The organism is Achromobacter ruhlandii, from assembly GCF_002082135.1.
Classification (GTDB): domain Bacteria; phylum Pseudomonadota; class Gammaproteobacteria; order Burkholderiales; family Burkholderiaceae_B; genus Achromobacter; species Achromobacter ruhlandii.
Genome location: NZ_CP017433.1, coordinates 5,595,307 through 5,817,630, shown reverse-complemented (window position 1 = coordinate 5,817,630; position 222,324 = coordinate 5,595,307). Strand labels below are relative to the sequence as shown.

At 68.1% G+C, this 222,324-nt stretch carries 201 protein-coding genes, 5 tRNA genes, 1 pseudogene and 1 riboswitch (2 of these 208 cut by a window edge); of the genes and pseudogenes, 88 read left to right on the top strand and 119 right to left on the bottom strand.

Annotated features, from left to right (window positions below; all coding sequences use genetic code 11):
* Positions 1-1,490, top strand: partial view of an AsmA family protein gene (locus AruCF_RS26410; RefSeq protein ID WP_049071457.1) — the 3' portion only. 583 nt of this gene lie to the left of the window's left edge; 1,490 of the gene's 2,073 nt are visible here — the last part of the coding sequence; its start codon lies beyond the left edge, outside the window; the stop codon is at positions 1,488-1,490.
* Positions 1,491-1,496: 6 nt separating this feature from the next.
* Here AruCF_RS26410 and AruCF_RS30065 read toward each other — a convergent pair whose 3' ends face one another.
* The 3 genes from AruCF_RS30065 to AruCF_RS26400 are packed head-to-tail and all read right to left on the bottom strand — an operon-like array spanning position 1,497 to position 3,744.
* On the bottom strand, positions 1,497-2,495 hold the full coding sequence (locus AruCF_RS30065) for a diguanylate cyclase (protein ID WP_235432736.1): 999 nt from the start codon (positions 2,493-2,495) through the stop codon (positions 1,497-1,499).
* Complete coding sequence (locus tag AruCF_RS30060; RefSeq protein WP_235432737.1) at positions 2,471-3,088, bottom strand: PDC sensor domain-containing protein; 618 nt, start codon at positions 3,086-3,088, stop codon at positions 2,471-2,473. The genes AruCF_RS30065 and AruCF_RS30060 overlap by 25 nt, the downstream gene beginning before the upstream one ends.
* Positions 3,089-3,099: 11 nt before the next feature.
* Positions 3,100-3,744: a TetR/AcrR family transcriptional regulator gene (locus AruCF_RS26400; protein WP_049071459.1), complete on the bottom strand. Its 645-nt coding sequence runs from the start codon at positions 3,742-3,744 to the stop codon at positions 3,100-3,102.
* A 118-nt stretch (positions 3,745-3,862) separates the two neighbouring features.
* On the opposite strand from AruCF_RS26400, the gene AruCF_RS26395 reads away from it, so the two are divergent.
* From AruCF_RS26395 to AruCF_RS26385, 3 genes are all read left to right on the top strand, one after another.
* Positions 3,863-4,609: an SDR family NAD(P)-dependent oxidoreductase gene (locus AruCF_RS26395; RefSeq protein WP_049071460.1), complete on the top strand. Its 747-nt coding sequence runs from the start codon at positions 3,863-3,865 to the stop codon at positions 4,607-4,609.
* Positions 4,610-4,840: 231 nt separating this feature from the next.
* Positions 4,841-4,916 (top strand) — tRNA-Lys (locus AruCF_RS26390).
* 92 nt (positions 4,917-5,008) lie between these two features.
* Positions 5,009-5,953 carry a metallophosphoesterase gene (locus tag AruCF_RS26385; RefSeq protein WP_049071461.1) on the top strand — a complete coding sequence of 315 codons (945 nt, stop codon included), beginning with the start codon at positions 5,009-5,011 and terminating at the stop codon, positions 5,951-5,953.
* Between the two features lie 150 nt (positions 5,954-6,103).
* Here the strand turns inward: AruCF_RS26385 and AruCF_RS26380 are convergent, their stop codons facing one another.
* On the bottom strand, positions 6,104-6,727 hold the full coding sequence (locus AruCF_RS26380) for an FMN-dependent NADH-azoreductase (RefSeq protein WP_049071463.1): 624 nt from the start codon (positions 6,725-6,727) through the stop codon (positions 6,104-6,106).
* Positions 6,728-6,964: 237 nt separating this feature from the next.
* Here AruCF_RS26380 and AruCF_RS26375 point away from each other — a divergent pair, with 237 nt between their 5' ends.
* From AruCF_RS26375 to AruCF_RS26365, 3 genes are all read left to right on the top strand, one after another.
* Positions 6,965-7,621 carry an HAD family hydrolase gene (locus AruCF_RS26375; RefSeq protein WP_054416433.1) on the top strand — a complete coding sequence of 219 codons (657 nt, stop codon included), beginning with the start codon at positions 6,965-6,967 and terminating at the stop codon, positions 7,619-7,621.
* 124 nt (positions 7,622-7,745) lie between these two features.
* A complete protein-coding gene (locus AruCF_RS26370; protein WP_049071465.1) occupies positions 7,746-8,393 on the top strand; it encodes a YiaD family glycine zipper/OmpA-like lipoprotein in 648 nt (215 codons plus the stop codon).
* Positions 8,394-8,474: 81 nt separating this feature from the next.
* Positions 8,475-8,801, top strand: a complete 327-nt coding sequence (locus AruCF_RS26365; RefSeq protein ID WP_049071467.1) for a 4a-hydroxytetrahydrobiopterin dehydratase — start codon at positions 8,475-8,477, stop codon at positions 8,799-8,801.
* A 31-nt stretch (positions 8,802-8,832) separates the two neighbouring features.
* Here AruCF_RS26365 and AruCF_RS26360 read toward each other — a convergent pair whose 3' ends face one another.
* From AruCF_RS26360 to AruCF_RS26335, 6 genes are all read right to left on the bottom strand, one after another.
* A complete protein-coding gene (locus AruCF_RS26360) occupies positions 8,833-9,288 on the bottom strand; it encodes a MarR family winged helix-turn-helix transcriptional regulator (protein ID WP_049071468.1) in 456 nt (151 codons plus the stop codon).
* Positions 9,285-9,506: a hypothetical protein gene (locus tag AruCF_RS26355; RefSeq protein ID WP_049071470.1), complete on the bottom strand. Its 222-nt coding sequence runs from the start codon at positions 9,504-9,506 to the stop codon at positions 9,285-9,287. Before AruCF_RS26355 ends, AruCF_RS26360 begins: the two co-directional genes overlap by 4 nt.
* On the bottom strand, positions 9,503-11,137 hold the full coding sequence (locus tag AruCF_RS26350) for an FAD-dependent monooxygenase (RefSeq protein ID WP_049071471.1): 1,635 nt from the start codon (positions 11,135-11,137) through the stop codon (positions 9,503-9,505). Before AruCF_RS26350 ends, AruCF_RS26355 begins: the two co-directional genes overlap by 4 nt.
* Positions 11,138-11,254: 117 nt before the next feature.
* Positions 11,255-11,953, bottom strand: coding sequence for a DUF6776 family protein (locus AruCF_RS26345; RefSeq protein ID WP_049071473.1), 699 nt, complete (start codon positions 11,951-11,953; stop codon positions 11,255-11,257).
* A 157-nt stretch (positions 11,954-12,110) separates the two neighbouring features.
* Entirely contained in the window at positions 12,111-12,797 is a 687-nt protein-coding gene (gene murU / locus AruCF_RS26340; protein WP_049071475.1) for an N-acetylmuramate alpha-1-phosphate uridylyltransferase MurU, read from the bottom strand.
* Entirely contained in the window at positions 12,797-13,837 is a 1,041-nt protein-coding gene (locus AruCF_RS26335) for an aminoglycoside phosphotransferase family protein (RefSeq protein ID WP_049071477.1), read from the bottom strand. Before AruCF_RS26335 ends, murU begins: the two co-directional genes overlap by 1 nt.
* Before the next feature lie 168 nt (positions 13,838-14,005).
* Here AruCF_RS26335 and AruCF_RS26330 point away from each other — a divergent pair, with 168 nt between their 5' ends.
* Genes AruCF_RS26330 through rsmA form a run of 3 tightly spaced genes read left to right on the top strand, consistent with a single transcriptional unit; the run spans position 14,006 to position 18,774 of the window.
* Positions 14,006-16,399, top strand: coding sequence for an LPS-assembly protein LptD (locus AruCF_RS26330; RefSeq protein WP_049071479.1), 2,394 nt, complete (start codon positions 14,006-14,008; stop codon positions 16,397-16,399).
* Positions 16,396-17,964 carry a peptidylprolyl isomerase gene (locus AruCF_RS26325; RefSeq protein WP_049071480.1) on the top strand — a complete coding sequence of 523 codons (1,569 nt, stop codon included), beginning with the start codon at positions 16,396-16,398 and terminating at the stop codon, positions 17,962-17,964. Before AruCF_RS26330 ends, AruCF_RS26325 begins: the two co-directional genes overlap by 4 nt.
* An 18-nt stretch (positions 17,965-17,982) precedes the next feature.
* Positions 17,983-18,774 (top strand): 16S rRNA (adenine(1518)-N(6)/adenine(1519)-N(6))-dimethyltransferase RsmA, encoded by a 792-nt coding sequence (gene rsmA / locus AruCF_RS26320; protein WP_049071482.1) that lies wholly within the window; start codon positions 17,983-17,985, stop codon positions 18,772-18,774.
* A gap of 115 nt (positions 18,775-18,889) precedes the next feature.
* Here the strand turns inward: rsmA and AruCF_RS26315 are convergent, their stop codons facing one another.
* Positions 18,890-20,032 (bottom strand): glycerate kinase, encoded by a 1,143-nt coding sequence (locus AruCF_RS26315; RefSeq protein ID WP_049077464.1) that lies wholly within the window; start codon positions 20,030-20,032, stop codon positions 18,890-18,892.
* A 106-nt stretch (positions 20,033-20,138) separates the two neighbouring features.
* On the opposite strand from AruCF_RS26315, the gene pyk reads away from it, so the two are divergent.
* A complete protein-coding gene (gene pyk, locus AruCF_RS26310; RefSeq protein WP_049071484.1) occupies positions 20,139-21,581 on the top strand; it encodes a pyruvate kinase in 1,443 nt (480 codons plus the stop codon).
* A gap of 76 nt (positions 21,582-21,657) precedes the next feature.
* Here pyk and AruCF_RS26305 read toward each other — a convergent pair whose 3' ends face one another.
* Positions 21,658-22,887 (bottom strand): nucleoside recognition domain-containing protein, encoded by a 1,230-nt coding sequence (locus AruCF_RS26305; RefSeq protein ID WP_049071485.1) that lies wholly within the window; start codon positions 22,885-22,887, stop codon positions 21,658-21,660.
* 147 nt (positions 22,888-23,034) lie between these two features.
* Here AruCF_RS26305 and AruCF_RS26300 point away from each other — a divergent pair, with 147 nt between their 5' ends.
* Entirely contained in the window at positions 23,035-25,422 is a 2,388-nt protein-coding gene (locus AruCF_RS26300) for an acyl-CoA dehydrogenase (protein ID WP_235432738.1), read from the top strand.
* Here the strand turns inward: AruCF_RS26300 and def are convergent.
* The 8 genes from def to glyQ form a co-directional block, all read right to left on the bottom strand.
* Complete coding sequence (gene def, locus AruCF_RS26295) at positions 25,410-25,943, bottom strand: peptide deformylase (protein ID WP_049071488.1); 534 nt, start codon at positions 25,941-25,943, stop codon at positions 25,410-25,412. The genes AruCF_RS26300 and def overlap by 13 nt on opposite strands.
* 17 nt (positions 25,944-25,960) lie before the next feature.
* Positions 25,961-26,356, bottom strand: a complete 396-nt coding sequence (gene gloA, locus AruCF_RS26290; RefSeq protein ID WP_049071490.1) for a lactoylglutathione lyase — start codon at positions 26,354-26,356, stop codon at positions 25,961-25,963.
* An 11-nt stretch (positions 26,357-26,367) separates the two neighbouring features.
* On the bottom strand, positions 26,368-27,510 hold the full coding sequence (locus tag AruCF_RS26285; protein WP_049071492.1) for a 2-aminoethylphosphonate--pyruvate transaminase: 1,143 nt from the start codon (positions 27,508-27,510) through the stop codon (positions 26,368-26,370).
* 85 nt (positions 27,511-27,595) lie between these two features.
* Positions 27,596-28,579, bottom strand: a complete 984-nt coding sequence (locus AruCF_RS26280) for a M48 family metallopeptidase (RefSeq protein WP_144419077.1) — start codon at positions 28,577-28,579, stop codon at positions 27,596-27,598.
* Entirely contained in the window at positions 28,566-29,294 is a 729-nt protein-coding gene (locus tag AruCF_RS26275) for a lysophospholipid acyltransferase family protein (RefSeq protein WP_049071494.1), read from the bottom strand. The genes AruCF_RS26280 and AruCF_RS26275 overlap by 14 nt, the downstream gene beginning before the upstream one ends.
* Entirely contained in the window at positions 29,294-29,833 is a 540-nt protein-coding gene (gmhB, locus tag AruCF_RS26270; RefSeq protein WP_049071496.1) for a D-glycero-beta-D-manno-heptose 1,7-bisphosphate 7-phosphatase, read from the bottom strand. The genes AruCF_RS26275 and gmhB overlap by 1 nt, the downstream gene beginning before the upstream one ends.
* Positions 29,830-31,968: a glycine--tRNA ligase subunit beta gene (glyS, locus tag AruCF_RS26265; protein WP_049071499.1), complete on the bottom strand. Its 2,139-nt coding sequence runs from the start codon at positions 31,966-31,968 to the stop codon at positions 29,830-29,832. The genes gmhB and glyS overlap by 4 nt, the downstream gene beginning before the upstream one ends.
* Positions 31,969-32,880: a glycine--tRNA ligase subunit alpha gene (glyQ, locus tag AruCF_RS26260; protein WP_006388861.1), complete on the bottom strand. Its 912-nt coding sequence runs from the start codon at positions 32,878-32,880 to the stop codon at positions 31,969-31,971.
* Between the two features lie 259 nt (positions 32,881-33,139).
* Here glyQ and AruCF_RS26255 point away from each other — a divergent pair, with 259 nt between their 5' ends.
* Positions 33,140-33,907 carry a crotonase/enoyl-CoA hydratase family protein gene (locus tag AruCF_RS26255; RefSeq protein WP_049071501.1) on the top strand — a complete coding sequence of 256 codons (768 nt, stop codon included), beginning with the start codon at positions 33,140-33,142 and terminating at the stop codon, positions 33,905-33,907.
* 241 nt (positions 33,908-34,148) lie between these two features.
* On the top strand, positions 34,149-35,672 hold the full coding sequence (locus tag AruCF_RS26250; RefSeq protein WP_049071502.1) for a fumarate hydratase: 1,524 nt from the start codon (positions 34,149-34,151) through the stop codon (positions 35,670-35,672).
* Positions 35,673-35,784: 112 nt separating this feature from the next.
* Here AruCF_RS26250 and AruCF_RS26245 read toward each other — a convergent pair whose 3' ends face one another.
* The 4 genes from AruCF_RS26245 to AruCF_RS26230 form a co-directional block, all read right to left on the bottom strand.
* Entirely contained in the window at positions 35,785-37,239 is a 1,455-nt protein-coding gene (locus tag AruCF_RS26245) for a methyl-accepting chemotaxis protein (RefSeq protein ID WP_049071504.1), read from the bottom strand.
* Positions 37,240-37,352: 113 nt separating this feature from the next.
* Positions 37,353-38,591 (bottom strand): CaiB/BaiF CoA transferase family protein, encoded by a 1,239-nt coding sequence (locus AruCF_RS26240; RefSeq protein WP_049071506.1) that lies wholly within the window; start codon positions 38,589-38,591, stop codon positions 37,353-37,355.
* Positions 38,588-39,448: a MaoC/PaaZ C-terminal domain-containing protein gene (locus AruCF_RS26235; RefSeq protein WP_049071507.1), complete on the bottom strand. Its 861-nt coding sequence runs from the start codon at positions 39,446-39,448 to the stop codon at positions 38,588-38,590. The genes AruCF_RS26240 and AruCF_RS26235 overlap by 4 nt, the downstream gene beginning before the upstream one ends.
* 7 nt (positions 39,449-39,455) lie before the next feature.
* Entirely contained in the window at positions 39,456-40,370 is a 915-nt protein-coding gene (locus AruCF_RS26230) for an SDR family NAD(P)-dependent oxidoreductase (protein ID WP_049071509.1), read from the bottom strand.
* Positions 40,371-40,518: 148 nt separating this feature from the next.
* On the opposite strand from AruCF_RS26230, the gene AruCF_RS26225 reads away from it, so the two are divergent.
* The 3 genes from AruCF_RS26225 (at position 40,519) to AruCF_RS26215 (ending at position 46,391) form a co-directional block, all read left to right on the top strand.
* Entirely contained in the window at positions 40,519-41,418 is a 900-nt protein-coding gene (locus AruCF_RS26225; protein ID WP_049071511.1) for a LysR family transcriptional regulator, read from the top strand.
* Between the two features lie 320 nt (positions 41,419-41,738).
* Positions 41,739-42,722 (top strand): Bug family tripartite tricarboxylate transporter substrate binding protein, encoded by a 984-nt coding sequence (locus AruCF_RS26220; protein WP_049071514.1) that lies wholly within the window; start codon positions 41,739-41,741, stop codon positions 42,720-42,722.
* 273 nt (positions 42,723-42,995) lie between these two features.
* Complete coding sequence (locus AruCF_RS26215) at positions 42,996-46,391, top strand: autotransporter outer membrane beta-barrel domain-containing protein (protein ID WP_235432739.1); 3,396 nt, start codon at positions 42,996-42,998, stop codon at positions 46,389-46,391.
* Between the two features lie 3 nt (positions 46,392-46,394).
* Here AruCF_RS26215 and AruCF_RS26210 read toward each other — a convergent pair whose 3' ends face one another.
* From AruCF_RS26210 to AruCF_RS26190, 5 genes are read right to left on the bottom strand one after another with little or no spacing between them, the layout of a single operon-like run.
* Positions 46,395-47,348, bottom strand: coding sequence for an NAD(P)H-dependent flavin oxidoreductase (locus AruCF_RS26210; protein ID WP_049071518.1), 954 nt, complete (start codon positions 47,346-47,348; stop codon positions 46,395-46,397).
* Between the two features lie 19 nt (positions 47,349-47,367).
* Complete coding sequence (locus AruCF_RS26205; RefSeq protein ID WP_049077472.1) at positions 47,368-48,345, bottom strand: Bug family tripartite tricarboxylate transporter substrate binding protein; 978 nt, start codon at positions 48,343-48,345, stop codon at positions 47,368-47,370.
* A 55-nt stretch (positions 48,346-48,400) separates the two neighbouring features.
* A complete protein-coding gene (locus AruCF_RS26200) occupies positions 48,401-49,921 on the bottom strand; it encodes a class I adenylate-forming enzyme family protein (protein ID WP_049071519.1) in 1,521 nt (506 codons plus the stop codon).
* A gap of 17 nt (positions 49,922-49,938) precedes the next feature.
* Positions 49,939-51,111, bottom strand: coding sequence for a thiolase family protein (locus AruCF_RS26195; RefSeq protein ID WP_049071520.1), 1,173 nt, complete (start codon positions 51,109-51,111; stop codon positions 49,939-49,941).
* On the bottom strand, positions 51,108-51,506 hold the full coding sequence (locus AruCF_RS26190) for a Zn-ribbon domain-containing OB-fold protein (protein WP_049071522.1): 399 nt from the start codon (positions 51,504-51,506) through the stop codon (positions 51,108-51,110). The genes AruCF_RS26195 and AruCF_RS26190 overlap by 4 nt, the downstream gene beginning before the upstream one ends.
* A gap of 203 nt (positions 51,507-51,709) precedes the next feature.
* On the opposite strand from AruCF_RS26190, the gene AruCF_RS26185 reads away from it, so the two are divergent.
* The 3 genes from AruCF_RS26185 (at position 51,710) to paaG (ending at position 54,872) form a co-directional block, all read left to right on the top strand.
* Complete coding sequence (locus tag AruCF_RS26185) at positions 51,710-52,900, top strand: acyl-CoA dehydrogenase family protein (RefSeq protein ID WP_049071524.1); 1,191 nt, start codon at positions 51,710-51,712, stop codon at positions 52,898-52,900.
* 62 nt (positions 52,901-52,962) lie between these two features.
* Positions 52,963-54,075, top strand: coding sequence for an acyl-CoA dehydrogenase family protein (locus tag AruCF_RS26180; protein WP_049071526.1), 1,113 nt, complete (start codon positions 52,963-52,965; stop codon positions 54,073-54,075).
* The gene (gene paaG, locus AruCF_RS26175) at positions 54,072-54,872 is read left to right on the top strand and encodes a 2-(1,2-epoxy-1,2-dihydrophenyl)acetyl-CoA isomerase PaaG (RefSeq protein WP_049071528.1); all 801 of its coding nucleotides are present in this window, start codon (positions 54,072-54,074) and stop codon (positions 54,870-54,872) included. The genes AruCF_RS26180 and paaG overlap by 4 nt, the downstream gene beginning before the upstream one ends.
* A 95-nt stretch (positions 54,873-54,967) precedes the next feature.
* Here paaG and AruCF_RS26170 read toward each other — a convergent pair whose 3' ends face one another.
* Positions 54,968-55,861 carry a LysR family transcriptional regulator gene (locus AruCF_RS26170; protein WP_049071530.1) on the bottom strand — a complete coding sequence of 298 codons (894 nt, stop codon included), beginning with the start codon at positions 55,859-55,861 and terminating at the stop codon, positions 54,968-54,970.
* A 136-nt stretch (positions 55,862-55,997) separates the two neighbouring features.
* On the opposite strand from AruCF_RS26170, the gene AruCF_RS26165 reads away from it, so the two are divergent.
* Genes AruCF_RS26165 through AruCF_RS26150 form a run of 4 tightly spaced genes read left to right on the top strand, consistent with a single transcriptional unit; the run spans position 55,998 to position 59,800 of the window.
* Entirely contained in the window at positions 55,998-56,828 is an 831-nt protein-coding gene (locus AruCF_RS26165) for an HTD2 family dehydratase (protein WP_049071532.1), read from the top strand.
* Positions 56,825-58,018, top strand: coding sequence for a CaiB/BaiF CoA transferase family protein (locus AruCF_RS26160; RefSeq protein WP_049071533.1), 1,194 nt, complete (start codon positions 56,825-56,827; stop codon positions 58,016-58,018). Before AruCF_RS26165 ends, AruCF_RS26160 begins: the two co-directional genes overlap by 4 nt.
* A complete protein-coding gene (locus AruCF_RS26155; protein ID WP_049071535.1) occupies positions 58,015-58,848 on the top strand; it encodes an HpcH/HpaI aldolase/citrate lyase family protein in 834 nt (277 codons plus the stop codon). Before AruCF_RS26160 ends, AruCF_RS26155 begins: the two co-directional genes overlap by 4 nt.
* A 55-nt stretch (positions 58,849-58,903) precedes the next feature.
* Positions 58,904-59,800 (top strand): sugar kinase, encoded by an 897-nt coding sequence (locus tag AruCF_RS26150; RefSeq protein ID WP_049071537.1) that lies wholly within the window; start codon positions 58,904-58,906, stop codon positions 59,798-59,800.
* Between the two features lie 66 nt (positions 59,801-59,866).
* On the opposite strand, the gene AruCF_RS26145 is transcribed toward AruCF_RS26150, so the two are convergent.
* Genes AruCF_RS26145 through hda form a run of 4 tightly spaced genes read right to left on the bottom strand, consistent with a single transcriptional unit; the run spans position 59,867 to position 63,136 of the window.
* Positions 59,867-60,349: a 2-amino-4-hydroxy-6-hydroxymethyldihydropteridine diphosphokinase gene (locus AruCF_RS26145; RefSeq protein WP_049071538.1), complete on the bottom strand. Its 483-nt coding sequence runs from the start codon at positions 60,347-60,349 to the stop codon at positions 59,867-59,869.
* A gap of 4 nt (positions 60,350-60,353) precedes the next feature.
* Entirely contained in the window at positions 60,354-61,739 is a 1,386-nt protein-coding gene (gene pcnB / locus AruCF_RS26140; protein WP_049071540.1) for a polynucleotide adenylyltransferase PcnB, read from the bottom strand.
* A complete protein-coding gene (locus tag AruCF_RS26135) occupies positions 61,740-62,438 on the bottom strand; it encodes an HAD family hydrolase (RefSeq protein ID WP_049071542.1) in 699 nt (232 codons plus the stop codon).
* Complete coding sequence (gene hda / locus AruCF_RS26130) at positions 62,435-63,136, bottom strand: DnaA regulatory inactivator Hda (RefSeq protein ID WP_049071543.1); 702 nt, start codon at positions 63,134-63,136, stop codon at positions 62,435-62,437. The genes AruCF_RS26135 and hda overlap by 4 nt, the downstream gene beginning before the upstream one ends.
* 316 nt (positions 63,137-63,452) lie before the next feature.
* Between hda and purM the strand changes: the two genes are divergently transcribed.
* Complete coding sequence (gene purM / locus AruCF_RS26125) at positions 63,453-64,502, top strand: phosphoribosylformylglycinamidine cyclo-ligase (RefSeq protein WP_049071544.1); 1,050 nt, start codon at positions 63,453-63,455, stop codon at positions 64,500-64,502.
* Positions 64,503-64,563: 61 nt separating this feature from the next.
* Here purM and AruCF_RS26120 read toward each other — a convergent pair whose 3' ends face one another.
* From AruCF_RS26120 to mutL, 3 genes are all read right to left on the bottom strand, one after another.
* Complete coding sequence (locus AruCF_RS26120; RefSeq protein WP_235432740.1) at positions 64,564-65,061, bottom strand: hypothetical protein; 498 nt, start codon at positions 65,059-65,061, stop codon at positions 64,564-64,566.
* A 77-nt stretch (positions 65,062-65,138) separates the two neighbouring features.
* Positions 65,139-66,095 (bottom strand): tRNA (adenosine(37)-N6)-dimethylallyltransferase MiaA, encoded by a 957-nt coding sequence (gene miaA, locus AruCF_RS26115; RefSeq protein WP_049071546.1) that lies wholly within the window; start codon positions 66,093-66,095, stop codon positions 65,139-65,141.
* Positions 66,096-66,098: 3 nt separating this feature from the next.
* A complete protein-coding gene (gene mutL / locus AruCF_RS26110) occupies positions 66,099-68,045 on the bottom strand; it encodes a DNA mismatch repair endonuclease MutL (protein ID WP_049071548.1) in 1,947 nt (648 codons plus the stop codon).
* A 97-nt stretch (positions 68,046-68,142) separates the two neighbouring features.
* On the opposite strand from mutL, the gene AruCF_RS26105 reads away from it, so the two are divergent.
* Complete coding sequence (locus AruCF_RS26105; RefSeq protein WP_080977319.1) at positions 68,143-68,781, top strand: VTT domain-containing protein; 639 nt, start codon at positions 68,143-68,145, stop codon at positions 68,779-68,781.
* A 48-nt stretch (positions 68,782-68,829) separates the two neighbouring features.
* Here the strand turns inward: AruCF_RS26105 and AruCF_RS26100 are convergent, their stop codons facing one another.
* The 3 genes from AruCF_RS26100 to tsaE form a co-directional block, all read right to left on the bottom strand.
* On the bottom strand, positions 68,830-71,268 hold the full coding sequence (locus AruCF_RS26100) for a TonB-dependent receptor domain-containing protein (RefSeq protein WP_235432741.1): 2,439 nt from the start codon (positions 71,266-71,268) through the stop codon (positions 68,830-68,832).
* A 314-nt stretch (positions 71,269-71,582) separates the two neighbouring features.
* The gene (locus AruCF_RS26095; RefSeq protein WP_049071551.1) at positions 71,583-72,962 is read right to left on the bottom strand and encodes an N-acetylmuramoyl-L-alanine amidase; all 1,380 of its coding nucleotides are present in this window, start codon (positions 72,960-72,962) and stop codon (positions 71,583-71,585) included.
* Entirely contained in the window at positions 72,890-73,429 is a 540-nt protein-coding gene (gene tsaE, locus AruCF_RS26090) for a tRNA (adenosine(37)-N6)-threonylcarbamoyltransferase complex ATPase subunit type 1 TsaE (protein ID WP_068980980.1), read from the bottom strand. The genes AruCF_RS26095 and tsaE overlap by 73 nt, the downstream gene beginning before the upstream one ends.
* Positions 73,430-73,599: 170 nt before the next feature.
* Here tsaE and fumC point away from each other — a divergent pair, with 170 nt between their 5' ends.
* The gene (gene fumC, locus AruCF_RS26085) at positions 73,600-74,991 is read left to right on the top strand and encodes a class II fumarate hydratase (protein WP_049071552.1); all 1,392 of its coding nucleotides are present in this window, start codon (positions 73,600-73,602) and stop codon (positions 74,989-74,991) included.
* A 595-nt stretch (positions 74,992-75,586) separates the two neighbouring features.
* On the opposite strand, the gene AruCF_RS26080 is transcribed toward fumC, so the two are convergent.
* Entirely contained in the window at positions 75,587-76,486 is a 900-nt protein-coding gene (locus AruCF_RS26080) for an AEC family transporter (RefSeq protein ID WP_104010461.1), read from the bottom strand.
* A gap of 245 nt (positions 76,487-76,731) precedes the next feature.
* Here AruCF_RS26080 and AruCF_RS26075 point away from each other — a divergent pair, with 245 nt between their 5' ends.
* Positions 76,732-77,715 (top strand): tripartite tricarboxylate transporter substrate binding protein BugE, encoded by a 984-nt coding sequence (locus AruCF_RS26075; protein WP_049071555.1) that lies wholly within the window; start codon positions 76,732-76,734, stop codon positions 77,713-77,715.
* Positions 77,716-77,824: 109 nt separating this feature from the next.
* On the opposite strand, the gene AruCF_RS26070 is transcribed toward AruCF_RS26075, so the two are convergent.
* Entirely contained in the window at positions 77,825-78,715 is an 891-nt protein-coding gene (locus AruCF_RS26070) for a LysR family transcriptional regulator (protein ID WP_049071556.1), read from the bottom strand.
* A 128-nt stretch (positions 78,716-78,843) separates the two neighbouring features.
* Between AruCF_RS26070 and ggt the strand changes: the two genes are divergently transcribed.
* A complete protein-coding gene (gene ggt, locus AruCF_RS26065; RefSeq protein ID WP_049071558.1) occupies positions 78,844-80,601 on the top strand; it encodes a gamma-glutamyltransferase in 1,758 nt (585 codons plus the stop codon).
* Positions 80,602-80,683: 82 nt separating this feature from the next.
* On the opposite strand, the gene AruCF_RS26060 is transcribed toward ggt, so the two are convergent.
* The 4 genes from AruCF_RS26060 to AruCF_RS26045 form a co-directional block, all read right to left on the bottom strand.
* A complete protein-coding gene (locus tag AruCF_RS26060) occupies positions 80,684-82,087 on the bottom strand; it encodes an APC family permease (RefSeq protein WP_049071559.1) in 1,404 nt (467 codons plus the stop codon).
* Between the two features lie 321 nt (positions 82,088-82,408).
* The gene (locus tag AruCF_RS26055) at positions 82,409-83,530 is read right to left on the bottom strand and encodes a CaiB/BaiF CoA transferase family protein (RefSeq protein WP_049071561.1); all 1,122 of its coding nucleotides are present in this window, start codon (positions 83,528-83,530) and stop codon (positions 82,409-82,411) included.
* A 13-nt stretch (positions 83,531-83,543) separates the two neighbouring features.
* On the bottom strand, positions 83,544-84,521 hold the full coding sequence (locus AruCF_RS26050; protein ID WP_049071562.1) for a Bug family tripartite tricarboxylate transporter substrate binding protein: 978 nt from the start codon (positions 84,519-84,521) through the stop codon (positions 83,544-83,546).
* Between the two features lie 55 nt (positions 84,522-84,576).
* Positions 84,577-86,286 (bottom strand): acyl-CoA dehydrogenase family protein, encoded by a 1,710-nt coding sequence (locus tag AruCF_RS26045; protein ID WP_049071565.1) that lies wholly within the window; start codon positions 86,284-86,286, stop codon positions 84,577-84,579.
* A gap of 141 nt (positions 86,287-86,427) precedes the next feature.
* Here AruCF_RS26045 and AruCF_RS26040 point away from each other — a divergent pair, with 141 nt between their 5' ends.
* Complete coding sequence (locus AruCF_RS26040) at positions 86,428-87,360, top strand: LysR family transcriptional regulator (RefSeq protein ID WP_049071566.1); 933 nt, start codon at positions 86,428-86,430, stop codon at positions 87,358-87,360.
* Positions 87,361-87,403: 43 nt separating this feature from the next.
* On the opposite strand, the gene purU is transcribed toward AruCF_RS26040, so the two are convergent.
* The 6 genes from purU to AruCF_RS26010 all read right to left on the bottom strand — a co-directional run bounded on the left by purU (position 87,404) and on the right by AruCF_RS26010 (position 92,527).
* Entirely contained in the window at positions 87,404-88,258 is an 855-nt protein-coding gene (gene purU / locus AruCF_RS26035) for a formyltetrahydrofolate deformylase (RefSeq protein ID WP_049071568.1), read from the bottom strand.
* A 3-nt stretch (positions 88,259-88,261) separates the two neighbouring features.
* Positions 88,262-89,395, bottom strand: coding sequence for an NAD(P)/FAD-dependent oxidoreductase (locus AruCF_RS26030; protein WP_049071569.1), 1,134 nt, complete (start codon positions 89,393-89,395; stop codon positions 88,262-88,264).
* Entirely contained in the window at positions 89,392-89,916 is a 525-nt protein-coding gene (locus AruCF_RS26025; RefSeq protein ID WP_049071571.1) for a flavin reductase family protein, read from the bottom strand. Before AruCF_RS26025 ends, AruCF_RS26030 begins: the two co-directional genes overlap by 4 nt.
* Positions 89,917-89,961: 45 nt before the next feature.
* Positions 89,962-90,591 carry a pyridoxamine 5'-phosphate oxidase gene (pdxH, locus tag AruCF_RS26020; protein ID WP_049071573.1) on the bottom strand — a complete coding sequence of 210 codons (630 nt, stop codon included), beginning with the start codon at positions 90,589-90,591 and terminating at the stop codon, positions 89,962-89,964.
* A gap of 152 nt (positions 90,592-90,743) precedes the next feature.
* Complete coding sequence (locus AruCF_RS26015; protein ID WP_049071574.1) at positions 90,744-91,397, bottom strand: gamma-glutamylcyclotransferase; 654 nt, start codon at positions 91,395-91,397, stop codon at positions 90,744-90,746.
* Between the two features lie 2 nt (positions 91,398-91,399).
* Positions 91,400-92,527 carry an MFS transporter gene (locus AruCF_RS26010; protein WP_049077478.1) on the bottom strand — a complete coding sequence of 376 codons (1,128 nt, stop codon included), beginning with the start codon at positions 92,525-92,527 and terminating at the stop codon, positions 91,400-91,402.
* Between the two features lie 496 nt (positions 92,528-93,023).
* On the opposite strand from AruCF_RS26010, the gene AruCF_RS26005 reads away from it, so the two are divergent.
* From AruCF_RS26005 to AruCF_RS25990, 4 genes are all read left to right on the top strand, one after another.
* A complete protein-coding gene (locus tag AruCF_RS26005) occupies positions 93,024-94,208 on the top strand; it encodes an efflux RND transporter periplasmic adaptor subunit (RefSeq protein WP_049071576.1) in 1,185 nt (394 codons plus the stop codon).
* 1 nt (position 94,209) lies between these two features.
* A complete protein-coding gene (locus tag AruCF_RS26000; protein ID WP_049071578.1) occupies positions 94,210-96,168 on the top strand; it encodes a MacB family efflux pump subunit in 1,959 nt (652 codons plus the stop codon).
* Positions 96,165-97,628, top strand: coding sequence for an efflux transporter outer membrane subunit (locus tag AruCF_RS25995; protein WP_372363292.1), 1,464 nt, complete (start codon positions 96,165-96,167; stop codon positions 97,626-97,628). The genes AruCF_RS26000 and AruCF_RS25995 overlap by 4 nt, the downstream gene beginning before the upstream one ends.
* Positions 97,629-98,007: 379 nt before the next feature.
* Positions 98,008-98,844 carry a tRNA threonylcarbamoyladenosine dehydratase gene (locus AruCF_RS25990; RefSeq protein WP_049071580.1) on the top strand — a complete coding sequence of 279 codons (837 nt, stop codon included), beginning with the start codon at positions 98,008-98,010 and terminating at the stop codon, positions 98,842-98,844.
* A gap of 42 nt (positions 98,845-98,886) precedes the next feature.
* Here AruCF_RS25990 and AruCF_RS25985 read toward each other — a convergent pair whose 3' ends face one another.
* The 4 genes from AruCF_RS25985 to AruCF_RS29345 all read right to left on the bottom strand — a co-directional run bounded on the left by AruCF_RS25985 (position 98,887) and on the right by AruCF_RS29345 (position 101,219).
* Positions 98,887-99,198, bottom strand: a complete 312-nt coding sequence (locus tag AruCF_RS25985; RefSeq protein WP_049071581.1) for a non-heme iron oxygenase ferredoxin subunit — start codon at positions 99,196-99,198, stop codon at positions 98,887-98,889.
* A 15-nt stretch (positions 99,199-99,213) separates the two neighbouring features.
* The gene (locus AruCF_RS25980) at positions 99,214-99,687 is read right to left on the bottom strand and encodes an aromatic-ring-hydroxylating dioxygenase subunit beta (RefSeq protein ID WP_049071582.1); all 474 of its coding nucleotides are present in this window, start codon (positions 99,685-99,687) and stop codon (positions 99,214-99,216) included.
* 2 nt (positions 99,688-99,689) lie between these two features.
* Entirely contained in the window at positions 99,690-100,925 is a 1,236-nt protein-coding gene (locus tag AruCF_RS25975; RefSeq protein WP_049077482.1) for an aromatic ring-hydroxylating dioxygenase subunit alpha, read from the bottom strand.
* A gap of 126 nt (positions 100,926-101,051) precedes the next feature.
* Entirely contained in the window at positions 101,052-101,219 is a 168-nt protein-coding gene (locus AruCF_RS29345; protein WP_156524656.1) for a hypothetical protein, read from the bottom strand.
* Here AruCF_RS29345 and AruCF_RS25970 point away from each other — a divergent pair.
* Positions 101,218-102,120, top strand: a complete 903-nt coding sequence (locus AruCF_RS25970; protein WP_006388935.1) for a LysR family transcriptional regulator — start codon at positions 101,218-101,220, stop codon at positions 102,118-102,120. The two genes, AruCF_RS29345 and AruCF_RS25970, sit on opposite strands and share 2 nt — an antisense overlap.
* 120 nt (positions 102,121-102,240) lie before the next feature.
* On the opposite strand, the gene AruCF_RS25965 is transcribed toward AruCF_RS25970, so the two are convergent.
* The 3 genes from AruCF_RS25965 to uvrA form a co-directional block, all read right to left on the bottom strand.
* Positions 102,241-102,873 (bottom strand): aminotransferase class IV family protein, encoded by a 633-nt coding sequence (locus tag AruCF_RS25965; protein ID WP_049071583.1) that lies wholly within the window; start codon positions 102,871-102,873, stop codon positions 102,241-102,243.
* A 76-nt stretch (positions 102,874-102,949) separates the two neighbouring features.
* Positions 102,950-104,086, bottom strand: a complete 1,137-nt coding sequence (locus AruCF_RS25960; protein WP_049071584.1) for an aminodeoxychorismate synthase component I — start codon at positions 104,084-104,086, stop codon at positions 102,950-102,952.
* Positions 104,087-104,094: 8 nt separating this feature from the next.
* Positions 104,095-109,854 (bottom strand): excinuclease ABC subunit UvrA, encoded by a 5,760-nt coding sequence (gene uvrA / locus AruCF_RS25955; protein ID WP_063569616.1) that lies wholly within the window; start codon positions 109,852-109,854, stop codon positions 104,095-104,097.
* Positions 109,855-110,097: 243 nt separating this feature from the next.
* On the opposite strand from uvrA, the gene AruCF_RS25950 reads away from it, so the two are divergent.
* From AruCF_RS25950 to AruCF_RS25940, 3 genes are read left to right on the top strand one after another with little or no spacing between them, the layout of a single operon-like run.
* Positions 110,098-110,877 (top strand): IclR family transcriptional regulator, encoded by a 780-nt coding sequence (locus AruCF_RS25950; protein WP_049071586.1) that lies wholly within the window; start codon positions 110,098-110,100, stop codon positions 110,875-110,877.
* Between the two features lie 24 nt (positions 110,878-110,901).
* Complete coding sequence (locus AruCF_RS25945; protein WP_049071587.1) at positions 110,902-111,546, top strand: bifunctional 4-hydroxy-2-oxoglutarate aldolase/2-dehydro-3-deoxy-phosphogluconate aldolase; 645 nt, start codon at positions 110,902-110,904, stop codon at positions 111,544-111,546.
* Positions 111,539-112,462 carry a sugar kinase gene (locus tag AruCF_RS25940; protein ID WP_049071588.1) on the top strand — a complete coding sequence of 308 codons (924 nt, stop codon included), beginning with the start codon at positions 111,539-111,541 and terminating at the stop codon, positions 112,460-112,462. Before AruCF_RS25945 ends, AruCF_RS25940 begins: the two co-directional genes overlap by 8 nt.
* A gap of 239 nt (positions 112,463-112,701) precedes the next feature.
* Here AruCF_RS25940 and AruCF_RS30155 read toward each other — a convergent pair whose 3' ends face one another.
* A complete protein-coding gene (locus AruCF_RS30155; RefSeq protein WP_006226408.1) occupies positions 112,702-112,830 on the bottom strand; it encodes a hypothetical protein in 129 nt (42 codons plus the stop codon).
* A 649-nt stretch (positions 112,831-113,479) separates the two neighbouring features.
* Complete coding sequence (locus tag AruCF_RS25935; RefSeq protein ID WP_049071589.1) at positions 113,480-114,445, bottom strand: LysR family transcriptional regulator; 966 nt, start codon at positions 114,443-114,445, stop codon at positions 113,480-113,482.
* A 227-nt stretch (positions 114,446-114,672) separates the two neighbouring features.
* Here AruCF_RS25935 and AruCF_RS25930 point away from each other — a divergent pair, with 227 nt between their 5' ends.
* Complete coding sequence (locus AruCF_RS25930) at positions 114,673-115,608, top strand: glycosyltransferase family 2 protein (protein WP_049071590.1); 936 nt, start codon at positions 114,673-114,675, stop codon at positions 115,606-115,608.
* A 23-nt stretch (positions 115,609-115,631) separates the two neighbouring features.
* On the opposite strand, the gene AruCF_RS25925 is transcribed toward AruCF_RS25930, so the two are convergent.
* The 14 genes from AruCF_RS25925 to AruCF_RS25860 all read right to left on the bottom strand — a co-directional run bounded on the left by AruCF_RS25925 (position 115,632) and on the right by AruCF_RS25860 (position 132,916).
* Entirely contained in the window at positions 115,632-116,375 is a 744-nt protein-coding gene (locus AruCF_RS25925; protein WP_049071591.1) for an ABC transporter ATP-binding protein, read from the bottom strand.
* Positions 116,375-118,168, bottom strand: a complete 1,794-nt coding sequence (locus AruCF_RS25920) for a branched-chain amino acid ABC transporter ATP-binding protein/permease (protein WP_049071592.1) — start codon at positions 118,166-118,168, stop codon at positions 116,375-116,377. The genes AruCF_RS25925 and AruCF_RS25920 overlap by 1 nt, the downstream gene beginning before the upstream one ends.
* Complete coding sequence (locus AruCF_RS25915) at positions 118,165-119,205, bottom strand: branched-chain amino acid ABC transporter permease (RefSeq protein ID WP_049071594.1); 1,041 nt, start codon at positions 119,203-119,205, stop codon at positions 118,165-118,167. The genes AruCF_RS25920 and AruCF_RS25915 overlap by 4 nt, the downstream gene beginning before the upstream one ends.
* A 153-nt stretch (positions 119,206-119,358) precedes the next feature.
* Complete coding sequence (locus AruCF_RS25910; RefSeq protein ID WP_006388950.1) at positions 119,359-120,507, bottom strand: ABC transporter substrate-binding protein; 1,149 nt, start codon at positions 120,505-120,507, stop codon at positions 119,359-119,361.
* 163 nt (positions 120,508-120,670) lie between these two features.
* The gene (locus AruCF_RS25905) at positions 120,671-121,399 is read right to left on the bottom strand and encodes an SDR family NAD(P)-dependent oxidoreductase (RefSeq protein WP_026382659.1); all 729 of its coding nucleotides are present in this window, start codon (positions 121,397-121,399) and stop codon (positions 120,671-120,673) included.
* A 38-nt stretch (positions 121,400-121,437) separates the two neighbouring features.
* Complete coding sequence (locus AruCF_RS25900) at positions 121,438-122,223, bottom strand: cyclase family protein (RefSeq protein ID WP_020925011.1); 786 nt, start codon at positions 122,221-122,223, stop codon at positions 121,438-121,440.
* A gap of 31 nt (positions 122,224-122,254) precedes the next feature.
* Positions 122,255-123,496 (bottom strand): SDR family NAD(P)-dependent oxidoreductase, encoded by a 1,242-nt coding sequence (locus AruCF_RS25895; RefSeq protein ID WP_049071596.1) that lies wholly within the window; start codon positions 123,494-123,496, stop codon positions 122,255-122,257.
* Positions 123,493-124,668, bottom strand: coding sequence for a thiolase family protein (locus AruCF_RS25890; RefSeq protein ID WP_049071598.1), 1,176 nt, complete (start codon positions 124,666-124,668; stop codon positions 123,493-123,495). The genes AruCF_RS25895 and AruCF_RS25890 overlap by 4 nt, the downstream gene beginning before the upstream one ends.
* Positions 124,665-126,296: an AMP-binding protein gene (locus AruCF_RS25885; RefSeq protein WP_049071600.1), complete on the bottom strand. Its 1,632-nt coding sequence runs from the start codon at positions 126,294-126,296 to the stop codon at positions 124,665-124,667. The genes AruCF_RS25890 and AruCF_RS25885 overlap by 4 nt, the downstream gene beginning before the upstream one ends.
* Before the next feature lie 9 nt (positions 126,297-126,305).
* Entirely contained in the window at positions 126,306-126,797 is a 492-nt protein-coding gene (locus AruCF_RS25880) for an aromatic-ring-hydroxylating dioxygenase subunit beta (protein ID WP_049071602.1), read from the bottom strand.
* A complete protein-coding gene (locus AruCF_RS25875) occupies positions 126,794-128,107 on the bottom strand; it encodes an aromatic ring-hydroxylating dioxygenase subunit alpha (RefSeq protein WP_049071604.1) in 1,314 nt (437 codons plus the stop codon). The genes AruCF_RS25880 and AruCF_RS25875 overlap by 4 nt, the downstream gene beginning before the upstream one ends.
* Before the next feature lie 27 nt (positions 128,108-128,134).
* Positions 128,135-129,112 (bottom strand): PDR/VanB family oxidoreductase, encoded by a 978-nt coding sequence (locus AruCF_RS25870; protein ID WP_049071606.1) that lies wholly within the window; start codon positions 129,110-129,112, stop codon positions 128,135-128,137.
* 22 nt (positions 129,113-129,134) lie between these two features.
* Entirely contained in the window at positions 129,135-130,679 is a 1,545-nt protein-coding gene (locus AruCF_RS25865) for an indolepyruvate oxidoreductase subunit beta family protein (RefSeq protein ID WP_049071607.1), read from the bottom strand.
* Positions 130,680-130,690: 11 nt separating this feature from the next.
* The gene (locus tag AruCF_RS25860) at positions 130,691-132,916 is read right to left on the bottom strand and encodes a ferredoxin family protein (protein ID WP_054416545.1); all 2,226 of its coding nucleotides are present in this window, start codon (positions 132,914-132,916) and stop codon (positions 130,691-130,693) included.
* Positions 132,917-133,287: 371 nt separating this feature from the next.
* On the opposite strand from AruCF_RS25860, the gene AruCF_RS25855 reads away from it, so the two are divergent.
* The 6 genes from AruCF_RS25855 to AruCF_RS25830 all read left to right on the top strand — a co-directional run bounded on the left by AruCF_RS25855 (position 133,288) and on the right by AruCF_RS25830 (position 139,685).
* A complete protein-coding gene (locus AruCF_RS25855) occupies positions 133,288-133,782 on the top strand; it encodes a MarR family winged helix-turn-helix transcriptional regulator (protein ID WP_049077486.1) in 495 nt (164 codons plus the stop codon).
* A gap of 239 nt (positions 133,783-134,021) precedes the next feature.
* Positions 134,022-135,593 (top strand): ABC transporter substrate-binding protein, encoded by a 1,572-nt coding sequence (locus AruCF_RS25850; RefSeq protein ID WP_049071609.1) that lies wholly within the window; start codon positions 134,022-134,024, stop codon positions 135,591-135,593.
* 66 nt (positions 135,594-135,659) lie between these two features.
* Positions 135,660-136,649 carry an ABC transporter permease gene (locus tag AruCF_RS25845; RefSeq protein WP_006388963.1) on the top strand — a complete coding sequence of 330 codons (990 nt, stop codon included), beginning with the start codon at positions 135,660-135,662 and terminating at the stop codon, positions 136,647-136,649.
* Complete coding sequence (locus AruCF_RS25840) at positions 136,649-137,563, top strand: ABC transporter permease (RefSeq protein ID WP_049071610.1); 915 nt, start codon at positions 136,649-136,651, stop codon at positions 137,561-137,563. Before AruCF_RS25845 ends, AruCF_RS25840 begins: the two co-directional genes overlap by 1 nt.
* 149 nt (positions 137,564-137,712) lie before the next feature.
* A complete protein-coding gene (locus tag AruCF_RS25835; protein WP_049071612.1) occupies positions 137,713-138,693 on the top strand; it encodes an ABC transporter ATP-binding protein in 981 nt (326 codons plus the stop codon).
* Positions 138,690-139,685 carry an ABC transporter ATP-binding protein gene (locus tag AruCF_RS25830; RefSeq protein ID WP_049071613.1) on the top strand — a complete coding sequence of 332 codons (996 nt, stop codon included), beginning with the start codon at positions 138,690-138,692 and terminating at the stop codon, positions 139,683-139,685. The genes AruCF_RS25835 and AruCF_RS25830 overlap by 4 nt, the downstream gene beginning before the upstream one ends.
* A 501-nt stretch (positions 139,686-140,186) precedes the next feature.
* Here the strand turns inward: AruCF_RS25830 and AruCF_RS25825 are convergent.
* Entirely contained in the window at positions 140,187-140,708 is a 522-nt protein-coding gene (locus AruCF_RS25825; protein ID WP_049071614.1) for a hypothetical protein, read from the bottom strand.
* 110 nt (positions 140,709-140,818) lie between these two features.
* The gene (locus AruCF_RS25820; RefSeq protein ID WP_049071615.1) at positions 140,819-141,607 is read right to left on the bottom strand and encodes an AraC family transcriptional regulator; all 789 of its coding nucleotides are present in this window, start codon (positions 141,605-141,607) and stop codon (positions 140,819-140,821) included.
* Between the two features lie 99 nt (positions 141,608-141,706).
* Here AruCF_RS25820 and AruCF_RS25815 point away from each other — a divergent pair, with 99 nt between their 5' ends.
* Positions 141,707-142,633 carry a DMT family transporter gene (locus AruCF_RS25815; protein ID WP_080977321.1) on the top strand — a complete coding sequence of 309 codons (927 nt, stop codon included), beginning with the start codon at positions 141,707-141,709 and terminating at the stop codon, positions 142,631-142,633.
* A gap of 13 nt (positions 142,634-142,646) precedes the next feature.
* On the opposite strand, the gene AruCF_RS25810 is transcribed toward AruCF_RS25815, so the two are convergent.
* Positions 142,647-143,465, bottom strand: coding sequence for an AAC(3) family N-acetyltransferase (locus AruCF_RS25810; RefSeq protein WP_049071619.1), 819 nt, complete (start codon positions 143,463-143,465; stop codon positions 142,647-142,649).
* Between the two features lie 151 nt (positions 143,466-143,616).
* Here AruCF_RS25810 and ettA point away from each other — a divergent pair, with 151 nt between their 5' ends.
* The 5 genes from ettA (at position 143,617) to AruCF_RS25785 (ending at position 147,004) form a co-directional block, all read left to right on the top strand.
* Entirely contained in the window at positions 143,617-145,290 is a 1,674-nt protein-coding gene (ettA, locus tag AruCF_RS25805) for an energy-dependent translational throttle protein EttA (RefSeq protein ID WP_006388972.1), read from the top strand.
* A gap of 58 nt (positions 145,291-145,348) precedes the next feature.
* Entirely contained in the window at positions 145,349-145,624 is a 276-nt protein-coding gene (locus AruCF_RS25800) for a type II toxin-antitoxin system VapB family antitoxin (RefSeq protein ID WP_194957033.1), read from the top strand.
* Positions 145,611-145,988, top strand: coding sequence for a type II toxin-antitoxin system VapC family toxin (locus AruCF_RS25795; protein WP_049071622.1), 378 nt, complete (start codon positions 145,611-145,613; stop codon positions 145,986-145,988). Before AruCF_RS25800 ends, AruCF_RS25795 begins: the two co-directional genes overlap by 14 nt.
* A gap of 67 nt (positions 145,989-146,055) precedes the next feature.
* Positions 146,056-146,589, top strand: a complete 534-nt coding sequence (locus AruCF_RS25790) for an isochorismatase family protein (RefSeq protein ID WP_049071623.1) — start codon at positions 146,056-146,058, stop codon at positions 146,587-146,589.
* A gap of 190 nt (positions 146,590-146,779) precedes the next feature.
* Positions 146,780-147,004, top strand: a complete 225-nt coding sequence (locus AruCF_RS25785; protein ID WP_049071625.1) for a YMGG-like glycine zipper-containing protein — start codon at positions 146,780-146,782, stop codon at positions 147,002-147,004.
* A 130-nt stretch (positions 147,005-147,134) separates the two neighbouring features.
* On the opposite strand, the gene minE is transcribed toward AruCF_RS25785, so the two are convergent.
* From minE to AruCF_RS25765, 4 genes are all read right to left on the bottom strand, one after another.
* Entirely contained in the window at positions 147,135-147,392 is a 258-nt protein-coding gene (minE, locus tag AruCF_RS25780; RefSeq protein WP_006388977.1) for a cell division topological specificity factor MinE, read from the bottom strand.
* Positions 147,393-147,395: 3 nt separating this feature from the next.
* Positions 147,396-148,211, bottom strand: coding sequence for a septum site-determining protein MinD (minD, locus tag AruCF_RS25775; protein WP_049077490.1), 816 nt, complete (start codon positions 148,209-148,211; stop codon positions 147,396-147,398).
* Between the two features lie 188 nt (positions 148,212-148,399).
* A complete protein-coding gene (gene minC, locus AruCF_RS25770) occupies positions 148,400-149,329 on the bottom strand; it encodes a septum site-determining protein MinC (protein WP_049071626.1) in 930 nt (309 codons plus the stop codon).
* 90 nt (positions 149,330-149,419) lie between these two features.
* Positions 149,420-150,151: an IclR family transcriptional regulator gene (locus AruCF_RS25765; RefSeq protein ID WP_049071628.1), complete on the bottom strand. Its 732-nt coding sequence runs from the start codon at positions 150,149-150,151 to the stop codon at positions 149,420-149,422.
* A gap of 103 nt (positions 150,152-150,254) precedes the next feature.
* Between AruCF_RS25765 and AruCF_RS25760 the strand changes: the two genes are divergently transcribed.
* The 3 genes from AruCF_RS25760 to AruCF_RS25750 are packed head-to-tail and all read left to right on the top strand — an operon-like array spanning position 150,255 to position 153,462.
* Positions 150,255-151,181 (top strand): hydroxymethylglutaryl-CoA lyase, encoded by a 927-nt coding sequence (locus AruCF_RS25760; RefSeq protein WP_144419079.1) that lies wholly within the window; start codon positions 150,255-150,257, stop codon positions 151,179-151,181.
* Positions 151,178-152,419, top strand: coding sequence for a CaiB/BaiF CoA transferase family protein (locus AruCF_RS25755; protein ID WP_049077492.1), 1,242 nt, complete (start codon positions 151,178-151,180; stop codon positions 152,417-152,419). The genes AruCF_RS25760 and AruCF_RS25755 overlap by 4 nt, the downstream gene beginning before the upstream one ends.
* 50 nt (positions 152,420-152,469) lie before the next feature.
* Complete coding sequence (locus AruCF_RS25750; protein WP_080977322.1) at positions 152,470-153,462, top strand: Bug family tripartite tricarboxylate transporter substrate binding protein; 993 nt, start codon at positions 152,470-152,472, stop codon at positions 153,460-153,462.
* Between the two features lie 148 nt (positions 153,463-153,610).
* On the opposite strand, the gene AruCF_RS25745 is transcribed toward AruCF_RS25750, so the two are convergent.
* On the bottom strand, positions 153,611-155,377 hold the full coding sequence (locus tag AruCF_RS25745; RefSeq protein ID WP_049071630.1) for a glutamine--tRNA ligase/YqeY domain fusion protein: 1,767 nt from the start codon (positions 155,375-155,377) through the stop codon (positions 153,611-153,613).
* 136 nt (positions 155,378-155,513) lie between these two features.
* Here AruCF_RS25745 and AruCF_RS25740 point away from each other — a divergent pair, with 136 nt between their 5' ends.
* Complete coding sequence (locus AruCF_RS25740; RefSeq protein ID WP_049071632.1) at positions 155,514-156,857, top strand: cytochrome ubiquinol oxidase subunit I; 1,344 nt, start codon at positions 155,514-155,516, stop codon at positions 156,855-156,857.
* On the top strand, positions 156,854-157,909 hold the full coding sequence (locus AruCF_RS25735; protein ID WP_049071633.1) for a cytochrome d ubiquinol oxidase subunit II: 1,056 nt from the start codon (positions 156,854-156,856) through the stop codon (positions 157,907-157,909). The genes AruCF_RS25740 and AruCF_RS25735 overlap by 4 nt, the downstream gene beginning before the upstream one ends.
* Before the next feature lie 102 nt (positions 157,910-158,011).
* Here AruCF_RS25735 and recQ read toward each other — a convergent pair whose 3' ends face one another.
* Together recQ and AruCF_RS25725 are read right to left on the bottom strand one after the other, a co-directional pair.
* On the bottom strand, positions 158,012-159,841 hold the full coding sequence (recQ, locus tag AruCF_RS25730; RefSeq protein WP_049071635.1) for a DNA helicase RecQ: 1,830 nt from the start codon (positions 159,839-159,841) through the stop codon (positions 158,012-158,014).
* Positions 159,842-159,935: 94 nt separating this feature from the next.
* The gene (locus AruCF_RS25725) at positions 159,936-161,243 is read right to left on the bottom strand and encodes a fimbrial protein (RefSeq protein ID WP_083036954.1); all 1,308 of its coding nucleotides are present in this window, start codon (positions 161,241-161,243) and stop codon (positions 159,936-159,938) included.
* A 222-nt stretch (positions 161,244-161,465) separates the two neighbouring features.
* Between AruCF_RS25725 and AruCF_RS25720 the strand changes: the two genes are divergently transcribed.
* The 5 genes from AruCF_RS25720 (at position 161,466) to AruCF_RS25700 (ending at position 166,983) form a co-directional block, all read left to right on the top strand.
* On the top strand, positions 161,466-162,167 hold the full coding sequence (locus tag AruCF_RS25720) for a response regulator (RefSeq protein WP_006388986.1): 702 nt from the start codon (positions 161,466-161,468) through the stop codon (positions 162,165-162,167).
* Positions 162,167-163,720, top strand: coding sequence for a sensor histidine kinase (locus AruCF_RS25715; protein WP_049071639.1), 1,554 nt, complete (start codon positions 162,167-162,169; stop codon positions 163,718-163,720). Before AruCF_RS25720 ends, AruCF_RS25715 begins: the two co-directional genes overlap by 1 nt.
* Before the next feature lie 96 nt (positions 163,721-163,816).
* Entirely contained in the window at positions 163,817-164,890 is a 1,074-nt protein-coding gene (gene ruvB, locus AruCF_RS25710; RefSeq protein WP_049071640.1) for a Holliday junction branch migration DNA helicase RuvB, read from the top strand.
* Between the two features lie 91 nt (positions 164,891-164,981).
* Positions 164,982-165,947 carry a threo-3-hydroxy-L-aspartate ammonia-lyase gene (locus AruCF_RS25705; RefSeq protein ID WP_049071641.1) on the top strand — a complete coding sequence of 322 codons (966 nt, stop codon included), beginning with the start codon at positions 164,982-164,984 and terminating at the stop codon, positions 165,945-165,947.
* A gap of 115 nt (positions 165,948-166,062) precedes the next feature.
* On the top strand, positions 166,063-166,983 hold the full coding sequence (locus AruCF_RS25700) for a complex I NDUFA9 subunit family protein (RefSeq protein ID WP_049071643.1): 921 nt from the start codon (positions 166,063-166,065) through the stop codon (positions 166,981-166,983).
* Positions 166,984-167,085: 102 nt separating this feature from the next.
* On the opposite strand, the gene ruvA is transcribed toward AruCF_RS25700, so the two are convergent.
* The 6 genes from ruvA to AruCF_RS25670 form a co-directional block, all read right to left on the bottom strand.
* Complete coding sequence (gene ruvA / locus AruCF_RS25695) at positions 167,086-167,658, bottom strand: Holliday junction branch migration protein RuvA (RefSeq protein WP_006393160.1); 573 nt, start codon at positions 167,656-167,658, stop codon at positions 167,086-167,088.
* Positions 167,659-167,748: 90 nt separating this feature from the next.
* Complete coding sequence (gene ruvC, locus AruCF_RS25690; RefSeq protein ID WP_049071645.1) at positions 167,749-168,297, bottom strand: crossover junction endodeoxyribonuclease RuvC; 549 nt, start codon at positions 168,295-168,297, stop codon at positions 167,749-167,751.
* Positions 168,297-169,886 carry a bifunctional phosphoribosylaminoimidazolecarboxamide formyltransferase/IMP cyclohydrolase gene (gene purH / locus AruCF_RS25685; protein WP_049071647.1) on the bottom strand — a complete coding sequence of 530 codons (1,590 nt, stop codon included), beginning with the start codon at positions 169,884-169,886 and terminating at the stop codon, positions 168,297-168,299. Before purH ends, ruvC begins: the two co-directional genes overlap by 1 nt.
* A 101-nt stretch (positions 169,887-169,987) precedes the next feature.
* The gene (locus AruCF_RS25680; RefSeq protein WP_006217670.1) at positions 169,988-170,227 is read right to left on the bottom strand and encodes a helix-turn-helix domain-containing protein; all 240 of its coding nucleotides are present in this window, start codon (positions 170,225-170,227) and stop codon (positions 169,988-169,990) included.
* Positions 170,228-170,263: 36 nt separating this feature from the next.
* Positions 170,264-171,289 (bottom strand): tRNA dihydrouridine synthase DusB, encoded by a 1,026-nt coding sequence (gene dusB / locus AruCF_RS25675; RefSeq protein ID WP_049071648.1) that lies wholly within the window; start codon positions 171,287-171,289, stop codon positions 170,264-170,266.
* A gap of 80 nt (positions 171,290-171,369) precedes the next feature.
* Positions 171,370-172,539, bottom strand: coding sequence for a UbiH/UbiF/VisC/COQ6 family ubiquinone biosynthesis hydroxylase (locus AruCF_RS25670; protein WP_049071650.1), 1,170 nt, complete (start codon positions 172,537-172,539; stop codon positions 171,370-171,372).
* Between the two features lie 79 nt (positions 172,540-172,618).
* On the opposite strand from AruCF_RS25670, the gene AruCF_RS25665 reads away from it, so the two are divergent.
* The gene (locus tag AruCF_RS25665) at positions 172,619-173,083 is read left to right on the top strand and encodes a TM2 domain-containing protein (protein ID WP_049071651.1); all 465 of its coding nucleotides are present in this window, start codon (positions 172,619-172,621) and stop codon (positions 173,081-173,083) included.
* Positions 173,084-173,141: 58 nt separating this feature from the next.
* Here AruCF_RS25665 and AruCF_RS25660 read toward each other — a convergent pair whose 3' ends face one another.
* Positions 173,142-174,485, bottom strand: coding sequence for an aminopeptidase P N-terminal domain-containing protein (locus AruCF_RS25660; protein WP_049071653.1), 1,344 nt, complete (start codon positions 174,483-174,485; stop codon positions 173,142-173,144).
* Positions 174,486-174,618: 133 nt separating this feature from the next.
* Positions 174,619-174,781: riboswitch (yybP-ykoY riboswitch) on the top strand.
* A gap of 79 nt (positions 174,782-174,860) precedes the next feature.
* On the opposite strand from AruCF_RS25660, the gene AruCF_RS25655 reads away from it, so the two are divergent.
* From AruCF_RS25655 to AruCF_RS25635, 5 genes are all read left to right on the top strand, one after another.
* A complete protein-coding gene (locus tag AruCF_RS25655; protein ID WP_049071654.1) occupies positions 174,861-175,865 on the top strand; it encodes a sodium:calcium antiporter in 1,005 nt (334 codons plus the stop codon).
* Between the two features lie 442 nt (positions 175,866-176,307).
* Positions 176,308-176,640, top strand: coding sequence for a hypothetical protein (locus tag AruCF_RS25650; protein WP_049071655.1), 333 nt, complete (start codon positions 176,308-176,310; stop codon positions 176,638-176,640).
* Between the two features lie 420 nt (positions 176,641-177,060).
* Entirely contained in the window at positions 177,061-179,868 is a 2,808-nt protein-coding gene (gene mgtA, locus AruCF_RS25645; protein ID WP_083036952.1) for a magnesium-translocating P-type ATPase, read from the top strand.
* 58 nt (positions 179,869-179,926) lie between these two features.
* A complete protein-coding gene (locus AruCF_RS25640) occupies positions 179,927-181,033 on the top strand; it encodes a porin (RefSeq protein WP_049071657.1) in 1,107 nt (368 codons plus the stop codon).
* A 98-nt stretch (positions 181,034-181,131) separates the two neighbouring features.
* Positions 181,132-182,007, top strand: coding sequence for a cytochrome c oxidase assembly protein (locus AruCF_RS25635; protein WP_100502896.1), 876 nt, complete (start codon positions 181,132-181,134; stop codon positions 182,005-182,007).
* Positions 182,008-182,121: 114 nt separating this feature from the next.
* On the opposite strand, the gene galU is transcribed toward AruCF_RS25635, so the two are convergent.
* The gene (gene galU / locus AruCF_RS25630) at positions 182,122-182,967 is read right to left on the bottom strand and encodes a UTP--glucose-1-phosphate uridylyltransferase GalU (protein ID WP_049071659.1); all 846 of its coding nucleotides are present in this window, start codon (positions 182,965-182,967) and stop codon (positions 182,122-182,124) included.
* Positions 182,968-183,039: 72 nt separating this feature from the next.
* On the opposite strand from galU, the gene AruCF_RS25625 reads away from it, so the two are divergent.
* Positions 183,040-184,548 carry a M48 family metalloprotease gene (locus tag AruCF_RS25625; protein WP_372363307.1) on the top strand — a complete coding sequence of 503 codons (1,509 nt, stop codon included), beginning with the start codon at positions 183,040-183,042 and terminating at the stop codon, positions 184,546-184,548.
* A gap of 36 nt (positions 184,549-184,584) precedes the next feature.
* Here the strand turns inward: AruCF_RS25625 and AruCF_RS25620 are convergent, their stop codons facing one another.
* From AruCF_RS25620 to AruCF_RS25605, 4 genes and pseudogenes are all read right to left on the bottom strand, one after another.
* Positions 184,585-185,685 carry a YheT family hydrolase gene (locus AruCF_RS25620; RefSeq protein WP_006389005.1) on the bottom strand — a complete coding sequence of 367 codons (1,101 nt, stop codon included), beginning with the start codon at positions 185,683-185,685 and terminating at the stop codon, positions 184,585-184,587.
* A 13-nt stretch (positions 185,686-185,698) separates the two neighbouring features.
* Positions 185,699-186,121, bottom strand: a complete 423-nt coding sequence (locus AruCF_RS25615) for a YybH family protein (protein WP_049071663.1) — start codon at positions 186,119-186,121, stop codon at positions 185,699-185,701.
* A 34-nt stretch (positions 186,122-186,155) separates the two neighbouring features.
* Entirely contained in the window at positions 186,156-186,368 is a 213-nt protein-coding gene (locus AruCF_RS25610) for a zinc-finger domain-containing protein (protein WP_049071665.1), read from the bottom strand.
* Positions 186,369-186,447: 79 nt separating this feature from the next.
* Positions 186,448-187,367, bottom strand: a pseudogene (locus tag AruCF_RS25605) (branched-chain amino acid transaminase).
* A gap of 186 nt (positions 187,368-187,553) precedes the next feature.
* Here AruCF_RS25605 and AruCF_RS25600 point away from each other — a divergent pair.
* Complete coding sequence (locus tag AruCF_RS25600) at positions 187,554-188,303, top strand: AzlC family ABC transporter permease (protein ID WP_049071667.1); 750 nt, start codon at positions 187,554-187,556, stop codon at positions 188,301-188,303.
* A complete protein-coding gene (locus AruCF_RS25595; RefSeq protein WP_006393180.1) occupies positions 188,300-188,635 on the top strand; it encodes an AzlD domain-containing protein in 336 nt (111 codons plus the stop codon). Before AruCF_RS25600 ends, AruCF_RS25595 begins: the two co-directional genes overlap by 4 nt.
* A 6-nt stretch (positions 188,636-188,641) precedes the next feature.
* On the opposite strand, the gene AruCF_RS25590 is transcribed toward AruCF_RS25595, so the two are convergent.
* From AruCF_RS25590 to AruCF_RS25580, 3 genes are read right to left on the bottom strand one after another with little or no spacing between them, the layout of a single operon-like run.
* Positions 188,642-189,811 (bottom strand): FAD-dependent monooxygenase, encoded by a 1,170-nt coding sequence (locus AruCF_RS25590; RefSeq protein ID WP_049071669.1) that lies wholly within the window; start codon positions 189,809-189,811, stop codon positions 188,642-188,644.
* A complete protein-coding gene (locus AruCF_RS25585) occupies positions 189,804-191,060 on the bottom strand; it encodes an MFS transporter (protein ID WP_049071670.1) in 1,257 nt (418 codons plus the stop codon). Before AruCF_RS25585 ends, AruCF_RS25590 begins: the two co-directional genes overlap by 8 nt.
* 10 nt (positions 191,061-191,070) lie before the next feature.
* The gene (locus tag AruCF_RS25580; protein ID WP_049071671.1) at positions 191,071-193,146 is read right to left on the bottom strand and encodes a TonB-dependent receptor; all 2,076 of its coding nucleotides are present in this window, start codon (positions 193,144-193,146) and stop codon (positions 191,071-191,073) included.
* Positions 193,147-193,274: 128 nt separating this feature from the next.
* On the opposite strand from AruCF_RS25580, the gene AruCF_RS25575 reads away from it, so the two are divergent.
* Together AruCF_RS25575 and AruCF_RS25570 are read left to right on the top strand one after the other, a co-directional pair.
* The gene (locus AruCF_RS25575; RefSeq protein ID WP_049071672.1) at positions 193,275-194,228 is read left to right on the top strand and encodes a helix-turn-helix transcriptional regulator; all 954 of its coding nucleotides are present in this window, start codon (positions 193,275-193,277) and stop codon (positions 194,226-194,228) included.
* Positions 194,229-194,470: 242 nt separating this feature from the next.
* On the top strand, positions 194,471-195,919 hold the full coding sequence (locus AruCF_RS25570; RefSeq protein ID WP_104010450.1) for a DEAD/DEAH box helicase: 1,449 nt from the start codon (positions 194,471-194,473) through the stop codon (positions 195,917-195,919).
* An 80-nt stretch (positions 195,920-195,999) separates the two neighbouring features.
* Here the strand turns inward: AruCF_RS25570 and AruCF_RS25565 are convergent, their stop codons facing one another.
* A complete protein-coding gene (locus AruCF_RS25565) occupies positions 196,000-196,383 on the bottom strand; it encodes a thioredoxin family protein (protein ID WP_049071673.1) in 384 nt (127 codons plus the stop codon).
* A 63-nt stretch (positions 196,384-196,446) separates the two neighbouring features.
* Between AruCF_RS25565 and AruCF_RS25560 the strand changes: the two genes are divergently transcribed.
* The 3 genes from AruCF_RS25560 to AruCF_RS25550 all read left to right on the top strand — a co-directional run bounded on the left by AruCF_RS25560 (position 196,447) and on the right by AruCF_RS25550 (position 199,135).
* Positions 196,447-197,250, top strand: a complete 804-nt coding sequence (locus AruCF_RS25560) for an EI24 domain-containing protein (protein WP_049071675.1) — start codon at positions 196,447-196,449, stop codon at positions 197,248-197,250.
* A 49-nt stretch (positions 197,251-197,299) separates the two neighbouring features.
* Complete coding sequence (locus AruCF_RS25555) at positions 197,300-198,112, top strand: competence/damage-inducible protein A (RefSeq protein WP_049071676.1); 813 nt, start codon at positions 197,300-197,302, stop codon at positions 198,110-198,112.
* A 159-nt stretch (positions 198,113-198,271) separates the two neighbouring features.
* Positions 198,272-199,135, top strand: a complete 864-nt coding sequence (locus tag AruCF_RS25550; RefSeq protein ID WP_049071678.1) for an IclR family transcriptional regulator — start codon at positions 198,272-198,274, stop codon at positions 199,133-199,135.
* 132 nt (positions 199,136-199,267) lie between these two features.
* Here AruCF_RS25550 and AruCF_RS25545 read toward each other — a convergent pair whose 3' ends face one another.
* Positions 199,268-200,245, bottom strand: coding sequence for a tripartite tricarboxylate transporter substrate binding protein BugD (locus AruCF_RS25545; RefSeq protein WP_049071679.1), 978 nt, complete (start codon positions 200,243-200,245; stop codon positions 199,268-199,270).
* 383 nt (positions 200,246-200,628) lie between these two features.
* Here AruCF_RS25545 and phaP point away from each other — a divergent pair, with 383 nt between their 5' ends.
* A complete protein-coding gene (gene phaP, locus AruCF_RS25540) occupies positions 200,629-201,210 on the top strand; it encodes a TIGR01841 family phasin (RefSeq protein ID WP_049071680.1) in 582 nt (193 codons plus the stop codon).
* Positions 201,211-201,421: 211 nt separating this feature from the next.
* Here the strand turns inward: phaP and AruCF_RS25535 are convergent, their stop codons facing one another.
* The 5 genes from AruCF_RS25535 to AruCF_RS25515 all read right to left on the bottom strand — a co-directional run bounded on the left by AruCF_RS25535 (position 201,422) and on the right by AruCF_RS25515 (position 205,663).
* Entirely contained in the window at positions 201,422-202,462 is a 1,041-nt protein-coding gene (locus tag AruCF_RS25535) for a quinone-dependent dihydroorotate dehydrogenase (protein WP_049071681.1), read from the bottom strand.
* Positions 202,463-202,518: 56 nt separating this feature from the next.
* Positions 202,519-203,268, bottom strand: a complete 750-nt coding sequence (locus AruCF_RS25530; RefSeq protein ID WP_049071683.1) for an arginyltransferase — start codon at positions 203,266-203,268, stop codon at positions 202,519-202,521.
* Positions 203,269-203,383: 115 nt separating this feature from the next.
* A complete protein-coding gene (gene aat, locus AruCF_RS25525) occupies positions 203,384-204,142 on the bottom strand; it encodes a leucyl/phenylalanyl-tRNA--protein transferase (RefSeq protein ID WP_049071685.1) in 759 nt (252 codons plus the stop codon).
* The gene (locus tag AruCF_RS25520) at positions 204,139-204,720 is read right to left on the bottom strand and encodes an NUDIX hydrolase (RefSeq protein ID WP_006393199.1); all 582 of its coding nucleotides are present in this window, start codon (positions 204,718-204,720) and stop codon (positions 204,139-204,141) included. The genes aat and AruCF_RS25520 overlap by 4 nt, the downstream gene beginning before the upstream one ends.
* A 10-nt stretch (positions 204,721-204,730) precedes the next feature.
* Positions 204,731-205,663, bottom strand: a complete 933-nt coding sequence (locus tag AruCF_RS25515; protein WP_049071687.1) for a LysR family transcriptional regulator — start codon at positions 205,661-205,663, stop codon at positions 204,731-204,733.
* A 123-nt stretch (positions 205,664-205,786) separates the two neighbouring features.
* Between AruCF_RS25515 and AruCF_RS25510 the strand changes: the two genes are divergently transcribed.
* Entirely contained in the window at positions 205,787-206,191 is a 405-nt protein-coding gene (locus tag AruCF_RS25510) for a DoxX family protein (protein WP_049077497.1), read from the top strand.
* 97 nt (positions 206,192-206,288) lie between these two features.
* A complete protein-coding gene (locus AruCF_RS25505; protein WP_049071692.1) occupies positions 206,289-206,741 on the top strand; it encodes a nuclear transport factor 2 family protein in 453 nt (150 codons plus the stop codon).
* A gap of 57 nt (positions 206,742-206,798) precedes the next feature.
* Here the strand turns inward: AruCF_RS25505 and AruCF_RS25500 are convergent, their stop codons facing one another.
* The 5 genes from AruCF_RS25500 to AruCF_RS25480 all read right to left on the bottom strand — a co-directional run bounded on the left by AruCF_RS25500 (position 206,799) and on the right by AruCF_RS25480 (position 208,525).
* Complete coding sequence (locus AruCF_RS25500) at positions 206,799-207,389, bottom strand: DUF2946 family protein (RefSeq protein ID WP_049071693.1); 591 nt, start codon at positions 207,387-207,389, stop codon at positions 206,799-206,801.
* A gap of 2 nt (positions 207,390-207,391) precedes the next feature.
* The gene (locus tag AruCF_RS25495) at positions 207,392-207,727 is read right to left on the bottom strand and encodes a hypothetical protein (protein WP_049077498.1); all 336 of its coding nucleotides are present in this window, start codon (positions 207,725-207,727) and stop codon (positions 207,392-207,394) included.
* 93 nt (positions 207,728-207,820) lie between these two features.
* Positions 207,821-207,894 (bottom strand) — tRNA-Cys (locus tag AruCF_RS25490).
* Between the two features lie 54 nt (positions 207,895-207,948).
* Positions 207,949-208,024 (bottom strand) — tRNA-Gly (locus tag AruCF_RS25485).
* A gap of 425 nt (positions 208,025-208,449) precedes the next feature.
* Positions 208,450-208,525: transfer RNA gene (locus AruCF_RS25480), tRNA-Gly, on the bottom strand.
* Between the two features lie 247 nt (positions 208,526-208,772).
* On the opposite strand from AruCF_RS25480, the gene AruCF_RS25475 reads away from it, so the two are divergent.
* Positions 208,773-209,252: a carboxymuconolactone decarboxylase family protein gene (locus tag AruCF_RS25475; RefSeq protein WP_049071700.1), complete on the top strand. Its 480-nt coding sequence runs from the start codon at positions 208,773-208,775 to the stop codon at positions 209,250-209,252.
* A gap of 50 nt (positions 209,253-209,302) precedes the next feature.
* Here AruCF_RS25475 and pdxR read toward each other — a convergent pair whose 3' ends face one another.
* Positions 209,303-210,718 carry a MocR-like pyridoxine biosynthesis transcription factor PdxR gene (gene pdxR / locus AruCF_RS25470; RefSeq protein ID WP_049071702.1) on the bottom strand — a complete coding sequence of 472 codons (1,416 nt, stop codon included), beginning with the start codon at positions 210,716-210,718 and terminating at the stop codon, positions 209,303-209,305.
* A gap of 110 nt (positions 210,719-210,828) precedes the next feature.
* On the opposite strand from pdxR, the gene AruCF_RS25465 reads away from it, so the two are divergent.
* Together AruCF_RS25465 and AruCF_RS25460 are read left to right on the top strand one after the other, a co-directional pair.
* Positions 210,829-211,275 carry a GNAT family N-acetyltransferase gene (locus tag AruCF_RS25465; RefSeq protein ID WP_049071704.1) on the top strand — a complete coding sequence of 149 codons (447 nt, stop codon included), beginning with the start codon at positions 210,829-210,831 and terminating at the stop codon, positions 211,273-211,275.
* Entirely contained in the window at positions 211,272-211,913 is a 642-nt protein-coding gene (locus AruCF_RS25460) for an FMN-dependent NADH-azoreductase (RefSeq protein ID WP_049071706.1), read from the top strand. The genes AruCF_RS25465 and AruCF_RS25460 overlap by 4 nt, the downstream gene beginning before the upstream one ends.
* A 36-nt stretch (positions 211,914-211,949) precedes the next feature.
* On the opposite strand, the gene AruCF_RS25455 is transcribed toward AruCF_RS25460, so the two are convergent.
* Positions 211,950-212,219 carry an immunity protein Imm33 domain-containing protein gene (locus AruCF_RS25455; RefSeq protein ID WP_231891612.1) on the bottom strand — a complete coding sequence of 90 codons (270 nt, stop codon included), beginning with the start codon at positions 212,217-212,219 and terminating at the stop codon, positions 211,950-211,952.
* A 361-nt stretch (positions 212,220-212,580) separates the two neighbouring features.
* Positions 212,581-212,656: transfer RNA gene (locus AruCF_RS25450), tRNA-Gly, on the bottom strand.
* Between the two features lie 285 nt (positions 212,657-212,941).
* Between AruCF_RS25450 and murB the strand changes: the two genes are divergently transcribed.
* Entirely contained in the window at positions 212,942-213,976 is a 1,035-nt protein-coding gene (gene murB, locus AruCF_RS25445; protein WP_049071710.1) for a UDP-N-acetylmuramate dehydrogenase, read from the top strand.
* Positions 213,977-214,035: 59 nt separating this feature from the next.
* On the opposite strand, the gene dapB is transcribed toward murB, so the two are convergent.
* Positions 214,036-214,827, bottom strand: a complete 792-nt coding sequence (gene dapB, locus AruCF_RS25440) for a 4-hydroxy-tetrahydrodipicolinate reductase (protein ID WP_049071712.1) — start codon at positions 214,825-214,827, stop codon at positions 214,036-214,038.
* A gap of 17 nt (positions 214,828-214,844) precedes the next feature.
* Positions 214,845-215,381, bottom strand: a complete 537-nt coding sequence (locus AruCF_RS25435; RefSeq protein WP_049071713.1) for an outer membrane protein assembly factor BamE — start codon at positions 215,379-215,381, stop codon at positions 214,845-214,847.
* Positions 215,382-215,537: 156 nt separating this feature from the next.
* Between AruCF_RS25435 and fur the strand changes: the two genes are divergently transcribed.
* The gene (gene fur / locus AruCF_RS25430; RefSeq protein WP_006223539.1) at positions 215,538-215,957 is read left to right on the top strand and encodes a ferric iron uptake transcriptional regulator; all 420 of its coding nucleotides are present in this window, start codon (positions 215,538-215,540) and stop codon (positions 215,955-215,957) included.
* Positions 215,958-216,196: 239 nt separating this feature from the next.
* On the opposite strand, the gene recN is transcribed toward fur, so the two are convergent.
* Together recN and AruCF_RS25420 are read right to left on the bottom strand one after the other, a co-directional pair.
* Positions 216,197-217,858: a DNA repair protein RecN gene (recN, locus tag AruCF_RS25425; protein WP_049071717.1), complete on the bottom strand. Its 1,662-nt coding sequence runs from the start codon at positions 217,856-217,858 to the stop codon at positions 216,197-216,199.
* Between the two features lie 13 nt (positions 217,859-217,871).
* On the bottom strand, positions 217,872-218,771 hold the full coding sequence (locus AruCF_RS25420; protein WP_049071720.1) for an NAD kinase: 900 nt from the start codon (positions 218,769-218,771) through the stop codon (positions 217,872-217,874).
* Between the two features lie 129 nt (positions 218,772-218,900).
* Between AruCF_RS25420 and hrcA the strand changes: the two genes are divergently transcribed.
* The 5 genes from hrcA to AruCF_RS25395 all read left to right on the top strand — a co-directional run.
* Positions 218,901-219,905, top strand: a complete 1,005-nt coding sequence (gene hrcA / locus AruCF_RS25415) for a heat-inducible transcriptional repressor HrcA (RefSeq protein ID WP_049071722.1) — start codon at positions 218,901-218,903, stop codon at positions 219,903-219,905.
* Positions 219,906-219,950: 45 nt separating this feature from the next.
* Positions 219,951-221,042: a ferrochelatase gene (hemH, locus tag AruCF_RS25410; RefSeq protein WP_049071725.1), complete on the top strand. Its 1,092-nt coding sequence runs from the start codon at positions 219,951-219,953 to the stop codon at positions 221,040-221,042.
* 12 nt (positions 221,043-221,054) lie between these two features.
* Entirely contained in the window at positions 221,055-221,288 is a 234-nt protein-coding gene (locus tag AruCF_RS25405) for a hypothetical protein (RefSeq protein WP_049071726.1), read from the top strand.
* Between the two features lie 218 nt (positions 221,289-221,506).
* Positions 221,507-222,064, top strand: coding sequence for a nucleotide exchange factor GrpE (gene grpE / locus AruCF_RS25400; protein ID WP_049071727.1), 558 nt, complete (start codon positions 221,507-221,509; stop codon positions 222,062-222,064).
* A 14-nt stretch (positions 222,065-222,078) separates the two neighbouring features.
* On the top strand, positions 222,079-222,324 hold the 5' portion of the coding sequence (locus AruCF_RS25395) for a thioredoxin family protein (protein WP_049071728.1). Its footprint extends 159 nt past the window's final position; only the first 246 of its 405 coding nucleotides appear in the window; it begins with the start codon at positions 222,079-222,081; its stop codon lies off the right edge, out of view.

Here is a 222,324-nt window from a genome sequence, read left to right as displayed (position 1 = left end):
CCGGGGCGGCCTTCGTGCCGGAGGACGCCGCCGCCGCGTCGCCGCGTGATTACGTATTCGGCTGGAAGGTCAAAGGCAAGTACAAGGGGTTGCCGACCCAGGGCGAGGGCAAGGTGGGCGGCATGCTGGCGCTGCAGGACCCCAGGCAGCCCTTCCCGGTGCAGGCCGACGTGACGATCGGCGGCACCAAGGCGGCCGTGACCGGCACCCTGACCGACCCGGCCAACCTGGGGGCGCTGGACCTGCGCCTGAAGCTGTCGGGCGGCTCGATGGCGCAGCTGTATCCGCTGACCGGCGTGACGCTGCCCGATACGCCGCCGTATTCCACCGACGGCCACCTGGTGGCCAAGTTGCGCAATGCCGGCGGAGCGGTGTTCGACTATCGGGATTTCAACGGCCGCGTCGGCAGCAGTGATCTGCATGGCGACCTGTCGTTCTCGCTGGCGGCGCCGCGTCCCAAGCTGACGGGCAAGCTGTCGTCCAAGCAACTGCGCATGGCCGACCTGGGGCCGCTCATCGGGGTGCAGTCGGGCAAATCGGCGCCGGCCCAGGACAAGCCCAAGGACGCGCCGGCCAAGCCGCCCGGCGGCAAGGTGTTGCCGGTCCAGGAGTTCCGCACCGACCGTTGGCGCGACATGGACGCCGACGTGGCGCTGGAGGCGGGCCGCATCGTGCACGACGCCAAGCTGCCACTGTCCGACCTGTCGGTGCATCTGGTGCTGCAGGATGGCCAATTGACGCTGGACCCGCTGCGCTTCGGCATGGCGGGCGGCAGCATGGCCGCGACGGTGCGGCTGGACGGCTCGAAGGCGCCGTTGACCGGGCGCGTGGAAATGCATGCGCGGCGGCTGCGCCTCAAGCAATTGTTCCCCGCCGCGGAGTCGATGCAGAAGACGCTGGGTGAATTGAACGGCGATCTGGCGCTGGCGGGCACGGGCAATTCGGTGGCCGCGTTGCTGGGATCGGCCGATGGCGATGTGAAGATGCTGGTCAACGATGGCGTGATCAGCCGCAGCCTGATGGAGATCGCCGGGCTGAACGTGGGCAACTACGTCGTCTCCAAGCTGTTCGGCGACGACGAGGTCAAGATCAACTGCGGCGCCGCCGACCTGGAGATGAAGCGCGGCGTCATGACGCCCCGCGTGTTCGTGTTCGACACCGAGAACGCGCTGATCAACATCACGGGCACCACCGATTTCAAGAACGAGAAGCTCGACCTGGACATCACGCCCGACAGCAAGGGGTTCCGCATCTTCTCGTTGCGTTCGCCGCTCTACGTGCGCGGGACGTTCGGCAAACCCGATGTGGGCGTGCATGTGGGGCCGCTGGCCGCGCGGGGCGCGGGCATGGTGGCGCTGGGCGTCATCCTGACGCCCGCGGCGGGCCTGTTGGCGCTGATCGCGCCCAGCACGACCGACGACAATTCCTGCGGCACGCTTCTCAAGCAGATGCGCACGCCGCCCAAGGCGCCGGCGCCCAAGGGCAAGTAGCCAGCTTCAGCGCGGCAGCGCCATGCGCGCGCCGTCAGGCGCCTGGTTGTCGGCCACGCAGACGGCATTGCGGCCGTGGTTCTTGGCGTAGTACAGCGCCCGGTCGGCGCGCTGGATGACTTCGTCCAGCGTGGCGCCGTGCTCGGGGTAGCAGGCCACGCCGGCCGACAGCGTCACGGGCGCGGGCAGGCCGTCGTCGGCGCCCAGCCGCGCCAGTTTCTGGCGCAAGCGTTCGGCGGAGGCCACCGCCGCCGCCAGCGGCGCGCCCGGCATCAGCATGACGAATTCCTCGCCGCCGCTGCGGGCCACGGTGTCGCCCCGGCGCGAGCCCTCGGTCAACAGCGTCGCCAGTACCCGCAAGGCCTGGTCGCCGGCGGCGTGGCCGTAGCGGTCGTTGATGTTCTTGAAATGGTCGATGTCCACCGCGACGATGGCCAGCGGCGTTTCGGCGGCCTGCAGCAAGGCCATCGCCTCGTTCAGTCCGCGACGGTTCAGCAGGGCGGTGAGCGTGTCGGTGGTGGAGGCGCGGCGCAGGTCGCGGATCTTGTGCTGGATCGACGTCAGCCCCATCAGCAGCGCGCGCTTGAGCTGCGAGGCCTCGAAATACCAGGAACGCACCTTGCGGATGCGTTCGGCCGAATCGGGGTCCTGCATGCGCCTGGCGATGCCGGCCAGTTCGCCGAGCGGGCGGGCGATCCAGCGCGACAGCAGCCAGAGCAGCACGATGGATAACAGCAGCAGCGGCAGCGTGTTGCGCGCGGTCGCCATCAACAAGTCGTTCAGCGGCAGCAGCGTGCTGGCCACCGGCCGTTGCGCGATGATGGTCCAGCCGGTGCTGGGCACCGGCGCGTAGCCGGCGAGCAGGGCGGTGCCGCTGGCGTCGGTGAAGCGCAGCTCGCCGGTCTCGCCGCGCAGCGCGCCCGCCAGCGCGCCCTTGTCGGCGGAGGCGTGCCCCAGCCGGCTGCGGTCGGGGTGGTAGATCAAGGTGCCGTCGCGCGACAGCACGTACAGGAATCGTCGCGGTTGAAGTGCTGGCCCAGCAGCCGGTCGAGCACGTTGTCTTCGTGCAGGTAGAGCGTGCCGGCGACATAGCCGAGATAACGATAGTCGCGCGAGAAAATGGGATGGGTGTAGAGGATCAGCCAGCGGCCGTTGCTGGCCTGGAACGGTTCGCTGATGAAGGGGCGGCGCGTGGTCAGCGCGATCCTGGCGGCGTCGCTGGTCATCTGCTGGCCCATCAGTTGCGGATACGAGGTCGACACCGCCAGCACCTTGCCTTGCGGCGACACGACGAAGCTGGAATTGAAGTGTCCCAGTTGCTCCTCCAGGCGGCGGGCTTCCGACGCCATCAGTTGCGGCTGGGTCTCCATGTCGGCCAGCACGTCGGCGCTGTAGGCCAGGTGGCGCCGCAGGTCGCTCAGGAAATACTCGGTGGTGGCGGCCAGTTTGGCGGCGTAGACGCGATTGCTTTCCAGCGCGTTGTGCAGCAGCAGGTCGCGTTGCACCAGGTAGCTGGCGTGCAGCCCCGCCGCCAGCACCAGGAAGATCGACAGCAGGCTGATCCAGAGGATGAGGCGCCGTAGGTCGATGCGGAGCATGGAAGAATCCGTCAGGCGTGGATCCGGCCAGGTGGCGGGCCGGAAGGGGGGGCGCCGCCTGTGAGCGCGTCCCAGGCACACATCGCCTGGCGCGCCACGGCTTGCAGGGTCTTGCGGCTGGCGCCATCGCGCGCCTGGATCGACATTCCGTGAAGGATCGTGGTGTAGAAGGCGGCCAGCCCTTTCAGGTCGGCGCCGGCCGGCAGTTCGCCCGCGGCGGCCGCGGCGGTCAGGCGGGCCAGGATGCGGCTTTGCATCTCGCGGCGGTTGTCGCCCAGAAATGTGCCGACGTCGTCATGGCTTTCGGCGCCCGAGGGGGCGCCCAGCACGATCAGGCAGCCAGGCGGCGCGCCGGGTGTGGTGAAGCGTTCGGCTGCCGCCAGCAGCATGCCGCACACGCCTTCGCGGGCGGTGGCGCCGGCGGCCAGCGCGCGACGCGAGGCGGCGCCGTCGGTGTCGCGGTACAACTGCACCGCTTCGCGAAATAGCCCTTCTTTTGAGCCGAATGCGCCATAGAGACTGGGCGAGTTGATGCCCATCGCAGCCGTCAGATCGGTCAGCGATGCTCCTTCATATCCCTTCGACCAGAAGACTTCCATGGCCTTGCGCAAGGCCTGGGCTCGGTCGAAGTTCCGGGGGCGCCCACGTTCTGCCATATGTCCGCGATTTTACTCGGGACGGGTATTTTGTGTTGATCGATAAGAAAATCATTGACGACCGGTGCCGCGGCATCGGATGATATTTGTACTGATCACTACAAATTGAGGTTGACCCATGCAGAATCTGAGCGGAAAAGTCGCTTTCGTGACCGGCGGCAGCCGCGGCATCGGCGCGGCGATCGTGCGGCGTCTGGCGGCGGACGGCGCCGACGTTGCCTTCACCTATGTCAGCGCCGCGTCGCGCGACACCGCCGCCGCGCTGGCTCGCGAACTGGAGGCCGGCGGCCGCCGCGCGCGGGCCATCCAGGCCGACTCGGCCGATCCGGCGCAGGTGCGGCGGGCGGTCGAGCAGGCCATCGCCGAACTGGGCCCGGTGGACGTGCTGGTGAACAACGCCGGCATTTTCCTGGCCGGCCCGCTGGGCGAGGTCACGCTGGATGACTACGAACGCACGATGAACATCAATGTGCGCGCGCCGTTCGTCGCCATCCAGGCGGCGCAGGCCGCGATGCCGGATGGCGGCCGCATCATCAACATCGGCAGCTGCCTGGCCGAGCGCTCGGGGCGCGCCGGCGTGACCTTGTATTCGGCCAGCAAGTCGGCGCTGCTGGGCATGACCCGCGGCCTGGCGCGTGATCTGGGCGCGCGCGGCATCACCGCCAACGTGGTGCACCCGGGGCCGATCGATACCGACATGAATCCGGCCGATGGCGAGCGCGCGGGCGATCTGGTCGCGGTGCTGTCGCTGCCGCACTACGGCGAAGTGCGGGATATCGCCGGCATGGTGGCCTTCCTGGCCGGGCCCGATGGCCGCTACGTGACGGGCGCGAGTCTGGCGGTGGACGGGGGTTACGCGGCCTGAGGGCGACGGTGCAAGCGGCTTGCACCGCGCTCGGACGCCCGTCCTGGGGACCGTGCTGTCGAGGGGGCCGGCGACTTTTTTGTGGATGATTGGCCACCGACTTGCACATTTAAAAAAAGCTCTCTATAATCTCGCTTCTTCGCTGATCAAACACAACGAAACGCAGCGGAAGCAAGCCAGAGCGCAATGCGAAAGCGATGTTTCCCAGCCGGATTTGTGGATGAACATGCAGGGCTGTTAGCTCAGTTGGTAGAGCAGCGGACTCTTAATCCGTAGGTCGAGTGTTCGAGCCACTCACAGCCCACCAGAATTCTCAAGTAGTATCAAGCGTAAAGCCCACCGGAAACGGTGGGCTTTTTGCGTTTCGTCCCGTTGGACTGCATGAAGTCTGGAATCCCTATGTACGACATCATCGGTGACATTCACGGCGAAGACCAGAAACTGAAGGGCCTGCTGCGCCATCTCGGGTATGTGCCGGCCGGGAAGGGCTACAAGGCTCCCCAAGGCCGGCAGGCCGTCTTCCTGGGCGACCTGGTGGATCGAGGCAAAGGGCAGCGCCGGGTCCTGGAAATCGTACGGGCCATGATGGATGACGGCCAGGCCCTTTGCATCATGGGCAACCACGAGTTCAACGCCATCGGCTACGTCACCGAGGATCCGCACCGTCCAGGCGAGTGCCTGCGGCCCAATCGTGGCGATTCGGAGAAAAGCCGGAAGAATCGCAAGCAGCACGGTGCCTTTATCAGCCAGATTGGCGAAGGCAGCCCGGAGCATGTTGCCTGGGTTGCCTGGTTCCGCCAATTGCCGCCCTATCTGGACTTGGGCGGCATTCGTGCCGCGCATGCCTGTTGGGACGATGGCGCCGTCAAGACGTTGAACGATGCGGGCTGGCTGCCAGGAAAACCGCTGGATGACGCCCTGCTGGTAGCCACTCACCAAAAGGGCTCGGCGCTGGAGCAGGCGAGAAAGCGGCTCACTTCAGGCGTGGAGCTGGCGTTGCCCGATGGCCGCTACATAGAGGACAAGGAGGGGCACCGCCATTACGAGGTGCGGCTGGCCAATTGGCGCGATTGGGCGAGCGCTTTGCATGAGGTCGCCCTGGTGCCGGCGGGCCAAGAGGCGCAGATCCACGGCTTGGCATTGCCCGGGGACTTCGATCGGACACCCATCACCGGTGCGCCTGTTTTCATCGGCCATCATTGGTTCAAGGGCCCGCCCCGGATCGAGAGTGCGAAGCTGGCCTGCCTGGACTGGTCGGCCGCGGCGGGCGGACCGCTGGTGGCGTACCGATGGGATGGCGAAGCGACCTTGTCCAATGACAAGCTGGCCTGGGAAAGGGGATAGCGTGGCCGCCGCGTCGCAGCGGCCCGTTCCTGCCACTGACACGCCGCCGGATATCTCGAGCGCCACCCTTGGGTGGCGCTTGTCATTGCGCGTCCGTCTCTCGGTTGAGATCGAGAATCGCGAGTCGTGCCTTTGACGCGCCGCCGCGGGCTAGAAATTCCGCGCCATTGCGATCGCCTCGGCCTTGCCCTGTTCGATGGTCGCGGGGGCCAGGGCGTCCCAGGTGTGTTCGACCTGGATGCGCCGAATGTCGGTCACGCCGATGAAGGCCAGCCAGAAATCGAGATAATCGGCCTGGTGGGTGAACCCGGGGGTGTCGCCGCCAGCCGCCTTGTCCTGGCTCTGGCCGCGCACGTGGATGACCAGCGCCCGCGTGATCTGCAATAGCGGGCCGTAGGACTTGCCGTCGAAGCTGAAGAGCAGGTTGCGCTGGCTGACCAGATCGATCAGTTGCTTGAGCTTGTAGGGATAGCCGAAGTTCCACATGGGCACACCGATGACGATGCGGTCGGCTTGCTGGAAGCGTTGCGCCAGCGCAGTGATCCGGTTCCAGGTCGCGGCCTCGACGGAATTCATGGGTTCTCCGGCAACGCGTTTGTATTTCGCGCCGATGGCCTGGCTGTCGAACTCCGGCAGCGCTTCATCCCACACGTTCAAAGTGTCGACTTCCAGCGACGGATGGACGGCACGGCAGGCGTCGAGGAATGCGTCGGCGATGGCGATCGAGGCGGAGCGGGGCCCCCGGGGGGAGGACACGATGTTGAGTACACGCATGATGGGAATCCGGAAATGGGAAGGCGGTCCGGTGCCTGCGGCCGCCAGGGGTTGAACATACGATTGCAATTGCAATTGTGTGGCCAGGCGATTTTATCGTGGCACGATGGAATCGCAACCGGGGTGCGGCGGCCGGGGCGATTAAGGCATGCCTTAATCGTGGTTGCACGCAGGCTGAACCCCGGCGCGGGCCGGCGTCTCTATAGTGGCTGGCACCGAATCCGAAGGAGTACCGCCATGTCTGTCCCGTCCGCCGCTTATCCCCGCGTGGTGCTGTTTGATCTGCTGACCGCGCTGCTGGATTCCTGGACCGTGTGGAACGCCGCGGCGGGATCGGAAGCGCGGGGCCGGGCCTGGCGCGCCGAATACCTGCGCCTGACCTACGGCTGCGGCGCCTATCAGCCCTATGAGCAGCTGGTGCAAGCCGCGGCCGAGGCGGTGGGACTGCCGGCCAGCGCGCCCGCGGCGCTGGAGGCGGGCTGGGACGGCCTGCCGGCGTGGGATGGCGCGCGCGACCTGCTGCAGGCGCTGCGACCGCATTGCCGGCTGGGCGTGGTGACCAACTGTTCACGGCGCCTGGGGCATCGCGCGGCCGCCCTGCTGGGCGTGGACTGGGACGTGGTGGTGACCTCGGAAGAGGCCGGTTACTACAAGCCCGACCCGCGGCCATATCAATTGGCGCTGGCGCGCCTGGAAACACCGGCCTCGCAGGCGGCGTTCGTGGCGGGGTCGGGGTATGACCTGTTCGGCACCAGCCAGGTCGGGTTGCGCACGTATTGGCATAACCGCGTCGGCCTGGCCTTGCCGGCCGGAGCGCCGGCGCCCGAGGCGCAGTCGCCGCGGCTGGAGGCGGCGCTGCCATGGCTGGCCGGGTTTGGCGTCGCCGCGCGCTAAGGCGCGCCGCCAGGAGCGCGGTACAAACTGTTGCGCCTTGCCGGCTGACGCGGCGGACGGGGCAGGGCTTAACATGATCCAGCCGGCATTGTGCCGGCGCACCGACAGGATCGTGGAGGTTGTCATGTACACAAGCACAATGCTCAAGCGTATCGCTGTAGTCGCCGCATCGGGCGCCCTGGTGGTGGGGTGCGCCACCCAGCAGCAGACCAACACCGCCGTGGGAACCGGCGCGGGCGCCGCCGTCGGGGCCGGCATCGGCGCCCTGATCGGCCATGGCACCGGCGCGGCGGTCGGCGCCGGCATCGGCGCGGTGGCCGGGGGCCTCATCGGCTACAACTGGAAGGTGGTGAAGGAGGATGTGCAGCGTTCGGGGGCGACCTCGCTGGGCATCGACGTGGTTGAAATGCCGGACGGCAGCCTGAAGGTCAACATCCCCAGCAACGTGTCTTTCGATACCGACAAGACCGATCTCAAGCCGGCGCTGCTGCCGGTGCTGGACAGCGTGGCGCGGTCCCTCAACCAGCATCCCGAACTGCGCGCCAAGGTGGTGGGCCATACCGACAGCACGGGGTCGCTGGCGCACAACCAGGCCTTGTCGGTGAACCGCGCGCGCAGCGTGACCGACTACCTGTCGCGGCAGGGCGTGGCCGCGACGCGCCTGTCGATCGAGGGGCGCGGGCCCAACGATCCGATCGGCGACAATGCCACCGCCGAAGGCCGCGCGCTGAACCGCCGCGTCGAGATCTATCTGTACGCGGTCAAGCAGTAGCGCCGGGCGCCGCGCCGTCCATGCCGGGGCGGGCGGCCCGCGCGCGGCGCCATTTTCCATCGGCCCATCCTGGAGTTCGCCATGAGCATGTTTCCCCCCGCGCGTATCGGCACCGACACCGCGGTCGCGGCCCTGTCCGGCTGGCAGGCCGTCGCGATGCGCGACGCTATCGAGAAGCGCTTTCGCTTTCCCAATTTCAATGCCGCGTTCGGCTTCATGGCGCGGGTGGCGATGTTCGCCGAAAAGCTGAACCATCACCCGGAATGGACCAATGTCTACAACCGGGTCGACGTGATGCTGACCACGCACGATGCCGGCGGCGTGACCGAGCTGGATGTGCGCATGGCGCAGTTCATGGACGAGGTGGCCGCGCAACTGGGCGCGACGGCGCCGAAGGCGGCGGGCTAGCGTCCGGGCGGAGCGGGCCGGACATGGCGCGTCAGTCTTCCGATGCGCCGGGATGATTGCGCTGGTGCGCGAGCAATCGGTCGAGCATGTCGCCGAGCAGGCGTTGTTCGTCGGCGCTCAGGCAGCCGAAGATCTCCTGATTGCGCCGCGCGATCAGATCGATGATGCGCCGGTATTGCGCCTGGCCGGCGGCGGTCGGCGACAGCACGACGCCACGGCCGTCGGCGGCCGAGTCTTTCTTCTCGATCAATCCGCGTTCGACCAGCGCCTGCGCCGAGCGGCTGGCCTGGCCCTTGTTCAAATTGGCGGCGCGCGCCAGGTCGTTGACCGACAGCGGCGCATAGCGGCCGATGGCGGCCAGGCAGCGCGCCTCGCCCAGCGGGATGCCGCAGTCTTCCAGGTAGGCGCGATTCGTGTCCCGGTCGGTGATCTTGTTGATCGCGTGCAGGCGGTACGTCAGGAATCGTTCGAGGGCGGGCGAGGTCACGTCGGGCGGTCGGCGGTGGGGGCGGGATAGTGTGCCACAGGGTCGGCGCAGGCCGCTTCGGCCTGCGCCAGCAGGGCGGTGGCGGCGGATGCGTCCGGCAGGCGCGCCAGCGCGGCCAGGCCCAGGATCGACAGGAACAGCGGCGCCCGCGCCGGTCCCACGCGTGTCAGCGCCTGCGCCATCGAGGTATAGACCTGATCCAGTTCGTCGTGGTTCATGCGCGCGGCTCCTGCGGGGTGGCGGGGATCATCGGGTAGTAGGGCGCCAGGGCGGCGCGCAGGGTGTCGTCGTCGCAAGCATCCCAGCGGCCGAGCACGTAGCCGTCGGGTCGCAGCAGGTACACCGTGCCGGGTTGCGCGCCGTAGCGGTCGCGCAGGTGGCCATGCGGGTCGCGCCAGGCGCGCGCCGCCGGTCCGCCGACGGGCAATACCCGCAGCGGATCGGGCATCGCGCGGGTGGCGGCGGCGAGCGCCTGCAGGCGCCCCTCGGCGGCGGCGTCGGGCGCGCAGGCCAGCAGCACGAAGCCGCTGCCGAAGCAGCTGCTGAGATAGCGTGGCACCCCCTCGGCGTCGGCCAGCAACAGGTCGGGCGCCGGCTGGCCGGGCGCGGCGGCGGCGGCTTGCGGCGCGGCGCCATCGGCCAGGTTCAGGGGCGAGCCGTCGTAGGCGATGGGCGCCGATTGGCGCGGGTTGATCAGTGGCCGCACCCGCTCGTCCGTCAGCGCCAGCCGCAAGGCCGCTTCGCGCATCAGGCGGAAACCAAAGTCCGGCGGCGCCATGAATTCGGTGCTCTTGGCGCCGTAGGCCAGGTTCTGGCGGGTGGCGTGGACGCGTTCGTCGCTGTAGCTGTCGAGCAGGCGGTCGGAGGCGTGGCCACGCAGTACCCAGGCCAGTTTCCAGGCCAGGTTGCCGGCGTCGTCCAGCCCGGAATTCAGGCCGCGCACGCCAAAGATCGGCACCAGGTGGGCGGCGTCGCCGGCGAACAGCACCCGGCCGTGGCGGTAGCGCTCCAGCGTCAGGCATTTGGCGTTGTAGAGCGAGATCCACAGCGGCTTCCAGGGCGCGGTCTCGCCGATCATGTCCAGGTGGCTCTGGACGCGCGGCAGCACGTTCTCGGGCTTGACCGCCTCGGCCGCGTCCTCGTCGTCGCGGATCTGGTAGTCGACCCGCCAGACGTTGCCGGGCTGGCGATGCATCAGCAGGGTGGAACCGGGATTGGAGGGCGGGTCGAACCAGGCCAGCCGCTCGACCGGGCGGCTGGAGGCCTGCTCAATGTCGACGATGACATAGCGGCCTTCGTATTGCATGCCTTCCAGCTTCAGGCCCAACGCCTCGCGCACGCTGCTGCGGCCGCCGTCGCAGGCCACCACCCAGTCGGCCCGCACGCTGTGGCGCCGGCCGCCGATCTCGGCCTCGACGTCGACGCCGTCGGGTCCCGGCCGCACCGCGACGGCGCGGGCGGACCATTGCAGTGTCGCGTGGTCGGGCTGGCGCAGCATGGCCTGGTGGGCGAATTCCTCGACGAAGTACTGCTGGATGTTGACCATCGGCGCGAAGCGCTGGGTCGGGTCGTGCGGCATTTCGAAGTGCAGCACTTCGCGATCGCGGTAGTAGCTGCGGCCGCCGGTCCAGGGCAGGCCGGTGGCGGTGAGGGCGGCGTCGGCGCCGGCCCAGCCCAGGATTTCCTGCGAGCGGCGCGAGATGCAGATGGCTCGGCTGCCGCTGCAGTAGCCGTCGTCGGCCTCCAGCGTGAGCGAGGCGATGCCGTAGTGCGCCAGCAGCGCGGCCAGGGTCAGCCCGACCGGACCGCCGCCGACGATCAGGACGGGCACGCGGGAAGGCAGTGGCATGGTGTCTCCGATATAGTTGTTGGCGCAACTATATCGCGCAGTTGGTTGTGGGCGCAACTAATTCGCGCGCACGAAAAAAAACCCGCCTGCGGGGCGGGTCCTGGGGCGAGGCCGGGTTCAGTTGCGCACGTAGTAGATGCGCATGGCCTGCTGTTTCTGGTTGCCGTCCATGACGCGCAGCACCACGACCTTGGGGGTGAAGCCGTCGGGCAGCTTGAGCTGGCCCAGCGCGTAGTCGTAGCGGTCGACGTTCAGGGCCGGGCCTTCCGGCGTGACGGTGGCGGCGCGGCCATTGGGGTAGCTGCCGTCGATCGAGAAGGTCAGGGTGCCCTTGAACGGCGCGCCGGTGCGCTCTTCGCGCATTACCAGCACCTGATAGTCGAGCAGGCCGGGCTGGCGCTTGAAGGTGGCCGAGCGGATGCCCAGGTTGCCGCCGCGGGGATCGGGCGGCATGGCGTCCTGGAACAACACCAGTTCCTTGTTCTGGGTTTCCAGCTTGGCGCGGGCTTCGGCCAGATCGGCGGTGAGTTTTTCATGGCCGGACTTGTTGGCGTCGCGCTGCTGCGTGGCCTCTTCGAGCTGGCTTTGCAGGCGCTGGTTTTCCAGCTTGGAGGCGCTCAGTTCACTGTGCAGCTGTTCGGATTGCTCGACGGTCAGGCGTTGCGGGCCGTAATTGGTCTGCAGGAAGAGCACGCCGCCCGCGCCCAGGGCAATGCCCACCAGCAGCAGGACGAGCCAGCGCGGCATGCGGCGCGTGCGTTGGCCCGGTTGGTATACGGAGGGCTTGAATACGGCCCGTTGCGATCTTCCAAACATCCCCATTCCTAGAAAACGTCCTGTGTGTTGCCTGGCCGCGCGCCGCGCGCACTGGCCAAAGCGTCAGAGAATACCCGCTTAAGCGGGTGCGATGGGCGCGCGGACAAGCCTGGTTGCGCACCTTGATATTGTGAAATATGTGGGTATCGGGCGGGCTTCAGGCCCGGCCGGAACCCAGCTCGGCGTCGAGGTCGGCCAGCCGTTGCGGGGTGCCGACATCGATCCAGCGGCCGCTGTGGCGCGCGCCGCGGACCCGATCCCGCGCCATGGCCTGCCGCAACAGCGGCGCCAGCCGCGCGGCGCTGCCGCGCGCCACGTCCGCGAACAGCATGGGATGGTAGACGCCGATGCCGGAGAAGGTCAAACGGGGTTCGCCTTCATCGGCGACGCGGCCGTCGCGGCCCAGGACGAAATCGCCGCCCGGATGTTGCGGCGGATTGTCGACCAGCAGCAGCCAGGCGCCGCCCGCCGGCAGGGCGGCCGCCAGCGCGGGGGCGGCCGCCGGATGCCAGTCGCACCAGATGTCGCCGTTGATCACCAGGAACGGATCGGGTCCCAGCAGCGGCAGCGCCTGGGCGATGCCGCCGGCGGTTTCCAGGGCCGTGTCCTCGGGGGAGTACCGGATCCGCAGGCCGAAGGCCGCGCCGTCGCCCAGCGCGCGTTCGATCTCGTGCCCGAGCCAGGCATGGTTGATGACCACTTCGTGGAAGCCGGCCGCGGCCAGCCGTTCGAGATGCCAGGCGATCAGCGGCTTGCCGCCGACCGGCAGCAGGGGCTTGGGCAGGCGGTCGGTCAGCGGGCGCATGCGTTCGCCGCGGCCCGCGGCAAGGATCATGGCGCGCATCAGAAGGTGTATCCGACGCTGACCTGGCGGTCGTCGAGCTTGTCCAGCAGGCGCAGCAGGGGCGTGAAGACGCCGTAGCGCTGCGCCACCTGGCGCACGTAGGCGTTCACGCGCGGCATGTGGGCCAGGTAGTGGGCCTTGCCGTCGCGGTGATTCAGGCGGGCGAACACCCCCAGGATCCGCAGGTTGCGCTGCAGGCCCATCCATTCGTAGGCGCGGTGGAATTCGGCGAAGTCGGCATCGACCGGCAGGCCGGCCGCGCGCGCCATTTCCCAGTAGCGGATGGCCCAGTCCAGTTGCTGCGGTTCTTCCCAGGTGGTGCGGGCATCCGTCACCAGCGACGCCAGGTCATAGGTGATGGGGCCGGCCAGGGCGTCCTGGAAGTCGATGACCCCCGGATTGGGGCCGTATTGCGGCTGGTCGCAGAGCATCAGGTTGGGCGAGTGGTAGTCGCGGTGCACCAGCACGGTGGGCTGGTTGCCGTTGCTGGCCGAGAGCAGGGCGAAGATTTTTTCCAGGGCCTGCGTGGTCTTGTCATCGAGCGTGGCGCCATGGTGTTTGCGCACGTACCACTCGGGGAACAGCGTCAGTTCGTCGGCCAGTCGCGCGCTGTCGTAGGCGGCCAGGCCGGTGGTCCTGGCCTGTTGCAGGCGCACCAGCGCCGCCAGCGCGTCGCGGTACATCGATTGCAGGCGGGCGTCGTCCACGCCGTCCTGGATGCGCTGGTAATAGGTCTGTTCGCCCAGGTCCGAGAGCAGCAGCAGGCCCTGGCCGAGGTCCTGCTCGATGACGGCGGGCACGTTCAGGCCGGCGTCGCGCAGCAGCTGGCCCACGTGCAGGAAGGGGCGGCAATCTTCGTGCCGGGGCGGGGCGTCCATCACAATCAGGGTACGGCCTGCCGCGTCCAGGCGGAAATAACGGCGGAAACTGGCGTCCGCGGACGCGGGGCGCAGGGTGTCCACCGCCAGGCCCAGGGCGGCGGGCAGGCCTTGCAGCCAGGCGCGGATCTGCTCCAGGCGGGGGTCATGATCGTTTTTCAAGGAAGATCCGTGTCAGAAGGGCAACATTGCGGAAAAATGGGTGGCGCGCACATAAGGCTGGGCGTCTGGCGCGGCTTCTCTATAATACCGGCTCGTTTCCGTTAGCATTGGCCCTTCGCGGGCGCCTCTGCCTGGTTCCCCCATCGTCAAAAAGGGCTGTTTTCACTCGTGCGCAAGGTTCGGTGGTTGATCCTATCTGCTATCAGCGTCGCCGGGGCCGTTCAGGCCCAGGGCAGCCAGGGTTCGGCTCCCTCATCGACGTCGATCACCGCGGCCCCTGAGCTGCGCACGTCTCCCGGCCTGCGGATGCACCGCCTGCCGGACGGCAACATCCCCGCCTATATGGAAGCGGACACCATCGAGGGTGATCCGGATTCCGACCTGACCCTGACCGGCGCGGCCCAGGTGCGCCGCATCGACGGCGTGATCAAGGGCGACCGGATCAACTACCGCAAGGACACCGGCGAAGTCGACGTGCAGGGCAACGCCCGCATGATGCGCGACGGCACGCTGGTCACCGGTCCCAACGCCAAGTTCAACGTCGACAAGTATTCCGGCGAAGTCGAGCAGCCGAGCTTCTGGCTGGGCGCCACTGGCGGTTTTGCCGTGGCCGACAAGGCCGACATCTTCAGCAAGTCGCAGATGCGGCTGCACACGGTCACCTACAGCGGCTGCCCGTGTGAGACGCCGTCCTGGTACATCAAGGCCAACACGGTCGATATCGACTTCGACGAAAACGAAGGCGTGGCCCGCAACGGCGTGCTGTATTTCAAGGACGTGCCGATCCTGGCTTCGCCCTACATGACCTTTCCGGTCAAGAAAGAGCGCAAGTCGGGTTTCCTGGTCCCGACCTACGGCACCACCAGCAAGGGCGGTTTCGATTTCTCGCTGCCGTACTACCTGAATCTGGCGCCGAACTACGACGCGACGATCCAGCCGCGCTACTTCTCGAAGCGCGGGATGCAGTTGGGCGGGGAATTCCAGTACCTGGGCTGGGGCTACAGCGGTAGCGTTATAGGTACCTACCTGCCCAACGATAATGTGTCGGGCAATGATCGTTGGATGTACTGGTGGCGTCACCAGCAACTGCTAGGCAATGGTTTTTATGCCGACTGGGACGTAGCCAAAGTATCGGACAACGATTACTTCCGTGACATTTCCCAACTAGGTCTGAACCAGGCCTCCACAACCTACCTGCCGCAACGCGCGCGAGTCGGTTGGGCGTCAACTTATTGGAGCGCTTACGCGCAGGTCTATAAGTACCAGACCCTGCAGGACCCGGATGCGTTGCTTGCCCCTCCGTATGACAAGGAGCCTGAACTGTACCTGCGTGGCGCACGCTACGATTTGGGAGGCTTCGATGTGGATTGGACGTCGACGGCCGTGCGTTTCAGCAAGCCGTTGCTGCTAGGGGATCGCAACGGGCCGAATGGCGACCGTTTGCAGACATATCCAACCGTGTCCTATCCCATTGTCCGGCCAGGCTGGTTCGTGATTCCCAAGGCCGGTGTGAATTACACGCAGTATCAGACTAGTTGGTACGGCAACGATTGGCTTGGCCTGAATGCAGGCACGGCCAATGCCGGCACGTCTTTCGGTTATCCGCGTTCGCAGTCGCGCACGGTGCCGATCATGTCGCTGGATGCCGGCCTGATCTTCGAACGGGACACCACGCTGTTCGGCAAGTCGTCGATCCAGACGCTCGAACCGCGCCTGTATTACCTGCGCGTGCCGTATCGCGATCAATCCAAGATCCCGGTCTACGACACGTCGTTGTCCGACTTCAGCTTCTCCCAGGCGTTCGAAGAGAATATCTATACGGGTGGCTGGGACCGCATTTCCAACGCCAACCAGCTGACCGCCGCGCTGACCACGCGTTGGCTCGACGCCTCCACCGGCTTCGAGCGCGCCTCGCTGGCCGTGGCGCAGCGCCTGTACTTCGCCGACCAGCAGGTGACGCTGCCGGGCGAGACGCCGCGAGAGAATGTGCGCTCCGACTTCCTGGTGGGCGCCAGCGCCGCGCTGACCGATACCTTCACGACCGATGTGGCGGCGCAGTACAACCCCTATGACAACCGCTGGTCGCGCGCGTTGCTGAGCGGCCGCTGGTCGCCGCAGCGCCTGACCACGGTGGCCCTGGCCTATCGTTACCAGCGCGACCCGCAGGCGGGCGTGGCCTACCAGCCGCAGGGCCAGAACCAGATCAGCCTGGCCGTGCAATGGCCCTTCACCAAGCGCTGGTACGGCGTGGGCCGCGTCGACTACTCGCTGCGCAATGGCCCGTCGAGCACGGTCAGCGGCACCAACGATTCGCCGCGTATCACCCAGGCCATCGCCGGCCTCGAATACAAGGGCGATTGCTGCTGGGTCGGCCGGATGGTGTTCCAGCGCTACGCCGTGTCCGCCACCGACGCCAACACGGCCTTGTTCTTCCAGCTGGAGTTGACCGGACTGGGTTCCCTGGGAACCGATCCGATGAACCTGCTGAACAGAAGTATCCCCGGTTACTCGCGCATTACTCCGCCCGCGCCCACCGGGACCACATTTGAAAGGTATGAATGATGCGTAGGTTGCACTCCTTGCGCCGCTACACCGGCAACGCGCTGTTGCTGGCGGTTTGCGCCGCCTTCTCCGCCGCGCACGCGGCGGAGCCGAATGGCAAGGGCGCCAAGAATGCGCCCGCCGCGCAGAAAAGCGCGCCGGCGCCCGCCGGAGAGCAGTTCGTCGACGGCATCGCGGCCGTGGTCGACAAAGACGTGATCACCTTGCGCGAACTGCGCGACGCCTCGCTGCGCATCGCCGGCGAACTGAAGGCGCGCGGCATCCAGGTACCCGATGACAAGACCTTGCAGCACCAGGTGCTGCAACGCCTGATCATGGAGCGCGTGCAGCGCCACGAGGCCGACCGCCTCGGCATCCGCGTCGACGACGCCCAGGTCGACCAGGCCATCACCACCATTGCCGGGCGCAACAAGATCAGCGTGGCGCAACTGCGCCAGGAGATCGAAAAGTCCGGCGTCAGCTGGGATAGCTACCGCAAGTCGCTGAAGGACGAGATCCGCTCGGACCGCCTGCGCCAGCGCGCGGTGGACTCCAACATCGTCATTTCCGATGCCGAGGTCGACGCGTTCCTCAAGGACCAGCGCCGCAACCCGGCATTCGCCGCCGCGACCCAGCCCCAGGCCCAGCCGCAGCCGCAGCCGGAAGCCGCGCCCGAGCAGGCCGCCGCGCCTGCCGGCCCGATGCTCTATGCCGTGGCCCAGATCCTGGTGCGCGTGCCGGAAGGTTCGTCTTCGGAGCAATTGGCCGCGCTGCGCAAGAAGGCCGAGGACCTGCTGGCGCGCGTCAAGCGTGGCGATGACTTCGCCAGCCTGGCCGCCGCCAATTCCGACGGTCCCGAAGCCCTGCAGGGCGGCGTCATGGGCGTGCGTCCGCTGGACGGCTGGCCCGACCTGTTCGCCAAGGCCATCGCCAATCTGCAGAAAGGCCAGGTCAGCGGCCTGCTGCAAAGCGGCAATGGTTTCCACATCCTCAAGGTGATGGACCGCGGCACCGCCGCGCCGCCGCCCAGCCGCACCGCGCGCGCCCCAGCGCCGACGCAGGCGCCGCAACCGCGGCCGCAACCGCAGGCGCAGGCGCCGCAGGGCCCCGTGGAAGTGATGCAGACGCATGCGCGCCACATCCTGATCAAGACCTCGACCGTCATGAGCGACGAGCAGGCCCGCCAGCGCCTGGAGCAGGTGCGCCAGCGCCTGGTGGCCGGCGATGCCAAGTTCGACGACATGGCGCGCCAGTATTCGCAGGACGCGACCGCGCCGCAAGGCGGCGACCTGGGGTGGCTCAACCCGGGCGAAACCGTGCCGCCTTTCGAGGCCGCGATGAACGCGCTCAAGCCCGGCGAGATCAGCCAGCCCATCCAGACGCCGTTCGGCTGGCACCTGATCCAGGTCGAAGAGCGCCGCCAGCATGACGCCACCGACGACCTGGCCCGCATGCGCGCCCGCCAGACGCTGTTCGAGCGCCGTGCCCAACCCGCTTTCGAAGATTGGCTGGATCAGTTGCGCGCCCAGGCGTACATCGACAACCGGCTGGAAAAGCAGGACCGTATCAACCAGAACAACCGCTGATCGCAGCCCGGGTTTTTCATGTCTCAACACCAGGCGCGCAAGCGCTTTGGCCAGAACTTCCTGACCGACGAGAGCGTGGTCGAGTCGATCGTGCGCGCGGTCAGTCCCGCTCGCACCGACACCGTGGTCGAGATCGGTCCGGGTCTGTCGGCGCTGACGCGGCCGCTGCTCGAGCGGCTCGATCACCTGACCGCGGTCGAGATCGACCGCGACCTGGCGGCGCGGCTGCGCAAGCAGTTCGACGCGGACCGCCTGACCGTGGTCGAGGCCGATGCGCTGACGGTGGATTTCTCGCAGTTCGGCGCGGGGCTGCGGGTGGTCGGCAACCTGCCGTACAACATCTCCAGCCCGCTGCTGTTCCATCTGATGACCTGGGCCGACCACGTCCGCGACCAGCATTTCATGCTGCAGCGTGAAGTGATCGACCGCATGGTCGCGCAACCTGGCAGCGGCGATTTCAGCCGCCTGTCGGTGATGCTGCAATCGCGCTATCGCATGCACAAGCTGTTCGACGTGCCGCCCGAGGCGTTCGATCCGCCGCCCAAGGTGGTGTCGGCCATCGTGCGCATGGTGCCGCTGCCGGCCGAGCGCCTGCGCCCGGTCAGCGAGCGCGCTTTTGAGACCGTGGTGGCCCGCGCCTTCTCGCAGCGCCGCAAGATGCTGCGCCGGGTGCTGGCCGACTGGGCCCCGCAGGTGCCTTGGGAGGCGCTGGACATCGCGCCCACCGCGCGCGCCGAGGATATCTCGGTGGATCGCTACATCCGCCTGTCGGATGCGCTGGTCGAGGCCGGCGTGCTGCAGGGCGGTTGATTGCGCCCTTGCCATGCAAGCAAAAGCCCGCGTCGAGCGGGCCTTTTTTCGTCTTGAGCCGCCTCAGGATGAAAGCGCCCCCTTGTTGAGAGGAGGCAGCAAGCCGGGCGCGCGCCTACAGCATGCGCTTCTGCGCCGCCATCCACAATTGCATGACGTCCCGGGCGCGGTCATGCAGCAGGCGTTCGGCGTCGGCCAGCGCCTGCTGCAGCGTGATGGGGCCGGGCGCCAGGCTGAAGGCGGCGCTGATGCCGCCGGCGTGCAGCGCTTCGTAGCCTTCACCAAGCGAGCCGGCCAGCGCCACCACCGGCACGCCAGCCTGGTGTGCGATGCGGGCCACGCCGGCCGGCGTCTTGCCGCGCAGGGTCTGCGCGTCCATGCGGCCTTCGCCGGTGAAGGCGAGCGTGGCGCCTTCCATGGCCTGCGCCAGGCCGCCGAGTTCGGCAACGATCTCGACGCCGGGCCGGAAGTGCGCATTCAGGAACGTCTTGGCGGCGAAGCCGAGGCCGCCCGCGGCGCCCGCGCCGGCATCGTGGCGGCGGTCGCTGCCCAGCTGGCGCGCGCAGATGTTGGCGAAGTGGCCGAGCATGGCGTCCAGCGTCTGCACCTGTTCGGGCGTGGCGCCTTTCTGCGGACCGAAGACGTGCGAGGCGCCCTGTGGGCCGCACAAGGGATTGTCGACGTCGGAGGCGATGACGATGCTTGTCTTCGCCAGCCGCGGATCGAGGCCGCGCATGTCGATGCTGGCCAGTTGGCCCAGCGCGCCGCCGCCCGGCGGCAGGCTGCGGCCGTCCCGGTCGAGCAGGCGCAGGCCCAGCGCGGTCAGCATGCCGGCGCCGCCGTCGTTGGTGGCGGAGCCGCCCAGGCCCAGGATGATGCGTTCGGCGCCGGCATCCAGCGCCGCCAGGATCAATTCGCCCACGCCGTGGCTGCTGGCGCGCATCGGATCGCGCTTGGACGGCGCGATCAGTTCGAGGCCGGCGGCCGCGGCCATCTCGATGATGGCGGTGCCGTCGTCGAGCAGGCCCCACACGGCGTCGACCTTGTGACCCAGCGCATCGTTGACCGTGCGCTCGCGCGCTTGGCCGCCGGCCGCCGCCAGCACCGCCTCGACCGTGCCCTCGCCGCCGTCCGCCATCGGAATGCAGACCGTCTGCGCGCCGGGACAGGCGGCCTTGACGCCGCGCGCGATGGCCGCGGCCGCGTCGGGGGCGGAGACGCTTTCCTTGAAGGAGTCGGGTGCGATGACGATTTTCACGAGGTCGGCCACGGTGCGTTGAGGGTCGGGATGTCGATCATGATACCCGCGTGTCCGCCGCCGTCGTACCATAGCGCTTTCGTTGTTCATGTGAGAGTGGATCGCCATGCCTGTATTGCGCCGCACCAAAATTGTCGCCACCCTGGGGCCCTCGACGTCGACGCCGGAACGCATCGATGCCATGATCAAGGCCGGCCTGGATGTGGCGCGGCTGAACTTCTCGCACGGCAGCGCCGACGACCACCGCGAGCGCGCCCGCCTGGTGCGCGAGAGCGCCGCGCGGCAGGGCCGCTTCGTCGCCATCATGGGCGACCTGCAGGGCCCCAAGATCCGCATCGCGCGTTTCACCGACAAGCTGGTGCAGTTGCAGGTGGGCCAGCCGTTCACGCTGTCGCGGGTACATCCGAAGGACGCCGGCACGGCCAGCATCGTCGGCATCGACTATCCCGAGCTGGTGACGGACTGCCGCGTCGGCGACGAGCTGCTGCTCGATGATGGCCGCGTGGTGCTGGTGGTCGACCGCGTCGAGGGCGACGAAGTCCACACCACCGTCACGGTGGGCGGCCCGCTGTCCAACAACAAGGGCATCAACCGGCGCGGCGGCGGCCTGTCGGCGCCGAGCCTGACCGACAAGGACCGCGTCGATATCAAGCTGGCGGCCGAAATGCAGCTGGACTACGTGGCGGTGTCGTTCCCGCGCTATGGCAGCGACATCGACGAGGCGCGCGAACTGCTGCGCGCCGCCGGCAGCGAAGCCTGGATCATCGCGAAGATCGAGCGCGCCGAAGCGGTGGCCGACGACGAGGCGCTGGACGCGCTGATCCGCGCCAGCGACGGCGTGATGGTGGCGCGCGGCGACCTCGGCGTGGAAGTGGGCGATGCCGAACTGGTCGGCATCCAGAAGCGCATCATCCAGCATGCCCGCACCCTGAATAAGGTGGTGATCACCGCGACCCAGATGATGGAGTCGATGATCTCCAGCCCGATGCCCACGCGCGCCGAAGTCTCGGACGTGGCCAACGCGGTGCTGGACTACACCGATGCGGTGATGCTGTCGGCCGAAAGCGCCTCGGGTTCGTATCCGGTCGAGACGGTGCAAGCCATGGCGCGCGTCTGCCTGGGCGCGGAAAAGCACCCCACCAGCACGCAGTCGCACCATCGCCTGGGCGAGACCTTCACGCGCTGCGACGAAACCATCGCGCTGGCGGCCATGTACGCGGCCAACCATTTCCCGGGCGTCAAGGCCATCATCGCGCTGACCGAAAGCGGCCACACGCCGCTGATCATGTCGCGCATCCGCTCGGGCGTGCCGATCTACTGCTACAGCCCGCACAGCATCACGCAGAACCGCGTGACCATGTTCCGCGGCGTCTACACCATCCCGTTCGCGCCGTCGGACTACGAGCCGGCGGATCTGAGCAACGCCGCCATCGACGAGCTGAAGAAGCGCAATCTGGTGAAAGCGGGTGACTGGGTGATCCTGACCAAGGGCGACTTCTACCGCGACAGCGGCGGCACCAATGGCATGAAGATCCTGCTGGTGGATTGAGCGGGCTCGCGGCGCGCGGCGCCTGTAGGCAGGCCTGGCGCGCCGTCGAGGCAGCGTGGCTGGCGGCCGGCGCCGTTCAGCCGAAGAACCAGTAGCACACGCCGATGGCCGCCAGCACGCCGGCCAGGTCGGCGACCAGCGCGCAACCCACCGCATGGCGCGCGCGCAGGATGCCGACCGAGCCGAAATACACCGCCAGCACGTAGAAGGTGGTTTCGGTGCTGCCTTGCACCACCGCCGCCAGCAGCGCGGGGAAGCTGTCCACGCCGAAGTGCGTCATGGTTTCGAGCATCATGGCGCGCGCCGCGCTGCCCGAGAACGGCTTGACCAGCGCGGTCGGCAGCGCGTCGACGAAGCGCGTGTCCCAGCCGGCATTGGCGGCCAGCCAGCGGATGCCGTCGAGCAGGAAGTCGAGCGCGCCCGAGGCCCGCAACACGCCGACCGCGCACAGCATCGCCACCAGGTACGGCAGCAGGCTCTTGGCGATGTCGAAGCCTTCCTTGGCGCCTTCGATGAAGGCCTCGTAGACCGGCACCTTCTTGCACGCGCCGACGATGAGAAAGGCCAGCAGGATGCCGAACAGCGCCAGGTTGCCCAGCAGCGACGACAGCGCGGCGATGGCGCTGGCCGACATGCTGGCCAGCAGCGCCATGAAGCCGCCCAGCAGCAGCGCCGCGCCGCCCAGCCACAGCATCACGACCGGATCGAGCAGCCGCAGGCGCTGACACGCCGCCACCGCCAGGAAGCCGGCCAGCGTCGAGGCGCTGGTGGCCAGCAGGATGGGCAGGAACACCAGGGTCGGGTCGGCCGCGCCCTGCTGCGCGCGGAACATGAACAGCGTCACCGGCAGCAGCGTCAGCGACGAGGCGTTGAGCACCAGGAACAGGATCTGGGCGTTGCTGGCGGTGTCGGGCTTGGGATTGAGCGCTTGCAGTTCGCGCATCGCGCGCAAGCCGATGGGCGTGGCGGCATTGTCCAGGCCCAAGCCGTTGGCGGCGAAGTTGAGCGTGATCAAGCCGATCGCGGGGTGGTTGCGCGGCACCTCGGGCATCAGGCGCGCGAACAGCGGCCCCAGCAGCCGCGCCAGCCGTTCCACCAGCCCGGCGCTTTCGGCGATGCGCAGGAATCCCAGCCACAGCGTCAGCGTGCCGAACAGCAACACCATCACCTCGACCGACACCCGCGCCATGTCGAACAGGCTGGCGACCATGGCGCGGAACACGTCCGGATCGCCGATGGCCAGCCAGCGGTACAGCGCGGCCGCGGCGGCAGTCAGGAAGAAGCCCAGCCAGAGTTTGTTCAGCATGCGGTGTGTGCCCGGATAGCGAAGGGAATGCGCACCAGCGCGGGGAGGCCCATTGTCGCAGAGTCGGACCCATGGGGTTTGTCCCCGATGGCCCAATTCTGGTACTTTGCCCTGATATGCCCAGTGGCATCGAACGAGAGAGAGCACATGGATTTCAACGCCTGGCGCCGGCGCCGCATCTCCGAACCCGCATACCGTTGGGCCCGCAACGCGATGCCGCCGCTCTCGGCCACCGAACGCGAGGCCATCGAGGCCGGCGACACCTGGTGGGAAGCCGATCTGTTCACCGGCAATCCCGACTGGCGCAAGCTGCTGGACGTGCCCGCCGCCGCCCTGACGCCGGATGAGCAACGCTTCATCGACGGCCCGGTGGCGCAGCTGTGCGCCATGCTGGACGAATGGGACATCACCTGGCATCGGCGCGACCTGCCGCCCGAGGTCTGGGCCTTCCTGAAGGCGCAGCGCTTCTTCGGCATGATCATCCCCAAGCGCCACGGCGGCCTGGGCTTCTCGCCCTACGCCCACTCCGAGGTGGTGCGGCGCATTTCCGCCTATTCCATCACCGCCGGCGTCACGGTCATGGTGCCCAATTCGCTGGGGCCGGGCGAGCTGCTGATGCAGTTCGGCACCCAGGCCCAGCGCGATTACTGGCTGCCGCGGCTGGCCGACGGCCGCGAGGTGCCGTGCTTCGGCCTCACCAGCCCCGAGGCCGGCTCGGATGCCGCGTCCATGGTGGATACCGGCGTGGTCTGTCGCCAGGTGGTGGACGGTCGCGAGCTGATCGGCGTGCGCCTGAACTGGCACAAGCGCTACATCACGCTGGGGCCGGTGGCCACGGTGCTGGGGCTGGCGTTCAAAATGTCGGACCCCGACGGCATCCTGGGCGGCGCGCGCGACATCGGCATTTCGGTGGCGCTGGTGCCGACCGACGCGCCCGGCGTCGAGATCGGCCGCCGCCACCTACCGGCGATGCAGGTGTTCCAGAACGGACCCAATCGCGGCCGCGACGTGTTCGTGCCGCTGGACGCGCTGATCGGCGGCGTCGAGCGCGCCGGCCACGGCTGGCAGATGCTGATGAGCGCGTTGGCGGCGGGGCGCGGCATTTCCTTGCCGTCGCTGTCGGCGGCGGCGTGCGTGATGAGCGCGCACGCCACCGGCATGTACGCCCGGGTGCGCGAGCAGTTCGGCATTCCCGTTGGCAAGTTCGAGGGCGTGCAAGAAAAGCTGGCCAGCCTGGCGGGCAATGCCTACCTGGTGGAAGCGGCCCGGCGCCTGACCTGCGCCGCGCTGAACCAGGGCGTGAAGCCGGCGGTGGTGTCGGGCATCATGAAGTACCACGCCACCGAGCGCATGCGGGTGTCGGTCAACGACGCCATGGACGTGCATGCCGGCCGCGCGGTGATCGACGGGCCCAGCAACTACCTGGGCGCGCTGTACCGGGCGGTGCCCATCGCCATCACGGTCGAGGGCGCCAACATCCTGACGCGCAACCTGATCATCTTCGGCCAGGGCGCGATCCGCGCCCACCCCTACCTGATGCCGGAGATCCTGGCGCTGGGCAATCCCGACGAAGAACGCGGCATGGAAGTGTTCCACGACGTGTTCTGGCGCCACCTGCGCCATACCGGCATGAACACGCTGCGCGCCATCGGCCGCGCCTGGACCGGCGGCCTGCTGGCGCCGTCGCCGGTGTCCGGCCCCACCGCCGGCCACTACCGTCGGCTGGGCCGCTATGCGGCCGGCTTCGCGCTGCTGGCCGACGCCGCGCTGGCGCGCCTGGGCGGCGGCCTCAAGCGCCGCGAGATGATCTCGGCGCGGCTGGGCGACATCCTGGCCGAACTCTATCTGTTGTCGGCGGTGCTCAAGCGCTGGGAAGACGAGGGGCGCAAGCACGACGACCTGCCGCTGGTGCGCTGGTGCATGGCGCAGGGCTATGCCGAGATCGAAAAACGCATGGACCAGGTGCTGTCGAACCTGCCTGGCCGGCCGTTGGCCTGGGCATTGCGCGCCGCCATCCTGCCGTTGCGGCTGGCCAAGGGGCCGGACGACGCGCTCAGCCGCGAATGCGCGGAGCTGCTGCTCAAGCCGTCGCCGACCCATGCGCGGCTGGCGGCCGACCTGCAACGTTCAGCGGGCGGCGCCCAGGGCGATGAGGATCCGCTGGCGCTGCTGACCCGCGCCTTCGCCCTGGTCGACGCGGTGCAACCGATCCGTGACCGGCTGCGCCAGTCGGGCGTGCGCGATTGGCGCGAGGCGCACCGGCACGGCGCCATCACGGCGACGCAGGCGGCGCAGCTGGAAGAGGCCGAGGCGATCGTCTCGCGGGTGCTGCAGGTGGATGATTTCGCGCCGGAAGAATTGTCGCCGGGTGAGGCGGGCGCGGCTGAGGCCGCTGGGCATGGCACGCGGATGGCATCCGCGTCAGCCGTGGCGCCGCGTCCAGCGGCGGTGTCCGAGGCGCGCGGCGAGACCGATCCGAAGCCGGACGCGGGCGCGGATCCGCGCACCGCGCCGCGGGACGATCAGTCGTCCTGATTCGGGTCCATGCCCGGGAACAGGATTTCGGTGAAGCCGAACTTCGAGAAATCCTGGATCCGGGAAGGATAGAGCCGGCCGATCAGGTGGTCGCACTCGTGCTGCACCACGCGGGCGTGGAAGCCCTCGGCCTCGCGGTCGATGTCGCGGCCGTAGGGATCCTTGCCCTGGTAGCGGATGTGGCGGTAGCGCGGCACCAGGCCGCGCAGCCCCGGCACCGACAGGCAGCCCTCCCAGCCGTCTTCCATGTCGTCGGACAGCGGCGTGATGACCGGATTGCACAGGATCGTCTGTGGCACCGCCGGCGCGTCGGGATAGCGCTCGTTGCGGTCGAAGCCGAAGATGACCAGTTGCAGGTCGACGCCGATCTGCGGCGCGGCCAGGCCCACCCCTTGCGCCGCCGCCATGGTCTCGAACATGTCTTCGATCAGGGCGTGCAGCTCGGGGGTATCGAAGCGCTCGACCGGCGGCGCGACGCGCAGCAGCCGGGGATCGCCCATTTTGAGGATGGTGTGGATCATGGCGATGGCGGGTGGGTTCAATCCACTCGTCCCTTCTTCTGGATGAACTCGATCTTGTAGCCGTCCGGGTCCTCGACAAAGGCGATCACGGTGGTGCCGTGCTTCATCGGGCCGGCCTCGCGGGTGACCTTGCCGCCGCGTTCCTTGACCTTGTCACAGGCTTCGTAGGCGTTGTCGACTTCCAGGGCGATGTGGCCATAGCCGTTGCCCAGGTCGTACTTGTCGGTGTCCCAATTGTGGGTCAGTTCGATCACCGCGCCTTCCGATTCATCCTGGTAGCCGACGAAGGCCAGCGTGAACTTGCCGTCCGGGTAGTCGTTGCGGCGCAGGACGCGCATGCCGAGCACGTTGGTGTAGAAGTCGATGGACTTGTCGAGGTTGCCGACTCGCAGCATGGTGTGGAGCATACGCATGGTGGAATTCCTTAAGCGATGAGGGGTGGCGGGAAGCCGTGGACGTATCCGGCGGACTCCCGGGTTATGCCGAGGTCTTGCAGCGCGCCGCCCATGGCTTCGACCGCAAGCCGCATCTGGTCGGGCCCGAAGGCGCCGATGCAACCTACCCGGAAAGTGGGCAGTTCGGTGTTGGTGAAATTGCTGAGCACGAAGCCACGCTGCTTGAGCGCGTCCACGAACAGCTGCAGGTTCCAGGTCGGCGCGTCGGGCGCGTGCACGTTGACGACGATCGGGCCCTGCAGCGCGGGCGGCAGGTAGGGGCGGAGCCCCAGGCCGGCCACGCCGTCGTAGAGGGTGCGCATGTTGGCGGTGTAGCGCGCCAGCCGGGCTTCGCGGCCTTCCTGATGATACAGCTCCAGCGCCACGGCCAGCGCCGCCAGCGTCGGCGCCGGCGGGGTGAAGCGCGGGCCGGCGTTGGGCGCCAGGGTGTGCTGGTAGATGTCGGCCAGGTCCAGAGACCAGCTGCCGGCGTTGCCGCGCGCGGCCTCCAGGCTGTCGCGGCGGCCCACCACGAAGGCGGCGCCGGGCAGGCCTTCCAGGCATTTGTTGGCCGTCAGCACCACGGCATCCACGGCGGGCAGGGCGCGCATGTCGAGCGGCAATGCGCCGAACGCCGAGACCGCGTCGACGATGACGCGGCGACCCAGCGCGTGGGCGATGCGGGCCAGTTCCGGCACGTCGTGGCAGATGCCGCTGCCGGTCTCGCTGTAGACCAGCGCGATGTGCGTCAGGCTCGGGTCCTGCTCCAGCGCCTGTGCCACGGCCTGCGGGTCGACGCGGTCACGCGCGCCCACGTACAGCGGCACGGCGACGCGGCCGGCCTCGGCGGCCAGCTTCTGCAGGCGGCCGGCGTAGGCGCCGGTGGACGGCACCAGCAGGCGGCCGCCGGGCGGCACCAGGGTGCGGATGGCGGCTTCCACCGCGAAATGGCCACAGCCCGGCAGCGCCAGCGCCACGTGCGTGTCCGCGTCGGCCTCGGCCACGCGCAGCACGTCGGCGCAGACCTGGCGGTACAGCGCGCGGAATTCGTTGTCCCATGGCGCATAGTCCTGCGCCATGGCGGCCTTCACCCGCGCATCGGTCGTGACCGGGCCGGGAATCAGCAGAAGCATGGTGTGTCTCCGTGGGTGCTCATGCGAGGCTTCTTTTAGTGGGAACTGGCCCCTGGGCCGGTTGCGCGGGCGTCTCGCGCCGACCCTAGAATTGCGGCAGCGAGGCGGGGTCGTGGCGCCGCAGCACGTTCTTGGCTTCCTCGAAGTCGGGCAGGATCTGGCCGACTTCGCGCCAGAAGTCCTGGCTGTGGTTCATTTCGCGCAGGTGCGCCAGTTCGTGCGCGATGACGTAGTCGATGATGGCGGGCGCGAAATGGATCAGGCGCCAGTTCAGCATGATGTTGCCGTCGCTGGTGCACGAGCCCCAGCGCGTGGCCGCCGACGACAGGCGCCAGCGGCGGATCTTCAGGCCGCTGATCTGCAGGAAGTGCGCCAACCGGGCGCCGAACCAGGCGCCGGCGCGCTGCTGCAGCCAGGCCTGGGCGGCGTCGCGGATGCGGCCCTGGTCGGCGTCGGCGGGCAGCGCCAGCCACAGCGTGTCGCCGTCGGCCGGGGCCTCGGCATCGCCGGACAGGCGGGTCTGGCGGCTGTCGCCGCCCACGCCCAGCACGATGCGCTTGCCCAGGTAGGGCAGCTCGCCGCCCGCCTGCCAGCGCGTGTGGGCCATGGCCAGCTGCTGCTTGCGGGTGTGCCATTCGCGCAGCTTGGCGACGATCCAGCGGGATTTTTCGCGCACCGCGTCGTCGATCTGCGCCAGTGTGACCCAGTTGGGCGCCGTGACGCGCAGGCCGTCGTCGGTGATGACGAAGCCGATGCTGCGGCGGCGCGAGCGCAGCAGCACGAAGCCGATGGGTTGCGAATCGGTGTCCACCTCGCGCCAGCGCGCGCCCGGCGGCAGCGGATCGGGGCAGGGGGTGGGCACGCGCGCGGCGGCGTTGGGCGACAGCGTCAGTAGCGGTTCGCCGGCCGGCTTGGGCGCGGAGGAGGCAGGAGGAGGGAACAGCGGCGCGGGCGGCGTGGCCACCGGCGCCTTGCGCGGCGCGGGAGACGCGCTCAAGGGCGACGCGTCGGCAGACGCGTCGGAGTCTCGCACGTCGAACAGGAGTTCGAGCTGGTCAGTGCTGGGCATACCTTTCTGGATTGAGACGCCGCATTTCCCCTTCGATCCAGTCCTGCACTTTCTGGTTCAGTTCCTCGGGGGAGATTCCCTTCGATTCTATCGCGGGACCGATGGACAGCGTAACCATGCCCGGATATTTGACGAAGGCGTTGCGGCGCCAGCATTCGCCGGCATTGTGCGCCACCGGGATGACCACCGCGCCGGTGCGCGAGGCCAGCAGCGCGCCGCCCATCTTGAAGCGCGCGGTCTTGCCCGGCGGCACGCGCGTGCCTTCCGGGAACAGCAGCGGCCAGCGGCCTTCGTCCAGCCGGACCTGTCCCTGCTTGACCACCTGCTCGAAGGCGTCGCGGCCCTTGGAACGGTCGATGGCGATCATGCGCAGCAACGCCAGGCCCCAGCCGAAGAACGGCACCATGTGCAGTTCCTTCTTGTAGACGAAGCACACTTCGCGCGGCATGTAGGCCGGGAAGAACAGCGTTTCCCAGGCCGACTGGTGCTTGGACAGCAGCACCGCCGGGCCGTCAGGCAGGTTTTCCCAGCCCTTCACCTGCCAGCGGATGCCGCAGAACACCTTGGCGCCCCAGATCGCCAGGCGCGGCCAGCCCACCGTGAGCTTGTAGCGCAGGTGCAGCGGCAGCGGCGCCCACAGCACGCAGGCGAAGGCATAGGGGATGACCGTGATGGCCAGGAACAGGAAATAAAGGAGCGAGCGCAGCCGGGCCATCAGTTGTCCTGCAGCAAGGCGTCGACCACGGCCGACAGGTCGTCGCAGACCCGGGTGTTGTCGGGCAGGCCGCCCTTGGCCAGCGTCTTCTTGCCGTTGCCGGTCAGCACCAGCCACGGCGCGCAGCCGGTCGCGGTGGAGGCCTGCAGATCGCGCAGCGAGTCGCCCACGGCCGGCACGCCGGCCAGGTCGACGTCATAGCGGTGGCCGATCTGCTCGAACATGCCGGGACGCGGCTTGCGGCAGGTGCAGTCGTCGTCCGGGCCGTGCGGGCACATGAAGACGGCGTCGACGCTGCCGCCGACGGCGGCCAGCTCGCGCCGCATCTTGGTGTGGATGGCGGTCAGCGTGTCCATGTCGAACAGGCCGCGCGCCAGGCCGGACTGGTTGGTGGCGACCACCACCGTCCAGTCCGCCTGCGTCAGGCGGGCGATGGCCTGCAGGCTGCCGGGCAGGGCGATCCATTCGTCGGGACTTTTGACGAAGGCGTCGCTGTCCTGGTTGATGACGCCGTCGCGGTCGAGGATGATGAGCTTCACTGTGCCAGCCTGGAAATGTCAGCGACCTGGTTCATCAGGGTGTGCAACTGGCCCAGCAGCGCCAGCCGGTTGGCGCGCACCGCGGGGTCTTCGGCCATGACCATGATGTCGGCGAAGAAAGCGTCCACCGGCTCGCGCGCCTGCGCCAGCGTGCGCAGGTTGGCGGCGAAGTCGCCGGCGGCCAGTTGCGCCTCGGCCTGCGGACGCAGCGCGGCGATGGCGGCGGCCAGCGCCTTTTCGGCGGGCTCGACCAGCGCGGCGTCATTGACCGCGCCGATTTCACCCTCGGCCTTCTTGAGCAGGTTGCCGATGCGCTTGTTGGCGGCGGCCAGGCTGGCGGCCTCGGGCATCTGCGCGAAGGCGGCGGCGGCGCGCACGCGCTCGCCCACCTGGTGCAGCGGCGGCGCCAGGGCGATGACGGCCTCGACCGCGTTGCGGTCGTGCTCGTTGATCAGCTGGTTGCGGTAGCGTTCGTAGATGAAGGCGCGCACTTCCGCCAGCGTGTCGGCGGGGATCTTGCCGGCCGGGAAGGTGGCGGCGGTGGCGGCCAGCAGGCCGTCCAGGGACAGCGGGCCGTCCTGGTTGAGCTTGAGCCAGCCGCCGGCGGCCAGTTGCTCGAAGGCGCTGATCAGGCCCAGCGCGGCGCGGCGCAGGCCGAAGGGGTCGCGTTCGCCGGTGGGCGCCAGGCCGATCGCCCAGATGCCGACCAGGGTCTCGGCGCGTTCGGCGATGAACAGCGTGGCGGCGGTCAGGTCGTCCTGCGAGACCGGCGTGTCGTAACGGTTGCGGTACTGGGTGCGCAGCGCCTGCACGACGCTGTCCGGCTCGCCGTCGCCGGCGGCGTAGTAGGCGCCCATGATGCCTTGCAGCTCGGGGAACTCGCCCACCATGTTCGAGCCCAGGTCGGCCTTGGCCAGCAGCGCGGCGCGGTCGGCGGCGGCGACGTCGCCGCCCAGCTTGCCGGCCACGTCGCGGGCGATGGCGCGCACGCGCTCGACGCGTTCGAGCTGGGTGCCCAGCTTGTTGTGGTAGACGATCGAGCCCAGTTGCTCGACGCGCGCGGCCAGCGGCGTCTTGCGGTCGGTCTCGAAGAAGAACTGGGCGTCGGCCAGGCGCGGGCGCACCACGCGCTGGTTGCCTTCGACGATGTTCACCGGGTTGTCCGTGCGCATGTTGCTCACGATCAGGAAGCGATGCGTCAGGCGGCCGCTGGCCGGGTCGAACAGCGGGAAGTATTTCTGGTTCAGGCGCATGGTCAGGATCAGGCATTCCTGCGGCACTTGCAGGAACTGTTCCTCGAACTCGCCGACGTAGACGGTGGGGTGTTCGACCAGGGCGGTGACTTCATCGAGCAGGGCGGCCACTTCGGGGTCGTCGCCCAGCGTGGCCGACAGGCGGCCGGCGTGGTCCAGCAGCTGGCGCTGGATCTCGTCGCGGCGGCCTTCGAACGAGGCCACCACGCGGCCCTTTTCGGCCAGGGTGGCGGCGTAGGCGTCGGCATCGGCGATGGCGATGGCGCCGTTGCTCATGTAGCGGTGGCCCAGCGTCTCGCGGCCGGCGGTCAGGCCGAGGGCGGCCACGGGCACGACGTCGGCGCCGAACAACGCGATCAGGCCGTGCGCCGGGCGCACGAACTTGACGGTGGTTTCGCCATCGGCCAACTGGTAGCGCATGACCTTGGGGATCGGCAGGCCGTCGATGGCCGCGTCGATGCCTTCCTGCAGGCCGGCGGCCAGCGCGGCGCCGGGGGCGGTGCCGCGGGCGACCAGGTAATCCTGCTTGCCGTCGGATTCCCGTTCCAGGGTGGCCAGGTCGATGTTTTCCAGGCCCTTGGCGGCCAGCTTCTTCTGCAGCGCCGGAGTGGCCTTGCCGTCTTCGGTCAGGCCGATCTTCACCGGCATCAGCTTTTCGGCGTAGGCCTGGTCGGGCGCCTGGGCCAGCACGGCCGACAGGCGCACCGCCAGGCGGCGCGGCGTGGCGTAGGGCTCGACGGCGCAGCCGTCGGCCAGCAGGCCGTGGCGCGCCAGCGTGGCGCGCACGCCTTCGGCGAAAGCCTGGCCCAGCTTCTGCAGGGCCTTGGGCGGGAGTTCTTCGGTCAGCAGCTCGACCAGCAGGGGGCGGATGTTCGTCGTCATTTATGCAGCCTCCCCGGCGGCCTTGTCGCGGCCCAGCATGGGAAAGCCCAGTCGTTCGCGGGAATCGTAGTAGGCCTGCGCGACGGCGCGCGACAGGTTGCGGATGCGGCCGATATAGGCGGCGCGCTCGGTAACGCTGATCGCGCCGCGCGCGTCCAGCATGTTGAAGGTGTGCGCGGCCTTGAGCGTGGCTTCATAGGCCGGCAGCGCCAGCGGCACGTCCATCAGGCGCTTGGCCTCGGCTTCGTAGTCGTTGAAGTGCGCGAACAGCATCTCGGCCGACGAGTATTCGAAGTTGTAGGTGGACTGCTCCACTTCGTTCTGGTGGAACACGTCGCGGTACAGCACGCGGCGGCCGTTGGCGCCTTCGGTCCAGACCAGGTCGTACACGCTCTGCACGTCCTGCAGGTACATGGCCAGGCGTTCCAGGCCGTAGGTGATCTCGCCCGTGGTCGGGGTGCAATCCAGGCCGCCGACCTGCTGGAAGTAGGTGAACTGGGTTACTTCCATGCCGTTGAGCCACACTTCCCAGCCCAGGCCCCAGGCGCCCAGCGTCGGGTTTTCCCAGTCATCCTCGACAAAACGGATGTCGTGCTGGGTGGGGTCGATGCCCAGCGCCTTGAGCGAGCCGATGTACAGGTCCAGGATTTCCGGGGGCGCGGGTTTCAGCACCACCTGGTACTGATAGTAGTGCTGCAGGCGGTTGGGGTTCTCGCCGTAACGGCCATCCTTGGGGCGGCGCGAGGGCTGCACGTAGGCCGCGCGCCAGGGCTCCGGGCCGATCGCCCGCAGGAAAGTGGCGGTGTGCGAGGTGCCGGCGCCGACTTCCATGTCGTAGGGCTGCAGCAGGGCGCAACCCTGCTTGTCCCAGTATTCCTGGAGCGTAAGGATGATTTGCTGAAAGGTGAGCATAGGATTCTTGGAATTCGATCGCCAGGCGACGTCTGCCGTGGGCGTGGGAAACCGGGCATTTTAACTGGCCCGGGGCGGCCCCGGGGGGCGGACCCCGGGATGGCGGTTACATCCTGGCCGTTACATCTCGGACGGGGCGTGCTCCAGGCGGACACCGGCGGCGCGGCGCCCTGCGGCTGTCCGGCATTGGTCGTATCATTCCAGGTTGACCAGTCTTATATAAAACCAACATTCCCAAAACCCCGGAAGGAGCATCCGCATGTCTGACCTGATCAAGGTGGAAGTCGCCGACGGCATCCAGATCATCACCATCAATCGCCCCGAGGCCAAGAACGCCATCAACCTGGAAACCGCCCAGGCCATGGCCGCCGCGCTGGATCAGCTGGACAGCCGCGACGACGTGCGCATCGGCATCCTGACGGGCGCGGGCGGCACGTTCTCGTCGGGCATGGATCTGAAGGCCTTCGCCAAGTCGGGCCAGCGTCCGTACGTCGAAGGCCGCGGTTTCGCCGGCCTGAACGAAGCGCCTCCGAAAAAGCCGCTGATCGCCGCGGTCGAAGGCTACGCCCTGGCCGGCGGCTGCGAAATGGCGCTGGCGTCCGACCTGATCGTGGCCGCCAGCAACGCCAAGTTCGGCCTGCCCGAAGTCAAGCGCGGCCTGGTGGCCGGCGCCGGCGGCATGCTGCGCCTGCCGCGCCGCCTGCCGTACCACATCGCCATGGAAGTGATCCTGACCGGCGACATGCTGGGCGCCGAGCGCGCCTACGGCTTCGGCCTGGTCAACCGCCTGGCCGAGCCGGGCGGCGCCCTGGCCGGCGCGCTGGAACTGGCCCGCGCCATCGTCGAGAACGGTCCGCTGTCGGTGCAGACCGCCAAGAGCATCGTGGCGCAGTCCGGCGACTGGACCCAGGAAGAGATGTTCAGCCGCCAGCGTCCGCTGATCGCCCACATCTTCTCGTCGGCCGACGCCAAGGAAGGCGCCACGGCTTTCGCCGAGAAGCGCAAGCCCGTCTGGCAAGGCAAATAAATGGGTGCCCCCACGCCGCGCTCGCTGCGCGAGCTAGCTGCCCCCCGCGGGGGCTCTTTTGCCTTGGGGCGGCCCGGCGGGGGAATAACCCCCACGCCGCGCTCGCCATGCGAGCTAGCTGCCCCCCGCGGGGGCTCTTTTGCCTTGGGGCGGCCCGGCGGCAAAAGCAATCCTTTCACCAGCGCGGCTGGCCGGTAGGTCGGCCGCGTTTTCACGTTCCCTTCGTTAATCGCATATCGCCATGTCCGTCCTCATCAAAGAAGAAGACTTCATCCAGTCGATAGCCGATGGCATTCAGTTCATCAGCTATTACCACCCCGTCGACTACATCCGCCACCTGGCCCGCGCCTACGAGCGCGAGGAAAGCCCGGCCGCGCGCGACGCGATGGCGCAGATCCTGACCAACTCGCGCATGTGCGCCGAAGGCAAGCGCCCGCTGTGCCAGGACACCGGCATCGTCAACGTGTTCCTGAAGGTCGGCATGGGCGTGCGCTTCGACACCAAGCGCACCCTGCAGGAACTGTGCGACGAAGGCGTGCGCCGCGGCTACCTGAACCCGGACAATCCCCTGCGCGCCTCGGTGCTGGACGATCCGCTGTTCGCCCGCAAGAACACCCGCGACAACACGCCCTGTATCCTGCACGTCGAGCTTGTCCCGGGTGACAAGGTCGACGTGCAGCTGGCTTCGAAGGGCGGCGGTTCGGAAAACAAGTCCAAGTTCGCCATGCTCAACCCCAGCGACTCGCTGGTGGACTGGGTGCTCAAGACGGTCCCGACCATGGGCGCCGGCTGGTGCCCGCCGGGCATGCTGGGCATCGGCGTCGGCGGCACCGCCGAAAAGGCCATGCTGATGGCCAAGCAGTCGCTGATGGAAGACATCGACATGTACGAACTGCTGGCCCGCGGCCCGCAGAACAAGCTCGAAGAGCTGCGCATCGAGCTGTACGAAAAGGTCAACGCGCTGGGCATCGGCGCCCAGGGCCTGGGCGGCCTGACGACCGTGCTGGACGTCAAGATCAACACCTTCCCGACGCACGCGGCCTCCAAGCCGGTCGCCATGATCCCGAACTGCGCGGCCACCCGCCACGCCCACTTCGAGCTGGACGGCTCGGGCCCGGCGCGCCTGGACCCGCCGTCGCTGTCGGAATGGCCGGAAGTTCACTGGGCGCCGGACTACAACAAGTCCAAGCAGGTCGACCTGAACACGCTGACCAAGGAAGAGGTCGCCAGCTGGAAGCCGGGCCAGACCCTGCTGCTGTCGGGCAAGATGCTGACTGGCCGCGACGCCGCGCACAAGCGCATCCAGGACATGCTGGCCAAGGGCGAGCCGCTGCCGGTGGACTTCACCAACCGCGTCATCTACTACGTCGGCCCGGTCGATCCGGTGCGCGACGAAGTGGTGGGCCCGGCCGGTCCGACCACCGCCACCCGCATGGACAAGTTCACCGACATGATGCTGGAGCAGACTGGACTGATCGCGATGATCGGCAAGTCCGAGCGCGGCCCCGTCGCGATCGAGTCGATCAAGAAGCACGGCTCGGCCTACCTGATGGCCGTGGGCGGCGCGGCCTACCTGGTGTCCAAGGCGATCCGCGGCGCCAAGGTGCTGGGTTTCGCCGACCTGGGCATGGAAGCCATCTACGAGTTCGACGTGAAGGACATGCCGGTGACCGTGGCGGTTGACGCCCAGGGCACCTCGGTCCACACCACCGGGCCGAAGGAATGGCAGGCCCGGATCGGCAAGATCCCCGTCGCCGTCGCGTAAACGGGCGACAGGAACGCGAAAAGGGCGCCGGTGACGGCGCCCTTTTTTATCTCCTGGACGATTCGCGGCCTGCCGTCGGCGCGGGCGCCCGTGGTCGCCCGATCAGGGCCGGTCAGTAGCGCACGTACTCCAGCGTTGATTGCGAGGACGCCGGTGCGCGGGGCGCCGCGGCCCGCGCCGATGCCGCTTCGCGCACCGCCCCGGTTCGGTCCTGGGTCTCATAAGCGCTCTGCAGTTCGTGTGCCGCCTCGGCCGTCATCTGGGTGATGTCCTCGGTCACTTCGCCCAGCTTGGCCGATTGCGCCAGCGAGACCTCCACCACTTCGCCCATGATCTCGGTGACCCGCCGCGACGAGGTCACGATGTTCTCCATGGTGGCGCCGGCGGACTGCACCTGCTCGGCGCCGTTGCCGATCTGCTGGACCGAGGTGGTGATCAGGTCCTTGATCTCCTTGGCCGCGGCGGCGCTGTTCTGGGCCAGGCTGCGCACTTCGGCCGCCACCACCGCGAAGCCCTTGCCGTGCGGGCCGGCGCGCGCCGCCTCGACCGCGGCATTGAGCGCCAGGATATTGGTCTGGAACGCGATGCCGTCCATCACGCCGATGATCTCCGAAATGCGCTTGGAACTGTCGGTGATGGCGCCCATGGTGGCCACTACCCCCGCCACCGTCTTGCCGCCTTCTTCGGCCACCCGACAGGCGTCGAGCGCCAGCGAGTTGGCCTGGCCGGCGCGTTCGGCGTTCTCGGTCAGGCCCTGCACCGCCACGCGCAGCGTCTGCGCGGCGGTGAAACGCTTGGTGATGTCGGTGGCGAACTTCACCACCTTGAAGGGCCGGCCCTCGGCATCGAAGATCGGGTTGTAGCTGGCCTCGATCCAGACGCGGCGGCCGTTCTTGCCGATGCGCAGGTATTGGCCGGTGTCGTATTCACCGCCGCGCAGCTTGCGCCAGAATTCCTGGTAGGCGGGACTGCGGACTTCCTCGGGCAGCACCAGCATGCTGTGGTGCCGGCCGCGCAGTTCGTCTTCGCGGTAGCCCATGGCGTCCAGGAACAGGTCGTTGGCGCGGATGATGGTGCCATCCAGTTCGAACTCGATGATGCCCTGCACCTTGGAGATGGCGGCGAGCTGGCCCTCGGTGTCGGCCTGGCGCCGTTGTTGTTCGGTGACGTCGGTGGCGTACTTGACCACCTTGAAGGGCTGGCCGGAGGCGTCGAGGATCGGGTTGTAGCTGGCCTGCAGCCAGACGTCGCTGCCGTCCTTGTGGATGCGGCGGTAGCGGCCCGCGTCATAGGCGCCGCGCTTGAGTTTGTCCCAGAAGGCCTGGTATTGCGGACAATCGCGCCGGTCCGGGGCGACGAAGATGCGATGGTGCTGCCCCAGCAGTTCGTCGAGCGAGTAGCCCATGGCATCGAGGAAGTTCTGGTTGGCCATGAGCACGTGGCCGTCCAGGTCGAACTCGATGACCGCCTGCGCCTTGTGGATGGCCGCGATCTGGCCGTGAAGATCCGCGTCCCGGGTGTCGCGCTTGCGACGAAAGAGGCGCCCCAAGGGGCTGGTCACTGGCATGGCGGCTCGCTCGGCGCAATAGGGATTGGATCAGGGGGTGGCCGAAATCATAAGGTCAAAACCCTTGCCGAACATGAGCCTTCATTCGTTATTCTGTCTGATAAATGAGATCCTCAGTCATGTTGGCGGAGACGCGTCGATACGAATTCGGCGATGGCCCGCGGCGACTTTCCCAGCACCTCGCGCAGCACTTCCTCGGTGTGCTGGCCCAGCAGCGGCGGCGCGCGCCGATACACCACCGGCGAATCGGAAAAGCGCAATGGGCTGGCGGTCACGGGCGCGACGCCGCCGCCGGGATGCGGCAGGTCGCGGCGCAGCTGCCGTGCCTTCGCCTGCGGGTGGGCAAAGGCCTGGGCGATATCGTTGATCGGGCCGCAGGGCACGCCCACGGCCTCCAGCCTGGCGATCCAGTCATCGCGCCGTCCCTGGCGCATGATGTCGGCCAGCAGCGCCACCAGTATCTCGCGATTGGCCACGCGCAGCCGGTTGGTGGCAAAGCGCGGATCGTCCCCCAGCTCCGGCGCGCCGATGGCCTTGCAATAGGCGCGGTACTGCGATTCGTTGCCGGTGGCCACGATCAGATGGCCGTCGCTCGCGGCGAAGACCTGGTAGGGCACCACGTTCTGGTGCGCGTTGCCGGCGCGTTTCGGCGCCACGCCGGAATTGAAATAGTTGGAATTCTGGTTGGCCAGCAGCGCCACGTGGCTGTCGAGCAGCGCGATGTCCAGGTGCTGGCCCAGCCCGCTGCGGTGGCGTTCCTGCAGCGCCGCCAGGATCGCCACCGTCGCATACATGCCGGTGACGATATCGGTGACTGCCACGCCGGCCTTCTGCGGTCCGCCGCCGGGCAGGTCGTCGCGTTCGCCGGTAATGCTCATCAGCCCGCCCATGCCCTGGATCATGAAGTCGTAGCCTGGACGTTGCGCGAACGGACCGTCCTGGCCGAAGCCGGTGACCGAGCAATAGATCAGGCGCGGATTGATGGCCTTCAGGCTGGCGTAGTCCAGGCCATACTTGGCCAGTCCGCCGACCTTGAAGTTCTCGACCAGGATGTCGCTGACCGCCGCCAGCTCGCGGATCAGCGCCGCGCCTTGCGGCGTGGCCATGTCGGCCTCGACCGAGCGCTTGTTGCGGTTGGCGCTGAGGTAGTAGGCGGATTCGTTGGTGTCGACGCCATTGCCGTCCTTCAGGAAGGGCGGGCCCCAGGCGCGGGTGTCGTCGCCGACGCCGGGGCGTTCGATCTTGATGACGTCGGCGCCCAGGTCGGCCAGGTTCTGCGTGCACCAGGGGCCTGCCAGGATGCGCGACAGGTCCAGCACGCGGATGCCGTCCAATGCGGGCGGGCGCGTCATGGCTGCACCTCGGCGGCGCCGTGGCTCATCACGACGATGTCGCGCTCGACGGCGCGGGCGATGAAGCGGATCTGGCCATCCGGCATGCGCCACATATCGCATTGCAAGGTCTCGCCCGGATAGACCGGCGCCGAGAAGCGCGCATCCAGCCGGGTCAGGCGGGCGGCATCGTAGTCGCACCAGGTCTTGACCAGCGCGTGCGCGGCGATGCCGTAGGAGCACAGGCCATGCAGGATCGGCTTGGGATAACCCGCCTGATGCGCGACCTCGGGGTCGGCATGCAGCGGATTGCGATCGGCATTCAGGCGGTACAGCAGCGCCGCCTGCGGCGGAATGCGCAGTTCGCAGCGGCGCTCCGGCTCGCCCTGCGGCGCGGGGGGCAGCGGCTCGGGGCTGGCGTCGCCCTGGCCGAAGCCGCCGTCGCCACGGCAGAAGGTGCTTTGCCGCAAGGTGGCCAGGTGCTTGCCGGCGCTGTCGTGCAGCGTGCGTTCGGTGACCACGATCGCGCCCTTGTCCGCGCCCTTGTCGATCACGTGGGTGACGCGGCTCCTGCCGATCACGGTGCCGGACGTGGGCAGGGGCGCGTGCACCGCCAGCCGCTGCTCGCCATGCACCAGCCGGACCCAGTCGATGCCGGCGCGCGGGTCGCTCATCCAGAAGCCCGGATAGCCCAGCACCACGCTCATGGTGGGAAAGGCGCGCAGGTCTTTCTCGTACACGTAGCGCAGTTGCCGCTCGTCCTCCGGATCCTGCCCCAGGCCGATGCCCAGGGCGTACAGCATCGTGTCCTTGTCGTCGTAGTGCTGGCGCACGTCGTCGAAGCGCCAGTGCTTCACGGTTGCGTAATCGAGTGGCATGGCGGCCTCAGATGGGATCCCAGTCGATCACGTCGGGCGAGCGCTCCAACGCGTAGAAATGCTTGCGCATGGCGGGCACGGCGATCTCGCCGATCAGCTCGGGCGTCCAGCCTTCGCCATGGTGCACGCTGCGCAGCGGCCGCGGCTGGCTCATCAGCATGATCTCGTTGGCGCGCACCGCGAACACCTGCGCGGTGATGGCGCTGGCCGCGTCGCTGGCCAAGTACACCGCCATGGGCGCGACCTTGCCGGCCTCCATCTTCTTCAGCTTTTCGACGCGCGCCTTCTCCTCGTCGGTCTCGGCGGGAATGGAGCTGGTCATGCGGCTCCAGGCGAACGGCGCGATGCAGTTCGAGCGCACGTTGTAGCGCGCCATGTCGAGCGCGATCGACTTGGACAGCGCGACGATGCCGAGCTTGGCGGCGGCATAGTTGGCCTGGCCGAAATTGCCGATCAGGCCGGACGTGGACGTCATGTGCACGAAGGCGCCGGATTCCTGCTCGCGGAAATAGGGCGCGGCGGCGCGGCTCATGAAGAACGAGCCATTCAGGTGCACGTCGATGACCTGGCGCCACTCATCTTCGCTCATCTTGTGGAATACGCGGTCGCGCAGGTTGCCGGCGTTGTTGACCACCGCATCGATGCGCCCGAAGGCGTCGATGGCGGTCTGGATGACGCGGCTGGCGCTGTCGTACGCGGCCACGCTGTCGGTGTTGGCGACGGCCTGCCCGCCCGCCGCGACGATCTCGCGCGCCACGGCCTGCGCGGGGCCTTCGCCGCCGCCCTCGCCGGTGAGCGAGACGCCGATGTCGTTGACCACGACCTTGGCGCCCGCCTGCGCCATGGCCACCGCGATGCCGCGGCCGATGCCGCCGCCCGCGCCTGTAACGACCACTACCTTGCCGGAAACAATACCGCTCATTGGGGCTTACTCCAGATGCCGCGGCGCGCGCCGCATGGGAAACAGTTCCGCGTCAAACCGTATGGTTTACGGGGTTGCCCCATGGTATGGTCGTCACGGCATTCGAAGAATTCAAAATTAGAAATGCCCCCCTTCTGTGTGGTGGAACATGAGACATGATCTGACTGACCTGCGGCTCTTCGTGAACGTGGGAGAAACGCTCAATCTGACCCGTGCGGCGGAACGCACCTTCCTGTCGCTGCCCGCCGCCAGCGCGCGCGTCAAGCACATGGAAGAGGCCTTCAAGGCGCGGCTGCTGGTGCGCATGGCGACGGGCGTGGCGCTGACGCCGGCCGGCGAGGTGCTGCTCAAGCACGCCAACGCGGTGTTCCGCCAGCTCGAATGCCTGAACGCCGACCTGCAGCCCTACGCCAGCGGCCTGAAAGGGCGGCTGCGGCTGCTGGCCAACACCACCGCCACCAATTCCTTCCTGGCGGACGCGCTGTCGACCTTCCTGGCCGAGAACCCCGACGTGGACGTCGAGCTGGAAGAGAAGATCTCCGGCGACATCGTCATCGCGATCCGCGCGGGCGCCGGCGACCTGGGGCTGGTGGCCGGCAACATCGACGTCGAGGGCCTGGATGTGACGCCGCTGTTCCGCGATGAACTCACCGTGGTCACGGCGCTGGACCATCCGCTGGCGGCGTCGAAGTCAGCCCATTTCGCCGACCTGATCGATGCCTACCCGTTCGTCGGCATCCATCCCGACAGCGCCATCCAGACCTTCCTGGAGGACATCGCCAGCGGCCTGGGCAAGCGCATCTGCCAGCGCGTGCACGTGGGCAGTTTCGAGGCCGTGTGCCGCATGGTCGAGGCCGGCGCCGGCATCGCCGTCGTGCCGCGCGCCTGCGCGGCGCGCTACAGCCGGCCCGATGCCTTGCACGTGTTGAAGCTGGAAGATCCCTGGGCCCTGCGCGACCGCCTGCTGTGCCGCCAGCGCGGCCGCGACCTGCCCAGCTTCGCCGAATGCTTTATCGAACACGTGCAGCGCGCGGCGCGGGGACAGTAGCCGTGGCGGGGGCGGTGTCGTGCCGCGGCGAGCGTGGCGTTGCGCCCGCGCCGACGGCCTGACGGGACGCATGGCCGTCGGCGTGGCGCCACATCGGATGCGCGATAGTGTGCGTTCAGCGAACACGGCGTCGCGGCGAAAGAGGGGCTTTTGAAAATGTGTAGCGGCAAAAGCGGCCGCGCGGCAAATAATAAAAAAGCCCCGGCCGCGCCTGATGCGCAGGCAGTAGAAAAATGGGGCCGGCAGGCGGCAAGGCACCGCGTTGTTCCGGTGTGGTTTGCGGCCGCGCCACCGACAAGAACGAGACTCAGGAGACTGCCTTGCTAGATCCTCAACGCCGCCGCGTCATCGCGGGGCTGGGCGCTGCGTGCGCCACGACGTTGCTGCCCACTTTCGCCCGCGCCGCCGCCTGGCCCGGCCACGCCGTCACCTTCATCGTGCCGTTTCCGGCCGGCGGTCCGGTGGACACCACCGCGCGCTTCACGGCGCAGCCGCTGGGCCACCTGTGGTCGGTGCCGACGGTGGTGGACAACCGCTCGGGCGCCGGCGGCATCGTTGGCGCGCAGTTCGCCGCCAAGGCCGAGCCGGACGGCTACAACTTCTTTTTCGCTTCCATCCATCATGCGGTGCTGCCGAGCCTGCGCGGCGACCTGACCTACGACATCACGCGCGATTTCGTGCCGGTGGGCATGGCGGCGGTGTTTCCCATTGTGCTGGTGGTGAATCCGTCGCTGCCGGTGAATTCGGTGAGCGAACTCATTGCCTATGCCAAGGCGAATCCGGGCAAGCTGTCGTTCAGCTCCTCCGGAACGGGCGGCGGCACGCATCTGGCGGGCGAGCTGTTCAATGCGATGGCGGGCGTGAAGATCCAGCACATTCCTTACCGGGGCAGCGCGCCGGCGATGCAGGATCTGCTGGGCGGGCAGGTGCAGGTGATGTTCGCGGACGGGCCGTCGGCGGTGCCGCATCTGAAGACGGGCAAGGTGCGCGCGTTGGGGGTGGGGAATCCGACGCGGTCGAGCATGTTGCCGGACGTGCCTACGATTGCCGAGTCCGGCGTGCCGGGGTACGAAGCGTATTCGTGGAGCGGGGTGCTGGCGCCGAAAGGGACGCCCGCCGACATCGTGGCGCGGGTCAATGCGGACATGGTGAAGGTGTTGTCGGATCCCGCGACGGCCAAGGCGATGGTGGCGGCGGGGGCGGAACCCAAGCCCGGCAGCCCGGAGGCGTTTGGCGCGTTCGTGCGCGGCGAAGTCCTGAAATGGCGGGAAGTGATCAACAAGGCGGGCATCAAGCTGGAATAGGCGCCGTATCAAGCTGCGCAGGGGTTCCCGTCCTCGCGCGGTCCGGTGGCGCGCCCCCCCGCCGGGAACGCCAGCATGGCGAACCACGAAACTTTGCATTACATTTGCTGCCGATGCGCGCTCAGACGGCGCAACGCTCCAGCGCTCGGCAGTTGAACACGCTTGGTCTTCCCCGGGCGCTGGCTTCCATATGATTGCCGTGCCGCGGGATTCTGGCGGTTGTCCCCTCCGGGTCATCCTGGTACTGGGCAGGGCGGAAGCAAGGGGAAATTCGTGCTCCAAGGCAAATCCGGGCTTGTGGCCCACTGTGACGCGCCGGCGTCTTCGACCGTTCCGACGTCACACCGCTACGATTTCGCGCCTGCGGCGGCCAGCTTGCGGTCGGCCGCAAGCGTCATGCTCGCGGCCGGCAGCGCCGCCCTGGCGCTGGCCCTTTCGACCGCGGCGGCGCCCGCCTTGGCCGCCTGTTCCGCCAGCGACACGACGGGTTGCGGCGCGCCCGGCGGAGCGGGTTATCCCGGTCGCGGCGGCGCTGGCGGCAATGGCAATGGCCAGGGGGGCGGCGCCAGCGAGCTCGGCCCGGGCAACGTGACCGTGCAGGTGCCGGGAAGCTGGGGCGGCTCGGGAACGGGTGGCGCGGGGGCTGCCGGCGACGCAGGCAACGCGACCGCCAACGCACCGGCACAAATGTTCCCGGGGTCTGGATTGGCCATCAACGCGCCGATCGCGGGCGACGCCGGCAATGCCGGCCGCGACGGCACCAATTTCGGCGGCGGTGGCAATGGCGGCAATACAGCGCTTCAGTACCTGGGCAACGATATCACCATCAACAATTCGGCGGCGGCCGTGGGCGGCGCGGGCGGCAATGGCGGCAATGTCTTCAACACGGGCAGCGGCAACGGCGGCGGCGGCGGCGGGGGCGGCAGCGGCTTGACGTCGGCCGGGGCGGTGGCGTCGGTCAACAATCATGGCACGATCACCGGTGGCGCTGGCGGCAACGGCGGCAGCGGCGGCTTTGGCGGCGGGGGAGGCGCCGGCGGCGACGGCCTGCTCGCGGTTGGCGGCAACGCCACCATCACCAATACCGGCAGCATCACTGGAGGCGCGGGCGGCAGCGGGGGGGCGGGCAACTCCGGCGCGGGGGCGGACGGGGCGGGCGGAGCCGGCATCAATCTTGCCGGCTCGCGCAATATTATCCTCAATGTCGGCACCATCGCCGGCGGCGCCGGCAATGGCGGCGGGGTCGGTATCGTGACGCGCGGCCTGGACACGATCGTCAATGCGGGCACCATCACCGGCGCGCCGAGTGGCCCGGGCGGGGCCCGCGCGGCGGCCATCCAGTTCGGCGGCACGGGCAACACGTTGACGCTGCTGACGGGCTCCAACATCGTAGGCGGTCTGTTGTTCGATGCGGGGGCGACCGCCACCATTTCCGCGGGCCACCCCGGGCTGACGCTGGGCAACGATGTGATCCTGACCGATGCCGCGTCCGGCGTCGCGTTCTCTTCGGCGACAAACGGCCTGACGTTTGCGGGCGTCATCTCCGGCGCGGGCTCGGTAAGCGTCCAGGGCAGCAGGGTCCTGACGATGGCGGGCGTCAACACCTACACGGGAACCACCACCATCGTCAGCGGCGCGACGCTCGCGCTCAGTGGCGGCGGCAGCGTGGCGGCATCCAGCGGGGTGACCAGCGACGGAACGCTGGACATTTCGGCGACGACGAGCGGCGCGTCCGTGGCCAGCCTTGCGGGCGGCGGGAGAGTCGCGCTCGGCGGCCGCACCCTGACCCTGACGAACGCGTCGGGCGTGTTTTCCGGCGTCATCGACGGCGCCGGCGGACTGGTGCTCAGCAGTGGCACGCAGACGCTTTCGGGGGTAAACACCTACACCGGCGCGACCACGATCAACGGCGGCACGCTGGTGCTCACCGGCGCGGGACGGCTGTCCGCGGCCTCGGCCATCTCGCTCATGGGCAGCGGCGCGACGCTCGACCTGTCGGCGGCATCGGGCCAGACGCTGGCCGGCTTGTACGGGGTGGCCGGTTCGCGCGTGCTGGCCGGCGCCAGCACGCTGACGCTCGGCGGGGCCACCGACAGCGTCTATGAAGGCGAGTTCACGGGCAGCGGCGCGTTGCTCAAGCAAGGGACCGGCATGCTCGTGCTCAATGGTTCGAATGCCGGATTCACAGGATCGACGACTGTCGCTCAGGGCAGGCTCCAGGTGGGCGATGCCGGCCATGGCGCCGCGGTGCTGGGCGGCGACGTGGCGGTCGGGGCGCAAGGCACGCTGGGCGGGCACGGCACGATTCTCGGCAGTGTGACGAACGGGGGCATGGTGTCGCCCGGCGGGTCCATCGGCACGCTGAGCGTGGGCGGCAATTACACCCAGGCGTCGAATGCGACCTTGGCCATCGAAGTCAGTCCGACCGAGGCATCGTTGCTGAAGGTCGGTGGCAGCGCCACATTGAACGGGACGCTGGCGATCACATACGCGCCGGGCACCTATTCGGCCACGCGCTACAACGTGGTGAGCGCGGCCAATGGCATCAGCGGGCGCTTCTCGTCGGTAACGGGTTCGCTGGCCTCCGGCGCGGACCTGAACGGCCTGCGCTCATCGGTGGCCTACGGCGCCAACGACGTCGCGTTGCTGCTGAGCAATCCGGCCTCGGGCATGCCGGGCGACACGCCGGGCAACACGCCGGGCGACACGCCGGTGATCATCGCGCCGACCCGCACCAGCATCTATACGGCGCTTGGCAGTGCCGCGTTGATGAGCGCGCAGTCGGCCACGGCGGCGGTGCTCGAACGCGCGACGCGGCGCGCCGTCGCGTCCGGGCCAGCCGAGGCGCCGGATGCCGTTTCGGTCTGGGCGAACGCCACGGGACGGCATGGCCGGCTGTCCGGCTCGGGGGGGCTGCCGGGCTTCCAGGAAAACCAGTACGGCTTTCTCGCCGGCGCCGACAAGCGGGTGGATCGCAACACCTTCGGCCTGGCGATGGGCTATTCCCATGCCGAGCTGTCGGAAGAGAGCACGGAAAGCGCCGGCACGCGCGACACGGTGCGCCTGGCCACCTATGCCAGCCGCGACCTGGGGCCGGTCGACGTGACGGGCATGCTCGGCTACGGCCTGCATTTTCTGTCGCAAAAGCGGCCCTTCGAGAATGTCGGCACGGCCAAGGGTGATCATGTCGGGCAGGAATTCACGGCGGCGGCGCAAGTCAGCAAGCCCCTGGCGCTTGGCGGACTGGTCATGACGCCCCAGCTGGGATTGCGCTATGCCTATTTCCACGCCAACAGCTTTGACGAAGGCGGCGCAAGGGGCCAGAACCTGCATGTCGGCTCGGACACCGCCCGCAGCCTGCAGCCCTACGTCGGCATGACCTTCGACACGGCGTTCGATAGCGCGCAGCGGCCGTTGAATCTCCAGTTCCGTGTGGCCTACGCCCACGAACTGCTTGATACCGGCCGCGCGATGACGGTCGTGTCGCAGGACGGCACGCGCTTCGCCGCGCCGGGCGCCGATCTGTCGCGCGGCTTCCTGACGTTCGGCGCAAGCGTCGGCTTGCCGCTGACGCGGCAACTGGACGTGTCTCTTGCCTATGATGCGCTCGTCAACACGTCCCGCGCGTCGTCGCAGGCGGGCAGTGTCAGGATCAGCTATCGCTTCTGACTGTCAGCGCAGCAGCGCTTGCCTGGCTGCCTGGTATTCCGCTTCGAGCAGATTCACCAGCTCGTGTACCGCCAGCACTTCCTGCGCGGCGCCCACGCCCTGGCCGGCGCTCCAGACGTCTTTCCAGGCTTTGGGGCGAGTGTTCTTGTCCAGGTTCGGGGGCGGGGCGTCGTAGTCGGGAAGCTGGGCGGGATCCAGGCCCACGGCGCGGATGCTCTCGCTCAGGTAGTTGGCGGGCACGCCCGAGAAGTAGGGAGTGTAGGTGACGTCGGCGGCCTGGGCGCGCAGGATCATTTCGCGGTAGGCGTCGTTGGCCAGGGATTCGCGGGTGGCGATGAAGCGGGTGCCCATGTAGGCGAAGTCGCAGCCCAGGGCCTGGGCTGCCAGGATGTCCTTGCCGTGGCTGATGCAGCCGGACAGGGCCAGGGGGCCGTCGTGGAAGGCGCGGATCTCGTTGACCAGGGCGATGGGGTTGAGCCGGCCGGCGTGGCCGCCGGCGCCGGCCGCGACCAGGATCAGGCCGTCGACGCCGGCGTCCAGGGCGCGGCGGGCGTGGCGCACCGTGGTGACGTCGTGGTAGACCTGGCCGCCGTAGGCGTGGACGGCGCGCACCACCGCTTCGGGTGGATGCAGCGAGGTGATGACGAGCGGCACGCGGCGCTCGGCGCAGATGGCCAGGTCGCCCTGCCAGCGGGCGTTGCTGGGGTGGACGATGAGGTTGACGCCATAGGGCGCGATGACGGCGTGCGGCGCCGCCCGGCGCGCGCGCGCCAGCTTGTCTTCGATGCGCGTGATCCACGCGTGCAGCTGTTCCTGCGGCCTGGCGTTGAGCGACGGGAAGGTGCCGATGATGCCGGCGCCGCATTGCGCCGCCACCAGGTCCGGGCCGGAGACCAGGAACATGGGGGCGCCGATGATGGGCAGTCGGGTCTGCGTGCGCAATGCGGGCGGCGTCATGGGCGGTGTTCCCTCGGGGTCAGTTGGCCTGAATGTTGGCGCTCTGGATCACATCGGCCCACAGGGCATATTCGCGGTCGATGCGCTGTTGCAGCGCGGCGGCGTCGCCGGTGTTGATGGTGTAGCCGCCCTCGGTCATGGCGCGGCGGAAGGCGGGGTCCTTCGACACCTCGGATAGCGCGCGTTTCAGGCGCGCCTGTACCGCGTCAGGCAGCTTGCGCGGGCCGACCAGCGCGTACCAGCCGACCACCTCGTAGTCCTTCATGCCGGCCTCGATCATGGTGGGCACGTCGGGCAGCTCGGGGTTGCGGGTGCGCGAGGTGACGGCCAGCGCGCGCGCCTTGCCGCTCTTGATGAACGGAATCGCGGTGCTGGTGATGTCGAACATGAAAGTGATCTTGCCGCTGACCACGTCCATCATCGCCGGCGAGTTGCCGCGATACGGCACGTGCAGCATCGGCACGCCGGCCTGCTTCTTCAGCAGTTCGGCCGACAGGTGGTTCGACGCCCCGATGCCGGCCGAGCCGAACGACACGGCATCGGGATGGGCGCGGGCGTAGTCGACCAGCTCGCCCACGCTCTTGGCCGGGGCCTGCGGGCCGATCAGCAGCACGTTGGCGTAGTCGACCACCAGGCCGATCAGCGAGAAGTCCTTGCGCGGATCGAACAGGGTACTGCGCTGGACCAGCGGCGACATGGTCAGCGTGGGGCTGGCGGCAAAGCCCAGCAGGTAGCCGTCGGGCGGCGCCTTGGCGGTGGCGTCGGAGGCGATCATGCCGCTGGCGCCGGCGCGGTTCTCGACCACGACCGCCTGGCCCAGCTTGTCGCCCAGGTATTTGGCGAAGACGCGCGCGGTGGTGTCCACCGGGCCGCCGGGGGCGTAGCCCACCAGCAGGCGGATGGGGCGGTCGGGGTAGGCGCTGTCGGCGGCCGCGCTGGCGCCGGCCGTCATGGCCGCCACGGCGGCGGCCGCGGCGAGCAGGGTCTTGATGTTCACGCTCATGTCTCCTTGTGGAATGAGCCGGTCGCGGAGCGGAACAGCGGGGCCGCGCCTACGCCAGCCTTTCTTTCAGCGGCTGCTTGAGGATCTTGCCGCTGACGGTGGTGGGAATCGTGTCGATGCAGTGGATCCGCGCCGGCCGCTTGTACGGCGCCAGCTGGGCGCGCAGGTGCAGCATCAGCAGGTGGGTGTCCAGGCGCGCGCCGGGCAGCGGCTCGACGAAGGCGATGACTTCCTCGTTGTGGTCCTCCGTGGGGCGGCCCACCACCGCCGACAGGCGCACGCCGGGAAAGGCGTTGATGACCGCCTCCACCTCGATCGGGTAGACGTTGAAGCCGGACCGGATGATCAGGTCCTTGGAGCGGCCGGCGATGTACAGCGCGCCGCGGTCGTCCAGGTAGCCGATGTCGCCGGTGTTGAGCCAGCCGCCGGGCAGCAGGGCCTGTGCGGTCTGCGCCGGGTCGCGGTAGTAGCCCAGCATCACGCCGGGGCCGCGGATCAGGATGTCGCCGCGTTCGCCCGGGCGCGGCGCGTCGGCGTCGGGGCTGCCGATGCGCAATTGCACGCCGTCCACCGCGTAGCCGGCGCTGCAATCGGTCGGCGGGGCGTCGATGTCGGTGATGAACATGGAGCCGGCGTATTCGGTGATGCCATAGCCGTGATGCATGGCGACGCCGAAGTAGCGTTCGGCGTCGCGCTTGAGCGTCGGGTCGAGCGCCGCGCCGCCGGTGTAGACGTAGCGCAGCGCCGGCGCGCGCAATTCGGCGCGCGGCGGCGCGGCCGCCAGCATGCGGTTGAACATGGTCGGCACGCCCTGCAGGATGCTGATGCCGGGGTGGGCCAGCGCCTTGAAGGCGTCCTCGGGATCGAAGCGGCTGCGCAGCACCAGGCTCGCGCCGGCGTGCAGCGTCGCCATCAGCACGGTGGCGATGCCGAAGATGTGCGACAGCGGCAGGGCGGCGTAGCCGATGTCGCGCGGCGTCAGGCGGCGCGACGCGGCCGAGACGCCGGCGAAATGCAGCAGGCCGCGATGCGGCACCATGACGCCCTTGGGCGCGCCCGTGGTGCCGGACGTGTAGATCACGGTGGCGACCTCGGCGGCCTGGGCATCGGTTTCGGGTTGGGTCGGGGAATCCGCGCGCCGTGCCCGCACGCCTGGCCCCCAGGCGGCGGCATCGGCGGGTTGCGCGCCGGCCGCGTCGGCATGGGCGGCGGCGGCGCCGGAAACCCCGCTGGTGTAGAGCGTGATCTCGGGTTGGGCGTGGGCGCCGATGGCGGCGATTTCCCGCGCCGACAAGCGCGCGTTCACGCCAACCGGCCAGGCCCCGATGATGCCGCAGCCGAACAACGCGGCGATCATGGCGGCGCAGTTCTCGCCGACCATCAGCACCCGGTGGCCCGGCTTCACGCCCGCCGCCGTCAGCCAGCGCGCCGCGTCTTCGGCGCGTTGCCACAGTTGCGCATAGGTCAGGATGCCGCCGCCTTCCTCGTACAGGCAGATGGCGTCGGGCTGGCTGCCGGCCTGGCGGGCCAGCAACTGGTGGATGCGGGTGAGCGGTTCGGCGTGCGACATGGTTGCTGCGATCGGGGTCAGAGGGTGGCGGCGGTGCCGAGGATGGCGGTGGCCTGGCTGGACAGCGTGCCGCCGTTGCCGTGCACCAGCGCCAGTTCGGCGCCGGTCACCTGGCGCGCGCCGGCCTCGCCGCGCAGTTGCCGCACGGCCTCGATCATGATGAAGACGCCGTACATGCCGGGATGCACGCAGCACAGGCCGCCGCCGTTGGTGTTGACGGGCAGCCGCCCGCCGGGCGCGATGGCGCCGTCGGCGATGAAGTCCTTGCTTTCGCCCTTGGCGCAGAAGCCAAGGTCTTCCAGGAACAGCAGGGTGTTGATGGTGAAGGCGTCGTACAGTTCGACCACGTCGATGTCCTGGGCCGAGACGCCCGCCATGGCATAGGCGCGGCGGCCCGATTCGCTGGCGGCGGTGACGGTCAGGTCTTCCATCGAAGATATCTGCCGGTTCCAGACGGCGGTGGCGTTGCCCAGCAGGTAGACCGGCGGGCGCGGCAGGTCGCGGGCGCGGTCGGCGCGCACCAGCACATAGGCGCCGGCGCCGTCGGTGACCAGGCAGCAATCGCGCACGCTCAAAGGGTCGGACACCATGCGCGCGGCCAGGATCTGCTCCAGCGTGGCCGGCTCGCGCAGCTGCGCCTCGGGATTGAGCTGGGCCCACTGGTTGGCGGCCAGCGCGACCTGCGCCAGGTGTTCGCGGCGGGTGCCGTACTGGTGCATGTGGCGCGCCGCGGCCAGCGCATACGACGACAGCGGGCTCAACGGGTCGTACGGTGTCTCGTAGGGTTGCGGATCGAACTGCTTGCGCACGCGGCCGATCTCGGCGCGGCTCAGTGTCGAGGTGCGCTGCGTGCTGCCATAGCAGACCAGCACCGCGTTGCATTGGCCCGAGGCCAGCGCGTGCAGCGCCGGCAGCAGGTGCGCCACGAAGCTGGAACCGCCCAGCATGGTGCTGTCGATGAAGCTGGGGCGGATGCCCAGGTGCTCGATGACCGGCATCGCCCACATCGGCGCCGCCACGCTGGCGGTGCAGAGGCCGTCGATGTCGCGCATCGAGAGGCCGGCGTCGGCCACCGCGCGCTGCGCCGCCTGCACCAGGATTTCCATTTCGGTGTAGCCGTGGGCCTGGCCGAGGCCGGCATGGCCGACCCCCGCCACCGCGACGGCGCCGCGCAGATCGTTCAGCGTCATTGCGCCTCCTTGTTGGGAACAAAGACCAGCAGGCCGCGGCCTTCCGTCACGGCCACCTGGGCCCGCACCGCCATGCCGATGCGCACGGCGTCGGGCGCCACGCCCTCGACCCGGCTCATCAGGCGCACGCCTTCGAGCAGGTCGACCAGCGCCACGTTGTAGTCGCCGCCCGCCTCGGGCTTGCGCCGCACGGTGGTGGTGGAATAGACCGTGCCGCGCCCGTCCGGCGTGCGCCAGGACAACTGCTGCGCGCCGCAATGCGGGCAGATCATGCGGGGATAGAACACGGCGCGGTCGCAGGCGTCGCAATGCTGGATCTGGAAGCGTCCCTGATCGAGCGCCTGGCGGTATTGCGCCTCGACGCCTTCGGTGGCGCGTGGGTCGGTTGCGGTCATGGCATACGGTTTCGGATGGATGAGTCGCCAGTGTCGGGGCTGGCGCCGGCAGGTGCCATTCTTCATTGCTGAAGCAGGCCTTTTGCCGGCCCGTAGTGCCCGTTCGCGATGGCCCTACACCGAGGCAAAAGCCCGCCTTCGGCAACCGCAGATTGTCCGGCGCCGGGTCGGCATGGCTAGATAGCCGCCAAAGGAGGTAGGCCATGAATCTGACCTGGACGCCGGAGGAGATCCGGTTCCGCGAAATGGTGCGCGCGTTCGCCGCCGACCGGCTACCGCGTGACATCCGCGACAAGGTGCGCCGGCACCAGCGGCTGGAGCGCGATGACTACGTGCGCTGGCACAACATCCTGGCCGACCAGGGCTGGGGCGCGCCGAACTGGCCCGTCGAGCACGGCGGCACCGGCTGGAACGCGCTGGAACGGCTGATCTTCGAAGTGGAATGCTTCAAGGCCGGCGCGCCGCGCCTGTTGCCGTTCGGCCTGTCCATGATCGGGCCGGTGCTGATGAAGTACGCCAGCGCCGAGCAGCAGGCGCGCTTCCTGCCGCGTATTCCCCGGGTGCAGGACTGGTGGTGCCAGGGTTATTCCGAACCGGGTTCGGGGTCGGACCTGGCCTCGCTCAAGACCCGCGCGGTGCGCGATGGGAATGAATACGTGGTCAACGGCCAGAAGACCTGGACCACGCTGGCGCAGTACGCCGACTGGATGTTCTGCCTGGCGCGCACCGATCCCGACGCGCGCGCCCAGCGCGGCATCTCGATGCTGCTGCTGGACATGCGCGCGCCGGGCGTGAGCGTGCGTCCGATCCGCACGCTCGACGGCGGTCACGATGTCAACGAAGTGTGGCTGGAGAACGTGCGGGTGCCGGTCGCCAACCTGGTGGGCGAGGAGAACCAGGGCTGGACGTACGCCAAGTACCTGCTGGGACACGAACGCACCGGCATCGCCGGCCTGGGCCATTGCCATCGCGAACTCGGCATCCTCAAGGACATGGCGGCCCGCGCCACGTCGCGCGGCCGGCCGCTGCTGGCCGACAGCCGCATGCGCGATCGTATCTCGCGCATCGAGGTCGACATCATGGCGCTGGAAATGCTGCTGCTGCGCGTGGCGGCGAGCAATGGCGGCACGCCCGGCCCGGAGGCCTCGGTGCTGAAGATCCGCGGCTCCGAGATCCAGCAGGACCTGGCCATGCTGCAGATGGAAGTGGCCGGCCCCGACGCCTGGCCGTACGACCCCGAATGGATGCTGGCCGAGGCCGCGTATCACGGCCCCGGGCCGGAGATGGCGGCGGCGTCAGGCGCGGGCTATGCCGACATGCGCAAGACCTCGATCTACGGCGGCACCACCGAAGTGCAGAAGGGCATCATCGCCCGCCTGGTGCTGGGCCTGTAAACCGCCAATCCGGACGCCCGCCTGGATTGCAAGACAGGCGCGCGCCGCAAGGAGCACGACACATGGATTTCCTCTATACCGAAGAACAGCGCATGCTGGCCGACAGCCTGCGCCGCCTGGTGGACCAGGCATGGACCCGGCCTCGGCGCCGCGCCCGCGAGGCCGCCGGCCGGCTCGATCCTGCGGCCTGGAACGCGCTGGCCGAGCTGGGCGTGCTGGGGCTGAACATTCCGCAGGAAGCGGGCGGTTTCGGCGAAGTGCCGGCCAGCCTGCTGCCGGTGCACCTGGAACTGGGGCGCGGGCTGGTGGCCGAGCCGGTAATCCCGAGCGCCGTGATGGGCGCGGCCCTGATCGGCGCCTGCGACGCCGCCGCGCGTGAGCGCTGGTTGCCCGCCATCGCCTCGGGCGAGCAGGTGGTCAGCGTGGCGTACCAGGAACCCGGACGCCGCTACCAGGCCGATCCGAATGACTGCCGCGCAACGCGCGACGGCGACGGCTGGCGTTTGGACGGCGCCAAGCACCTGGTGTGGCATGGCGCCGCGGCCCATGCCTGGTTGGTGAGCGCGCGGGCCGACGACGGCGCCACGCTGCTGCTGGCGGTGCCGGCGGATGTCACTGGGGTACGCGTCACCGACACGCCGACGCTGGACGGCGCGCGTTGCGCCCGCCTGGATTTCGACGCGGCATCGCTTGGCGCGGATGCGCTGCTGGCGCGGGGCGAGGCGGCCGACGCGGCCCTGGCGCAGGCGCTGCAATGGGGGACGGCGGCGCTATGCGCCCATGCGGCGGGCGCGATGGAGCGGTTGCTGGAGATCACCGTCGACTATCTCAAGACGCGCAAGCAGTTCGGCCAGCCGCTGGCCGCGTTCCAGGCCTTGCAGCACCGCCTGGCGGAAATGCTGGTGGCCAAGGAACTGGCGCTATCCATGGCCTACGTGGCGGTGGCCGCGTTGACCGAACCCGACCCGGCGCAGCGCCGCCGCATGCTGGCCTCGGCCAAGCTCGAAACCGCGCGCGCGGGCCGGCTGGTGGCGCAGATGGCGGTGCAATTGCATGGCGGCATGGGCATGACGGACGAACTGGAGGTGGGCGACTACTTCAAGCGCCTGACGGTGGCGGACCTGCTGCTGGGCGACAGCGCCGAGCAACTGGCGGTGCTGGAGGAACTGGCATGAGCCATGACCGCTACACCGAGATCACGTTCACGCTGGAGCAGGGCGTCGGCGTCATCACCCTCAACCGCCCCGAGCGCCTGAACAGCTTTACCGCCGTCATGCACGCCGAACTGGCGCGGGCGCTGGACACGCTGGAGGCGCACGCCGGCTTGCGCGGCGTGATCCTGACTGGCGCCGGCCGCGGCTTCTGCGCCGGCCAGGACCTGGGCGAGCGCAAGCCGGCCGAGGACGGTTCGCGCCGCGACCTGAGCGAGAACCTGGAAAAACTGTACAAGCCGCTCATCCTGCGGCTGCGCGCGCTGCCGGCGCCGGTGGTGTGCGTCATGAACGGCGTGGCGGCCGGCGCCGGCGCCAGCCTGGTGCTGGCCTGCGACGTGGTGTTCGCGGTGGAGTCGGCGCGCTTCATCCAGGCCTTCAGCAAGATCGGCCTGTTGCCGGACGCGGGCGGCACCTGGTTCCTGCCGCGCCTGGTGGGCTCGGCGCGCGCCATGGGCGCCGCCTTGTTCGGCGAGGCCGTCAGCGCGCGCCAGGCCGAGGCCTGGGGGCTGATCTGGCGCGTGGTGCCGGACGCGGACCTGGAGGCCACCCTGGCTGACGCGCGTGCCACGCTGGCCGCCGGACCGACTCGCGCCTATGCCGCGACCAAGACCGCCCTGCATGCGTCCAGCGGCAACACGCTGGCGCAGCAGTTCGACCTGGAATGCGCCTTGCAGCGCGAGCTGGGCTATACCGACGACTACCTGGAGGGCATGCGCGCCTTCGCGCAGAAGCGCGCGCCGGCGTTCACGGGGCGCTAGGGCTTGCGGCGCGAGGCGGCGTGTCGTGTGAACAACCTGCTGGACGAGGCATCGCTGCGCGCGGGACGGTTGGGGCGCCTCCCACCGCCAGCGCGTCAGGCCGCCGCCGGTTGCCGGATCTGCTCGATCAGTTCACGCGCGCAGCCGGGCAGGGCGTCAACGTCGCGCACCAGCAGCTTGCGCTCGCGCACCACCCAGGGCTCATCCAGCTCCACCACCCGCAGCTTCATCTCCGCGCCATAGCGGCGCGCGGCGGAATCCGGGATCACGCCGACGCCGACGCCCGCCTGCACCATCCGGCAGATGGAGTCGAAGCTGTACAGCTGGATGCGTTGCGGCAGGCGCTGGCCGATGCGCTCGAGCTGGTCGCGCAGGAACGCCACCAGGGTCGAGCCCTCATGCATGGTGATGAACGGGTAGCGCACCGCGTCGGCCAGCTTGACCTTGTCCTGGTCCTGCAGCGGATGGCCGTTGGGCACCACCAGCACCAGCCGATCGGTGCTGAAGTGGATGGTCTGCAGTTCGGGCGCGTCGACCGGCCCGGCGACGATGCCCAGGTCGGTGGTGCCGTCCAGCACGCCGCGCACGATGTCGCGCGTCAGCCGTTCCTGCAGGTCGACCGTGACGCCGGGGTGGCCCGCCAGGAACCGCGCCAGGATGTCCGGCATGAATTCGGTGACGGCCGTGGTGTTGGCGAAGATGCGGATGTGGCCGGCATCGCCGTCGGCCTGCTCCTGGAAGTCGTGTTTCAGGTGATCGACCTGGCGCATGATGACCCGCGCGTGCTGCAACAGCCGCTGGCCGGCCGGGGTGATTTCCACGCCGCGGCTGTCGCGGTACAACAGACGGGTGTTGAGCTGGTTCTCCAACGCCTTGATGCGCACGCTGACCGCGGCCAGCGACAGGTGGGCGCGCTTGGCGGCCTGCGTCAGGCTGGGGGATTCGGCGATGTGGATGAACAGGCGGAGGTCGGCGAGATCGAAGTGCATGGCGCCTATATTACGGCGGCGGGCGCCGGGCGCACGATTCAGGCGCCCCAAAGCCGGCCTTGAGGAAAAATGAATTCACAGTGTCCCCGCCATGCGGGATGCTAGCCACCAGATCAATCATCAGAGGAATATCGGCATGACATCGACAGACCCGGCCGGCTGGATCGGCAGCGGCGAGCGCCAGGCGGACGCGCTGGATCCCGGCCATGCGGCGCGCGTCGCCGCCACGCTGGGCGGCCCCGCGCCCGCCGTGGGGGACCCCTTGCCCCCCTTGTGGCAATGGGCGTTTTTCATCAGCACGGTGGCGGCCGATGGCTTGGGGACGGATGGGCACCCGGCCCGCGGCGGCTTCCTGCCGCCGGCGCAGGACCGCAACCGCATGTGGGCCGGCGGCCGCGTCGAATTCCGCCAGCCGCTTAGGGTGGGCGTGCCGGCCGAACGGGTCTCGGTGGTGGCCGACGTCAAGGAAAAGGCCGGCCGCACCGGCGCGCTGCTGTTCGTGACGGTGCGCCACGAGTACCGCCAGGACGGCGAGGTGGCCATCCTGGAAGAGCAGGACATCGTCTACCGCCAGCCCACGCCGCCCAAGCTCGCCGGCACCGAGCCGGCGCCACAGGCGCAGTGGCGCGACACCATCGAACCCTCGTCGGTGCTGCTGTTCCGCTATTCGGCCGTGACCTTCAATGGCCACCGCATCCACTACGACCATCCCTACGTCACCGGCACCGAAGGCTATCCGGGCCTGGTGGTGCACGGCCCGCTGATCGCCACCGAGATGGTCGCCGCCTTCATGCGCGCCCACCCTGGCGCCCGTCCCACGCACCTGTCGTATCGCGGCCTGCGGCCGCTGGTTTCACCCACGCCCTTCCAGGTCGCCGGCCGCCTCGAGGAACCGGGCCTGGCCCGGCTCTGGGCCGAGCAGGACGGCACGCTGGCCCACCAGGCCGAACTGAGGTTCACCGCATGAGCACGCCTGCCCCCCGCCCGCTGGACGGCATTACCGTCGTCAGCCTCGAACACGCCATCGCCGCCCCGTTCTGCACCCGCCAGCTGGCGGACATGGGCGCGCGCGTCATCAAGATCGAACGCCCCGGCGCGGGCGACTTCGCCCGCGGCTACGACGAGCGTGTGCGCGGCCTGTCGTCGCACTTCGTCTGGACTAACCGTTCCAAGGAAAGCCTGACGCTGGACCTCAAGCGCGACGAAGCCGGCGACATCATGGAACGCCTGCTGCAACAGGCCGACGTGCTGGTGCAGAACCTGGCGCCCGGCGCCGCCGCGCGCCTGGGGCTGTCGTTCGAGGCACTGCACGCCAAGTATCCGCGCCTGATCGTCTGCGACATCTCCGGCTATGGCGAAGGCGGCCCCTACCAGGACAAGAAGGCCTACGACCTGCTGATCCAGAGCGAAAGCGGCTTCCTGTCGGTCACCGGCACCGCCGACGACCCGGTCAAGGCCGGTTGCTCCATCGCCGACATCTCGGCCGGCATGTACGCTTATTCCGCCATTCTCAACGCGCTGCTGCTGCGCCAGAAGACCGGCCTGGGCAGCCGCCTGGACGTCTCCATGCTCGAGAGCATGGTCGAGTGGATGGGCTTCCCGATGTACTACGCGTTCGAGGGCGCGGCGCCGCCGGTGCGCGCCGGCGCGGCCCACGCCTCGATCTATCCCTACGGGCCGTTCCCCACCGGCGACGGCAATACCATCATGCTGGGCCTGCAGAACGAACGCGAATGGCGCGTGTTCTGCGCCCAGGTGCTGCGCCAGGCCGAGCTGGCCGAGGACCCGCGTTTCGCCACCAACTCGCTGCGCACCGCCAACCGCGAGGCCCTGCGCGCGCTGATCGTCGCGGCCTTCGCCGATCTCAGCGTGCAGCAGGTCACCGACCGGCTGGAAGACGCGCAGATCGCCAACGCCCGGGTCAACGACATGGCCGGGGTCTGGGCCCACCCGCAATTGCGGGCGCGCGACCGCTGGAGCCAGGTCGACAGCCCGGCCGGCGCGCTGCCGGCGCTGCTGCCGCCGGCCAGTAGCAACGCCTTCGCGCCGCGCATGGCGGCGGTGCCCGCCGTGGGCCAGAACACGGATGCGGTGCTAGCATCACTGGGATACGCGCCCGAACAGGTGGCGCGCTTCCATGCTTCGGAGGTGGTGTGATGCATTCCGTCGTTCGTACCGCGCTGTTCGTGCCGGCCTCCCGTGCCGAACGCATCCCCAAGGCCCTGGCCAGCGGCGCCGATGCCGTCATCGTCGACCTGGAAGACGCGGTCGAGCACCTGGCCAAGGCCTCGGCCCGCGAAGCGCTTTGCGACTTCCTCGGCACCCAGCCGCAGGCGCGGGTGTGGGTGCGGATCAACGACGCCTCCACCTCGTGGCACGACGACGACCTGAAGGCCTGCCGCGGCAAGCCCGCCGTGGCCGGCATCCTGCTGCCCAAGGCCGAAAGCCTGGCGCAGGTGCGCCACGTGGCGCAGGCGGGGCTGCCGGTCATTCCGATCCTGGAAACCGCGCGCGGCATCCTCAACGCCGCCGAGGTCGCCGGCACGCCCGGCGTGGCGCGGCTGGCGTTCGGCAGCCTCGACTACGGCCTGGACCTGGGCCTGGCGCCGGACACCGCCGGCGCCGAAGCCGTGCTGGACCACGCCCGCGTGCAGGTGCTGCTGCAGACCCGCGCCGCCGGGCTGGCGCCGGCGCTGGACGGCGTGTTCCCGGGGGTCGAGGACCACGCCGGGCTGTCCGCCGCCGCCGCGCGCGCCCAGCAGATGGGGTTCGGCGGCATGCTGTGCATCCATCCCGCGCAGGTGCCGGTGATCCACGCCGCCTTCGCGCCCGATCCGGCCGAGCTGGCCTGGGCCCGCCGCGTGGTCGACGCGCACCGCGACAAGGCCGCCGGCACCTTCATGCTGGACGGCAAGATGGTGGACGCGCCCGTCATCACCCGCGCCCGCCGCGTGCTGGCGCAGGCAGGCGAAGCCAGCGCCGCTTGATCCCGTCCGGCGGTGTCCGGCCTACAATCCGGCAAATCTTTCCGCGGACGGTCTCATGAGTGCAGCGCTTTTCATCGGGCATACCTACATCGACGTCACCGTGCTGGCCGACGAATGGCCTACCGGCGACGAGAAAAGCGTGGCGCGCGACTACGCCGTGTCGTTCGGCGGCAATGCCGTCACCGCGGCGTTCGCCTGCGGCAAGCTGGGCACCCGGCCCGACCTGATCTGCTCGCTGGCGCCGGACTGGCTCGGCCACATGTATACCGACATGGCGGCCGCGCACGGCGTCACGCTGCACGGGCGCCAGGTGCGGCGCTCGTCGCTGTCGTTCATCATGCCCAACCATGGCAAGCGCGCCATTGTGCGGGCGCGCGATGCCGACTACCTGAACGATTTCCCGCGCCTGGACGTCGATGGCTATCGCGCGCTGCACCTGGACGGCCACCAGCCCGACGCCGCGCTGCACTACGCGCGCGCCTGCCGCCAGGCCGGCATCCTGACCTCGCTGGACGGCGGCGGCGTGCGCGAGAACACTGACGAACTGCTGCGCCACATCGACGTGGCGGTCTGCGCCGAACGCATGTGCGAACAGCTCGACCTGTCGCCGCACGGCTTGCTGGACCTGCTCAAGCAGCGCGGCTGCCGCATCGGCGCGGTGACGCTGGGCGAGCGCGGCATGCTCTGGTACGACGAAAGCGGCAAGGTCGACACGTTGCCGTCGCTGGACGTGCCTGCGGAACGCATCATCGACACCTCCGGCGCGGGCGACGTGTTCCACGGCGCCTATGTCTGGTCGTACCTCAACCGGCCCGAGCTGGCCTGGAAGGAACACTTCACCTTCGCCCGCGCCGCCTCGGCGCACAAGATCCAGCACCTGGGCAACGAGGCGGGGCTCCCCGGCGTGGACGACGTCGAACGCGCCATGCTGGCGTTCGCGCCCAAGGCGTGACGCGGCCGCAGGGCCGATCTTCAAGGTAATCAGGAAGGCGGCGGCAACCGCGCCGCCCGGCGCGGTTCAGTCCAGGCGTTCGATCGGCTGGTCGGTGATGTCGCCGAGCCAGGCGTCGAGGCCGCGGCCGGCCAGCGTCAGCGTCGGCGCCAGGTCGCGCAGCGGGCGCAGCACGAAGGCGCGCAACTGCATGCGGGGGTGCGGCAGGATCAGGCGCTCATGCGCCATGGCGGCGTCGCCATGCAGCAGCAGGTCCAGGTCAAGGGTGCGCGGCGCGTTGCGGTAGGGCCGCTCACGGCCATGGCGCAATTCCAGCGCCTGCAGCAGATCCAGCAGGTCGAGAGGCGCCAGCGTGGTGTCCAGCGCCGCGACCGCGTTGACGAAATCCGGGCCGGTGGCGTCCACCGGCGCCGTGCGATAGAACGGCGAGGCCGTCACCGCGACGATGCCGTCGGTGGCGGCCAGCTCGGCCAGCACGCTGCGCAGCGTTGCCGCGCTGTCGCCCAGGTTGGCGCCCAGCCCGATGTAGGCGCGCACGGGGGCGGCCATGGCTTTATTCGGCGCCGCCGGCACCGCCCGCGGCGCTGCCCGCGCCACGCGAGGACGAGCGGCGGCGCGGCCGGCGTTTGCGCGCGGCCGGCGCCGGGCCGTCGCTGGCGTCGCGCGGCAGGCGCGAGACTTCCTCGATCATGTCGGCGCGGGTGGCATCGTCGGCGTTGGCCAGGTCCATCCACCACTGCGCCAGCACGCTGTCGAACTCGCCGGCGGCGGCGCGCAGCTGCAGGAAGTCGCAGGCGGCGCGAAAGCGCGGTTGTTCGATCATGCGGAAGATGGTCTTGCCCATGCGGCGCTCGAAGCGCGGCTGCATGAACCAGATCTCGCGCATGTCCGACGAGAAGCGGCGCTGGATCGCGAGCTTCTCGGTCTGCTCGTCGAGCACCGAGTCGGCGGCCTGCGACAGCGCCGGGATGGTGTGTTCGCCCTGGGCGCGCAGCTGCTTCCAGCGCACCTCCACCTGCTGCCACAGCAGCGCGGCGAACAGGAAGCTGGGGCTGATGGTCTTGCCGGCGCGCACGCGGGCGTCGGTGCGTTCCAGCGCCAGTTCCACGAAGTGCTCGCCGCCCGGTTGCTCCAGCACCACGTCCAGCAGCGGCAGCAGGCCGTTGTGCAGGCCGTCGGCGCGCAGCTGGCGCAGGCAGTCCATGGCGTGGCCGCAGGTCAGCAGCTTGAGCATCTCGTCGAACAGGCGCGAGGCCGGCACGTTCTCGATCAGGTCGGCCATGGTGCGGATCGGCTGGCGCGTGGCGGGGTCGATCGTGCCGTTCAGCTTGGCGGCGAAACGCACCGCGCGCAGCATGCGCACCGGATCTTCGCGGTAGCGCTTGGCCGGGTCGCCGATCATGCGGATCTGGCGCTTCTTCAGGTCGGCCACGCCGTTGTGGAAGTCGATCACTTCCTCGTTGTGCGGGTCGTAGTACAGCGCGTTCATGGTGAAGTCGCGGCGCGCCGCGTCTTCCTCGTGCGTGCCGAACACGTTGTCGCGCAGGATGCGGCCGTGCGCGTCGGTTTCCTGGTCTTCCGAGGCGGGGGCGCGGAAGGTGGAGGTCTCGATGATTTCCTGGCCGAACACCACGTGCACCAGCTGGAAGCGGCGGCCGATGATGCGGGCGCGGCGGAACAGCGGGCGGATCTGTTCGGGCGTGGCGTTGGTGGCGACGTCGAAGTCCTTGGGTTCCAGGCCGACGATCAGGTCGCGCACCGCGCCGCCGACGATATAGGCTTCATAGCCATGCTGGCGCAACACCTCGCATACCTTGATGGCGTGGCGCGAGACATTGCGGCGGTCGATGCCGTGCTTGTCGCGTCCGATGCGCAAAGGCCCCCGGGCTGCCGGCGCGAACAGTCGGCCGACGAATTTTTTTATGGTTTCGGTGATCATTTAGGACTTGGCATCTATGACGTGGTCGAACAGATCGATCACTTGCCAGCCGCGTTCCTGGGCGATGGCGCGCAGGGTGGGGCTGGGGTTGGCGGCGATCGGGCGGGTCACCTTTTCGAGCAGCGGGACATCATTGACCGAATCGCTATAGAAAAACGATTCGGGGAAATCCGCAAGCCCCAGGCCCATGGCGGCCAGCCAGTCGTTCACGCGCACCACCTTGCCTTCCTTGAAGCTGGGGGTGCCGAGGATGCGGCCGGTGTAGCGGCCGCGCTGGACTTCGGCGTCGGTGGCCACCAGGTGGGGGATGCCGAAGGCGCGGGCGATGGGGGCGGTGACGAAACTGTTGGTGGCGGTGACCACGGCGCACAGGTCGCCGGCTTCCAGGTGCGATTCGACCAGCGCGCGCGCGGCGGGGGTGATCGACGGGCGGATGACCTCGGCCATGAAGGCCTCGTGCCAGGCGGCCAGGTCGAACGGCGCGTGCGCCGCCAGCAGGCCCAGCATGAACTCGGCGGCCTGTTCGGCGGTGAGTTCGCCGCGGTTGTAGCGGTCCATCAGGTCGTCGTTCTGGCGACGGGCCTCGTCCGGATCGCCGGCGCGGCCGGTGCGCGCCAGGTAGTCGGCCCATTGGTAGTCGCTGTCCAGCGGCAACAGGGTGTGATCCAGGTCGAACAGGGCGAGACGTCGGGAGGTCATGTGCGTTGTGAATCCGGGTCTGCGAGCATGGCGCGCAGCAGGGGCAGGGTGATGGGACGGCCGGTGGCCAGGGAGTATCGGTCCAGCGCGTCCAGCAAGGCCGCCAGCTTGCGGATGTCGCGCTCGTGGTGCGTCAACATCCAGTTGATGATTTCGGGCGCCAGGTGCAGGCCGCGTTGGGCCGCCTGGGCCGCCAGCGCCGCCAGCTTGTCGGCGTCGGAAAGGGGATCGAGGCGGAACACCAGGTCCCAGCCCAGCCGGGTGCGCAGGTCTTCGCGCAGCGGCATCGACAGCGTCGAGCGGTCGCCCGCCACGGCCAGCGCGAAGGCGCGGCCGGTGGCGGCCGATTCGCGCCAGCGGTTGTAAAGGGCGAACAGGCCCGCCTGGCGGTGCTCGTCCATGAGGTGCACGTCGTCCACCGCCACGAACTTGGGCATGGGCGACTTGGAATCGGCCTCGGCCAGCACGCGCAGGATGTTGGCGCTGTTGGCCGCTTCGATGTAGACAGCGTCGGGGCGCGCGGTCAGCGCGCGCAGCAGGTGGCTGCGGCCGCAGCCGGCCGCGCCCCAGATGTACAGCGCGCGGCCGGGAGCAAGCGTGCGCACGGCCGCCAGCGCCTCTCCGTTGGGACCGGCGATGAAGTTGTTCAGCGAGGGCGCTGGCGCGGGAAGAACGTCGAGCAGCAGCTGGCGGTTCATGAGAGGTGATCGATCAGGCGGGTAGAGCCAGGCTCCAGGGTGAGCCCACGGCCGGCGGCGGCGTTGCCCGCCAGAAACTGGCAAAATCGCTATCGGCCAACCCTACACTTTAAACCACCCGGGGCGCCGGTGTCGCGTCCAAGCCCTTTGCCTGGCTTGGGTTTGCGCCAAAATGGCGCCGCGCCGGGCCGGGGCCGTCCCGCCCGCCGCCGGCGGCTTTCGCCGGGCGCTGGCCAGGACCGGGCCGCAACATCGTAAAATGCAGGGCGTTCCACCCCAATTCCCAGCAATTGTTACATATCCCACGGCATTTCTCATGACGAATCAACCCAAAGCTCCCCTGACCTACCGTGACGCCGGTGTCGACATCGACGCGGGCGACGCCCTGGTCGACCGTATCAAACCGCTTGCGGCGCGCACCATGCGCCCCGGGGTGCTGGCCGGTATCGGCGGCTTTGGCGGCCTGTTCGAAGTGCCCAAGCACTACAAGGAGCCGGTGCTGGTCTCCGGCACCGACGGCGTCGGCACCAAGCTGCGCCTGGCGTTCGACTGGAACCGCCACGACACCGTCGGCATCGACCTGGTGGCGATGAGCGTCAACGACATCCTGGTGCAGGGCGCCGAGCCGCTGTTCTTCCTGGATTATTTCGGTTGCGGCAAGCTTTCGGTGGACACGGCGGCGTCGGTGGTGGGCGGCATCGCCAAGGGCTGCGAACTGTCGGGCTGCGCGCTGATCGGAGGCGAAACCGCCGAAATGCCGGGCATGTACCCCGATGGCGAATACGACCTGGCCGGGTTCGCGGTGGGCGCGGTCGAGAAGTCGGCCATCATCGACGGCAAGTCGATCAAGGTCGGCGACGTGGTGCTGGGCCTGGCGTCCAGCGGCGCGCACTCGAACGGCTATTCGCTGCTGCGCAAGATCCTGGAACGCGCCGGCGCCAAGCCGGACGACGACTTCCACGGCCAGCCGCTGGTCGACGTGGTCATGGCCCCGACCCGCATCTACGTCAAGCAGGTGCTGGCCGCGCTGGCCAAGCACGGCAGCGCCATCAAGGGCCTGGCCCACATCACCGGCGGCGGCCTGCTCGACAACGTGCCGCGCATCCTGCAGGACGGCCTGTCGGCCCGCCTGCGGCGCGATAGCTGGGAAATGCCCAAGCTGTTCCAGTGGCTGCAGGAGCAGGGCGGCGTCGAGGACACCGAGATGTACCGCGTCTTCAACTGCGGCATCGGCATGGTGCTGGTGGTGGATCCGGCCCAGGCCGACGCCATCGCCGCGACGCTGCGCGAGCAGGGCGAAACCGTCAGCAAGCTGGGCGAGATCGTCGCCCAGACCGAAGGCATGCCGCAGACCGTGGTGGTCTGAGCCGGCTGGCCTCGCAATGAAGAACCCGCCCTGGTGGCGGGTTTTTTATTTCGCTGTCCGGCTAGAAGAACTTGACCCGGCCCGCGTCCTCGCGGAATGCTTCTCCCGTATCCAGGTCCGTGCGCCAGATGGTGTCGTGAACGGACAGAAAGCCGCGCACCTGCCGGTTGGCGTCCCGCGCGTCGCGCCAGGCCGCCTGGAACCAGGCGAGGTAGGTCTCCGTCATTATTTCGCGCAGTTCATCGCCGAAGTCGTCGTCCTCGTTGTCCATGGCTTCGGTCAACGCGGCGTCGACATCGGGCGGAATCAACGGGTACTGCAATGCCAACCGCAGGCCCCGTCCACAGTAGCCGGAACGCGTGTTCAAGGGAATCGCGACGGGAGTGAACGACTCCCAGTCGTACTCGAAGTGGATGGCGTCCACGTTTTCCCTGGAAACGCCCTGGTCCAGCGTGAACGGGCGTTCGCGGAGCAACCGCTGGATTTCGCCGATCAAGGCCTCGTGCTGCTTGCGCAGCATGGCGGCAAAAGACGTGCTTGCTTCGTTGATGTCCATCATCTCGATATCCAGTGATTGGTCGCCGTCGCGGGCGGCCGGTTGCGGCGAAAGGGCCCGAAGGCGTGCAGCCGCTTGCGTCAGGATGCGTCGGCCAGTGCCGCGGCCACCGCGTCGATGGTCTGCGCCACCGCGTCGGCCGCCAGGCAGTCGACGATCACGCGCTCGGGCTGGGCCCGCAGCCAGGTGATCTGGCGCTTGGCCAGCTGGCGGGTGGCGGCGATGCCCTGTTCGCGGGCTTCCTCCAGGCTGATCTCGCCGTCGAGATGGGCCCACATCTGGCGGTAGCCCACGCAGCGCACCGACGGCAGGCCCGGGTGCAGGTCGGCGCGCGCATGCAGGCCGCGCACTTCTTCCAACAGGCCGTTGGCCAGCATCGCGTCGAAGCGCTGTTCGATGCGCGCGTGCAGCGCGGCGCGCGCCGAGGGTTCCAGGCTGATGGTCAGGTAGCGCTTGTCGTCGTCGCCGGCGGCGGCGCGCTGGCGGCCGAGCAGCGCCGACATGGGCTGGCCCGATAACTGGCAGATCTCCAGCGCGCGCTGGATCCGCTGGCTGTCGTTGGGCGCCAGGCGCGCGGCGGTGACAGGGTCGAGCCGCGCCAGCTCGGCGTGCAGCGCCGGCCAGCCGTCACGGGCGGCGCGCGCTTCCAGTTCTGCGCGCAGCGCGGGGTCGGCCTGCGGCAGGTCGTCCAGGCCGTCGCGCAGCGCCTTGTAGTACATCATGGTGCCGCCGGCCAGAAGCGGAATGCGGCCGCGCGCGCGGATCGCGTCGATCAGGCGCAGCGCGTCGGCGCGGAATTCGGCCGCCGAATACGACTGTGCCGGGTCCCGGATATCCAGCAGGTGCTGGGGCACCTGCGCTTGTTCGGCCGGCGACGGCTTGGCGGTGCCGATGTCCATGCCGCGGTAGATGGTGGCGGAATCGACGTTGATGATTTCCAGCGGCCAGCGTTCGGCCAGCGCCAGGGTGGAGGCGCTCTTGCCGGCCGCGGTGGGGCCGGCCAGGCAGATGACGAGGGGAGGGGCGGACACGGACAAGATCTATTGCCCGCGCAGGAACAGCTTGTCCAGGTCGGACACCGACCACTGCACCCAGGTGGGCCGGCCGTGATTGCACTGGTCGGCGCGCTCGGTGGCTTCCATCTGCCGCAGCAGGCCGTTCATCTCTTCGATCGTGAGCTTGCGGTTGGCGCGCACCGAACCGTGGCAGGCCATGGTCGAGAGCAGTTCGTTGCGCTGTTCGGTCAACAGGCGCGACACGCCCACGCCGGCCAGGTCGCGCAGCACGGCGCGGGCCAGCGTCTCGATGTCGCCGCGCGCCAGGATGGCGGGCACCGAGCGCACCGCGATCGACGTGGGGCCCGAGGGGCGCATCTGGAAGCCGAGGTCTTCCAGCTGTTCCTCGAATTCCTCGACCACCGCCACATCCTTTTCCTGGGCGTGGAACACCACCGGCACCAGCAGGTCCTGGCGCGGCAGGCTGCGCGCGTCCAGCGCCTGCTTGAGTTGTTCGTAGACCACGCGCTCATGGGCCGCATGCATGTCCACCAGCACCATGCCGCGGCGGTTCTGCGCCAGGATGTAGATGCCGTGCAACTGGCCCAGCGCCATGCCGAGCGGGTGTTCCTCGTCGGCCGCCAGCGTCGGCGCGGGCGCGGCCTGCGGCGCCAGCGCCGCCACGTCGCGCAGCGGCTCGACGCGCGCGGCGGTGTCTTCGGTCAGGGGGCGATACAGCGATTGCCAGTCGGCGGCGGGAATCCCGGCCGGCTCGGCGTGCAGGCGGAACGGCACCTGCGTGTGCGGGCGCTGCGGCGCTGGCGAGGGCCGCAGGCCGTAGGCGGGCGCGGCGCCCGGGCTGGCGCCGGTATAGCCGGGGCGAGGCGTGTCGGCCGGCGTGGAGGCGGGCAAGCCGCCGGTTGTCGCGGGCGCTGACGGCGCCACGGTCTCGAATCCATCATCGTCATCGCGCGTCGCCGCGGCCGGCGCCACCGCCGACGATCCGCCGGTCTGCGCCAGCGTCTGGCTGACCGCGTGGTTGACGAAGCGGTGCACGGCGCCGCTGTCGCGAAAGCGCACCTCGTGCTTGGCCGGATGCACGTTGACGTCGACCGCGGCCGGGTCGATGTCCAGGAACAGTACGTAGGCCGGCTGGCGGTCGCCATGCAGCACGTCGGCATAGGCGGCGCGCAGCGCGTGGCTGACGGTGCGGTCGCGCACGTAGCGGCCGTTGACGTACAGATACTGCCGGTCGGCGCGGGCGCGGGCCGCGGTGGGGCGGGTGATCATGCCGGCCAGGCTGACCGTGCCGACGCTGTGCGACAGCAGCAGGCCATGTTCGGCGAATTCCGCGCCCAGCACGTCGCGGATGCGCTGCGGCGGTTCGGCCGGCAGCCACTGGCGCTGCGCGCGGTCGTGGTGGAACAGGCGGAAGGCGATCTGCGGATGGGCCAGCGCGATGCGCTCCATGGCGTCGACGCAGTGGCCGAATTCGGTGGCTTCCGAGCGCAGGAACTTGCGGCGCGCCGGCACCGCGTCGAACAGCTGGCGCACGTCCACGGTGGTGCCAGGCGGGCCCGAGGCAGGGGTGACCTGCATGCTGCCGGCCTGGATCTGCCAGGCATGCTCGCCATCGCGGGTGCGCGAAATAATGGAAACCTGCGCCACCGAGGCGATCGAGGCCAGCGCCTCGCCGCGGAACCCCATGGACGCGACCGATTCCAGCTCGTGCAGGTTGCGGATCTTGCTGGTGGCGTGGCGCGCCAGCGCCAGCGGCAGTTCTTCCGGTGGAATGCCGCCGCCGTCGTCGGTCACCGCAATGCGGCGGATGCCGCCGCCCTCCAGGCGCACCTCGATCGCGCGGGCGCCGGCGTCGATGGCGTTCTCGAGGATTTCCTTGAGCACCGAGGCGGGTCTCTCGATCACTTCGCCCGCGGCGATCTGGCTGATCAGCAGGTCGGGCAGCGCAAGAATGGAGCGGCGTTCTGTCATGGGGTGTTCCGGTGTAGCCATAGGGAGGATTTTAGCCTCTGGACACGGTGGGCTATAGTCGTGGCCTGATTCCCCTTCCGCTTCCAGGGACGTATTGATGCTCGATTTTTTCCAAATGGTGCTCCACATCGACCAGACCCTTGGCGTCTGGGTCCAGCAGTACGGCGTGTGGGTCTATCTGGTGCTGTTCCTGATCGTTTTCGCGGAAACCGGGCTGGTGGTGCTGCCCTTCCTGCCGGGGGACTCCCTGCTGTTCATCGCTGGCGCCTTCGGCGCCACGGGCAGCCTGGATCCGGTATTGCTGGGCGCGCTGCTGATCGTGGCCGCGATTACCGGCAACAGCGTGAACTACGCCATCGGCCGCTACCTCGGGCCGCGCGTGTTCTCGATGAACCTGCGCTTCCTGGATCGTGGGGCGCTGATGCGCACGCATGCGTTCTACGAGAAGCATGGCGGCAAGACCATCGTCATGTCGCGCTTCATTCCGGTGGTGCGCACGTTCGCGCCGTTCGTGGCCGGCGTGGCCGACATGCCGTTGTCGCGCTTCCAGATGTTCAACATCCTGGGCGCGCTGTTGTGGGTGGTGAGCCTGGTGGCGGCGGGCTATTTCTTCGGCAACATCCCGTTGGTGAGGGAACACCTGAACACCATCGTCCTGATCGGCCTGGCCGCGGCCATCGTGCCGGTGGTCGGCGCGGCCCTGTTCAAGCTGCTGCGCGCGCGCCGGGGCGGCTAGCGGCGCCGACGGACGCGCAGCCGCCACCGGAAACGGAAAAGGATGGGATCAGAAGATCGCGGTGACGCTCAACTGGTAGGTCCTGCCAGGCGCGACACCCAGGGCGATATCACGCTGGTCCTGGTCCGAGCCCATCGTCATGCGCTTGTTGCTGGCGTACTCCCAATACTTGCGGTTGGTGAGGTTGTAGACGCCCATCGCCACCGTCAGGTGCTTCTTCACGTTGTAATAAGCCGCCAGATCGAGAATGCTGTATCCCGGAATGCGCATGTAGTTCTTTTCGTATTTGCCGGAATACTCCTCGAACGTCAGGCTGCCATTGTTCGGGAAGTTCTGCCGGACGGGATCGACGGCTTGCTTGCCCTTGACGAAGGTTGCGGTAATGCTTGCGCCGTAGCGGTTTTCAGGGTCATCCCAGGCCAACGATGCAATGGCCTTGACGGGCAGCACGCTGTCCAGTTCCACCCAGCCATCACCCGAATACGATGATTTCGATTTGCCCTGGTTGTACCCCAGGGCGAAAGTGCTGCTCAGCCCATGGGCTGCGCCGAACAGCGCGCCATAATCGATCCGGGTGACCACCTCGGCGCCATAAATATAGGCCTTGTCGCGGTTCTCGGCGATGGTGAGGCTGGAAATCGAGGCCGGCAATCTGGCGAGCAGGCTTTCCACGCCAGGTTTCGGCGCGCCTGTCTGGTAATCCCTCAAGGCGTACTTGCGGTTGTAGATGAAGTTGTCGTAACGGTTGTAGAAGACACTGCCGCGCACCATCAGGCCGCGGGCTGCCTTGCCAGCCACCCCGAGTTCAAACTGATTGCTGGTTTCGGACTTCAGATCGGAATTGCCGACCATGGCCGGCGAGGCGCGTCCAATCCTGGGATGCAGCCAGATTCCCGCTATCTGACTGCTGGTGGGATACGAAACGCCGCGTTTGTATTGCAGGTAGGTGTGGAACTCCGGGTTGAAGGCATACATGACGGTCAGCGAAGGCAATAGCTTGCCGTCCGTAAACGTCTTGCCATGTATTTCGTTGATTTCCGCCAACGTCAAAGCGCCCAGCGCGTTGTCGTCGGATGGCGCCTCGAAGCCCTGCGGATTGATCTTGTGCCACGAATATTTCAGTCCCGGCATCACCGAAAGCGCGCCGATGGTGATGGTGTCGCTCAGCCACACATTCGTGTCATAGGTTCTGTTGTTGCCCTGTGGCTGCAAGGTGGGATAGTCCGCGCCGACTTGTTCAAACGGCCGGGAAAAATCCGTTATCGAGAAATTCACGCCGTAATTCAATGCCTGGGCGCCATAGTCCTTGGTGATTTCGCTTTGCAGGCCATACGTCTTGGTGTTCATGTGGGAGAAGGTCGAAACATTCTCCAAGGGGTTCTCCGTCTCCATTCCGGTGGACCTCGACCTGGATGAAGTGACGATATCCTGCGCTGAAACGGTGTCATCGCCAACGCGCGTTTGCTGATAGAAGATCTTGCTTTCCATCGTATCCATCAACGCGTTGTTTCGCGGCGTGAAAACGTGCGCCAGGCTGATCGAATCGCGTTGCGTGGAATTGCGCTGCCTGCTTGCGCCGACAACGCTTTCGTGGGGGGCGCGGCTGTTCAGCTTTTTATACATGGGCGCGCTTTCGCGGCTGGACTTGCGATAGAAATCCAGGGTGCCTATGATGCGGCCGCTGCCGCCGGTGTCGATGACGCCGTTGATCAGCGCGGCATCGGAATGCCAGCGCATCGGATAAGTATCCAGATAGCCGCTGTTGTTCTGCGTTTGCCTGCCATCACGGCGGCTGTAGGCGAACAATGCCCGGGCGCTGTCATTGCCGAACGCGGTGGTTGCGCCGTTGTGCCAGGCATGATCGGAGGTGTCGAACTCGCCGGTGTATTCCAGGTAGCTGCGTTTACCGTCCGTGAGATAGGCGTCCGGTGATTTGCTGATGAATGACACGGAGCCGCCGACCACGTTCTTGACCGTGTTCTGGCGCGCCGATCCGGAAGTGATGTTCACCTGGCCGTAAAGATAGGGGTCGATGTAGTCGCGGCCAATGCCAAAAGTATCTTCGCCGCTGGAGACCGCGTAACTGCGCCCGGTGGCGTCCGGCAAGGGAATGCCGTTGACATCCAGCGCCACCCGGTTGCCATCCAGGCCGCGAATGTTGTAGCTGCTGTAACCGCCGCGGTCAAAACCCGATTTGCCGTTGCTGGAACCATTATTCACGCCTGATGCGCTGATCAGCGGTTGGTAGCGCATGATTGTGCCAAAGTTGTTTCCGCCAGTCCTTTTCAGCTCATCGGCGGAAATGGATTGCGTGGCGACATCTTCCGGCTTGATAGTTGCGCTAACAGTGATCGGCGAAAAAACCTTCAGCCCGTCACGAGCGTCGTGCCTGGCCTCGCCGGGCGTGGCCTCGTTCGGGATGGTCTGGCCATAAGAGGTTGTGGACAACAGGAGGGCTGCCGCCAGCGATATGTTGGTGCGTTTCATGTTCCAGAATCCCTGCATGATGAATACAGGATTGCGCTGGAACGCAACGCGGAGCGGATAACAGGCAGACGGCCATGGATCTTTCCAAAAGATGGCCGCTAATCTACCGGGGTCGCCTTTCGGCCTCTGTATGGATCCGTCTGAAAATCCAGAGACAAGTCTCGCACTCGCCGGCATATAGGATGGGATAACCCGGCGCTTGCGATAGCCGCATCGCATTCAAATCGAAGCCGGATCGTCCGAATGCATTGACGGCGCGCCGCAAAAGAAAATGGCCATGCGCAGGCATGGCCATTCTCGTATCCGGCGATGTCTCAGCTGACGTCGCCCAACCGCGCCAGCGGCGGGTTGGCGGTGAAGTAGCGCTGGATGCCCGTCAACATGGCCTGCGCCAGTTTTTCCTGGTGCGCGGTAGTCTTGAGCAGCGCCTCTTCCTGCGGGTTGCTGATGAAGGCGGTCTCGACCAGCACCGACGGGATGTCGGGCGCCTTCAGCACCGCGAAGCCGGCCTGCTCGACGCTGTTCTTGTGCAACCGGTTGATCTTCTTGATCTCGTCCAGGAAGGCGTTGCCGACCTTGAGCGAGTCGTTGATCTGCGCGGTGGTGGACAGGTCCAGCAGCACCTTGGCCACCTGGCGGTCGTGGCTGCCGAGGTTGACGCCGCCGATCAGGTCGGCCGCGTTTTCCTTGTCGGCCATCCAGCGCGCCTGGGCGCTGCTGGCGCCGCGCTGCGACAGCGCGAATACCGAGGAACCGTTGGCCGAGGGCTTGATCCAGGCGTCGGCGTGGATCGACACGAACAGGTCGGCGTGCACCCGGCGCGCCTTCTGCACACGCACATGCAGCGGCACGAAGAAGTCATCGTCGCGCGTCAGGTAGGCGCGCATGTAGGGCTGGGCGTCGATCAGCGCCTTCAGGCGCCGCGCGATGCGCAGCACCACGTCTTTTTCACGCAGGCCGCTGCCGCCGATGGCGCCGGGGTCTTCGCCGCCGTGGCCGGGATCCAGCGCGATGGTCAGCATGCGTTGCTTGCCACGGCCGGCGGAGGCGGGCGGCGACTTCGGCACCGGCAGCGGCGCGGCCGGCTGCTGGCCGCGCACGCGCGGCGGCTCAGGCGGGTCGGCGCGGGTGGCCGGGTTGCGCTGGATGTCTTCGAGGATGCGCGCCAGCGGATCGTCGGCGTCGGGGCCGGTCTTGTTGAGGATGGCGACCAGCGGATCCTGCGCGACCTTGGGATACAGGTCCAGCACCAAACGGTACTGGTAGTCGGCCACCGGCTTGAGCGTGAACACCTGCGGCGCCACGGCCTGCTTCAGGTCGAACACCAGCCGCACCACGTTGGGCCGGTTCTGCGCCACGCGCAGGCTCTGGATGTAGGGATCGTCGGGGCGGACCTTGGACACCAGGTCGTTGAGCGCGGCGCTGAGGGTCAGTCCCTCGATATCGACCACCAGGCGGTGGGGATTTTCCAGGGTGAACTGTTCAGCCTTGAGCTCGCTGTCCAGCTCCAGCGTGACGCGGGTGTATTCGTCCGCCGGCCAGGTGCGCACGGCCAGGATGGTGGCGGCCTGCGCCAGCCGCGGCACCACCGGCAGGACGAGCAGGGTGGCAGCGACGCTGATCAGGCGACGTCGGGTGGCGCCTGCCGCGGGGAGGGCGCCGTGTCGGGCGGGGGGACAATCGCGTTCAACCATGTTTGTCCTCGAGCGGTGTGCGCGGTCAGCGTGACATCGCGTCCTTGGCCGGCGTACGACAGGGAAATCTGCAGGTCGGGAGGGGGCAAAAGGCCCTCGGCCCGTTCCGGCCATTCAATCAAAACGACCGCATCCTCACGCAGCAAATCCCGGAATCCGGCGTCCAGCCATTCGCGCGAATCACTAAATCTATAAAAATCAAGGTGATAGAAGTATAAGTTAGAAACTTTATAGGATTCAAGCAGCGCGTAGCTGGGACTCTTGATTCGGCCTGTGATGCCGCATTCCCGCAACAATGCCCTGGAGAAGGCCGTTTTTCCTGCCCCCAGGTCTCCCTGAAGATGGATACATGCGCCTGCCAGGCCGGTTTCGCGGCCGGAGACAAGCGGGGCGAGCTGTCGCGCCAGCGCCTCGGTGGCGGCTTCGTCGGGCAGGTGCAGGGTCAGGCTGCGAAGGGGAGCGGACATGGCGCGGGTCGCGGGGCGAGTGGTAAAAGGTCAGGATGGGAACACGGTTCGAACGCAATTATAGGAATTCGGGTTTCTGCTAATCTTATAAGTGATTGCTATTCTCAAATACGTCCGGCCAGGCGGGTCCCGCCGGCCGAGACGGACGCCGCCACGGAGCAGTAAGCGCCATGAAGACCCGCATCGAAAAAGACACTTTTGGCCCCATCGAAGTCCCCGAGGATCACCTCTGGGGCGCGCAGACGCAGCGTTCGCTGCATTTTTTCGCGATCTCCACCGAAAAGATGCCCGAGCCGCTGGTGATCGCGATGGCGCGCCTGAAGCGCGCGGCCGCCAAGGTCAACGCCGACCTGGGCGAACTCGATCCCAAGATCGCCGACGGCATCATCCGCGCCGCCGATGAAGTCATCGCGGGCAAGTGGCCCAACGAATTCCCGCTGTCCGTGTGGCAGACCGGCTCGGGCACGCAAAGCAACATGAACATGAACGAGGTGCTGGCCAACCGCGCCTCGGAACTGCTGGGTGGCGTGCGCGGCGAAGAACGCAAGGTGCACCCCAACGACCACGTCAACCGCGGCCAGTCGTCCAACGATACCTTCCCCACCGCCATGCACGTGGCCGCCGCCGTCCAGGTCGAGCACCATCTGCTGCCGGCGCTGAAGACCCTGCGCGCCACCTTCGCCGCCAAGAGCGCCGAGTTCTACGACATCGTCAAGATCGGCCGCACCCACCTGCAGGACGCCACCCCGCTGACGCTGGGCCAGGAACTGTCCGGCTACGTCGCCCAGCTCGACCTGGCCGAACAGCAGATCCGCGCCACGCTGCCGGGCCTGCACCAGTTGGCCATCGGCGGCACCGCCGTCGGCACCGGCCTGAACGCGCACCCGCAGTTTTCCGCCAAGGTCTCGGCCGAGCTGGCCCACGCCACCGAAACCGCCTTCGTCTCCGCGCCCAACAAGTTCCAGGCCCTGGCCTCTCACGAAGCCCTGCTGTTCGCCCACGGCGCCCTCAAGTCGCTCGCCGCCGGCCTCATGAAGATCGCCAACGACGTGCGCTGGCTGTCCAGCGGCCCGCGCTCCGGCCTGGGCGAAATCAGCATCCCCGAAAACGAACCGGGCAGCTCCATCATGCCGGGCAAGGTCAACCCGACCCAGTGCGAAGCCATCACCATGCTGGCCGCCCAGGTCCTGGGCAACGACGTCGCCATCAACATCGGCGGCGCCAGCGGCAACTTCGAGCTGAACGTCTACAAGCCCCTGGTGATCCACAACTTCCTGCAGTCCGTGCGCCTCCTGACCGACGGCATGGCCAGCTTCGACAAGCACTGCGCCGCCGGCATCCAACCCAACCGCGAACGCATCGCCGAACTGGTCGACCGCTCGCTGATGCTGGTCACCGCCCTGAACCCCCACATCGGCTACGACAAGGCCGCCCAGATCGCCAAGAAGGCGCACAAGGAGGGCCTGTCGCTGAAGGAATCGGCCCTGGCCCTGGGCTACGTCACCGAAGCCCAATTCGCAGAATGGGTCGTCCCCGGCAGCATGACCAACGCCGGCAAGTAATCCCGCCGCAAAAAAACGCCGCCCCGAGTGAACTGCCCCCCCGAGAGTTGGACATGGATTCAACCTTCGGGGGGCAGTTCAGAGGGGCGGCTTTTATTTTCGCGCCGCGCTTGATGGCGCGGCCGCACCACGCGGCTGACCGAGCCCCTCTTCATCCAGAGGATGTGGTCCCCCCCGTCGTTCCAGTCTCTCATCACGCCGCACTGCGCGCGCCGCCATAGCGCGCCGTCCGCGCAGACGCGCAGCGCACACTCCCCCGACGCACACAACCATGTATGCCAGGTCCGGCCGCCCGCGCGGCCGGACCTGGCGGGCAACGCAAATCCCCTCCCTGTCCCTCGGCCCAGCAGCGCGACATTTCTCAACCCCCGTAGCCCCTCGCGGTGGCGTTGGGCCGTGTGAGCAACCTCGATACGCCCGAGGGAATCCGGAGGAGTCGCCGAAGGCGAAGACGAGGATGACAACGGGGCGGTCCGGAGCGAACGCTCCGGACCGCAATCGTGGGCGCTCACACGGCCCAACGCCGCCGCGAGGGGCGACCTACGAAGAAAGCAACCGCCGCAAAAACCCGCGAGCCGCGCAACCAAGGAAGCCCCTAAGCGCTCCCCGCCAACAACACCCAAGCAGGAATCGTCAACGCAGAAAACAACGTCCCCAGGGAAATGAGCACAGCCACCATCCTCCCATCTCCCCCCATCCGCATCGCCAGCACATAAGCCGCCGAAGCCGTCGGCAACGCCGCAAACAGCAACAGCATCCGCGCCTCCAGCGGCGCCAGCCCCAGCAACCTGGCCACGCCCAGCGCCACCAGCGGCAACGCCACCAGCTTCACCGCCAGCATCCACGCGATCAGTCCGCCATAGCCCTTGCCGCCTTCCCACGCCAGGCTGGCGCCCACGCACAGGATCCCCAGCGCGATCGCCGCCGCGCCCAGACGCGCCAGCACCGTGTCCACCGGCCCCGGCAGATGCAGCCCCGCGAGATTGCACACCAGGCCCGCCAGGGTCGACACCACCAGCGGATTGCGCGCCAGCTCGCGCAGCAGGTTGCCGCCGTTGTGGCGCGCCAGCCCGTACACCGCCGCGATGTTCGCCATCGGCACCGCGAAGCCGATGATCAGCGCCATCACTGTCTGCCCCTGCGTGCCGCCCAGGCTGGCGGATAGGGCCAGTCCGATATACGTGTTGAATCGATAGCCGCACTGCGCCGACGAGGCCAGCCCCAGCGACGTCGGCTTGAGCACCAGCCCCGCCAGCCACGACAGCGCCACGCCCGAGACGATCACCGCCGCCGTGGCCTGCAACAGTATTGCGGCGTTGCCGGCGCTGATCGGCGTGCGCAGGATGGATTGGAACAGCAGGGCGGGGAACAGCACGAAGTACACCAGGCGCTCGGTGCCCGCGAAGAATTCACGTGAGAAATTGAGTTTGTGGCGCAGCGCCCAACCCAGCGCGACCAGCATGAAATCAGGGAAAACCAGCAGTGCGACCGACATGGGGATTGTGTTTTTTCGAGAGCGCCCGCCGGGGATCGGCACGCTATGCGACTGTAAGCATTTGCTGCTATTCTCCGTCATTCTGGCGGGCGCGTGTGCCACAAGCAACTCAATAAACAGCACGGCTTCCGGCCCTGCATACAAGCGATGCCCCGCCAACGCTAACTGCTGTCCCGTCCACAGACGGGGGCGCCACAAGACGGTCCGTTCACACTCGGGCTCGCACATTTGGAGGAAACACACCAATGATGAAAATTCGCTCCCTGGCTGTCGCCATCGCACTGGCCACCGGCACGATCGGCGCTTCGGCTGCGCATGCCGCCGACAAGTACCCCGACAAGCCGATCCGCGTCATCGTTCCGTTCGCGCCCGGCGGCTCCACCGACATCATCGCGCGCCTCGTGACGCAGCGCATGAGCCAGGAACTCGGCCAGCCCATGGTGGTCGAGAACAAGGGCGGCGCCGGTGGCGCCATCGGCGCGGCCGAAGCCGCGCGCGCGGCGCCGGATGGCTACACGCTGTCGATCGCCACCGTCTCCACCATGGCCGTCAATCCGGCGTGCCGTCCCAACGACCTGCCGTACGATCCGATCAAGGACTTCCAGCCGGTCACCAACTTCGCCAACACCGCCAACGTGGTCGCGGTGAATCCGAAGTTCCCGGCCAAGGACTTCAAGGGCTTCGTCGAAGAACTGAAGAAGAACCCGGGCAAGTATTCGTACGGCAGTTCGGGCACTTGCGGCGTGCTGCACCTGATGGGCGAATCGTTCAAGATGGCCACCGGCACCGACATCGTGCACGTGCCCTACAAGGGTTCGGGCCCGGCCGTGGCCGACGCCGTTGGCGGCCAGATCGAAATCATCTTCGACAACCTGCCGTCCTCCATGCCGCAGATCCAGGCGGGCAAGCTGAACGCCATGGCGATCGCCTGGCCGGAAGACATCGCCTCGCTCAAGGGCGTGCCGAACTTCAAGCAGGCCGGCTTCCCGGTGCTGAACCAGCCGGTCTGGTACGGCCTGCTGGCGCCCAAGGGCACGCCGATGGAAGTCGTGAACAAGCTGCGCGATGCCGCCGTGGTGGCCCTGAAGGACCCCAAGGTCATCAAGGCGCTGGACGATCAGGGCTCGGCCCCGTCGGGCAACACGCCGGAAGAGTTCGCCAAGGAAATCAAGGAACAGTACGACTGGGCGAAGGACGTCGTGAAGAAGCAGAACATCAAGCTGGATTGATGGCCTGAGGGCGCGGGCGCTTCGGCCCGCCGCCCGCCAGCAGCCTGAAAAGGAGGCGCCCCGCGGGGCGCCTCTTGCTTTGTTGCGCGTGGGCCCCCCGCCGGCGCGGTCAGCGTTCCAGCGCTGCCTGGCTTGCTTCGCAGGCCGCGCGCAATCGATCGATCAGGTCGCGATGCACCGCCGTCAGCGGATCCTGGCTGCGCGTCAGCACGCTGATTGGCACGCCCAGCGTGGGCGACAGGCGCCGCAGGCGCATGTCGGGTCGCAGCATGGCCTGGGCGGTAATGGCGTCGACGATGGCGTCACCCGCGCCGGCCTGCGCCAGCGCGCAGGCGACGTAGTGGGTCTGCACGCGGATCGCGGCGTGCGGGTCCACGCCCTGCGCGTCCAGCGCCATTTGGAGCAGGGCGCCGGCGGCGTCGCTGGCGTCCAGCAGGATCAGGCTGTCGCCGGCGATGTCGGCCAGCGCCAGCGGGCCGCCGTCGGGGCCGCGACCCAGGTGGACCAGTTCGGTCTGGCCCAGTTCGGTGCGCGTCAGGCCCGGCGTCTCGCCGGTGTCGAAGGTTACCGCCAGGTCCAGCTCGCGTGTCAGCATGCCCCGCACCAGCTCGCTGCTGTGATAGGTGTGGATATCGAAGGTCAGGCCGGGTTGCGCATCGCGGCTGTCGCGCACCACGCCGGGCAGCAGGCCCAGGCCCAGCGCCGGGGCGCAGCCCAGCCGCAGGTGCGCATGGGGCCGGTCGCGCAGGCTGGCGGCCAGCCGGCGCACGCTGTCCAGGTCCTGGTTCAGGCGCGCCACTTCGGGCGTCAGGATGTCGGCCTCGCGCGTGGCCACCAGGCGGCCCTTGACCCGCTCGAACAGCCTGAAGCCCAGCTGCGACTCGGCGCTGGCCAGCAGCTTGCTGGCCGCGGGCTGGGTGATGTGCAGCGCCGCCGCGGCCTGGGTCAGGGAACCGGTGCGGCGGATCGCTTCGAAGATCTCGATGTGGCGCAGGCGCATGGAGCAAAGGAGGGTATCGGCGCAATCCCGCATTCTACGGCGCGGCGGCGCGCGTGCGACAGCGGCGCGGGTCTTGTCTATCATGGACATCCAAGCCGGGCGTCCGGCGTCATCCTGGAGCTTGTCCCATGCGCGTGCGCCGTTCCTCCGCCGCCCTCCTGCTCGCCGTCATGCTGGCCGCGACGCCGTCCGCCTGGGCGCGTTCGCCGGCGGCCACGGAGGACCGGAATCCCGAGGCCGCCACGGGCAGCCAGGCCCGCGAACTGGCGCGCGCCGCGCATTTCATGGTGGTCGCCGCCAACCCCCTGGCGACCGCCGCCGGCAACGAAATGCTCAAGCGCGGCGGCAGCGTGGTGGATGCCGCCATCGCCACGCAGCTGGTGCTGAACCTGGTCGAGCCGCAATCCTCCGGCATCGGCGGCGGCGCCTTCATGGTGGTGTATTCGGCCAAGGACCGCGCCATCGTCACCTACGACAGCCGCGAAACCGCGCCGGCCGCGGCGCGGCCCGATCGCTTCCTGGATGCCGAGGGCAAGCCGCTGCCGTTCGCGCAGGCGGTCAATAACGGCATGGCCGTGGGCGTGCCGGGCCTGCTGCGCGGCCTGGAGATGGCGCACAAGCGCCAGGGCAAGCTGCCGTGGGCCGACCTGTTCCAGCCCGCCATCCGGCTGGCCGAGCAGGGCTTCGCGGTGTCGCCGCGCCTGCACAAGCTGCTGGCGGGCAACAAGGAATTGCCGCGCCAGCCGGCCGCCGCGGCCTATTTCTATGCGCCGGACGGCAGCGCCTGGCCGGTCGGTCACGTGCTGAAGAATCCCGCCTTCGCCGCCACGCTGCGGGCCGTGGCGCAGGGCGGCGCCGACGCCTTCTACCAGGGCGATATCGCCCGCGACATCGTGGCCGCGGTGCATGCGCATCCCAAGCCGGGCGATCTGACGCTGGCCGACCTGGCGGGCTATCAGGCGCGGCAGCGCGAGCCGGTCTGCGGCGCCTATCGCGGCTACGAGCTGTGCGGCATGGGGCCGCCCAGCAGCGGCCCGATCGCGGTGCTGCAGATGCTGGGCGAACTGGAGCAATATCCGATCGGCGATTTCGCGCCCGGCAGCGTCGAGGCGGTGCACTACTTCGCCGAGGCCGGCCGGCTGGCCTTCGCCGACCGCGATTTCTACGTGGCCGACCCGGATTTCGTCCGCGTGCCGGTGCGCGCGATGCTGGACCCCGCGTACCTGCGCGCCCGCGGGGCGCTGATCCGGCCCGACCGCAGCATGAAGGTGGCGCTGCCCGGCGACCCCGAAGGCAAGCTGCTGTCGCGGGGGCGTGACAACGCCCTGGAGCAGCCTTCCACCAGCCACCTGGTGGCGGTGGACGCCGATGGCAATGCGCTGTCGATGACGACCACCATCGAGAACGAATTCGGCAGCAAGATCTTCGTGCGCGGCTTCCTGCTGAACAACGAGATGACGGATTTTTCGTCGTCGTTCAAGGATCCCGAAGGGCGGCTGGTGGCCAACCGCGTCGAACCCGGCAAGCGCCCGCGCAGCGCCATGGCGCCGATGATCGTGCTGCGCGACGGCAAGCCCTACCTGCTGGTGGGATCACCGGGCGGCAGCGCCATCATCAACTACGTCGCCAAGACCATTGTTGCGGTGCTGGACTGGAAGCTCGATATCCAGGCCGCGGCGGCCCTGCCGAACCTGGGCAGCCGCAACAAGGAGACCGAGCTGGAGAAGGGCACCGCGCTGGAAGCGCTGGCGCCGGCCCTCGAACGCATGGGGCATCCGGTGAAGATCACCGAGTTCCCCAGCGGTATCCACGGCATCGTGATCGATGCCGAAGGCTTGCAGGGCGGTGTCGATCCGCGCCGCGAGGGCCTGGCCCAAGGCGGTTGAAGCTTTTCATTGCGGGCCTGCCGCCCGGCTTCCGAAACGCTGGCCGCCCGGCCCCGCGAGCGGCGGGGCCAGGCGCAACGGTTCATTCCAGCGCCGACGGATCCAGCCGCATCTTGTCCTCGCGGCTGCGCGCCAGGTAGGTCACGCCCCACATCGCCACGCCCAGCAACAGCAGCCAGCCCGCCACCTGGTACTGGATCAGGTCGCGCCCGGTCAGCGGCGTGACCAGGAACAGGCAGGCGGCCGCGCCCAGCCACGGCACGATGCGGTTGATGCGGAAATGCTCGTGCTTGACCTGGTCACGGCGCAGCACCAGCACCGCCACGTTGACGAAGGCGAACACGCCCAATAGCAGCAGCGCCGTGGTGCCGCCGAGGGCGCGGATAGCCTCGGAATCGGCCAGCGCCACCAGGATGATCAGGCCGAAGGCCAGCGCGGTGGTGAACAGGATGGCCGTCCACGGGGTCTGGTTGCGGCGATGCACGTGCGCCAGGAAGGCCGGCAGCACGCCCTGGCGCGACATGCCGTACAGCAGGCGGCTGGCCATCATCATGTTGATCAGGGCCGAGTTGGCCACGGCGAACATCGAGATCACCGGCATGATGTATTCCACCGGCAGGCCAGGCGCGGCGCGCTTGACCACCAGCACCAGCGGCGTGCTGCTGCTGGCCAGTTCGCCCACTGGCACCAGCGCCACCGCGCAGATCGACACCAATACGTAGATCACTGCCGTCAGGCCCAATCCGGTCAGCATCACCTTGGGAAAGATGCGGCTGGGGTTGTGCGTTTCCTCGGCCATGTTGACGGAGTCCTCGAAGCCGACCATGGCGAAGAACGCCAGCGCCGTGGCCGAGGTGACGGCCAGGAACACGCTCTTGTCTTCCGGTGTGTCGAAAGCGATGACGCGCGAGAAATCGGCCTGGCCTTCCGACATGGCGTAGAAGCCCAGCAGAATGACCATCAGCAGGCCCGACAGTTCGATCAGCGTCAGGACCACATTGGCGCGCACGCTTTCGGACGCGCCGCGTAGGTTCACCAGCATCACCAGCGCCATGAAGCCCAGCGCGCCCATGGTGATCCACGCCTTGCTGGCCTCGATGCCGAAGGCCGCGAACAGGTTGGCCGCGAAAGCCTGCGACGCCGTCGCGGCCGAGGTCAGGCCCGAGCACATCACGGTGAAGCAGACGATGAAGGTCAGGAAATGCACGCCGAACGCCTTGTGCACGTAAAGCGCGGCGCCCGCGGCTTTCGGGTACTTGGTGACCAGTTCCAGGTACGACAGCGCGGTCAGCAGCGCCACGCCGAAGGCCACCAGGAACGGCAGCCAGGCCGCGCCGCCGACTTCCTTGGCGACCTGTCCGGTCAGGGCGTAGACGCCCGTGCCCAGGATGTCGCCGACGATGAAAAGCAGCAGCAGCTTGGGGCCCATCACCCGCTTGAGCGGGGCGTTCTGTTGCGGCTCGCCGCTGGAGGCGTTCGTGGCCATAGTCTTTCTCCTTGTTCTCGTTCGATGGGGGAGTCGCGCCAGGGCAACGTCGAGGGAGCGGGCATGCTGCGCGGATGTCGCCGCGCGTCGCTCCCCCGGAGCCCGCCAGGAGGGGCGGGCCGGTGTGATGGGGAAAAGTCTAAATCGGCCGTGCACGCGGCAGTGCAACAGTCATGCAACGAATTGTCTGTGCATGCAAGACATGCAAGCGCGTGTAGGGAAAGGCGGCAATCCCGGGGGCGATGGCCGCTTGGGCGGGCATGAAAATGCCCGCGCGAGGCGGGCGGGAAGGCGCTCGGAGCGGGGGCGCTGCCCTGGCCGCTATGGCTGGGACGGCGCTAGGTCGGGCGGCAGGCGGCGCAGCGTGGCGGGCGTGCGCGACAGCTTGATCGGCGAACCGACGCCGCGGTAGTCGCCCTGTTCCAGCACCATGCCGCGATGCTTCGTGTGCGGATGGGCCAGCGCCTGGTCCACGGTCTGCACCGCCGCGGCTGGCACGCCGGCGCGCAGCAGGCGGTCCGCCAGCGCCGCGGCGTCGTGCTGCGCGAGCAGCGCGGACAGGTCGTCGCGCAGGGCCTGGCGGTGCGCCAGCCGGTCGGCGTTGGCGGCATAGCGCGGGTCCGTCGCCAGCGCCGGCGCCTCCAGCACCTGCGCCAGCTGCGCGAACTGACGGTTGTTGCCGACCGCCAGGAAGATCGGGCCGCTGGCCGTGGGCAGGGTTTCGTAGGGCGCGATGTTCGGATGCGCGTTGCCACTGCGGCCCGGCGTCTTGCCGCTGTAGAAGTAATTGGGCGCGTGCGGATGCAGCAGCGACAGCGCGCAGTCGTACAGCGTGATGTCGAGGAACTGCCCCAGGCCGCTGCGCACGCGTTCGTTCAGCGCCAGCAGAATCGCCACTGCCGCGTTCAGGCCCGTCACCATGTCCACCACCGGCAGGCCGACGCGGGTGGCGTCGCCATCGGCCTCGCCGTTCACGCTCATCAGTCCGCACATGGCCTGCGCGCAGGCGTCGTAGCCCGGCAGGCCGCCCAGCGGGCCGTCGGCGCCGAAGCCGCTGACGCGGCAGTGGATCAGTTTCGGGAAGCGTTCTTTCAAGGTGTCGTAGCCCAGCCCCCACTTCTCCAGCGTGCCTGGCTTGAAGTTCTCGACCAGCACGTCGGCGTCGGCCAGCAGGTGGCGCAGCAGTTCCTGTCCGGCCGCCTGCGACAGGTCCAGCGTCATGCCGCGCTTGTTGCGGTTGACGCCGACGAAGTACGACGCGGTATCGCCCTGGAACGGCGGGCCCCAGCCGCGCGTCTCGTCGCCGCCGGGCGGCTCGATCTTGAGCACGTCGGCGCCGTGGTCGGCCAGGATCTGGGTGCAATAAGGACCGCCCAGCACGCGCGACAGGTCGATCACTTTGCAGCCGGCGAGGGCGCCGGCATCGGGAAGCTTGGGAGCCATGGAGCCTCTGCGGTCAGTCGATGGAAACGTTGGCGCTCTTGATGAGCGTGCGCCACTTGGGCACTTCGGCCGTGATGAAGCGGGACAGTCCCTGCGGCGTCTGGTCCTGGGCGCGCACGATGCCCTGGCTGCGCAGGGTCTGTTCGATCGCGGGGTCCGACAGCGCGGCCTGGAATGCCTGGTTCAGCTTGGCCACGGTCTCGGGCGGGGTGGCCTTGGGCGCGACGATGCCGAAGAACACGCTGACGTCATAGCCCGACAGGCCCTGTTCGGACAGCGTCGGCAGGTCGGGAAGCGCGTCCGAGCGTTGCGCGCTGGCCAGGCCGATGGCGCGCAGCTTGCCGGCCTTGATGTATGGCAGCGCGGTCAGGATGTCGGTGAACGACATCGACACCTGGCCGCCCAGCAGGTCGTTGAGCGCCGGCCCCGTGCCCTTGTAGGGAATGTGCATGATGCGGGTGCCGGCCATCTGGTTGAACAGGATGCCGGCCAGGTGCGAGGACGCGCCGTTGCCGGACGAGGCATAGCTGAGCTTGTCCGGGTTCTTTTTGGCGTAGGCGATCAGTTCCTGCGCGTTGTTGGCGGGCACCGACGGGTTCACCACCAGGATGTTGGGCAAGTGGCCGATGCGGATGATGGGCGCGAAGCTGGTCTCGGGGTTGTAGCCCTGGTTCTTGTACAGGCTGACGTTGATGGCCAGCGGTCCCGAGGTGCCGAACAGGATGGTGTAGCCGTCCGGCTTGGCGGCGGCCACGTATTCGGAACCGATGTTGCCGCCGGCGCCGGCGCGGTTCTCGACGATGACGGTCTGGCCCAGCGGCTGCTTGAGCTTTTCGGCCAGGCGGCGCGCCAGCGCGTCGGTCGGGCCGCCGGGCGGGAACGGCACCACCAGCGTCACGGGGCGCGACGGATAGGCGTCGGCCGCCAGCGCGGGAGGGACGGCGGCGATGGCGGCGGCCGCCAGCAGCAGGGGGGTGAACAGGCGTTTCATGGTTGTCTCCAGTGGGGGCGCGCCGGCTGTGCCGCTGGCGTCGGGGGGCGCCAGGCTACAGCGCGTGTTGCAGGATGCCGCGGCAGGCGGCGCTTTCGTCGGCGGGAATGGCGTAGGGATCGCGCGGCGCCAGGCGGTGCTGCAGCACCTGGTCGGCCAGCAGCGCGCGGCTGGCCAGGCCCTCGCCGGCGGCTTCCCAGCGCAGCGCCGCCATCGACACCGCGTGGTACAGCAGCGAGGCGGCCTGGCGCGCCAGTTCGGCGTGGTCGTCCTGCGCGGCGTGTTCGGCCAGCGCATAGGTCCGCTCCAGCGCATCGGCCTGGGTGGCGGCGAGCGCGGGCGGGCAGGGCAGGCCGTCGGCCAGCAACTGGTCGATATGGCGGCGCAGCGCGGGCAGCGAGCCTTCCTTCTTGATGGCGCGCAGCACGTCCAGCGCCACGATGTTGCTGGTGCCTTCCCAGATCGAGCCCAGGTGCGCGTCGCGCACCAGGCGCGGCTCGGTCCATTCCTCGATGTAGCCGCAGCCGCCGCGCACTTCCATGGCGTCGCCAGTGACCTTGCGCGCATCGCGGCAGGCGCGGAACTTGATCAGCGGCGTCAGGATGCGCGCCAGCGCCGGGTCGCCCTGGCCCTGGTCGGCGTCCGCCAGGGCGCGGGCGGTCTGGAACATGACGCTGCGGGCCTGTTCGGCCCATACCGTCATCTTCACCAGCTGGCGCTGCATCAGCGGCATGTCGATCAGGCGTTTGCCGAACGCGCGGCGGTGCTGCGAGACGTAGGTGGCCTCGGTGACGGCGCGACGCATCAGGCCGGCCGCGCGCATGCCGTTGGACAGGCGCGAGTTGTTGATCATGTCGGCCATGTGCTTGAAGCCCTTGCCGCGTTCGCCCACCAGCCACGCCACCGCGCCTTCCAGCCGGATTTCGCCGCTGGCCATGGAACGGGTGCCGAGCTTGTCCTTGAGCCGCAGGATGCGGTAGTGGTTGTGCGTGCCGTCGGCCAGGTCACGCGGCAGCAGGAACAGCGACACGCCCTTCAGGCCGGGCTCGCTTTCGCTGCGCGCCAGCACCATGGCGAAGCCGGCATCGGGATTGGAGCAGAACCACTTGTCGCCGTGGATGCGCCAACTTCCGTCGTCCTGGCGCGTGGCCGTGACCTCGGTGGCGCTGACGTCCGAGCCGGCGCCCTGCTCGGTCATGAACATGGCGCCCTGGCGCAGGGCGTCGAAGTCCTGGCTGGTGACCTGCGGCAGCACCCGCTCGACCAGCGCCGGGTCGCCGAACTTGCGCAGCGTGCGCGCCAGCGAGTCGGTCATGCTGACCGGGCAGCACAGGCCGAACTCGGCCTGCACGAACAGATGGCTGAGCGCGTACTTGGCGGCGGCTGGCATCGGTTCGGGCCAACCCAGCACGCCGCCGCGATGCGACAGCGCCGCCAGGCCGAATTCGCTGTAGGCCAGGCGCTCCAGCTCGATATAGGCCGGATGCTTGTCGATGCGCGACTCGTCGGCGCCGGCGCGGCTGCGCACCGACAGGGTGGGCGGATGCTTGTCGGCGGTGGCCGCCAGCTCGTCCATCAGGCCGCCGGCCAGTCCGCCCAGGCGGTCCAGGTGCGGCAGCAGGTGCGCGTGCAGCGCGGCCGGCAGGTAGCGCCGGGCCAGCGGCGCGGCGTACTGATCGGCGCGGAACAGGTTCAGGCCGCGCGCGTCCGGGACGGGCGTGGCGGCGTGGGCGGGGGCGACGGGGGGCTGGGCGGGGGTATCCATGGCGGCATCCTGCGCAAAAGGGGAGTTTCCGGCATGGTGCGATGATGGATTAATCTATACAAATACCGTTTTGGTGTAGACCTATCCAATAAAAATATGGATCTCGGGCGCCGCCGGCAGGCGCGCCCCGGGAGGAGACCGATGGACCTGGATCCGCGCTTGCTGCGCTATTTCATCGCCGTGGCCGAAGAGCGCCATTTCAGCCGCGCCGCCGCGCGCCTGCACATTTCCCAGCCGCCCTTGAGCTACGCCATCCGCCAGCTCGAGGACAACGTCGGCGCGCGCCTGCTGGCGCGCACCAGCCGCCACGTCGAACTGACCGCGGCCGGCCAGGTGCTGTACCGCGAGGCCCTGACGCTGCTGCGCCAGGCCGAGGACGTGCGCATGCTGGTGCAGCGGGTCGACGCCGGCCTGCGCGGCCGGCTGCGCATCGGCTTCGTGGGCTCGATGCTGTACCGCGGCCTGCCGGCGCTGCTGGCGTCGATGCGGGCCGAACTGCCGGACGTGGAACACGTGCTGACCGAATTGAATTCGCACGACCAGATCGAGGCGGTGCGGCGCGGCGAGCAGGACCTGGGCTTCATCCACGCCAACCCGGTGCCGGCCGGGGTGGCGGCGCGCGACCTGCTGGCCGAACCCTTCGTGGTGTGCCTGCCGCAAAGCCATGCGCTGGCCGGGCGGCGTTCGTTGGCGTTGGCGGACCTGGCCGGCGACGATTTCGTGTTCTTCGCCCGCGCCGCCTCGCCCAGCTATTACGAGACCGTGCTGTCGCTGTGCGTGGGGGCGGGCTTCATGCCCGTGGTCCGGCACGAGGTGCGCCACTGGCTCAGCGTGGCCTCGCTGGTGTCGCAGGGGCTTGGCGTGTCGATCGTGCCGTCGTGCCTGTCGCGCAGCGGCCTGGCGGGCACCCGGTTCATCGCGTTCGAGCACGAGGCGCGCTCGGTCAGCCAGGTGATCTGGCCGGACGAGGATCGTTCGCCGCTGCAGGAAAAGGCGCTGGCGCTGGTCGAGCGCCAGTTTCCCGCAGCCGAGGCGGGTCAAGCAAAACGCCGGCACGGTGGCCGGCGTTCATGAGGCGGGCGGCGCCCCGCCGAGGAATGCGGGCGCCGGTACTGTGCTAGCGGAACACCACGGTCTTGTTGCGGTTCAGCAGGATGCGGTGCTCGACGTGGCTGCGCACGGCGCGCGACAGCACCAGCGACTCGATGTCGCTGCCGACCTGGGTCAGGTCCTGCGCCGTCATGGTGTGGTCGACGCGCTCGATGTCCTGGTCGATGATCGGGCCTTCGTCCAGGTCCGAGGTGACGAAGTGGGCGGTGGCGCCGATGATCTTGACGCCGCGCGCATGCGCCTGGTGGTACGGGCGGGCGCCCTTGAAGCTGGGCAGGAAGCTGTGGTGGATGTTGATGGCGCGGCCATTGAGCGCGCGGCACATGTCGGCCGACAGAATCTGCATGTAGCGCGCCAGCACCACCAGGTCGATCTCGTAGCGGTCCACCAGCGCCAGCACCTGTTGCTCCTGTTCCGCCTTGGTGTCGGGCGTGACCGGCAGGTGGTGGAACGGGATGCCATAGGACGCCGCCAGGCTGGCGTAGTCGTTGTGGTTCGAGACGATGGCCGCCACTTCGGCATGCAGCTGGCCGCTGTGCACGCGGAACAGCAGGTCGTTCAGGCAGTGGCCCTGCTTGCTGACCATGATCAGCAGGCGTTCCTTGCGGCGCGCGTCATGCAGCTGCAAATCCATGTCGTACTCGGCCGCCATCTCGTCCAGCCGGGCGCGCAGCGCGTCCGGGGCCGCGCCGGCCGGCAGGTCGAAGTGCACCCGCAGGAAAAAGCGGCCGGTTTCCTCGTCACCGAACTGCTGCGAATCGAGGATGTTGCAACCCGATTCGAACAACAGGCCGCTGACGCGGAAGACGATGCCGGTGCGGTCGGGGCAGGACAGGGTCAGGATGTAGTCGTTGTGCTGCATGATTCAGTGGGAAGAATGAGAAGAAGCGTCGTCCGCCAGCCGCGCCAGGGTTTCCTCGGCCAGCGCCAGGCTGGAGGTCAGCCCGGGCGATTCTATGCCAAACAGGTTCACCAGGCCGGGCACGCCATGCGCGGCCGGGCCGGCGATAACGAAATCGGCGGCCGGCTCGTGCGGTCCGGAGATCTTGGGGCGGATGCCGGTATAGCCCGGCGCCAGCGCATCGTCCGGCAGGGCCGGCCAGTAGCTGCGCACGGCGGCGTAGAAGACCTCGGCGCGGGCGGGGTCGATGGTGTAGTCCTCGGTGCCGACCCATTCGGTGTCGGGGCCGAACTTGGCCTGGCCGCCCATGTCGAGCGTCAGGTGCACGCCCAGGCCGGCGTGTTGCGGCACGGGGTAGATCAGGCGCGAGAACGGCGCGCGCCCGGACAGCGTGAAATAGCTGCCCTTGCACAGGTAATCGGTGGGAATGCTGGCGGCCGGCACGCCCTCGATGCGGCGCGCCAGCGCCGGCGCCTGCAGGCCGGCCGAATTGATCAGCACGTTGCAGCTCAGGCTCATGGCGTCATCGCCGCCGAACTGCAGATCGAAGCCGCCTTCGGGGCGCACCCGGCCAGACACCAGCGGGGTGTGGAACACGCACTGGGCGCCGGCGTTCTCGGCATCGCCCTGGTAGGCCAGCATCAGCGCGTGGCTGTCGACGATGCCGGTGGACGGCGACACCAGCGCCGCCGTGCAGCGCAGCGCCGGTTCCAGCCGCATGGCGTCTTCGCCGGAAATGAACTGCAGATCGTCCACGCCGTTGGCGCGGGCGCGCTGCGCGATGCTTTCGAGCTGGGCGGCCTGCTCGGCGCTGGTGGCCACGATCAGCTTGCCCAGCCGCTTGTGCGGAATGCCGCGCTCGGCGCAATAGGCGTACAGCAGATGCTTGCCGCGCACGCACAGGCGGGCCTTGAGGCTGCCCGCCGGGTAATAGATGCCGGCGTGGATGACTTCGGAATTGCGCGAACTGGTGCCGGTGCCGATGGCCTCGGTGGCCTCGGCCACCAGCACCTCGCGGCCCGACTGGGCCAGGGCGCGGGCGATGGCCAGGCCGACCACGCCCGCGCCGATGACGACGCAATCGATGTCGGCGCTCATGGCTTCCTGCCTTCCGCGCGGGCGCCGGCGGGCGTCAGGTCGAAACCGCCCGCGTGGAAGACCAGCGGCGGTTCGCCGCTATGGCCGCAACGTTCGACTTCTCCCACCATGATGACGTGATCCCCCTCGACATAGCGGCTGCGGTTGTGGCATTCGAACCAGGCGGCGCAATGGCCGTCCAGCATCGGCGTGCCGCCCGGCGCGTGGTGCACGGTCAGGCCGGCATAACGGTCCGGCGTCTTGCCGGTGGCGAAGCGCCGCGCCAGCGCGATCTGGTCGGCGCTCAATACATTGACCACGTAGCGCTGGCACTGCTCGAAGGCGGCCAGCGACGAGGAGTTGCGCGACAGGCTCCACAGTACCAGCGGCGGGTTCAGGGACACCGAATTGAACGAACTGACCGTCAGGCCAATGGGGGCGCCATCGAGGTCGGCGGTGGTCACGACCGTGACGCCGGTGGCGTAGCGGCCGAGCGCGGTGCGGAAGAAGGCAGCGTCGAAATCAGGGGAGGAGGCTGGCATGCAATTGAGAAATGGGGCGGGCGCCGGGGACGGCGCCCGGCGGCGTCAGGGCGACAGGCGCTCGATCTTCCAGCCCTGGCCGTCGGCGACGTAGCGCAGGCGGTCGTGCAGGCGCGAGGGCCGGCCTTGCCAGAATTCCATCGAGGTGGGCTTGAGGCGGTAGCCGCCCCAGTGCGGCGGGCGCGGCGGCTGGTCGCCGTAGCGGGCGCGGAATTCCTGCTCGCGGGCTTCGAGTTCGGCGCGGGTGATGGGCTGGCTCTGGCGCGAGGCCCAGGCGCCGATGCGCGAACCGGCCGGGCGGCTGTGGTAGTAGGCGTCCGATTCCTCGGCCGGCACTTTTTCCACCACGCCCTCGATGCGCACCTGGCGCTCGAGCGGCTGCCAGAAGAACAGCAGGCAGGCGCGCGGCTCGGCCAGCAGGTCGGCGCCCTTGCGCGACTCGTAGTTGGTGAAGAACGTGAAGCCGTGTTCGTCGAAACCCTTGATCAGGACGATGCGGGCGCTGGGCTGGCCGGCGGCGTCGACGGTGGCCAGGGTCATGGCGTTGGGCTCGGGCACCTTGGCGGCCAGGGCCTCGTCGAACCAGCGGGTGAACTGCTCGAACGGGGACGCGGCGGCCTCGCTTTCCAGCAGCACGTTCTTTTCGTAGCTTTGACGCAGATCGGAGACAGACATGGGACGTTTGATTCAGCGTTGATAACAAGCAGTTTATACCGCCGAAGAAACGCTCCCCTCATTGACCCCGCGCAGGGGCTGGGCAAGTTTTTGCGCCGCGAGGGCCTCCGGCGCCGTTCGGCCGGCCCTGGCGGCCCCGCGCCGGGCTCGCTTCAGGCGCCCTCGGGCAGGGTGTGGCTGTCCTGTTCCAGGCGCCGGGCGATGGCGTCCAGGCGGGCGTCGTGGATGCCGGCGGCGCGCAGGGCCTGGGCGGTCTGCACCACGTAGTCGGTGCAGGGACCGTAGCGGCCGGCGGCCCGCCGCACGATGGCCAGCAGTTCGGCTTCGGGCAGCGCGCGGATGTAGGCCGGGTTGTCGCGGTTCATGATGAAGACCAGGGCGCGGACCGGGCCGGCCTCGGTGCTGCAATTGATCCAGCGGGGCAGGTAGGCGCCGGTGGACATTTCCCGGTCCCACAGGGCGGGGAAATAGGTCGGCACCTGGCGGCCGGCCAGGCGGTAGACCACGCCGCGGCAGGAGCCGCCGCGATCCAGGCCGAACACCAGCCCGGGGCATTCCGGCGTGCCGCGGTTGACCCGCGACCACAGGCACAGCGCGCGGTGGTGGCCGCGCAGGGTGGCCAGGCGGCGCTCTTCGAAATCGAAGTCGGGGCGCCAGATCAGTGATCCGTACCCATATACCCAGACGTCCTCGCCGTCGCGCCAATGGCGCAAGGCATCCTGCAACGATGCCTGCCGTTCTTCAGGGGTCCAGAGGCGGAAAGGCAGGCTGGCGCCGGCCACGGGAGGAGAGGACTGCATGTTCACGACTACGGTTTCCGGTCAGGCTCGAGCGGGGGGTTGCGATTGGCCCAGCCCCCAGCCATCAGGGCCACGGAATAGGCCCAGAACAGCGGGGCGACGCCAATGACCGCACCCAGCGCGCCGAACGTCAGCGGCAGGGATACCTGGGAACCGTTGATCAGCGCCATCCGCAGCCCCACCGCTTCAGCGGCGCGGCCCGGCGGCGAATGCTGGTGCAGTAGTGAAAGCATACTCGGTTGGCAGCATCCCAGCGCAAGCCCCAGGATGAAGGACAGCACGATCAGGACGCCAACGTCGGTGAACAGCGGGTAAAGCATGAAGTCGATGGCGGCGGTGGCCATCGCCACCCGCACCAGCGTCCAGGAACGCACCCGGCGCTGGATCAGGGGCAGAACCAGGCGGATGATGAACGTTGCCGCCGCGAAGGAGGCAAGAATGACGCCGATGGTGGTGGCGGACAGGCCGATGGCGACGCCGAAGATGGGCACCACGAACAGATGCGTGTCCCAAGCCCCGGACAGGATGGTGTTGACCATCAGGATGCGGCGCAGCGCGGGCACCGCCAGCAGCTCGGTCACGCGGCGGCGCTGCGCTTCCTTGGCGCCGGCCAGTTGCGAATCCACCGCCTTCAATTGGTGCCGCAGCGCGTACAGGCCGGCGGCCGACAGCAGCGGGCCCAGCGTCAGCAGGCCGAAGGCCAGCCGGGTGCCGAGATGGTCGATCGCCAGTCCGGCGATCAGCGGACCCGAGAAACCCGAACCGGCCAGCGCCAGCGACATCAGCGAGAAATTGCGCAGGCGCTGGGTTGGCTCGGCATGGCCCAGCAGGTCCTGCGTGGCCACCTGGTGCAGCATGAAGCCGATGCCGATGCAACAGGACGCCACCAGCAGCGCGAACTGGGTCTGCGACAGGAACGGCAGCGCCGTGCCCACCGCCACCAGCGTGGTGCCGATGACCAGCGGCCGGACGATGCCGACCCGGTCCACCCAGCGGCCGGCGCGCACCGAGAACAGCATGGGCAGCACCGCGAACACGGCCACCAGGGTGCCGACCTTGAAGGTCGACAGGCCCATCTGCAGCGCCGTCAGGGACACGGTGATGCGTCCTCCGGTCAGCGCCACGTGGTTCAGCATGGCCAGCACGCACAACAGCGCCGCCCCGGAAAATTCCGGGGCGGCGCTGTTTGAAGAGGGGGAGGGGGGCGGATTGGACACGGATACGGCTTAACTGCATTCATTCTGTCCCTATCGTCGCCCTATGTCGAGGCGTGGATTTTTTGCGCCGCCGCATTCCGTGATCGCCAGTGGCGACAAGATAGGCGCCATCTATGGCCCATCTGGGATAGGGATGCGGCAAGATGGCACCATGTTGGCGGCAAGGTTCCATAGAATGGAAACGCTAATGCGCCGCAACAGATGTATCGTTCGTGCAACGGAACAATTTTGCCCGCCCAGGACCCAATGCCGGGGCCTTTACCGTTTTTCACCCTTTCGCCACAGATTGGCCATGCTTTGACGCGGCCCCCCGTTTAGGATGAGCGGGCAGTATGGGTACGCACAGCCGGCCCGATCCGTATCGAGTTATTCGAGTGGTGGACGATGCCTCCGCCGCCTCCTCCGAACTGGTTCAATGAAAAAGCCTCGTAGCAAAGTCCAGCGTTACGTCCTGATCGCCGTCGTTCTCCTGATCATCGCCTTTGGCGTCCGCGCCGCCTTCTTCTCGTCGCCGCCGCCGCCCACCTTCGCCGTGGCCGAGGTCGTCCGCGGCAATCTCGAAGACAGTGTGCTGGCCAGCGGCACGATGGATGCCATCGAGCGGGTCAGCGTCGGCGCGCAAGCCACCGGCCAGTTGAAGTCGCTCAAGGTGGCGCTGGGCGATCGGGTGACCCGAGGCCAGTTGGTCGCCGAGATCGACGACCTGACCCAGCAGAATGAATTGCGTAATACACAGGCCGCGCTGCAGACGCGCCGCGCCGAGCGCGCCGCCAAGGTCGCCACCCTGAAGCAGGCCGAGCTGGCGTTTCGCCGCCAGCGCCAGATGCTGGCGGCCGACGCCAGTTCGCGCGAAGCGTATGAATCGGCCGAGGCCACGCTGAGCGTGACGCGGGCGGAGATCGCCGCGCTCGACGCCCAGATCGTCCAGGCCGAGATCGAGGTCGACAAGGCCAAGGTCAACCTGGGCTACACCCGCATCGTGTCGCCCATCGACGGCGTGGTGGTGGCGGTGGTGACCAAGGAAGGCCAGACCGTCAACGCGATCCAGAGCGCGCCCACCATCATCAAGGTGGCCCAGGTGGCCACCATGACCATCAAGGCGCAGATCTCGGAGGCCGACGTGACTCGCGTCAAGCCGGGCCTGCCGGTCTATTTCACCATCCTGGGCGAGCCGGACCAGCGTTACCACGCCACGCTGCGCGCGGTGGAGCCGGCGCCGGATTCGATCCAGAAGGACGATGCCACCGCATCGCTGACCTCTTCCAGCTCCACCTCCACCAGTGCGGCGGTCTATTACAACGGGCTGTTCGACGTGCCCAACCCCGACGAGAAGCTGCGCATTTCCATGACCGCGCAGGTTTCCATCGTGCTGGGCGAGGCCCGCGACGCCGTGGTGGTGCCGGCCTCGGCCCTGGGCAAGCGCGGCCAGGACGGCCGCTATGAGGTCCGCGTGGTCGGCAAGAACAACCAGACCGAGACCCGCCAGGTCAGGATCGGCATGAATAACAACGTGCAGGCGCAGGTGCTGGAAGGCCTGGAGGTGGGCGAGCGCGTGGTGTCGGCTGACGCCGCGCCGGTGGCGGCCGCGGCGGGACGCTGACATGGCCGAACCGTTGATTTCGCTGTCCGGGGTCCGGCGCGAATTCCCCGCGGGCGAGCAGACCATCGCCGTCCTCAAGGACATCAACCTGACCATCGAGGCCGGGGAGATGGTGGCCATCGTCGGCGCGTCGGGCTCGGGCAAGTCGACCCTGATGAATATCCTGGGCTGCCTGGACCGCGCCACCAGCGGCGACTACCGTGTCAGCGGCCGCAGCACGGGCGAACTGGATCCGGACGAACTGGCCGAATTGCGCCGCGAGCATTTCGGCTTCATCTTCCAGCGCTATCACCTGCTGTCCGACCTGACGGCGCAGGGCAACGTCGAGGTGCCGGCCGTTTACGCCGGCAAGCGCCGCGAGGCCCGGCTGGAACGCGCCGCCGACCTGCTCGAGCGCCTGGGGCTGGGCGAACGCACCGGCCACCGCCCGGGCCAGCTGTCCGGCGGCCAGCAGCAGCGCGTGAGCATCGCCCGCGCGCTGATGAATGGCGGCGACATCATCCTGGCCGACGAGCCGACCGGCGCGCTGGACACGCACACCGGCCAGGAAGTGCTGCGCATCCTGGAGGAACTGAACGCCGCCGGCCACACCATCATCCTGGTCACCCACGACATGAACGTGGCGCGGCACGCGCAGCGCATCATCGAGATCAGCGACGGCGAGATCGTCTCGGACCGGCGCAACCCCGACGCGCCGCGCATCGAGGTCAAGCGCGAGGAAGCGGCGCCGCTGCCGCCGCGGCCGGCCTGGCAGGCCTACCTGGACCGCTGCGGCGAAGCGCTGCGCATGGCGCTGCTGGCCATGAACGCGCACCGCCTGCGCACCTCGCTGACCATGCTGGGCATCATCATCGGCATCGCCGCGGTGGTGTCGGTGGTGGCGCTGGGCGAGGGTTCGCGCCAGAAGATCCTGGAAGACATCAGCGAGATCGGCACCAATACCGTCGAAGTGTTTCCCGGCAAGGACTTTGGCGACGAAAAGGCCCTGACCATCCGCACCCTGGTGCCGGCCGATGCCGAGGCCCTGTCACGCGAGTCCTACGTGGACAGCGTCACGCCCGAGGTCTCCACCAGCAACACGCTGCGCTATCGCAACGTGGCGGTGAATGGCTCGATCCAGGGCGTGGGCGAGCAGTATTTCCGGGTGCGCGCCGTCAAGCTGGCGCAGGGCAAGTTCTTCGACGCCACCAGCGTGGCGCGGCGCGCCCAGGAAGTGGTGATCGACGAGAGCACCCGCAAGACCCTGTTCGGCTCGCACACCGACCCGATCGGCCAGATCGTGTTCCTGGGGGCGATGCCGGCGCGGGTGATCGGCGTCACCAAGAAGAACGACACCGTGTTCGGCAACAACGAGACCCTGAACGTGTGGATTCCCTACACCACGGCGCTGTCGCGCGTGCTGGGGCAGCAGCATCTCAAAAGCATCACCGTGCGCGTCAACGACGCCGCGCCGCCGGCGGCGGCCGAACAGGCCATCACCAAGGTGCTGCTGCGGCGCCACGTGGTGAAGGATTTCTTCGTGTTCAACACCGACGCGATCCGCAAGACCATCGAGCGCACCACGGCCACCATGACGCTGCTGGTGTCGCTGATCGCGCTGATCTCGCTGATGGTCGGCGGCATCGGCGTCATGAACATCATGCTGGTGTCCGTGACCGAGCGTACCCGCGAAATCGGCGTGCGCATGGCGGTGGGCGCGCGTCGCAGCGACATCATGCAGCAGTTCCTGATCGAAGCCGTGCTGGTCTGCCTGATTGGCGGCGCCGTGGGCATCGCGCTGTCGCTGGGCCTGGGCGTGCTGGTCTCGAAAGCGACCGGCGGGTCCTTCCGCATGATCTATTCCACCGCGTCGATGGTGGCGGCATTCACTTGCTCGACGCTGATTGGTGTGCTGTTTGGTTATCTCCCGGCGCGCAACGCGGCGCGCCTGGATCCCGTCGAGGCCCTGGCCCGGGAATGAGAACGATGAAAGCTGTTTCCCTGATCCGCAAACCCGCTGTTTCCCTGATCCGCAAACCCGCCGCCCTGGCTCTGGTGCTGGCCCTGGCCGGCTGCGGCGGCCTGCTCAAGAGCGAATACGAAACGCCGCGGACGCAGTCGCCGGCCGCCTGGCGCCACGGCGACGGCGCCGACGCGCCGGCCAACGCGCTGGCCGCAGGCGGCGCCTGGTGGCGCAATTTCAACGACCCGGTGCTGGACGGCCTGGTCGATGGCGCGCTGGCGCGCAACAACGACCTGGCCGCCGCCGCCATCCGCGTGCGCCGCGCGCAATTGCAGGCCGGGCTGGCGCAGGACCAGCTGATCCCGCAACTGTCCGGCACCGGCAACGTGACGCGCGCGCGCAACTTGCGCGGCGAACGCGAAATCACGCGCACCAACAGCGCCGAATTGTCGATCGGCTACGAGGTCGACCTGTGGGGCAAGCTGTCGCGCCAGCTCGACGCCGCCGAATGGGAGGCGCTGGCCAGCGAGCAGGACCGCCAGAGTTCGGCGTTGACCCTGGTGGGCACCACGGCCACGCTGTATTGGCAGACCGCCTTCATCAACCAGCGCATCGCCAGCAGCCTGGAGAGCATCGCCTACGCCCGCAAGACGCAGGAATTGGTGCGCGCGCAATATGCCGCCGGCGGCGCCTCGGCGCTGGAAGTGGCCGAGGCCGAACAGACCGTGGCCAGCCAGCAGGCGGCGCACGCGCTGCTGGTGCAGCAACGGGTGGAATACGTGAACGCGCTGGCGATCCTGTTCGACGGTCCGCCCGACCGCACCATGGCCGACCCGCAACGCCTGCCGCAGTACCCGCTGCCGCAGGCGCGCGAAGGCGTGCCGGCCGAACTGCTGGGCCGCCGTCCCGACCTGCGCGCCGCCGAACTGCGCCTGCGGGAGTCGTTGTCCAACATCGACGCGGCCCGCGCCAGTTTCTATCCGACCCTGAACCTGACCGGCGCGCTGGGCAGCTCCAGCCCGACGCTGTCGAATGTGCTGCAGAACCCCGTGGGCACGCTGACGGGGGCGCTGACGCTGCCGTTCCTGCAGTTCAACCGCCTGAACCTGAACCTGAAGGTCTCGCGCGCGGATTTCGACGAACGGGTGGTGAGCTTCCGGCAGGCCTTGTACCAGGCCATGGCGGATGTGGAAAACGCGTTGTCGAACCGGACGCAGTTGCGCCTGCAGGCAGAGCAGCTGGACGCGTCGCTGAAGGCGGCGCGCGAGGCGGAGCGCCTGTATGAGGTGCGCTACCGAGCGGGATCGGTGTCGTTGCGGTTCTGGCTGGACGCCCAGGAGAAGCGGCGGACGGCGGAGATTGCGCGGGATGAGAACGCGTTGAACCGCCTGATCAACCAGGTAAAGGTCTACCAGGCGCTAGGCGGCGACGATGCTGTCCTGGCAATGAACGGCTCCGTCGATACCAATGGGCGCTGATTATCCTGGAACGTCGGAGCCATTGAATGCGCCCGACGCAAGACACCACGTAAGCCTCCAAAGGCCGCCGGCGCGGCCGGCTTGAGGCGGGCCCCGCAATATCCTCCATTTCCCCCCAATGTGCGCAACCACGCCAAGCACTCCGCCCTCCACGGCAACCGTGGTTCAACCTCATCATGAGCGCGCTGCGGGGCAGGGGGGGATGGCGGGGCGTGTAGATGCGCCCGCCGGAAACCGAAGGGAGCCGAAGGCGTACGAGGTTGAGGCCGGGGCAGTCCGGAGCGAACGCTCCGGACCGCAATCGTAGCCCCGCCATCCCCCCCTGCCCCGCAGCGCGCGGCTCAAGAACCCAACCCCGCGCCCATATAAAATACCCCCCATGACCGCCCCAGAAGAAAAAGCCGACATCGCCCGCCGCTTCGGCAGCCTGTCCCGCCTCTACGGCCCCGAGGCTCCCGCCCGCCTCCAGAATGCCCACATCGCCGTCGCCGGGCTGGGCGGCGTAGGCTCGTGGACGGTCGAAGCGCTGGCCCGCTGCGGCGTCGGCGCCCTGACGTTGATCGACCTGGACCACATCGCCGAATCCAACGTCAACCGGCAGATCCACGCCCTGACGCAGACCCTGGGGCAGTCCAAGGTGGATGCCATGGCCGAACGCATCCTGGCCATCAATCCCGAATGCCGCCTGACCCGTGTGGACGATTTCGTTTCTCCGGAAAACGTCGCGCAAGTGCTGCCCGGCCCCTATAGCGCCATCATCGACTGCACCGACCAGGCCGCCGCCAAGATCGCCATGATCCTGCATGCGCGGGCGCTGGGGATTCCGATGCTGTTGTGCGGCGGCGCCGGCGGCAAGACCGATCCGCTGGCGTTGCGCGCCGGCGACCTGTCGGCCGCGGTCAATGACGCCTTGCTGTCCAAGCTGCGCAACAAGCTGCGGCGCGAACACGGGTTTCCGCGCGCATCGGACAAGAATGGCAAGGCGCTTAAGCGCATTCCAAAAATGGGCGTCCACGCGCTGTGGTTCGACCAGCCCGCCATCCTGCCCGATGAATGGACGCGGCAGGCAGAGGCCGAGGACGATATGGGCGCCTCGATGCAATCACTGGCGCCGCAGGGGCTGTCCTGCGCCGGCTATGGCTCGGTGGTCACCGTGACCGCGGCCATGGGCATGGCCGCCGCCAACGAGGCCTTGCGGCTGGCGTTGCAAGGCTAGCTGGGCGGCGACGGCCCGTCACGGAACGCCGCCGCGCCCGGGTCACAGCGCCACGAATACCACGCCGTCCTCGATCCTGACCGGGTAGGTCGCCAGGTTGTCGCGCAGCGGCGAACAGAGCGCGCGGCCGTCGCGCACGTCGAAGCGGCCCTGGTGCAGCGGGCACTCGATCTCGTGGCCCGTCAGGAAGCCGTCGCACAGGCGCGCATTGCCGTGCGTACAGAGGTTGTCGGTGGCGTAGACGTTGCCTTCCACCCCGTACACCGCGATTTCACGGTCGCCCGCCTGCACGGCGATCACGTCTTCGTCCGGCACGTCGGCCAGCGCGATGGCCTTGATCCAGTTCGTACTCATGTCTTGGTGTCCTGGTCAGATGGGATAGATCAGCGAATTCGGGATCAGCTCGCTGTCGAAGATGCACAGCCGCGACTCGAACTTCAGCCCGTCGGGCGTCTGCCGGATCACGTCCAGGTAGCGGCCGACGTTGTAGACCGTGGTCAGTTGGTTCGGCTTGGTGCGGAACACCGCGTAGTTGGCTTCCGATTCGATGCGGTCGCCCTGCACCGTTAGCACGCGCGGGGCGCCGACCACGTGACGCTGGTAGTAGGGCTCGTGGAAGATGGTGTCGGTGGCGCCGTAGATGCGGTCCTTGAGCATGGCGCGGCTCTCGAACGACATGGTCGCCAGCGGATAGCCGCGTTCGTGGTTCTCGCGCGGCAGCACCTTGTAGACGCAGTCCTCCAGGAAGAAGTCGGGCCATTGCTCCCACTGTTCGGCGTCGAGCGCGGCGGCGTAGTCGGCGTACAGCCGGGTCAACTGGTAGTAGAGGGGGAAGTCCAGCATGTTCACGCCTCCGCTTCCATCACGCGGCGCCAGTAGGCGTACATGCCGCGGATCAGGGTTTCGGTCACCATGTGGTCGGTGTTCTCGGCGGTCTTGCCGCCCAGTTCGGCCACGCTGCGGTGCCAGGGCTTCTGCGCGAAGCCGGATTGCGAGAACTCGATGACTTCGCCGTCATCCGCCGAGACGAAGCCGGCCGGGCCGAACAGGTTGGCCTGGCGCAGGCGGCGCTGTGTCATCTCGGGGGTGTCGTCGGCGAAGCCGAAGTGGGTCCAGACGAAGTCGAAGGCGTCGTGGCCGACCGGCTGGATGTGGCGCGTGGACAACGAGTTGACCTGCTGCTGGATGATGACGCTGGGGAACAGCGTCATTAGCACGGCGGTGGGGCCGTTCCACCAGGGTTCCGGCACGATGTCGAGAAAGCGGTCGTCGTTCAGCGTCATCTGTTCCTTGAAGCTGGACACGCCGCTGGTGACGCTGCCCTTGCCGCCCTGACCACGGGTCGAGATCATGGCCGCGTGGCGGAAGTGGCGGTCCATCTTCAGTTCGGAGCGGTTGTCGGCGCGCCACAGGCCGAAGGTGACGAACCAGGTGTGCAGCAGGCCGGGGTGGTACGGGTCCTTGATGTTCTCCTGCATCAGCTTCCAGTTGCCGGGGATGCGCTGGCGGCTGTAGCCGTGAATAACCAGTTGGCGGCCGTCGAAGACGCGATCGAAGTAATGCAGGATGTCCGGGCCCAGGTAGTCCTCCAGCGGCTCGACGTCGTGGTCGAACGAGGCGAACACCACGCCGTTGCGGCAGGCCACGGCCAGCTTGGTCAGGCCGTGATCTTCCGGCTTGAAGTCGGGCGGCATGCCGCCGTTGACGCGGCCGTCCTGCTTGACGCCGCGGCGGAACGGCACGCCGATCAGGTTGCCCTGCAGGTCGTAGTTCCACTGATGGTAGGGACAGACGAACTCGCTGCGGTTGCCGGAGCGTTCGCGGCAGAACTGCACGCCGCGGTGGGCGCAGACGTTCTCCACCACGCGCACCTGGCCGTCGTTGTCGCGCAGCAGGATGACGGAGCGCTCGCCCACGGCGGTGCGCTTGAAGTCGCCGGGATTGGGGATTTCCGCTTCCAGGCCGACGTAGCTCCAGTGGCCGCGATACAAGAAACGCTCCAGCTCGCGCTGGTGCAGGGCGGCGTCGGTGTAGACGCCGAACGGAATGCGGTGGCTGCCGTCGCCCTGCCAGGGGGGCATGAACGACAGCGGCTGTTCGGGGGCGGCGCTGGCGGGGCAGGCGGAGTTGGCGGCGGCGCCGGCGATCGTGTCCGGCGCGGTATCCAGGGGAGCGTTCATCGGCGGCCTCCGGCGAGGCGGCCGCGCCTACAGGGCGTGACGGGGGGATGGCGCATGGTTGTCTCCTTCATCCATCGGGGCCGGCGCGACATCGGCGCAGGCGTTTGTTGCATCATCGGCCAGGGTGTGAAATAAATAAATAGAATCTGGATGATGACAACAATCACCAAAATAAATATTGGTGGAGACAAGCATGAACCTGCAAGACATGGACCTGAACCTGCTGGTCGTGTTCAACGAGCTGTGCAAGCACGGCCGGGTGTCGGCGGTGGCGCAGAACCTGGGCATTTCGCAGCCGGGGGTCAGCAACGCGCTGGGGCGGCTGCGCAAGCTGCTGGGCGACGAGCTGTTCCTGCGCACCTCGCGCGGCATGGTGCCCACGCCCTATGCCGAGGCGCTGGCGCAGCCGATCGCCGATGCGCTGGCGGCGCTGCACGGCACGCTCAACGCGCGCGCCAGCTTCGATCCGGCGCGCAGCGAGCGCGCCTTCGTCATCGGCGTCAACGACGTCGGCGAGACCTACTTCCTGCCGCGCCTGATGCGGGCGCTGGACGACGCCGCGCCCGGCGTCACCATCCGCACGGTGCGCACCACCTCGATCGATGTGAAGGACGAGATGGAGCGCGGCCGCATTGACCTGGCGATGGGCTTTTTGCCGGGCCTGAAACACGGCTTCTTCCAGCGCCGGCTGTTCCGCCAGCCCTATGTGTGCATCTTCCGCGAGGATCATCCGCTGGCGCGCACCGGCGTGTCGGCGCGGCAGTTCCGCGCCGCCGAGCATGTCGCCATCGTGTCCGAGGGCACCGGCCACGGCGTGGTGGACCAGGTGATCGAGCAGGCCGGCATCCGCCGGCGCCTGCGGCTGACGGTGCCGCACTTCATGGCGGTGGGGCCGGTGCTGCAGGCCACCGACATGATCGCGGTGGTGCCGCGGCGCTTCGCCGATTGCGCCTGCAAGCCCTTCGGCCTGGCCACCGCGCCCTGTCCGGTGAAGATCCCGGAGTCCGTCATCAACGTGTTCTGGCACGCCCGCAATCACCGCGAACCGGCCAACCAGTGGCTGCGGCAGGTGGTGGTGGAGCAGTTCGCGGATTAGGGCGGCGCGCGGCGACGGTTCGGCCGGCCAGGCTCCCGGGCGCTGGTCTGGCGGCGTGGCGCGTCATCGCGTGGCAGGGCCGCCGGTCCGGCCATCGGCGTCGTCCCGGGGCGGGCGGGTTCAGGTTTCGCGCAGGGTGACCGTGAACCAGCCGCGCAGGGCGTTGGACAGTCGGATTTCGTCAGCGGCGTGCAGGTCGGCCAGGGTCAGCACGCGTTCGCTGACGTTGCCGGTGTCCAGCAGTTCGGCGCGCTGCACGCCGGGCAGGCAGCCGCTGTCGACCGGCGGCGTGTACCAGTCGCCATCCAGGCGCAGGTAGACGTTGCTGCGGCTGCCCTCGCACAGCTCGCCGCGTTCGTTCAGGTAGACCAGGTCGAAGATGTGCGGATGGGCCGGCAGCCACTCGATGGTCTTGGTGTACCAGGGCCGATAGGTGGTCTTGTAGCGCAGCAGCGGTTCGGACGAGCGCAGCGCTTCGGGCGCCAGCATGATTTCCTGCACCGCCGGCAACGGTGGCAGCATGGCGGTCTGGATGTGGCGGCTGCCGTCGCGCGCCACCAACAGGCGCAGGCGGTGCGCGCCGGGGGTGTTCAGGCTGAGCGAAGCGATCATGATGTCGCTTTGCACCGCGTTGCCGCCCCATGTGTAGCCCAGCGCCTTGCAGGAATGCTCCAGGCGATGCAGGTGGCGCGCCAGCAGCGGCACGCGGCGCTCGGCGTCGACCAGGATGGTCTCGATCAGTTCGGGTTGCATGCGGGCTCCTGGTAAACGGCGGGCGAAGGAGGGCGGGGCCGGGATCTATCCTACCCCGCGGACGCGGATTGCGCACTCAGGCGCGCAGGATGCGGGCCTTCCAGTGGCATTCCTGCCATTCCTCGGCCGGATCGGAGTCGTGCACGATGCCGCCGCCGACGCTGTAGACGCCATGGCCGGCCGCGTCCAGCACCAGCGTGCGGATCGCCACGTTGAGCGAGAAGTCGCCGTCCGGCGCCAGCCAGCCGATGCTGCCGCAATACAGGCCGCGCGGCGCGGCCTCCATTTGCCGGATGCGGCGCATGGCGGCGACCTTGGGCGCGCCGGTGATGGAGCCGCACGGGAACAGCGCGCGCAGCACGTCCTCGAGCGTGGCGTGCGGCGCCTGCGCCGACACGGTCGAGGTCATGGTCCAGACCGTGGGATAGCGTTCCAGCGAGAACAGCGCCTCGACCTTGACCGAGCCGGGCTCGGCCAGCCGGCCCAGGTCGTTGCGCAGCAGGTCGACGATCATCAAATTCTCGGCGCGGTTCTTGTCGCTGGCCAGCAGCGCCTGGCCCAGCCGCTGGTCCTCGGCCGGATCGGGGTGGCGCGGCGCGGTGCCCTTCATCGGCCGGGTGGTCAGTCGCGCGCCGCGGCGGGTCACGAACAGCTCTGGCGAGAACGACAGCACCGTGCGCGCGCCGTCCTCGATATAGGCGCCGTGCGCCACCGGATTGCGCGCGGCGATGCGGCGATACAGCGTGGCCGCGTCGCCCTGGTATTGCACGTCGAGCGGCTGGGTGTAGTTGACCTGGTACAGCTCGCCGGCGCCGATCAGCGCGCGGATGGCCTCGATCTGGCGCGTGTAGCCGGCCTCGGTCATGCGCGGCGCGGGAATGCTGAGGGCGGCCGGGGGGCTGTCGGCCGCTGGCGCGTCCCACGGGGCTTCGTCGATCTTGCGGTCGAATACCAGGGCCGTCAGGCGCGCCCGGCCGTCGTCGCGCGGCGGCGTCCAGGGCCCGGCGGGCGCGGGCCGGGTGGCTTCCGGCAGCAGCCATTCGCCCAGTTCGTAGTCCAGCAGCAGTGCGACCCAGTGTCCGCGCTGGCGCGCCGCGTCGATGGCGGCCAGCGCGGGGCCGACCTCGGCCGCCGCGCGCGCCTCGATGCGGGCCAGGAAGCCGTCCAGCCGCAGGGCGCGGCCGGCCAGCCGGTCTTCAAAACGACAATGCATGACTCTGTTTACTGTTGTGCCAGGAACTCCGTCAGCACCCGGCCCGTGTGGGAGTGGTCGCGCAAGGTCATGACGTGTTCCGGCGACCCCTGCGCCACCAGCTTGCCGCCGCCGGTGCCGCCCTCGGGGCCCAGGTCCAGCAGCCAGTCGGCCTCGGCGATGACGTCGAGATTATGCTCGATCACCACCACCGTGTTGCCGGCTTCCACCAGGCGGTGCAGCACGTGGATCAGCTTTTCCACGTCGGCCATCGACAGGCCCACGGTCGGCTCGTCCAGCACGTACAGCGTGTGCGGGATGCGCGAGGCGCGGCCGGTCTTGATCAGGCCGTCGGTCAGGCGGGCCTTGGACAGCTCGGTCACCAGCTTGATGCGCTGCGCCTCGCCGCCAGATAGCGTGGGCGACGGCTGCCCCAGCGTCAGGTAGCCCAGGCCGACGTCCTGCATCAGCTGCAGCGGGCGATGGATCTTGGGATGGGCGGCGAAGTATTCGATCGCGTCATCGACTTCCATGGCCAGCAGTTCGCCGGCGTTCTTGCCGCGCATCTGCACGCTCAGCGTGTCGCTGTTGAAGCGCGCGCCGTTGCAGGCGTCGCACGGCACCTTGACGTCGGGCAGGAAGTTCATTTCGATGGTGCGCATGCCCTGGCCTTCGCAGATCGGGCAGCGGCCGTCGCCGGTATTGAACGAGAAGCGCGCCGAGGTCCAGCCGCGCATGCGCGCTTCGCGGGTGTCGGCGAACTGCTTGCGCACGTCGTCCCAGAAACCGACGTAGGTGGCCGGGCACGAGCGCGGCGTCTTGCCGATCGGGGTCTGGTCCACTTCCAGGACGCGGTCGATTGCTTCCCAGCCCTTGATGCTTTCGCAGCCGGCCCAGCCGGGCGCCTTGCCCTGCGAGACGGCCTGCATCAGGTTGTCCAGCAGCACTTCGCGCGCCAGGGTCGATTTGCCGGAGCCGGACACGCCGGTGACCACGCTCAGGCGGCCGACCGGGATCTTGGCGTCGACGCTGCGCAGGTTGTGCAGGCGCGCGCCCTTGATCTCGATCATGGGGGTGTCGGCCTCGACCGGGCGGCGGCCCTGCAGCGGGTGCTGCAAGGGCTTGGCCAGGTAGCGGCCGGTGACGGATTCGGGCGCGTCGATCAGGTCCTGCGCGCTGCCCTGCGCCACCACGCGGCCGCCGCGGATGCCGGCGCCGGGGCCGATGTCGATGATGTGCGAGGCGCGGCGGATGGTGTCGTCGTCATGCTCGACCACCACCAGCGTGTTGCCGTTGCCTTCCAGGCGCGCCAGCGCGTCCAGCAGGATGCGGTTGTCGCGCGGGTGCAGGCCGATAGTGGGCTCGTCCAGCACGTAGCAGACGCCCTGCAGGTTCGAACCCAACTGCGCCGCCAGCCGGATGCGCTGCGCTTCGCCGCCCGACAAGGTGGGCGCGGCGCGATCCAGCGCCAGGTAGTTCAGGCCGACTTCCTGCATGAAGTTCAGGCGCCCGCGGATCTCGGTGAGGATGTCGCGGGCGATCTCGCCTTCACGGCCGCGCGCCACCAACCCGGTGAAGAAGGTGTGCGCGTCCGACACCGGCAGCGAGGCCAGCTCGGCGATCGACTTGTCGCGCCAGCGCACGGCGCGCGCGACCCGGTTCAGGCGCTGGCCGTCGCACTGTGTGCAGACCTTGGCCTCGCCTTCGTACCAGGCGTTCCAGGCGGTCTCCTCGCCGGTCTGCTCTTCGTCGAAGCCCTGCAGTTGCAGGCCGGTGCCGAAGCAGCCGGTGCACCAGCCATGCTTGGAGTTGTATGAGAACAGGCGCGGGTCGGGTTCGGGGAAGCTGGTGCCGCACGAGGGGCAGGCGCGCTTGACCGAGAAGTGCTGCTGCTGCAGTTCGCTGTTCAGCGCCTCGTGCAGCTTGTCCACCGGCCATACCACCGACATCACGCCCTGGCCGTTTTCCAGCGCGCTCTTGACCGCGGCGCGCAGGTCAGCCTCGTTGGCCGGGTCGACCACCACGTCGGCCACCGGCAGTTCGATGGTGTGTTCCTTGTAGCGGTCCAGGCGCGGCCACGGCGCCACCGGGATGAATTCGCCGTCGACCCGCAGGTGCGTGTGGCCCTTGGAGCCAGCCCACTTGGCCAGGTCGGTGTAGTAGCCCTTGCGCGCGGTGACCAGCGGCGCCAGCAGGCCGATGTGCTCGCCCTTGCGCTCGCGCAGCAGGCGCGCCACGATCTGGTCGGTGTTCTGCGGCTCCACCGCGACGTTGCAGTCCGGGCAGTACTGCGTGCCCAGCTTCACGTACAGCAGCCGCAGGAAGTGGTGGATCTCGGTCATCGTGGCCACGGTCGACTTGCGGCCGCCGCGGCTGGTGCGCTGTTCGATGGCCACGGTCGGCGGGATGCCGAAGATGGCGTCCACATCCGGCTTGCCGGCCGGCTGCACGATGGCGCGGGCGTAGGCGTTGAGCGATTCGAGATAGCGGCGCTGGCCTTCGTTGAACAGGATGTCGAAAGCCAGGGTCGACTTGCCCGAGCCGGACACGCCGGTGATCACCGTGAACTTGTCGCGCGGGATCTCGACGCTGACGTTCTTCAGATTGTGCTCGCGCGCATTGCGGATCTCGATCGCCATGTTGTCCTGGCGGCGCTTGCGCATGACCGATTGCAGCGGCGTGCCTTCGCCGGCGCCATAGGCGGCGGTCGGCTCGGCGATGCGGGCCGTCAAGCCGGCCTGCTCGGCTTCCTGCGCGTCGATGTCGCTGCTGACCACCACGTCGGCCGGCAGGATGCTGACCTCGTAGTCGCGCAGCGCCGCGCCGGTGTGCGAGGCGGGGTTGGCCATCAGGTCCTGCGGCGTGCCGACGCCGATCACCAGGCCGCCGGCGTCGCCGCCTTCGGGGCCCAGGTCGATCAGCCAGTCGGCCGCGCGGATCACGTCCAGGTTGTGCTCGATGACCAGCAGCGTGTGGCCCGCGGCCAGCAGCTTGCGGAAGGCGCGCATCAGGCGCGCGACGTCATCGAAGTGCAGGCCGGTGGTGGGTTCGTCGAACAGGAACAGGCTGCCCTTCTTGGCGACCTTGGCGGTGGAGATGCCGCTGCGCGCGGCTTCGGCCAGGTGGCCGGCCAGCTTCAGGCGCTGCGCCTCGCCGCCCGACAGGGTCGGCACCGGCTGGCCCAGCCGCACGTATTCCAGGCCGACGTCGGCCAGCGGCGCCAGACCCGTCTGCACGTCGCGCAGGCCCTTGAAGAACTCCAGCGCCTCGCTCACGGTCATTTCCAGCACCTCGTCGATCGAGGCGCTCTTGCCCAGGTGCTCGACGCGCACTTCCAGCACTTCCGGGCGGAAGCGCTTGCCGTCGCAATCGGGGCAGCGCAGGTAGACGTCGGACAGGAACTGCATCTCGACGTGCTCGAAGCCGGTGCCGCCGCAGGTCGGGCAGCGACCGTCGCCGCCGTTGAAGCTGAAGGTGCCGGCGGTGTAGGCGCGTTCCCTCGCCAGCGGCGCCTGCGCGAACAGCTTGCGGATCGCGTCGAACGCGCCCACATAGCTGGCCGGGTTGGAACGCGCGGTCTTGCCGATGGGGGTCTGGTCGACCATGACGACGTCGGCGATCTGCTCGGCGCCCAGCAGGCGCTCGAAGGCGCCCGGCGCTTCCGACGGCTTGCCCTTCTGCTTGAGCAGGGCGGGGAACAGCACGTCCTGCACCAGCGTCGACTTGCCCGAGCCGGATACGCCGGTCACGCACACCAGCCGGCCCAGCGGCAGCTCGACCGAGACATTCTTGAGGTTGTGGGCGCTGACGCCTTCGAGCAGCAGGCGCGGCGTGTTGGCCGCCACCGGCATGGGGCGCGGCGCTTCGACGCGCTGGCGTCCGCCGAGATAGTCGCCGGTCAGCGTGCGGGCCGCGCGCAGCTGCGCCGGCGTGCCGTCGAACACGATCTGGCCGCCGCGTTCGCCGGGGCCGGGGCCGATGTCGATGATGCGGTCGGCGGCCACCATGACCTGCGGGTCGTGCTCCACCACCACCAGCGTATTGCCGGCGTTGCGCAGCCGGTGCATGACCTCGACCACGCGGTGCATGTCGCGCGGGTGCAGGCCGATGGACGGCTCGTCCAGCACGAACAGCGTGTTCACCAGCGAGGTGCCGAGCGCCGTGGTCAGATTGATGCGCTGCACTTCGCCGCCGGACAGCGTGCGGCTCTGGCGGTCCAGCGTCAGGTAGCCCAGGCCGACGTCGCACAGGAACTTCAGGCGCGCGCGCACCTCGGTCATGAGCAGGTCGGTGGCGGCGTCCAGCGCGCCTTCGAACGACAGCTGGTCGAAGAACGCGCGAACCCGTTCGATCGGCAGCAGCATGACGTCATGGATCGACAGGCCGTCCAGGTTGTCGAGCTGCGCGCGGCTCCAGTTGGCGCCGACCGGCATGAAGCGCTTGTAGCGGCCGTCTTCCGGCGGCAGCACGCTGTCGGCCTCGGCCTTGGTGCCCAGGCGCCACAGCAGCGCATCGGGCTTGAGGCGCGCGCCGTTGCAGGTGGGGCAGGGCGTGTAGCTGCGGTACTTGGACAGCAGCACGCGCACGTGCATCTTGTACGACTTGGTCTCGAGCCAATCGAAGAAACGCTGCACGCCGTACCACTGGTGCTTCCAGGCGTCATTGCCGCCCTTCCAGTCGGGCGTGCCGTACAGCACCCAGCGCTTGTGCTCCTCGCTCATGCTCTTCCACGGCACGCCCAGCGGGATGCCGGCGCGCGGCGCGTACTTCTGCAGATCGTCCTGGCATTCCTTGTACGAGGGCGTGGTCCAGGGCTTGATGGCGCCTTCCAGGAGGGTCTTGTTCTCGTCCGGGATGACCAGGCCGAAGTCGATGCCGATCACGCGGCCGAAGCCGCGGCAGGCCTCGCAGGCGCCCAGCGGCGAGTTGAACGAGAAGCTGCTGGGCAGCGGGTCGGTGTATTCGATGTTGCAGTCGGCGCAGTGCAGGCGGTCGCTGTACTTCCAGATGTGCGCGTCCGCGCCCTCGGCGTCCATGACGTACACGGCCAGGTGGCCGGCGCCCATGCGCAATGCCGTATCCAGCGCTTCCATCACGCGTTCGCGTTCGGTGCCGGCGAAGCGGAAGCGATCCTGGATCACGTGCAGGATGCGGCGTTCCTCGGTGGCGGCCTTGGCCTTGCCCTTTTCCTTCTTGGCGCCCTTGGCCGGCGCGGTGGCGTTCGGCACGGCGGTTTCCTCGGCGTGCACGCGGGTGTAGCCCTGCTGCTCGAGGAAGCCGCGCACTTCGTCTTCGGTGAAGTTGGCCGGCACGGCGATGGGGAAAGTCACCACCAGGCGCGGATCGCCGGCCGCGGCCGAGCGCTCGGCCAGCGAGCGGTAGATCGATTCCGGCGTGTCACGCTGCACCACCTTGCCACAGCCACGGCAGTGCAGGCGCGCGCCGCGCGCGAACAGCAGCTTGATATGGTCATTGAGCTCGGTCATCGTGCCGACCGTGCTGCGCGAACTGCGCACCGGATTGGTCTGGTCGATGGCGATGGCCGGCAGGATGCCCTCGATGCGGTCCACCTGCGGCTTGTCCATGCGGTCCAGGAACTGGCGCGCGTAGGGCGAGAAGGTTTCCACGTAGCGGCGCTGGCCCTCGGCGTAGAGGGTGTCGAAGGCCAGCGAACTCTTGCCGGACCCCGACACGCCGGTCACGACCACCAGTTCGCCGGTGGCGATGGTCAGGTCCAGGTTCTTGAGATTGTTCTGGCGGGCGCCAACGATGCGGATTTGGGAGCTCATGGACGGTATCGTAGCCTGAGGGAGGGGGCGGCCCCGGACGACGGCCAATGGCTGGTTCCGGGCGCGGCGATATGGAATAATTGCCTATATCGTGAGGCATGTGTCCACAATGTGGTCAAGCATGCGCGACGAAGCTGTACAAATAAACAGTATCGCAGATTCGTCTGAAATTAGCGCGGTTTGCCGAGTGCTTTCCGCGGGCGCGTTGTTAACGCAGCGCATCTACCCGAGGTGGGGGCGGTTGTGTCGGAATCCAAGGTGGCGGGCGCGGCCGCGTTCGCCAAGTTCATGACGGTGTTGCAGGCGGTGGCCGACGCGCCCCGGCCGCCCACGGCGGCGGCGCTGGCGCGCAGCAGCGGCTATCCGCGGCCGACCGTCTACCGCATCGTGGCGGCGCTGGCCGAGCAGGGCATGGTGGCCGAAGCCGACGGCGCCTATCGCCTCGGACCGCGCCTCCTGGCCCTGGCCAGCCGCGCCTGGTCGCAGTTCGACCTGCGCGCCGCGCTGGCGGCCGACCTGCAGGCGCTGCGCGACGCCACCGGCGAGACCGTGCACCTGGCGGTGCCGGCCGGCGCCGAAATGATCTATATCGACAAGCTTGAAAGCCCCGGCCCGGTGCGCATGGCCTCGCGCGTGGGCGCGGCGGTGGCGCTGCATTCGAGCGCGGTCGGCAAGGCCTACCTGGCCGCGCTGGACGAGCCGGCGCGCGAACACCTGCTGCGCGACCTGCCGCTGGAATCGCGCATGCCCGGCACCGTGGCGAGCCTGCCCGCGCTGCGCGCGGCGCTGGCCGAGACGGCGGCGCGCGGCTACGCGCTGGACAACGAGGAAAACGAGCCCGGCATCGTCTGCTACGGCGTGGCGCTGCGCGATGCCGGCGGCCAGCCGGTCGCATGCGTCAGCGTCAGCACGCTGATGTTCCGGCGCAGCGACGATCCGCAATCGGCCTATATCGAACCCCTGCTGCGGCTGCGCGATGCGGCCGCCGCCAAACTCGCCGTGCTGCCATCCGGCGGCGCCTGAACGATCCATCCCGAAAGGAATGCCATGACCGCTGCTCCCCGTGCCTCGAAACTCGACGCCTTGCTCGCCGCCCGGGTCGTGCCCGTGCTGCGCTACCAGGATGCCGCCACCGCGGCCTACGCCGCCGAGGTGGCCGTGGCCGCCGGCTGCACCACGCTCGAACTGACCTGGACCATTCCGGGCGTGACCGACCTGGTGCGCGCGCTGCGCGACAAGCACGGCCCCGCGCTGCTGCTGGGCGTGGGCACGGTGCTGGATGAAACCCAGGCGCGCGAGGCCCTGGTGGCCGGCGCCGACTTCCTGGTGTCGCCGGCACTGGCCACCGAGATCGTCGACCTGGCGCATGCCGCCGACGCCCTCTGCCTGCTGGGCGCCTTCACGCCCACCGAGGTGCTGGCCGCGCGCCGCGCTGGCGTCGATGTCGTCAAGGTGTTCCCGGCCGACACCGGCGGCCCCAAGCATCTGGCGGCGCTGAAATCGGTGTATCCGGACACGGTGTTCTGCCCCACCGGCGGCGTCACCGCCGAGAACATGGCCGCGTATTTCGCCGCTGGCGCGGGTCTGGTCGGCATCGGCAGCAACCTCTATGACAAGGCCGCCTTCGCCGCGCGCGACACGGCCGCCCTGGTGGCGCAGATCACCCGCACCCGCGAGGCCGCCCATGGCTGATTTCGATATCGTCGCGCTAGGCGAACCGCTGGTCGAACTGAACCAGACCAGCCAGGACCAGCGCCAATACCTGCAAGGCTTTGGCGGCGACACCTCCAACGCCGTCATCGCCGCCGCCCGCCAGGGCGCGCGCTGCGCCTACCTGACGCGCGTCGGCGATGACGCCTTCGGCGCGCAGTTCATGGCCTTGTGGCGCGACGAGGGCGTGGACACCTCGGGCGTCGAGGTCGATGCCGCTGCGCACACCGGCCTGTACTTCGTGCAGCACGGCCCCGACGGCCATGCCTTCAGTTACCTGCGCCGCGGCTCAGCCGCCAGCCTGATGACGCCCGCCAGCCTCGACGGCGGCCTGATCGAACGCGCCCGCTTCCTGCACGTCTCCGGCATCAGCCTGGCGATCAGCACCAGCGCCTGCGACACGGTCTTCGCCGCCATCGCCCGCGCCCGCGCGGCCGGCGTGCAGGTCAGCCTGGACTCGAACCTGCGGCTGCGCCTGTGGCCGCTGGACCGCGCCCGCGCCGTGCTGCGCGAAGCGCTGTGCCACGCCGACCTGTTCCTGCCGAGCATGGACGACATGCAGCACCTGACCGGCAACGACGACCCCGAACGCACGCTCGACTGGATCCGCGACGCCGGCGCCACCGGCGTGGTGGTGCTGAAGCTGGGCAAGGACGGCTCCATCATCGACGACGGCAAGACCCGCACCCCGGTCGCGGCCCTGCGCGTGGACGCGGTCGACGCCACCGGCGCCGGCGACTGCTTCGCCGGCAGCCTGCTGGCGCGCCGCTGCCAGGGCGACGACTGGGCCGACGCGGTGCGCTATGCCAACGTGGCGGCGGCGCTGTCGACGCTGGGCTATGGCGCGGTCGACCCGTTGCCCCGCGCCGAGCAGGTGCTGGCGAAGCTGCGGGGTTGAGGCCTGGGGCTGAAGGGGGCGCCAACGAGTGGGGCCGGCACCCACCGCCGGCGCCATTGGCGACCCGTCGACAATGACCTGCCGGCAACGCGCGGGCCGCCCTCCCGCCAGTCTCCCCGGGCCGTTTGTCTAGCGCTGGCGTGCCCGGCCGCCCAAACAAAAATCCCCGCCGGTTCGCACCAACGGGGATTTTTTTGATCGGGCCGCATGCCAGGAACCTGGCGCGGCGGGCGGGTCATTTAGACGCGCTTGATCTTTTCCAGCATCTTGAACACACCCTTGGGCGACTTGACGAACAAGCGCTTGAAGGCCTTGCCCAGGCAACGGCGTTCCAGGGTGTTGCGACGCACGCGTTTGCGTTCAGCCATGTTGATTCTCCTGTTGAATTTGCGGAAATCGAATTAGCGGGGCGAAGCCGCCTTCAAGCTTGGCTTGCGGGTGTCTTCGACCCGGCCGCACAACCGGAAACTGGGCTGGCGGGGAAATTGGGTAACTCGGCATTCTAGCCTGAAAGTGGCGAGGGCGCCAATTTGGGGGGCTTGCCTGGAGAGCCGGGAACGTCAAAAAATAGGGACGCATTTGGCTTGGTAAGCCCCCTTTCGGTCCGCTCCGTGTGCAGGACATGCATCGACAGGCCAGCTGATTGGCCCCTCCGCACACGCGAGAGCGCCATCATCGCGACGCCAGACACCGCGTAAGCCTCAAAAGGCCGCCCGCGCGGCCGGTTTGAGGCGAACCCCGCAAGATCCTCCGCTCCACTCCTGATAGTCGCCAGCACGCCAAGCAAGCCGACCGCCCCAACGCCCGAGGCTAAGTCTCATCGTGAGCGCGTGGCGGGATCGGCGGGGATGGCGGGGCGTGTAGATGCGCCCGCCGGAAACCGAAGGGAGCCGAAGGCGTACGAGGTTGAGGCAGGGGTAGTCCGGAGCGAAGGCTCCGGACCGCAATCGTAGCCCCGCCATCCCCGCCGATCCCGCCACGCGCGGCTCAAGAACCCCGCATCGTCCAAAAAAACGACTACTCAGCCGGCCCCAACTTAGGCCGAATGAAATCCATGAACGCCCGCGTCTTGGCCGGCTGAATACTCGACGGATACACCACGTAGATCGAAATCGGATCCACCGACCACCCCGGCAACACCCTTCGCAACGAATTGCGCTTGATGATCGGATCCAGCGCCTGGCAATGCGGCATCCGCGTGATCGCCAGGTCCAACCCCGCCAGCGTCCCCGCGATACTCATGTTGTTCGCCGCCAGATGCCCGCTCACCGGCACCTGCTCGCTCACCCGCCCATTGTGCAGCGTCCAATGCGAATGCGCGTCATCGATCGTCGTGCGCAGGCATTGGTGCCGCGTCAGGTCCGACGGCGTCTTCGGTTCGCCAAAGCGTTCCAGATAGCGGTCCGAGGCATAAAGATAGTTGTCCAGCGACACCAGCTCCTGCACCACCGCACCATCGCTGCGCGGCACCGGCGCGCCGCCATTGCCGTTGCCACTGTCGATGCTGGCAACCGGATAGTCGCTGTTGCGGCCGAATCGCAGCACGATGTCGAACGGCGTGCCCTGGGCGTCCGACGCCGTCATCATGCTCAGGTCGAACTCGCATTCCACCTCCGGATAGCGATCCGTGAAATCGTTGATCGTCTCCGGCAGCAGCCAGATCGCCAGGCTGTAGGGCATCGACACCCGCAGATTGCCCGACGGCCCGCCCGACAGCGCCTGCAGCTGCTCGTGCGCCAGGCGCGCCTCGTCGATCAGGCCCTGGCAGCGGCTCATGTAGGCCGCGCCGGCCTCGGTCAGGTCCAGGCGGCGGGTGTTGCGGTTGATCAGGCGCAGCCCGATCGCCCGTTCCAGCTCGTTGATACGGCGTGACAGCGTCGAGGTGGGCATGTTCAGGGCCCGGGCGGCCAGGCTGAAGCTCTTGCGCTTGGCAACCTCTACGAACAAGGCGATGTCATTGAGCTGGACGGTCGAAGCTTCCATAGGCATTCCGGTTTGGGCCGCCCGAGTTTACGCCACTCCGGCCAGGCACCCAATGACCAGGACCGCCGCCTAGGATAAGTCTGGAAATCCATGGATTGTCAGATTTGATTGCAAATTTGCATGCCATGGCATCAGTTGGCGCGGGCATATCCCCTACACTTCAGGCGAAAACAACACAGACCAAGACCGCAGCGGTTATCCGGAAATCGCAAAGGGGCCCAGTTCGCATGACCGACACGCCGACGTTCTTCACCGTTCTGACGCCCACCTACAACCGGGCGGGCACGCTGCATCGGGTGTATGAATCGCTTTCCCGCCAGACGTTCCGGGACTTCGAGTGGGTGATCGTGGACGATGGCTCCACCGACAACACGCACGAGGCCGTGCTCGACTGGCAGCAGCGCGCCGATTTTCCCATCCGCTATTTCTGGCAGAACAACCAGCACAAGAAAACCGCCTTCAACCGCGGCGTGCGCGAGGCGCGCGGCGAGCTGATCGTTGCCCTGGACAGCGATGACGAAATGCCGCCCGAATCGCTGGCCACCTTCAAGGCCGCCTGGGAGGCGATTCCGCCGGCCCGCCGCGATTCGTACGTGGCCGTGACCGGTCTTTGCGCGCGCCCCGACGGCAGCATCGTGGGCGACCGCTATCCCCAGGACGTGTTCGACAGCACCGCGGTCGACGTGTATTTCCGCTATCGCATCAAGGGCGAGAAGTTCGGCTGTATGCGCACGGACATCCTGCGCAAGTTTCCCTTTCCCGAGGACGTGGCCGGCTTCGTCCCCGAGAGCCTGGTGTGGTGGGCGATCGCCCGGGCCGGCTACCTCAGCCGCTTCATCAATCAGGTGGTGCGCACCTACCACGACACCCCGGGCGGCCTGAGCCAGGGCGCGGTATCGGTGGGCAACAACGCCCAGGGCCTGTACCTGCTGGCCTGGGACATGCTGCAGCATCACCTGGAATTCTTCCGCTTCCGGCCGCGTGAATTCGTCATGGCTGCCGCGCGCTACACCCGCTTTCGCCTGCACCTGAAGCATTCCGGCGTGCCGACGGCGGTGCAGGCCTACCGCCTGACCAACCCGTGGGCGCGCCTGATGGTCGGCGTGATGTGGCCGCTCGGGTACGCGCTGTACCGCCGCGACCGGCGCCGCGGCGTGGCCTGAGCCGCGGCGTCCCGCGGCGATCGCTACGCCGAGGCCGGCGCGGCGTGGCCCAATCCCAGATAGACCTCGACCACGCGCGGATCCTCCGCCACCTGCGCGGCCGGACCCTCCAGGGTGACGGCGCCGGTTTCCAGCACATAGGCGTAATCGGCCACCTGCAGCGCGGCGCGCGCGTTCTGTTCGATCAGCAGGATCGACACGCCCATGCCGCGCAACTGCTCGACGATGCGGAACACTTCGCGCACGATGCGCGGCGCCAGGCCCAAACTGGGTTCGTCCAGCATCAGCAGGCGCGGCTTGGCCATCAGCGCGCGGCCCACCGCCAGCATCTGGCGTTCGCCGCCGGACAGCGTGCCCGACAGCTGCGCGCGGCGTTCGCGCAGCCGCGGGAACAGGTCGTAGACCTCGGCCAGCGTCTGGTCCTGGTCGCGCAGGCCGCGGCGGAAGCGGTCGAAGGCGCCCAGCATCAGGTTGTCTTCCACCGACATCTCGGCGAACAGCTCGCGCTTTTCCGGCACCAGGTTCATGCCGGCCGCCACCATTTCCTCGATCTCGGCGTGTTCCTGCCGCTTGCCGCCGAACACGATCTCGCCGCGCGAGGGCAGCACGCCCATGATGGCCGACAGCAGGGTGGTCTTGCCGGCGCCGTTGGGGCCGATGACGGTGACGATCTTGCCCTCGTCCACCGACAGGCTGACGCCCGAGACGGCCTCGACCTTGTCATAGGCCACGCGCAGGTCGCGCACTTCCAGCAGTTTCGCGCTCATCATTCCACTCCGCCCAGATAGGCTTCCAGCACCGCGGGGTTGTGCTGGATCTCCGCCGGCAGGCCCTCGGCGATCTTCTCGCCGAAGTCCATCACCACCACGCGATCGACCAGGCCCATCACGAAATCCATGTCGTGCTCGACCAGCAGGATCGCCATGCCTTCGGCGCGCAGCTTCTTCAGCAGCTCGGCCAGTTCGCATTTTTCCTGGTAGCGCAAGCCGGCGGCCGGTTCGTCCAGCAGCAGGATGCAGGGATCCGACGCCAGCGCCCGCGCGATCTCCAGGATGCGCTGCTGCCCCAGTGCCAGCGAGCCGGCCTCGTCGTGCAGGTGTTTGCCCAGGCCGACGCGCTCGACCTGGCGCGCCGCCTCGGCCAGCAGGCGGGCCTCCTCGGCGCGGTCCAGGCGCCAGGCGGCCGGCAGCACGCCGCGATGGCCGCGCAGGTGGGCGCCGATGGCGACGTTCTCCAGCACGCTCATGCGGCCCAGCAGGCGCACGTGCTGGAAGGTGCGCGACAGGCCCAGGCGGGCGATGCGGCGCGCGCCGGCGCCGGCCACCTGCTGGCCCAGCAGCGTGACCTGGCCGGAGGTGGGCGTGTCCACGCCCGAGATCTGGTTGAACATGGTGCTCTTGCCGGCGCCGTTGGGGCCGATCAGCGCCAGGATCTCGCCGGCGCGGATCTCCAGGTTCATGGCGTTGTTGGCGACCAGGCCGCCGAACTTGCGGGTCACGTCGACCGCCTTCAGCACCACCTCGCCGCGCGGCGGCATCGGCTTGCGCGGCAGCGGCTCGGCCTGGGCGTCGATCTGGCGCTGGCGCTTGCGCACCGGCACGCAGCGCGCCAGCACCGGCCACAGGCCGCCGCGGAAGCGGTGCAGCAGCAGCACCATGCCGAAGCCGAACACGATCACCTCGAAGTTGCCGGTCTGGCCCAGCAGCTTGGGCAGCCAGTCTTGCAGCCATTGCTTGAGCACCGTGAACACGCCCGCCCCGACCAGCGCGCCCCACACCTGGCCGGCGCCGCCGATGACGGTCATGAACAGGTACTCGATGCCCATCTGCAGGCCGAACGGGTTCGGGTTGACGAAGCGCTGCATGTGCGCGTACAGCCAGCCCGAGGCGCAGGCCTGCAGCGCGGCGATGATGAAGATCACCATGCGCGAGCGGGCCGTGTCCACGCCCATCGATTCGGCCATGACGCGGCCGCCCTTGAGGGCGCGGATGGCGCGACCCTCGCGCGAGTCGAGCAGGTTACTGGTCGACCACATGGCCACCAGCAGGAAGGCCCAGATCAGGTAGTAGATCTCATCGCCCTGCGTCAGCGCCCAGCCGAACAGGTGGATGGCCGGCACGTCGGGGATGCCGGTGTGGCCGCCCAGGCCCTCGACCGAGCCGAAGGCGAAGTACAGCGACAGGCCCCAGGCGATGGTGCCCAGCGGCAGGAAGTGGCCGGACAGCTTGAGCGTGATGGCGCCCAGCAGGTAGGCCACCACCAGCGTCAGCAACAGGCCGGCCAGCAGCGTCAGCCAGGGCGAGGCGCCGAGCCACGCCAGCCAGGCTGGCAGGGTGTCGGCGCGGGTGGTGAGCAGCGCGGTGGTGTAGGCGCCGACGCCGACGAAGGCCGCCTGGCCGAAGCTGGTCAGGCCGCCCACGCCGGTCAGCAGCACCAGCCCCAGCGCTACCATGGCGTACAGGCCGATGTAGTTCAGCAGGGTGACGTAGAACGGCGGCAACGCCAGCGGCGCGGCCGCCAGCAGCGCCAGGAACACAAGGACGAGGTGGCGCGGGGTCATTCTTCTTCTTCCTCGACGTGGTGGCTTTTCAGGGAGCGCCAGAGCAGCACGGGGATGATCAGCGTGAAGACGATGATCTCCTTGTAGGCGCTGGCCCAGAACGAGGAGAAGGCCTCGATCAGGCCGACCAGCACGGCGCCGGCGGCGGCCAGCGGGTAGCTCACCAGGCCGCCGATGATGGCGCCGACGAAGCCCTTCAGGCTGACCATGAAGCCGGAATCGAAATACATGGTGGTGATGGGCGCGATCAGGATGCCCGAGACGGTGCCGATCAGCGCCGCCAGGAAAAACGTGGCCTTGCCGGCGAACACCGGCGAAATGCCCATCAGGCGCGCGCCGAGCCGGTTGAAGGCGGCGGCGCGCAGGGCCTTGCCGTACATCGAGCGCTCGAAGAACTGGTACAGCACCACGATCAGCAGCGCCGACACCGCCACCACCCACAGCGCCTGGCTGTTGACGTTGACCGGACCCAGCGCCAGGCTGGCGTCGCTGAACGGCGCGGTGCGCGCGCCTTCGGCGCCGAAGGCCAGCAGGCCCAGGCCGACCAGCGCCAGGTGCACCGCGATCGACACGATCAGCAGCACCAGCGTCGAGGCCGAGGCGATCGGCTGGTAGAACAGGCGGTACAGCTGCGGGCCCATCGGCACCACCAGCAGCAGCGTCAGCAGCGCCTGCACGGCCATCGGCAACTGCGCCAGCGGCAGGCGGTAGAACAGCGCGGCCAGCAGCAGGGGATACACCACCTTGGCGATGATGCGCCACAGCGGCGCGCGGCGTCCTGGCCGCCTGGTGCGCGCCATCAGGTCGGCCACGGCTTCGGCCAGCGCGAACGCCAGCAGCAGCCACACCAGCAGCACCGGCTTGCCGGCCTGCAGCGCGGCCATGGTGAGCGCGCCGAAGGCGACGAACTCGCCCTGGGGGATGAACAGCACGCGGGTAACGGTAAAGACCAGCAGGATGGACAAGGCCAGCAGCGCGTAGATGGCGCCATTGGTGATGCCATCCTGCCCGAGTATCAGGGCGATCTGAGCATTCATCGGTACTTCCGGATAAAACGGAAAAACATTGCAGCGGTTTTATCTCCGCTTGAACCCTGCCCATCGGGATGCCGCGGAGCCGGCTCTGCCGGTCCGCAGGCATGCCCCCTGGGGGGAGGCGCGCAGCGCTTCGGGGGGCGGGGCTATTTCGGTTTACTTCACCAGCGTCCAGTTGCCGTCCTTCACCGTGATGAGTTCGCGGCCGCGGTCGTCGAAGCCGCTGTGGTCGGCGGCGCTCATGTTGTAGACGCCCTGGGTGCCGACCAGTTCGCGGGTCTGCTCCAGCGCGTCGCGCAGCGCGCTGCGGAACTCCTTGGTGCCCGGCTTGCCGGCCTTCTCGGCCAGCGGGATGGCCTTTTCCAGCAGCAGGCCGGCGTCGTAGACGTTGGCGCCGAAGGTGGCGGGCTTGGAACCGTTGAGTTTTTCGTAGGCGGCGATGTAGTCGCTGGCGACCTTCTTGGACGGGTTGCTGTCGGGCATTTCCGGCAGCACCAGCATCAGGCTGGCGGCCAGCACGGTGCCTTCGACCTTCTTGCCGCCGAGCTTGAGAAAGTCGGGCAGCGCGGCGCCGTGGGTCTGGTAGAACTTGCCCTTGTAGCCCTGGTCGAACAGCGTCGTCTGCGGCAGCACGCTGGCGGCGCCGGGAGCGGCCACCAGCACGGCGTCGGGCTTGGCCGCCAGGATCTTCAGGGCCTGGCCGGTGACCGAGCTGTCAAAGCGCAGGTAGCGTTCATTGGCGGTGATCTTGATGCCCTTCTCGGCCGCCAGGCCGGAGAACACCTTGTACCAGTTCTCGCCATAGGGATCGTTCAGCCCGATGAAGCCGACCGTCTTGATGCCGGTCTTGGCCATGTGGTCGACCAGCGCGCGGGCGATGATGTCGTCGTTCTGGGTGGTCTTGAAGACCCACTTCTTCTGCTCGTTCATCGGCAGCACCACGGCGGCGGTGCCCACCGGCGCCAGCATCGGCACGCCGGCCTCGGCGGCGAACTGGATCACGCCCATGGCGTTGGGCGAGCCCGACGGCCCGATCAGGGCGTCCACGTTCTGTTCGGTGATGAGCTTCTTGAAGGCCGTGACCGAGTTGGTGGAATCGCTGGCGTCGTCCAGCGAGATGTATTCCACGGTCAGGTCGCCGATCTTCTTGGGCAGCAGCGGCACGGTGTTCTTTTGCGGAATGCCGACCAGCGCGGTGGGGCCGGTGGACGAGGTGACCACGCCGACCTTGACCTGGGCCAGGACGGGCAGGGAGACCAGCGTGGCCAGCACGGCGGCGGCCAGGGGGAGTTTCTTCGACAGCATGGCAAAACCTCCGGATAGGGGGCAGAGTGGGTGCGGCTGGAAAACGGAGAAAACGGATACCGCGAAAATTGCTTTTGGCTTCAACTTTCTGGCACTGCACTGTAGACGCGGTCTGCGTGCTTACCTATCCGTCAAAACCCGAAGCGGATGCGTGGGACGCCGGTCAGATGGTGATGGAACTGACGCTGGCGCCGCCGCAGACGAACAGCGTCTGGCCGGTGACGAAGCTGTTGGCCGGGTCGGCGAAGAACATCACCGCCCGCGCCACGTCGTCCGAGCGTCCCAGGCGCTTGACCGGGATGCCGTTGGCCAGTTGCTTTTCGCGTTCGCTGCCGGGTTCGATCACTTCGTAGAACATGTCGGTCTGGATCGGGCCGGGCGCCACCACGTTGACGGTGATGCCAAAGGGGGCCAGTTCCAGCGACCAGGTGCGCGCCATGCCGACCATGCCGGCCTTGGTGGCGGAATAAGCGGTGCGGGTGGGCAGGCCCAGCGCGCCGCGCGAGGACATCATGACGATGCGGCCGAAATGGCGCTCCTGCATGCCGGGCAGGGCCGCCTGCACCAGGCTGATGGCCGCGCCCAGGTGGATCTGGGTCAGGCCGTGCAGTTCCTCCTGGGTCACCTGCGGCAGCAGGTTGGGCCAGATGACGCCGGCGTTGTGGATGACATGGCTGACCGGAAAGCGCGCGGCGATCTCGGCGCCGGCCTGGGCCGTGGCGTCGGCGTCCAGCAGGTCCACCTGCACGTTGTGCAGGCGCGGATGGCTGAAGTCGGCGGCGCGGCGCGCCATCGAGATCACCTCGTAGCCCGCGTCGAGCATGCTGCGGCAGATTTCGGCGCCGATGCCGGCGCTGCCGCCGGTGACGATGGCGACGTTGGTTTGCGTCATGGTGAATCCCCCTGTGTTCTGTTGTTCTTGACGGCCGCTCAGGCGCGCGGCGCCAGCGCCAGCACCCGCAGCGGGCTGCCCGAGCCGCTGCGGATCTTGAGCGGCGCCGAGAAAATCACCGCGCCGGTGGGCGGCAGCTGGTCCAGGTTGGTCAGGCACTGCAGGCCGTAGCGGTTGTTGCCGTGCATGAAGTAGTGGCAGGGGTAGGGCGGATTCAGGTGATGGGCCTGACCGGCGTCGGTGCCCACCGATTCGGTGCCGAAGCCGTGCACGTCGCGTTCCTTGATCAACCACGGCACCACCTCGGCGTCGGGGCCGGGCGAATGGGCGCCGTCTTCCTGCATGTTCAGGTATTCGGCCGGCTTGGCGCGCTTGGACCAGTCGGTGCGCATCAGCACCCAGGAACGGGCCGGGATGCGGCCATGCTGTTCCTCCCACTTCTTGACGAAGTCGATGGTCAGCAGGAAGTCCGGGTTGTCGCGCGCCTCGGCCGAACAGTCGATGACGCAGGCGCCGGCGATGAAGGCCTCGACCGGGATGGTGTCGACGGTGTTGTCGGGTTGGTCCTTGCCGGTGACCCAGTGCACCGGCGCATCGAAGTGGGTGCCGGTGTGCTCGGAGCACGAGAAATTGTTCCAATACCAAGCGGGGCCGCGCTCGTCATAGCGCGAGATCTCCTCGATACGGAACGGCCAGGCCTGGCCGAACTCCGGCGGCAGCACGATGGTGGGAAATTCGGGCGTCAGCGTCTCGGTCAGGTCCACCAGGCGGATGCGGCCCGACACCAGTTCGGTCATGAATTGGGCAAGTATGGGTTGGCTCATCTGTTGCTCCTTTGGTTTTCGTGTCGGGGCGTCAGGCGCCCAGTTCCCGTTCCAGTCCCTTGGGGTTCTCCGCCAGCCGCGCGCGGAATTCCTGGGCCACGTCGCCGACGTACACGTCCTCGACGCCATCCTTCAGCGCGCGCACGATGGCGCTCGCGATGGCCGTGGGCGCCACGCGCGGGGGCGGCGTGCGCTGCTCCCATTCGTGGTCGACCGGGCCGGGGAACACGTTCACCACGCGCACGCCGGCCGGCCGCATTTCGGCGCGCAGGCATTGCGCCAGCGACAGCGCGGCGGCCTTGGAGGCCGACCACATGCCGCGCGCCGGCAGGTTGACGTGGGCGTAGATCGACAGCACGTTGACCCAGGCCGTGGCGTTGTTGACGCCGTCGGCGGCGCGGCCGCACAGCGCTGGCCCGAAACCCTGCGCCAGCCGCATCAGGCCCAGCACATTGACGTCCAGGGCGTCGCGCGCGGTGTTGACGTCCTTGCGGCCGAGCAGGCCGCCTTCGCGTTCCAGGTCGGCGGTGTTGACCAGGATCTCGACCTTGCCGCCGATCGATGCGGCGGCGCGTTCGACCGAGTCGCTGTCGGTCACGTCCAGCGCCAGCGCCTGCACCCGTGGATCGGCCGCCAGCGCGTCGAAGCCGGCGTCGCGGCGCCAGGCCTGCGGATCGCCCAGGAACACGGTCGGGCAGCCGGCGTCGAGCAGGGCGCGCGCCACCGCCTGGCCCACCGCCGACTTGCCGTCGGTGACCAGCGCCCGGCGGAATTTCGGATCGCACGAGGTCTCGCGCAGGGTCTTGTCGTCTTCCATATGGGGCGTATTCCTTTCGGGCAGGGCGATCATCACGGCCTGGCCGCTGCGGTCGAGCTTGAGCGCCAGCCGCACGCGGGCGCCGTCGGCGCAATCCTGGTGCACGTGCGCCACGACCGACGGGCCGGCGTCCATGCGCACCGTGCCCACCCGCCACGGCAGGCGTTCACGGAAATAGAGGTCGTTGCTGTGATGCAGCGTGGTGCTGACCAGCAGCACGCCGCTGGGATCCACCGGCCGCCACGGCAGGCGTTCCGACAGGCAATGGCCGCAGACCTCGCGCGGCGGGTACTGCACCGCGCCGCAATCGGCGCACGTCTGGAGTTCGAAACGGCCTTCGGCGGCCGCGGCCGTCAGGCCCAGGGCGGCGCGGCTGCGGGCGCCCGGCGGCAGGGTCGGCTGGCGCGTGCGCGCCACGGGGTTCTTGCGCGGCGGCTTGGCTAGCGGCTCGGTCATGCGTCGCTCCTGGCCAGGATGGCCGCGGCGGTGCACAGCCCGCGGTCGTAGTTGATCATGCCGAAGCCGCTGACCAGGCCCAGGCGCGCGTCGGCCACCTGCGTGCCGCCGGCCGTGCCGGTCAACTGGCGCAGCGCCTCGACCATGCCGAGGTAGCCGCCGGCGGCGCCGGCCTGGCCCACCGACAACTGGCCGCCGTTGGTGTTGAAGGGGAAGCTGCCGTCGATGGTGAAGGTGTTGGCGCGCACGAATTGCGGCGCTTCGCCCTTGGCGCAGAAGCCCAGGTCTTCCATCTGCATCAGGTTGATGACGGGGTAGTCGTCGTAGGCCTGCAGGAAGTCCATGTCGGCCGGCGCCGCGTCCGCCATGCCGTAGAGTTCGTCGATGTCCATGGTCCAGCCGCCGCGGGTCTGGATCGGGTCCTCGATCCAGGCGTTGTGGCGCTCGATGGTGGACAGGATGCGGGCGTAGGGCAGGTTCAGCGCCCGCGCCCGGTCTTCGCTCATCACCAGGAAGCCGTCGGCGCCAGCGCAGGGCATGACGCAGTCGAACAGGTGGATCGGGTCGGTGATGACGCGCGCGTCCAGGTATTGCTTGAGCGTCAGCGGCTTCTTCATCAGCGCGTGCGGATAGCGCAGCGCGTTGTCGCGCTGCGCCACGCAGACCTTGCCGAAGTCCTCGCGGGTGGCGCCGGTGCCGCGCATGTAGTGCGCGGTCAGCAGCGCGAAGCTGGCGTTGGGGCCGCCCGCGCCATAGGGATAGACGGCGTCCTGGGCGAAGCGCGAGAACTGGCTGACGGTGTTGCGGAACGAGTCGACCTGGTTGGTGTCGCCCGCGATGCAGGCGACGATGCCGGCGTCGCCCGCCTGCACCGCGCGCGCGGCGCGGCGCAGCGCGGCGACGCCGCTGGCGCCGCCCATGGGGATGTGGTCGAGCCAGCGCGGGCTCATGCCCAGGTGCTGCGTCAGGCCCACGGCGGTGTCCGGCGCCAGCGTGAAGCTGGACACGCACAGGCCGTCGACGTCGGTCTTGGCGATGCCGGCCTGGCGGATCAGCGCGCCCAGCGCGCGGCCCAGCCACCAATGCGCGGCATGGGTGGAATAGCGCTCATACGGAATGCTGACGGGCAGGGCCGCCACCACGCCGTCGTAGCGGGCGCGCGGCGGGCTCATCGGGCGGGCTCCTGGCGCTTCTTCATGGCGGTGGTGTCGACGCAGCTGGCCGTGCCCGGCAGGGTCGGCGCCAGCGCCTTCATTTCGCCGCGCTGGATCTTGTTGGTGGTAGTGAGCGGCAGGCTGTCGACGAAGGCGACGTAGCCGGGCGCCTTGTAATAGGCCAGTTGTTGCAGGCTCCACTGCACGATGTCGCGGGCCGCGTCGGCGCGGGCGGCGGCGTCGGCGGGCGCGGTTTCCGCCACCACGCAGGCCAGCACCTCGTCGCCGCGCACCGGGTCGGGCACGGCGGCCACCGCCACGGCCTTGACCAGCGGATGCTGCAGCAGCACGCTTTCGACTTCCACGGCGGAGATGTTCTCGCCGCTGCGGCGGATCACGTTCTTCTTGCGGTCGACGAAGCGCAGCGCGCCGTCGGCCTCGCGGCGCACGATGTCGCCGGTGTGGAACCAGCCGTCCTCCCAGGCCTGCGAAGTGGCCTCGGCGTCCTTCAGGTAGCCGGCGAAGAAGCCGTAGCGCGGGTCATCGCCGGCATGGCGCACCAGCAGCTCGCCCGGCTCGCCGGCCGCGGCCTCGCCGCCGTGGTCGGCGACGATGCGCACCTCTACGTCGTCCTCTTCGCGGCCGAAGCAGCTGCTGCCGATGTGGCGCGGCTCCTGGTTGGCGATGATGACGGCCCCGGCGCCCGTTTCGGTCATGGCCCAGGCTTCCAGCAGCGGAAAACCGAAGCGTTCCTCGAAGGGCTGGTGCAGCTTGCGGTCGACGCCCGCGCCGAAACCGAATCGGATGGCTGGCTGCCTGTCCCGCGCCGACGGCTCGGCCTTCATCAGGATCGCCGGCATCACGCCCAGGTAGTGCAGCACGGTGGCGCCGGATTCGCGCACGCTGTCCCACCAGGTCTTGGGATGGAAGCGGTCCAGCGGAATCAGGCAGCCGCCGGTCAGCACCATGGCCATGGCGGAATAGGCCATGGCGTTCATGTGCACCAGCGGCAGCGGCGTCAGCATGCGTTCCTCGCCGGGGCGCAGCGCGGCCAGGCCGCCGATGCGGGCGTACCAGCCGCCCGCGTGCAGGAAATAGCGGTTCGGCAGGATGCAGCCCTTGGGACGGCCGGTCGTGCCGGACGTGTACAGCAGCGCGCACTCGGTCAGTTCGTCGGGCGCGCCCGCCAGCGGCGCGGGGAAGGGCGCGGCGGGCGGGGCGTCGTCCGGCCCCATCACGCGCAGCGGCCGGCCGGCGCGCTCGGCGGCGGCCAGCAGGTCGGCGTGGCGCTCGGGCAGTGCCACCGCCAGCGCGATTTCGGAATGGCCGGTCAGGTACTCCAGTTCGGCCGCGCGCAGGTCGGGGTTGATCGGCACCACCGACACGCCCAGCGCGTTCAGCGCGAACCAGTGCAGGAAGAAGGCCGGCCGGTTTTCCAGCAGCAGGCCGGCGCGGTGGCCGTGGCCGTAGCCGGCGCGGGCGTAGGCCGCGCGCAGCGTCTCGATGGCGGCGGCGGCCTGGGCGTAGGTCAGCTCGCCGGCGCCGATGCCGTAGATGTCGGCGGTTTCCGGCAGGATGCACAGGAAGGGCCGGGCGCCATGCCGGGCCGCGGTGTCCAGGAAAGCCTGGTGGACGGTGGGGCTCACAAGCCGCTCCTACATGAACAATTGGATGTTGCCGAACGCGGCGTCGCAGTTCACCAGGTCGACGCGCTTGAGGCGGATACGCAGCGCGCCGTCCTGCTCGACCAGGTGATGCGTGGCCCAGCCGGCGTACAGCGTCTGCGCGTCCTGCCGCGTCTCGACGTAATGGAAGGCGGTGCGCACCACGTGGCGGCCCTGGTCCGGCGCCGAATCGGGATGGTCGTGTTCGACCGTGGGCGCCTGTAGCAGATGATGGCAGCGGCTCTTGGGCTGCTGCGAGAAGGTGCGCTGGCCGGCCAGGCGCTCCACGCGCACGCGCAGCAGCAGCTTGTCCTCGTACATGAGCGAGGCGTGCAGGCGGGCGTCGGTCTGGCCGTGGGCCAGCGGCATCCAGTAGTGGCCGTCCTCGGTGTACAGATCCAGCCAGTCCTCGAAGCGCAGCTCGTCGAGCAGGCGCGCCTCGGCGTAGACGAAATCGATCAGGTCGCGGTCGCTCAAGCTCATGCCTGCTCCGTCATGTAGCGGCCCCATGCGCGGTACTGGTTGCGCATCTGCCATTCGTTGGTGCCGTTGGTGGTGACGTTCTTCTGGCCGATTTCGGCGGGGTCGTACAGGCGGCCGACGTTGACCCAGTCGCGGGCGCGCGATTGCAGGCCATCCTGCGCGCGCTCGTACATCTCCAGGTCGTCGTGGCCGACCACCGAGGTGGGCGCGTTGATCAGGCGGTTGTACATGAGGGTGCGTTCCAGCAGCAGGTCGGGCGCGCCGACCAGGCGGAAGGTCCACGACTCCACCAGGGTGCGGTCGGCGGCGATCGGCTTGAACACGCGCAGGGTCTGGATCGGGCCCTTGACCATGATGTTGGGGAAGTACACGGTGTTGTGGCGCACGTCGCCCAGGATCCGGCGGGCGCGCTCCTCGCCGTAGGCGGCGACCATGGATTCCCAGTAACCCGGAATGCCCGAATAGGCGGCGTGGATCGAATCGGACACGCCGGTGTGGCCGTGGCCGTTTTCCCAGACGCGGATGCCCATGTTCTCGAAAAACTCGTAGGGCGAGATGAATGGCGCGAACAGTTCCACCGCCATCGGCTTGGGCGTGCCGGCCGGGGCCTGTTCCCAGACCTTGACCGCGGTGCCGGCCGACGACTCGTGCGCCACCATCGGGTGGCAGGTGTCGGTCTGGTTGTCGACCAGCATCTTCCAGTTGCAGCGGTGCATGTAGCGCAGCACGCCGCCGGCCACTTCCAGCCGGCCTTCGGGCGAGCGGTCGACCATGTTGTCCAGCGTCGACAGCGCGTCGCCGAAGAAGTCCTCGAACGACTGGCCGTTCGGGTTCAGGCGGCAGAACACGAAGCCGCGATGGTTGCGCACGTCTTTCACCGCCGCCATGCCCTGGCTGGCCTCGCACTGCTCCAGGCCGGTGTTCTCATAGCCTTTTTTCAGCGGGATCGACAGCAGGCTGCCGTCGGTCTTGAAGGTCCAGGCGTGGTACGGGCAGCGGAAGAACTTGCCGGTGTTGCCACAGGCGTCGCCCGCCACCATGGTGCCCTTGTGCGGGCAGCGGTTGTGCAGCACGCGCACCGAACGGTCGCTGTGGCGCACCATCACCACCGGCTGGTTGCCGACGGTGGTGGTGATGTAGTCGCCGGGGTTGGGCACCTGGCTGTCGTGGCCGACGTAGACCCAGGTGTTGGCGTATAGCCGTTCCATCTCCAGGTCGAACAGTTCGTCGTCGATGAACAGGTCCTTGTGCACCTCGGTCTCGCGCAGCAGGGCGCGGATGGCGTCGGGGTTGTCGCGGTATTTGGCCATGGGAGTCTCCTCTTGTCGCGCCCGGCCCTACAGGTCCAGCACCAGGCGCGCCGACTTGGCGCGGGAGATGCAGATCTGGATGATCTTGCCGCTGGCTTTCTCGGTATCCGACAGGTAGTAGTCGCGGTGGTCCGGCTCGCCCTCCAGCACGGTGGCCTGGCACACGCCGCATTCGCCGCGCTTGCAGTCGTACATCGGGTCGCAGCCTTCTTCTTCCATGACGTCGACGATGGTCTTGTCGGCGGGAATCGTCAGCACCCGGCCGGACTGGCGCAGCTCGACCTCGAAGGGCTGGTCGCCCGCCTGCGGCGCGGCGGTCGCGAACAGCTCGAAATGGATGTGGGCGTCGGGCCAGTGGCGGGCGCGCGCTTCCTGGATGACGGCGTCGATCAGGCCCTTGGGGCCGCAGACGTACAGGTGCTGGCGCGGGTTGGCGGCGTCCAGCAACGCCTTCAGGTCGAAGCGGCAGGAAGCGTCGTCGTCGGCATGGGGCACCAGCGCGTCGCCGGCCAGCGCTTGCAGTTCCGGCAGGAACGCCAGCTGGTCTCGGCTGCGGCCGCTGTAGTGCAGTTCGAAGGCGCGGCCGGCGGACTTGAGCGCCGCCGCCATCGACGCCACCGGCGTGATGCCGATGCCGCCGGCGATCAGCACCACCGGTTCGTCGCCAGCCGGACCCTCGTGCAGCGGGAAATCGTTCTTCGGTCCTTCGACGCTGAGCGTGTCGCCCACCGCCAGACCGTGCATGTGGCGCGAGCCGCCCGCGCTGGCTTCTTCCAGTCGCACTCCCAGGCGGTATTCGACGGGTTCGGCGAAGCGGCCGGCTTCCGGCGTCAGTTGCACCAGCGAGTAGCAGCGCGGTTCGCGCAGGCCCGGCACGCTGACCTTCAGGTGGGCGCCGGGGCCGAAGGCGGGCAGGGCGCCGCCGTCTTCGCGTGCCAGGCGCAGCGAGCGGATCAGCGGCGATTCCTGGCGGACTTCACGGACGATGAGTTTCAGGGTTTGCACGGCGTTCGTCTCTATCTCGATGTCAGGCGGCCAGTTTCTCGGCCAGTTGGCGTTCCATGGGGCCGCATTTCTCGTCGGCCAGCGCGGCCTGGCGCAAGGCGCGCAGCGAAGCCGCCGCATCGGGCCGGCCCGCCAGTTGGGCGGCGGCCGCGATCAGTTGACGGTACTTGCCGCCGCCGCGCGCGTGGGTGTCGCTGTAGCCCTTGACCAGGCGGCGGCAGTTAACGGTCTCGACCGCCAGGTCGTAGTCGCGCGGCGCCAGGCTGGCGATCAGGTCGAGCCATTGGGTCAGGCCCTCGGATTCGATCTGGTGGCGCAGCGTGCGGCGGCGGAAACGCCGCATGCCGGCCAGCGTGTACAGCATCAGGAAGCCGCCCAGCGTGCCGCTCTGCATGCGGCGTCCCTTGCCCAGGCGGCGTTCGACGAAACCGCCGAAGGCCTTCGACCGTTCGAGCCAGCGGCCCAGCCCGGCCGGCAGCGTGCCGCAGATTTCCTCCAGCCGCGGATGCATGAATTCGGTGGTGTAGACCAACTGGTCCGGCTTGGCGCCGACCTCGGCGCGCACCCGCTCGAAGCGGCTGCCGCGCGTCTTCAGGTCGGCCACGCGGATCACGTCGTCATAGGCCATGGCGGTGGCCAGGTAGCGCGCGGCGGCACAGGTCAGCGCCCATTGCTTCGATTCGCCGCCGTGGCGCGCGTCGAGTTCGCGGATCGCGGCCATGCGGGCCAGGTAGTCCTCGGCATAGGCCAGGTCCTGGAACTCGATCTGGCGGCGCGCGCCGGCCGTCAACATCGGCTGCGCACAGGCGGGGAAATCGCGCGTGATGCGGTCCAGCAGCGCCTGCGCCGCCGGGCTGGCGGCGCGTTCGGGCACGACCGGCTGTGGCCGGGTCAGGTCGATCGCGGCCGGCTGCGCGGGCGCCTGGTCGGCGGCCTCGAAGCCGAGCGCGAAGGCGCGCAGGCTGGCGTCCACGCCGACGCCGGCGCGCCGCACCGTGGCCTCGAAGTCGTCGCGCGAGAACGGCAGCGCGCCGCTGCCGGCCACGGCGCCGAACAGGCTGGCGCTGATGACGCTGCCGGCGCGGTCTGCCAGGTCCTGCAGGTCGAAGCAGAGGAAGCGGCGGGCCGCGGCGCGGCCGGCCTCAAGCACCTTGTTGGGATCGGCGATGCCGTTGCCCGGCGCCGATTTCTCGCTGACCGCGTAGCTGCGGTGCGACGAGGCGATCAGCACGCTGCGGTCGGGCGTCACCAGCCCGCGCTGGATGGCGCGGCCGCCTTCCATCAGTTCGGCCGCCACCACCAGATCGACGTCGCCCGGCGTGGGCATCAGCGCCAGCGCGGGCGGGCGTCCGGCGCGCGTCACGTCGGATTCGGGCAGCAGTTCCAGGTAATAGATGGTGGCGCCGGTGCGCTGCGCCACGCCCGGCACCGAGGTGGTCTGGGCCCACCAGCCGGCGTGCTCGGCCATGTCGACGATCCAGTCGGCCAGCACGCCGCCGCCCTGGCCGCCCATGGCCAGGATGGCGATCTTGATGGGAGTGCCTTGCTGCAATGCCACCGGGTTCATGGGGCGGGTCCTCACAGGGCGAATTTGGCCAGGCGCGCTTCGCGGCGGCGCTGCAGGTAGCCGATCACGCCCTGGCGCAGGCGCGCCAGGAAACGGTCGCGGCCGCTGGGGTTATGGACGATGTCGGCGCGGTAGAAGGACGGGCACAGCACGGCGGCGTGCGCCACTTCGCCGCAGTTGCCGCAGCCGACGCAACTGCTCTCGACGTGGGCGACCGGATCTTCCTTGAGGGGATCGCCGCTGTCCTTGACCGTCAGCGACGGGCAGCCGGACAGCCGGATACAGGCATGGTCGCCGGTACAGACGTCGGGGTCGACGCCGAAGCGTTCCTTGACCACGCGCTTGCCGGCCTTGACCGCCTGGTTGAACAGCGGCTTGATGCGGCGCTGCTTGTTCAGCATGCATTCCGACTGGGCGATGATGACCTTGGGACCCTTGATGTCGGTGGTCAGCGCTTCCTCGATGGTGGCGCGCACCTTGGCCACGTCATAGGTGCGGTCCAGCGTGCGCACCCACTTCACGCCCACGCCGCGCACGGCCTGGTCGATGGGATTGTTGGTGGAGCGGTCCGGATTCTCGGCGCGCGAGGACAGGATGTCCTGCCCGCCGGTGGCCGAGGCATAGAAGTTGTCGACGATGACGATGACGCCGTCGTACTTGTTGAACACCGCGTTGCCGATGCCCGAGGCCAGGCCGTTGTGCCAGAAGCCGCCGTCGCCCATGATCGAGATGGGCCGCTTGGCCGCGGGCACGTTGAAGGCCGCGGCGCTGGACGCGCCCAGGCCGTAGCCCATGGTGGTCGCGCCCAGGTTGAACGGCGGCAGAATCGAGAACAGGTGGCAGCCGATGTCGCAGGAGATATGGTGCTGGCCCAGCTTTTCCTGCGCCAGCGTCAGGGCCGAGAAGATCGGCCGCTCCGGACAGCCGGTACAGAAGCCGGCCGGGCGCGGCGGCACCACCGCGGCCAGTTCCGCGACGTGCTTGTGGAAGGTGATGGGCTGTTCGGCCGGACGCGGCGCGGGCTTGGGCCGGGTGATCTCGGTGACCTGCAGCGCGGGCTCGGCGGCGCCGGCGTCGGCGGCCACGGCCGGATGGGTCTGCAGCGATTCGGGGCGTTCGCGCTTGAGGAATTCGCGCAGGCCGTCGCGCATCACCTGGGTGGTGTATTCGCCCGCCATCGGCAGCACGTCCTTGCCGGACAGCTTCGTATCGACGCCGGCCTTGCGCAGCACCGCGTGCAGGGCCTGTTCCAGGTAGTCGGGCTGGCCTTCCTCCAGCAGCAGCACGGCGCGCTTGCCGCGGCAGAAGTCGATGACCTCGTCCTCGATCACGGGGTAGGCCACGTTCATCACATACAGCGGGATGCGGCTGTTGCCGAAGTTGTCGGCCAGGCCCAGCAGTTGCAGGGCGCGGATCACGCCGTTGTACAGGCCGCCCTGCAGGATCAGGCCGATGTCGTCCTGGTCGCCGTCGAAGTGCTCGTTGAGCTTGTGCTCCTTGATATAGCGGATGGCGGCGGGCCAGCGTTCCTTGATCTTTTCCTGCTCGTGCAGGAACGAGGCCGGCGGCAGCACGATGCGGCTGGTGTCGCGCGCCGGGCTTTCCAGCGCCTGGGCCAGCGAGAACGCCGGCCGCTGGTTGTCCTTGGCAATGAAGCGGCCGTGCACGTGGCAGCCGCGGATGCGCAGTTGCAGCATCACTGGCGTCTTGCTGGCCTCCGACAGCGCGAAGCCGTCTTCCACCGCCTTGACCATGCTTTCCAGGTTAGGGCGCGGATCGAGCAGCCAGATCTGCGATTTCATGGCGAACGCGTGCGAGCGTTCCTGCATGATGGACGAGCCTTCGCCGTAGTCTTCGCCGACGATGATGAGCGAGCCGCCGGTGACGCCGCCCGAGGCCAGGTTGGCCAGCGCGTCGGAGGCGACGTTGGTGCCGACGGTGGATTTCCAGGTGACCGCGCCGCGGATCGGGTACATGACCGAGGCGGCCAGCGTGGCGGCGGCGGTGGCTTCCGAGGCGCTGGCCTCGAAGTGCACGCCGAGTTCCTGCAGGATATCGTTGGCGTCGGCCAGCACGTCCATCAGGTGCGAGATGGGCGAGCCCTGGTAGCCCGCGACATAGCCCACGCCGGACTGCAGCAGCGCCTTGGTGACCGCGAGAATCCCCTCGCCGCGGAACTCCTCGCCCGCGCCGATGCGCAACTGCTGGACTTCTTTCTTGAAAGACCTTTCAGCCATCTCGAACTCCTCCACGCGGACCGGCATCCGGGTCCCGAAGCCATGCTGCTGCGCAGCACGCCCATGTCACGAAATTTCGCTCTGAAAAATACTTTAGGAGTCAACGTTTTAGCTGTCAACAAAAAAGATGAAATTTCATGGAATCAAAAAAATATCACGCGAAAACAAGGGTGTATATACTGGTTGTTCTCTATCCGAGTGCTCGTGAAAACGCGCTTTGATGGTGCAAAAACGGGTTGCGATTCGGGGTATACCCTGTGCTGCGCAACAGCATTGCGCCGCGTCATGGCGCCACCGCGCGCCATCGTGGTGCAATGCGCCTGCCGGCCTCGGGTCGCCTATTCAATATTGATGCGTGGGAGCGGAACAACATGCGGTCGGACAAGCACGGCGGCGGTACCCGGGACGGCGGTGCGCGGTTCGTCGATGACTACCTGGCCTACCTGCTGGCACAGGCCAGCCAGCGCATCTCGGCGGAGTTCCATCAGCAGGTGAAAGCGGCTGGCCTGTCGGTGACCGAATGGCGGGTGCTGGCCAGCCTGGAAGGCAGCGCTGGCGAAACCATCGGCGACCTGGCGGTGCTGGCGATCACCAAGCAACCGACCTTGAGCAAGGTGGTGCAGCGCATGGAAACCGAAGGGCTGGTGACGCGCACCGAAGTGCGCGCCGACCGCCGCCAGACGCGCGTGGTCATCACCACCAAGGGCCGCCATCTGATCGCCGCGCTATGCGAGCAGGCCATGCAGCACCAGAAGGCGGTGCTGGCGCCGTTCGGCGAGGATCAGGCGGCCCTGCTGATTGACATGCTGCGCCGCCTGATGGCCGAGCACGTGCCGCTCGACCTGCCGCTGGACGCCGACGAATAGGGCGGTGCGCGCGGGCGGGCCGGCAAACAAGCCCCCGATCTGGCCTGTCGGGATGGGATGGGCCGACCGAACGCTGTTTACATACCGGGCCAGCGATTTTTTTGTCATATTTTTATACGTCCCTAAATATGTTCTCCCTCTGAAAACCCCCTCCGGTACGCATAAACCCTTAATTGACGCGGGTCTTGGGCCTAGGCAATATCGCGCCGGTATTCAGACTACAGTCAGGAGTTGAACCTATGCGCCGCACTTTGATTGCCATCGCGATCGCCGCCGCCGTGGCCGTGCCCTCGATCGGGCAGGCCAAGACCTTCCGTTGGGCCGCCCAGGGCGACATCCTCACCTTCGATCCGCACTCGCAGAACGAAGGCATGACGATTGCCGCCAACAGCTACGTCTATGAACCGCTGGTGGACTACGACAAGGACTTCAAGGTGGTGCCGCGCCTGGCGACCGAGTGGGAGCAGGTTTCGCCCACGCTGTACCGCTTCAAGCTGCGCCCCGGCGTCAAGTTCCACGACGGCGCCGCCTTCACGGCCGACGACGTGGTGTTCTCGGTGCATCGCGCCATGGCGCCCACTTCGAACTACAAGGCCTACACCACCGGCATCAAGGAAGCGCGCAAGATCGACGACCTGACGGTCGAGATCGAGACCACGGCGCCCAACCCGGTGCTGCTGCGCCAGCTGCCCAACGTGTTCATCATGAACAAGGCCTGGTCGGAGAAGAACAACATCGCCAAGCCGCAGGACTTCGTCAACAAGGAAGAAACCTTCGGCGCGCGCAACACCAACGGCACCGGCCCGTACAAGCTGAAGTCGCGCGAAGTCGACGTGCGCACCGTGTTCGAAGAGAACAAGGACTGGTGGAACAAGGCCGGCAAGGTCGGCAACGTGACCGAAGTGGTGTTCACGCCGATCAAGCAGAACGCCACCCGCACCGCCGCGCTGCTGTCCGGCGAGATCGACTTCGTGCTCGATCCGGCCGCTCAGGATCTGGACCGCCTGCGCCAGTCGGCCAAGGTGGTCGAGGGCAACGAGTACCGCACCATCTACCTCGGCCTGGACCAGAAGCGTCCCGAGCTGCAGTATTCCAACATCAAGGGCAAGAACCCGTTCCAGGATATCCGCGTGCGCGAGGCGCTGTACCGCGCCATCGACGTCGACGCCATCAAGCGCGCGGTGATGCGCGGCCTGTCGGCGCCGACCGGCACCATGATCGCGCCGCAGGTCCACGGCTGGGCCGAGTCGCTGCACAAGCGGGTGCCCTACGATCCCGAGAAGGCCCGCGCGCTGCTCAAGGACGCCGGCTATGACGGCACGCTGAACTTCACGCTGGACTGTCCCAACAACCGCTACATCAACGACGAAGCCATCTGCCAGGCCGTGGTCGGCATGTGGGCCAAGGTGGGCGTGAAGGCGACCATGAACGCCATGCCGCGTTCGACCTACTTCCCCAAGGTGCAGAACTCCGACACCAGCGCCTACCTGTTCGGCTGGGGCGTGCCGACGTTCGACGCCATGTACACGCTGCAGAACCTGATCCGCACCAAGGGCGAGGGCGCGGACGGCATGTACAACCTGGGCAACTACAGCAACAAGGACCTGGATGCGATCATCGACCGCATCAAGACCGAAACCGACGCGGCCAAGCGCGACGCCGACATCCGCAAGGTGCTGGAGGTGCATGCCCAGGAATTCGGCCACATCCCGCTGCACGACCAGGTCATTCCCTGGGCCATGCGCAAGAACGTGTCGGTGATCCACCGCGCGGACAACCGCCTCGTTGCCGACTGGGTCAAGGTCGACTGACCCCGCCCTTCCGGCTAACCAGACAGCGAAGCCCCGCGGGGCTTCGCCGTTTTGCCTTTCCCGCCTATGTTTGCTTTCATACTGCGTCGCCTGTTGCAGGCCGTAGCGGTGATGCTCACCGTCGCGCTACTGGCCTTCGTGCTTTTTCAATACGTCGGCGACCCTGTCACCATCATGCTGGGGCAGGACGCCACCGATGCCGAGCGCATCGAGCTGCGTGAGCGCCTGGGGCTGAACGAGCCCGCCATCGTCCAGTTCGGCCACTTCGTGGCCAACGCCGCGCAGGGCAATTTCGGCATTTCCCTGCGCCAGAGCGAACCGGTCTCGAGCCTGCTCAAGTCGCGCCTGCCGGCCACGCTGGAGCTGTCCCTGGTGGCGGCCCTGCTGGCGCTGGTGGTGGGCGTGCCGCTGGGCGTGTACACCGCGCTCAAGCGCAACAGCCTGCTGTCGCAGCTGCTGCTGGCCGGCTCGCTGCTGGGCGTGTCGTTGCCGACCTTCCTGATCGGCATCCTGCTGATCCTGGTGTTCTCGGTGCAACTGGGCTGGCTGCCCAGCTACGGCCGCGGCGATACCGTGGCGCTGGGCTGGTGGACCTCCGGCCTGTTCACCGCCAATGGCTGGAAGCACCTGATCCTGCCGTCGATCACGCTGTCGCTGTTTCAGATGACGCTGGTGCTGCGGCTGGTGCGCTCCGAAATGCTGGAGGTGCTGCGTTCGGACTACATCAAGTTCGCGCGCGCCCGCGGCCTGAAGCGGCGCGCCATCCATTTCGGCCACGCGCTCAAGAACACCATGGTGCCCGTCATCACCATCACCGGCCTGCAGCTGGGCGGCATCATTGCTTTTGCCATCGTGACCGAGACGGTGTTCCAGTGGCCCGGCATGGGGTTGCTGTTCATCCAGGCGGTGCAATTCGCCGACGTGCCGGTGATGGCCGCGTACCTGTGCCTGATCGCGCTGGTGTTCGTGGTGATCAATCTGATCGTCGATCTTCTGTATTTTGTCGTGGACCCGCGCCTGCGCTCCGGGCTGACCCGCGGCGGAGGTGGCCACTGATGCGTGCCGTTCTGAAACGCTGGTGGGACAGCGATATTGCCTGGGCCTGGCGCCGGGCGCCCGTGGCCATTGTCGCCACCGTCATGCTGGCGATGTTGCTGATCGGCTCCTTCGGGGCCGGCTGGGTGGCGCCGCACAATCCGTTCGACCTGACCAAGGTCGAGCTGCTGGACGCGCTGCTGCCGCCGGCCTGGTCGCCCAACGGCCAGTCGACCTATCTGCTGGGCACCGACAGCCAGGGCCGCGACCTGTATTCGGCGATCCTGTATGGCACCCGCGTGTCACTGCTGATTGGCCTGGCCTCGGTGCTGCTGTCGATGCTGATCGGCATCGTGCTGGGGCTGATCTCGGGCTACGCGGGCGGACGCATCGATGCCTTCATCATGCGCATCGCCGACGTGCAACTGTCGTTCCCGGCGATCCTGATCGCGCTGCTGATCGATGGCGTGGCGCGCGCCGCGGTGCCGCGCGAGCTGCACGAGATCATCGCGTTCCCGGTACTGATCGGCGCCATCGCGCTGGCCGGCTGGCCGCAGTACGCGCGCACGGTGCGCGGCTCGACCCTGGTGGAAAAGAACCGCGAATACGTGCAGGCGGCGCGCGTGATCGGCGTGGCCTCGCCCGTGATCATGTTCCGCCACGTGCTGCCCAACGTGCTGGGGCCGGTGCTGGTGCTGGCCACCGTGCACCTGGCGACGGCCATCATCACCGAGGCGACGCTGTCGTTCCTGGGCGTGGGGGTGCCGCCGACCGCGCCGTCGCTGGGCACGCTGATCCGCATCGGCAACGATTTCCTGTTTTCCGGCGAATGGTGGATCACCATCTTCCCGGGCGCGGCGCTGGTGCTGCTGGTGCTGTCGGTCAACCTGCTGGGCGACTGGCTGCGCGACGCACTCAACCCGCGCTTAGGGTGATGGCCCACCCCCGAAGCGCTGCGCGCTTCCCCCTCAAGGGGGCATGCTGGCGGACCGGCGAAGCCGGCTCCGCGGCATCCCGATGGCCCCGTCGGCATTTCATCGGCCTCGGGGGCGCTGTACGTGGAACACGAATTTGAGAAATACCTATGAGCGCATTACTTGAAGTCCGCAACCTGCGCGTGGAGTTCCCCACGCGTCGCGGCACGCTGCTGGCCCTGGACGACGTGTCCTTTTCGATCCAGGCGGGCGAAGTCCTGGGCGTGGTGGGGGAATCGGGCGCCGGCAAGTCGCTGACCGGCGCGTCGATCATCGGCCTGCTGGAGCCGCCGGGCCGCATCGCCGGCGGCGAGATCCTGCTGGCCGGCCGGCGCATCGACAACCTGCCCGACGAGCGGATGCGCCGCGTGCGCGGCCGCGAGATCGGGGCGGTGTTCCAGGACCCGCTGACCTCCCTGAATCCGCTGTACACGGTGGGCCGGCAACTGGCCGAGACCATCGTGACGCACCTGGACATGAGCTGGTCGCAGGCGCGCAACCGCGCGGTCGAGCTGCTGGCGGCCACCGGCATCCCGGCGGCGCGCGAGCGCATCGATCACTACCCGCACCAGTTCTCGGGCGGCATGCGCCAGCGCGTGGTGATCGCGCTGGCGCTGGCGGCCGAGCCCAAGCTGGTGGTGGCGGACGAGCCGACCACGGCGCTGGACGTGTCGATCCAGGCGCAGATCATCGAGCTGCTCAAGCGCCTGTGCCGCGAACAGGGCACGGCGGTGATGCTGATCACGCACGACATGGGCGTGATCGCGGAAACGGCGGACCGGGTGGCGGTGATGTACGCGGGACGCGTGGCCGAGATCGGCCCCGTGCGCGACGTCATCCACCAGCCGCGCCATCCGTACACGATGGGGCTGATGGGATCGATCCCGTCGCTGCAGGGACATGCCGAGCGGCTGGTGCAGATCGACGGCAGCATGCCGCGGCTGAACGCGATTCCGCCGGGCTGTGCCTTCAATCCGCGTTGCGGGCGGCGCCTGCCGCGCTGCGGCCAGGACCGGCCCGAACTGATGCCGGCGGGCACGTCCCGCGCGGCCTGTTGGTTGCATGAGAGCGAAGTCGAGGTGGCTACATGAGCACGCCGTTGGTGGAAGTGAAGGACGCGGCGCGCTGGTTCGATGTGTCGCCGCCCTGGCTGGAGCGCAAGCTGGCCGGCAAGCCGCGGGTGATGCTGCGCGCGGTGGACGGCGTGTCGTTCGAGATCAATCGCGGCGAGACGCTGGCGCTGGTGGGCGAGTCGGGCTGCGGCAAGTCGACGGTGGCGCGCATGCTGGTGGGGCTGTATGGCCTGACGCGTGGCGACATCCGTTTCGACGGCCAGCCGCTGTCGCGCATGGCGGAGCCGGGCGGGCGCGAGTTGCGCAAGCGGCTGCAGATGATTTTCCAGGATCCGTACGCGAGCCTGAACCCGCGCTGGCGGGTCGGCCGCATCATCGCCGAGCCGATGCTGACGCACACGAAGATGACGCCGGCCGAGCGCACGGCGCGGGTCGGTGAACTACTTCGACAGGTGGGGCTGGATCCGGCCGACCAGGGCCGCTATCCGCACCAGTTCTCGGGCGGGCAGCGCCAGCGGATTTCGATCGCGCGGGCGTTGGCGGTGAATCCGGAGTTCCTGGTGTGCGACGAGCCGACCTCGGCACTGGATGTGTCGGTGCAGGCGCAGGTGCTGAACCTGATGAAGGACCTGCAGCGCGAGCTGGGGCTGACCTATCTGTTCATCTCGCACAACCTGGCGGTGGTGCATCACGTGGCCGATCGGGTCGGGGTGATGTACCTGGGGCGGATGGTGGAGGTGGCGCCGCGCGATGAGCTGTTCGCGCGGCCGCGGCATCCGTATACGCGGATGCTGCTGGCGGCGATTCCGGATATCGACGGGGCCGGCAAGCCGCGCACGGCGGTGGCGGGGGAAGTGCCGAATCCGTTGAATCCGCCGTCGGGGTGCACGTTTCATCCTCGGTGTCCGCATGCGAATGAGCGGTGCAGGGGGGAGGCGCCGGTGGCTCGGATGGCGGGAGTGGCGGTGGTGGCTTGCCATGCGGTGGAGGAGGGGCGGATTGCGGGGTGATCTTTTGCTTGCTGGCCTTGTAAGGGGTTCTTGAGGCGCCTGTCGCGGCGCGGGGCGGGGTGCGCGGGGCTACGATTGCGGTCCGGAGCCTTCGCTCCGGACTTGCCTAGGCGGCCCCCCCCTTCCTCATCTTCGTCCAGGCCTTCGGCCCTCCCTTCAGATTCCGTCGGGCGCATCTACACGCCCCGCGCACCCCGCCCCGCGCCACGACAGACTCGCGTCAGTGGCTCATGACGGGCGCTTGGGAGAGTGGTGTGCTTGGTGTTTTGCCGACACTGTCGTGAGCGAGGAGCGTCTTGCGGGGCTGCTGCAACGGGGCCGCGCGGGCGGCCCGTTGCAGCGTCTGGGTGGTTGGGCGTCGAGGCGGTGCTGGTTTGCCCGCTTGCCGGTTTTTTTGGCGGGGCGGTGTCGCGGGGGCGCGATTTTGGCAAAGGGCTTCTTTCTGGAAGCCCTTTTGCTTGTTGGCGGCGGCTTATTGTGTCTTGCCGCCTGCCTGCTGGTTCAGTGACGGTGGCCGGGGTCGTTGTGGTCGTGAGCGTGGTCGTGGGCGTCGTCTTCGTCCTCGTCGTCGTCTTCTTCGTCTTCCTCATCCGGATCGGGCAGGGGTTCCTCGGTCAGGGCGAAGGGAAGCACGTCTTCCAGGTTGTCGGACCAGGCGGACTCTTCGCCGTCGTGGTCGAGCTTGATGAAGCGTTCGCCTTCGTTCAGCGAGATCTGGATGGCCCAGAGATAGAGGCAGTCGTAGGTGTCGTCGCCGGTCGGGGGCAGGCCGCCACGGTTGCCCAGGAGGCGGGCGCCGGGGCCGCCGAGCTGGACGTGGGTCTGGGCTTCGTCGGGTTCGGCGTTTTCGTCGATGGGCACGCCATAGGTGACCCATTCGGTGCCTTCTTCGCCCAGCACCACTTCGGCCAGGACCGGCTTGCCCAGGTAGGCGCTGAGGGCGTCGGCGGTCTTGGCGAGCATGTCCAGCTCGGTCGCGCTGAAGTGGGTCAGGGAAGGCGGGGGCGTGGCGGAGGCGGACATGAGGGTTCCTGGCGCGATGATGCCGCGGGGACGGCGTTACGAAAAAAATGCAGACGCTATTGTCTCGCGATCGCGCGAGGCTTGCATCGGACGCTTGGATTACGCGGCCTTCAGGCGGCCGTCGGCATGCGCTTGCGGGCGCTGTCGGGTGACTGGCCGGTCAGGCGCTGGAACATGGCGATGAAGGCGGATGGCGTGCTGTAGCCGAGCTGGCGCGATACGGCCTGCACCGGCTGGCCGGCGTCGAGCAGCGCCAGCGCGCTGACCACGCGCAGGCGCTGGCGCCATTCGTTGAACGACATGCCCAGGTGTTGCTGGCAGTGGCGCAGCAAGGTGCGTTCGGTAATGCCGGCGGTGGCGGCCCAGTAGGCGGCGCCGCGCTTGTCGCCGGGCTGGCGCTGCAGGGCGGTCAGGATGGGGGCCAGCACGGGTTCGGTCGTGGACGGCAGGTAGCTGGCGTAGGCCGGCGCGATGCGGATCTGGTCGATGACCACTTGCGCCAGGCGCCGGTCTTCCGGCGTATCTGGATAGGCGATGCCGCGCCGTTCGAAGTCGCCCAGAATGGCGCGCATGACGGGACTGATCTCCAGCGTGCAGGGCCTGGCGGGCAGGGCGGCGCAGGCGGCGGCAGGGATGTCGATGCAGGCGTAGTGCACTTCCCCCTGGTTCTGGCAGCAGTGCGAGACGTGCGGCGGTATCCAGATGGCGTAGTGGGGCGGCGACAGGTAGGTGCTGTCCTCGATGCCGATTTCCATGATGCCGGACAGGGCGAAATTCAGTTCGCCCCAGGGCGAGCTGTGGCGCTGGATGCGCGAGTGCGGCAGGAAGTGCAGGATGCGGCAGGCCAGCGGATAGGGGCGGCCCGGGCCAAGGCTGGGCGGGGAGGCGGCGAGGTCCATGTCCGAAGTTCGCTGGGGATTGTCGGTTTTTCATTATATACAGCGAGTCAGACAGGTCCTACACTGGCCAGCCGTTATCCTGTTTTTGGCTGTATCCCCATGACGCGCGCCGATGTTTCGCCCACTCCCGCCCGCTATCTGCTGTTCCCGCTGCTGGCGGCGCTGATCTGGTCGGTCAACATGATCGTCACCAAGATGGCGGCCGGCGTGATCGCGCCCGCCGCCATCGGCTTTTACCGCTGGGCGCTGGCGGGGCTGCTGCTGACGCCGTTCGCGCTGCCGGCCGCCTGGCGCCAGCGGCGCGCGCTGTGGCCGTACCTGCCCAAGTTCGCGGTGCTGGGCGGCCTGGGCATGGCGCTGTACCAGGGCCTGGCCTATGTGGCGGCCAGCAGCACCACCGCCACCAACATGGGCATCATCACCGCGATGATTCCGTTGCTGACCATCGCGGTCGGCGCCGTGGTGCTGCGCGAGCGTCCCTCTCTGATGGCGCTGTTGGGCGGCCTGCTGTCGCTGGCGGGGCTGGCGTTGCTGATCGGCGAAGGCGATCCGGCGCGCCTGCTGTCGGTGGGCGCGAACCATGGCGATGTGCTGATGGGCGTGGCGGCGTTGGCCTACGCGCTGTACGGCGTGCTGCTGCGGCGCTGGGGCCTGCCTGTCGGCCCCTGGGTGTCGCTGTACGTGCAGGTCGCGTTCGGCGTGCTGTTCCAGCTGCCCGCCTTCCTGATGGCGCCGGCTTCGCCGCTCAATGGCGACAACCTGCCGCTGGTGCTGTATGCGGGGCTGTTCCCGTCGCTGTTCGCGCCGTTCCTGTGGATGCAGGGGGTGCGCCACCTGGGGCCGGCCCGCGCCAGCGTGTTCCTGAACCTGATGCCGGTGGCCACCGTGGCGATCGCGGCGCTGTTCCTGGACGAGAAACCGCACCTCTTCCACATTGTCGGCGGCGCGATGGCGCTGGCCGGCGTGATGCTGGCGCAGATGCGGGCGCCCTTCGCCGCGGGCCGCCGCGCGCGGGCAGCCTCGTAGGGCGCCACGCGCCTCAGTCGGGCACGGGCTTGCCGTGCCAGTACCGCAGGGCGTGTTCCACCGCGACCCTGGCCGGCACGCGCAGGCCGTGGCCCGCGCCCAGCGCGAAGCGCCGCGCCAGCCCGGCATCGATCAACGACTGGCCGACCGGCAGGAAATGGTCGGCGTCGAGCAGCGCGGGCTGGTCATAACGCTTCCAGACACGCCGGCCGTGCTCGATGATGGGCGAGGCTTCGGGCTGGCGCGGTCGCGTCGGCCACGCGCGTTGTTCGGCCAGGTGCAGCATGGTGCAGACGTCAAAGCCGACGCCTAGCAGCAGGATCTCGGCGTCGGCGCGCAGCAGCTTGGCCAGCGGCGAGGTTTCGCCTAGCGGGTCGTCCAGCCGGTGGTTGGCGGTCAGCGCGTCGGCGCCAGCGCCGACGGCCGCGAACGAACAGGTGGGATGCAGGCTGCGGCGGGCGTCGGGCCAGGTACGGAACAGCTCGGCCACCGCGCCCATGCCACGCGTGGGCGTGATGGCGGGATCGTAAGCTGGCATGTGTTCGCGCAGGGTATCCAGCCACGCGTCCGGCACGGGTGGCGCCTGCCACTGCGCGGGATCGGTCAGGTCGGAGGAATGGGCCGGCATCGCCACCAGGCCGTCGGAACCGACGCAATCGAGCAAGGCCTGGATCAGCGCCACGGGACCGCCCGCGATCCAGCCCAGGGCGCGCAGCGAGGTGTGCACGAGCACCGTGGCGCCGGGGCGCAGGCCGCCCTCGCGCAATTGCGCCGCGAGGCTGTCGCGGGTGGCGGGAAACGGGGTGCGGGCCAGCAGGTCGGCTTCGGTCATGGGGGTGGGCAGGGTGCCGCGAAGGGCGTCATGGAACGGACACAAGCCGTAAATATAGCCTTGCCACCCGCGCGCGGACCCCGCCCGCGCGCCTGTCCGGGTTCCGGCCTACAATCAGCGATTCATCAGCTTTCTTTCCCTATACGAGCCCATGGCCCAATACGTCTACACCATGAACCGCGTCGGCAAGATCGTGCCGCCCAAGCGGCAGATCCTGCGTGACATCTCGCTTTCGTTTTTTCCTGGCGCCAAGATCGGCGTGCTGGGCCTGAACGGCTCGGGCAAGTCGACGCTGCTGAAGATCATGGCGGGCGTGGATCGCGAGATCGAAGGCGAAGCCATCCCCATGCCGGGCCTGAACATCGGCTACCTGCCGCAGGAGCCGCAGCTCAACCCCGAGCACACGGTGCGTCAGGCGGTTGAGGAAGGCCTGGGCGCGGTGGTCACCGCCAAGAAGCGCCTGGACGAGGTCTACGCGGCCTACGCCGAGCCCGATGCCGACTTCGACGCGCTGGCCGCCGAGCAGGCCGAGCTGGAAGCCATCATCGCGGCCGCCGCCTCCAGCGGCGCCGACGACATCGAACACCAGATGGAAATCGCCGCCGACGCGCTGCGCCTGCCGCCCTGGGATGCCATCGTCGGCAACCTGTCCGGCGGTGAAAAGCGCCGCGTGGCGCTGTGCCGCCTGCTGCTGTCCAAGCCTGACATGCTGCTGCTGGACGAACCCACCAACCACCTGGATGCCGAAAGCGTCGAATGGCTGGAACAGTTCCTGCACAAGTTCCCGGGCACCGTCGTGGGCGTGACCCACGATCGCTACTTCCTGGACAACGCCGCCGAATGGATCCTCGAACTGGACCGCGGCTACGGCATTCCCTGGAAGGGCAACTACAGCTCGTGGCTGGAGCAGAAGGAAGACCGCCTCAAGCAGGAAGAGGCTTCCGAATCGGCCCGCCAGAAGACCATCAAGAAGGAACTGGAGTGGGTGCGCCAGAACCCGAAGGGCCGCCAGGCCAAGGCCAAGGCGCGCCTGGCCCGCTTCGAGGAACTGTCGTCCTATGAATACCAGAAGCGCAACGAGACCCAGGAAATCTTCATTCCGGTGGGTGAGCGCCTGGGCAACGAGGTCATCGAGTTCAACAACGTCAGCAAGGCCTACGGCGACCGCCTGCTGATCGACAACCTCAGCTTCAAGATTCCGGCTGGCGCCATCGTCGGCATCATCGGCGCCAACGGCGCCGGTAAATCGACGCTGTTCCGCATGATCGCGGGCCGCGAGCAACCGGATTCGGGCGAAGTGAAAATCGGCCAGACCGTCAAGCTGGCCTACGTCGACCAGTCGCGCGACGCGCTCGAAGACAAGAAGACCGTGTTCGACGCGGTCGCCGACGGCGCCGACCTGATCACCGTGGGCAAGTTCGAGATGTCCTCGCGCGCCTACCTGGGCCGCTTCAACTTCAAGGGCGGCGACCAGAACAAGGTGGTCGGCCAGCTGTCGGGCGGTGAACGCGGCCGCCTGCACATGGCCAAGACGCTGATCGCCGGCGGCAACGTGCTGCTGCTGGACGAACCGTCCAACGACCTCGACGTCGAAACGCTGCGCGCGCTGGAAGACGCGCTGCTGGAGTTCCCCGGCAGCGTCATGGTCATCAGCCACGATCGCTGGTTCCTGGACCGTATCGCCACGCACATCCTGGCTTTCGAGGGCGATTCGCAAGTGGTGTTCTTCGACGGCAACTACCAGGAGTACGAAGCCGACAAGAAGCGCCGCCTGGGCGAAGAGGGCGCCAAGCCCAAGCGCCTGCGCTACAAGGCGCTGAAGTAAGCCGGCCTGTCAGGCGGTCCGAAAATCCCGGCCATTGCGCGCCGGGATTTTTTTTCGGATGATAGAATCAAAAAGTTCATCATTTGATGCGAATTTTTGCTCCAATCATTGCAAGGAGGCCAGTGTGCGTACGACTGTGACGCTCGATGACGACCTGCTCGAATTGGCCCGTACCTATACCGGCGTCCAGGAGACATCGGCGCTCGTAACGCGAGCGTTGACCCAGCTCGTGCAGAAAGAGGCCGCGAAGCGGTTGGCCAAGCTTGGTGGTAGTTCGCCCAAGTTGAAGCCTATCCCGCGGCGGCAGACGGAAACCTGCAATGATCCTGGTTGACACTTCCATCTGGATAGACCATTTATCCGACGGCGAGCCATATCTGGTGCGCTTGCTGGAGGAAGAAAGTGTATTGATGCACCCGTTCATCGCGGGTGAATTGGCGCTGGGTTCGTTGGGCCGACGTGATGTCGTATTGGGTGCGATGTCGCTATTGCCGCAAGTCGTGCGTGCGAGTCATGACGAAGTCATGCACTTTCTTCAAAGCGAGAAATTGTTTGGAAAGGGCATCGGCTATGTGGATTTACACTTGTTGGCGTCCACGCGACTGACACCTGGCGCTGCGCTATGGACCCGGGACAAACGGCTGCGGGCACTCGCCAACACCTTGAGCTTGGCGGTTGATCCCCCGAGATATCATTGAATGAAGCGGTTTGGCGTGATGGCCATACCGTATCGTCGATACCGCCTTCAACCCCAGGAGACCTCCCATGCTGCTGCAAGCCTCCGATTCCACGCTGCTCATCGTCGACATGCAGGGCCGCCTGATGCCCGTGATCCACGACGGCGACGCGGTGGTGGCGGCCAACGCCAAGTTGGCGCAGGCGGCGCGGCTGCTCGACGTACCGGTGGTCGCCACCGAGCACCACAGCAAGATGCTGGGCGTCACCGTGGCGCCGCTCGCCGAATGGGTGCAATCCACTTTCCAGAAGATGCACTTCTCGGCCGCGCGCGAACGCGGCTTCGACGCCTGGCTGCCGGCGGCGCGCAAGACCGTGCTGGTGACTGGCTGCGAGGCCCACATCTGCGTGTTGCAGACCGTTATCGGTTTGATTGAGCTGGGTTACAAGGCGGTGCTGGTGGCCGATGCGGCCGGTTCGCGCAAATCGTCCGACCACCATGCCGCGCTGCGCCGCGCGCGCGCCCACGGGGCCGAGATCGTCACCACGGAAATGGCCATTTTCGAGTGGATGGAAACTTGCGAGCACGCCCGTTTCCGCGACGTGTTACGTCTGGTCAAATAGCCGGGCCTGGCTGCAACATTGTCCTGGGGAGTCGCAAAGATTCCCTCGCCGTTTGACACAATTCCTGGGCAAACCTCACACCGCCGCGCGGGATATTTTGCGATCCTGAAGGTTCTAAACCCATAAGGGGTGTCGTGCGCTCGCGTCTGGACCCAGGAGCGGCCCCGGGTACAAGAATAGGAGCCTCATCATGAAAATCGCATCTCTTTCCAAAATCTGTGTCGCTGTCGCCATGGCCGCCACCATGGCGGGTTGCTCGTCGTGGGACAGCATGAGCCATCGTCAGAAAAGCACGGTGGGCGGTGCGGCGCTCGGCGGTGTGGCGGGCGCGGTCATCACCAACGGCGGCATTCTTGGCACGGTGGGGGGCGCGGCCATCGGCGGTGTCATCGGCGATCAGGTGGGCAAGCACTGAGCCCTGGACCGGGCGGGCGCCAGCGCACGCTGGCGTACCGCGCCGCACGCAAAAACGCCCGGCATTGCCGGGCGTTTTTTTGCGCGCATCGCATGCGGATCCGGCGCCGGCCAGCGGCGCGCGGAACGCGTCAGGTCTCGCTTTGCGGCATCTCGATCTTGACCTCGAGCACTTCGAGGGTGTCCTGGCGTTCCAGGTGCACCTTGATGTCCTCGGGGTTGATCTTGACGTACTTGGAGATCACCGCGATCAATTCCTGCTGCAACTGCGGCAGGTAGTCGGGCGAATCGCCACGGCCCCGCTCGTGGGCCAGGATGATCTGCAACCGTTCCTTGGCGACGGATGCGGAGGTTTTCTTTTGACCAAGCAGAAACGACAGGAAGGACATTGCTTACTTGCCTCCGAACAGGCGTTTCAGGAAACCCGGCTTTTCGTAGTCGGTAAAGCGCAGGGCCTTGTCTTCGCCCAGGTAGCGGGCCACGACGTCCTTGTAGGCCTCGGAGACGTCGGTATCTTTCAGGTGGATGGCGGGCAGGCCCTGGTTCGAGGCCTGCAGCACGGCTTCGGATTCGGGGATGACGCCGATCAGCTTGATGCGCAGGATGTCCTCGATGTCGCCCAGCGACAGCATTTCGCCGTCGACCACGCGCTTGGGGTTGTAGCGCGTCAGCAGCAGGAATTCCTTGACCGGCTCGTCGCCCTCGACGGCGCGCTTGGACTTGGCCGCCAGGATGCCCAGGATGCGGTCGGAGTCGCGCACCGACGACACTTCGGGGTTGGTCACGACCAGCGCGTCGTCGGCGAAGTAGGCCGCCATGAGCGCGCCCGTCTCGATGCCGGCGGGCGAGTCGCAGACGATGTAGTCGAAGCCCATTTCCTTCAGGTCGTTGATGACCTTTTCCACGCCTTCCTGCGTCAGCGCATCCTTGTCGCGCGTCTGCGAAGCGGGCAGGATGAACAGGTTTTCAAGCTGCTTGTCCTTGATCAGCGCCTGGTTGAGCGTGGCTTCGCCCTGGATCACATTGACGAAGTCATACACCACGCGGCGCTCGCAACCCATGATGAGGTCGAGGTTGCGCAGGCCGACGTCGAAGTCGATGACAGCGGTCTTGTGGCCCCGCATCGCGAGGCCCGCGGAAAAACTGGCGCTCGTCGTGGTTTTGCCCACGCCGCCTTTGCCGGAAGTCACCACAACAATGCGTGTCATGACGATCAAACCCTTATGTTCGAATAAATCGCGTTATCGTAAAGCAAAAAGCCCGTGTAAGGCTTCTTACAGAATGTGTTGAACGGGCACGGCCCGTTCGGGACTGACAGAGTATTGCGTTGCAGGACCCTTCCGCGTTGGCGCGGTCTCGCGCCCGTCCGGCCGGACTGGATCCGGGGCAGGGCATCTCAGGCTTTCAGGGCCTCGATGCGCAGGGTGTCGCCATCCAGCCGCACCAGCGCGGGCTGGTTGTGCAGCGAGCGGTCGAGCTTGTCTTCGACTACGCGGTACACGCCGGCCACGGCCAGCAGCTCCGCGTCCAGGTGGGTGGTGAAGATGCGCGCCGACGTGTCGCCGCGCGCGCCGGCCATGGCCTTGCCGCGCAACGGACCGTACACGTGCACGTTGCCGTCGGCGATGACCTCGGCGCCCTGGCTGACCATGCCGATCACGACCAGGTCGGTGTGGCGCGCGTAGACCCGCTGGCCGGATCGCAGCGGCTTGGTGATGACCAATGCCGAGGACGACTGCGGCGCGGCCGGCGTCGGGCTCGGCGCCGACGTGGTGCTGGCGGCGGCGCGCTCGGGCAGCGGCTCGGCGGCGGGTTTGCCGGCAGTCTTGTCCGCGGATTTATCGGCCGTCTTTTCGGTTGCCTTTTCCGATGCCCCTTCCGTTGCCTTGCCGGCCGGCGCTTCGGCGGCGGCTGTGGGGGCGGGCGCGATCTCGACGGCGGCGGCCGGCACCGACGGCACCGGCGTGGCAACGTCGTTGGGCGGCGCCGTGTCGATCACCTGCGCGGGACGGGCCGCGGGCGTCGACAGCTCCACCGGCGTCAGGCCGGCGGCGCGGGCCGCGGCCAGGTTGGCGCCTTCGGCGACCACGCCGATGGGGGGCAGGTTGTGCCCGCGCAGGGCAGCGACCAGCGCGGGCCAGTCAATGGCGTCCTCGACGCGGCTGGCGTCGATCACCACGGGTTCGTTCTCGAAGAAGCTGCCGGCGTCGGCCATGCGCTTGGCCAGCGCGGCGTTCAGGCGTGCGGGGTCGGCACTGTGCAGGACCACCCGGATCGCATACAGGGTGGCGCTCTTGAAGTCCAGGGCTAGGGATTCAGTGTTCATCTTGATTGGGGCTGGCGGTTCGGGGCGCCTGGAAGGGGCGCGCGCAACCGGCTGCGGATTGTCGGGCATGATAACCCGCCCAGGCCCCGTTCAATCGTTCGGCCAAGGGTAAAAACCCCCCAGGTTGCGGGTGGCTTCGGCGGCGGCGGCCACCACCAGCGCCGCATGCTCGCGTTGCAGGCGAGGCGTCGGCATGGTCAGCGTGACGGCGCCGGCCAGGGCGCCCGTTTCATTGAAGACCGGCGCCGAGATGCCGGACAGCTCGGGCATGCGATCGCCCTCCAGCACCACCACGCCGCTATGGCGGATAGTCTCGTAAGGCTCGCCGGCCGCGCCGGCGAAGGCCATCAGCACGCGTCCGCCCGCGCCCCGTTCCAGCGGCAGCAGGTCGCCGGCCTTGATGTGGTCGCGCACCGGCTGCGGCGAATCCACCCGGTACAGGCACAGGCGATGGTCGCCCTGGCGCACGTGGAACGCGGCGCTTTCGCGGGTCACGCGGGTCAGTTCCCGCAGCACCGGCATCATCACCCCTTCCAGCGAGAACGACGCCGCATACACGGCGTGCAGCCGCGCGATCTCCGCGCCCAGTGCGTATTGGCCATCCGCCGTGCGCTGCACCAGGCGGCCATGTTCCAGCGAGGCCAGCAGGCGCAGCACGGTGCTCTTGTAGAGCTGGGTGCGCTCGGCCAGTTCCGCCAGCGACAGCGAGGCGTCGCCCGCGCGAAAGGCGGACAGCACCGACAGCGCGCGATCGACCGCGGCGGCGCCGCCGGGCGCGGCGTGCTGGTCGGCGAGGGAGGGCTGGCTGGCTTTTCTGGGCATGGCGAAACGGCCTTTCGGGCAGGCAGGGTTGACACCCGGAATCCGGATGGGGAATAATTTATAGAACGACGTTCTATCTTATAGAACGACAAGGAGAAAGTCAATGCCCCAGATTCTAGTCAGCGAGGTCGGCCCCCGGGATGGGTTGCAGAGCATCGCCGCCGTCATGCCCACGCCCGCCAAGCTGCGCTGGATCGGCGCGCTGGCGGCGGCCGGCCTGCGCGAAATTGAGGTCTGCTCGTTCGTGCCGCCCAAGCTGCTGCCGCAGATGGCCGATGCCGCCGACGTGGTGGCGGCCGCGCGCGAACTGCCCGGCCTGCACGTCGCGGCGCTGGCCCCCAACCTGCGCGGCGCGCAGGCCGCCTTCGAGGCCGGCGCGGCCAAGGTCACGCTGCCGGTGTCGGTGAGCGAGGCCCACTCCCTGGCCAACGTGCGCAAGACCCACGCGCAGATGCGTGACGAAGTCGCGGCCGTGGTGGCGCTGCGCGACGCCCGCTATCCCGACGTCAAGCTCGAGGCCGGGCTGTCGACCGCCTTCGGCTGCACCCTGGCCGGCCAGGTGCCGGAAGCCGACACGCTGCGCATGGCGGTGGCCATGGCGCAGCTGGGCGTTGACGAGGTCGGTCTGTCGGACACCACCGGCTACGCCAATCCGGCGCAGGTGCGCCGCTTGTTCAAGGCGCTGCGCGCCGAGCTGGGCGCGCGCGCCGGCGGCGCCCATTTCCACAACACCCGCGGGCAGGGGCTGGCCAACGTGGTGGCGGCGCTGGAAGCCGGCGTCGACACCTTCGACGCCAGCCAGGGCGGCCTGGGCGGCTGCCCCTACGCGCCCGGCGCCACCGGCAACATCGTCACCGAGGACCTGGTGTTCCTGCTGGAGTCGATGGGCCTGGATACCGGCATCGACGTCGACGCGCTGATGGCGGCCCGCGCCGCGCTGCGCGACGGGTTGCCGGACGAACCGTTGTACGGTCACGTGCCCGACGCGGGCCTGCCGAAAGGATTCACCTACGCGCGGGAGGCCGCATGAGCGCGCATGACGCACATCCAGCCGGCGACGAACCGGCGCTGCCGCTGACAGGCGTGCGGGTGGTCGAATTCACCCACATGGTGATGGGTCCCACCTGCGGCATGATGCTGGCCGACCTGGGGGCCGAGGTCATCAAGATCGAGCCGGTGCAGGGCGACAACACGCGCCGCCTGAAAGGCTCGGGCGCGGGTTTCTTCACCATGTTCAACCGCAACAAGAAGAGCCTGCCGGTCAATCTGCAGGATCCGCGCGGCATCGAACTGGTGCTCAAGCTGATCGCCACCGCCGACATCGTCAGCGAGAACTTCAAGGCCGGCACCATGGCCCGGCTGGGGCTGGACTACGCCACGCTGTCGAAGCTGAACGAGCGCCTGATCTACGTCTCGCACAAGGGCTTCCTGCCCGGTCCCTACCAGCACCGCACCGCGCTCGACGAAGTGGTGCAGATGATGGGCGGCCTGGCCTACATGACCGGCCCCGAAGGACGCCCCTTGCGGGCGGGCGCGGCCGTCAACGACATCATGGGCGGCATGTTCGGCGCCATGGGCGCCATGGCCGCGCTGCTCGAGCGCCAGCGCACCGGCCGCGGCCAGGAAGTGCAGAGCGCGCTGTTCGAGAACAACGTGTTCCTGGTCGGCCACCACATGATGCAGTACGCCGTCACCGGCAAGCCGGCCGCGCCCATGCCCAGCCGCATTTCGGCGTGGGCGGTGTACGACGTTTTCACCGTCAAGGACAGCGAACAGATCTTCCTGGCCGTGGTGTCCGACACCCAGTGGAAGCTGTTCTGCGACGCCTTCGGCTTCGCCGACCTGGCCGCCGACGCGCGCCTGGCGGGCAACAACGACCGTGTCGAGGCCCGCGCCTGGCTGATGCCGATCCTGCGCGAACGCCTGGCGTCCGAGCCGGCCGCCGCCATCGCCGCCCGCTTCGAGGCGCACGGCCTGCCTTACGCGCCCATCGCCAAGCCGCAGGACCTGTTCGACGATCCGCACCTGGCCGCCACCGGCGGCCTGGCCGACATCGCCCTGCCGCAAGACGGTGCGGGCAGCGGCGCGGCCAACGCGCATGCCAAGGTGCCGCTGCTTCCCATCACGCTGGACGGCCGCCGCCCCGGCGTACGTATCGATCCCCCGGCATTGGGCGCGCATGGCGCCCAATTGCTGGAAACCCTGGGGCTGAGCGCGACGCAGATCGCGGCCCTGACCGAAGCGGGCGTCGTCGGGCCCGTGAACTGACCCGGCCGGCCCCGGCCGTTCCGCTACGCATTCCATCTGGAGACAACCTCATGCAAGTCCTTTCGCGCCTCATGCCGCGCCGCCTGGCCGCGGCCGCGATCGCCGTCGCCACCCTGGCCGGCGCCGCGCCCGCCATCGCCGCCTATCCCGAACGTCCCATCAACCTGGTCGTGCCGATGCCGCCGGGCGGCGGCACCGACGTCGTCAGCCGCCTGCTGGCCGAGCGCCTGGGCGTGGCCACCGGCTGGAACCTGGTGGTGCAGAACAAGCCCGGCGCCACCGGCAACATCGGCATGGACTACGTGGCCCGCGCCCAGCCCGACGGCTACACCGTCGGCATGGGCCAGGCCGCCAACCTCGCAATCAACCCCGCGCTGTATCCGAAGATGCCCTTCGACCCGAAGAAGGACTTCACCCTGGTCGGCCTCGTCGCCGCCCAGCCGGTGGTCCTGGTGGTGCGCGCCGATTCGCCCTACAAGACCCTGGCCGACCTCGTCGACGACGCCAGGAAAAAACCCGCCGCCTCGCTGCGCCTGGCCTCCGCCGGCAACGGCACCATCGGCCACATGTCCGGCGTCATGCTCGCGCGCCGCGCCGGCGTCGAGTTCCTGCACGTCCCCTACAAGGGCGCCGGGCCCGCCGTCACCGACCTGGTCGGCGGCCAGACCGACCTCTACTTCATCACCCCGCAGACCGCCTTCCCCCTGCTCGCCGCCAACAAGCTGCGCGCCCTGGCCGTCACCTCCAACGCCCGCCTGGCCGCCTTGCCCGACGTCCCCACCGTGGCCGAATCCGGCTACCCCGGCTTCGAAGCGTCCGCCTGGACCGGCCTGGTCGGCCCCGCCGGCATGTCCGCCGACATGGTCAACCAGCTCAACGCCCGCATGCAGGCCGTCCTCAAGGAACCCGCCGTGATCAAGCGCCTGGAAGACGAAGGCAGCCAACCCCTGGGCGGCACCCCCGCCGACTTCGAGGCCTACATGAAAAGCGAAACCGCCAAGTGGGCCGACGTAGTAAAGGCCGCCAACATCAAACTGGACTGAAAGAGGGCGGGGGGGCGTCCCCGCCCCCAAGCAACCACCACGCCCCCCTCCGCGCGAGACGCGGCCTACGAAGCCCACAACCTCGCGGGCCATAAAAAAGCGCCCGAAGGCGCTTTTTTTATGCACAACGCAAAAAGGCAAATCCCGTTCACCCCTGCGCCCAAGAATCCCGCAACGTCACCACCCGATTCAGCACAGGCTTCTCCGCCGTCGACTCCTTCAAGTCAGCCGTGAAATACCCCAGCCGCTCGAACTGCCACGTCGCCCCCGGCGTCGCCACCGTGCCCGGCTCCAGCCACGCCGTCACCGTCTCCTTCGAATTCGGATTCAGGCAGGCCAGGAAATCCTTGTCGCCGCCATCCGGCCGCGGATCCGCGAACAGGCGGTCGTACAGGTGGATCTGCGCCGGCACCGCATGCGCCGCGCTCACCCAGGTGATATTGCCCTTGACCTTGACGCTGTCCGCGCCCGGCGTGCCGCTGCGCGTCTCCGGCAGGTACTCGGCCTGCACCTCGACCACTTCGCCGGCCTCGTTCTTGGTGAAGCCCGTGCAGCGCACCACATAGCCATACTTCAAACGCACCAGGTTCCCCGGGAACAGGCGGAAGTATTTCTTGGGCGCTTCCTCGCGGAAATCGTCACGCTCGATCCACAGCTCGCGCGACAGCGGGAACTCGCGCACGCCGGCCTCCGGATCGTGCGGATTGCGCGGCGCCGTGCAGATCTCGGTCTGGCCTTCCGGATAGTTGGTGATGACCAGCTTGAGCGGGTCCAGCACCGCCACCGAGCGCGGCGCGATCGGGTCCAGGTCGTCGCGCACGGCCTGCTCCAGCAGGCTGTAGTCGATGCGCGAATCCGACTTCGACACTGCCGTGCGGTCGCAGAACAGGCGGATCGAGGCCGGCGTGTAGCCGCGGCGGCGCAGGCCGAAAATGGTCGGCATGCGCGGATCGTCCCAGCCGTCCACGTGGCCTTCGCGCACCAGCTGCAGCAGCTTGCGCTTGCTGGTGACCACGTAGCTCAGGTTCAGGCGGGAGAACTCATATTGGTGCGGCAGCGGCCGGGCCAGCTTGCCCAGTTCGGCCAGGCGTTCCAGGATCCAGTCATAGAACGGGCGCTGGTCCTCGAACTCCAGCGTGCAGACGCTGTGGGTGATGCCTTCCAGCGCATCCTCCACCGGATGCGCCCAGCTGTACATCGGGTAGATGCACCACTGGTTGCCCGTACGGTGGTGAGTGGCGTGACGCACGCGGTACATGACCGGGTCGCGCAGGTTGATGTTGGGCGACGCCATGTTGATCTTGGCGCGCAGCACCAGGCTGCCGTCCGGATGCTTGCCGTCGCGCATCTCGCGCAGCAGCGCGATCGACTCGGCGGCCGGGCGGTTGCGCCAGGGCGAGTCGACGCCGGGTTCTGTCAGGGTGCCGCGGTTGGCCCGGATCTCGTCGGGGCTCTGCTCGTCCACATAGGCGTGGCCGGCCTCGACCAGCGCCTCGGCGAACTCGTACATATAGCCAAAGTAGTCGCTGGCGAAATACAGGTTGTCGCGGCCGTCGGCCTTCCAGTCAAAGCCCAGCCAGTGCACGGCCTCGATGATGGCGTCGACGTATTCCTGGTCTTCCTTTTCGGGGTTGGTGTCGTCAAAGCGCAGGTGACAGACGCCGCCGAAGTCGCGGGCCAGGCCGAAGTTCACGCAGATGCTCTTGGCGTGGCCGATGTGCAGATAGCCGTTCGGCTCCGGCGGAAAACGGGTGCGGATCTTCGCCGGATCGGGTTCGCCCTGCTGCTGCACGGAGGCCGGCCCAGGCTTGCCCGCCCAACGCTTGCCCTGGAAGCGGTTGGCTTGCAGGTCGTCTTCGACGATGTTGAGCAGGAAATTGGATGCGGCGGGGGTCGGCGTCGTGGCGGAGGTCATTCTTGAAAGAATAGGAAAAAGCAGCGACAAAGCGTCAATTTTGCCACGTTCCCGGGACAAGCCATTTTTGGCCCGCTGCAAGCGGTTTCAAACTGGCCCCCATTGTCGTGTAACTGGCTCTACACTACGGGCCATCATGGATATCTCCACCCTTTCCCTGGCCCGCGCGCAATTCGTGGCCAGCCTGAGCTTCCTGGCGCTGTTCCTCGCCGTGGCCCTGGCGCTTGCCTGGGTCCTGCTGTTCTTCAAGATCCGCGCCCGCCTGTCGGGGAGGAGCGGCTGGACCGCCGCCTACCGTTTCTGGGTGCGCATCTTCGCCCTGTCTTTCGTGCTTACCCTGGCCGCCTGCGTGCCGGTGCTGATCCAGCTGGGCAGCCTGTGGGCCGGCCTGATGGACAAGATCGGCAACGTCGCCGGCCCGTTGCTGGGCTACGGCATCCTGTCGGTCTTCATCCTCAAGTCGTGTTTCCTGGGCGTCATGCTGTTCGGCCAGCGCCGCGTGTCCGACGGCGCCCACACCCTGGCGGTGCTGATGGTGGCCGTGGGGCAACTGGTGGCGCTGTTCTGGGTGCTGGCGCTGCAATCGTGGATGCAGACGCCGGACGGCGCCGTGCTGGTCGATGGCCGCTACCAGGTCTACGACTGGACCGCGGTGGTGTTCAACCCGTCCGTCGGCTGGCGCATGGCCGTGGTGGTGGTAGGGGCGGCCCTGGCCGCGGCCTTCCTGATGATGGGCGTGACCGCGTTGCAATCCCTGCGCCGCCCGCTCGGCGACGGCGAACGCGCCACCTTCAAGACCGGCTTGGTGATCGCGGCGCTGGCCGCCGTGCTGCAGTTGCCGGTGGCCACCGGCGCCGGCCAGGTGGTCGCCAAGTACCAGCCCGCCAAGGCCGCCGCCGCAGCAGGCTACTGGGAAAGCGGCAGCGAGCCGCGCCTGGTGCTGTTCGGCTGGCCGGACGCTCGCAACCACGCCAATGTGGCCGACTGGACCTGGAACAACGCCGGCGGCAGGTGGCTGCACCGCAATGACGACGGCACCTACCAGGGCCTGGACAAGTATTCCGGCATGTTGCCGCCGGTGGCGCTGACCTTCTGGTCGCTGCGGGTCGCGGCCGGGCTGGGCCTGTTGATGCTGGCCGTGTCCTGGGTCACCTTTCTCTGGACCTGGCGCCGCGGCATGGATGTCTCGGTGCTGCCGCAATGGTGGCAGCGCGTGCTCTGCGGCATGATGTTCTCGGGCGGCATCGCCGTGGTGGCCGGCTGGTGGTTCTCGGTGATCGGCCTGCAGCCCTTCGTCGTCAATGGCACCGTCACCCAGACCGAGGTATTGGGCACCATCTCGGCCAGCACCGTGCTGTATGGCCTGATCGGCTATGGCCTGCTCTACGCACTGCTGCTGGCGGCGTTTGCCGGCATGCTGTTCCACGCGGCCCGGTATGGCGTGGTGCCGGTGCGCAAACTTGGCGGAGGCGCATCATGATCGCCATGCTCGCCGCCTCGCAGGGCCTGAGCCCCGAGGATCCCTCCTTCTGGATGCCGCTGGCGTTCATGGGCCTGCTGTTCGTCGTCATCGCGGCGGGCGTGGTGCTGGACGGCTTCGACCTGGGCGTGGGCATCCTGTTGCAGCTGGCGCCCGAGCAGGAGCGTGGCCGCATGATGAGCCTGTTGAGCCCCTGGCGCGACGCCAATGAGTTCTGGCTGCTGCTGGGCATGGGCCTGTTTGCCTCGGCCTTCCCGTTCGCCTGGGGCGCGGTGCTGGGCAAATTGTATGGACCGCTCACCTTCATGGTGCTGGGCGTGGTGCTGCGCAGCGTGGCCTTCGAGTTCCGCATCCGCGCCCGCAACGAGTCCAAGCCGCGCTGGATCTTCGCCTTCTGGGCCGGCTCGCTGATGACCGCGTTCGGCCAGGGCATGCTGCTCGGCCGCATCGCCACCGGCTACCAATCCGACGCGGGCTATGGCTGGTTCGCATTGTTCGTCGGCCTGTGCGCGGTGGCGGCCTATGTGCTGCTGGGCGCGTCCTGGCTGGTGATGCGGGTCGACGGCGACCTGCAGCGCCGCGCCGCCAACTGGGCGCGCCACGCCATTCGCTGGACCGCGGTGGGGATGGTCGCCATCGCCGTCACGCTGGGCCTGGCCAACGCCGGCATCTTCTACAAATGGAGCAACATCGCCCACTTGAGCCTGGCGGCCACGGTGTGGGTGATGATGCTGGCGGGCTTCGTCGCCGCCGAAATGCTGCTGGCGCGCCTGCCGGGCCGCGCCGACCGCTTCAGCTGGCTGCCGTTCGTGCTGTGCGTGGCGCTGTTCCTGCTGATGCTGAGCGGCCTGGCCTACAGCCTGTTCCCCTACCTGATCCTGGACGACATGACGCTGTGGGACGGCGCCGGCGCGCTGGGCTCGATGCGCCTGGTGATGGCCGGCGCGGTGGTGGGAATCCCGGTGGTGCTGGTTTTCAACATCCTGGCCTATCGCTCGGTGTTCGGCAAGGAGCGCGCGCCCGTGCCGCTGTTGCCGCCGCCGTCGCCTTGATGCCGCGGGGGTGAGGCGCCGGCGGATGGCCATGCCATCCGCCGTGCCGCGCCGCCGTCGTCGGCCGCCCCGGCTCCCGGGGATGCCGCGCCAAGCCCGGCCTTACAGCACCGGCCGCGCCACCCGCTGCAGGATTTCCTCGCCGTAGGCTTCCAGCTTGCGCGCGCCGACGCCGCTGATGTGGCTGAGCGCGTCCATCGAGTCGGGCTGGGCCAGCGCAATTTCGCGCAGCGTGGCGTCGTGGAAGATGACGTAGGCCGGCACGCCGTGGCTCTTGGCCACTTCGCCGCGCCAGGCGCGCAGCGCCTCGAACACCGGTTGCAGTTCGGCGGGCAGGTCGATCGCGGCGGCCTTGGCGCGGCTGCCGCCGGTCTTGCCGGAGCGGGCTTTCTTCTCGGATTCGCGCCGCAGCATCAGTTGGCGCTCGCCCTTGAGCACCGCGCGGCTGCCTTCGGTCAGGGCCAGCGTGCCGTAGCCTTCGTTGTCGACGGTCAGCAGGCCCTGCGCCAGCAACTGGCGCAGCACGCCGCGCCAGGCGGTATCGCTGAGGTCTTCGCCCACGCCGAACACGCTGAGCGTTTCGTGGCCGTGCTGCTTGGTGCGGTCGGTGACCTTGCCGCGCAGGATGTCAATGATGTGGCCGGCGCCGTAGCGCTGGCCGCGTTCTTTCCACAGCCGGTACACGGCGGACAGCACCTTCTGCGCCGCCACCGTGCCGTCCCAGGCCTGCGGCGGGTCGAGGCAGACGTCGCAGTTGCCGCAGGCCGTGATGTGCTGGCCGAAGTACGCCAGCAGCCGCACGCGGCGGCATTCCACGGTTTCGCACAGGCCCAGCATGGCGTCCAGTTGCTGGCCAAGGCGGCGGCGGTAGGCGTCGTCGCCGGGGGACTCGTCGATCATGCGGCGCTGCTGCACCACGTCCTGCAGGCCGTAGGCCAGCCAGGCGGTGGCGGGCAGGCCGTCGCGGCCGGCGCGGCCGGTTTCCTGGTAGTAGCCCTCGACCGACTTGGGCAGGTCGATGTGCGCCACGAAGCGCACGTCGGGCTTGTCGATGCCCATGCCGAAGGCGATGGTGGCGACCATGACCACGCCGTCCTCGCGCAGGAAGCGCGCCTGGTTGGCGGCGCGCACCTGGGGGCTGAGCCCGGCGTGATAGGGCATGGCGTCGATGCCCTGGTTGCAGAGGAATTCGGCGGTTTCCTCGACGCGTGCCCGCGACAGGGCGTAGACCACGCCGGACTCGCCCTCGTGCTCGGTGCGGATCATGTCCAGCAACTGCTTGCGCACCTCGTTCTTCTCGACGATGCGGTAGCGGATGTTGGGGCGGTCGAAGCTGGAGACGAAGTGGTGCGCGTCGGTCAGCGACAGGCGCTGGGCGATCTCGGTGCGGGTCTCGGCGGTGGCGGTGGCGGTGAGCGCGATGCGCGGCACGTCCGGCCAGCGCTCGTGCAGCATCGACAGGCCCAGATACTCCGGCCGGAAGTCGTGGCCCCATTGCGACACGCAGTGGGCCTCGTCGATGGCGAACAGGGCGATGTTGCCGCGTTCCAGCAGTTGCAGGCAGCGGTCGGTCAGCAGGCGTTCGGGCGCCACGTACAGCAGGTCCAGCTCGCCGGCCAGGAAAGCCTGTTCGACGTCGCGGGCCACGCGCCATTCCTGGGTCGAATTCAGGAACGCGGCCCGCACGCCCAGTTCGGTCAGCGCGTCGACCTGGTCCTGCATCAGCGCGATCAGGGGCGAGACGACGATGCCGGTGCCTTCGCGCACCAGGGACGGGATCTGGTAGCAGAGCGACTTGCCGCCGCCGGTGGGCATCAGGACCAGCGCGTCGCCGCCGTCGATGACTTGCTGGACGATGGCTTGCTGGTCGCCGCGGAAGGATTCGTAACCGAAAACGCGCTGCAGGACTCCGAGGGCGCGCGTGTCAGACATGGGGGTAGGCCGTGAGCATCATGGCGGGGATTTTAAGCCGCAAATTTGGCGGCCCGGGCGCGGGGGGGCATTTTCGTCCACCGGCCCGGCCGCGTCACCAGCTCAGCCAGGTGCCGCGCATGAAGGTGTCCACCGGCATGCTGAGGTTGGCGCGCCACTCGTAATTGCCCGAAATGATGTCGCGGTCGGCGCCCACCGCCAGCTTGACCTTGGGCGCCACGAACATGCTGTGGCTCAGGCCGACCCGCTGCTCGGCCAGCGCCGAACCTTCGTGCAGGCCCGAATAGGTGCCGCTGAGCGTGCCCCAGCCGGTGATCGGCACGCCGGCCGTCAGGGTGTTGCGGGTCTGCGGCGCCGCGGCCACGCCGCCGGAATAGGTCGACAGGTCGCCGAAGCCGGCGCCGATCTGTTCGTTGGTGTAGCCCAGGTTGACCGCGTCGGCCACGTCCACGCTGTAGCCGAAACGATAGCGCCAGGCGTTGGCGGCGTCGAACGAGCTCTGGGTGGCGCCGGCCTGGAAGGTGCCGTAGTCGCCGGCGGCATAGGTGGTGCCCATGCCGCGGGTGGTCAGCGACGGCGCGCTCTGCATCTGGCCTTCCAGCGTCAGCACCGGCGTCAGCCCGTAGCGCACGGTGCTGTTGCCGACCGAGGCGCCATAGTCGACCGCCCCGGAGGTGGCCGATGGATCCATGCGATTGAGCCGCCCCAGCGACGAGGAATAGCCGAAGCTGCCTTCGGCCAGCGGCGCCGTGGTGCTCGGCAGGTTGGAGATCTGCAGCCCGCCGACCGGCGCGCTGCTGCCCCAGGTGGGCGCATTGGCGTTGATGTTGCCCACCGAAAACGAGGGGCCGGTGGTGTTGCGGTAGACCCAATTGCGGTCGCCGCCATAGCGCAGGCCGTCCTGGCCGCTGACCGAGGCGAACCAGGGGCGGCTCGGCCGCGATACGCCGGAGATCACGACCACGGGCACCCGTGGTACGTCCCCGCTTTCCAGGTCGAACGAGTAGCCGGGGGTATCGGCCGGCGCCGCGGCCGCCTGGGGGGGCTCACAGCCCAGGGGGCTGGCGGCGGCGTCACCGGACAGGGTTGAGCCCGTCCCCGGTATGACGTCGGCATCGGCGTTGCCCCCGGCCACGCTGGTGTCCATGGCCGGCTCGCTAGTCTGCAGGTCGCAGGGCGACGGGTCCAGCGGCACGGCCCGCGACGCCATCGACGGCGCTGGCCGCACCGGCACCGGCTGCACCGGCGACAGCACGCCGATGCCGCGCGCCACATAGGCCGGGGCCGGCGGGGGAGACGAGGGGGCGGCGGGCGCGCCGGACGCGGGGATCAACGGGCTGGCCAGGCCAGCCGTCAACGCCGTGTGCAGCAGCCGCCTGCGCCAGGAAGCAGGGGCGACCATAACCAACAGTGTAGAAAGGGGACGTTGCCCCAGCTGTAAACGATTTTTAGTAAACCGGACCAGCGTATGCGGGGCAATGTCCGGTATTTTAGGGCCAGTCCCGGCTGGCGGCGATGTCGGCGGCAACGGGCCAGCATCGCCGGCAAACATCGTGCAACAGGTATATTTCAGATGATTTCCCGGCTCTTGCCGCCAGCGGCGGACGGCTCCACTATGGCAACCATGGACAATCACCACACCAAGCTGCTGGTCGTCGACGACGACCCGGCCTTGCGCCAGTTGCTGGCCGACTACCTGAACCGCCACGGCTACGACACGCTGCTGGCGCCGGATGCCAGCGACCTGCCGTCACGCATCACCCGCTACGCCCCCGACCTGCTGGTGCTGGATCGCATGCTGCCCGGCGGCGACGGCGCCGATGCCTGTCGCCGCCTGCGCGAACAGGGCGAAGACATTCCCGTCATCCTGCTGACCGCCCGCGACGAGGCCGTCGACCGCATCATCGGCCTGGAGGCCGGCGCCGACGATTACGTCGGCAAGCCTTTCGATCCGCGCGAGCTGCTGGCCCGCATCGAGGCCGTGCTGCGGCGCAAGCGTGGCCCGTCGGCCTTGACCAAGGACGCCCCGGTCGCGTTCGGGCCGTTCCTGTTCGATCCCTCCACGCGTCAGCTGTCGCGCGACGGCACGGTGGTCAAGCTCACCGGCGGCGAAATCAACCTGCTCGAAGCCCTGGTGCGCAACGCCGGCAAGCCGCTGTCGCGCGAACGCCTGCTGGCGCTGGCGCGCGACGACGACGCCGGCGAACGCAACGACCGCGCCATCGACATCGCCATCCTGCGCCTGCGCCGCGTCATCGAGGACGATCCCAAGCAACCCCGCTGGATCCAGACCGTCTGGGGCATCGGCTACCGGTTCTCGCCCTGATGCGCCTTTCCGCCGGTTTCCTGGTTCCGCGTTCGCTGCGGGCGCGGCTCATCCTGCTGATTCTCGGGTCGGTGTTGCTGACGCAGGCGGCCACGCTCGTGACGGTCTCGTACTTCCGCCACAAGTTCATGGAAGACGTGGCCATCGGCTACATCACCACCACCATCCGCACCCTCCGCGCCGCTGTGTCGCAGGTGCCGGCCGAGGATCGCGCCGATTTCGTGCGGGCGGCCTCGCAGAACCAATGGCGCCTGTGGTCGCGGGTGCTGCCGGCCGAAGCCAAGCTGCAACGCTTCAATGGCCGCCGGCCGCCGCCGCGCAACATGCAGCATCCGCCGCCTCCGCCTCCACCGCCGCCAAGTTCGCAGATCCAGGGGCCGCCCCTGCCGCCCGAGATGCGCGGCGGCGAACGCGACATGGACGACGCGCAGGCCGAACGAGAGCGCCAGCGCGAGCACGAGGAGCGCGTGCGCCGCTACAAGCCCGAGCCCGACGACATCCGCCGCGACCTGCGTGGCCTGGTGCAGCAACTCAACGAACGCCTGAACGACGGCACCCGGGTGGCGCTGTCGCGCGGCCCCACGCCCGAGATATTCATCTCGCTGGCGCCCAATCCGGCCAGCGAGGATGCGCCGCGCCTGCGCGAATGGCTGGTGATCCCGCTGGACCGCCTCGATCCCCCGGTGGCCACGCCGCTGATCGCCGCCTGGCTGGGCGGACTGGGCCTGTTGCTGTTGCTGGCGGTGGGCTTCTCCTGGCACATCACCCGGCCCATCACGCGGCTGGCCGACGCCGCCGACCGCCTGGCCGCCGGCCAGCCGCAGCGGGTCGAGCCCTCCGGTCCGCACGAAACCCGCGTGCTGGGCGAACGCTTCAACGCCATGCTGGACGCGTTGGCCGAATCCGATTCGGTCCGGCGCACGCTGCTGTCGGGCCTGCCGCACGACCTGAAGGGGCCGCTGTCGCGCATGTGGCTGCGCATTGAACTGGCCGACGATTCGGCCCTGAAGGAAGGGCTGCGCACCGACCTGCAGGACATGCAGCACATGGTCGACCAGTTCATCGGTTTCGTGCGCGGCACCGATCCGGCGGCCTACCGATACGCGTCGATGGTGCTGCCCGACTGGCTGACCGAGCGCGTCAATGCCTGGCGCGGCGCGGGCACCGACATTCACCTCAAGACCGCGGACGGCGACGACACGCTGGTGGTGCAGGGCGACGCGGTCGCCCTGGGCCGCCTGCTCGACAACCTGATCGGCAATGCCCTGAACCACGGCGCGCCGCCCGTCGACGTCAGCCTGCGGCGCGAAGGCCGCCACGCGGTGCTGGACGTGGCCGACCACGGCCCCGGTATCGTGCCGGAACGCCGCCTGGAGGCGCTGCGGCCGTTCAGCCGCCTGGACGACGCCCGCACCCGCACCGGCAGCGTCGGCCTGGGCCTGGCGCTGGCCGAGGCCATCGCCCGCGCCCACGGCGGCTCGCTGGAATTGCTGCAGGCCGAATCGGGCGGGCTGTGCGTGCGGGTCAAGCTGCCGGTCGCGGACGGCGCCTGATCCGGCCCGGGCCCGTTTTGCGCCCGGCGCCGGCCCCGCGCCCGGCGGTTACGGTACGATGCAGCATCCCGCTCAGTATCCTGTCGTTCCCGCACCATGGCCATCCAGTCCGATTCGCTTTCCTCCCGTCCCGACGCGCCCCGTATCGTGGCGCCCCAGCCGGCGTCGCCCAACGAGGAGTCGATCGAACGCGCCCTGCGGCCCAAGGCGCTGGAAGAATACGTCGGCCAGCAGCGCGCGCGTGAACAGCTCGAAATCTTCATCGCCGCCGCCCGCAAGCGCGGCGAGGCGCTGGACCACGTGCTGCTGTTCGGCCCGCCCGGGCTGGGCAAGACCACGCTGGCCCACATCATCGCGCACGAAATGGGCGTGCAGCTGCGCCAGACCTCCGGCCCCGTGCTCGAGCGCCCGGGCGACCTGGCCGCGCTGCTGACCAACCTGGAAAAGAACGACGTCCTGTTCATCGACGAGATCCACCGCCTGTCGCCCGTGGTCGAGGAAATTCTCTACCCCGCGCTGGAGGATTTCCAGATCGACATCCTGATTGGCGAAGGGCCGGCGGCCCGCAGCGTCAAACTCGACCTGCAGCCGTTCACGCTGGTCGGCGCCACCACCCGCGCCGGCATGCTGACGAACCCGCTGCGCGACCGCTTTGGCATCGTTTCGCGGCTGGAGTTCTACAACGCCGACGATCTCGGCCGCATCGTCACCCGCAGCGCGGGCCTGCTCAACGCCACCATTACTTCCGATGGCGCCGCCGAGGTGGCGCGCCGCGCCCGCGGCACGCCGCGTATCGCCAACCGCCTGCTACGGCGCGTGCGCGATTACGCCGAGGTCAAGGCCGGCGGCACCATCGACGCCGACGTCGCCGGCCGCGCGCTGGCCATGCTCGAGGTCGACCCGCAGGGCCTGGACCTGATGGACCGCAAGCTGCTCGAAGCCATCATCCACAAGTTCGATGGCGGCCCGGTGGGCGTGGACAGCCTGGCCGCGGCCATCGGCGAAGAGCGCGACACCATCGAGGACGTGATCGAACCCTACCTGATCCAGCATGGCTACCTGCAGCGCACGCCGCGCGGACGCACGGCCACGCTGACCACCTGGCGCCATCTGGGCCTGACGCCGCCCGCCGGCGCCGCCAGCGGCAGCGGCGAGCTGTTCGGCAAATAAATCGGTCGGGCATCCCGGGGAGGGGGCGTCCCGGGGTTTATGATCCGTAGGTTCTGCTTTCGATTCTCTTCGCAATCAAAGGACCGTTTACATGCTGCCCGAACTGCCCACCTTCGACGACGTCGCGCGCGCCAGCGAGCGCCTGGCCGGCCAGGCGCACCGCACGCCGGTGCTGACCTCGACCACGGCCGACGCCATCGCCGGCGCCTCGTTGTTCTTCAAGTGCGAGAACTACCAGCGCATGGGCGCGTTCAAGTTCCGGGGCGGCTTCAACGCCATCGCCCGGCTGACGCCCGAGCAGCGCGCCGCCGGCGTGGTCACGTTCTCGTCGGGCAACCATGCGCAGGCGATCGCGCTGGCCTCCAGGCTCCAGGGCGTCAAGGCCACCATCATCATGCCGCTGGACGCGCCCGCGGCCAAGCGCGCCGCCACCGAAGGCTACGGCGGCCATATCGTCACCTACGACCGTTACACCGAGGATCGCGAAGAGATCGCCCGTCGCATCCAGGCCGAGACCGGCGCCACGCTGATTCCGCCGTACGACCACGAGGACGTGATCGCCGGCCAGGGCACCGCGGCCAAGGAATTGTTCGAGGATGTCGGCGAGCTGGACTACCTGTTCGTATGCCTGGGGGGCGGCGGCCTGCTGTCGGGGTCGGCGCTGTCGGCGTTCGCGCTCAGTCCGCGCTGCCTGGTCTACGGGGTCGAGCCGGAAGCCGGCAACGACGGCCAACAGTCGCTGCGCAAGGGCGAGATCGTCCGCATCCAGGCGCCCAAGACGCTGGCCGACGGCGCCGCCACCACGCATCTGGGCCATCTGACCTTCCCGCTCATCCAGAAGCACGTGCGCGACATCGTCACGGTGACGGATGAGCAACTGGTCTCGACCATGAAGTTCTTCGCCGAGCGCATGAAGATGGTGGTCGAACCCACCGGCTGTCTCGCGGCCGCGGCCGTGCTGCAGGGCGTGGTGCCGGTGCGGGGCGCGCGGGTCGGCGTCATCATCAGCGGCGGCAACGTCGATCTTCCGGCCTACGGCAAGTTGCTGGCCGGCTGACCCGTTCAGGCTGAGGCGCTGGCGGGATATCGTCCGGTGCTTTGGTGGCACGCTTGCGGAGGCGGCCCGTGCAGGGCAGAATCGGGCCTGAATCCTGAAGAACAGGGGCTGCTTCATGCGTATCCTTGTCATTGGCGGCACCGGCTTCATCGGCCGTCATCTCATCGCCCGGCTGGCGGGCGGACAGCACCAGATCCTGGTGCCCACCCGCCGTTACGGCCAGGGGCGTGAACTCCAGCTTCTGCCCACCGTCACGCTGCTTGCCAGCGACGTGCACGACGATGACGCGCTCGATCGCCTGGTGCGCGACTGCGATGTGGTGGTCAACCTGGTCGGCATCCTGCATGGCAAGGCCGGCCGTCCCTACGGTTCCGACTTCGCGCAGGCGCACGTGCACCTGCCGCAGCGCATCGCGCGGGCCTGCCGCCGCCAGGGCGTGCGCCGGTTGCTGCATATCAGCGCGCTGGGGGCGGATTCCAATGGCGCCAGCATGTACCAGCGTTCCAAGGGCGACGGCGAGGCGGCCATCAAGCAGGAACTGGCCGATTGGCGCGAAGGGGGCTGGACCATATTCCGTCCTTCGGTGGTGTTCGGACCGGACGACAATTTCACCAACCTGTTCGCGCGTCTGGCGTGCTGGCTGCCGGTGCTGCCGCTGGCCGGCGCGAACGCGCGCATGCAGCCCGTGTATGTGGGCGACGTGGTGTCGGCGATGCTGGCGGCGCTGGGCGATACGCACACCTGCGGCAAGACCTACGAGCTGGGCGGGCCGCAGGTCTACACCCTGGGCGAGATCGCGCGCCTGTGCGCCGGCTGGGCCGGCCATCCGCGTCCGGTGGTGAGCGTGCCGATGGGCGTGGGACGCATGCAGGCGTTGCTGTTCGAATGCCTGCCGGGCCCGCCGCTGATGTCGCGCGACAACCTCGATTCCCTGCGCAGCGACAACATCTGCGGCGCGCCGATGGCGCCCGAGCTGAACGTGGTGCCGACCGGGCTGGAGGCGGTGGCGCCCGGTTACCTGGGGGCGGCGCGCTAGGGCGGGCCGCCTGCGTCGGCGGGGGGCCGCAGGCGCATGACGTTTGCCCCGCGCCCGCCACGACCGCAATGATCCGCCGGCGGCGGCCCGGAGGGCGCGTCTTCAGCGCACCAGCGCTTTCAAGGCCTGCTTGATGCCGTCGGACACGCCCACGCCTTCGGGCAGCGTCTTCAGGGCCGACAACGATTCCTTCTCGGAGTACCCCAGCGCCAGCAAGGCGTTCAGGATGTCGGACTGGTTATCCTGCACCGGATGCGCGGTGGCGCCGATGTCCGCGCCCAGCTTGCCGCGCATTTCCAGCAGCAGGCGTTCGGCGGTCTTCTTGCCGATGCCGGGCACGCGCGTCAGGCGGCCCGATTCCTGCAGCGTGATGGCCTGGGCCAGGTCGGCCACCGATAGCCCGGACAGCACCGACAACGCGGTGCGCGCGCCGATGCCGCTGACCTTGATCAGTTCACGGAAGGCGCTGCGTTCGCCCGCGGTGGCGAAGCCGTAGAGGATGTGGGCGTCTTCGCGCACGGTCAGGTGCGTGTACAGCGTGACGCGCGCGCCGGTTTCCGGCAGCGAGTACAGCGTGCTCATGGGCACGTCGATGTCATAGCCCAGACCGTTGACGTCCACGCAGACGGTGGGCGGCAGTTTCTCGATCAGGGTTCCGGTGATGCGTCCGATCATGGTGGCGATGGCCTGGCAAAAGAGGGGGCCGCGTCAGTCGCGGCGGATGCGGGGATTCTATACGGGTCCGCGCGAAGCGGGGGGCGGGGCTCAGCCGAGCAGGCGGCCGTTGCGCAGGCGGGTCTTGCCGCTCAGGCTCAGGCGCGTGCCCAATTCCGTCAGCCGGTCCTGCAAGGGGCCGACGTGGGCGTGGCAGATGGCGCAGGCCAGCGCGTCGGCCGAGTCGGGGGCGGGGGTGCCGTCCAGCGCCAGCAGGTGCTGCACCATCATCTGCACCTGTTCCTTGGCCGCGCGGCCGGTGCCGACCACGGCCTTCTTGATCTGCAGCGCGGTGTACTCGTGCACCGCCAGCGAACTGTCGGCCAGCGCGCACAGCGCCGCGCCGCGGGCCTGTCCCAGCAGCAGGGTCGAGGCCGGATTGGTGTTCAGGAAGACGATTTCCAGCGCGGCCACGTCGGGCTGCGTGTCGCGCGCCACCTGACGCAGGTTGTCCAGGATGACCTTGAGGCGTTCGGACAGCGTCAGCGCCGGCGGCACCACGATGGTGCCGCTGGCGACATAACGCAGGCGCGGGCCGTCGGCATCGATCACACCGAAGCCGGTGCGGCGCAGGCCGGGATCGATGCCGAGGACGCGCATCAGTGGCGGAAGTGGCGGGTGCCGGTCAGCACCATGGCGATGCCATGCTCGTCGGCCGCGGCGATGACTTCGTCATCGCGCACGCTGCCGCCGGGCTGGATCACGCAGGTCGCGCCCGCGGCCACCACCACGTCCAGGCCGTCGCGGAACGGGAAGAAGGCATCCGACGCGACCGCCGAACCCTTCAGCGTCAGGCCGGCGTTCTCGGCCTTGATCGAGGCGATGCGGGCCGAGTCGATGCGGCTCATCTGGCCGGCGCCGACGCCCAGGGTCATGCCGCCGCCGACGAACACGATGGCGTTGGACTTGACGTACTTGGCGACCTTCCAGGCGAACGCCAGATCGTTCATTTCCTGCTCGGTGGGCTGGCGCTTGGTCACCACCTTCAGGGCGTCGCGCGGCACGTTGTAGGCGTCCGGACTTTGCACCAGCCAGCCGCCGCCGACGCGCTTGACGTCGAAGGCGTTCTGGCCCGTGCCCATGGGCACTTCCAGCACGCGCACGTTCTTCTTGGCGGCCAGGATGGCCAGCGCGGCGCCGTCATAGGCCGGGGCCAGCAGCACTTCCAGGAACTGGGCGCTGACGGCCTCGGCGGTGGCGGCGTCGACCGGGCGGTTGAAGGCGATGATGCCGCCGAAGGCCGAGGTCGGGTCGGTCTTGAAGGCCTGCTGGTACGCGCCCAGCGTGTCGGCCGCGACCGCCACGCCGCAGGGGTTGGCGTGCTTGACGATGACGCAGGCGGGCGCCTCGAAGCTGCGCGCGCATTCCCAGGCGGCATCGGCGTCGGCGATGTTGTTGTACGACAGTTCCTTGCCCTGCAGCTGGCGGTAGTTGCCCAGCAGGCCGGCCGGACGCTGCGCGTCGACGTAGAACGCGGCGGTCTGGTGCGGGTTCTCGCCGTAGCGCAGGGCCTGTTCCTGCTTGACCTGCAGGGTCAGGGTGCCGGGCCATTCCTGGCGCGCCGGCACGGCGTCCTGCGCCGGTTCGGCGTCGGTCAGGCTGGTCAGGTAGGCGGCGATGGCGCCGTCGTAGGCCGCGGTGTGGGCGTAGACCTTGGCGGCCAGCGCCAGGCGCAGGCCGTACGAGGTGCCGCCGCCCTGGTCCATTTCGGACAACACGCGCGAGTAGTCGACCGGGTCGATCACCACCGTCACGCCACCGGCCTCGGTGCCGTGGTTCTTGGCGGCGGCGCGCAGCATGGCCGGGCCGCCGATGTCGATGTTCTCGACCGCGTCGGCGAAGGTGCAGTCGGGCTTGGCCACCGTTTCGCGGAACGGATACAGGTTGACCACCAGCATGTCGATGCGATCGATGCCGGCCGCCTTGATGGTGTCCATGTGCTCGGCGCTGTCGCGGCGGGCCAGCAGGCCGCCGTGGATCTTCGGATGCAGCGTCTTGACGCGGCCGTCCAGGATCTCGGGCGAGCCGGTGTGGGCGGCCACTTCGGTGACGGTCAGGCCGGACTCGGCCAGCAGCTTGGCGGTGCCGCCGGTCGACAGCAGGCGCACGCCGCGCGCGGCCAGGGCGCGGGCAAATTCAACGATGCCGGTCTTGTCGGACACCGAAAGCAGGGCGGTTTCGATTTTCATGGTGAGGGACGGGAGTGGGGCGCGGGCGCCTGTCTCGCTTCAGGTCGGGATGGGAAATCTGTCATGCGGGGCGCGCCAGCGGCCGCCCGCGCGGCGATGCGCTATACCTGGATGTTATGGGCCAGCAGTTTCTTGCGCAGGGTGTTGCGCGTGATGCCCAGCATTTCGGATGCCCGCGACTGGTTGCCGCCGGACCGTTCCAACGCCACTTCGAGGACCGGGCGCTCCACGCAGCGCATCACCATGTCCCACATGTCGTGGGGCTCGGATTCGCCCAAGTCTTCGAAATAGCGCTCCAGGCTGGCGCGCACGCATTCTTCCAGGACATCTTTCTTGCTCATCGGAGTACAGATATTTTTATGTTGGTGTTGAGGCGGTTATGCCGCCAGCAGGGCTTTCGCGACAGGCGCCGGGTTGGGGTTGCCGTCACGGGAAAGATTGAGGAACCATTCCGACACCGCCCGCCACTGGTCGCGGGTGTTGTCGATGAGGTTCATGCGGTCGCGGAACGAGTCCGCGCCCGGCAGGCCGTCCAGATACCATCCTATGTGCTTGCGCGCCGTGCGTACGCCGGTGTGTTCGCCATAGAAGCGGTAGTGGTCGTCGAGATGTTCGAGCAGCAGTTCGCGCATTTCCCCATAGCTGGGAGGGGCCAGTGTTTCGCCCGTGCGCAGGTAATGGTCGACCTCGCGGAAGATCCAGGGACGCCCTTGGGCCGCCCGGCCGATCATGACCGCGTCGGCGCCAGTGTAATCCAGGACGCGCCTGGCCTTTTCGGGCGAGTCGATGTCGCCATTGGCGATCAGCGGAATTTTCAGCTCGGCGCGGACGGCGCGGATAGTGTCATATTCCGCCTCGCCCGTATAGAGGTCGGCGCGGGTGCGTCCATGCAGCGTCAGGGCGGCGATGCCGGCATCCTGGGCCCGTCTGGCCACGCGCAGGGCGTTGCGGCTGTCGCGGTCCCAGCCGGTGCGGGTCTTGAGGGTGACCGGCACCCCCAGCGGCGCGCAGGCCTCGACCACGGCGTCCAGGATGCGGGCGATCAGGTCTTCGTGGCGCAGCAGCGCCGAGCCCGAGGCCACGTTGCAGACCTTTTTCACCGGGCAGCCCATGTTGATGTCGATGATGCGTGCGCCCTTGTGGGCGTTGAACACGGCGGCCTCGGCCATCATGGCCGGGTCGGCGCCGGCGATCTGCACCGAAATGGGGGCGATCTCGCCGTCGTGGTTCAGGCGCCGCGAGGTCTTGACGCTGTCCCACAGCTTCGGGTTGCTGGCGGCCATCTCCGAGACGGCATAACCGGCCCCCAATTTCTTGCAGAGCTGTCGGAAAGGACGATCCGTCACGCCCGCCATGGGCGCGACCAGAACGTTGTTGGGGAGAGTCCACGGGCCGATGCGCATGGTCACATTTTAACCGGCTCGATCGAACCCTCTTTTTTCGTCCGCAACAGCTTGGTAACAGGCCGACAAAAAAGGGAGGATCAGGCCCGGAAACCCTGCAGCAGATGGCGCGCCAGCGGCGCCCGCAGCGGCGCGGCCAGATCCAGGCCCAGCAAGGCCAGGCCACAGGCGTGTTCGACCGGCGCCAGGCCGGTGGCGAAGATGCGCGGCATCAGGTCGGTGACGCTGGCGGTGATGAGCCGGTCGACCTGGCGCGCGCGGGCGAAGTCTTGCAGCGCGTGGGAGGGACTGGCATTTGGCTGCGTCAGCCAGCCGCCCAGGGACTGGGCCAGCCGGGCGGCGTCGCGCAGTCCCAGGTTGAGCCCCTGGCCGGCCACCGGGTGCAGCGTCTGCGCCGCATTGCCGATCACGGCCACGCGGCCTTGCACCAGCCCGCGGCGCGCGCTCAGCGCCAGCGGGAAGACATGGCGCGGCGCCTGGCACGTCAGGCGGCCCAGGCGGTCGCCAAAGGCCGCCGTCAGCGCCTGCGAGAAGGCGGTGTTGTCCAGCGCCGCCAGTTCGGCCGCGCGCTCGGGCGCGCTGCACCAGACCACCGAATAGGCGTCCGCCATCTGCGGATGCGGCAGCAGCGCCAGCGGCCCTTCGGCGGTGAAGCGCTCCCAGGCCCAGCCACGGCGCGGCAGGCTGGCTTGGGTGGTGGTCAGCAGGGCGTGCTGACCGTAGTCGCGGCGCACGTCGCTGCCTCCAGCCCCGTCGGACTGCACGGCGATGCGGCAGGCAAGGGCGCTGTCGCCCTGGCTGATGCGCACGCCGTCGGCGTCCTGGCCGTCGACCACGGCGGGCGGGCCGGACAGTAGCGTGACGCCGCTGGCGGCCACGCATTCCTCCAGCCTGGCGTGCAGCGCCGAGTAGGCGACCACGCAGCCGAGCTGCGGCACGTCGAAGTCGGTGTTGCGGATCACGCTGCGGCCAAGCCGGCCGCGCTGGGAGACGTGGATATTGAGGATGTCCGCCGCCTTGGCGGGCCAGGCGTGCAGCGATTCGAGCAGCACGCGGCTGCCATGGTTCATGGCCAGCACGCGCGGATCGGCCGCGGGAATGGCGGCGGCTGGCGTCACGGGAGCCGGGCTGGCGCCTTGCAGCAGGGCGATGCGGGAGGGGGCCGGCGCCACGCGCGCCAGCATCAACGCCAGGACACGCCCCACGGGGCCGGCGCCGAGAATAGCAATGTCGAAGGCGGAGATAGTCATGCCGGGATTTTACCCGTCCACTACAATCCAGGTCTGCCGGCGCGGCTTGGCGCCCGGGACCCTTCACCGGTTGATTGATATGACGCAGCTCGAGGCTTCTTCTTCGCTGTCCGCCGCAATCCCGCGCCGCCCCCGCGGCAAGGTCGCCGTCGGTCTGCTGGCCTGTCTGTTCGGGTGGCTCGGCGCACATTGGTGGTACCTGGGCCGGCGTTACGCCTGGCTGGTGACGGCGCTGTCCCTGCTCAGCCTGTTCTGCGCGTTCCGCTACTACCCGGTCTGGTACGACAACCCGGCCTTTTTCCTGGTGTTCATTCCCATGATCGACGGCTTCATCGAGAGCGCGGTGTTCTCGCTGATGCCCGACGAGAAGTTCGACCGCCGCTACAACCCCGGATTGCCGCCGTCCCCCAGGACCGGCTGGGGGCCGGTGCTGGTGGCCATCCTGGCCTGCCTGGTGGGCGCCACCGTGTCGATGTTCGCGATCGCGATGGTGGTGGTCTACGTGTGGGTGGCGATGGGCTGGCTGGACGGCCTGACACTGTAGCCCCTCGGGCCGCCCTCACGAGCGTGGCGGAGGCCACGCCGGCCTGCGCGCCGCCCGCTCATTCGCGCATCAGCGCCTCGATCTCGCCGGCCTGCACCGGCACGCCGCGGGTGATCAGCTCGCAGCCCTCGTCCGTCACCAGCGCGTCGTCCTCGGTACGGATGCCGATGTTCCAGTAGGCCTCGGGCACGTCGTCGGCGGGGCGCACATAGATGCCCGGCTCGATCGTCAGCATCATGCCTGCTTCCAGCTTGCGCCACGGGCGTTCCGCACCGGCAGCGCCGCCCGGCTGGCGGTAGTCGCCCACATCGTGCACGTCCAGGCCCAGCCAGTGGCCGGTGCGGTGCATGTAGAAACGGCTGTAGTCGCCCGACTCGATCACGCCATCCAGCGATCCCTTCAGCAGTTTCAGGTCCAACATGCCCTGGGCCAGCACCCGCACCGCGGCGTCATGGCCATCGTTCCAGCCGCGGCCCGGCGCGGTGGCCTGGGCCGCGGCCTCCTGCGCCGCCACCGTCAGGTCGTACAGCGCGCGCTGCGGGCCGCTGTAGCGGCCGTTGACCGGAAAGGTGCGGGTGATGTCGCTGGCGTAGCTGTCGACCTCGCAGCCGGCGTCGATCAGCACCAGGTCGCCGTCGCGCAGCACCGCCTCGCCGGCAGGGTAGTGCAGCACGCAGGCATTGGCCCCGGCCGCGACGATGCTGTTGTAGGCCACCGCCTGCGCGCCATGGCGGCGGAACTCATACAACAGCTCCGCTTCCAGTTCGTATTCGCGCATGCCAGCGCGGGCGGCCCGCATGGCGCGGGCGTGGGCGCCGGCGGAGATCTTGGCGGCGCGCCGCATCGCGGCGATCTCGCTGGCGTCCTTCACCAGCCGCATCTCGGCCAGGATCGGCCGGATGTCCTGCTGCCGCATGGGAGGCTGATGGCCGCCGCGGCTGGCCTCGCGCGCCGCCGCCAGCCAGCGGTGCAGCCGGCCGTCGGTGCGCTTGTCGCCGGCCAGTGGTGCATACAGGGTCGGTTGGTCCAGCAGCAGCTTGGGCACCAGTTCGTCGAGCGCGTCCAGCGCATGCGCGTCGTCGAAGCCGAAATGCTCGGCCGCGGCCTCCGGGCCGAAGCGCCGTCCCTCCCAGATCTCGTGCTCGATATGGCGCGGGCGGCAGAACAGCAGGGCGCGGTCGGTGGCGCCGGCGATCAGCACCAGCCACGCGCCGGGCTCGGTAAAGCCGGTCAGGTAGAAGAAGTCGCTGTCGTGCCGGTAGGGGTATTCGGCGTCGCGGTTGCGGATGGCTTCGGGCGCGGTGGCCAGGATGGCGATGCCGCCGCCATCGGCGCGCATCCGCGCCATCAGGCGCTGGCGGCGGGCGGCGAAGGGGGCGATATCGGTGGGAGGCAGGCTCATGGGCAGGGGGCGCAGGGCCCGGCGGGAAACGGTGGTGCCACTTACTTTACTCGCCGTGCCGCCAATACGACAGTCCGGCGGCATTCACGCGCGCGCCGCGGGGATTCTCTGGACGGTCATGGCCGGGCTGCTACAATCGCGGCTCTGTCATTGGGGAGTAGCCATCCTTTGTCCCCAAAGGAGTTAGCGTCAACAGACTTGGTGGTCCGGTATCGCGTAGCGGTTTCCAGGACTCCATGGCGCTAACGGTCTCCGTGCCGCGGTACGCCCGCGCATGGATCAGCCAGGCGAGACCTTTGGCCGCGCAGCGTTCACCCTTGGCCGGGCGAGCCGTTGCGTCGCGCCAATTGGTTTCTGCTCGTCCGGCTCGCCTATATGTTGCTCACCCTGTTCCTGTTTTTCCTGTCCGCGGCAGTGATCTATCTTGCCTGCGAATTCTTCGTCAATGGCGTCGAATGGGTCGGACACCGCTTCCAGCTCGGCGCCACCGCCACCGGCACCGTGCTGGCGGCATTCGGCACTGCGTTGCCTGAAAGCGCGGTCACGTTCATGGCCGTGGTGTTCGGCGACACGCCCGAGCAAAAGGACATCGGCGTCGGCGCGGCCATGGGCGGCCCGCTGGTGCTGGCGACGCTGGCCTACGCGGTGGTCGGCCTTGCCTTGTGGCGCGCCCGTCGCGGGCAGTCCACGCAAGCCAACTGTATCAACGCGGACCAGCGCCGGCTGGCCCGCGACCAGGCCTGGTTCATGGGCATCTTCGTCTTCAAGGTCGGGCTGGGCCTGCTGGCGTTCGCCTGGAAGCCCTGGCTGGGCATCCTGTTCCTGGCCACCTACGGCCTGTATGTCAAGCGCGAGCTGAGCAACGACGAGGATTGCATCGACTGCGAAGATCTCGAGCCGCTCAAGCTGCGGCCGCGCGACGACAACCCTTCGATGTTCTGGGCGGCGACGCAGACGCTGCTGGCGTTGGTCGTGATCGCCGGCGCCTCGCACGTATTCGTCAACCAGATCGAACTGCTGGGCATCGCCATGGGCGCGTCGCCGCACGTGGCCGCGCTGCTGCTGGCGCCGGTGGCCACCGAACTGCCGGAAATCATGAACGCGCTGATCTGGGTGCGCCAGGGCAAGGAACGCCTGGCGCTGGCCAACATTTCCGGCGCCATGATGATCCAGGCCACCATTCCCAGCGCGCTCGGCATCTTCCTCACGCCGTGGCTGCTCGACGGCCCGCTGCTGGCCGCCGGCCTGTTCACCATGCTGTCCATCGGGCTGCTGTGGCTGCGCTTCCGCCGCGCTGGCATGAGCGTGCCGGCGCTGTCGGCGGCGGGCGGCTTCTATGCCCTGTTCGCGGCCTATCTGGGCTGGCATTTCTACGCCTGAGGGCGCAACGGCGCGCGGCCCGCCGGGCCCGCGCCGGGTTGCACAAAAAGCAATTTTTGTGCCGGAAAACCTTGTCCATCAGTGGAAACCCGCGTAAAATTCTGCCCGTTATCCATCCCAGGAGCAGTCTTCGTGAATACCGATTCCGGCGAAAGTAGTCGATCTTGCATCGACGCCGCTGTTTGACAGGTCCACGCAGAACTCCGTCTGCCGCAACCTGTTGAGCAGGTTGCGGTTGTATCCCAAGCCCCGGGCTTCTTTCCGGGCAGCAGTGCAGGCCCACGGCTTGCCGGGATTCTCCCCAACGTAAACCGCCAGAACCGCCGCTAGTCGCAGCGCCCGCGTTCGTGCACGCCTTTTTCGTGCCCGCCCGCCATGCGCCGTGTGCCTGCGTGCGCGCGTATGCGCGAAAGCCGCTCCCCATTACGCAATGGAGGTCGCTATGCGTTTCTTCGACTTGTTCCTGCGCCGCGCCGGCGTCGACCGCGCCACCGCCCTGGGCCGCCGCCGCGGCACCTCGCGCCTGACGGTCATCTGCCCGCGCGATGAACTGGGCGCCCTGCGCAAGCAGATCTGCCTGGACTTCAGCGCCGCCGGGCTCGATGTATCGCAAGTACAGATCGACCAGGGGCGCGACCCCGGCATGGCCTCGGCCTGCATCACCGTGAATTGCCCGCCCGAGCTGCGTGGCGAACTGATGTCGCAAGCGCGTCGGCTGAGCGCCAACCCCGCCGTGCGCCACGTCCATTTCGGCGCGCAACCGCTGGCGGCCTGAATCCGCCCGTCATTTCCCAGGAGAGACCATGCCCAGTGCCTTAGACCCCGAGCCTCGATTGCGCCACGTGCGCGGCGCCGGCCTGCCTGTCTGACCTGTCTTCTCCCTTGCGAGCCGACTGGCCGGAGAGTCACCCGGTCTAGTACGGAATCCGCAGCCCTGAACCCCCGGCCAGGCCCGCTCGACGCGCGCCGGTTCCGCCGGCCCCGGTTCTTCCGCTAGTTTCCCGTTCCGCCTTCCGCACCCGGCGCGCCTCGACGCGATCCGGACACCGGCAACATCGCCCCGGTGCCTGCGCACGCCTGTACGTGGCGGAAACGGCCTGCTCTGCGCAGGCCGCGGCCCCGTGCTGCCCGCGCAAAGGCATGGCGGCGGCCAGCCCGTGTCTTCCAGAACAACATCAATAACGGGAACACTCCGATGTTCAAATTCCTGAAGACCTTCTTTTCCTCCGCCGCCGGGCTGCGGCGATCGGGGCGCCATTTTCGGCGTTCCCCCATGCTGGAGCAGGGCGGCGCGCAACTTGCCACCGCGGCCGATTCTTCTGATGCCGCGCGCCGCGCCAACCGTCGCATGCTCGATGTGGCGCGCATGGATTTCGATGCGCTGTTCTCGATGTTCCGCAGCGGCCGCGGCGGCCTGTCCGAAGTCCAGGCCGATGAGGCCCGCGCGCGCTATGGCGCCAACGAAGTCGACCACGAAAAGCCGCTGACCTGGTACGCCCATCTGTGGCAATCGTTCCGCAACCCCTTCAACCTGCTGCTGACCGGCCTGGCCTCGCTGTCGTGGGTCACCGATGTGTACATGGCCGAGCCCGACGACCAGTCGTGGAAGGGCGTCATCATCATCGGTTCGATGGTGGTGATCTCGACGCTGCTGCGCTTCGTGCAGGAGCGCCGTTCCAACCGCGCCGCCGAGGCCCTGAAGGCGATGGTGCAGAACACCGCCACGGTGCTCCGCAGCGACGCCGCCGGCGTGGCCGAGGGCGACGCGCGGCGCTTTTTCGGCGCCACGCTGCATGCCTCGGGGTCGCGCCAGATCGAGGTGCCGCTGGCCGAGCTGGTGCCGGGCGACGTGGTGCTGTTGTCCGCGGGCGACATGATCCCGGCCGACTGCCGCATCCTGGGCGCCAAGGACCTGTTCGTGGCCCAGGCGGCCCTGACCGGCGAATCGCTGCCGGTCGAGAAATACGCTGTGCAGCGCGACGGAACCGCCAATGCGCTGGAACTGGAGAACATGGCCTTCATGGGCACCAACGTGGTCAGCGGCTCCGGCACCGCCCTGGTGGTGGCGACCGGCGCCGGCACCTACTTCGGCCAGCTGGCCGGGCGGGTGACCCAGACTTCGCGCGTGCCGACGCAGTTCCAGCAGGGCATCAACCGGGTCAGCTGGGTGCTGATCCGCTTCATGCTGGTGATGGCCCCCATCGTGCTGCTGATCAACGGTTTCACCAAGGGCGACTGGCTCGAGGCGCTGCTGTTCGCGCTGGCCATCGCCGTCGGCCTGACACCGGAAATGCTGCCCATGATCGTCACCGCCACGCTGGCCAAGGGCGCGGTGCGGATGTCGCGGCGCAAGGTGGTGGTCAAGCGGCTCGACGCGATCCAGAACCTGGGCGCCATGAACGTGCTGTGCACCGATAAGACCGGCACCCTGACCCAGGACCGCATCGTGCTCGAACGCCACACCGACGTGTATGGCGCCACCAGCGACGATGTGCTGGCCTACGCCTACCTCAACAGCTATTACCAGACAGGCCTGAAGAACCTGCTCGACGTGGCCGTGCTGCGCCACGCCGAAGTGGAACGCAAGCTGGACCTGGCCGCCCGCTACCGCAAGATCGACGAAATCCCCTTCGACTTCTCGCGGCGGCGCATGTCGGTGGTGGTGAGCGAAACCGAAAATGGCCGCGAACACCATGAGCTGATCTGCAAGGGCGCGCTGGAGGAAATGCTGTCGGTATGCACCCGCCTTCGGGTGGGCAGCGACGTGCACCTGCTGACCGACGCACGGCGCGCCGATATCCGCCGCGTGACAGCCGATCTGAACCGTGACGGATTGCGCGTGATCGCGGTAGGCGTGCGTGAACTGCCGCCCACGCAGCAGGCCTACGGCGTGGCCGACGAGGCCGACCTGGTGCTGGTTGGCTATATCGCCTTCCTCGATCCTCCCAAGGAATCGACCGGCCCGGCCCTGGCCGCCTTGCGCGACTCCGGCATCGAGGTCAAGGTCCTGACCGGCGACGTCGAGCTGGTGACCCAGAAGGTGTGCCGCGAAGTCGGCTTCGAGGTCCGCAAGGTCTACCTGGGTGCCGATATCGAGGCCATGGACGACAGCCGGCTGGCCGTGGCGGTGCGCGAGGCCAACGTATTTGCCCGGCTTACGCCGGCGCACAAGGAGCGCATCGTGCGCGTGCTGCGCGCCCAGGGCAATACCGTTGGGTTCATGGGGGACGGCATCAATGATGCGCCCGCCCTGCGCGCCGCGGACGTGGGCATTTCGGTGGACTCGGCGGTCGATATCTCCAAGGAAGCCGCCGACATCATCCTGCTGGAGAAAAGCCTGATGGTGCTGGAAGACGGCGTGATCGAGGGCCGCAAGACCTTCTGCAACATGCTCAAGTACCTGAAGATGACCGCCAGCTCCAACTTCGGCAACGTCTTCTCGGTGCTGGTGGCCAGCGCCTTCCTGCCATTCCTGCCGATGTTGCCGATCCATCTGTTGCTGCAGAACCTGATGTACGACGTTTCGCAGACCGCCATCCCGTTCGACAATGTCGACGAGGAGCTGCTGAAGAAACCGCAGCAATGGGATCCCGCCGGGCTCGGCCGCTTCATGGTGTTCTTCGGGCCGATCAGCTCCATCTTCGACATCACCACGTACGCCCTCATGTGGTACGTATTCCAGGCCAACGCGCCCGAGCATCAGACGCTGTTCCAGTCGGGCTGGTTCGTCGAAGGCCTGTTGTCGCAGACGCTTATCGTGCATATAATCCGCACACGCAAGATTCCGTTCCTGCAGAGTCGCGCCGCCTGGCCGTTGATGGCGATGACGATGATGGTGGTCGGGCTGGGGCTGTTCCTGCCATTCTCGCCCCTGGCCGGTTACTTCCAGCTGCAGGCGCTGCCATGGAGCTATTTCCCCTGGCTGGCCGGTATCCTGCTGAGCTATTGCGTGCTGACCCAATTGCTCAAGGGCATCTGGGTACGCCGCTACGGCTGGCAATAGTCAACATTGATCTATCGGGCGGCGGGGCCGGGTCCCGCCGCGGATACAGGAGATAAGCATGAGAATCTCGACTGTTGCCACCACGCTGGTGGCGAGCGCGGCCTGTTGGCCGTTGGTGGTCTGCGCGGCCGGCGACGGCCCCGGCGTGCAACTCTATGGCGTGGTCGATGCGGGCATCGCCACCACCCATACCTCAGGGCAGGGCACGCACAATGGCGTGCTCAATGGCGGGCTGACCGATTCGCTGTGGGGACTGCGCGGCTCCGAGGATCTGGGCGATGGCTGGGCCACCCGCTTCCAGCTGGAAAGCGGCTTCGATCCTGCCACTGGCAAGCGCGCCGACGACGATCGCCTGTTCAATTACGGCGCCTGGGTCGGGTTGGCCCATGAGCGCTATGGCGACCTGCGCCTGGGGCGCCAATACACCGTCGGCAAGACCTACGGCAACGCGCTGGAGCTGGCGTCCTGGAAGGAAATGGGCATGGGCGCCACCTTCAAGGCCTCGGACAACTATCAATTCAGCAACCTGGTGAACTACTACACCCCCACCTGGCAGGGTTTCCAGGCCGGCATCGGCTATTCCTTCGACGCTGACGGCCGCGACCGTTTCAAGACGGCGGCCAATAACCGCGCACTGAGCCTGGGCCTGAAGTACGAGGACGGCCCCCTGCTGGCGGTGGCCACCTGGGACCAGCTGCGCCTGGCCGAGCCGCCGGCGGGCCAGGCGGGACGGCCCCAGGCGGTGCAACTGGGGGCGTCCTACGACTTCGAGGTCGTCAAGGTATCGGTGGCCTGGTCCCGCCAGCGCAACGGTTATGTCGGGCTGGACGGCGGCGATCCCGACAGCCTGGGCCAGAACCTGGGGCCGGCGGCCTTCGCGCGCGGCGGCGCCGTCAACGCCTGGCTGCTGGGCGCCAGCGTGCCGCTGGGCCATGGCGCCGTGGTGGCGCAGTGGTCGCTGGCGCGCCCCGACTGGAAATGGGAGGATGGGTCGACGGCGCGCAATGCGCAATTGGTGACATTGGGGTATACGTATAACGTGTCGCCGCGCACCACGCTCTATGCGTTCGCCGGCTATGCGTCCAATTACACCCTGGACAACCAGTTCGACCCTGGCCATTCCCACACCTCGCGCTTCGGTACGGGCATTTCGCACCGGTTCTGAGCCGCATGGGGGGCAGCCGGGTCCACTACAATCGACCCGGCAGCGAGTTCCGGCCCGTCCAGGCCGGGGCCCGCCACGCCCCCGTCGGCATTTTCCGGATGACCCGCATGGACAGTCTCGAATGGCTCATACCCTGGGAGTTCTCTCCCACGCTGGTGGCCTCCTTCCTGGTGGCCATCGTGCTGTTCGTGCGCGGCCAGCGCGTGCACCACGTCACGGGCGCGCGCCGCGTGCTGTTCTGGGCGGGCATGGTGCTGCTTTACCTCTCTATGCACACGCGCCTGGATTATTACGCCGAACGCATGTTCTTCATCCACCGCATCCAGCACCTGGTGTTGCACCATCTGGGGCCGCTGCTGGTGATGGCGGCGTTTCCCGGGCAGGTCATGCGGGCCGGGCTGCCGATGCGCTGGCGCGTGCGCCTGCGTGACTTCCTGCGCACCGGCGCCGGCCGCGCCACGGTGGCAGTCCTGACCCACAGGATCTTCGTTCCCGCGCTGTTCGTGTTCCTGGTGCTGGTCTGGCTGATCCCGTCGGTGCAATTCTATTCCATGCTCGACTGGCGCCTGTATCGCCTGATGAACTGGTCGGTGGTGATCAGCGGCTTCATGTACTGGAACCTGATCCTGGACCGCCGTCCCGCGCCGCCGGCCGCGATGACGCCGGGCGGCCGCGTGATCTCGCCGATCCTGACGATGCTGCCGCAGATGGTGGCGGGGGCCGTCATCGCCTTCACCGAAAGCGACATCTATCCCTTGTTCGAACTGTGCGGCCGCGCCATCGCCATGTCGGCGCAGACCGACCAGACCATCGGCGGACTGACCATGTGGATTCCCGCCGCCCTGGTCGAGGTGATCGGGCTGATGGTGGCGCTGGGCACGCTGATGCGCCTGTCGGCCAAGGGCCGCTTGCGCAAGGCCGATCGCGATGCCCTGGCGCGGGCCAGGGCGCGCCGCCGCGCGGCGTCTGCGTAGAACACGCGATATCGGAGGCGCCCCGCGCGAGGTGGCGACCGCTCCGGGGGAGGGTTGCCGCCGCCGGTCGATGCGCGGCGGCGGGTAGTCAAGCCGGCGCGCGTGGCCGCCGTGTCATTCCGGCAGCAGGCCGTGGTATTTTCTGCCGAGCGCCACGGTGGCCTGGAACATGCCAGCCTTGTTGCCGCAGTCATAGCGCGTGCCGTCGTAGCGGTGCGCATACACCGCGCGTTCGCGCATCATCGAGGCGATGCCGTCGGTCAGCTGGATCTCGTTGCCAGCGCCCATCTTGGTCGAACGCAGGTGGTCGAAGATGGCGGCTTCCAGCACGTAGCGTCCCACCACCGCCAGGGTCGAGGGAGCGGCTTCGGGGTCGGGCTTTTCAACGATGTGGGTGACGCGCTCGGTGCGGCCATCGCCCTGGCCCTCACGGGTGGCGACGATGCCGTATTTGCGCGTGTCCGCGCGCGGCACGTCCTGTACCCCCAGCACGCTGGCGTTTTGCGCAATGGCGATATCCACCAGCTGCTTCATGGCCGGCGTGTCGGCGTCGATCAGGTCATCGGCCAGCAGCACGGCGAACGGTTCGTCGCCCACCGCCGGCGCGGCCGACAGCACGGCGTGGCCCAGGCCCAGCGGCGCCGATTGGCGGATATAGAGGCAATTGACGTGGGCGGGTAGAATGCCCCGCACCATGGCAAGAAGCTCGTGCTTGCCCTTGCTTTCGAGGTCGGATTCCAGTTCGGGCGCGGAGTCGAAATGGTCTTCGATGGCCCGCTTGTTGCGACCGGTAACGAAAATCAGGTCGGTGATGCCGGCGGCCACGGCTTCTTCGACAGCGTACTGGATCAACGGCTTGTCGACGACGGGCAGCATTTCCTTGGGCATCGCCTTGGTGGCGGGCAGGAAGCGCGTGCCCATGCCGGCGACGGGAAAAACGGCTTTACGGACGGGACGCATTGAAACCTCGTTGGGGGTATCGATGAAACATTTTAAGCGCATCGCTATCATAGGCTCATGAACCGCAGGAAAATGCCATCCATTTGCTCGATTGCGCAGCGGGGCGCGATCATCGGAATCTGTGCCGCGCTGGCGTTGCCGGCCTTGCCGGCAACCGCCTGGGCCCAGCCGGTGGGGCTGCCCTCGATGGGCGCGGCTTCCGCCGCGGACCTGTCGCCCGCGCTGGAGCGCAGCCTTGGCGAAGCCATCATGTCGCAGGGGCGGCGCGACCCGACCTACGTCGACGATCCCGAACTCAGCCAGTACCTCACCACCATGGGGCGCAAGCTGGCGGCGTTCTCGCCCGGCGCGGTGCCGGACGTCGAGATGTTCGGCGTGCGCGATCCCGAAATCAACGCCTTCGCCATGCCGGGCGGCTTCATTGGCGTCAACACCGGCCTGATCGTTTCCTCCGGCAGCGAATCCGAACTGGCGGCGGTGCTGGCGCACGAAATCGGCCACGTGGTGCAGCGCCATATCGCGCGCGGCATGACGCAGCAGAACCAGAACAGCATGGTCATGCTGGCGAGCCTGGCGGGCGCGCTGCTGGCGGCGCTGGCCGGCGGCGGCGGCAACCTGGCGATGGGCGTGGCCGCGTTCGGCCAGGCCGCCGCCATCAACCGCCAATTGGGCTTCTCGCGCGACGCCGAACGCGAGGCCGACCGCGCCGGCTTCACCATGCTGACCAAGGCCGGCTACGACGCCCAGGGCATGGCGCAGATGTTCTCGCGCCTGATGAACGCCTCGCGCCTGAACGAAGGGGCGGGCGGGGGTTCCTGGGCCAGTACCCACCCGCTGTCCATTGAACGCATGTCCGACGTGCAGAACCGGGTGCGCTCGCTGCCGGTCTCGCGCCATGTCGATAGCGACGACTTCTGGTACATCCGCGCCAAGATGCGCGTGGTGCAGGGGCGCGACGCGGTCAGCCTGCGCACCGCCGGCCAGCAGCTGCAGGACGAGGCCCAGGCGTTGTCCGGCGTGCGCCGCTCGGCCGCCTATTACGGGCTGGCCCTGCAGGCTTTCCAGCGCAACAGCCTGGACGAGGCCGACCGCCAGCTCGCCCAGGCCCAGGCCGACGGCCGCGATTCGCCGCAGATGGCCAAGCTCGCCGTCGATATCGCGCTGGCGCGCAAGGACAACCGGCGCGCGCAGGACCTGGCGCAAGCCGCCACCCGTCGCTGGCCTGAGCAGCGGGCCTTGGGCATCGCCTACGCCACGGCGCTGCAGGCCAACGGCCGCCACGCCGAAGCGCAAGACTACCTGCGCGCCAAGATCAAGCAGTGGGGGGCGGACGAACCCAGTCTCTACCAGATGCTGGCGCAGAGCGAGGAACGCACCGGCAAGCCGGTGCAGGCGCGCCGCGACCTGGCGCGCTACTACGTCATGACTGGCGCTTTCGCCGCGGCGGAATCGCAACTGCAGCAGGCGCGCGGCATGTCCACCGACTTCTACGAGCAATCGCAGATCGACGTGCAGATCAAGGAAGTCAAGGACAAGCTGGCCGAAGAGCGCCAGCTGCTGGAACGCTTCAAGTCGGGCTGACGCCGGGCCGACCCGAGCCAGGAGGCGCCGCGGCGCCTACAGCCCGGTCTCGAAGAAGCGGCCCAGCCGCTGCGGCAGCCAGCCCAGGTGGGCCGGAAAGGCGCCCGTCGGGAAGCCCGCATGGCCGCCGTCGGTGGGCTGGTGCAGCAGGATGCTGGACGAACACTCGTCCGGCTTGGGCAAGGCGCTGGCCGGAATGAATGGATCGTTCAGCGCATTCAGCACCAGCGTCGGCACCGAGATGCGCGGCAGCCAGGGCTTGCTGGAGGCGCGCGTCCAGTAGTCGAGCGCATTACGAAAGCCATGCATGGGCGCGGTGTAGGCGTCATCGAAGTCGCGCAGGTCGCGCGCGTGGGCGATGCGCATCACGTCGATGGCGCCAGGGTAGCGGTGGGCCTTCTCCAGCACCTTGTGCTTGAGGGTCTTGAGAAAGTGGTTGGTGTAGACCTTGCGGTTGAAGAATCCGGTCGACAGGGTCTTGCCGCAGGCCACCAGGTCCAGCGGCACCGAGACGCCCGCGCAGGCGGTCAGCCAGCCGGTGTCTTCCTGGTGCTCGCCCAGGTATTTCAGCAGCGCATTGCCACCCAGCGACACGCCCACGGCGTGCCAGCGCGCATGCGGGATGCGGTTGCGCACGGTGTTCAGCAGGAAGCCGACCTCGGCCGAATCGCCCGAGTAATAGGCCCGCGCCAGGCGGTTGGGCACGCCGGAGCAACCGCGGAAATGCGCGATGACGACGATCCAGCCGCGCGCCCGGAAGTGGTGCGCAATGGATTGGGCATAGCGGCTGTTGCTGCCGCCCTCCAGGCCGTGGAACAGCAACAGCGCGGGTGTGTCGGCCGTCTGGGGCAAGGACTTCCAGTCGGCCTCGGTCATCCAGCGCGCGGCCGCGGTCTTGCCGTTGGCCACGGGCTGCTGGCCGCTCACGGGCGCGCCGTCGGCGGCCTTGTGCGGAAACAGCCCCGGCCCGGTCCAGTCGAAATCGACGAAATCCGTGTCGGGCGTCTCGACCCGGTCGCGCACGAAGGCGATGCGGTGGTACTGCGCGAACAGCGCGGCGTACACCGTCTGGGCATCGCCTCCGGGCAGCCAGGAGGGAACAGGACAGGGGGTGGTATCGAAACGTGCAGCAGCCAAAGTCGACCCGAGATCAGTGCAGCATGTCGGGCACGTCGTGCAAGTCGAGCACCCCGGCTTCGGTGGGCGCCGACGAGGCGTGGTGCATGACCATGCGCCAGCCCGTGGGGCCCTTGTGATAGATGTTGGTGGCGTAGCAGTTGGCGAACTGCGTGCCTTCCCGCGTGCGCACCGCCACCTGCTCGACCAGCACGTGCACCGCGCACATCATGCTCAGCATGACCAGGGGGCGCAGCGGCCGGATGTGCAGCGGGCCATTCGCCAGCACGTGCTGCCAGGACTCGTGCACGGCCGAGTGGCCGACGAGGCGCAGGCCTCCCGGGTGGATGCAGACGACTTCCTCGTCGTCCGCCCACACTTGCATCAGGCGGACGGTGTCCCCCTGCTCAAGGGCTTCATAGAACGCGTGTTCTGCTTCTTCGGGCGTGGCGAACATGATGGCGGGACGGATGGCTGTTGAGCGGCGATTCTCAGTGGTGGCCGTGCAGCACGGTGCCCGGCTTGAGCTTGTATTCGGCGCCGCAGTAGGCGCAGCGCGCCGAACCGGTGCGGGCGACGTCCAGGAAGACGCGCGGGTGCATGCTCCACAGCGGGGCCTTCGGACCCGGACAGAACACAGGCAGGTCTTCGGCGCCGACTTCGATGACTTCGTGGGGGGCGGCGGCCGGGGCAGCGGCGGTCATGGAATTTCCTGAATAAAAGATACCGGTGATACGGTGGGTTGGGGCAGTAGTGCCGCCCTGCCGGGCAGGGCGGCGCGAATCAGACTTTGCTCAGCCAGTGATGGTACTTCGGGTTGCGGCCATTCACCATGTCAAAAAACGCCTTCTGCAGCTTCTCGGTGATGGGGCCGCGCCGGCCCGAGCCGATCTGGCGGTTGTCGACCTCGCGGATCGGCGTGACTTCGGCGGCGTGCCGGTGAAGAAGGCCTCGTCGGCGATGTAGACGTCGTCGCGGGTCAGCCGCTTGGTCACCACGCGCAGGCCGAAATCGGCCGCCAGGGCGTGGATGGTGGAACGGGTGATGCCGGTCAGGGCGGAGGCGATCTCGGGTTCGCACAGCACGCCGTCCTTGACCAGGAAGAGGTTTTCGCCAGAGCCTTCGGCCACGAAGCCTTCGGTGTCCAGCAGCAGGGCCTCGTCGTAGCCGTCCTGCAGGGCCTCGGTGTTGGCCAGGATCGAGTTGGCGTAGGTGGTGGCAACCTTGGCGCGCGGCATGGTTACGTTGACGTGCTGGCGGGCGAACGACGACACCTTGACCCGGATGCCCTGCGACAGGGCCTCCTCGCCCAGGTAGGCGCCCCAGGGCCAAGCGGCGATCGCCACGTGCACCTTGGCGCCCTTGGGCGACACGCCCATCTTTTCGGGGCCGTAGAACACCAGCGGGCGCAGGTAGCAGGATTCGAGCTGGTTCTCGCGCACCACCGTCCGCTGGGCCTCGTTGATCGTGTCGCGATCAAACGGCATGGGAATCTGGTAGATGTGCGCCGAATTGAACAGGCGATTGGTGTGGTCTTCGAGGCGGAAGATGGCGGTGCCGATCTCGGAGCGGTAGGCGCGCACGCCTTCGAATACCGACAGGCCATAGTGCAGGGAGTGCGTCAGGACGTGCGTGGTCGCGTCGCGCCAGGGCACGAGCTTGCCGTCATACCAGATGAAGCCATCGCGGTCAGCCATCGACATGGTCTGCTCCCTCAATAAACCCGAGGGCCGTATTGTATCAAGCGACGAGGTTACAATAATGGTCCATTCGTGCACCGGCACGGTGCCTGCGGGAGTTCGCAGGCCCGGCGGGCGAGCAGCTTGTCGTGCGGTTCCTTCCCCACAGAGTGTCCATGTCGTTCCGTTCGAATCCCCAGGGGCTCGCCGTTGTCCTCTGAGTCCGCGTTTCCCGAAACCGAAGACCACCGGGAGGTCCGTCAGGAGCGCGTGGCCGCCTTCCGCGCCGGCGTGCATGCCATCGTGCCCGCCCTCATCGCCACGGCGACGTGGGGCCTCGTGACCGGCGTGGCCATGGTCAAGTCGGGCCTGACCGAATCCATGGCGCTGGCGATGACCCTGTTGCTGTACGCCGGCTCGGCCCAGCTCACGTCCCTGCCGCTGATCGCCACCGGTGCGCCGCTGTGGCTGATCTTCGCCGCCGGCTGCGTGGTCAACCTGCGCTTCCTGATCTTCGGCGCGGCGTTGCAACCCTATTTCCGCCACCTGTCCTGGCCCAAGCGCCTGGGGCTGGGCTACTTCACCACCGACATGGGCTTTGTGCTGTTCATGCCGCGCTTTGGCGACGCGGCCGAGCGCGGCACCCGCGAACAGCTCTGGTACTTCATCGGCACCATTGCCCCGGGTTGGTTCGTCTGGCAGACCTCGTCGATCGTCGGCATCTACCTGGGCACCATGGTGCCCACGGGCTGGTCGCTGGACTTCGCGGCGGTGCTGGCGCTGCTGGCCATCACGGTGCCGCTGGCCAATTCCAAGCCCATGCTGATCTCGATGCTGGCCGCGGGCGTGGTCGCCTGGACCGGCCAGGTGCTGCCGCTGCGGCTGGGCCTGGCGGCGGCGGTCATCGCCGGCGTGGTGGCCGGCATGTGGGCCGAACGCTTCTTCAAGGCGCGCGCATGACCCTCTGGCCCTCCGAAATCTACGTCTATTCGGCGATCCTGCTGCTGGCGTTGTGCAGCGTGCTGACGCGCGCCGGCTTCATGCTGTTTGGCGACTATATTCCGCTGCCCGATGGCGTGCGGCGCGCCCTGCGCTATGCGCCCGCCGCCGCGCTCACCGCCATCGTGGTGCCCGATCTGCTGCCCTGGAAGGCGGGGCTGGGGCCGATCTTCGACTACAAGCTGGTCGCCGGCATTGTCGCCATCCTGGTATTCCTGCGCACCCGCAGCGCCGTGCTGGTCATCGTGGTCGGCATGCTGGTGCTGTGGGGGTTGCGCTGGCTGGCGGGGTGACGGCGGTCATCCGCCCAGCGCGGCGGCGGCTTCCATTTCGGATTTCAGGCCGCTGAGGAAATAGCGTTTGAGGATCAGCCTGGGCAGCAGCCGCAAGGCCGTATTGCGCAGGCCGAAAGCGAGTGCGGATTCCGGGACATAGACCGGGGCCAGCTTGCGGCTGCGCTGCTGCAGGCTTTCGATCACTGGCCGCAGCCGCCGCTCGTGGGCGGCCAGGGCCTGTTCAATCGGCAGCCTGCCCAATTCCTGCGCGAGCACGTAGGCGCCAGCCAATGCCATCCCCGCGCCCTGTCCAGAAATAAGGGACAGGCTATGCGCGGCGTCACCCGCCAGCAGGATGCGGCCGCGGTGCCAACAGGGCAGTTCGACCAGCGCCAGGTCGTCCATGACGATGGGCGTGTCGTGCGCCAGCATGGCCAACTGACGCCCGACTTCCGCGTGTGTGTCGCGGGACAGTTCGCGCAGCAGGCCAAGCCGTTGCGGCGCCGCGACCCAACCGTGTTCATGGCTGCGCCAAACGTGCAAGGCCGCTTTGCGGCCGCCGCCGAGCCCGTGGTATTCCACCTGGTGGCCGGGGGCTGCGTAGGACACGAAGTCCCGCGCCATGCCAGTGTCGTCCACGGAGTCGTAGGCGGCGTAGCGATAACCCAGCGTGGACAGCGGGGGATCGTCGGCGCCGAACACCTGGGCGCGCAATGCCGAGCGCACACCGTCCGCCCCGACCAGGAGGTTGGCGCGCAATTGACTGCCATCCGACAGCGTGATGTCCACGCCGCCGGGGTCCTGGGTACAGTGGGCGACAGTGGTCGCCAGCCGGATCTCGGCGTGGTCGCGCACCGCCTCATGCAGGACCTGCACCAGATCCGTGCGGCGCAAGGTGATCCAGTCCAGATCCTTCAATAATTCGCGATAGCGGATCCGCATGACTTCGCGGCCCCGGCGGTCGCGGTAGATGTTTTCGCCGATCTCGCGCTCCACCGCGCGCAGCGCCGGTACCAGGTCCATGCGGCGCGCGGTCAGCAGCCCCGGACCGGACAGGCCCATCATGTAGCCGCCGTCGCGCAGGTGCGCGGCGCGTTCCGCGATGACGGTGCGCCAGCCGTGCCGCGTCAGCCACCAGGCGCAGGCCAGCCCGGCAACGCCGGCGCCGGCGATGACCACGGTGCGTTCAGACATGTTCGTTCTCCGGGGAAAAGGGCGGCGCCAGGCGCCGCATCAGGGCAGGGAGGGCGAGCACCCCGGCAGCGCCGAAGGCCGCCGCCGCGCCGAAGCAGACGCCATAGCCCCAGTGCTGCGCCAGCCAGCCGGCGGCCACGCCGCCGATCGTGGCGATCATGGCGTCCGCGCACTGGAACAGGGTGAAGTCGACGCCGGCCTGCGCTGGCGAGGCCCGGCCCATGAGGAAGGCGTACAAGGCCACGAAGCCGGTGGCCGCCGTTGCCGCTTTCAGCAATGCCAGCGCCACCAGCCACTGCGGGCCGGCATGCGGCGGCCAGGATGACGCCAGCACGGCGGCCAGGAAGAGGACCAGCGCCGTGGTCTGCAGGGCCAGGGCCACCACCACCGCCCGCGCCGCCGCGAGGCGCTGCAGGATCAAGGCGCCGAGCAGGGTGCCAGCCAGGCCCGCCACGACCGCGCCGGCGCCATTGATCCAGCCCACCGACGCCAGCGGCACGCCGCGGTCGAGCAGCAGCAGGGGCGTCATGCCATAGGCCAGCCGGGAGCCGGCCTGGAACACGATCGTGATGATCAGGCCCAGACGCACGTCGGGACGGCCCAGCGCATGCGCCAGGCTGGGGCGGTGCGCGGACGGATGGGCCGCGCGCGCCGGTTCGCGCACCAGCGCGAATGGCAGCGTCAACAGCAGGACCAGTCCGCCCATGGTGGCCGCCGCCACGCGCCAGCCGTGGCTGCCTGCCAGGACGACGAACAGCCCGGCGCCCAGGAACATGCCCAGGTAGCTGGAGCCGACCTGGGTGGCGTTGCCCCAGCCGCGCCGGTTCTCCGCCAACTGTTCGACGGCGAACGCGTCGCCGGCGATGTCCACCGTGGCCGCGGTCAACGAGATCAGGCCCAGGATGGCCAGCAGCACAGGCATGGCGGGCTGGCCCAGGCCCGCCAGCAGGAACAGCAGCGCGGCCAGCAACCATTGCCCGGGCAGCACGATGCGGCGGGTGCGCCGCTCGGCCTGCCCCGCCGGCAGCCGGTAGCGTTCGATCCAAGGCGACCACAGGAACTTCAATGCCCAAGGCAGGAACGCCAGGTTGGCCAGGCCGATCTGGGCCAGCGGCGCGCCGCCGTCGCGTAGCAGCGCGGGCACGCCCTGGAAGGCGATGCCGCTCACCAGGCTCTGGGCCATGCAGATGCCGCCGATGGCGGCGATTACCTGCGCCGTCGGCAGGCGCGCGGGCACGTCTGGGCGCATGAAGCCGATCCTAGTATTCGAAGGCGAGGTTCAGGCCGACCGTCCGGCCCGGGTCGAGCTGGGCGAAGTTGCCCATCGGCCCGCCGGCGAAGGCGAAGGCGCGGTAGCGCTTGTCGGTGAGGTTGTTGGCATACAGCGTGGCCTCGACCTGCGGCCGGATGCGCCAGGCCAGGCTGAGGTCGACCAGCGTGTAGGCGTCCTGGCGCAGGGTGTTGGCGATATCGAAGAACTGCGCGCCGATGCGCCGCACGGCCAGGGTCGGCGACAGCCGCCCGATGCCCGTGTCGAAGCGGCCGCGGGCGCTGGCGGTCAGGCCGTAGCCCGGAGAGAACGGCACCCGGTTGCCGTCGCAGCCCTGGCAGGCGGAGGCGTCGCTGAAGCTGCGGAACGTGGTGTGGTTGACGAAGCCGTCCAGGCCCAGCGTCCACTGCGCCGAGACGTCCCAACCCAGGTCGAACTCGACGCCCGTGGCGCGGGTGTTGCCGACGTTCTGCAGGTGCTGCTGCCCCAATCCGCCGACGTAGAGCTGCGCCTCGCGGATGTCGGTGCGGTAGACGGCGGCGCCCAGGCGCAGCGTGTCGCCGTCATAGCGCGTGCCGACCTCGTAGCTCAGGCCTTTTTCCCTGCCATAGGGGCGGGCATCGCTGGCATTGGACGGCGCCAGGTTGTAGCCGCCCGGCTTGTAGCCCTGCGCGGCGTTGGCGTATGCGCGCCACTCGGGCGACAGCCGGTAGCCGGCCGACAGTTTGCCCAGCACACTGTTGCCCGCGCTGGCGCCCGAACCGCCGAATGGCGTCTGGCCGAAGGTGGAGAAATCCAGCGTCTGGCCGTCATAGCGCGTGGCGGCCTTGTCGCGGGAATAGCGCAGGCCGGCCGACAGATCGAGCGCATCGGTGGCGTGCCAGGTGGCGTCGGCATAGGCGGCGAGCGATTCGCTGGTGTTGCGCGAGTCGGACTGGTGCGTGTCCAGCGGCATCGGCCCCTGCATCTGGTTGAACACCGCCCGCGATTGGGTGACGCGCTGGCGATACAGGCCCAACACGCCGTCGACGGCGCGCTTGCCGGTGGTGGACACGCGCAGCTCCTGCACCTGCTGGCGCCAGCGCTCGGGCTGGCTGGTGTAGCTGGGGCCGATGGGGTAGTGGCGGTCGTAGTGCAGGGCCTGCCAGGCCGCCACCGCGTTCAAGCGCCAGCCGTCGAAGTCGTAGCGGCCGGTCAGCGACTGGCTGTTGCCGCAGCGCTTCTGATAGAAATCGGCCAGCGACGCCGGCATGCCCGGCGCGGTGTACGCGTGGCTGGCATGGAGATCGTCGAACGGGACGTAGGCGTCCTGGCTGGCGCGGGTGCATTCGCCGCTGACGGCCAGGCCCAGTTCCCACGGACTGCCGGCGGGCGCCAGCCGCAGCCGGGCGGCGCCCGCATTGGCCGAGGCGCCGCCGACGTGGCTGGCGCCGGTGGCGGCGTTGTCCAGCCGGCCGGGTGCGTCGTTCGCCACGGCGGTGACCGACCCGTACAGCAGGTTGTCGACCAGCGGCCCGCCGCCGCTGGCCTTGAACAGGTATCCGTCCCGGCTGGCAACGCCGGCGCTGGCGCGGAAATAGGGGTCGTCGCCCGGTTGCCGCGACACGATGTCGAGGACGCCGCCCATGGCGCTCTTGCCGTAGAGCGTGCCCTGGGGGCCCTTCAGCAGCTCGACGCGGTCGACGTCGGTCAGCAGTTGCGAGGTGAACGTCGGCAATTGCGGCACGCCGTCCACATAAACCGTCAGGGCGGGGTTGTAGAAGTCCTGCGCGGACGTGATGCCGCGAACCGAGATCACCGGGTACAGGAACGAGCCGCTGCTGGACATCTGCACGCCGGGCAGCACGCGCGACAACTGCATGGTGTTGTCGACCTGCGCGGCCTGCAGGGCCTCGGCGGGCACGACGACCACGGCGCCGTTGACGTCGCGCAGCGACTGTTCCTGCTTGCTGGCGGTAACTGTGATGGGGACCAGCTCGCTGACGGATTGCGCCGCGGCGGGGAGCGCGAGGGCGCATAGCGCGGTCGCCAACGCGGTGTGTCGGAAAGGGAACGCAGTCGTCATGTTGTCGGTCCGGGCTTTCGGTAGAATCATTAATGAGAATTATTGTTGTTTGATAGGCGCCGCGCTGACGTTTTCGGTGCCGCCGTTGTTCAAATCGGGGTCTAAATTTGGATTTCGCCATCGGCGCTATGACGCCCCCCGCCGCCGCGTCTATCGCGCGCGCCGACCATCCGTTGCTGTCGGCGGTGGCCATGCCGGCCGAGTGGATGACGATGCTGCGTTCGGAGTCGCGTGACGACGACCTGGCCCTGACCGTCTGGAGCGGTACGCCCGCGGTCGGGCTCAACGTCAACGCCGAAGGCCCGCCGATGTTCTGCATCGCGGTCTTCCTGGATGGCCGTGCGCGCATGTCGATCCAGGGGGGAGAGCCCTTGGCAGTGGGGCCCGGCATGGCCGTGGTGCAAACCGGTGAGCGCGGGACTCGCGGCTGGTTTCACATGCCGGGCAGGCAGAATGTCCGTCTGGTGGACATCCGTTATTCACCTGCCGGGCTGCTGCGCGCCGGCGGCAGACCGCTGGCCGCGCTGCGCGGCGCTTTCGTGCTCGATCACAGCGTGCCGGCCACGGGATCGCTGATGGCGGGCTTTCCCGCGCCGCCAGGCTTGTTGCGGCTGGCGGCGGATGTGCTTGACTGCCGCCACGAAGACGCCACCGCGCGCCGCCTGTACATGCGCGCCAAGGCGCTTGAAGCCCTGGCCATCGTGCTCGAAACCATGAGCGATGCGGCGGGCGAGCCGCCGGCGGCGGCGCGCGAACGGCGCCAGCTGGCGCAGGCGCGGCGCCTGATAGAAGCCCGCTACGGCGAGGAATGGACAGTATCGCGGCTGGCGCGCGAGGTCGGCCTGAGCGAAAAGAAGCTCAAGGCCGGCTTTCGCCAGGTCGCCGGCCGTTCGGTCCATGCCTATCTGAAATCGGTCCGGCTGGACGCCGCGGCGTCCATGCTGGAGGCCGGTTACAGCGTCACCGACGCCGCGCTGGCCACCGGATTCGGCAACCTGAGCCATTTCAGCAAGAGCTTCCGCCAGGCCAAAGGAGTCGCCCCCAGGCACTGGCTTGACCGCCCCGGCGTCCGGCTGCGCTAAAATTAAGTTATCCACAGCAATCCGGGCCTGGTACTGCCCTCATAAGTATCGAAACCAGAATGCGCCACCTGGCCTGCAAGGCAGGGTGCCGATTGCCCGCGACGCGCTTGCGCTTCGGGTGGTTCGCACGTGGCCGCGCGAGCGTGGCGCGCGTTCCGGTTGTCCCGATGCATATGCATTGCAGTGCTCGCAGCACTCTCGTTTTGTTCTTTTTCACTGGTCCCGGTACTTGCCTAACCCTGATGACTGAATCCACTCAATCCGCAGCACCCACCGCCGAAGCGCCCGCGCCGACGCCCACGTTCTCCGACTTCGGGCTGCATCCCCTGCTGTTGCAGTCGATCGCCGAAACCGGCTACACCACGCCCACCCCGATCCAGGCGCAAGCCATTCCCGTCGTGGTCGAAGGGCGCGATGTCATGGGCGCGGCCCAGACCGGCACCGGCAAGACGGCGGCCTTCACGCTGCCGATCCTGCATCGCCTGATGCCGCTGGCCAACACCAGCGCCTCCCCCGCCCGCCATCCGGTGCGCGCGCTGATCCTCACGCCCACGCGCGAGCTGGCCGACCAGGTCTACGAAAGCGTCAAGCGCTACAGCAAGCAGACGCCGCTGCGTTCCGCGGTGGTGTTCGGCGGCGTCGATATCGGTCCGCAGAAGGAAGCGCTGCGCCGTGGCTGCGAAGTGCTGGTGGCCACGCCCGGCCGCCTGCTCGACCACGTCGAGCAGAAGAACGTGAACCTGAGCCAAGTCGGCATCCTGGTGCTGGACGAAGCCGACCGCATGCTGGACATGGGCTTCCTGCCCGACCTGGAACGCATCATCCGGCTGCTGCCCGCGCAGCGCCAGGGCCTGTTGTTCTCGGCCACCTTCAGCAACGAAATCCGCAAGCTCGGCCGTTCGTACCTGAACCACCCGGTCGAAATCGAAGTCGCGGCCCGCAACGCCACGGCCAACACCATCACGCAGATCGCCTACAAGATGAGCGGCGACCAGAAGCGCGCGGCGGTGGTGCACCTGGTGAAGTCGCGAGGCCTGAAGCAGGTCATCGTGTTCTCGAACACCAAGATCGGCACGGCGCGCCTGGCGCGCGAGCTCGAGCGCGACGGCGTCAAGGCCGAATCGATCCACGGCGACAAGACCCAGGCCGATCGCATGAAGGCGCTCGAAGCCTTCAAGGCCGGTGATCTCGAAGTGCTGGTGGCTACCGACGTGGCCGCGCGCGGGCTGGACGTGGCCGGCGTGCCTTGCGTGATCAACTATGACCTGCCCTACAACGCCGAAGACTATGTGCACCGCATCGGCCGTACCGGCCGCGCTGGCGCCAGCGGTGAAGCCATCGCCCTGTTCACCGCCGACGAAGAGCGTTTCCTGCTCGACATCGAGAAGCTGATCAAGCGCGAAGTGCCGCGCGGCACGCTCGACGTGCCGGCCGACCTGGTCGCGCGCAGCCATGGCCGGCGCGAAGAGCGCGGGTCGTCGTCGCGCGATGGCGGCCGCGAGCGTGGCCGTTCGTCGGATCGCCGTTCCGGCGGTGGCGCGTCGCGCCAGCCGGTGGACGATTTCTTCCTCAAGCCCTACGAGCCCTCCGCCCCGTCGGCCCCGGCCGAGGAGCCGGCGCCGCGCCAGGGCGGCAATGCATCCGCGCCCAAGCGCCAGCTCGCGGTGCTGCTGGGCGGTAGCCGCAAGTAGCATGAACGACCCGCGTGCCCTCTTGGCCCGCGCCCATGAAAAAGCGCCCAGCCAGGGCGCTTTTTTCATTCGGCATGGACTCAGGCGGCGAGCAGCCTGGGCAGGTCAGGCAGCGCCGTGGTGACGGCTGCGCTGTGTTCGTCCAGGCTTTCCAGCAGGCGTTCGAGATGGCCGATATGCGGCAGCATGGGGCCGTAGAAGACCACGCGTCCGCCGACCTGGATCAACAGGGTGGGGAAGTTCTCGATGTCGACCTCGCCCAGCAGATCGGCGTGGTCTTCGATGTCGATCCAGGCAAAGACGTGGTGCGGCAAGGTGCTGGACAGCGCCCGCAGCTTGGGTTTGTATTCTTCGCAGGTGTCGCACCAGGCGGCGCAGAAACACGCCACCAGCCAGGCCTTGGGCGAGGCCGCCAGTTGGGCGCGCAGGGCGGTGAGATCGGAGCCGGGAACCAGTAATGTCATACGAGCGCGGGAAAGCGTGTTTGACTATCATACCCGGGATGATCACCTTCCATTTCTCCCGCCATGCCTGTCCTGCGCCCTGATACCGAGATGCCCGGCACCGGCCGCTTTGCCCGCAGCATGGGCGGCGTGGCACAGGCCTTCAAGCGCGCGCTGGTGTCGCAGTGCCATCCGACGATGCTGTTCGCGCTGCTGTTGCCCTTCCTGATCGCGCTGGTCGGCGCGCTGCTCCTGTTCTGGCTGTTCTGGACGCCCCTGACCGACTGGCTCGCCGCGCAGGCCTCGCACTGGGACTTCATCAACCGCACCGACGAATGGCTGCTGGCGATGGGGCTGTTCTCGCTCAAGCTCTACCTGGTGCCGCTGGTCGCGGTGTCGATCCTGCTGCCGCTGTCGGGCGTGCTGGGCCTGGCGATCGCGGCGGTTTTCGTCATGCCGCTGGTGCTGCGCCACGTGAGCCAGCGCGAATATGCCGGCCTCAGCCGGCAGGGCAAGCTGGCCACCACCGTCAGCGTCTGGAACGCCGTCTGGGTGTCGGGGGCGTTCGTGCTCGGTTGGCTATTCACCCTGCCGCTATGGCTGGTGCCGCCGATGGCCCTGGTGCTGCCGATCTTCTGGTGGACCTTCGCCTTCTCGCGCATGATGCGGGTCGACGCCATCGTCGAGCACGCCAGCCCGGCCGAGCGCAAACTCATCCTGGAACGCAACAACGGCGGCTTCTGGATCATCGGGCTGATCTGTGCGCTGCTGAACCTGTTGCCGCCAGCCTGGATCATCCTGCCAGTGTTCTCCGCCCTGGTCTATGCGCACTACGGACTGGACGCGGTACAGCGCCTGCGCCAGGAACGCACCATCGACGTCGCCTGACGCGGCGCCTTCGCCCGATCCCTCAACCGCCACTTTCTGGAACCGGACCATGGCAGCAGAATCCGCCTCCCGCCGCATCGGCCTCATCATCGTCGGTGACGAAATCCTGTCGGGCCGCCGGCAGGACAAGCATTTCTCCAAGGTCGTCGAACTGCTCGGCGCGCGCGGCATGCAGTTGGGCTGGGCGGAGTTCCTGCCGGACGACCGCGACACCCTGGTGGCCGCCTACCGGCGCAGCTTTGCCACGGGCGACGTGGTGTTTTCCTGCGGGGGCATCGGCGGCACGCCCGACGACCACACCCGCCAGGCCGCCGCCGCCGCGCTGGATCTGCCGCTGGCCCTGCATCCCGAGGCAGCCGAGGCGATTGCGTTGCGTACCGCCGAAATGGCGGCCAAGGGCCAGGGCACGGCCGACATGAGCGCCCCCGAAAACCAGCAGCGCCTGCAGATGGGCGTGTTTCCGCAGGGCTGCGAGATCGTGCCGAATCCGTACAACCGCATTCCGGGCTTTTTCATCCGCGATCACACCTTTGTGCCCGGCTTTCCGGTGATGGCGTGGCCGATGCTCGAATGGACGCTCGACACGCGCTATCGTGCATTGCAGCATACGCGGCGCCACGCGGAGCACTCGTTCCTCGTATTCAGCATGCCGGAATCGCGCATTACGCCGGCCATGCAGACCGTGGAAACCCGGTGGCCGGGCGTGCGGGCCTTCAGCCTGCCCAGCGTCGGCGAAGCCGGCGGCACGCCCCACATCGACCTGGGGGTGAAGGGCGAACCCGAGGCGGCGGCCGAGGCATTGGCCTTCCTGCGGGCCGAGGTGCTGCGCCTGGGCGGCAAGCTGGCGCCGCCCGGGGCCTGACGCGAAATCGCGGACGAATCGGGGAGCGTCCCCGATTCCGGGACCAAAAAACGGTTGCCAAATGCCCCGGTAAATTTCACAATACGGGAAAGAACTGTTTGCTGCGTTGCCGCAAGTAAGGTTTCTTTCGGTGGCGCCGCGCTAGCCCCTTTCCGTCCCATGTCCCGTCCTTCCTCCACCCGCAATGCCCTGGATGCCGAAACCGACGGCGCCTCGGCTCATCCCATCGCCATCCAGGTCATCGAGCGCGCCATGCGCCTGCTTGACGCGCTGGCCGCGCAGCCCGATCCGGTCACGCTCAAGGAGTTGTCCGCGACCACCGGTCTGCATGCCTCCACCGCGCATCGCATCCTGAACGACCTGGTGGTGGGTCGCTATGTCGAGCGGGTGGACAATGGCCTGTACCAGCTGGGCATGCGGCTGCTGGAGCTGGGGTCGCTGGTCAAGGGACGGCTCAACGTGCGCGAGGCGGCCATCGCCGCCATGCGCTCGCTGCACAAGCTCACCGGGCAGACCATCAACCTGTCGGTGCAGCAGGGCGACGAAATCGTCTACATCGACCGCGCCTGGAGCGAGCGTTCCGGCATGCAGGTGGTGCGCGCCATTGGCGGCCGCGCGCCGCTGCACCTGACCTCCACCGGCAAGCTGTTCCTGTCCACGGGCGACGCCCGCCAGGTGCGCGCCTATGCCTTGCGCACCGGCCTGGCCGGCCACACCCGCAACAGCCTGACCGATCTCGACCGCCTCGAGCGCGAGCTGGCGCTGGTGCGCCGCCACGGCTATGCGCGCGACAACGAGGAACTGGAACTGGGCGTGCGCTGCATCGCCGCGGGCATTTTCGATGACACCGGCAAGCTGGTCGCCGGTCTGTCGATCTCGGCGCCCGCCGAACGCCTGCAGGACGAGTGGATCAAGGCCCTGGTGGACACGGCCGCCAGCATTTCCGAGGCGCTGGGCTACGAGCCCTCGGTGTCCAGCGGCTTCAACGGCCTGGGCATGGCGGCCGAAGCGATGCGCACCTGATCGACTGCGTTGCCACGGCCATGAAAAAGCCCCCCGGTTTCAGCAACCGAGGGGCTTTTTCATGGCCGTGGCGAAACTATCCGCCAGGCGCGATGCACAGCGCAGGCCCCGCCCGGCGGGGCCCGCCCTGAATTACTGCTGTTCGACGCCTGCCTTCTTGAACAGCTCGGCCCACTGCGGGACCTGTTGCTTGACCTTGGCGTCCAGGGCCTGCGGGTTGGCGTCGGCGGTCAACACCGTGGCGCCCAGCTGCTTCATGCGTTCCTGGAACTTCGGATCCGCCAGGCCGGCCTGCAGGCTCTTGACCAGCTTGTCGACCACCGGCTTGGGCGTGCCCTTCGGCACCCACATGCCATGCCAGATACCCACTTCGAAGCCCTTGAAGCCGGACTCGTCCATGGTCGGCAGCTTGGGCAGGGTGGGCACGCGCTGCAGGCTGGTGACGGCGTAGGCCTTGACCTTGCCGCTGTCGATCTGCTGCGTGGTGTTGGTGGTCTGGTCGCACAGCAGGTCGACCTGCTTGCCCAGCAGGTCGTTCATGGCCGGCGCCGTGCCCTTGTAGGGGATGGTCAGCAGTTGCACGCCCAGGGCCTCGACCAGCATGGTGCCGCACAGGTGGCTGGCGGCGCCGATGCCGGCGTTGGCCAGCGAGACCTTGTCCTTGTTCTTTTTGACGTAGTCGGCCAGTTCCTGGATGTTGTTGGGCGGGAAGTCCGAGCGCGCGATGATGGTCATGGGCACATCGACGACCAGGCCGATGGGCTCGAAACTCTTGTAGGGGTCATACCCCGGATTCTTGTACAGCGAGGGCGCCGTCGAGAAGCCGGCGTGCATCAGCAGTACGGAATAGCCGTCCGGCTGCGAGCGGGCCACTTGCGTGGTGCCGATCGTGCCGCCCGCGCCACCCTTGTTTTCGACCACGACGGTCTGGCCCAGCGAGTGCCGCATGGCTTCAGCCAGCGAACGCGCGACGTTGTCCGTCGGACCGCCTGCGGCGAAAGGCACCACCATGTTGATGGGGCGTTCCGGGAATTCCGCGTGGGCGGCGCCGGCCGCGAGCATGGCGCTGGCCGCGAGCAGGGCCGAAAGCGTGCGGGGGATGAGGGTCATGAAGTCTCCAATTGCAGGGTTTTGCTTGCTGCGATGTGTTTTTGACCGCTGACTTATCGTTTGTGTTTATCTGTCATCAGCGTGCAAGCAGTGTAGAAAAGAATTGATACGCCGTCATGTCCGGTATTTCCCGAATCATGGGAAATGCTTGCGTTGGATCAACCCCGCACCGGCGCCTGCACTGTTAATGTGCAAATAGTTGTTGCGTTGCACCAATATTGCTTGACAAGGTTTTTTAGGCCCGTAGAATGTCAATTGTGCAGTGCATCAAACGGGCCGGCGGTAGCTTGTAGTACCAGTTTCCGCGCACGTTCCTTATTTCGTCGCAGACACCATCCTTACTCGCCGGACAGCCTCCGGCTACCCCTAAAAGGAGCAATTCTATGAGCGCTATCCCGCAACAAGTCCTGGACCGTCAGAAAGCCAGCATCAACACTTTCGTGGCCGCCCAGTCGGCCGTGTTCGCCGGCTTCGAAAAGCTGGTCGAACTGAACCTGAAGGTCGTGCGCGCCACGCTGGACGAAGTCGCCCAGAAGTCGCAACAAGCCGCCGAAGTGAAGGACCCGCAGGAAGCCGCGGCGTTTGCCTCCGGCCTGCTGCAGCCGGGCGCCGAAAAGGCCCTGGCCTACACCAAGCACGTGTATGACATCGTCGCCGGCGTGCAGGGCAACCTGGTCAAGCTGACCGAAGAACAGATCGCCGAAGGCCAGCAGCAGCTGACCGAGGCCGTCGAACAGTTCTCCAAGAACGCCCCCACGGGTTCGGAAAGCGCCGTCGCCCTGATCAAGTCCTCGCTGGCCACCGCCAACAGCGCCTACGATTCGCTGACCAAGGCCGCCAAGCAGGCCGCCGAAGTCGCCGAGTCGAACCTGAACGCCGCCGCCAACGCGACCTTCAAGGCCGCGACGGATGCCGCCGACGCCGCCACCAAGGTTGCCAGCCGCAGCCGCCGCAGCGCCGCCTGAGTATTTGGCGCGGCCTTGCTGCGCAAATTGCAGTTATGTAGTACTGTTGAGTGACAGAGCAGAGCTGGAATTAGGGCCACCCTTCGGGTGGCCTCTTTTTTTACCCTTTTCCCGTGTCGGGGCGGCGAGGCGTGTCTCCACCACGTTGCGGCGCGTCGCGGGGCGGGCGCCCCGGCGGGCTTCCGATGGGGGCGAGGGGTGCCCTCGGCGTTCAGCGGGCGACGGCCCGCACGCACTCGCCTACCAAGGCCGGGCCGCGGTAGATCAGGCCGGTATAGAGCTGCACCGCGTCGGCGCCAGCCTGCATCTTTTCCTTGGCCTGCCGGCCCGACAGCACGCCGCCCACCCCGATGATCGCCAGGCTGTCGCCCAGGCGCTCCTTGAGCCGGCGGATTACCGCCAGCGACAGCTCATGCACCGGCGCGCCGGAAAGGCCGCCCGCTTCCTCGGCGTGCGCCATGCCGGCGACGGCATCGCGCGACAGGGTCGTGTTGGTGGCGATGACGCCGTCGATGCCATGGCGCGGCAGCGCGTCGGCGATGGCGTCGATCTGTTCCGTGGTCAGGTCGGGGGCGATCTTCACCGCCATCGGCACGCGGCGCTGGTGCTGGTCTTCCAGCGCGCTGCGCTTGTCCGCCAGTTGCGCCAGCAGGGCCGACAGTTCGTCGCCGCCTTGCAGCGCGCGCAGGTTCTTGGTGTTGGGCGACGAGATGTTCACCGTGACGTAGTCGGCATGCGGGTACACGCCGGCCAGGCCGATCAGGTAATCGTCGGCGGCCCGTTCGATCGGGGTGTCGGCGTTCTTGCCGATGTTCAGGCCCAGGATGCCGCCCTGCTTGCGCCACTGGCTGCGCTGCACGTTGGCCAGGAATGCATCCAGCCCCTGGTTGTTGAAACCCAGGCGGTTGATCAGCGCGTTGGCGCGCGGCAGCCGGAACATGCGCGGCTTGGGATTGCCCGGCTGCGCCCGCGGCGTCACCGTGCCGACCTCGACGAAACCGAATCCCAGGTTGCCGAGCGCATCGATATAGGCGCCGTTCTTGTCCAGTCCCGCCGCCAGCCCGATGGGGTTGGCCAACTGCATGCCCATCAGGGTGCAGGGCGCCTTGGGCTGCGCGTGCAGCAGCTTGCGCGTGGCGCCGCATTCGTAGGCCCGCTGCAGTCCCGACAGGGTGACTTCGTGGGCGGTTTCCGCGTCCATGGCGAACAGCGCCGGGCGGGCCAGGGGATAGGCGTGGAAGAGGATCGACATGGAGCGGGATTGTAAAGCGTCTTTGGCCGGCCCTGCGGGCCAGGCGCGGCGGCGGATCAGGCCTTGGGGCCGGACGCGGCGGGCGCGGGCCGGTCGCCCCAGGCGCCTTCGACCAGGTACTGGGCGGGATGGAAGCTGGCCTTGTACGACATTTTCTGGCTGTCGGCGATCCAGTAGCCCAGGTAGAGCCAGGGCAGGTTGAGCGTGCGGCATTGCTCGATCTGCCAGAGGATGCTGTAGGTGCCCAGGCTGCCCGCGACGTCCGGGTCGTAGAAGGTGTAGACGGACGACAGGCCGTCGTCGAGCACGTCGATGATCGAGACCATCATCAGTACGCCGCCGGGGTCGCGGAACTCCACCAGGCGGGTGTTGACGCGGCTGGTCAGCAGGAACTGCGCGTACTGGGTGCGGCTGTCCTCATCCATGCCGCCGCCCGGATGGCGGCCCTGCTGGTAGCGGGTATAGAGCCGGTAGTGCTCCGGCGACCAGGCCAGTTCGGCCACGAACGATTGCAGGTCGCGATGGTCGCGCCAGGCGCGGCGCTGGCTGCGGTTGGGCGCGAAGCCGGCGGTGTCGACCCGCACCGGCACACAGGCGTGGCAGTTGTCACAATGCGGGCGGTAAGTGAACAGGCCGCTGCGGCGAAAGCCCTGCTCGACCAGTTGCGAATACGTGCCCGCGTTGATCAGGTGGCCGGGCGCGGCAACCTGCGACCGCGCCTGGCGTCCCGGCAGGTAGCTGCAAGGGTAGGGAGCGGTCGCGTAGAACTGCAGCGTGGAGAAAGGTAATTCTTTGAGCTGGCTCATGTGGAATCCCGGCGTCCGGCGCCAAGTCCGTGACGGGGACCACTACATATTAACGCCTAACCCGGCTGGTGATGTGGGGGAGGGCGGCGCGCGGCGCCTTCCGGCGGGAAGGCCGTTAGGCCGGGGCGCCCGGCGCCAGGGGCAGCAGCCGCCCTCCGCTGTCCAGCCGTCCCGGACCCCAGGTCAGCGGCGGTTGCGCGGTGGCGGCGCGTATGTGCTCCAGGAAGCGCGAGCGCGGCACCGGCCGCGCGCCCAGGCTGGCGAGGTGACGGGTCTGCTGCTGGCAATCGATCCACTGCACGCCCTGCGCGCTGACGTAGCGCACCAGATAGGCCAGCGCGATCTTGGAGGCATTGGGCACGCGCGTGAACATCGATTCGCCGAAGAACATGCGGCCCAGGTTGATGCCATACAGGCCGCCGGCCAGTTCGCCGTCGATCCAGGTCTCGATGCTGTGGACGTAGCCGGCCTCGTGCCACGCTTGATAGGCCTGCCGCATCGCGGCGGTGATCCAGGTGCCCGGCTGGCCGTCGCGCGGCGCGGCGCATTGCGCCATCACCGCCGTGAAGGCTGTGTCGACCCGCACCTCGATGCGCGGCGCGGCCTCATGTTCGTGGCTGGCGATCTGCCGCAGCAGCTTGCGCAGCGAGTGCGACGGCGCGAAGTCCTGGCAGGCCAGCACCATGCGCGGGTCCGGGCTCCACCACAGGATCGGCTCGCCCTCGGAATACCAGGGGAAGATGCCGTTGGAATAGGCCTGGATCAGGCGCGGCGTGGACAGGTCGGCGCCGGCCGCCAGCAGGCCGTCCGGATCCGTCAGGGCGAACTCTGCCGGCGGGAATGGCGTATCGGCGGCAAGCCAGGGCAGCTTCAACGGTGCGATTCTAGGGTGTAGTGGTGAGGGCCGAACGTGCCGCGCTTGCGGTCCTCGAAATAGCGTTGCAACGTGGTCGCCACGGTGCGGAACGCCAGGTCGTCCCAGGGAATGTCGGCCTCGTCGTAGAAGCGGGCTTCCAGGCTTTCCGGGCCGGGATCCAGCTCGGGGCCCAGCACCTCGGCCAGATAGAAGACGTGCACCTGCTCGATCTGCGGCACGTCAATGATGGTGTAGATCTCGCCCAGGCGGATGCGCGCGCCGGATTCCTCCAGCGTTTCACGACCCGCGCCTTGCGCGGTGCTCTCGCCCAGTTCCATGAAGCCGGCCGGCAGCGTCCAGGTGTTGTAGCGCGGTTCGATCGCGCGCCGGCACAGCAGCACGCGATTGTCCAGCACCGGCACCGTGCCCACCACCAGGCGCGGGTTCTGGTAGTGGATCGCGCCGCAGTGGTCGCAGATGTCGCGTTCGCGGTTGTCGCCCTCCGGCACCCGGCGGTTCACGGGCGAGCCACACTGGCTGCAGAAGTTCGCGCGGCGCGGCGCGGGGAAGTATTCGAGGGGCGATTTGGCGGTCATGGCTACGATTCTAACGGCTGCGGCGCCGGCTGGCGCGCCGGGCGGGCGCCATGGGGGCGGGGCTGCCGAAGCGCTCTTCCAGGTGCTCGACGAACGAGCGCACCTTGGGCGACAGGAAGCGCCGGTGCGGATAGGCGGCGTACATGGAAATCGGGGTGTGGGCATAGTCCTGCAACAGGGCCGTCAGGCGGCCGCTGCGCACGTCCTCGCCCACCAGGAACTCCGGCTGCAGGATTACGCCGTGCCCGGCCAGCGCGGCGGTGCGCAGCACATCGCCGTTGTTGGCGCGCAGGGCGGCATTGACCCGCACCAGATGGATGATGCCGTCCTTCTCGAAATGCCATTCATTGCCGGTGCTGGCATAGGCGTAGTGCAGGCAGCGGTGCTGCTTCAGGTCTTCGGGCGTGCGCGGCACGCCGTGGCGTTCCAGATAGGCCGGCGCCGCGCACACGAGCAGTTGCTGCGGCGCCAGCGGCCGGGCCACCAGCGAGGAATCCTGCAGCGGTCCGATACGCACCGCCACGTCATAGCCGTCTTCCACCAGGTCGACCACGCGGTCGTTCAGGTCCAGGTCAATGGTTACGTCCGGATAACGCAGCAGGTATTCGGCGATGGCCGGGCCCAGGTGCAGGATGCCGAACGACACCGGCGCGCTGACGCGCAGGCGCCCGCTGGGCGCCTGGCCCTCGGCCTGCAGCGACAGTTCCAGGTCGGCCACTTCGGCCAGGATCGGCCGCACCCGCTCGTAGAAGGCGCGGCCGGCGTCGGTCATGCTGAGCTTGCGGGTGGTGCGGTTGAGCAGCCGCACGCCGTACTTTTCTTCCAGAAAGGCGATCTGCCGCGTGACCACGGAGCGGGCCTGGCCCATCTTGTCCGCGGCGGCGGCGAACGAGCCCAATTCCACGACCCGGGCGTAGGTCTGCATGGCGGTGTGGGTATCCATGATTATTTCCCAAAGGGGAACAATAAGTTGCGATTTTGCATGTTTATCTTTGTTTTTGGAATCGCAAGAATAGCGGCCATGAAGAATCTTCCCGTCCTGGGCGATTCGCTCACGGAGAATGCAATGATCGATACCCGTACCGCGCCGTATGCCGCGCTCCTGCTCCGCATCGCGCTTGGCGTGATGTTCCTGGCCCATGGCCTGACCAAACTACTGGTGTTCACGCTGCCCGGCACCGCACAGTTCTTCGCCAAGATTGGCTTTGCCGGCTGGCTGGCGTATCCGGTGACCTTCTTTGAGATCGGCGCCGGCGTGTTGCTGATCCTGGGCGTATGGCCGCGCTGGATCGCCGTGATCGCCGCCGTGCAGTTGTTCGTGGCATCCACGGTCCACTTCGGCAATGGCTGGGGGTTCAGCAATCCGGGCGGCGGCTGGGAATACCCGATTTTCCTGGCGGTGGCGGCCGCGGTGCTGGCGTTGCTGGGCGATGGCAAGTACGCGCTGCTCAAGAGCGGTCGCGGCGGCTGACCGTCCCGCGCATCAAACTGTCTACTGGATTGGACGTCGTCCTCGAGGCGGCCGGCACCTAGAATGGGCCGGCCGCCTCGGCTTTTCTGGAGCTTCCATGTCGTTCATCACGCGTATTCTCGGTGCCGCGCTGTTCGCCGCCGCCCTGTCGCCGGCCGTGCAGGCCTCGCCCGAGCAGGAGGCCGCCAACAAGGCGGCCGTGCTCGCCTTCTATGAAAAGGGCCTGAACCAGAAAGACGCGGATGCGGCCTTGCAATACCTGGGCGACCGCTACATCCAGCACAATCCCAACGCCGCTGACGGACCCGAGGGGTTCCGCAAATTCGTCGCGTTCCTGCGCGACAAATATCCGCAGTCGAAAAGCGAGATCAAGCGCGTCTTCACCGATGGCGACTATGTGATCCTGCATGTGCACGCCGTGCGCGAGCCGGGCTCGCGCGGCAATGCCATCATCGACATCTTCCGGTTGGAGCGGGGCAAGATCGTCGAGCATTGGGACGCGGTGCAACCGATTCCCGAGCAGTCCGCCAACGGCAACGGCATGTTCTGACCCGGGGTGGCCTGCGTGGCCTGTCGCCGGGGCGTGACGCGCCGGGGTGGAGTGGAATCAGGCAGTGGGGTTGGCCTGGAAGCCCAAGGCGCCGGGCACCTGGGCGCGAACGATCGGGCGCAGCGGCGCCGCATCGTAGACGTTCGGCAGCGCGATGCGTAGCGACTGCGCAGGCGCCAGGCGATCGACGACGTCCAGCAGGGCGGCGCCTTCGTCCGTGACAAGCCGTTCCATCAGCGCCGCGAGATCGCGGTCCAGCACGATGCCCGGGCCCCGGTCCGTCATGGCGTACAACTGTCCGGCGTCGTCCAGCCACCAGCTGGTGACGGTGGTCACTGGCATGTCGGTGTGGGTGCGCAGCGAGCGGCCGTCGTCGTCCAGCCGCAGCACATAGGGCGCCGCGTCCAGCCGCAGGAAAACGCGTTGCGGGCCGTTCTGGAAAAACCAGCGACCCGTGTCGTCATGTTCGTAGTTGCGGTTGATGAAGCCCAGGATCTGGGGATTGGTGATGGATTCGCCGGCGCCGCCTCGCGCGGCCTGTCCTTGCGGATGCAGGCGCCAGCGGCCGCGCGGATCCAGCGACAGCCAGCCAAACACCGCCGGCACGTCGGGCCAGCGGGCGATGGCATCTTTCACCGAGGGATCCATGGTCAGGGGCGGATGATGATGGGCGGCGGGTTGATGACAATGGCGGGAGCGGGCATCGCCGGCACCAGCACGGGCTGCGGGGCATAGCCGTAGCGGTAGTCATCGCGGCATTTGCGCTTTTCGCGATAGTCGCCGTTGCGCTTCCATTTGCGCTCGACTTCGCAGGCGCCGTCCCAGTACTTTTCCTTGTACTCGCCGCGGCCATGGCCGTGGCCATGGCGATGATGATGGCGGTCGGAGTCGGCCTCTGCGGCCAGCGGCGCCAACGTCATCAACGTGGCGGCGGACAGGGCGAGCAGGGTGGGGCGGACGCGGCGCGGTGCGTGATGGTTGTGCATGGGATCGTCGTCAAATGAAAACGGCGTCACCTTAACAATCAATCGATTGACCGGGCGTAGGGATGGGTAACGAGATGCAGGGGGAAGAAATACTGGAGGCGCAAGCCGGAATCGAACCGACGTACACGGATTTGCAATCCGCTGCATAACCACTCTGCCATTGCGCCAGTACTGCAAGAAAAAAGGAAGCTCGGTATAGGCCGGTGCTTCCTTTTTGTATTTGGAGCGGGAGACGAGTCTCGAACTCGCGACCTCAACCTTGGCAAGGTTGCGCTCTACCAACTGAGCTACTCCCGCGGGGCACTGCGTTTGGTGAAACGGGTGTTGATTGTCTTGGGTTTTTAATCCGAAGCTTTCAACCTGCCGGCGCTTTCAGTCGGCTAAGCCACTTTTTGAAAGAGGCCGTGTCCACCAAAGACAGCGATTATACACAGTTTTTAGGACTTGTGCGGGTCTGTCCGTGCGGCCCGCAAAAAAGTCGCCGCAACGATGCGCGGCGGAGTTCGTCGCGAAGGTGCGCGACAGGTCCGCGCGCAGGGCGCATGGCATGAGGCGATGACGACATCGAGGCTCGGGACCGCAACGTAACACTGAAGGGGAAATCGACAAGAACTTGTCGTCGAGGCAAGCGGCGCCGATGATGCCTGGCGGTCCGTCTGGATAAGCACATCCGGCTGGTGATTCCAACGATGAGGCGACGTTCATGAAAACGGCGCATCAACTGGAGCGGGAGACGAGTCTCGAACTCGCGACCTCAACCTTGGCAAGGTTGCGCTCTACCAACTGAGCTACTCCCGCGCGGATACTGCTGTACTGCGAAGAGGCGAGAGTATACCGTAATTTGACGCCGGGGCAAGCGGGCGCCGCGTCAGGCCTGGCCTGGCGCCGCGTGGACGGGCGTGACGGGCAGGCATGGCCCGCGCGGCCCGTCACATGGCCCAGTCCAAATGGCGGTTCTTGGCGCTTTGCCGCCGCGGCTGCTGGCGGCACCATGTGGACATGCGGCGATGTCGTCCGCAATCCATTCCACATAGGTGTTCGCAACATGACCCAGCGCTTGAATTACTTCCAGGTTTCCGCCGAGCTGTCCAAGCATTATCTCGATTTCAGCGCGGCATTGAAAAAGAAGGCCGTCATCCGGGAGTTCAATGACCTCGTGACGATCCGCGCCTCGCAGATCAATGGCTGCGGCTTCTGCCTGGACATGCACGTCAAGCAGGCCAAGATCGGCGGTGAGCGTGAGTTGCGCCTGCATCATATCGCCATCTGGCGTGAATCCACGCTGTTCAGCCCGCGCGAGCGCGCCGCGCTCGAATGGACCGAGGCGCTGACCGTACTGCACCCGCACGGCGTGTCCGATGCGGTGTATCAACGGGTTCGCGGCCAACTGTCCGAAGAGGAAATCTCGGATCTCACCTTTCTGGTGGTGGGCATCAATGGCTGGAACCGCCTGAATGTCGCCTTCCGCACCGAGCCTGGCTCCTCCGACGAGGAGTTCGGTCTGGGCAAGGCCGGGTTGAAGTAGGCGGGGTTGCGGCAAGCGGCGGCGGGTCGCCGAGGGCGGATACGCCGCCGCTACATCAATTCCAGGATGCGTCGGCCTAGCTGCTCGGCGCGTTCCTGCGACTCGATGTTGGTGAAGCTCATCAACAGACCGGCGCCGCACGGCGCGTGGGTCGTCCAGCGCGACAGGGCGTGCGCGTAGATGCCGTGCTCGACCATGCGCTGCGCCAGCGGGCGGTCGGTCTGGTGGCCCTGCATCCGCACCAGCAAATGCATGCCGCCCGGTTGTGGATGAATCGGCATGGTGGGGCCGAACACTTTGGCCAGCCCCGCGGCGGTGGCGTTGCGGCGTTCCGAGTAGAGCCGCCGCATGCGCTGGATATGGCGCGCGAAATGGCCCTCCAGCATGAAGGCGCCGACCATGGCCTGGGTCAGGCCCGGGATGCCGTTGCCGAGCACCCGGTTCACGTCCTCGAAGCGCCGCACCTGGGCCTCGGGCACCACCAGGTACGCCAGGCGGATGCCGGGGAACATGACCTTGCTGAAGGTGCCCGCGTAGAGCACGCGGCCATGGCGGTCCAGGCTCTTGAGCGCCGGCAGCGGCCGGCTGACGTAGCGGTATTCGCCATCGTAGTCGTCTTCCACGATCCAGCGCTGATTGCGCTCGGCCCATTCCAGCAGCGCCTGGCGGCGCGTCAGCGACAGCGTCACGCTCAGTGGGCTTTGGTGGGCGGGCGTCACGACCGCCGCGCTCGCCCCCGGCGCCTGCGCGATACCCCGCGACACCATGATGCCCTCGGCGTCGACTTCCACCGGCGCGAACGTCAGGCCGGAATGCTTGAGCAGCTCGCGCGTCGGCGGGTAGCCGGGATCTTCCACCCAGACCTGGTCGCCGGGGTGCAGCAGGGCCTGGATCACCAGGTTCAGGCTCTCGCGATAGCCGGACGTGATGAACACTTGCGCCGGCGAGCAGTGGATGCCGCGCGCCACCTGCAGGTGCGCGGCGATCGCGTTGCGCAGCGCGGGCAGCCCATCGGCGGGCGGGTAGGACAGGTCAGCCGCCTGCGTGGCGCGCAGGTGGCGGGCGCCGAGCCGCGCCCAGATCTTGCGTGGAAAGGCGTCCAGCGCTGGCAGGCCCATCTGGAATGGCAGCAGCGTAGGCGGCTGGCGCCAGGTATCGGGGTCCGCCTTGGCGGGCGCTGGAAGCGGCCGCGGCGTGGCCTGCGCCTGCAAGCCCGGCGTGACTATGGTGCCGGCCTGGCCGCGCGGCTGTACATAGCCTTCGGCATGCAGCAGCGAGTAGGCCATCTCGATCGTGCCGCGCGCCACGCCCAGGTCCTTGGCCAATGCGCGCGCGGACGGGATGCGGTCGCCCGGCTTGAGCGTGCCCTGGGCGATGGCGCCGCGGAAGCGCTCGTAGACCTGCCGGTACAGCGGTTCGTCGCCGGAAACGGCGGGCGGCAGGTTGGCAAGGGAGGTGGGCATCATGGCCTAGTCGAAAGGTCAATTTATGGTTCTTCAAATTATGTCATGGCTTCCTTAGCATGATGTTCATGCCCGCTATGGCGGCGGGTGATTTCTTTCCAGACAGGATCTTCATGAGTCAACCTGACATTCGCCCTATCGAAACCGACGAGGCGCTGCGCGCCTGCTTTCCGGTCATGCGGGAATTGCGCCCGCACCTGGCCGGCGAGCGCGATTTCGCCGAGCGCGTCGCGCGCATGCGCGCCGAGCGTTACGCCCTGTTGGCGGTGTGGGAGGGCGACGCGCCGGTCGCGCTGGCTGGCTACCGCTTCCAGGAAAACCTGATCTATGGCCGTTTCCTCTACGTCGATGACCTTGTCGTCACCGAATGCAGTCGCGGCTCGCGCCATGGCGCCAGTCTGCTGCAGGCGCTCGAGCGCATGGCGCGCGAGGCCGGTTGCGCCAAGCTGGTGCTGGACACCGGCCTGGCCAACGCGCTGGCGCAGCGCTTCTACTTCCGGCAAGGATTGCTGACGGGCGCGATGCGCTTCAGCAAGGTGTTGGAGGGGGCGGTCGCATGAGCGTCCTGCGTTTGACCTGCAGTCCGCGCGGCGCGGCATCGGAGAGCCTTCGGCTGTCGCGGTTCATCCTCGATGGACTGGCGCGGGCCGATGCCAGGCGGGGCCGCGACCTTGTCGAGATCGACGCCAATCCGCTGCCGCATGTGGATGCCGAATACGCCTGGGCGCTGGGCTCGCCGGCCGACCCCGACGGCGACTCCGCCGGATCGTTGCGCCAGTCCGACCACCTGATCCAATCCCTGGTCGATGCCGACTACGTCGTCATCGCCACACCGATGCACAACTACACCGTGCCGTCGGCGTTGAAGGCGTGGATCGATCATGTGGTGCGGGTGCGCAGCACGTTCACCGTGACGCGCGCAGGCAAGGTCGGGGTGCTGGCCGACAAGCCGGTTTTCGTGGCGGTGTCGTCGGGCGGCCTGTTCTCCGGGGCCGAGGCGCGCCAGCCGGATTTCCTGACGCCCTACCTGAAGGCGGCGCTGGCCACCATCGGCCTGAAGCGCCTGACGTTCTTTTCGGTGGAGGGCACCGCGATGGGCGGGCAGGCGCTGGAGGCGGCCCGGCTGCGGGCCCGCGCGGAGATCGATGCGTACTTCACGAAAGCGGCGGATACCTTGGTCGATGCGTTCGTCGCCTAGCGGCCGCGCGGCGTTGCTCGCCGGACTGAGGGGCGTCTAGGCTTCCATCCACACGTCTTCGTAACCCTGGTCGTCGATGATGAACTTCGCGCCCGGCGGCAGGCGCAGGTAGTCGACGACTCGCGGCAACAGCGTCGCCAGGTGCGCGGTGTGGATGGGTTGGTAGAAGTCGTCGGCGTCCGAGTGTTCGCCACAGTGGATGAACCAGCCGATGGTGCCGTCCCGGGGCAATGCGATGCGCGTGCCATGGATCGGCATCGCGCCCAGCGTGCGCAGGGCGACCGCGACCATTTCTTCAGGCGCCATGCCTTGCATGCCGTATCTGTCGCAGATCGCGTCCTGCACAGCCGTTTGCGGAGATGTCGCCATGCTTGCCGTTTCGGTTGTGGGTTCCGGGTGCGTCGCCATTGCTGTCAGTGTCGCCGCTTTCGGCGGATCTGCCACGAACATTCTTGGCGGCCCTGCCACGAACATTCCTGGTTTACTGCCCGTGCTCACTTACCTGCGGCGCAGATGTTGCTCGCACGCAGGTGTTGCTCGCACGCAGGTGTTGCTCGCATTGACAGGGCTTCGGGAGAAAACTGTGGTGATCGACGCGGAAATGAAAAAAGGGCCCGCAGGCCCTTTCTTGCAACATGCGCAGTGTGAAGACACTGCCCATAAAATCTGGAGCGGGAGACGAGTCTCGAACTCGCGACCTCAACCTTGGCAAGGTTGCGCTCTACCAACTGAGCTACTCCCGCATGGGTCCGCAATTTCTGGCTTGGTGAAAATTCCACGCAGTGCCAGTGCAAACCATTTCTTATTGCCAACCACTTTCGTGGTTGCCTGATCAACTTGGTTATCGATCAGAAGGCGCGCATTCTACATGATTTTTTTCGATCGTGCTTGCCGCTGGCAGATTGCTGGGGCAGGCGGATCGCGCTTAACTTCGCGTGGCCAAGGCTGCAACTGAGTGCCGTCTGGCTGCCAAGCTCAATCAAGTAATATGAGCGAAGACAGAAAATATAGCACACCCGGTAGTATCCATGTCAAATTCCTCTGCCACCGCACCTGTCCTCATCCCCGAGGCGCGGGACCTTTCCGCCTTGAACACCCTGGGCCTGGCGTCGACGGCCCAGGCCTGCGTCACGCTCGACGATGTGGCGCAACTGCCGGCCCTGTCGGCCTTGGCCGCGCGGCACGACCGGCTGCTGGTGCTGGGCGGTGGCAGCAATGTGGTGTTGCCCGAGACCGTGCCGGGCCTGGTGGCGCGCGTGGCGCTGCGGGGCGTGCGCCTGCTGCGGGCCGAGCCCGATGCATGGCTGGTGGAGGCGGCAGGCGGCGAGACCTGGCACGACTTCGTCGCCGAGTGCGTGAGGCAGGGCTGGGACGGCCTGGAAAACCTGGCATTGATCCCGGGCACGGTCGGCGCGGCGCCGGTGCAGAACATCGGCGCCTACGGGGTCGAGCTGGCCGATCGCTTTGACAGCCTGACGGCCTGGGACGTGCAGGCGGGCCGGTATGTCGACCTGAGCGCGGCCGAGTGCCGCTTTGCCTATCGCGACAGCATTTTCAAGCACCAGCGGCCCGGACGTTGGGTGATCGTGGCGGTGCGCTTGCGTCTGCCGCGGCCCTGGCGGCCGGTGTTGTCGTATCCGGACCTGCAGCGTCATCCCGGCCTTATGGGCGAGCCCTCGGCGCGCGCCATCTTCGAGGCGGTCTGCGAGATCCGGCGCGCCAAGCTGCCGGACCCGGCGGTCACCGGTAACGCCGGCAGTTTTTTCAAGAATCCCATCGTGTCCGCGGCGCAGCGCGAAGCGCTCGTCTCCCGTTATCCCGGCCTGGTGTCGTATGCGCAGCCGGACGGCAGCTACAAGCTGGCGGCCGGCTGGCTGATCGACCAGTGCGGCTGGAAGGGGCGCAGCCTGGGCGCGGCCGGGGTGCATGACCGGCAGGCGCTGGTGCTGGTGAATCGCGGGGGCGCCACCGCCGCCGACATCCTGGCGCTGGCGCGCGCGATCCAGGATGCGGTCGCCGAGCGCTACGGCGTGGCGCTGGAGCCGGAGCCCGTGGTGGCGTGACCGGGTGCTGCATGAAAAAAAGGACCCTCGCGGGTCCTTTTTTCATGGGCGCGAAGGGATCAGAGTCCCAGCACCGCCTGCATGTCGTACAGGCCGTTGTGCTTGCCTTCCAGGAAGCGGGCGGCGCGCAACGCGCCTTCGGCGTAGGTGGCGCGGCTGGCCGAGCGGTGCGTGATCTCGATGCGTTCGCCGATGCCGCAGAACGACACGGTGTGGTCGCCGACGATGTCGCCGCCGCGCAGCACCGAGAAGCCGATGGTGCCCGGCTTGCGCACGCCGGTGTCGCCGTGGCGGCTCCAGGTGGCCACGTCGGGCAGGGCCACGTCCCAGGCCGAGGCGATGGTCTCGCCCATCTTGAGCGCGGTGCCCGAGGGGGCGTCGACCTTGTTGCGGTGGTGGGCCTCGAAGACCTCCACGTCGTAGCCCGAATTCAGGATGCGGGCGGCCATGTCCAGCAGCTTGAGCGTGGCGTTCACGCCCACGCTCATGTTGGGCGCGAACACGATGGCGGTTTTCTGCGCGGCCACTTCGATGGCGGCGCGGCCGTTGTCGTCGAAGCCGGTGGTGCCGATGACGGCCTTCACGCCCAGCTTGGCGCAGGCCTGCAGGTGCTCCAGCGTGCCTTCGGGGCGGGTGAAGTCGATCAGGCAGTCGGCGTTGGCCAGCGCGCCCAGGTCGTCGGTGATGGCGACGCCGGTCTGCTGGCCGAGCGGGGCGCCCGCGTCCTGGCCCAGCGAGGGCGAGCCCTTGCGGTCGAGCGCGACCGCCAGTTGCAGGCCGTCGGCCTTCAGGACGGCGTCGATCAGCATCTGGCCCATACGGCCGCTGGCGCCGGCGATAGCAATACGCATGAAGAAAATCCTTGGATTTAGCGCAGCGGCTCGGGCGCGTTGCCGGGCTGGCCGGGGTATTGGTTCATCGGGCTGGTGGGGGCGGCGGCGTCGCGTTTCTTCTGCTCTTCTTCCTGCTTGAGCCGGGCCTCGTCTTCGCTCAGGCGCTTGTCGGCCTTTTCATCGGCGGTGGCGCTGGGCGTGTTGATCTGGTAGGGCTGCAGGTCGGGCTGCTTGTCGCCTTCCCAACGGGTCAGCCGGTCGTTCTCGAACCAGACCGTGAACTTGCGTTCCTGGGCCTCACCGTAGCCGGGCTTGTAGTAGTAAGGGTAGTCCCAGCGGTTGGCGTGCAGCACGCTGGTCAGGGTGGGGCTGCCCAGCGCGAAGCGGACCTGTTCGCGCGTCATGCCCGGCTGCAGCAGCGCCACCTGCTCCTGGGTGATCCAGTTGCCTTGCTGGACACCGGCCTTGTAGGGGAAGCCCCACTTGTCCCCCGTGCAGCCGGCGAGGGCGACGGCCAGGGCGGCGATGGCCAAACCGGTCTTGAGCGAGCGGGAAGGAATTCGTGCAATCATGGACACTACGCGCCCCTATTATTTGGAAGCAGACAAAACCGTTATCATAAAGGTTTCATAAGGATAGTTCTGCGGGGCGGCAGGAATTCTGGGGAGCCGGCTCGCGGTTACCAAGTATCCTTGCCCATGCCAACGCGGACGGAGAGCGATTACACCATGAGCGACCAAAGCGAACTGAAAAACATGGGTTTGAAGGCGACTTTCCCGCGCCTGAAAATTCTTGATATCTTCCGTAAGTCGGACCAGCGCCACCTCAGCGCCGAAGACGTCTACCGTGCCCTGATCGGCGAAAACGTCGAAATCGGCCTGGCCACCGTCTATCGCGTCCTGACCCAGTTCGAACAGGCCGGCATCCTTGCCCGCAGCCAGTTCGACAGCGGCAAGGCCGTGTTCGAACTGAACGACGGCGATCACCACGACCACCTGATCTGCACCAACTGCGGCAAGGTGGTTGAGTTCTCCGATCCGGACATCGAGAAACGCCAGCAAAAGATCGCCAAGGACAACGGCTTCGCGCTGGAAAGCCACGCCATGGTGCTGTACGGCATCTGCGGCAGCTGCCTGAAAGGCCGCTGAGCTTTCTTCGCCTCGGACCTGCCCCACGGCCGCGCTCGCCGTGGGTAGTTGAAAGCAAAAGCCCCTTCTATAGGAAGGGGCTTTTTTTATTCTCGGACTGAATCAGGCTGCGGACCATTGCGATACGGGCTGTCGGCGCAAAGGCGGCCGGCGCCCGGTTTTTCTGGGGGCGCACGCGCCCCGGATGTGCTTGCGCCGCATCAGGCCCGCGAGGAGCGGGTTGCCTGGCCCCCGCAGGTTCAGGCCGGCGCGCGGCCGAAGCCTGCCAGCATTTCGCGGGCGTGCTCGCGGGTGGTGGCGGTGAGCTTGATGCCGCCCAGCATGCGGGCGATCTCCTCGACCCGGGCGCCTTCATCCAATTCTTCGATGCGCGAGCGCGTGGTGCCGCGCGATTCGGTCTTGCTGACCAGGAACTGGTTGTTGCCGCAGGCGGCGACCTGCGGCAGGTGGGTGACGCACAGCACCTGGTGGCGCTCGCCCAGTTCGCGCAGCAGCTTGCCGACGGCTTCGGCCACCGCGCCGCCGACGCCGCTGTCGACCTCGTCGAAGATCAGGGTGGGCACGCGCGCCGCGCGGCTGGCAATGACGGACAGCGCCAACGAGATGCGCGACAGTTCGCCGCCGGATGCGACCTTCGCTAGCGGCCGTGGCGTGGTGCCGGCATGGCCGGCCACCAGGAACTCGACGTGTTCATTGCCATGGGCCGACGGCGCGGCGGCGGCCAGCGTGGGCTCGAACTTGCCGCCTTGCATGGCCAGCGTCTGCATCGCTTGCGTGACCTGCTTGCCGAGATCCTTGGCGATCTTGCGGCGCGCCGCCGTGAGCTTGGCCGCGGCGGCGTCGTACTGCGCCTGCGCCGCCTGCGCCTGGGCGCGCAGCGCGTCGATATCGGCGGCAGCCTGCAGGGCCGAGAGTTCGGCGTGCAAGCTGTCGCGCAAGGTGCAGAGTTCGTCGGGTTCGGTGCGGAATTTGCGCGCTGTCTCGAACACCGCGCTCAGGCGCGCCTCGACGTCGGCCAGCCGGCGCGGATCGAGATCGACACGGCTGACGTAGTTGTTCAGGTCGGACACCGCTTCGCTGATGGCGATGCGGGCCGATTCGAGTTCGTCGTAGATGCCCTGCAGGCCGCTGTCGTGCCGCAGCATCTGCTGGATGCGGTGGTTGGCCGCGGTCAGCCGGTGGTGGGCCGAATCGCCTTCGCCATCGAGAGCGTCGAGGATCTGGGTGGCGCCGTCCAGCAGCGACTGCGAATGCGACAGGCGGGTGTGCTCGGATTGCAGCGATTCCCATTCGTCCGGCGCGAGCCCGAGGCGATCGAGTTCGTCGACCTGCCATTGCAGCCGCTCGCGTTCGGCGGCCAGGCCCTCGGCGTCTTTTTCGGCCAGCTCCAGCTGGCGCGCCAGCGCGCGCCATTGTTTCCAGGCCTGGCCTACCGCCTGGCGCAGGTCGCCGTGGCCGCCGTGCGCGTCCAGCAGGTCGCGCTGGGCCTCCGGACGCATCAGGCTCTGGTGCGCATGCTGGCCATGGATGTCGACCAGGCTGTCGCCCAGTTCGCGCAATTGCGCGACCGTGGCCGGGGTGCCGTTGATGTAGGCGCGGCTGCGGCCCTGGGCGTCGATCACGCGGCGCAGGGCCAGTTCGTCGTCGGCGTCAATCTCGCGTTCGGCCAGCCAGGCGCGCAGCGCCGGCGGCGTGTCGAAGACGGCGGTGATATCGGCGCGAGCGGCGCCTTCGCGCAGCACGCTGACGTCGCCGCGCTCGCCCAGCGCCAGCGCCAGCGCGTCGATGAGGATGGATTTGCCCGCCCCGGTCTCGCCGGAGAAGACGGTGAAGCCGGGACCGAAATGGATCTCGGTCTGCTCGACGATGACGAAGTCGCGGATGTGCAGGGTGCGCAGCATGTCGGGGCGCTTACTACTCTACGTTGTCGGTGGCCTGCGGCATCAGGTTCCAGTGCAGCTTGCGGCGCAGGGTGGAAAAGAAGCTGTAGCCTTCCGGATGCACGAAGCGGATGGTGTAGGGCGCGCGCTGCACGACGATGCGGTCGCCGGGCTGCAGGTCGGACCAGGTCTGCATGTCGAAATGCACGCTGGCGCCGACCTCGACGCGGCCCATGGCGGTGAGCGTCATGTTCAGCACGCCGGTGTCCGGAATGACGATGGGACGGTTGGACAGGGTCTGGGGCGCCACCGGCACCAGCACCATGGCGTTCATGCCGGGGTGCAGGATCGGGCCATTGGCAGACAGCGCGTAGGCGGTCGAGCCGGTGGGGGTGGCGATGATCAGGCCGTCGGCGCGCTGGGTGTACATGAAGGCGCCGTCCAGTTCGACGCGCACTTCGATCATGCCGCCGCGTCCGGCGCGGTTCAGCACCACGTCGTTCAGCGCCGAGGCCGCGTACATCTGCTGGTCGCCGCGCCAGGCGCTGCCTTCGAGCAGCATGCGTTCCTCGATCTGGAAGTTGCCTTCCAGCACGCGCGTCAGGGCGCCATGCGCGTCCTGCACCGGGATGTCGGTGATGAAGCCCAGATGGCCATGGTTGATGCCGACCACCGGCACGCCGTACGGGGCGAGATGGCGCGCGGCGCCCAGCACCGTGCCGTCGCCGCCCATGACCACCGCCAGCGAGGCGTCCTGGCCGATCTGTTCGTAGGTGGCGACGGGGTATTCCGTCAGGCCGGTGTTGCGGGCCGTGTCGGCATCGACGAGCACCTGCCGCCCGGCCTGCGTGAGCGCGTGCGCGAGCGCCCTTAGCGGAGTGGCCAGGCCGGTGTCCTGGTATCTGCCGATCAGCGCGACGGTAGGAAAGTGCATGGTGGCAAGGCGAGTCAGAAAAACGAAATTGGTCCGGAATCGGGCCAGTTAGCCGATTATATGGGGCCGCATATCGGCTTGCGGGACAAAAATCGCCTCAACTGGAAAAGATTCCCTAAAATACCCGCTATGGATGACCGCGCACGCGCACTACTGAAAGCGTTGATCGAACGCTACATCGCCGATGGGCAACCAGTCGGCTCGCGGACGCTATCGAAGGTTTTCGATCTGTCGCCCGCCACCATCCGCAACGTCATGGCGGACCTGGAGGAATTGGGGCTGATCCATAGTCCGCACACCTCGGCGGGGCGCATTCCGACGCCGCGCGGCTACCGCATGTTCGTCGATTCCCTGCTGGCGGTGCAGTCCTACCAGCTCGAACCGCACAACATGGGCGAGATGCTGGCCGCGGCCGAGCCCACCCGCGCGGTCAATGCCGCCGCGGCGCTGCTTTCCAACCTGACCCAGTTCGCCGGCGTGGTGCTGACTCCCAAGCGCGCCCAGGTGTTCCGCCAGATCGAATTCATCCGCCTGTCGGACAAGCGGGTGCTGCTGATCATCGTCACCCCCGACGGCGACGTGCAGAACCGCATCCTGTTCGTGCAGCGCGACTACGCCGAGGCCGAATTGCTGGAGGCCGGCAACTTCTTCAACGTGCACTTCGCCGGCAAGTCCTTCGACGCGGTGCGGCGCACCCTGTCCACCGAACTGGCGCAGTTGCGCGAAGACATCTCGCGGCTGATGCAGGCGGCGGTCGAGGCCAGTGCCGAGGCCGCCGAGGACGGCGATGCCGTGGTCATTTCTGGCGAGCGCAAGCTGCTGGACGTCACCGACATCGCTTCCGACATGGACCGGCTGCGCAAGATGTTCTCGCTGTTCGAGAAGAAGACCGACCTGCTGCAACTGCTCGACGTGTCCAGCCGCGCGCAGGGCGTGCAGATCTACATCGGCGGCGATTCCCAGTTGGTGCCGATGGAAGAAGTCTCGGTCATCACGGCGCCCTACGGCGTGGACGGCAAGGTGGTCGGAACGCTCGGCGTCATTGGCCCGACCCGCATGGCCTACGAACGCGTGATTCCCATCGTGGACATCACGGCGCGTCTGCTGTCCAACGCCCTCAGCCACAACCAGTAGTTCCATTCGAACCGACATCCTCCTCGCGGAGGAAGGGGAGTTTTTGTGTTTCTTCGCCTGTTCAAGTATCTCTGGCCTGAACGCTACCTGCCCGAAGCCGAGCAGGACGACCCATTCAATGAAGACCCGCCGCCGCGCGCGCCGGGCAAGGTCGGCGTGCTGCTGGTGAACCTGGGCACGCCCGACACCCCGGGCAGGAAGGACATCCGCAAGTACCTGGGCGAATTCCTGTCGGACCCGCGCGTGATCGAGATTCCGCGCTATCTTTGGAAGCCGATCCTGCACGGCCTGGTGCTGACGCTGCGTCCCAAGAAACTGGAGCCGCGTTACGCCGGCATCTGGCTCAAGGACGGCTCGCCGTTGATGGTCTACAGCCGCCGCCAGGCCGAAGGCGTGCAGGCCGCGTTGGCCGCGGCCGGGGTCGAGGCGGTGGTGGAGCTGGGCATGCGCTACGGCAACCCGTCGATTCCCGACGCCATCTCGCGCCTGCGCGCGCAGGGCTGCGAACGCATCCTCACCGTGCCGCTTTATCCCCAATACGCCGCCAGCACCACCGCCACGGTGGTCGATGCCGTCACGCGACATGCCGGCCGGCTGCGCGACCAGCCGGAAATGCGCTTCATCAAGCGGTTCCACGAGGACCCCATCTATCTCGATCCGCTGGCCGCCAGCATCGAAGCGTACTGGCGCGAGCATGGCAAACCGCAGAAGCTGGTCATGAGCTTCCATGGCCTGCCGCGCTATTCCATCGAGCTGGGCGACCCGTACTACCGCGACTGCATGGAAACCGCGCGGCTGTTGGCGCAGCGCCTGTCGCTGCCGCGCGAGCAGATCGAGGTGACCTTCCAGAGCCGTTTCGGCACCGCCCGCTGGCTCGAGCCCTACACCGAACCGACCCTCAAGGCGCTGGCCGCCTCGGGCGTCACCGAGGTGGATGTGGTGTGTCCGGGATTTGTGGCAGACTGTCTGGAAACCCTGGAAGAAATCAGCCTGGAGTGCCGCGACGCCTTTCTCGGCGCGGGCGGCAAGCAGTTCCGTTACATCCCGGCGCTGAATGATGATCCGGCCTGGATCGCGGGGTTGGCCACCCTGGCGGAACGCCACTTGCGGGGATGGCCCACACATTCACGGACTTGAAGGAGAGGGCGCATGCACCATGATCCCAAGACGGGCAAGGTTGTGAAAAAGGGGAACGTCAGCACCCCGGTGGACGAGGATCAGGTCGAGCACGAGCTGGACGAGGCGCTGGCCGAGACCTTTCCCGCCAGCGATCCCATCGCGATCAACCCGGAACCCGATGACGATCCGCGCGTCGACCGCGCCCTGAAAGAGAGCTTTCCCGCCAGTGATGCCGTCGCCCCGGCGCAGCCGCACAAGAAATGATCGGTGCCTGATGGCGCCGGCTATGCCGCAAATCCGGATCTTGGCTGGTTTTTACGGCTAATGCTGCATTTTTAGAGATTTTTGCCGGATTTTTCAGCGTCGTCGCCCATTGCCGCGGCAGCGGTGCGCGGCGGGGAATATTTGCTTTCCCGGGCTTGAAATAGGGGTATTGGCCCCCATTCATGTCTGCGAAAGCCATTCTTTTTGGAGGATTCCCCATGACGGCACCCAACGAGCCTGTAGATCAGACGCCCGGATTCGGCGACGACGCCGATGCGGCCCCCGCCGCCCAGGACGCCGCGCAGGCCGAGCTGAACGAGTTGCGCGCCCAGCTGGACGCGGCCCAGGCTACCGTCAATGAGCAGCAGGACCAGCTTCTGCGCATCCGCGCCGAGGCCGAGAACGTGCGCCGCCGTGCCCAGGAAGAAGTGTCCAAGGCACGCAAGTTCGGCATCGAGTCGTTCGCGGAAAGCCTGGTGCCGGTCAAGGACAGCCTGGAGGCCGCGCTGGCCCAGGCCGACCAGACCGTGGACACGCTGCGCGAAGGCGTCGAGGTCACGCTCAAGCAGCTCGCGGCCGCCTTCGAGCGCAACATGCTCAAGGAAATCGCGCCGGTCCAGGGCGACAAGTTCGATCCGCACCTGCACCAGGCCATTTCTTCGATTCCGGCCGAGCAGCCCGCCAACACCGTGGTGCAGCTGCTGCAGAAGGGCTACGCCATCGCCGACCGCACCCTGCGTCCGGCCCTGGTGGTGGTGTCCGCCGGCCAAGGCTGACCGGACCGCGCGCCATGACCGATCCCAGGTTCGACCCGGCCCAGGTTTTCGCGGTGTTCGGCATGCGTCATGTCGATACCGCGGGATTCGACGCCGCCGTGGTCCAGGCGCCGGGATCGGACCTGCGCTGCGTGTTCCTGTGGGGCCAGGATTGCTATAACTGCAATCTTTTCAAGCAGGCGGCATTGCTGCACCAGGACACCCTGCTGGGCCTGGACCTGAGCTGGTTCGAGGCCGATGTCTACGCCGATGAACCCCTG

Bases quoted from the DNA above. Each gene is read 5' to 3' on its own strand.
- AruCF_RS30060 (WP_235432737.1), bottom strand. From the start codon at position 3,088: ATGCTCCGCATCGACCTACGGCGCCTCATCCTCTGGATCAGCCTGCTG.
- AruCF_RS26400 (WP_049071459.1), bottom strand. From the start codon at position 3,744: ATGGCAGAACGTGGGCGCCCCCGGAACTTCGACCGAGCCCAGGCCTTG.
- AruCF_RS26395 (WP_049071460.1), top strand. From the start codon at position 3,863: ATGCAGAATCTGAGCGGAAAAGTCGCTTTCGTGACCGGCGGCAGCCGC.
- AruCF_RS26385 (WP_049071461.1), top strand. From the start codon at position 5,009: ATGTACGACATCATCGGTGACATTCACGGCGAAGACCAGAAACTGAAG.
- AruCF_RS26380 (WP_049071463.1), bottom strand. From the start codon at position 6,727: ATGCGTGTACTCAACATCGTGTCCTCCCCCCGGGGGCCCCGCTCCGCC.
- AruCF_RS26375 (WP_054416433.1), top strand. From the start codon at position 6,965: ATGTCTGTCCCGTCCGCCGCTTATCCCCGCGTGGTGCTGTTTGATCTG.
- AruCF_RS26370 (WP_049071465.1), top strand. From the start codon at position 7,746: ATGTACACAAGCACAATGCTCAAGCGTATCGCTGTAGTCGCCGCATCG.
- AruCF_RS26365 (WP_049071467.1), top strand. From the start codon at position 8,475: ATGAGCATGTTTCCCCCCGCGCGTATCGGCACCGACACCGCGGTCGCG.
- AruCF_RS26355 (WP_049071470.1), bottom strand. From the start codon at position 9,506: ATGAACCACGACGAACTGGATCAGGTCTATACCTCGATGGCGCAGGCG.
- AruCF_RS26350 (WP_049071471.1), bottom strand. From the start codon at position 11,137: ATGCCACTGCCTTCCCGCGTGCCCGTCCTGATCGTCGGCGGCGGTCCG.
- AruCF_RS26345 (WP_049071473.1), bottom strand. From the start codon at position 11,953: ATGTTTGGAAGATCGCAACGGGCCGTATTCAAGCCCTCCGTATACCAA.
- murU (WP_049071475.1), bottom strand. From the start codon at position 12,797: ATGCGCGCCATGATCCTTGCCGCGGGCCGCGGCGAACGCATGCGCCCG.
- AruCF_RS26325 (WP_049071480.1), top strand. From the start codon at position 16,396: ATGATGCGTAGGTTGCACTCCTTGCGCCGCTACACCGGCAACGCGCTG.
- rsmA (WP_049071482.1), top strand. From the start codon at position 17,983: ATGTCTCAACACCAGGCGCGCAAGCGCTTTGGCCAGAACTTCCTGACC.
- pyk (WP_049071484.1), top strand. From the start codon at position 20,139: ATGCCTGTATTGCGCCGCACCAAAATTGTCGCCACCCTGGGGCCCTCG.
- AruCF_RS26305 (WP_049071485.1), bottom strand. From the start codon at position 22,887: ATGCTGAACAAACTCTGGCTGGGCTTCTTCCTGACTGCCGCCGCGGCC.
- AruCF_RS26300 (WP_235432738.1), top strand. From the start codon at position 23,035: ATGGATTTCAACGCCTGGCGCCGGCGCCGCATCTCCGAACCCGCATAC.
- def (WP_049071488.1), bottom strand. From the start codon at position 25,943: ATGATCCACACCATCCTCAAAATGGGCGATCCCCGGCTGCTGCGCGTC.
- gloA (WP_049071490.1), bottom strand. From the start codon at position 26,356: ATGCGTATGCTCCACACCATGCTGCGAGTCGGCAACCTCGACAAGTCC.
- AruCF_RS26285 (WP_049071492.1), bottom strand. From the start codon at position 27,510: ATGCTTCTGCTGATTCCCGGCCCGGTCACGACCGATGCGCGGGTGAAG.
- AruCF_RS26280 (WP_144419077.1), bottom strand. From the start codon at position 28,579: ATGCCCAGCACTGACCAGCTCGAACTCCTGTTCGACGTGCGAGACTCC.
- AruCF_RS26275 (WP_049071494.1), bottom strand. From the start codon at position 29,294: ATGGCCCGGCTGCGCTCGCTCCTTTATTTCCTGTTCCTGGCCATCACG.
- glyS (WP_049071499.1), bottom strand. From the start codon at position 31,968: ATGACGACGAACATCCGCCCCCTGCTGGTCGAGCTGCTGACCGAAGAA.
- glyQ (WP_006388861.1), bottom strand. From the start codon at position 32,880: ATGCTCACCTTTCAGCAAATCATCCTTACGCTCCAGGAATACTGGGAC.
- AruCF_RS26255 (WP_049071501.1), top strand. From the start codon at position 33,140: ATGTCTGACCTGATCAAGGTGGAAGTCGCCGACGGCATCCAGATCATC.
- AruCF_RS26250 (WP_049071502.1), top strand. From the start codon at position 34,149: ATGTCCGTCCTCATCAAAGAAGAAGACTTCATCCAGTCGATAGCCGAT.
- AruCF_RS26245 (WP_049071504.1), bottom strand. From the start codon at position 37,239: ATGCCAGTGACCAGCCCCTTGGGGCGCCTCTTTCGTCGCAAGCGCGAC.
- AruCF_RS26240 (WP_049071506.1), bottom strand. From the start codon at position 38,591: ATGACGCGCCCGCCCGCATTGGACGGCATCCGCGTGCTGGACCTGTCG.
- AruCF_RS26235 (WP_049071507.1), bottom strand. From the start codon at position 39,448: ATGCCACTCGATTACGCAACCGTGAAGCACTGGCGCTTCGACGACGTG.
- AruCF_RS26230 (WP_049071509.1), bottom strand. From the start codon at position 40,370: ATGAGCGGTATTGTTTCCGGCAAGGTAGTGGTCGTTACAGGCGCGGGC.
- AruCF_RS26225 (WP_049071511.1), top strand. From the start codon at position 40,519: ATGAGACATGATCTGACTGACCTGCGGCTCTTCGTGAACGTGGGAGAA.
- AruCF_RS26210 (WP_049071518.1), bottom strand. From the start codon at position 47,348: ATGACGCCGCCCGCATTGCGCACGCAGACCCGACTGCCCATCATCGGC.
- AruCF_RS26200 (WP_049071519.1), bottom strand. From the start codon at position 49,921: ATGTCGCACGCCGAACCGCTCACCCGCATCCACCAGTTGCTGGCCCGC.
- AruCF_RS26195 (WP_049071520.1), bottom strand. From the start codon at position 51,111: ATGACGCTGAACGATCTGCGCGGCGCCGTCGCGGTGGCGGGGGTCGGC.
- AruCF_RS26190 (WP_049071522.1), bottom strand. From the start codon at position 51,506: ATGACCGCAACCGACCCACGCGCCACCGAAGGCGTCGAGGCGCAATAC.
- AruCF_RS26185 (WP_049071524.1), top strand. From the start codon at position 51,710: ATGAATCTGACCTGGACGCCGGAGGAGATCCGGTTCCGCGAAATGGTG.
- AruCF_RS26180 (WP_049071526.1), top strand. From the start codon at position 52,963: ATGGATTTCCTCTATACCGAAGAACAGCGCATGCTGGCCGACAGCCTG.
- paaG (WP_049071528.1), top strand. From the start codon at position 54,072: ATGAGCCATGACCGCTACACCGAGATCACGTTCACGCTGGAGCAGGGC.
- AruCF_RS26170 (WP_049071530.1), bottom strand. From the start codon at position 55,861: ATGCACTTCGATCTCGCCGACCTCCGCCTGTTCATCCACATCGCCGAA.
- AruCF_RS26165 (WP_049071532.1), top strand. From the start codon at position 55,998: ATGACATCGACAGACCCGGCCGGCTGGATCGGCAGCGGCGAGCGCCAG.
- AruCF_RS26160 (WP_049071533.1), top strand. From the start codon at position 56,825: ATGAGCACGCCTGCCCCCCGCCCGCTGGACGGCATTACCGTCGTCAGC.
- AruCF_RS26150 (WP_049071537.1), top strand. From the start codon at position 58,904: ATGAGTGCAGCGCTTTTCATCGGGCATACCTACATCGACGTCACCGTG.
- AruCF_RS26145 (WP_049071538.1), bottom strand. From the start codon at position 60,349: ATGGCCGCCCCCGTGCGCGCCTACATCGGGCTGGGCGCCAACCTGGGC.
- pcnB (WP_049071540.1), bottom strand. From the start codon at position 61,739: ATGATCACCGAAACCATAAAAAAATTCGTCGGCCGACTGTTCGCGCCG.
- AruCF_RS26135 (WP_049071542.1), bottom strand. From the start codon at position 62,438: ATGACCTCCCGACGTCTCGCCCTGTTCGACCTGGATCACACCCTGTTG.
- hda (WP_049071543.1), bottom strand. From the start codon at position 63,136: ATGAACCGCCAGCTGCTGCTCGACGTTCTTCCCGCGCCAGCGCCCTCG.
- purM (WP_049071544.1), top strand. From the start codon at position 63,453: ATGACGAATCAACCCAAAGCTCCCCTGACCTACCGTGACGCCGGTGTC.
- AruCF_RS26120 (WP_235432740.1), bottom strand. From the start codon at position 65,061: ATGATGGACATCAACGAAGCAAGCACGTCTTTTGCCGCCATGCTGCGC.
- mutL (WP_049071548.1), bottom strand. From the start codon at position 68,045: ATGACAGAACGCCGCTCCATTCTTGCGCTGCCCGACCTGCTGATCAGC.
- AruCF_RS26105 (WP_080977319.1), top strand. From the start codon at position 68,143: ATGCTCGATTTTTTCCAAATGGTGCTCCACATCGACCAGACCCTTGGC.
- AruCF_RS26100 (WP_235432741.1), bottom strand. From the start codon at position 71,268: ATGAAACGCACCAACATATCGCTGGCGGCAGCCCTCCTGTTGTCCACA.
- AruCF_RS26095 (WP_049071551.1), bottom strand. From the start codon at position 72,962: ATGGTTGAACGCGATTGTCCCCCCGCCCGACACGGCGCCCTCCCCGCG.
- tsaE (WP_068980980.1), bottom strand. From the start codon at position 73,429: ATGTCCGCTCCCCTTCGCAGCCTGACCCTGCACCTGCCCGACGAAGCC.
- fumC (WP_049071552.1), top strand. From the start codon at position 73,600: ATGAAGACCCGCATCGAAAAAGACACTTTTGGCCCCATCGAAGTCCCC.
- AruCF_RS26080 (WP_104010461.1), bottom strand. From the start codon at position 76,486: ATGTCGGTCGCACTGCTGGTTTTCCCTGATTTCATGCTGGTCGCGCTG.
- AruCF_RS26075 (WP_049071555.1), top strand. From the start codon at position 76,732: ATGATGAAAATTCGCTCCCTGGCTGTCGCCATCGCACTGGCCACCGGC.
- AruCF_RS26070 (WP_049071556.1), bottom strand. From the start codon at position 78,715: ATGCGCCTGCGCCACATCGAGATCTTCGAAGCGATCCGCCGCACCGGT.
- ggt (WP_049071558.1), top strand. From the start codon at position 78,844: ATGCGCGTGCGCCGTTCCTCCGCCGCCCTCCTGCTCGCCGTCATGCTG.
- AruCF_RS26060 (WP_049071559.1), bottom strand. From the start codon at position 82,087: ATGGCCACGAACGCCTCCAGCGGCGAGCCGCAACAGAACGCCCCGCTC.
- AruCF_RS26055 (WP_049071561.1), bottom strand. From the start codon at position 83,530: ATGGCTCCCAAGCTTCCCGATGCCGGCGCCCTCGCCGGCTGCAAAGTG.
- AruCF_RS26050 (WP_049071562.1), bottom strand. From the start codon at position 84,521: ATGAAACGCCTGTTCACCCCCCTGCTGCTGGCGGCCGCCGCCATCGCC.
- AruCF_RS26045 (WP_049071565.1), bottom strand. From the start codon at position 86,286: ATGGATACCCCCGCCCAGCCCCCCGTCGCCCCCGCCCACGCCGCCACG.
- AruCF_RS26040 (WP_049071566.1), top strand. From the start codon at position 86,428: ATGGACCTGGATCCGCGCTTGCTGCGCTATTTCATCGCCGTGGCCGAA.
- purU (WP_049071568.1), bottom strand. From the start codon at position 88,258: ATGCAGCACAACGACTACATCCTGACCCTGTCCTGCCCCGACCGCACC.
- AruCF_RS26030 (WP_049071569.1), bottom strand. From the start codon at position 89,395: ATGAGCGCCGACATCGATTGCGTCGTCATCGGCGCGGGCGTGGTCGGC.
- AruCF_RS26025 (WP_049071571.1), bottom strand. From the start codon at position 89,916: ATGCCAGCCTCCTCCCCTGATTTCGACGCTGCCTTCTTCCGCACCGCG.
- pdxH (WP_049071573.1), bottom strand. From the start codon at position 90,591: ATGTCTGTCTCCGATCTGCGTCAAAGCTACGAAAAGAACGTGCTGCTG.
- AruCF_RS26010 (WP_049077478.1), bottom strand. From the start codon at position 92,527: ATGCTGAACCACGTGGCGCTGACCGGAGGACGCATCACCGTGTCCCTG.
- AruCF_RS26005 (WP_049071576.1), top strand. From the start codon at position 93,024: ATGAAAAAGCCTCGTAGCAAAGTCCAGCGTTACGTCCTGATCGCCGTC.
- AruCF_RS26000 (WP_049071578.1), top strand. From the start codon at position 94,210: ATGGCCGAACCGTTGATTTCGCTGTCCGGGGTCCGGCGCGAATTCCCC.
- AruCF_RS25995 (WP_372363292.1), top strand. From the start codon at position 96,165: ATGAGAACGATGAAAGCTGTTTCCCTGATCCGCAAACCCGCTGTTTCC.
- AruCF_RS25990 (WP_049071580.1), top strand. From the start codon at position 98,008: ATGACCGCCCCAGAAGAAAAAGCCGACATCGCCCGCCGCTTCGGCAGC.
- AruCF_RS25985 (WP_049071581.1), bottom strand. From the start codon at position 99,198: ATGAGTACGAACTGGATCAAGGCCATCGCGCTGGCCGACGTGCCGGAC.
- AruCF_RS25980 (WP_049071582.1), bottom strand. From the start codon at position 99,687: ATGCTGGACTTCCCCCTCTACTACCAGTTGACCCGGCTGTACGCCGAC.
- AruCF_RS25975 (WP_049077482.1), bottom strand. From the start codon at position 100,925: ATGCCCCCCTGGCAGGGCGACGGCAGCCACCGCATTCCGTTCGGCGTC.
- AruCF_RS25970 (WP_006388935.1), top strand. From the start codon at position 101,218: ATGAACCTGCAAGACATGGACCTGAACCTGCTGGTCGTGTTCAACGAG.
- AruCF_RS29345 (WP_156524656.1), bottom strand. From the start codon at position 101,219: ATGCTTGTCTCCACCAATATTTATTTTGGTGATTGTTGTCATCATCCA.
- AruCF_RS25965 (WP_049071583.1), bottom strand. From the start codon at position 102,873: ATGCAACCCGAACTGATCGAGACCATCCTGGTCGACGCCGAGCGCCGC.
- AruCF_RS25960 (WP_049071584.1), bottom strand. From the start codon at position 104,086: ATGCATTGTCGTTTTGAAGACCGGCTGGCCGGCCGCGCCCTGCGGCTG.
- uvrA (WP_063569616.1), bottom strand. From the start codon at position 109,854: ATGAGCTCCCAAATCCGCATCGTTGGCGCCCGCCAGAACAATCTCAAG.
- AruCF_RS25945 (WP_049071587.1), top strand. From the start codon at position 110,902: ATGACCGCTGCTCCCCGTGCCTCGAAACTCGACGCCTTGCTCGCCGCC.
- AruCF_RS25940 (WP_049071588.1), top strand. From the start codon at position 111,539: ATGGCTGATTTCGATATCGTCGCGCTAGGCGAACCGCTGGTCGAACTG.
- AruCF_RS30155 (WP_006226408.1), bottom strand. From the start codon at position 112,830: ATGGCTGAACGCAAACGCGTGCGTCGCAACACCCTGGAACGCCGTTGC.
- AruCF_RS25935 (WP_049071589.1), bottom strand. From the start codon at position 114,445: ATGGAAGCTTCGACCGTCCAGCTCAATGACATCGCCTTGTTCGTAGAG.
- AruCF_RS25930 (WP_049071590.1), top strand. From the start codon at position 114,673: ATGACCGACACGCCGACGTTCTTCACCGTTCTGACGCCCACCTACAAC.
- AruCF_RS25925 (WP_049071591.1), bottom strand. From the start codon at position 116,375: ATGAGCGCGAAACTGCTGGAAGTGCGCGACCTGCGCGTGGCCTATGAC.
- AruCF_RS25920 (WP_049071592.1), bottom strand. From the start codon at position 118,168: ATGACCCCGCGCCACCTCGTCCTTGTGTTCCTGGCGCTGCTGGCGGCC.
- AruCF_RS25915 (WP_049071594.1), bottom strand. From the start codon at position 119,205: ATGAATGCTCAGATCGCCCTGATACTCGGGCAGGATGGCATCACCAAT.
- AruCF_RS25910 (WP_006388950.1), bottom strand. From the start codon at position 120,507: ATGCTGTCGAAGAAACTCCCCCTGGCCGCCGCCGTGCTGGCCACGCTG.
- AruCF_RS25905 (WP_026382659.1), bottom strand. From the start codon at position 121,399: ATGACGCAAACCAACGTCGCCATCGTCACCGGCGGCAGCGCCGGCATC.
- AruCF_RS25900 (WP_020925011.1), bottom strand. From the start codon at position 122,223: ATGAGCCAACCCATACTTGCCCAATTCATGACCGAACTGGTGTCGGGC.
- AruCF_RS25895 (WP_049071596.1), bottom strand. From the start codon at position 123,496: ATGACCGAGCCGCTAGCCAAGCCGCCGCGCAAGAACCCCGTGGCGCGC.
- AruCF_RS25890 (WP_049071598.1), bottom strand. From the start codon at position 124,668: ATGAGCCCGCCGCGCGCCCGCTACGACGGCGTGGTGGCGGCCCTGCCC.
- AruCF_RS25880 (WP_049071602.1), bottom strand. From the start codon at position 126,797: ATGAGCTTGAGCGACCGCGACCTGATCGATTTCGTCTACGCCGAGGCG.
- AruCF_RS25875 (WP_049071604.1), bottom strand. From the start codon at position 128,107: ATGGCCAAATACCGCGACAACCCCGACGCCATCCGCGCCCTGCTGCGC.
- AruCF_RS25865 (WP_049071607.1), bottom strand. From the start codon at position 130,679: ATGAACCCGGTGGCATTGCAGCAAGGCACTCCCATCAAGATCGCCATC.
- AruCF_RS25860 (WP_054416545.1), bottom strand. From the start codon at position 132,916: ATGGCTGAAAGGTCTTTCAAGAAAGAAGTCCAGCAGTTGCGCATCGGC.
- AruCF_RS25855 (WP_049077486.1), top strand. From the start codon at position 133,288: ATGCGGTCGGACAAGCACGGCGGCGGTACCCGGGACGGCGGTGCGCGG.
- AruCF_RS25850 (WP_049071609.1), top strand. From the start codon at position 134,022: ATGCGCCGCACTTTGATTGCCATCGCGATCGCCGCCGCCGTGGCCGTG.
- AruCF_RS25845 (WP_006388963.1), top strand. From the start codon at position 135,660: ATGTTTGCTTTCATACTGCGTCGCCTGTTGCAGGCCGTAGCGGTGATG.
- AruCF_RS25840 (WP_049071610.1), top strand. From the start codon at position 136,649: ATGCGTGCCGTTCTGAAACGCTGGTGGGACAGCGATATTGCCTGGGCC.
- AruCF_RS25835 (WP_049071612.1), top strand. From the start codon at position 137,713: ATGAGCGCATTACTTGAAGTCCGCAACCTGCGCGTGGAGTTCCCCACG.
- AruCF_RS25830 (WP_049071613.1), top strand. From the start codon at position 138,690: ATGAGCACGCCGTTGGTGGAAGTGAAGGACGCGGCGCGCTGGTTCGAT.
- AruCF_RS25825 (WP_049071614.1), bottom strand. From the start codon at position 140,708: ATGTCCGCCTCCGCCACGCCCCCGCCTTCCCTGACCCACTTCAGCGCG.
- AruCF_RS25820 (WP_049071615.1), bottom strand. From the start codon at position 141,607: ATGGACCTCGCCGCCTCCCCGCCCAGCCTTGGCCCGGGCCGCCCCTAT.
- AruCF_RS25815 (WP_080977321.1), top strand. From the start codon at position 141,707: ATGACGCGCGCCGATGTTTCGCCCACTCCCGCCCGCTATCTGCTGTTC.
- AruCF_RS25810 (WP_049071619.1), bottom strand. From the start codon at position 143,465: ATGACCGAAGCCGACCTGCTGGCCCGCACCCCGTTTCCCGCCACCCGC.
- ettA (WP_006388972.1), top strand. From the start codon at position 143,617: ATGGCCCAATACGTCTACACCATGAACCGCGTCGGCAAGATCGTGCCG.
- AruCF_RS25800 (WP_194957033.1), top strand. From the start codon at position 145,349: ATGATAGAATCAAAAAGTTCATCATTTGATGCGAATTTTTGCTCCAAT.
- AruCF_RS25795 (WP_049071622.1), top strand. From the start codon at position 145,611: ATGATCCTGGTTGACACTTCCATCTGGATAGACCATTTATCCGACGGC.
- AruCF_RS25790 (WP_049071623.1), top strand. From the start codon at position 146,056: ATGCTGCTGCAAGCCTCCGATTCCACGCTGCTCATCGTCGACATGCAG.
- AruCF_RS25785 (WP_049071625.1), top strand. From the start codon at position 146,780: ATGAAAATCGCATCTCTTTCCAAAATCTGTGTCGCTGTCGCCATGGCC.
- minE (WP_006388977.1), bottom strand. From the start codon at position 147,392: ATGTCCTTCCTGTCGTTTCTGCTTGGTCAAAAGAAAACCTCCGCATCC.
- minD (WP_049077490.1), bottom strand. From the start codon at position 148,211: ATGACACGCATTGTTGTGGTGACTTCCGGCAAAGGCGGCGTGGGCAAA.
- minC (WP_049071626.1), bottom strand. From the start codon at position 149,329: ATGAACACTGAATCCCTAGCCCTGGACTTCAAGAGCGCCACCCTGTAT.
- AruCF_RS25765 (WP_049071628.1), bottom strand. From the start codon at position 150,151: ATGCCCAGAAAAGCCAGCCAGCCCTCCCTCGCCGACCAGCACGCCGCG.
- AruCF_RS25760 (WP_144419079.1), top strand. From the start codon at position 150,255: ATGCCCCAGATTCTAGTCAGCGAGGTCGGCCCCCGGGATGGGTTGCAG.
- AruCF_RS25755 (WP_049077492.1), top strand. From the start codon at position 151,178: ATGAGCGCGCATGACGCACATCCAGCCGGCGACGAACCGGCGCTGCCG.
- AruCF_RS25750 (WP_080977322.1), top strand. From the start codon at position 152,470: ATGCAAGTCCTTTCGCGCCTCATGCCGCGCCGCCTGGCCGCGGCCGCG.
- AruCF_RS25745 (WP_049071630.1), bottom strand. From the start codon at position 155,377: ATGACCTCCGCCACGACGCCGACCCCCGCCGCATCCAATTTCCTGCTC.
- AruCF_RS25740 (WP_049071632.1), top strand. From the start codon at position 155,514: ATGGATATCTCCACCCTTTCCCTGGCCCGCGCGCAATTCGTGGCCAGC.
- AruCF_RS25735 (WP_049071633.1), top strand. From the start codon at position 156,854: ATGATCGCCATGCTCGCCGCCTCGCAGGGCCTGAGCCCCGAGGATCCC.
- recQ (WP_049071635.1), bottom strand. From the start codon at position 159,841: ATGTCTGACACGCGCGCCCTCGGAGTCCTGCAGCGCGTTTTCGGTTAC.
- AruCF_RS25725 (WP_083036954.1), bottom strand. From the start codon at position 161,243: ATGGTCGCCCCTGCTTCCTGGCGCAGGCGGCTGCTGCACACGGCGTTG.
- AruCF_RS25720 (WP_006388986.1), top strand. From the start codon at position 161,466: ATGGACAATCACCACACCAAGCTGCTGGTCGTCGACGACGACCCGGCC.
- AruCF_RS25715 (WP_049071639.1), top strand. From the start codon at position 162,167: ATGCGCCTTTCCGCCGGTTTCCTGGTTCCGCGTTCGCTGCGGGCGCGG.
- ruvB (WP_049071640.1), top strand. From the start codon at position 163,817: ATGGCCATCCAGTCCGATTCGCTTTCCTCCCGTCCCGACGCGCCCCGT.
- AruCF_RS25705 (WP_049071641.1), top strand. From the start codon at position 164,982: ATGCTGCCCGAACTGCCCACCTTCGACGACGTCGCGCGCGCCAGCGAG.
- AruCF_RS25700 (WP_049071643.1), top strand. From the start codon at position 166,063: ATGCGTATCCTTGTCATTGGCGGCACCGGCTTCATCGGCCGTCATCTC.
- ruvA (WP_006393160.1), bottom strand. From the start codon at position 167,658: ATGATCGGACGCATCACCGGAACCCTGATCGAGAAACTGCCGCCCACC.
- ruvC (WP_049071645.1), bottom strand. From the start codon at position 168,297: ATGCGCGTCCTCGGCATCGATCCCGGCCTGCGCCGCACCGGCTTCGGT.
- purH (WP_049071647.1), bottom strand. From the start codon at position 169,886: ATGAAAATCGAAACCGCCCTGCTTTCGGTGTCCGACAAGACCGGCATC.
- AruCF_RS25680 (WP_006217670.1), bottom strand. From the start codon at position 170,227: ATGAGCAAGAAAGATGTCCTGGAAGAATGCGTGCGCGCCAGCCTGGAG.
- dusB (WP_049071648.1), bottom strand. From the start codon at position 171,289: ATGCGCATCGGCCCGTGGACTCTCCCCAACAACGTTCTGGTCGCGCCC.
- AruCF_RS25670 (WP_049071650.1), bottom strand. From the start codon at position 172,539: ATGACTATCTCCGCCTTCGACATTGCTATTCTCGGCGCCGGCCCCGTG.
- AruCF_RS25665 (WP_049071651.1), top strand. From the start codon at position 172,619: ATGACGCAGCTCGAGGCTTCTTCTTCGCTGTCCGCCGCAATCCCGCGC.
- AruCF_RS25660 (WP_049071653.1), bottom strand. From the start codon at position 174,485: ATGAGCCTGCCTCCCACCGATATCGCCCCCTTCGCCGCCCGCCGCCAG.
- AruCF_RS25655 (WP_049071654.1), top strand. From the start codon at position 174,861: ATGTTGCTCACCCTGTTCCTGTTTTTCCTGTCCGCGGCAGTGATCTAT.
- AruCF_RS25650 (WP_049071655.1), top strand. From the start codon at position 176,308: ATGCGTTTCTTCGACTTGTTCCTGCGCCGCGCCGGCGTCGACCGCGCC.
- mgtA (WP_083036952.1), top strand. From the start codon at position 177,061: ATGTTCAAATTCCTGAAGACCTTCTTTTCCTCCGCCGCCGGGCTGCGG.
- AruCF_RS25640 (WP_049071657.1), top strand. From the start codon at position 179,927: ATGAGAATCTCGACTGTTGCCACCACGCTGGTGGCGAGCGCGGCCTGT.
- AruCF_RS25635 (WP_100502896.1), top strand. From the start codon at position 181,132: ATGACCCGCATGGACAGTCTCGAATGGCTCATACCCTGGGAGTTCTCT.
- galU (WP_049071659.1), bottom strand. From the start codon at position 182,967: ATGCGTCCCGTCCGTAAAGCCGTTTTTCCCGTCGCCGGCATGGGCACG.
- AruCF_RS25625 (WP_372363307.1), top strand. From the start codon at position 183,040: ATGCCATCCATTTGCTCGATTGCGCAGCGGGGCGCGATCATCGGAATC.
- AruCF_RS25615 (WP_049071663.1), bottom strand. From the start codon at position 186,121: ATGTTCGCCACGCCCGAAGAAGCAGAACACGCGTTCTATGAAGCCCTT.
- AruCF_RS25610 (WP_049071665.1), bottom strand. From the start codon at position 186,368: ATGACCGCCGCTGCCCCGGCCGCCGCCCCCCACGAAGTCATCGAAGTC.
- AruCF_RS25595 (WP_006393180.1), top strand. From the start codon at position 188,300: ATGACCCTCTGGCCCTCCGAAATCTACGTCTATTCGGCGATCCTGCTG.
- AruCF_RS25590 (WP_049071669.1), bottom strand. From the start codon at position 189,811: ATGTCTGAACGCACCGTGGTCATCGCCGGCGCCGGCGTTGCCGGGCTG.
- AruCF_RS25585 (WP_049071670.1), bottom strand. From the start codon at position 191,060: ATGCGCCCAGACGTGCCCGCGCGCCTGCCGACGGCGCAGGTAATCGCC.
- AruCF_RS25580 (WP_049071671.1), bottom strand. From the start codon at position 193,146: ATGACGACTGCGTTCCCTTTCCGACACACCGCGTTGGCGACCGCGCTA.
- AruCF_RS25575 (WP_049071672.1), top strand. From the start codon at position 193,275: ATGACGCCCCCCGCCGCCGCGTCTATCGCGCGCGCCGACCATCCGTTG.
- AruCF_RS25570 (WP_104010450.1), top strand. From the start codon at position 194,471: ATGACTGAATCCACTCAATCCGCAGCACCCACCGCCGAAGCGCCCGCG.
- AruCF_RS25565 (WP_049071673.1), bottom strand. From the start codon at position 196,383: ATGACATTACTGGTTCCCGGCTCCGATCTCACCGCCCTGCGCGCCCAA.
- AruCF_RS25560 (WP_049071675.1), top strand. From the start codon at position 196,447: ATGCCTGTCCTGCGCCCTGATACCGAGATGCCCGGCACCGGCCGCTTT.
- AruCF_RS25555 (WP_049071676.1), top strand. From the start codon at position 197,300: ATGGCAGCAGAATCCGCCTCCCGCCGCATCGGCCTCATCATCGTCGGT.
- AruCF_RS25550 (WP_049071678.1), top strand. From the start codon at position 198,272: ATGTCCCGTCCTTCCTCCACCCGCAATGCCCTGGATGCCGAAACCGAC.
- AruCF_RS25545 (WP_049071679.1), bottom strand. From the start codon at position 200,245: ATGACCCTCATCCCCCGCACGCTTTCGGCCCTGCTCGCGGCCAGCGCC.
- phaP (WP_049071680.1), top strand. From the start codon at position 200,629: ATGAGCGCTATCCCGCAACAAGTCCTGGACCGTCAGAAAGCCAGCATC.
- AruCF_RS25535 (WP_049071681.1), bottom strand. From the start codon at position 202,462: ATGTCGATCCTCTTCCACGCCTATCCCCTGGCCCGCCCGGCGCTGTTC.
- AruCF_RS25530 (WP_049071683.1), bottom strand. From the start codon at position 203,268: ATGAGCCAGCTCAAAGAATTACCTTTCTCCACGCTGCAGTTCTACGCG.
- AruCF_RS25520 (WP_006393199.1), bottom strand. From the start codon at position 204,720: ATGACCGCCAAATCGCCCCTCGAATACTTCCCCGCGCCGCGCCGCGCG.
- AruCF_RS25515 (WP_049071687.1), bottom strand. From the start codon at position 205,663: ATGGATACCCACACCGCCATGCAGACCTACGCCCGGGTCGTGGAATTG.
- AruCF_RS25510 (WP_049077497.1), top strand. From the start codon at position 205,787: ATGATCGATACCCGTACCGCGCCGTATGCCGCGCTCCTGCTCCGCATC.
- AruCF_RS25505 (WP_049071692.1), top strand. From the start codon at position 206,289: ATGTCGTTCATCACGCGTATTCTCGGTGCCGCGCTGTTCGCCGCCGCC.
- AruCF_RS25500 (WP_049071693.1), bottom strand. From the start codon at position 207,389: ATGGATCCCTCGGTGAAAGATGCCATCGCCCGCTGGCCCGACGTGCCG.
- AruCF_RS25495 (WP_049077498.1), bottom strand. From the start codon at position 207,727: ATGCACAACCATCACGCACCGCGCCGCGTCCGCCCCACCCTGCTCGCC.
- AruCF_RS25475 (WP_049071700.1), top strand. From the start codon at position 208,773: ATGACCCAGCGCTTGAATTACTTCCAGGTTTCCGCCGAGCTGTCCAAG.
- pdxR (WP_049071702.1), bottom strand. From the start codon at position 210,718: ATGATGCCCACCTCCCTTGCCAACCTGCCGCCCGCCGTTTCCGGCGAC.
- AruCF_RS25465 (WP_049071704.1), top strand. From the start codon at position 210,829: ATGAGTCAACCTGACATTCGCCCTATCGAAACCGACGAGGCGCTGCGC.
- AruCF_RS25460 (WP_049071706.1), top strand. From the start codon at position 211,272: ATGAGCGTCCTGCGTTTGACCTGCAGTCCGCGCGGCGCGGCATCGGAG.
- AruCF_RS25455 (WP_231891612.1), bottom strand. From the start codon at position 212,219: ATGGCGCCTGAAGAAATGGTCGCGGTCGCCCTGCGCACGCTGGGCGCG.
- murB (WP_049071710.1), top strand. From the start codon at position 212,942: ATGTCAAATTCCTCTGCCACCGCACCTGTCCTCATCCCCGAGGCGCGG.
- dapB (WP_049071712.1), bottom strand. From the start codon at position 214,827: ATGCGTATTGCTATCGCCGGCGCCAGCGGCCGTATGGGCCAGATGCTG.
- AruCF_RS25435 (WP_049071713.1), bottom strand. From the start codon at position 215,381: ATGATTGCACGAATTCCTTCCCGCTCGCTCAAGACCGGTTTGGCCATC.
- fur (WP_006223539.1), top strand. From the start codon at position 215,538: ATGAGCGACCAAAGCGAACTGAAAAACATGGGTTTGAAGGCGACTTTC.
- recN (WP_049071717.1), bottom strand. From the start codon at position 217,858: ATGCTGCGCACCCTGCACATCCGCGACTTCGTCATCGTCGAGCAGACC.
- AruCF_RS25420 (WP_049071720.1), bottom strand. From the start codon at position 218,771: ATGCACTTTCCTACCGTCGCGCTGATCGGCAGATACCAGGACACCGGC.
- hrcA (WP_049071722.1), top strand. From the start codon at position 218,901: ATGGATGACCGCGCACGCGCACTACTGAAAGCGTTGATCGAACGCTAC.
- AruCF_RS25405 (WP_049071726.1), top strand. From the start codon at position 221,055: ATGCACCATGATCCCAAGACGGGCAAGGTTGTGAAAAAGGGGAACGTC.
- grpE (WP_049071727.1), top strand. From the start codon at position 221,507: ATGACGGCACCCAACGAGCCTGTAGATCAGACGCCCGGATTCGGCGAC.